The following is a 202,827-nucleotide window of genomic DNA, read 5'->3' on the forward strand; positions in this document are numbered from 1 at the left end:
GGCGAGGTTGTTTTCGGTCCAGCTCAGCAATTGCTGAAAGCGCTCGCGGTCATTGGCCACCAGGGCGAAAAACATCCCGTAGGCCTGCCCTTCCGAGGTACTCAGGCGCCCTTGGGACGGGTCGATGACCCGCCCGTCGTCGGTCACCAGGTCGGCCTTGAACTGCTCCCAGGCCGGCCAGCATCCGGCTGTTGCGAACGACGCGCACAACCACAGCGCGCCGCCCAACAGCCACCTGGAGCCGATCATTGTTTGCCCTCGGCCAAACGGCGGCGTGCCACCCAGGCCAGCAGGCGCCAGGCCACCACACCCAGCAGGACAATGCTCAACACCGCGCCCAGGGCCAACAGCACCGGGTGGTAGGAAAGCTGTACCCACAGCAGCATCCACCACGGCAGACGGCCGACGAAGTAAGTGTCGCCGACATAATGGCTACTGACGCCGCTGCTGCGGATCAGGCTGACCGAGCCGCGAACGAAGTCGTTGAGCTTGCTGGGGTCGGTCAGGGTCTGGCGCAACAGTTTGTAGTCGCCGTCATCGCTGGCCAGCAAGGCAACGATGCTGCGCTGATTATGGAACGGCGACTGCATGCCGGTGATGGCTGCGATCGGCGCGCGCGCCACCACATCCACCTGGCTTGCCGGCGCGTTGCGACTATCGCTGCGCAGGCGCTGGGCGCTGCTGGCGTCCAGCGACCACGGCGAACGGGCCTGACGCAACCAGTCGCGCGAACGGTCCAGCAGCAGGTTCAACTCACGCCCGCTGCCGCCACGCAGGTCATCCGGCAATGGCCCCAGCACCAACAGATCGGCATCCGCCTTGGCGGCAGTGGCCCAATCGTCCGACAGCTGCAGCCCTAGGGCCGGGTAGCCGATTCGCGAGGCCATGCCGGCAACCAGGTCGAGCATCGTGCCGACTTGCAGCTCGTTGGGTTTGCCCGGCACCAGCAGCAGGGTTTGCGACAGGTCGGCCATGCGGCTGAACGGGAACGCACTACGCCCAAAAGCGCTGAGGTCAGGCATGGCGATGTAGTGGTAGTAACCCGACAGGTCGATGGTCGAGTTCTCGTCGATGGCCGCCTGCACGTCAGCCGGCAGGTAGGTCTGGCACTGCCCGTTCTGGGCATTGCCGACCTTGCTGGCGAAGCTGAAGTCATAGCGCAGCTTGTTGCGATCGAGCACCTTGAGTGCCGGCACCAGGGTCTTGTCCGAGAGCGTCGTGGTGTCGGCGGAGAACACCTTGGTACGCAACTCTTGCAAAGCGGCGCCCATGCCATCGGAGCCTGGCAACGGAATGCTGCCGACAAAGTGATCGTTGAGGCGAATGGTCAGGCGCGATTCATCAGTGACCACCGGTGGCGTGTAGCGGTACAGGGTCTGCAAGGCGACGCCCTGGTTGCGCCACACGAACAGGTCAGGCGGCACGTTGAGCGACAGTTCGATCGGCTGTGGGCGCAGGCCGCTGACCTGAAGCTGGCCCGGGTAATCCTGAAGTTCGGCGAAGCGTACCGGGCGATCGGTACGCACCCAGTTTGGCGCATCGTACGGTTCGCGCGGCTTGAGTTCCTGAACCCCTTGCACCGCAACCCGATCCCCACGGAACAGGTCGGTGCCGACCGCCAGCGCCGACGCGGCCTTGACCAGGTCTTCGTCGTTGCGACCGAGCACCAGCAACACTTTGCTGTAACGGTTATCGGGGTGGGTGATTTGCTGAATCACCGGCCCGTCCACGGCCGGGAAGCGCTCAAGGTCAGCCAGGAACGCCGGGCGCCGGTCATTGGTGGCAAAAACGATGCTCGGCACCGGTTGCTGTTCGGTTTGCGCCGGCAACTGGTTGTACAGCACCGGGAACGTCGCCAGGCGCCATTTGGCCTTGCTGCCGAAGTACGAGGCAATGATCGCCGCCGCTTTCTGCTCACCCAGGCTCGGGCTACCGGCAAACACCATGGGGATGCTCAGCTGGTCGGTATCGCGCGCATCGAAATACGGTAGCGGGAAGTACGCCAGGTCGTTGTCGGTGACCAGCGCCTGCTCGTCAACGCGAATCACGCTCTTGCGGCTGAGGTTCAACCACAACGAGCTGTGCGCCGGGTCTTCGCAGATGTCGGTGTAGTGGCCGACAAACTCCACGCGCACCCGGTTGAAGTCCTGCACCAGCTTCGGATCGAGGGCCATGCGTTGCTGGCGCTGCTGGCCAATGTCGTCGGAGGTGATCGGCACCACGCCCATCAGCGCATCGTTGAGGTACACCCGCAGGTGCGACAGGCGCGGCACCAGCGCCGGCGACGGCGTGAAGTTCAGCTCCAGCTCGACGCTGCTGGCCAGGCGATCGCGACGCAGGCCGAATTCGATCTGGTCGCTGTTGCGCACGCCCATCAGCAGGCTGTCACTGCCCCGTCCGAGGTTTTCGAAGGTTTGCGCACGCAACCAGTGCGGCACCTGGGGCGCGACGGCCGTCGGTTCGGTCTGCTCATCGGCAGTTGCTGCAAAGGGAATTCCCAGGGTCGTCATCAAGACGGCCAGGGTCCAGGAAGACAGGAATGAACGCTTCATGTCGTGCTCTTCATTGAGTCTGAGGAAAGGGGCCGCGGCATCCGCGGAAAGTAGCTCAGCAACCAGCGCGAGGCGCTGATGATCGGCTGTATCGGCCAACGTACCCAGGCCGGGGCGTATTCGATCACCCGGTAGTAGCCCATGGCGCCGAGCGCCAGTACGTCGAAAAAGCTGCGCAGCGGGCGATCCGGCACGTGGCTGTCGCTCCAGCCGAGCCAGTTGTCGGCGCGGGCAAAGGTGCATTGCACGTAGTCGATGCGCTGCTGCAGGGTGAGGCCGGCAAGGCTGATGCCCACCTGGCGCTCGACCGTGCGCATGACCTTGCCGGGGAAGACGAACTCACGCCCGGCACGCTCAAGCAGCAACATCACTTCGGTGGCCGGGGCCAGGTCGCGTTCGGTGTCCAGTTCGATACCGGCGCCACCATCCGAGTAGTCATACAGCAAGCCGGGATACAGGTGGCCGTCGGGCAGGCGCAGGGCCGCCGGCAGCTTCACCGGTACCCGCTGGAACTTGCGTACCTGGCGAACCTCGGCGGCGACCGCCAGTGCCGCGCCGATCAGCAACAGGTTGTAGATCACCCAGAGCGAACTGACGACCACCGTGCCGTACTCGTTGCTCGGGCCATAGGAGAAGCGCCACACGGCAAACCCCAGCCCGACCAGGTTCAACGCGGCCAGCACCAGGTAAGGCCGGGCGATCTGCCAGTCGAGCCGGTCGCTTTGGTTCATGCCGCCTTTGACGGTGACATCGAATGCGCCGCGCTTGGGCGAAAACAGCGCCACCAGGGTCGGGCGCATGATGTACCAGGCCAGCACCGACTCGTAGACCTCGCCCCAGAAGGTCTGCCGGTAAGGCCCCTGGACCCGGGAGTTGACCAGGCTGGCGTGGACCATGTGCGGCAGCACATAAAGCAACAGCAACACGGCCGGCGCATAGATCACGTACGCATGCAGCAGCAGGAAGGCCAGGGGCGCCGTGAGGAAGATCAGGCGCGGCAAGCCGGACAGAAAGTGCAGCATGGCGTTGGCGTAGCACAGGCGCTGGAACAGGCTCAGGCCCTTGCCCAGCAACGGATTGTCCAGACGGAAGATCTGCACCATGCCACGCGCCCAGCGAATGCGCTGGCGTACATGGGCCGCCAGGCTGTCGGTGGCCAGGCCCGCCGCCAGCGGAATGCGCATATAGGCCGAGTTCCAGCCGGCGCGGTGCAGGCGCAAGGCGGTGTGCGCATCCTCGGTGACGGTCTGGGTGGCAAAGCCGCCGATGTCGTCCAGCGCCGAGCGGCGCAACACAGCGCACGAGCCGCAGAAGAACGTGGCGTTCCACAAGTCGTTGCCGTCCTGGATCAGGCCGTAGAACAATTCGCCTTCGTTGGGTTTGCGCCGGAACGAGCCGAGGTTGTGCTCGAAGGGGTCGGCGGAGAAAAAGTGGTGCGGGGTCTGCACCAAGGCCATCTTCGGGTCCTGGAGGAACCAGCCGACGGTCAGCTGCAAAAATGCCCGTACCGGAATGTGGTCGCAGTCGAACACCGCCACCAGGTCGCCAGTCAAGCGCTCCAGTGCGTGGTTGAGGTTACCCGCCTTGGCCCCGCGGTTGTCGTGACGGTCGATGTAGCCGACGCCCACTTCCTTGGCAAACGCACGGAACGATTCGCGCGCGCCGTCATCGAGGATGTACACCGTGAGCTTGTCGCGCGGCCAGTCCAGCCCCAGCGCCGCCATGACTGTGGTGCGCACCACCGACAGGTCTTCGTTGTAGGTCGGGATGACCAGGTCGACCGTTGGCCACAGGCGCCGGTCCTCCGGCAATGCCTTCACCGGCCGGCGCAACGGCCAGACGCTTTGCACAAAGCTCAGGATCAATACCAGCCAGGAATAGGTCTCGGCCAGCAACAGGATCATGCCCAGGATCAGGTCGAGGTCATTGGCCCAGTGCAGGGTCGAGGTATAGCGCCACCACAGGTAACGGCAGGAGATGGTGATCGACAGGATGATCATCATCAACGTCGGAAAGCGCCCCGGCATGTAGCGCATCAGCATCGCCATGCCGCCCAGGGTCAGGACGAAGATCAACTGGGCGTAGAGGTTGAACGGCGAGGTGACACACAGCAAGGCGATGAACATGCCGACGATCGCCAGCACCCAGTAGAACACCCGTTCGCCGGTGGTGCCGCTGGCCTTGATGCGCTGCTGGGTCTGCGCCAGTGCGTGGCTGCCGCCAATCATCCGCGGCAAGCGGCGCATCAGTTGCACCAGCGGCTGACGTACGCGCTGGACCATGGCCAGCGAGCCGCTGCCGAGACGACGCAGCCAGCGCACACCACGCCCGCGCGACAGGTCGGCGCCGCGGGCCGGGCGCGCCGGGCGAATCAACAGCAGCCAGACCGTTTGCACCAGGCCGCGCAGCGGGTCGCCGAGGGTCGGGCGCTTGTACGCCAACTGCGGGTAGTACTGCCGCCAGTTGCCCAGCAAGCGTTGCCACTGGGGCGAATCCAGGCGCAACAACAGCCAGGCCAGGGCCGTGCCGACACTCAGCACGGCAGCCGTAAATGGCAGGGCGCCGCGCTGACGGTAGCGCCGATAGCGGGTCATGCGTCATGCCCCCCTTCTGCAAGCAGCCAGGTCGCCAGGCTGCGCACATCGCGGGTGGCCAGGGCGTCCGGGGCGTAATAACCCACCGGGCTCTTCCAGGCCAGCGCACCGGCCATCGCTTCGTCACGGTGGATGACCTGCGGAATCAGCCGGCTATGGCGCTCGCCCCAGAGCAACAGCAAGTCACGCTGCAGCTGGCTGATTGGGTCGAAACGGTTGACCAGCAGGTAGTCGTCCCCTGCCCCTTCGGTGCTCAACAAGGCATGACAGGCAGCGTCCGCTTCCAGCACGCGCAGGCGCATCACTGTGTCCGGCAACATCGGCACGCCGGGTTGCCCGTCCGCCAACGTGGCGGGCAAGTCCAGCAGGATCCAGTCGAAGTGCGCGTGCAAGGTCTGCAAGCGTTGCACCCAGAGATCGGGATGCGCGCGTTGATGCAGCTCCAGCCCGGCCAGCGCGTTCGCCGCCAGGGTGCCGTAGGGCAGCAGGTGCAGCCCTTCAAGCACTTGCAGCAAGGCCTCGCTCCAGCGCGCCTCGTCTTCCTGCCCGGCAACGGCCCAGCCATCGGCCGACTCCAGCGCCAGGTTGAAATGCAGGCGCAACAGGTTGCGTGGATTGAGGTCCACCATCAGCACCCGTTGCCCCAGTGTGTGCAACGCAAACCCCAGTGCGGCGACCACGGAGGTGGTACCTGTACCGCCGCGAATACCGCTCAACGCCACCACTGTCATACGGGCTGCGCCTTGTCGTCGGTCTGCGTATTCAGCGCATCGCCCTGCAGCGACCAGCCTTCGCTTTCGGCCAGCAACGGCCAGCGGCGGCACGCCGCCAGCAGCTCGGACTCGCGGCTGATGTCCTGATAGGCCATGTCTTCATCACCCAGGCGCTGCTTGAGCCGGGCGATGTCATCGTTACGCTGTTTCCAGTCGTCCTGAGTCATTTCGTTCCTCGTCATGCTCATTCGGGGTATAGCATCCACTCTGTCTGCCCTTTCAGGCGTACATAGGGCCTGCCCTGGAACTCGACCACTGCCGAATCGGAGTTCTCGGACACTGCCGCCGTGGTCGGCAGGTCGTGAATCAGTGCCTCCAGGTCCAGCGGACCGCCTTGCTGCGCGTACAACCGGGCAATCAGCTCGGACACCGCCAGGTGGCTGGTCGGGGTGGTGACGTGCAACGGCCCCTGCTGGTCCGACTCGCCCATGTTGATCAGCTTGATCGCCGTCGGCACATGGGTGATGGAGCGCGAAGGAATCTCGCGCATGCCGGAGATCTGCATGCGGTCGCCGTGTACCGCCGCACCGTGCTCCGGTACCAGCACTAGCACCACCCGCCGTCCGCTTTGCTTCATGGTGTCGATGAACTGGTCGAGGTCGTCGAGGAAGTTCTTCGCCCGCTCCTGGAACGAGGCGCGCCGGGTGCTGCCGTCGGGGTTGGTGACCCGGTTGCCGTCATGCAGGGTGATGGTGTTGTAGAACAACGACACCGCCGGTTTCTGGTCCTTGATCCGCTGGGCCCACCAGGCCATCCACACGTCGCGGTCACGGGCGATGTTGGCCCCGTCGTAGGATTTCAGCGCAACCGGGAAATCGTCACTGCTCATCAGCGGCGGCGGCAGGTGCTGACCGGCCAGGAAGGTCATGTATTTGCGGGTGATCGGGCCGTTGTGGTTGAGCATCAACTCCGGGGCATAACCCAGCTTGGCGAGGTTGTCGAACAGCATGCACTGCTCATTCGCCGGCTCGTACAACTTGATGTGGTGCGGCTGGCCACAGCTGGCGCGCAGCATGCGAATGGCTGCCGGGCCACTGTAGGAGGTGGCGGAGTTGAAGCGGTCGAACACTATGTTCATGCGGCGCAGCAACGCGTTGTCACGCATGCCGGCATCTTCCAGGTCATCCCAGGCCAGCGAGCAGACGTTGAGGATCAGCACGTCAAACGGCTCTGCGGTGGGGTTCTTCTCCGGGAAGCGGGTCACCTTGCCGGCTTGCTCGCGATAGAACTGATCCAGCCAGGCATCAATGGCCTTGCTCTCGGCCACTTCGCTGGAAGCGCCCTGGGTCGTCGACACTTCGCCGGCCACCGATTGCACCGGCACGTTGAAGGCTGGCAAGGCACCGGCCAGGTACACCCACAACAACAGCGCAACCGTGACCACGGTCAGGCGCAGCCATGGCGCGATGAACAGGTAGAGCAAGGCAATGGCAAACAGCACCCCCAGTACATCCCAGTTGACGAAACGCCCGAGCAGGTCGATGACATAGTCAACAGAGAACGCCAGTACTTCAGATTGCTCGAACAGCCGCCGAAACGGCGGGTACCAGGTGTCTTTGTAGAACAGCGCAACGCCCAGCGGCACGGCAATGACCTGACGCAGGCGTGGCAACCAGCGCCCTGGCAAGGGCAACAGCAAACCGGCGGCAAGCAGCAGATTGAGCAAGGCATTGAAATCAAGCAGGCCCATCCACAAGAGGACGAACTTGATCAGAAAATACAGATTCCACAGGCCCAGTTCCGGCAGTCGAACGGCCGGACGGGTGGCGACCGCTTCAGTCATGGGCGCCCTCCTTTTCACCAACATGATTAATCCTTACGCCCCGCGCGATCAGGTGACGCGGTGGCAGGCGACGGCTGAGCCAGGTGGTCAGACGTCGCCCCATGAGAAACAGCACGATCGCCGTCGGCGCCGTCAGCACGGCAGTCAGGCCGATGACCCAAATCAGTTCGTTGTAGGTCATTGCCGCGCCCCCAGCGCTTGTAGCGATACTTTCTGCGGCTGCAGCGGCCGGAACACCTCGACATCGGGCTGCACGTGAACCGGGGCCTGGGCCACGGTGTCCACCGGCGCAACCTCCTCCGACTGAAACTCCGGCAGGGCAAGCACCTGCGACGGCACCACACTCTCGTAACCCGCGATTACGCCCTGCCAGGGCAAGCGGAAGATATTGCGTAGCGCCGCCTCAACCAAGGGTGGATTACAGGCAAACAGGAACAGGTAGAGGTTATCGCCGGCGACACAGGCAATGTCGCCATAGCGGCGCAGTTGCAACTGCTGCAGCACCACCGTCGGGCTCAGCCGGGGCAACGGCTGCAACCGCAACAGCTGGTGCCTGACCTCGGTGCCGGCAGTGTTGTCGGTCATCTTTTTAACCGCATTGGCAAAGGCCTTCGGCGACAGGCTACCGCGCACCTGCAACGGCTGCAGGCGTGCCAGCAGGCTCGACGGTTCGGCCGCCAGGGTACGCTGCCAGCGCTGCCCCTGGATCGACCGCACCAGGGTCAGAAAACGCAGGAACGGCGTGCCCTGCGGCACAATCAGGTTGGCGCCGCTGGCCAGCAAGAGTTGTTCCTCGTGCTGACGCAGGCTTTGCAAGACCTCGCGAACCACCAGCTTGACCGAGCGTCCGCAGTGGCTGCGCAACTGGTACAGGCGAACTGCAAGCGCGTTGACATCGTCGGTGCTGTCGAGGGCAAAAATGATCGTCGCCGCCTGGGCGTCCATGCCCTGCTCGAGCACTGCATCCGGGTCGTCGAACAGTTGCCAATGGGCCGTCGGCGGCGCCTCGGCGCCGAGCACGGCGGTTTGCGCCAGCACCTGGCGCTGGTCGTTGCTGGCCGGCAGAACCCGGCCATCTTCAGGCAGCGACGAGACACGAAAACCGGTGCCTTCATCAATCAGGAGAAAATCATGCGGGCCATTGACCCCCACGTCGTTGCTCCAGAAATGCACCAGCAAATGCCGTGCACCCTGGCCAATGTAAGCCTGGGCCAACCCGGACAGGTTGTCGTTGTAGCGCAGCAGGATATCGAGCAACGCCGGCGGCGGTGCGTCGCCCACTACCAGCAGGGTACTGCCGACCGAGCGCAGCCAGTCCTGGATGCGCACGCACCATTGCCCGAGCTTTTGCGACACGCGCTCGTCGAGGCCTTTGAGCGGCACCCGCACCAGCCACAACGCCCCTTCGCCATCGCGCACCCGCGGGACGTCCTGGCGCAGCGCCTCGATCAAGCGTTTCGGCGACATCGCCGGCAGATCGAACAATGTCAGCTGCCCTGGCCCGAAATGATCGGGAATACCTTTGACCAGATCACGTGAGTCGCCTGCCGCGTTGACCAGGAAGGCCCGCTGCGACGCTGGCAAGCCCGTTAACAGTTGGGTGCACAGGCGGTTGGCCGTTTCGGGTGTTTCACAGGTCAGCCAATACAGGCCACCTGTGCGCATTTCGACTTGTCTGTCAGGAAGACCGGGCAACACCGGTGTTGACGCATGCAATGACCACCTCCATGAGGGCATGGGTACTACGGACCGCTCAGTAACTTCTTATGAAAGTATCCGAACGGCCCTACAACAAAGACTGTAGACGTACTTTATCACGTCGTACTGTCGCGACTGGCTTTCCAGCGCCGTACCACCAGCTTCTCCAGCTCGACGATAAAGAACACCAGTACCCCGATCCCCAACGAAATCAGCCAGCCGCTCAATGGCAAGGCGACGGTATGGAAGGCGGTCTGCATGAACGGCACATAGATCAGCAGGCATTGCAGCAGGATCAGTCCCAGCGTCACCGTCAGCAGTGCACCGTTACGCAGCAAGGCCATGTTCAGCGAGAACTGGTCCTGCAGGCGGCAGTTGAACAGGTAGGCCCACTGCGCGGTGACCAGGGTGTGCAGGATCATCGTGCGGATATGGTCGGTGTCCTGGCCGTCGGCGAGCATCCACGACTCCAGCAGGAACGCGGCGGCAGTCAGCAGGCAGCCCACGAACAGCACCCGCCATACGGCGTAGCCATTGAGGATCGACTCACCGGCATTGCGCGGTGAGCGACGCATCATCCCCGGCTCACCGGGTTCGAACGCCAGGGCGAACGACAAGGTGGTGGACGTAGCCATGTTCATCCACAGAATCTGCAGCGGTGACAGCGGTACCACCGCGCCGAGCAGAATCGCCACCACGATCAGCAGCCCCTGGGCCATGTTGGTCGGCAAGATGAACAACACGGTTTTCTTCAGGTTGTCATAAACCCTGCGCCCTTCGCGCACGGCGTTGGTGATGGTCGAGAAATTGTCATCGGTGAGCACCATGTCGGCGGCTTCCTTGGTCACCTCGGTGCCCTTGATGCCCATGGCAATGCCGACATCGGCCTGCTTCAGTGCCGGGGCATCGTTGACCCCATCGCCGGTCATGCCGACCACCTGTTTGTTCGCCTGCAGTGCGCGCACCAGGCGCAACTTGTGTTCGGGGCTGGTGCGGGCAAACACCGAGTACTGCATGGCCAGCGACTTCAGTGCAGTGTCGTCGGCCTGCTCCAGTTCCTTGCCGGTCATGGCGCGCAGTTCGCTGCCCATGCCCAGCATGCGGGCGATGGCCACAGCAGTGTCCGGGTGATCCCCGGTGATCATCTTGACGTCGATACCAGCCTGCCGGCACATGGCGATGGCCTCGATGGCCTCGGGACGCGGTGGGTCCATCAGCCCGGCAACGCCAAGGAAAATCATGCCTTGGTTCAGGTCGGCGTGATCGATCTCACCACTGGCGCCCGGCACCGGTCGGTAGGCAGCGGCCAGCATGCGCAGGCCCTGGTCGGCGATGTGGCCCATCTCGCGTTCCCAATAGGCACGGTCCAGCGGCTGCGGGCCATCGGCGCCCAACTGCTGTTCGCACAGACTCAACAGCACATCGGGCGCACCTTTGAGGTAGATGACACTTTCGCCGGCGACATCGCAGCGGCGTGCCATGTACTTGTAGGCCGAGTCGAAGGGAATCTTGCCCAGACGTTGCACCTCCACCGGAGCCAGGTCGGCCTTGCGCGCTAATACCTTCAGTGCGCCTTCGGTGGGACCGCCGACCACTGTCCAGCGGCCCGCCTCGTCTTGTTGCAGGCTGCTGTCGTTACAGATGTCGACGGCGCGAATGAAGGCTTGCAGATACGGGTGCGCCGCCCAGTCCAGCGCTTCGGTTGCACCGGCAAGAGTAATGCGGCCACGCGGCTCGTAGCTCTGGCCGTCGACGCCATAGCGGGTGGTGGCGGTCAGCACGTTCTTGACCGTCATCTCGTTCATGGTCAGGGTGCCGGTCTTGTCCGAGCAGATCACGTTCATCGCCCCCAGGGTTTCCACCGTGGGCAACTTGCGAATGATCGCCTGGTTGTTGGCCATGCGCTGCACGCCCAACGACAGGATGATCGAGACAATGGCCGGCAGCCCTTCCGGCACCGAGGCCACTGCCAGGCTGATCAACGACAGCGACAACTCGCCCAGCGGATAGTCGTGCCAGAAGAAGCCGATCACGAAGAGCGCCACCATCATCCCGACGATAAGCTGGAAAATGCGTTTGCCCAGCACCGCGATCTGGCGCAACAAGGGTGTCTGGGTTTCGTCCACCGTGGCAATCATGCGGTTGATCTTGCCAAGCTCGGTGGCCGGCCCCGTCTCGATCACCACACCCTTGGCGTTTCCGGCGCTGACACTGGTGCCGGAGAACCCGAGGTTGGTGCGGTCGGCCAGTTGCGCCTCGTGGTCCAGCGCGTCGACCTGCTTGGCCACGGTGAGCGACTCACCGGTGAGCATGGACTCCTCGACCTGCAGGTGGTGCACCTCGAACAGGCGTACATCGGCGGGAATCTTGTCGCCGGGGCGCAACACAATGACATCGCCCGGCACCAGTTCGCTGGCATCCACCTCCAGCTTCTGGCCACCACGCACGACGTGCGCGGTGCTGCTGAGCATGCCACGCAGGGCCGCCAGCGACTGCTCGGCCTTGTTCTCCTGAAAGAAGCCGATGGACGCGTTAATCACCGCCACCAGGATGATTACCAGGGTGTCGGTCCAGTGCCCCATCAAGGCCGTGGCCAGCGCTGCGACCAGCAGGATATAGATCAGTACATCGTGAAAATGGCGGGCAAAACGCAGCCACACCGGATCGACAGGTTTGGCCGGCAGCGCATTCGGGCCTAGGCGCAGCAGACGCGCCTTCGCCTCTTCGGAGGTCAGCCCCTTTATGTCGGTTTGCAGGTCGGCCATGGTTTGTTGCGCACTTTTGCGGTACCACGGCGCTGCTTTGGTGGTGTTGCCAGGTTCCTGGGGTTGCAATGATCCCATACCGTCCTCCCGGTGTTCGTCCTGAGGTGAACGGGCCAATGGGCGATCTACGGTGATTTGGCGAGGGGGCACCCAGCTGCTACTCCGACGTTCGCCCTCCAACCCGATCCACTTGCCCGCAGTGCGTAGTTTCAACCCCTGTCACAGGCGGGTGCTTGATGCAGATCATGGCGTTCCGCCGCACGGCGGATATTTGCCCCCAGAGACACTAGCAGCGAAATGCCGTGCCTGCCCTTGGCCCGGCTGAATCGCTGCTGCAATGCGAAGCCCTGGACTGTCAGTCGATAGCATCGACCGCCAGCGTTTGCACGACCACGCGGTTACGTCCGGTCTGCTTGGCCTGGTAGAGCAGCTCGTCAGCGTGCTTGAGAATGGCTTCAGGCGTTGGCGTCTCATCACTGCGACAGGCCACGCCGATGGAGATGGTCAACGACTCGATCTGCTCGAACACCGCCGTGGCAATCGCCAGGCGAATGCGTTCGGCCACTTCACCGGCAGTGGCCAGGCTGATGTCCGGAAGCAGCAGGGTAAATTCTTCGCCGCCGGCCCGACAGGCCAGGTCTTCAGCCCTTGAGTGCTCCTGGATAATCGACGCCACCTGTTTGAGCACCAGGTCGCCGACATCGTGGCCATAGGTGTCGTTGACGCGCTTGAAGCGGTCAATGTCCAGTGCCAGCGCGCAGTAGTGCTGGCCGGACTGGTCGAGGGTACGCAAGCCTTCATCCATGGCCCGACGGTTCGCAAGGCCCGTCAAGGCATCGCTTTCAGCCGCGCGCCGCAGGCGTCCGAGCTTTTGCTGCAACAGCTGCACACTGTTGAGCAAGGCGCTGCGGATGGCAGCCGCCTCGGCGTACCAGGCGTTGACCGAACCCAGGCGCTCGGTGGCCTCTGGAGCCGACAGCTGGGTCGCACTGTTTGCCAGATGCCGCAATGGCCGGGTGATCAGTGTTGCCCCCCAAAAGATCAATATCAGGCCGATCAACCCCGCCGGGACGATGTTGACCAGCATGTTACGCATCAGCGTGCCCAAAGGGGACAATGCCTGCTCCCGCGGTTGCTGCGTTACCACCGCCCAGCGGGCTCGTTCGACCTGGGCATAACCGGCCAACATATCGACGCCTTTATAGTTAGCCGCTTCCATCGTGCCCCTCTCGCCCTGCAACGCGGCATCAACCGTCGGGCTGAAGGGCAATACGTCTCCAATGCGGTGTTGATCCCAGTGATACAGCAAGCGCCGGTTGTCATCCGCGACAAAAGCGTATGTGCCGTCCAGCAGAGCGTGGCTGGCGATCAGGGTGTGCAGCACACCGCGCTGCTTGATGAAAATGGACCCGCCAATCAGGCCCAGATACTGCCCTGAAGGGCTAAGCACCGGGTGCGAGATGAATACAATCAAATTGCCTGTCGCCGTTTCATAAGCATGACTGACCAGCGGGCGCTGCGCCTTGAGCGCCTCCTGAACTTCGTTGGAGTCGATGTGGGTGCCCGTGATCAGCGGTTGCTCGGGGTAGATCTGCAAGGCCTTGCCAGTGGCGTCGATGACCATCACCGAGTTCAGTTCCGTGTCCTGGGCCTGCAAGCGTTTTACTTCATCCTTGAGTACCTGCGGATCGTTCAATTGGTTGCCAAGCACCTTGCTGCTGTAGCCCAGGCGCTCGTCCACCGAACGGAGAAACTCGTCGATGCCCGAGGCGACCTTGAAGGCATAGGCACGATTGGCCTCCAGCGCCGACTTGATCAGCGCGTCGCGCTGTACCTCATAGGCCACGAACAGGCTGTTGCACAGCGTCGCGATGACGGCCAGCAAAACGAATATCAGGATCAACCCACGCAAACTGATGGACGCTGGAGCGAATTTCTTCATGAACCCTGCCGTACTGTTCAATTCATGCCGCACAGTGCAATCGCACACGTGACCACCTGGCACCCGGCCAACCGGAAGATTGCCTCCTGGCGTAAGAAGCGTAGCTGCTTTTGCCGGTTTATCCGCAGCCTTCGTGGTGCGCCCCGCAGGCTGAACAAGCGTTCACCTTGGCGCTGCCCAATGCTTTATGCTCGGGGCTGAACAGTTCAACGAGGTCTTGCATGTCTTTGTCCATCAGTACCGAATCGCTCTGGATCGACACCGCCGAGGGGCGACTGTTTTGCACCCGCTGGTTCCCGGCGACGGGCTCGAACACGCCAGCACTGCCTCCCATCGTGCTGTTCCACGATTCGCTTGGGTGCGTCGCCTTGTGGCGGGATTTTCCCCAGCAACTGTGCCAGGCCACCGGGCGTGAGGTGATTGCCTATGATCGCCTCGGTTTCGGCCAGTCTGACCGCTACCCGGGAACGCTGCCCCTGGACTTCATCCGCCATGAAGCCGTGCACTTCTTTGCACCGCTCAAGGCCGCGCTGGGTATCGAACACTTCGTTGCCTTCGGCCATAGCGTCGGCGGCGCAATGGCCGCCGCCTGCGCCTCGTTGCACCCAGAGCACTGTGACGCACTGATCACCGTGGCGGCGCAGGCGTTTGTCGAAGACCTGACGCTCGCCGGCATCCGCATCGCCGAGGAGCAGTTCAAAGACCCGCAGCACATGGCCCGCCTGGAGAAGTACCACGGCGACAAGGCGCCCTGGGTACTGGGCGCCTGGACCCGCACCTGGTTGTCGCCAGCATTCAGCGACTGGACCCTGGAAGACGTGGTCGGCACCCTGCACTGCCCGCTGCTGGCCCTGCATGGTGAACACGATGAATACGGCTCGGCATTGCACCCCGAGCGCATCGCCCGGCTATCGACCGGGCCCGGCCGCTACCTGATCCTGCCAGGCTGCCACCACGTGCCGCACCGCGAAGCACCGGCAGCTGTGCTAGAACCTGTTTGCCAGCTGCTCGTCCACTAACCGCCGCTAGCCCGCCAGTACCGCGCGCACGACGCAGTCGGCCATGGCCCGGCGGGTTTGCAGAGTGGCGCTGCCCAGGTGCGGTTGCAGCACCACGTTGTCCAGGGCCAGCAGCGCCTCGGGCACCTGCGGCTCGTGCTCGAACACATCCAGCGCAGCCCCCCCCAGGCGCCCGTCGGCCAGGCGTGCCACCAGGGCTTCTTCATCGATCACGCTGCCACGGGCGATGTTGACGATCACCCCTTGCGGTCCTAACGCGTCGAGCACCGCTGCATCCACCAGATGACGAGAACCGGCCCCGCCGGCGGCGGCGACGATGAGGATATCGCTGGCCTGCGCCAGGGCTGCCAGTTCGGCGTGATAGGTATACGGGCTGTCGGCCAGCGGGCGGCGGTTGTGGTACGCCAGCTGAACGCCAAAAGGTTGCAGGCGTGCGGCAATGGCGTTGCCGATCTTGCCCAGGCCGACAATCCCCACACGTTGCCCGCGCAGGCTGGTCCCCAACGGTGCAAAGCCACCTTCACGCCAGCGGCCTTCGCGCACAAAACGGTCGGCCAGGCAGACATGACGCAACAGTGCCAGCAGCAACGCCACCGCCTGATCAGCCACGGCGTCGGTGAGGATGTCGTCGGTTGTGGCGATGCGAATGCCACGGGCGCTGGCCAGCTCAAGGTCAATCCTGTCGATCCCGACACCGTTGACCGCAATCAGGGCGAGGTTGCCCAGGCCCGCCATCAACGGCGGGTCTACGCCCTCCCCGCCATTGGTAACCAGCGTCTTGAAACGCTCCGGTCGATCCGCCAGCAGCGCCTGTTGCTCGCTGCGGCTACAGGCACGGACCAGGTGAAAATGCTCGGCCAGTTGCGCTTCGTACTCCGGGAGCAACGGCGCCAACATCAACAATTCGGCTTTCATTACAGCCCCTCAATCGGCCTGGACAGTGACTTGGCGTTGCTCACCCAGCCCCTGGATACCCAGGCGCATGGTCTGCCCCGGACGCAGGAACACCGGCGCCGGCGTGATGCCCATGCCGACACCGGGCGGCGTCCCGGTGGAAATGACATCGCCCGGCTGCAAGCTCATGCAGCGGCTCAGGTAGGCGATCAGTTGCGGAATGCGGAAGATCAGCGTGCGGGTATTGCCCTGCTGGTAACGATGACCGTCGACCTCCAGCCACAGGTCCAGCTGGTGCGGGTCGGCCACCTCGTCGCGGGTCACCAGCCACGGGCCGATCGGCCCGAAGGTGTCAAAGCCCTTGCCCTTGTCCCAGGTGCCGCCACGCTCGAGTTGCCACTCGCGCTCGGACACGTCGTTGATCACGCAGTACCCGGCCACATGGTCCATGGCATTGGTTTCATCGATGTAGCGACCACCTTTGCCGATCACCACACCCAGCTCGACCTCCCAGTCGGTCTTGATCGACCCTCGCGGAATCTCGACGTTGTCATTCGGGCCGCAAATGGCGCTCGTCCACTTGTTGAAGATGATCGGTTCGCTGGGCACGGCCATGCCGGCTTCGGCAGCGTGATCGGCATAGTTCAGGCCGATGCAGATGAACTTGCCGATGTTGCCCACGCACGGGCCGATGCGTGGCGTGCCTTCAACCAGCGGCAGGCTGTCGGGGTCAAGGCTGGCCAGTTTCGCCAGGCTGGTCGGCTCAAGGGCGGCGCCGCTGATGTCTGCAAGCACGCCACTCAGGTCGCGGATACGCTGTGAGGCATCCAGCAGGCCGGGTTTCTCCGCACCCTTCTCGCCATATCGCAACAGTTTCATCGGTGTCTCCTGCTTGATTCAAAAGAAATTCAGATACTCATGCCGCCATCGATCAGGTGCACGCCACCGGTGGTGTAGGCCGAGGCGTCGCTGCCCAGGTACAGCGCCAGCTGGGCGATCTCTTCGCCAGTGCCCAGCCGGCCCATTGGCTGGCGGGCAACAAACTGCCGGTAGACCTGCTCGGCACTCACGCCCTGGGCGGCGGCCTGCTCGGCAATGCGCTGATGCAGCGACGGCGACTCCACGGTGCCGGGGCAAATGGCATTGCAGCGGATACCCTGGCCAATGTAGTCGGCCGCCACCGCCTTGGTCAGGCCGATTACCGCAGCCTTGCTGGCAGCATAGGCAAAGCGGTTGGGTACCGCTTTTACGCTGGAGACCACCGACGACATGTTGATGATCGACCCGCCACCGCGTTCCAGCATGCCCGGCAGAAAGGCGCGGATCATGCGGTACATGGCGGTCACGTTGAGGTCCAGCGAGCGCTGCCAGGCCTGCTCGTCACAGTCGAGGATGCTGCCGCTGTGCACATAGCCTGCGCAGTTGAACAGCACATCGATGCCACCCAGCGAATCGCGCAGCGCGTCAATGGCCTCGGCGCCGGTGACATCCAGCGTATACGCCTGGATGCCGCCCTGCCCGGTCAACGCCTGCAGGTGGATGTCGGTGGCAATCACCTCGGCACCGGCTTCGGCAAAGGCCCTGGCGCTGGCCAGGCCGATGCCCTGGCCCGCCGCCGTAACCAGCACACGTTTGTGTTTGAGGTTCATACCGTCTCCAGCTTGAGCACAGCGCTCGGCTCGCTGCGTTGCTGGCCGAGCATGGCCGCCGGGATCGAGAGGATCAGCAGGCCGCTGGCAAACAGGCACAGGCCCAGTACATAAGTGCCGTTGTTGATATTGCCGGTGAGGTTCTCGGCCACGGCGGTGATCATCGACCCGGTGAAACCCGAGAGGTTGCCGAAGGCGTTGATCATGCCGATCCCCGCCGCTGCCGCAACACCGGACAACACCGTGCCGGGCAAGGTCCAGAAAATCGGCATGAGGCTGAGGATGCCGGAGGCGGCGACAGTCAGGAACAGCACCGAGAGCACCAGGTTGTGCGCGAAGAAGGCACTGAGAATCAGCCCGCAACCGCCGATGAACGCCGGGATCGCCGCGTGCAAGCGGCGCTCGCCGGTGCGGTTGGAGTGCCGGGCATTGAGCAGCATGGCCACCACGGCCACGCCATAGGGAATGGCCGTCAGCAGGCCGATTTCCAGGCTGCTGGTAATGCCGGCACTCTTGATGATCGACGGCATCCAGAACGCCAGGCCGTAGAAACCGGTGTTGAAGGTCAACAGGATGAACACCAAAAGCCACACGCGCTTGTTGAGGAATACCTCGCTCAGGCGCGTGGCCTTGCCGTGGTTGTCCTGCACCAGGTTGGCCTTGAGCATCTGCTTTTCTTCGCTCGACAACCACTTGGCCTTGTCGATGTTGTCGCACAGGCAGGTGAACACCACCACCGCCATGATCACCGAGGGGATGCCTTCGATCAGCAGCATCCACTGCCAGCCGGCCATGCCGTGCCAGCCGTTAAGGGCGGTCATCAGCCAGCCGGAGAGCACGCCACCGAGGGTCAGGCTGATCGGCATGGCAATCAGGAAGCCCGACATCACCCGGCTTTGCCGGTGGGTCGGGAACCAGTAGTTGAGGTACAGGATCACGCCGGGGAAAAACCCGGCCTCACAGATACCGAGTAGAAAACGCAGCACATAGAACATGGTGCTGGATTCGACATTGAAGAAGGCCGCCAACGGCACGGTAAAGGCCACGGCCATGGAAATGATCGCCCAGCTGAACATGATCCGCGCGATCCAGAAGCGTGCGCCGTAGCGGTGCAGCAACAGGTTGCTGGGCACCTCGAAAAGGAAGTAGCCCCAGAAGAACACGCTGGCGCCCAGGGCGTAGACCGTGTTGCTGAACTGCAGGTCGTTGAGCATGTCCAGCTTGGCAAAACCGATGTTGACGCGGTCCAGGTAGGCCGCCATGTAGCACAGCAGCAACACCGGCAGGATACGCAGGATGACTTTGCGGTAGGTCCGGTCTTCGAACCTCGGATCGTGGGCAGGCGAAGACGCCAGGTGCTCAGGTTGTGTGTGCATCGTTGTGACCCCTCGGCATGTCGGGCATGCCTGATTGTTGTTATGGATCGAATACCGGGCGCCAGGCGCCCGGTAGTGCAGCCGTCAGAGAATCGCTTCGCGGCTTGGCTGGCCGTCGATCAGGCGCAACAGGCCCAGCGGGTTGGCATTGTGCAAGGCCGCCGGCAGCAGTGCCTCGGGGAAGTTCTGGTAGCACACCGGGCGCAGGAAGCGCTCGATGGCCAGGCTGCCCACCGAGGTGCCGCGGCTGTCGGACGTGGCCGGATACGGGCCGCCATGCACCATCGCATCGCACACCTCGACCCCGGTCGGGTAGCCATTGACCAGCAGGCGGCCGGCCTTGTGTTCGAGCAGCGCCACCAGGTCGGCGGCCTGGGCGAGATCATCGGCCTCGCCGATCAGGCTTGCCGTCAGTTGCCCGCCTAGGGCTTGCAAGGCCTGCAGCAGCTGCGCGCGGTCGGCGAGTTCGACCACCACCGTGACCGGGCCGAACACTTCTTCCTGCAGCAGCGGATCAGCGTCGAGCAGGCATTGCGCCTGCGCCTGGTATAACTGAGGCCGGGCCTGGTTGCCCTGCTGCTCGGCGCCGGCCAGGTGTCGAAAGCCGGGATGGTCGTTGAGCGCGTTGAGGCCATGGGTGTAACTGCGCAAGGTGCCGGCGTTGAGCATGGTTTGCGGCGCCTGGTCGGCGATTTGCCCGCGCAGGTGCTCGATGAACGCGCTGAAATCCGCCGAGCGCACACCCAGGATCAACCCCGGGTTGGTGCAGAACTGGCCACACCCGAGCACCACCGACGCAGCGAGCTCACGGGCGATGCGCTCGCCGCGCACGGCGAGGGCCTGCGGCAACACGATCAGCGGGTTGATGCTGCTCATCTCGGCGAACACCGGAATCGGCTGCGGCCGCGCCGCCGCCAGGTCGCACAGGGCGCGGCCGCCTTTGAGCGAGCCGGTAAAGCCTACCGCCTGGATCGCCGGATGCTTGACCAGCGCCTCACCCACCCCGCTGCCGAAAATCATGCTGAACACCCCGTCCGGCATGGCGCAGCGTTCGGCAGCGCGCAAGATGGCCTCCGCTACAAACTGCGCCGTGGCCATGTGACCGCTGTGAGCCTTGAACACCACCGGGCAACCAGCAGCCAGCGCTGCGGCGGTGTCGCCACCGGCAGTGGAAAACGCCAGCGGGAAATTGCTGGCACCGAACACAGCCACCGGCCCCAGGCCCAGTCGGCACTGACGGATATCCAGGCGCGGCAGCGGCTGGCGTTGTGGTTGCGCACGGTCGATACGTGCGCCGAGAAAGTCGCCACGGCGCACGACATTGGCGAACAGCCGCAACTGAGCGCTGGTACGCGCCCGTTCACCCTGAATGCGCGCGGCAGGCAAAGCGGTTTCGCGGCAGACGGTGTGGATGAAGTCCTCACCCAGGGCGTCCAGTTCACCGGCGATGGCTTCGAGGAATTCGGCCCGGCGTACCGGCGCCAACGCACGAAACTCAGGATAAGCAGCTGCCGCAGCCAGGGCTGCAGCGTCGACTTCTTCGGCAGTAGCCTGGTAAAAAGCAATGGGCAGCGCTTCACCGGTGCTGGCATCGACACTGTGCAAGGTCAGGCTGCCGGCGGCGCTGCGGGTGGCGCCAATGAAGTTGTATCCAGCATGTTGAGACATGAACGCTCCTGAAACCTGTTGAAGAGACTGGTGGCTAATCTAGGCAGGCAAGCGATTCTTTCCCAATGGCATTTGTGGATCGATCGATAACCCCAGGCTATCGCACACCCTCCAGCCGCTCACGCGCCTTGCGCGCATCGGCCATGAGGATCTCGGCGAACTCCAGCGCCGAGCCGACCAGCGGCTCGCCTTTGCGGGTGAGGATGCCGTAGTCCTGCGGCGCCAGGTGCAGGGGTGTGTCGAGGGTGCGCAACACGCCGCTGCTCAGGTGCGGCTCGACCATGGCCTGGGGCAACATGCCGATCATCGGCCCACCCTGCAGCACTTTGAGAAAGGTCTGCATGGAGATGGTATCGATGGTGTTGCGCGGTACCGATACGCCGGCTTCGGCAAAGGCACGCTCCATGCGCCCACGGATCGGTGTGCCCTTGGGGTAGAGAATCCATGGCCACTCCAGCAACTGCGGCAAGGTCACGGCACCGACGTCGAGCAGCGGGTGCTGGTGGTTGACCACAAAGCAGAACGGCTCCGGCGCCAGCGGCTGGAAATCGAAGCGCTGGCATTGGGCCTGGTCGGTGAAGCGCGCCACTGCCAGGTGGAGGATTTTTTCATCGAGCATGGCCATCAGGTGATCGCTGGTCTGCTCCACCACCTCAATCGACAACAGCGGCCAGCGCTGCTTGATCTGCACGATGGCATCCGGCAACGCCACAGCCGTGGCGGCGAAGATCCCGCCCACCTTCAAGTGGCCGTGCCCGCCCTCGCGCAGGCTGGCGATGTGGTCGACAAAGTTGTGCGCATCGTTCAGCGCCACCTGGGCGTAGCGCACCACCTGCTCGCCCAGCGCCGTGGGCGGCATGCTGCGCGGCTGACGCTCGAACACGGCAAACCCCAACAGGTTTTCGATTTCCTTGAGCATCTTGCTGATGGCCGGCTGGCTGAGGTTCATCTGTTGCGCAGCCAGGTGCATGTTGCGGGTGCGACCGAGGGTGTCGATCAGCACAAGGTGACGAAACTTGAGCCAGTTGCAGAAGTGCGAAAACGAGAGGTCCGACATGGCATCCGCCTTTGGTGCAATAACCTGTTGTTATCGAGTGGTGAGATTATGCCATTGGAGTTTATCGACAGTCCTCCCTAGCGTGCAGGTTTTATCGAACCGAGAGTGCTTGCCATGCCGCTAACCCTGACCCCCGCTAATACCCTGCCTGCCGATGGCCTTGCCGGTACCCTGATCGGCCGCGCCTGGATTCCCGGCACGGTTGCCGGCCCTTCGCCGATCGTGCTGCGCAGCGACGGTGTGTTCGACCTCTCGGCGCGCTTCGCCACCCTCAGCGAGCTGCTTGAGCAAGAAGCACCGCTGCAGGCCCTGCGCAGTACGCCCGGTACGTTCGTTTGCAGCGTCGAGGCCCTGCTGGCCAACACCGGCGCCCATGCCGACCCTGCCCGCCCCCACCTGCTGGCGCCGCTTGACCTGCAAGTGATCAAGGCCGCCGGCGTGACCTTTGCCGCGAGCATGATCGAACGGGTGATCGAGGAGCAGGCCGGTGGCGATGCCGCCAAGGCAGAAGCCGTGCGCGCTACCGTACAGGCGGTGATCGGCAACAACCTGCGTAACATCACGCCTGGCTCGGACAAGGCCATGGCGCTGAAGGCCCTGCTGATCGAACAAGGCATGTGGTCGCAGTACCTGGAAGTGGGCATCGGCCCTGACGCCGAGGTGTTCACCAAAGCGCCGGTGCTGTCCGCTGTCGGCAGCGGCAGCCTGATCGGTGTGCACCCGGAATCGCAGTGGAACAACCCCGAGCCGGAAGTGGTGCTGGCGGTCGACAGCCGTGGCCGCATTCACGGTGCGACCCTGGGCAACGACGTCAACCTGCGCGACTTCGAAGGCCGCAGTGCCTTGCTGTTGAGCAAGGCCAAGGACAACAATGCCTCGTGCGCCATCGGCCCGTTCATCCGCCTGTTTGACGAAACGTTTGACCTGGACGCCGTGCGTCAATGCGTGGTGGATCTCAAGGTGGAAGGCGACGACGGTTTTGTCCTGGCCGGCACCAGTTCGATGAACCAGATCAGCCGCGACCCGCAAGACCTGGCCGCGCAAACCCTCAACGCCAACCACCAGTACCCTGACGGCTTTCTGCTGTTCCTCGGCACCCTGTTCGCGCCCACCGAAGACCGTGACCATGCCGGTGCCGGCTTCACCCACAAGGCCGGCGACCAGGTCAGTATCAGCAGCCCGTTGCTGGGCAGCCTGCACAATCAGGTCACCGGCAGCGACCAGGCCAGCCCCTGGACGTTCGGAGTCGGCGCGCTGATGCGCAACCTCGCCGAGCGAGGGCTGCTACAACGCTGAACACCTGCACCGCGCTGCACCTCCCATAACAATAAAAGCGAGGCATGATATGACTACCGAGGCCAAGGTCTCCCCCACGCCCGACCCGCGCCAACTGCGCCGGGCGATCTACACCGGCGCCATTGGCAGTGCCCTTGAGTACTACGACTTCGCCATCTATGGCCTGGCCTCGGCACTGGTCTTCGGCCACATTTTCTTTCCTTCACTGGGTACCACCGGTGCGCTGCTGGCCAGCTTCGCCACCTATGGCGCAGGCTTTCTGGCGCGGCCGTTCGGCGGGCTGTTCTTCGGCTCGCTGGGCGACCGCAAAGGGCGCAAGCTGGTCCTGCTGCTGACCATCGCCCTGATGGGCACCGCCACCACTCTGATCGGCCTGCTGCCAACCGGCCCTGTGGGCGCTGTGCTGCTGGTGCTGTTGCGCCTGCTGCAAGGCTTTGGTGCCGGTGCCGAGCAAACCGGGGCGGCGACGCTGATGGCCGAACTGGCACCGCCCAAGCGCCGTGGCTTCTATGCCGCCCTGCCCTTTATCGGGGTGTTCAGCGGCCTGGCCCTGGCGACCATCACCTTCCGCCTGCTGGACGCCTCGCTAACCCGCGAGCAACTGCTCGACTGGGGCTGGCGCCTGCCCTTCCTGGCCAGCGTGGTGCTGATCTTCATGGCCATCTGGATTCGCCTCAAGCTCAAGGAAAGCCCGGTGTTCCAGCAGCTCAGCCAGCAACAGCACGTGATCGAATCACCGATGCGCACGGTGCTGCGCAATGCCCGTCGCCCGCTGCTCGCCACCACCCTGATGCGCATGGCCGAGACCGGCTGCTCGACGCTGTATGCCACCGTGTCGATTGCCTTCCTGACCGGCTTTGCCAGCCGTCACCTGGCCGACGGCGGTGGCAACCTCATCAGCATCGGCACCAATGCAGTGTTGGCCGCCAGCGTCCTCAGTGTGCTGACCACGCCATTGTTCGGCGCCCTGTCCGACCGCTTCGGGCGCCTGGCGGTGTACCGCGGCGGCGCACTGTTCTGTGTACTCTGGGCATTCCCGTCGTGGTGGATGATCGACAGTGGTGAACCGCTGCTGGTATGCATTGCCGTCGTCGGTGGCTTCGCCCTCGGCGCCAACAGCATGCTCGGCGCCCAGTGCGCGCACTTCACCGAACTGTTCGGCAACCGCTACCGCTACTCCGGTGTTGCCCTGGCCCGTGAGATCGGCGCCATGCTCTCCGGCGGCCTGGCACCGATACTCGGCATTTTCCTCGTCGGCCTGGCCGGCGGCGCCTACTGGGTACTGGCGCTGTATACCCTGGTGCTGGCCTGCCTGACCCTGCTCGGCACCCTGCTGTCGACCGAAACCCGTGGCCGCGACCTGACCGACCTGGCTGATGCCGTCGGCAGTGGCGCCCGTGAAGATTGTGCCAGCGCCCCGGCCTGGCAACGTTGATACTGCCCCTTTAACGATAAGAGAGATTTGTCATGAGCCTGACGCCGAAACGCACCCTGCGCAGCCAGCAATGGTTTGACGACCCGAGCCATGCCGACATGACTGCGCTGTATGTCGAGCGCTACATGAACTACGGCCTGACCCGCGACGAGCTGCAATCGGGCCGGCCGATCATCGGCATCGCCCAGACCGGCAGCGACCTCACGCCCTGCAACCGTCATCACCTGGAGCTGGCCCAGCGGGTCAAGGCCGGGATTCGCGACGCCGGCGGCATTCCCATGGAGTTCCCGGTCCACCCGATCGCCGAACAGAGCCGTCGCCCCACCGCCGCGCTGGACCGCAACCTGGCCTACCTGGGCCTGGTGGAGATTCTGCATGGCTATCCGCTGGACGGCGTAGTGCTGACCACCGGCTGCGACAAGACCACCCCGGCGTGCCTGATGGCCGCCGCCACCACCGACCTGCCGGCCATCGTGCTGTCGGGCGGGCCGATGCTCGACGGCCATCATAAAGGCCAGCTGATCGGCTCGGGCACCGTGCTCTGGCATGCGCGCAATTTGCTGGCGGCCGGCGAGATCAACTACGAAGGTTTCATGGAGATGACCACCGCCGCGTCGCCGTCGGTAGGCCACTGCAACACCATGGGCACCGCACTGTCGATGAACGCACTGGCCGAAGCGCTGGGCATGTCACTGCCTGGCTGCGCGAGCATCCCGGCGCCCTATCGCGAACGCGGGCAGATGGCCTATGCCACCGGCCGGCGCATCTGCGAGCTGGTCATGCAGGACGTGCGCCCCTCGCACATCATGACCCGCGACAGCTTCGAGAACGCCATCGCCGTGGCTTCGGCACTGGGCGCATCGAGCAACTGCCCGCCGCACCTGATCGCCATCGCCCGGCACATGGGCATCGACCTGTCGCTGGACGATTGGCAGCGGGTCGGCGAAAGCGTGCCGTTGCTGGTCAACTGCATGCCGGCCGGCAAGTACCTCGGCGAAGGCTTCCACCGTGCCGGCGGCGTACCGGCGGTGATGCACGAGTTGCTCAAGGCCGGGCGCCTGCATGAGCACTGCGCCACAGTCAGCGGCAGAACCATTGGCGAAGTGGTGCACGACACCGTCACCAGCAACGCCGACGTGATCCTGCCGTACGAGGCACCGCTCAAGCACGGCGCAGGCTTCATCGTGCTCAGCGGCAACTTCTTCGACAGCGCCATCATGAAGATGTCGGTGGTCGGTGACGCCTTTCGCAAGACCTACCTCTCCGAACCCGGGGCAGAAAACAGTTTCGAGGCGCGGGCCATTGTCTTCGAAGGGCCGGAGGACTACCACGCGCGCATCGACGACCCGGCCCTGGACATCGACGAGCGTTGCATCCTGGTCATCCGCGGTGCAGGCACCGTGGGCTACCCGGGCAGTGCCGAAGTGGTGAACATGGCCCCGCCTGCCGCGTTGATCAAAAAAGGCATCGACTCGTTGCCGTGCCTGGGCGATGGCCGTCAGAGCGGCACCTCGGCCAGCCCGTCGATCCTCAACATGTCACCGGAAGCGGCGGTCGGCGGCGGCCTGGCCCTGCTGCAAACCAATGACCGGCTGCGCGTCGACCTCAACAGCCGCCGTGTCGACGTGCTGGTCGATGAGCAGGAACTGGCCCGGCGTCGCGCGGCCTGGCAGCCGAACATCAAGCCGTCGCAAACCCCTTGGCAGGAACTCTACCGCCAGTTGGTCGGCCAGCTCTCGACCGGTGGTTGCCTGGAGCCTGCCACCCTGCACCTCAACGTCATTGCCCGCGAAGGCGGAATGCCGCGTCACTCGCACTGACAAGCGCCCGGCCCAGTAACGACCGCGCCTGCGGTCGTTACTGGGCGACGTCCACCCATTGCGCGCTGACCAGGCTGGCCATGTGTTCGGGCTCGATGCGCACGGCGGCATTGGGCGCGCCGCCTGCCGGGAAGACGATGGAAAAGTCCTTCAGCGAGACATCGCAGAACACCTGAAGCGGACGCGGCAGGCCAAACGGGCACACACCCCCGACCGGATGGCCGGTCGCCTCTTCCACATGCGCGGCATCGAGCATGCGCGCCTTCACGCCAAAGTGCTGCTTGTACTTGCGGTTGTCCAGGCGGGCATCACCGCGGGTGACCAGCAAAATCACCTCTTCGCCGACGCGCAGCGACAGGGTCTTGGCGATCTGCCCGGGCTCAACCCCGAGCACCTCGGCCGCCAGCGCCACCGTTGCCGTACTGGCACCGAGTTCGAGCACCTGGATGTCCGGGGCGTGATGGGAGAAAAACGTTCTGACTGACTGCAAGCTCATGCTCGATCGGCTCCTTGTGAACAGACGTTGTGCAGCGGCACAACAGCGCAATGGAACATGAGCGGGTCAGCCTTGGCAAGCACGCCGGCGCCGATCAATGCAGGGCGCGGGTCACCAGGTAGTTCGACAGCTCCGGCTCATCGTTGAGCTCGATCATGCGCACGGGTCGTGGCAGTTGATCGAACACGGCGCGCCAGAACGCCTGCGCGGCTTCGTCCTGGTCATAAAAGCGCACCAGCCAGTCGTTCTGTGTCGCTGTCAGCACCTGACTGGCCACCGCGCGGCCAATGCCCTTGCGCCGATAGCGCTTGAGAATGAACAGGTCGGCCAGTTCCAATGCATCCAGCCCCGGCAGTTCGCTGCGTTCAACCAGGTAGAAACCGGCGATGAAGCCGTCGACCAGAATCAGGTTGGCGCTCCACTCCGGCGCCTGCCAATAGCGCGTCAGGTGTTCTTCATGAATGTAGAAGCGGCCGTCGACTTCCACGTCTTCCTGCTCCCAGTCCGACGATTCATAGGCGTAGAACTGGTAGAGGTTGCGAATCAGCTCGGCCTGGTCCGGGCCGGTTTGCAGCAATTCGATGGAAACGGAGGTCGAAGGCATGTACGTCTCGGTCAATAACGGATAGCGCCATTTTTGGCGGGCGCTATTGTTTACAAAACCCACGGCGAATGCCAGCGACACATCCCTGTCCGGCGACAGGTTGCCGGTTGGAGGTGGCCCGATGATCCAGAGCGAACCCGCACGTGACCCGGCACCGATGTCACGCGGTACGGCCATTGCCTACGCAATCGGCCTGCCACTGACCTTGCTGGTGCTGATCTTCCTGCCCGTTGGCAGCCTCGCCTGGCGACCGGGCTGGGTGTTTATCGGCGTGCTTGTCGCGGCATTTGCCATCAGCGCGTGGCTGCTTGCACGCATCAACCCGGTGATTTACCGCGCCCGCAGTCGCATTCAGGCAGGCACCAAAGGCTGGGACAAAGTCTTGCTGGCCCTGATGCTGCCGGTCATGGTCGCCGTGCTGCCCGTGGCGACACTGGATGCCGGACGTTTTCACCCCACGGCAATGCCGGGCTGGCTGGTGCTGCTGGGTTATGGCGCGATGCTCGCCGGGATTGCCCTGGCCACCTGGGCGCAGGCGGTCAATCCGTTTTTCGAACCCGGCGTACGCATTCAGGCCGAGCGTCATCAGCGGGTCATCGACAACGGCCCGTACCGTTTCGTCCGGCATCCCGGTTATGTTGCTGCGTTGTGGCTGTTCTTTGGCATGGCCCTGGCGCTGGGCTCGTTCTGGGCACTGCTGCCGGCGCTAATGGCGGCGGCCCTGCTGGTGCTGCGCACCCGCTGGGAAGACCGCCTGCTGCAGGCCGAGCTGGCAGGTTACGGTGAGTATGCCCGCCGTGTTCGCTTCAGGCTGGTCCCCGGTGTGTGGTGACCAATGAGCTTTTTCGCGGGTAAACCCGCTCCCACAGGGTGAACTGCACCTGTGGGAGCGGGTTTACCCGCGAAGAGACAGTGCCGCGTTCAGATACGCGCCAGGGCCTGGGCCAGGTCTGCACGCAGGTCCTCGACGTCTTCCACACCCACCGACAGGCGCACCAGCGCATCGCCAATACCCAGCTGCGCACGGGTCTGTGGGGGAATGCTGGCGTGGGTCATGATCGCCGGGTGCTCGATGAGGCTTTCCACCCCGCCCAGGCTTTCGGCCAAGGCAAAAATCTGCACGCTTTCAAGAAACCGCCGGGCGCCGGCCAGGTCGCTGTTGAGGTCCAGCGAAATCATCCCGCCAAAGCCGCGCATCTGCCGGCGCGCCAAACCGTGTTGCGGGTGTGACACCAGGCCCGGGTAATACACCCGCGCCACCTGAGGTTGCAGCTCCAGCCAGTGCGCCAGATCCAGGGCATTGCTGCAATGGCGCTCCATGCGCAAAGCCAGGGTCTTTACCCCGCGCAACGTCAGGAAGGCATCGAACGGCCCGGCAATGGCCCCCACCGCGTTCTGCAAAAACCCCAGACGCTCGGCCAGTTCGGCATTCGCCACCACGGCAATCCCGCCGATCACATCCGAGTGGCCATTCAGGTACTTGGTGGTCGAATGCACGACAATGTCGAAACCCAGCTCCAGCGGACGCTGCACCCACGGACTGGCAAAGGTGTTGTCGGCGACGCAAAGAATGCCGCGCTGGCGGCAGATGTCCGCAACAGCCACCAGGTCAGTCAGGCTCAGTAGCGGATTGCTCGGCGTCTCGACCCAGACCATGCGCGTGTCCGCCTGCAGACTGGCTTCGAAGGCCGCGAGGTCGGTGAGGTCGACAAAGCTGAAACGATGCCCGGCACTGCGCCGGCGCACCCGTTCGAACAGGCGGAAGGTGCCGCCATACAGGTCGTTGCCAGAAACGATGTGCGCGCCGGCGTCGAGCAGTTCGAGGACGTTGGCGATGGTCGCCAGCCCTGACGCAAAGGCAAAGGCCTGGGTGCCGCCCTCTAGGTCCGCCACGCAACGCTCCAGCGCCCAGCGCGTCGGGTTGTGCGAACGGCCGTAGTCCAGGCCCTTGTGCACCCCCGGGCTCTGTTGCAGGTAAGTCGAGTTGGCGTAGATCGGTGGCATCAGGGCGCCAGTGGACGGGTCCGGGCTTTGACCGGCGTGAATCACCCGGGTGGCGAAACCGCGTGACGCGGTGCTGTCGTCGTGCTGGCTCATGGCAAGGACCTGCGCAGGTGGTTGAGCATGTCGACACGGGTGATCAGGCCGTAGAAGCCCGAGTCATCGGCGATGATCGCCACCAGTCCACGGTCGAGTTCCGCTTGCAGTATAGACAGGCTGGCACCCGGCGGCAGGGTTTGCAGCTTGTCGGTCATGGCGCTGGAGACCGGCAGGCGAAAGTGCGTCGGGTCGGCGTGCATGCCCAGCAGAATGTCGGACTCATCGATCACCCCGACCAGGCGCTGGCCGTCTTCGAGCACCGGCAATTGCGAGACGTCCGCCAGGCGCATGCGCTGGAACGCGGTGAGCAAGGTATCGTCGGGGCCGACGCTGATCACCCGGCCATCCTCAAAGCGCCGGGCGATAAGGTCGCGCAGATCGCCATAGTGCTTGAACTGCAGCAGGCCCTGGTCAGTCATCCACTGGTCGTTGTAGACCTTGGACAGGTAGCGGGTACCGGTGTCGCACACAAAGCTGACCACGCGCTTGGGCGTGGTCTGCTCGCGGCAGTAGCGCAGCGCCGCCGCCAGCAAGGTCCCGGTCGAGGAACCACCGAGAATGCCTTCGGCGCGCAGCAACTGGCGCGCATGGTCGAAGCTGTCTTCATCGCTGACCGAGTAGGCCTGGCGCACACTGGACAGGTCGGCAATCGAGGGAATGAAGTCCTCGCCGATCCCCTCCACCGCCCACGCCCCCGGGGTACCGACCGCACCGCTGCGGCTGAACTCGGCCACCACCGAACCCACCGGATCGGCGAGGACCATGGCGAGGTCCGGTTGTACGCGGCGAAAGAAGCGGGTCAGCCCGGTCAGGGTACCCGCCGAACCGACGCCGACGACGATGGCATCGACGTCATGGTGCATCTGCGCCCAGATCTCGGGGGCGGTGCTGCATTCATGGGCCAGGGGGTTGGCGGGGTTGTTGAACTGATCGGCGAAAAACGCCCCGGGGATGTCCTGCGCCAGGCGCGCCGCCACATCCTGGTAATACTCGGGGTGGCCTTTGCCGACGTCGGAACGGGTGATGTGCACCTCGGCGCCCATGGCCTTGAGGTGCAGCACTTTTTCGGTGGACATCTTGTCGGGTACCACCAGCACCACGCGATAGCCCTTGGCCCGGCCGACCAGCGCCAGGCCCAGGCCGGTGTTGCCCGCCGTGGCTTCGACGATGGTGCCACCCGCTGCCAGGCGGCCATCGCGCTCGGCGGCATCGATCATGGCCAGGCCGATACGGTCCTTGATCGAGCCACCGGGGTTCTGTGATTCAAGCTTGAGAAACAGCGTACACAGGCCGGTGTCGAAACGGCTGACACGCACCATGGGCGTGTTGCCGATCAGTTCGAGCACGGCCGGACGGGAGTCGATGGCCACGGTGTCACCTCGCAACGTGAACGGTCGCGGGACGGGCAGCCTCTCAAGAAAAGCCTGCCTGTCCCAAGCAGTGCCTCGCTAGGACCATAGGCCCGCTTGGCAACTGCCGCAACCGCTCGCGGCCAGCCGGTCGGCTCACCCGGTCAGTAGGTGCCGCGCAGGGTCAGCATGAAGTTGCGCGGGTCGCCGTAGTAGTTGCCATAGGTCGAGGTGCCGACGGTCTGGTAGTACTTTTTGTCGAACAGGTTGTTGCCGTTGAGGGTCAGGTCCCAGTGCTCGTCGACCTTGTAATCGACCAGCGCGTTCCAGGTGGCATAGCCGCCCTGGCTGAAGTCGAACGGCACGTTGCTCTGCGCCACGCTGCCATCGGGGTTGAAGCGCGTGGTGGTACCCGAAACGTAGGTCGCGCTTTGCACCTGCACGCCGCCGCCGATCTTGAAGTCCTGGAAGGCGCCCGGCAGGCGGTAAGTGGTGTAGAGCTTGAACAGGTGTTTGGGCATGACCGTGCTCAGCGGTGAATCGGAGCTGCGGTTGCGGTTGAGGTTGAAGGTGTAGCCGCCGATCAGGGTCCAGTCCGGCAGCAGCTCACCCGAGGCTTCAATGTCGACGCCCTTGCTCACCACCTTGCCGTTGCTCAGGTAGCAGCAACTACCGGCAAATAGACTGCTGGTGCCGGCATAGGCCGGGTCGATGACCGCTTCGTCTTCCCGCGTGGTGTAGTACAGGGCGATGTTGGTGTTCAGCGCGCCATCGAACAGTTCACCCTTCAGGCCGGTCTCGTAGGTCTTGCCGGTCATCGGCTCGAGCGGGCTGCCGGGCTGCGGGCCGGAGAGTTTGTTGGCCTGGGGCTTGTAGATCTCGGAGTAGCTGGCGTAGGCCGACCATTCATCACTCAGGTCGTAGACAATGCCGCCGAACGGCGTGACCTTGGTGCCGATGCGCTGGTCGACGTCGGAGGCCGTGGTCCACTGGGTGCCGCTGCGGGTCTGGTAGGTCTGGTTGAAGTGGTAACGCTGCGCCCGCGCGCCGAGGATCAGGTGAAGGGGCTCGGCCAGTTGCAGGCGCAGGCTGGAGTACACGCCGTACTGACGCTGCGCGTTGGGGTTGTAGTCGCGGCTGTAGTCGGTGTGGTTGGCCGGCTCGTCCCAAGGCGTGGAGTCGGGGTCGAAGACGTTCACCGGGCCACCGAAGCCCGGATGCGGTGCGGTACCCAGCCAGCGGCTGTCGATCCGTTGATAGTCCGCGCCCACTACCAGCTGATGATCAAGGCCGAAAGACTGGAAGTCACCGGCCAGGTTGATGTCGTAGAGGTGCTGCTCGTTTTCCTGGCGACTCTGAGTGCCGTACCAGGTCACGCCGGTGCCGGTGTTGGGGTTGACCGCGTTGAGGGTGCTGGCGGTCTTGAACCAGGACACGTCCCAGATGTTGGTGTACGACAGGTTGAGCTTCCAGTCGTCATTGAAACGGTGGTCGTACTTGGCGAAGTACTCGCGGGCCGTGGTGTCGGCAAACGCCCAGTTCTGGGTCAGGCCGGTGTGACGCGGCAAGCCCAGGTCGACGCCGTTGCTGTAGCGTGGCACCGAGCTTTGTGTGCCGTTTTCGTGGGATTTGTTGTAACGCACGCCGAAGGTCAGCATGTCGTTGTCGGTCACGTCGGCTTCCATCACCCCGTAAACCAGCGGCTTTTCGGTGCTGCGCTTGTCAACGAAATACTGGCGGTCGGTGTTGGCCACCACCAGGCGTCCACGCAGGCGGCCATCCCAGCCCATCGGGCCGGTGATGTCCAGCTCCTGGCGGTAGTTGTCCCAGCTGCCGGCGCTCAGGCTCAGTTTCAGCTGGTTGTAGGCCATCGGCCGTTTGCGCACCAGGTTGATGATGCCACCCGGATCGCCCGAGCCACCGAACAGCGCACCGGAGCCACGCAACACTTCAACGTGGTCGAACTCGGCAAGGTCAAAGATGTTCGACGAATAGAACGAACCCATCGCGGTGCCCAGCGCCTGGGGGGCAGCGCCGTCGATCTGCAGGTTCTGGATGGAGAAGCCACGGGAAATGAAATCCTGGATACGGAACGTGGTGCTCTGGGTGATCACCCCGGGCGTCACCTTCATCGCCTCGTTGATGTCGGTCAGCTGCTGGTCTTCGATCAACTGGCGGGTAACCACCGACACTGACTGTGGCGTTTCACGCAGGCTGGTCGGCGACTTCGAGCCGACGCTGATCAGGCCCGGCGCATAGCTGCCGGTGTTCTCGGTGCTCTCGCCCATGCCTTGGCCGGCAACCGTGGTAACACCGATCTCCAGGGTTTGCCCGGCTTGCGTATCGACCACCGGCAGCAGCACAAAGCCGTTGTCACTCTGGCTGATGCGATAGCCACTGCCTTCGAGCAAGGCAGCAAATCCGGCTTCCACCGTGTAGGTGCCGCTCAGGCCCCGGCTGGTGCGGCCTTCCAGCTCATCCGCCTGCAGCACCAGGGCGACACCCGCCTGCTGGGCAAAGCGGTTTAGGGTACTGCCAAGCGGCCCGGGGGCAATGTCGTAATGCTGCTGGGACTGGGCGAAGGCCAGTTGCGGCAGCGCTACGGCAACACCGGCACACGCCAGGTGGATACACAGCGCAATGGGACTCAAGGCCTGCGAGTCAGCAAATCGACGCATGGGAAAACGGCTCCTTTAATAATCATGTTGGCCCTTTGCTTGACGGGCCACGCTGACAATGCGGAACCATTGGGAATGATTATTTTTCAGTTTTTTTCAGCTTCGATGCGAATCCACAGCGGCGTGTACTGTTGCAGACGGATCGGCAGCGCCTGGGCCAGCAGGTTCAAGGCGCGGTCGGTGTCGTCCAGCGGTAGCACGGCAGAGACCCTGAGGTCGGCCAGTGCAGCGGCGTCGAACTGCAGGTGGCCACGGCGCTGACGCCCCAGGGTTTCGAGCACCTGCGCCAACGGCACGTTATCGACCACCAGCTGGTGGCGCTGCCAGGCCTGCTCCAGGCTGGCCGGATCGATGTCGGGCAGGCGCCCCACCGCATCGTGGCGCGCCCAGGCACGTCCACCGCGTTGCACCTCCAGCGACTGGCTGCGGTCGGCACTTTGCACCGCAACCGTGGACTGCAGCATGCTCAGCTCGCTCTGCCCTGCCCCCTGGCTGACCACAAAGCGCGTACCGAGGGCCTTGAAGCTGCCGTCTGAGGTGACCACCACGAACGGCCGCGAGGCATCGTGCGCGACATCCACCAAAACCTGGCCACGGCGCAGTTCGAGGCGTCGCTGGGCCGGGTCGAACTGCAGGTCGAGGGCACTGTTTCCGTACAAGGTGATCCGCGAACCGTCTTCCAGCGTATGTGTCTGCCATTGCCCAGGCGCGGTGTGCATGTCGGCAAACCAGTCGTCGACGCGGTAGCCACTCAGGCTCAACACCACGCCCAGGTTGGCCAGCAGCACGCCAATCGCGAGCAGGTGACGGGCCTTGACCCTGCGCTTGGCCGGCAGCTGCAAGGCGGCACGCGCCGGCGCCCGCTGTGAACGCAGGCTGTGCAGTTGCGCAACCACGCCACTGATGCGTTCGTAGGTAGCCTGATGTCGAGTGTCCTGTTGGCGCCAGCGCTCGAACGCCTGGCGTTCCTGCGCGCTCAAGGCGCCTTCACTCAGGCGCAATACCCATTCGGCAGCCTGGGCTTCAATGCTGTCGTCGCGGTTCATTGCCTCACACATCCAGCGCCTGGTTGCAGTGCATCAGTGCCTGCAGCAGGTACTTGCGCACCATCCGTTCGGACACGTCCAGGCGCCGGGCGATCTGCACCTGGGTCAGTTCATCCAGGTAATAGTCCACGAAGGCCTGACGCACCTTGTCGCTGAGGCCTTCAAGGACGAAGGCTATCTGCTCCAGAGCTTCGAGCGTGGCAAGGATCTGTTCCGGCGACTGGTGCCCTTCCAGCACATCGACCGTCAGCGCCAGCTCGCGCAGGTAGGCATCCTCGATGTGCTGGCGACGGGCCTTGTCGATGATCAGGCGGCGTGCGGTGGTGCTCAGAAAGGCTCGCGGTTCGCGGATGCCGAGCAGCGAATCGCGCGAGCCGAGAATCCGCACGAAGGTGTCATGCGCGGTGTCGGCGGCATTCTGCGGGCAGCGCAGCTTGCGCCTAAGCCAGCCGAACAGCCAGCCGTGATGCTCGCGGTAGAGCTCATGAATCGCACGCTGGAAAGTCGGCTCGACGGCGGACATGAACACACCCGGCATATGTAAGTGAGAATGGTTACGAATAGTATCCAGTCGCCCGCCGACTGCGCAACCTCTGCTGCCTGCACCTACTCAAAAATCTACCGCAAATAAGGCAATTTGCTGGCCCCTAGCCGCCATCTTCATTGGCAAACTCGCTTTTCTTTCAACAACTTAGGTTGACACTATGCGGGCTTATGGACTGACCCTTGCAACGTTTTTTCTTGCCACCTTCGCTCTCGGCGCCCAGGCCAAGGCATTAGGCAAGAATGATCGCTATGTGTGCACGTGGGGGTCGGATATAGCCGCAGGGGCGCAGCAGTCCAAGCTGTCGGGCGTGACCCTGTACTCGGCACGCAAGAAGCTGCAGGTGCGCAAGTTCCCCAAACCGTGGATGCGCATGACGGCCATGGGCATCACCGAGCAGACCTACAACAGCCAGTCGCGGCTCAAGCCTGCCGCCATCAAGCAGACCTATTACGAACAGTGCGTGCAGCATGCGGTTGCCCAGCGCTAGCGGCATGGCGCGTGTATGATCGTCAGCCTTTTTCAACCAGGCCTGTCAACGGATGGATAGCACATCGGTGTACCACGGCAGCTGCCTGTGCAGCGCCATCGGCTTTCGCATTGACGGGCCGATCAAGGCCGTTAGCCATTGCCATTGCAGCCAGTGCCGCAAGGCCCATGGGGCCGCCTTTGCCAGTTATGGCAGCGTGCCGGGCAGCACCTTGACGGTCAGCGACCCTGAAGCGGTGATGCGTGTGTTCGAGTCATCGCCAGGCGTCAGCCGCAGCTTTTGCTCGCGCTGTGGCGCCAACCTGTTCTGGAACAATGCGGCAGGAGATTTTGCCGATTGGGTGAGTGTCGCGCTGGGAACACTGGACACGCCGTTTGCGCCTGAGCGGCAGAAACATGTGCACGTCCACTCCGGGCTGGACTGGCTCGGCTGGCCTGATCGCGAGTCGGGTACACCCTTGCAGGGTTGATACTCGGCAACACGATCAGGCAATCAGTCAGGCGCCAAACAGCTCAGCCATGCGCTTGAGCTTTTTCTTGTACTGCTGGCGCGCCGCCAGGGCATCGTCCAGCGACACTTCGCGAAAGCGTGCCTTCTGGTTCGGCTGCATCTGCCCGACCAGGTCCAGGTCGGCACTGATCACCGTGCCGATCATGGCGTAGCCGCCCCCGGACACCGCGTCGCGGTGCAGGATGATCGGCTCGAGCCCTGCCGGCACTTGGATGGAACCGATGGGGTAGCAGCTGTCGACGATGTTCGAGGGATCGGAACCGGCGCCGAAGGGTTGCTCACGTGGCTGAAAACTCAGCGCACTGCCGCCCTTGAAGCGGTAGCCAATGCGGTCGGCCTCGGAGCCCACTGTCCACGGCTCGGCAAAGAAGCTCGCCGCCGCCGACGGTTGCAGGCGCTCGTAGTACAGCCCCGGCACGACGCGCAGTTCAACCTCGCCGCCCAACGACTGACGCAAGGCCATCGGCAGGCTGGCACCGACCTTGCCCTTGCCACTCGGGGTGCCGACCGGCAACTCATCGCCCGCCACCAGCCGCCGACCGTTGAAGCCGCCCAGGCCACCGAGGGCGTAGGTCGAGCGGCTGCCGAGGACCACCGGCACATCGATGCCGCCGGCCACCGCCAGGTACAAACGCGCACCCACTTTCGGGTAGCTCAGGCGCAGCACCTGCCCGGCGCGCACTTGCAAGGCGGTGTCCGGGGGTACCTGCACGTCATCGAGCAGCGCCCCCATGTACGCACCACTGAAGGCCACCAGGGCGTCTTCGCCAAATTGCAGCTCCGGCCCGAGCAACGTGCATTCCAGCGCGGCGGCCCCCGGGGCATTGCCGACCAGCAGGTTGGCAGCGGTCAGGGCATACTGGTCCAGCGCGCCGGAAGGCGGAATGCCCAGGTGGTAGTAGCCTTCACGGCCAAGGTCTTGCACCGAGGTGGCGAGGCCAGGCTTGAGTACTTTGATCATGCCAGCACCTCCTGCAGCGTTTTGGGGTAATTGACCGGGTCGGCGAGGAACGCATCCAGGGAAAACTCGACCGCGCGGATGCGCAGGTCGAACGTACCGGCCTCGACCTCAGCCACGGCCTGATCGTAGGCCGCACGGTCAATCGGCTTGAACTGCACGATATCGCCCGGACGGAAGAACACCATGTGCGCCTTGAGGTACTCCAGGGTTTGCTGCGGGTCATAGATCGGTGCCGGGGTGACCCCGAACATCTGGTAGCCACCGGCACCGCGCACCGAGTAGATGCAACCGAAGCAGCCGCCGTGGCCGAGGGTCAATTTCGGCGTATCGGTACGCGGACGCAGGTACTTGGGCACCTGCAACTGGCGCTCGCGCTCGACCATCTGGAACATGAACGGCAAGCCGGCGACAAAGCCGACCATCGACACGAACCAGGGCGCGCCGCTGTGAGCGGCGATGAACGCCTCGACGTCGGCCAGGCCATTGATCCGCGCCGCGTATTCCAGGTCGGTGGCGCTCGGGTCCTGATGACGGTCGCGAAAACGCATCAGCGTTTCATGGGTCCAGGGATCGTTGTACAGCACCGGAATCTCGATGATGCGGGTGTGCAGCGAGCGCTCGGCCACGGCCTTGACCTCGACGGTCTTGACCACGTCGAGCAGGGTCTGCGGATCGATCAGTTCCGGGTCGAAACGCACCTGGAACGAGGCGTTGGCCAGGCAGATATCCAGCACCCCTTCGAGCTCGAGCTTTTCCAGCGCACGGGTAATGGCCATGCCGACAAAGAACGCCTCCAGCGACATGCTCTCGCTGACTTCAGCGAACAGGTGTTCGTCGGCGCCAAAACTGTAGCGAATCGGACGGTTCATGACGCCTCTCCACAGCGCTGGCGAACAGGGTCGGCCAGCCAGGTTTCCAGGGTGCCGGTATTGAACCGGGCATCGGCCAGCCAAGGTTGTTCCAGCAATTGGGCGTGTAGCGCCAGGGTCGTCGCCATGCCACTCAGGGTAGTATCGGCCAGGGCCTTGCGTGCACGCGCCAATGCCTGGGTGCGATCATTGCCATGGACGATGATTTTCGCCAGTAGCGAATCGTAGTACGCCGGCACCTTGTAACCGCTGAACAGGTGGCTGTCGACCCGGACGCCCTCGCCTTGCGGCCAGGTCAGGCTGTCGACCAGGCCGGGGCTGGGGAAGAAATCCCGCGCTGGGTCTTCGGCATTCACGCGCATTTCGATGGCTGCACCGCGCAAGACGATATCGCTCTGCTGTAACCCCAGCGGCTCGCCCGAGGCGATGCGTAACATGGCCTGGACCAGGTCGATGCCGGTGATCATTTCGCTGATCGGATGCTCGACCTGAATGCGGGTGTTCATCTCGATAAAGAAGAACTCGCCGCTGACATCGTCATACAGGTATTCCAGGGTACCGGCACCCCGGTAGTTCAACGCCTGGGCCAGCTGCACGGCGCTGCTGCACAGGGCCTGGCGTTGTACCGGGTTGAGTGCTGGCGATGGCGCCTCTTCAAAGATTTTCTGCCGGCGCCGCTGCAACGAACACTCGCGCTCGAACAGGTGCACCGCGTGCTTGCCGTCACCCAGCACTTGCACTTCGATATGCCGGGCCTGGCGAATGAAACGCTCCAGGTACACCGCGCCATTGCCGAATGCGGCCTGGGCTTCGCGCTGCGCCTTGGGGAATTCCTGCTCGAACTCGGCGAGGTCGTTGGCCAGGCGAATACCGCGCCCGCCACCGCCGGCACTGGCCTTGATCAGCAGCGGAAAACCGACGTGCGCGGCGGCCTGCAGCGCGTTTGCCAAGTCATGCAGTTCATCGGCCGAACCGGGCACCACCGGTACCCCGGCCTGCATGGCAGTACGACGGGCCACCGCTTTGTCGCCCATCTGGCGGATGGTTTGTGCGGTGGGACCAACGAAGATGGCGCCGGCGGCTTCCACCGCCTCGGCAAAATCGGCGTTCTCCGAGAGAAAGCCATAGCCCGGGTGCACGGCATTGGCGCCGCTGGCCTTGAGCGCGGCCAGCACGGCGTCGATATTGAGGTAGCTGCGATCGGCACGGGCCGGGCCCAGTACCTGGACTTCATCGGCCAGCTGCGCGGCCATGGAGTCGACATCGGCTTCGCTGCAGGCGGCCACAGTGGGTATGCCCAACGCCTTGGCGGCACGAATGATGCGCACCGCGATCTCGCCGCGGTTGGCCACCAGCAGTTTGGTGATTGCCTGGCTCATGTAGGCCCCCTTACTCAGCGTTGATGGTAGCGATGACCTGACCGGGTTCGACCGGGTCGCCATCCTCAACCAGAAATGCGCCGAGGACGCCGCTGACGCCGGCGGTCAGCTCCGAGAACTGTTTCATGACCTCGATCAGGCCGATGACGGTGTCTGGCCCGACGCTGGCACCAGGCTCGACAAAGCACGGCGATTCGGGGGTGGCTTTACGGTAAAACGTCCCAGGGAGTGGGGTAACGACAGATTGCTCGGCCATGACTGTTCCTTTTGAAATAGTTGTAGAAAGGCAGGCGTAAAAATTCACAGGCGTGCGCGGGTCTGAACACGCGCGCCGGGTATCAATGGCTCACGGCGTGGTGACCCGTATGCCGGCGGCGTCCAGCGCTGCGCGGGTGGCCTGGACCAGGGCCAGAGCCCCCGGGGTGTCGCTGTGCAGGCAGATGGAGTCGAACTCGATGGCCAGGTCCTGGCCTTCCACTGTGGTCACCTTGCCCTGCTGGCAGGCACGCACCACGCGTGCGGCCACCTGCTCGGGGTCAAGCGCACGAACGTTGCGGGTGAAGACGATCGAGCCGCTCAGGTCATACTCACGGTCGGCGTAGAACTCTCGTACGGTCGGCTGCCCCAGTTCCCGGGCAACACGCCAGGTGGCCGAGTTGGGCATGCAATACAGCAACAGGGCCGGGTCGAGACGGTGCAGGGTTTCAACAAACAGCTGCGCAGCGTCTTCATCACGGGCCAGGTGCATGTACAGCGCGCCGTGCGGCTTGATGTGCTGCAGCTTCAGGCCCTGAATCCGTGCCAGTTCACGCAGGGCGCCCAGCTGGTAGAAGATGTCGTCGACCAGCTCCTGGGCCGGTGCGTTGATGTGCCGGCGGCCGAAACCTACCAGGTCGCGAAAGCCCGGGTGGGCACCGACCGCTACGTTCAGGCGCTTGGCCTGTTCCAGCGTGCGGCGCATTGTGCCGGGGTCGCCGGCATGAAAGCCGGTGGCGATGTTGGCGGAACTGATATAGGCCATCAGCTCGGTGTCCACCCCGTCACCGATGGTCCACGGGCCGAAGCTTTCGCCCATGTCCGAATTGAAATCGACTGCGTGCATCAAGGGGTGCTCCCGTTCATTCGCGTGATGGCTGAACAGTAGAATTCTGCTTGCCCCTTGGGAAGATCTATTATCAGATGGTCGGTATTCTGAAAAACAGATACCCCAAGGTGCAGCATGTCCCTCACATTGCGGCAGGTCCGCTACTTCGTTGCCACGGCCGAGATCGGCCAGATTTCCCAGGCCGCTCTTCACCTGAACATCTCGCAGTCAGCCGTGACCACCGCGATCAAGGAGCTCGAGTCGCTGCTCGGCGTGGCGTTGTTCCTGCGTTCGGCCCAGGGCATGACCCTGACGGATGCGGGCCGGCATTTTCTCAATCGTGCCTACGTGATCCAGCGCAGTGTCGACGATGCGCTCAACAGCCCCCTGCCCGACCACCGTGCCAGTGGCCAGCTGCGCCTGGCCGCCAGCTATACCGTGATCGGCTACTTCCTGCCGCACCACCTGCAGCGCCTTGGCCACTGGCATCCGGACGTGACCATCGAGGTGCACGAACAGGAACGTCGCGCCATCGAGCAAGGGTTACTCGACGACCACTACGACATGGCCGTGGTGCTCACCGCCAACCTCACCCACCCGGATATCGTCTCGGAGACCTTGTTCAATTCCGAACGCCGGCTGTGGCTGCCGGCCCATCATCCGTTGTGCGAACGCACGGTGGTAAGCCTCGCCGATGTCGCCCGCGAGCCGTACATTCTGCTCACCGTCGATGAAGCCGAACAAAGCGCCATGCGCTACTGGGAACACGTCGGCCAGCAACCCTCGGTGCGGGTGCGCACAAGCTCGGTGGAGGCCGTGCGCAGCATGGTCGCCAACGGCAGCGGCGTGGCGATTCTCTCCGACCTGGTGCACCGGCCGTGGTCGCTGGAAGGCAAACGCATCGAAACCGTTGGCTTGAGCGACCCGGTAACGCCAATGAGCGTGGGCCTCGCCTGGCACCGTGAACGTGCGTTCACACCGGCGATGCAAGCGTTTCGGGATTACTTTCACGAAGCCTTCCTGACCCCGCAGCAGTCCGTGGTGCGGCGATAAGCCACCTGGGCTGGCATTGGACAAGCGCCCAAAGCTCAGCATACTCAATCGTCACTGCTAGCCAGCGCGCAAGCAGCACTCCCAACTCATCGCTGCGAAATAAGGAGATCCCATGGCAGGTTGGTTCGAGTTGAGCACCAGCAGTGACGGTCAGTACCGCTTTGTTCTCAAGGCGGGCAATGGCGAAACCATTCTTACCAGTGAGCTGTACAAGGCCAAGGCCTCTGCCGAAAGCGGCATCGCTTCGGTCCAGGCCAACAGTGCGGCCGATGAACGCTATGAAAAGAAAGTGGCCAGCAATGGCAAATTCCACTTCAACCTCAAAGCCGCCAATCATCAGGTCATTGGCACCAGCCAGCTGTACACCACCGAACAGTCGCGCGATGCCGGCATTGCCTCGGTGAAGATCAACGGCAGCAGCAAAACGGTCAAAGACAACACCTGAAGCATTGCGCCGCTTCTCGGATAAACCCGCCCCTGCCCCCCACCTGCAGGAGCGGATTTATCCGCGAGGCCCGGCGTAACCCGCCAGGCGGCGACACCCCCATCGCCGAAAGCTTATACGCCACTAATCACTGCTTGCCGTCCGAAAACACAGGTTGACCGTTGTCCCTTTGCTTTTGCTACTGGTCAGGCTGGCGTGACCGCCAAAGCGCTTCATGATCAGTTTCACCAACATCAAACCGATGCCAAACCCGCCATGCTTGATGGAGCAACGCGGCCGAAACAGCGCTTTCTGTTGTGCGGTGGTCATGCCCTTGCCGGTGTCACGAAGGACAATGTTCAAGCGCTTGAGTGAGCGCTGATTGATGCCTATGTACAGCACGCCGCCTTCGGGCATCGCATCAATGGCATTGGACACCAGGCTATTCAATATCTGCACAAGCAACGCGTGATGACCGGTGACCGGTAGCGAGCCGTTGGCTGAAAATTCCACATGAACATTGGCAGTGCACAATGGCTGCTCAAAGTTGCGAAGGGTCTCAAGCACTGCCTCCACCGGGTCGACCTTGCCGATTTCACCTTTCAGCGAAGTGGACGCGCTGTGCAGTTCCTTGATCCACGCTGACATGCGATCGACCTGACTGATGATGTCGCCGATGTTTTTGCAGGCCGCCTGAGAACCAACCTCCAGGGCCAACTCGGCACTGGAGCGGACCACCGCGAGGGGGTTGCGCAAGTTGTGCGCCACCACACTGGATACTTCGTTAAGCAGGGCGGCCATTTCATTGTCGATGTTTTGTTGAATTCTCGAAGAAAACAGGCCGCCATGCTTGCCCGTGAACGAGAGCAGGCCCAGATAAATCAGCCCTGCGCCAATGGAGCAGGCAAGCCAAACCAGCAGATTCCCCCAGCGGGTACTGGCCAGCCAGCCTGGCGGAGCGGTATAGAACTCAACGACGGAGGGAACTTTCCCGGCGGTATTGACCAGCGGAATGTAGTTCTCGATAAAGATGCTGCTGGGTTGGCGCGTGAACTGCTGTTCGCTACGACTTTCCTTGACCTGGTGGTAGCTGGCAACGACGCCATCCTTGCTGGATTCAGCGCCCTCAAGTTCCTCGTCGTTAGTGAAGCGCTGGCCGATCAACTTTGGGTTGCTGGACCAGATAATGACTTTGTCTGGCGCATAGACATTAATCAGTAACGTATCCGGCTGTTTGGCGATATTGCTCAGGCTTTCAAAAAAGGCGCGCCGGGACTTCTGGCGACTCACCTGGGCTTCCTGAGACAAGCCATCATCTTCGCGCGGGTCAAGCACGTCGCTTGTTTGATAACCGGCCAAGCCCATGTTACCGGTATCCACCGCGCCCAAGGCCTGGATAAACTTGGCAGTCAGCGTTGTATTTCGCTGAGTGTCGGTATTGATAATCAGGATGCTGGCAATAAGCCCAAATACAATTGCGACTAAAATTATGCTGGATCCGATCAGTAGCGAAGGTTTTCGACCCTCTTTGAGTTTGCTCAGGAACGCGACGATGCGTTTCAACGGCAGCAGGTCAGGACTCCATGGCGCTCTGCCCCATCCCTCCTTTGCACCCTCGGTCTCACTGATTGCATGCGGCTGCCCGAGCGTGTGCGGGCTATCGTAGCGGACGCCTTCGTCCCGGCCGGATTTCAGCAGCACGGAGGCTTGCAGGTTTCTCTCGTGAATTGGCTGCATGCGCTTCACACCTCGAGAGTTTGAAAGATTATTGCAACGTGGACTAGGGAATTAGCACGCTTCATGCCAAGCCCGGTCGCCCCTGACGCCTGAGCCCAGGTGACGTCATGCCTTAATCCATCACCCAGAAAATCCCCTCATTTGGGGGTATTTGGGGTTTTTCAGCACCCGTTCGGGGGCCACTATCCCGGTCTGTCGCAGTCGGCTCAGAACAGGACATCGAGGATCACACTGTCCAGGTAGCTCCCCGCCGGTGGCGTCGTCTGGTCGGCATACACCTTGGCGTTGTAGTTGAACACCTGGCTGCCGGTTCCGGTACCCGCCCCCGGGTTGATGTCGGCATCGCTGCTCGCCCGCCGGGCACTGGTCAGCACACCCCAGCGCACGGCACTCGCGCTTTTGAAGATGTCGTAGCTGATGAAGTTGCCCTGACTCGACTTCATCCGCCGCCGCCCGCCCACACTCAACGGATTCAGGCCGTCACTGAGCCCTACGGTGTAGCTGCTGCCCTTGGTACACGACAGGCTGACGCTCTGGTTCACCGCACTGAAACCGCTGATCACCGGTGCGCTGCCGAAGTTGATCGCCGGCGTGGTGATCTGGCAGTCGTTGGTCACCGTCAGGCTGACGGTGAAGGTGGTTGATTGCTGAAAGATTTGCCGCCCCAGGCAAATGCCAAGCGCGCCGATGCCATAGCAATAGTTGATATCCCACAATACGCTGAAGGTCTCCTGATAAAGCCCCGCCGCCACGTTGCTGCCGATCTGGGTTTTCAGGTAGATCGGCACGCTTTTGGGCGAGGTGCCATTGAGCAGCCCGAGGGCGTCGATAATGCCGTTACGGGCAAAGTCGTAGGGCTGCCCCCGGGTAATCGGGAAGTTGGTACTGTTATTGGCATACAGGGTGTAATTGATCACGTCGCCCTTTGGCCCCACCAGACCGGTGGTGGAGCCCGTCGGCGTGAAGGTGGCGTAAAAGTGGTCATTGGTAGCCAGCAGGCTGAGCAGCGAGCCGGTGCACTGCAGGCCGGCATTGGTGGTCGATGCCGACTGGATGACGGTGCGTACCTGTGTCGAGTTCACCGAGCCAAAGGCCGCCGGCAGTGTCGCCACCACCGAGCACAGGGCCTGCGCCTGGCTGCAGGCCAGCAACGTCAATGCCGCCAGCAGGCGCTTCATTGACACACCAGGGGCCCAAGCAGCGGCACTTGCTGCTGATCACCCTCAACGCTGAACTGCACCCGGCAACTGCCGCCGTCCGTGCGCTGCACCACCACGCTGTTATGTTCGGCCAGACCTTCCAGGTACACCAGGCCATCCCAGCCCACCACGGTGCGCGCACCGCTCTGCTCGTGCAGCACCTGGCTGCCCAACGGCAGGTCGTGCTGGTTCGCGTCGACCAGGTGCAAGCTGGCCGCCATCACCTTGCGCATTGGAAACTCCAGCAGGTAGCCAGTGCCCCGGCGCACCGCCACGCGCTGTTCAACCTGTGCCACCTGCACGGTGCTGGGCAACTCCATGGGGTCGACTTCATACTTGCCCCGGTAGTAACCGCTGCTCCAGGGCACCAGTAAATGCCCATTGCTGTCGGTGCGGCCGATCAGCTGGTTTTCATAGCGCACCGGTACATCGGCAAAGCCATCCGTGCTGACCACTACAAAGGCATCGTCGATGCGGTTGGCGGCAAATACCCCGGCATCCATCCACACCAGCGAGCCGCTGGCATCCGCCCAGCGCGTGGTATCCCCGCTGCTGCCATAGGCGCCCGCCTGCAGCTGCACCGATTGCAGGCGCCAGGTCAGATCGGCCTGTCGATAGGCCTCGCGGTCGCCATCGGCGTAACCCAGATTGAAGCCCACGCCGCCTTCTGCCGGCACCGCGCGGCTGTAATTGACCCGCTGCAGGTTTTCACCGCTCTGGTTACGTTCCACGCTCATGCTCAAGGTGCCGCGCAGGTCGAACGGAATCACCCACTGCGCCTGCACCGCCCATTGGCTGTCGCCGATCTCGCGGTTGGCCGACAGGTAGACGCTGCTGTTGCCCCACAGCGGCTTGCTCCAGCTCAGGTTGATCAACCGGGTGCGGCTGTTGTCACCGGCGCGCACATCGAAGTAGCCCGCGCCAAGGCTGCCATAACGATCAAGGTTGAGGCTCAGGGTGACCTGCTCGCTGCGCTGGCTCAGGCGTGTATAGGGACTGTCGAGCAGCGACAGGTCGGCGTAGTCGCCACGTCGCTGCAAGCGCTGGTAGTTGAAGCCCAGGCGCGGGCTGTTGTACTGGTAGCCCAGGCTCAATTGCTGACCGCTGCGACCGTCAAAGCGGCTTTGGCTGACGGCACTGTTGACCACCCCCCAGTTGCCTACCTGAAGGTTGCCACCCACGCCGCCCAGAGCCAGTGACTCGGACGCCTCGGCATGGCTTTCCAGGGTGAAGCGGTCACTCACCCCATAGCGCAGGCTGGCGGCGGTTACGCCTGGACCATAGACAAAGTCGCGCAAGGCGTAGTCACGGCGCAGGCTGCCGGCGGCCACGGAAAAATCACTAAGGCCCTGTTGCAGCAAACTGCTGGTGACGTAAAACGGCAAGGTCGTCGACACCTGCCGACCCAAGGCATCGGTGGTCACCACTACCGCTTCACCGGCGCCATTGATGAACGGAACATTGGTCAGGGTGTAGGGGCCTGGCTGCAGTTCGGCACTGGCGCTCTTGTAGCCATTGATGAACAGGTCCAGCGACGAGGGCACTGCTGCCTCACCGGCGAAGGCCGGCAAGGGATAGGTGACCAGATCCGGGCGCACGCCAAAATCGCGCGACAGCTGCACGCCGCCCAGGCGTACCGAGCTGGTCCAGGGCAACGCGCCGCTCAGTACGTCGCCCACCTCCCAGGTCAGCAGGCGCGGCTCGTCGCTGTAGCGCCAGGTGGTGTCATAGCGGCGAAAACCGGTCTGGCTGTCATCGAACTGGCTGCCGCCCAAGGCCTGGCGCCACTGTCCGGTGCTCGACAGCGTGCCCCAGCTGTCAAACAGGCGCAGTTCGTTCCACGCCGCCAGGTAGCTGCCGCCATTGTCGGTATCGTTGTAGTACAGGTCATAGTTGAACAGCGCACCAAAACTGCTGCGCGCATCACTGGCCGGGGCCAGCTGGCGATTGCCGATGGCCTGGCGCGGCAACCAGGCCGCGGGTACCTGAACAAGCAGGCGCTGCCCCTGGCTGTCGTACTCGCTGTGCAGGCCGTCGACACTGTCCAGTGCCACTTCCGCGGCCGTGAGGCCCGGTACCTGAACGCCAGCCGCCTGCAGGTCGACGGTCGCCATGTACAAACGACCGCCCCGCTGCTGCACCGCCACCAACGCCGTACTACTCATCTGGTTGACCACCAGTTCCAGGTACAACTGGACCTCGCCCACCGCTTCCAGTGTCGGCGGCGGCGGAGGCAGCCCGCTTGCCAGCAACGGACCGTTGCCCAGCATCAGCAGCGCACAGGCCGTCAGCGCCAGAGGGCGTGGCGTGACTGAAAAAATACTCACACACCGTATCCATCCATTACCGGGTCCTCCCTGGCCCCAGTGACTGCGCAATCAGCGGCTGTTCATTGCCCCTGACTGAGGGTCTGCGCCGGCTCCTGCCCGTTGACCCGTCCCTTGAGTACCGATGCCGCGCTCACTGCTTGCGGCAGCGGCCAGCGCATGCTGGCGCCGGGCAATACGTAACCGAGCAGGCCTTCCACCAGCGGCCGTTGCTGCCCGCCCTGTTGCAGCACCACGTCCGTCAGGCGTGCATGCACAGGCCCGGTGTTGCGAATTTCCACATAAGGGCGGCCCTGCACCGACACCTGGCGCCAGGTCAGCGCCGGCTTGCCGACACCACTTGAGTCGCGCTGGCCGCTGGCATCGGCTTTGCCCCACAGCCCCTGGCCGTAGACAAACAAGGGCACCGAATATCGCATCTGAAAACGGATGGCCGCTTGCGGCGTGTCGGCAGCGGTCGCGTCTGGCAAGGCCGGCGGAATCTCATCGATGATGATCCGGTAGGCTTGCTCCTGGCCCACGGGCGATGCGCCGGTGCGGGTCAGGCGGATCAGTTGCTTTTGTCCCGGGGCGATGTTTGCTACGGGCGGGCTGCCGATGATCTCGCGCTGCGCCTGGTACTGATCGTCGTAGTCGCCCTGGCGCCAGGCAAATACCCGCACCTGCAGGTTGGCCGGTGCCGTACCGCGGTTTTCCAGCCACAACGCCCCGGCTTTCTGCTCCGCTTCAAGCACCGGATCGATCGGCCAGATCAGCACCGAAGTTGCCGCCTGCAACGGCGCCGTACACAACAGGGCCAGGGTGCAGCCGAGCAACTTGATCGTTCCATGGCGCGTACCTGCACATAGCCTCATGCATAACCTCCTTGGTTACTTGCGCTTGCCGATAGACCCATTCACCAGGTCAGGGTTACTTGCACAACATCGGTGTAGGTGCCAGCCGGCAAGTTGCCAGGCAGTTGCGCCCGTGCGTACACCGGCAGCTTGATGGTGTTGGCATCGCTGTACGTCACAGCCACGCTTTGATTGATGCCAAGGGACTGGCTGAACCCGGCATCGCGAAACAGCTGGTAGGCGACCAGTTGCGTGCCGGTGGTGCGCTTGAGATTGCGGCTGGCGCTGGCACTGTTTTGCCCGGCATCGATACTCATGTTCAGCGCCATGCCCGGGGTGCACTGCAAGGTCACCGTGGTGCCACTGAGTGCGGTCGTCACCGGGCCAGTGAGCAGTGCCGAAACGCTGCCAAAATCGAGGTTGCCATAATTGCTCACCCCGCCCAGCACCAGGCAGCCGGCCACGACCTGGGCACTGACCTGAAAGGTACTGGTGGTGTCCCCCGGCGCCGGCGCAGGCAACCCGCACAGCAACGCCGTCAGCATCCCTTGCAGGGTGCGCAACATGCCTCAAAAGCTCAGCTCGACGCTCACCGTGTCGGTGTAAACCCCTGCAGGCAGGCCGGCCTTGCCCTTGGCCAGGCCATAGAGGTTGACCGACTGCGCCACACCGGTGCTGGTCGGCAGGGTGATCGTGCCGTTGATTGCCAGCAGTTGCGAATGACCAGCGTCGGTGTAGAAGTCGTAGGGCACAAAGTTGCCCGCGCCGTCAGCCAATGCCCGGGTACCGCCTGCGGATTGCGAGTCGTGGGCGCCGGTGCCGATTTTCACCACCGGTACCGTGCCACTGGAGCAGAGGATGCTCATCGCCCCGCCGCCACCGCCCAGCACCTGCGCGGGTGCCTGGGTGAACAGCGCATCCTGGGTACCGAAGTTCAATGCCCCGAAGTTCACCCCGGTGCTGCCGGTGGCACCATTGACCTGACAGCTGGCAATCAGCGTCAGGGTCGAGTTGATCTGCCCGGTGACGGTCGCCGCCTGGGCTTGCGTACACAGTGCCAGGCCAATACCGGCGTAAATGAAGCGGGATATGATCGGCTGCATGAGTCTCTCCTTGCGTGTTACCAGTCCAGGGTCACCATCAGGGTGTCGCGGTAGATGCCGGCCGGCAGCGCCTTGGGATGGGCGACGACCGCGCCATAAATGGGTATGGGGATTTGCGCGGCGCTACTGACGGAAAAATTCCGTTGCTGGCCGATGCCGTAGCGGGCGCGGCCCGAGGGGTCGGCGGAGAGCTGGTAGGCGATCAGCTCGCGGCCGTTGCTCAAGCGGCGGGTGGCGCCGTCACCGTTGGCGCCACCGTTGATGCTCACGGTGAAGGCGCGTACCGACGGGTTGCAGCGCACCTGCAGGCGGCCGTCACCGGCCACTTCGTCCAGGCGTGAATGCAACGGGTTGACCCAGCTTGGGCCCTGACTGCCGAAGTCCAGCACCCCTGCCCCTGACGGCTCGATACTGCCACCGGGTTCACCGCTGATCTGGCACGCGGCGCTGATGACCAACTGCGCCTGTATGTGCCCGGTCATGGCCGCCAGGGCATCGGGTGCCACCAGCAACAAAGGGCCGATACCCAGCATCAATACGCTGTTCATACTGCCAGTTCCTTTAGCAGTGACCTGGTCAAGCGCTCACCAGGTGACGGTTACTTTAAGCAGGTCCGAGTAGCGCCCTACGGCGGGCACCTCGGCCAATCGGTCGATCCGGGCGTACAGCGGCAGCGCTGCCGATCCGCTGGAAGGCACCCGGGCATGCTGGACCTCACCGACCGGCAACGGCACGCGCCAGGCGGGGTCCTGATACAGACGATAGGGAATGGGGCGTGACGCAGGCTGGTTGCTAGCCAGGTAGCGCACCTCGCCGACGCCACCGTGCTGGCCGGCATCAACCGCGATCTGGTAACTGGTGTCCGGGTTGCATTCAAGACGCGGGGGGCGCTGGCTCAACAGCTGACTGGTGAGAGGACCGGCGGGGTCATCCAGGCGTGCGGTGGTACCGAAGTCGAGTACGCCGACCGCCTGAGCGCCGGCATCGCGGGGCTGATGAACCAGTACACACCCGCGCTGTACGTCCACTTTGACTTCAACCATGAATTCGGCGCCGGCTGCGCTGTCGGCAATGACCAGCCAGAGTAACGCCACCAGAGAACGTCCCTTCACCATCCCGTCCTTTCACCACAGACTTGTTGTGACCGTGAGGGTAGCAGCCGAGGGGGAAGCCGCCAGCCGGCGGAAAAATGTACAGGGCAGTACATATTGGGTAAATTAGCCGCCTTCGCTCAAGCGGGTGCACATTGCCCGCTACCCCCAAGGAGCCCGTTTTGCCTGCCCTTCCGCCTTCCTGGATGCGTTCGCCGCTGCGCACCATGCGCCAATTTTTTGGTGATCGTTCCGTTGACGCCGCCGGTCAGAATTCCACCGTTCGTCAGTATTTTCGCGAAAAAGCCGCGGCCCAGGGCTTCACCTTGAGCCCTGGCCAGTTGCAGGTGATCGACTGCATGGCCGTCCAGGCCGAACGATTGGGCAGCGGCCAGGCTCGCAGCCTGTACCTCTATGGCGCGGTCGGGCGCGGCAAGAGTTGGCTGCTGGACGGGTTCTTTCAGTGCTTGCCCTCAGCGCACAAGCGCCGCCTGCATTTCCATGACTTCTTTGCGCGCCTGCACGAGGGCATGTTCGAGCACCGCGCCGAGGAAGACGCGCTGGCCTGCACCCTGGATGAGTTGCTGATGGAGTGCCAGGTGCTGTGCTTCGACGAGTTTCATGTGCACGACATCGGCGACGCCATGCTGATCACCCGCCTGTTCCAGGCGTTGTTCGAACGGCGCATCTTTGTTCTGGTGACATCGAACTATGCACCGCAGGGGCTGCTGCCCAACCCCCTCTACCACCAGCGCTTCGAACCCGTGATCCGCCTGATCAACAGCCAGATGCAGGTACTGGAAGTAGGCGGCGAGCAGGATTTTCGCAGCTTGCCAGGCAATGCCGGCCAGCAGCGATTTACCCAGGGGCACTACCTTTGGCCGGGCCACCCCGAGCAGCGTAAGGCACTGAACCTGCCACCACCGACGAACACCTCACTCCCGTTGCAGGTAGGCAAGCGCCAGTTGCAGGCCAGCTTTATCCAGGGCAATACCGTGGGGTTCAGCTTCGCCCAGCTGTGCGAGCAGGCCACCGCTGTGATTGATTACCTAGCGCTGGTGGCGCGTTTCGACCACTGGATCATCGACGGGCTGCCGTGCCTTGAAGACTGCTCGATTGCCGAGCAGCAGCGTTTTATCAACCTGGTGGATGTGCTCTATGACCAGGACAAACACCTGGTGCTGATCGGTGCGGCGCCACTGGCACAGAGCCTGCGCGGTTCGGCCAGTGATCTGGCGCGCACCCGCAGCCGCCTGGGCCAGCTCAGGCAGACACAACACGCCACCTGCCCGGCCTGATCACCGGGCAGACGCGTGCACTCAGGCCGTACGGGCGAAGCAGGCCAGCACGGCTTCGATTTCACCCAGCACCGCCGGGTCATCCAGGGTCGACGGCGGGGTGTAAGCCTGCTGGTCGGCGATTTTCCGCAGCACCGCACGCAGGATCTTGCCGGAGCGGGTCTTGGGCAGGCGCTTGACCACCCGCACCTGGTTGAAGCAGGCCAGGGCCCCGATGTGCTCGCGCACGCTGGCTACCAGCTCGCTTTGCAGCGCGGCCTCGCTGATGCCCTGCCCGTCCTTGAGCACCACCAGCGCCAGTGGCACCTGGCCCTTGATGTCGTCATGCACGCCGATCACCGCACACTCGGCCACAGCGCTGTGACGGGCGACCAGGTCCTCCATTTCGCCGGTCGACAGGCGATGACCGGAGACGTTGATGACGTCGTCGGTGCGCCCCATGATGTAGACGAACCCGTCGTCATCGAGGTAGCCACCATCGCCGGTGTGGTAGTAGCCCGGGTAGGTTGTCAGGTAAGCGTCCAGGTAGCGCTGGTGATCGCCCCACAGGGTCTGGCTGCACCCCGGCGGCAACGGCAGGGCAATGACAATGGCGCCTTGCTGGTTGGCGTCCAGCAGTTGACCGTCGTCATCCAGCACGCGCACGTTGTAGCCCGGCACCGCCCGGTTGCTTGAGCCCGGGCGCGCTGCGCTACCGTCGAGGCCGACACAGGGCGCGGTCACCGGCCAGCCGGTTTCGGTTTGCCACCAGTGATCGTGCACCGCCTTGCCGCTGACCGACTCCAGCCATTGATGGGTGCTGGAATCGAGCTTTTCGCCCGCCAGGAACAGCTGGCGCAGGGAACTGAGGTCGTAACGGCGCAGCAGTTCGCCGTTGGGATCTTCCTTGCGGATCGCACGCATGGCCGTTGGCGCGCAGAACAGGCCGTTGACCCGGTACTGCTCGACTACCCGCCAATAGGCGCCGGCGTCGGGTGTGCGGATCGGCTTGCCCTCGTAGAACACCGTGGTACAGCCGTTCATGAGAGGGCCGTAAACAATAAGCGAATGGCCGACCACCCAGCCGACATCGGAAATGCCCCACCAGATATCGCCCGCCTGCATGCCGTAGATATGGCGCATGGCATACCCCAGGGCCACAGCGTTGCCGCCGTTCTCGCGGACGATGCCTTTGGGTTTGCCGGTGGTACCGGAGGTGTACATGATGTACAGCGGATCAGCCGCTGCCAGTTCGACAGGCGCCACCGGGCTGGCAGTGGCCACGGCGCTTTGCCAGTCCAGATCGCGTCCCTCGACCAGGGTCGCCGTGGCGTGGGGGCGCTGCAGCACCAGCACCTTGCGCGGCTGATGGCTGGCCAGTTGCAGGGCGCGATCGACCAGTGGCTTGTATTCGATCACCCGGTCGAACTCCAGCCCGCACGATGCCGTCAGCAGCAAGGTCGGCCGGGCATCGTCGATACGCAGGGCCAGCTCGTTGGCCGCAAAGCCACCAAACACCACCGAGTGCACCGCACCAATCCGCGCGCAGGCCAGCATGGCCATGGCCGCTTGAGGCACCATGGGCATATAGATGATGACGCCGTCGCCCTTCTTCACCCCCAGCTCGCGCAGCAGCCCGGCCAGACGGGCCACCTCGTCGCGCAGTTGCACGTAGGTAAACTGTTGCTGGCTGCCGGTTACCGGCGAGTCGTAGATCAGGGCGGTCTGCTCGCCACGCCCCTGCTCGATCTGGTGATCCAGCGCCAGGTAGCAGCTGTTGAGGTGCCCGTCGGCAAACCACTGGTGGGTGCCATCGGCGTTTTCACTGAGGGTCTGCAGCGGCTTGCGGTACCAGGCCAGGCGCTCGGCCTGTTCGGCCCAGAATGCAGCAGGATCGGCGATGGAATGGGCGTAGCTGTGCTGATAAGTCATCGATACTGAACCCTGAACTTGTTGTTATTTAAAAGGGCGAGAGTCGAGTATGGACTTGTGTGGCGAGCCTGCCATATGACTTAAGTCTCATCGGATGTGCACAAATGCATGCTCCACCCCAACGGATGACTGGCGGGCACTGAAATCACCTGCTACGGACCGATTCCGCTATCATGGCGGCCGCTTTTTTATCGGACCTGCGTTCTCCACATGCACACCCTCACCGATCTCAAGATGGGCCGACTGGCCGGCATCACCCGGCTCAATCTGAGCGACGAGCTGGAACAGTTCCCACGGGAAATCTTCGACCTGGCCGACAGCCTGGAAATCCTCGACCTGACCGGCAATCGCCTCAGCGCCCTGCCGGATGACCTGGGGCGCCTGCACCGGCTCAAGGTATTGTTCTGCTCGAACAACCTCTTTACCCACGTGCCCGAAGGCGTCGGCCAGTGCCCGGCGCTGGAAGTGGTCGGGTTCAAAAGCAACCAGATCGGGCAACTGAGCCCGAACGCCTTGCCCAGGCGGTTGCGCGCCTTGATCCTGACGGACAACTGCCTGACCGAATTGCCCGAAGCACTGGGCGACTGTGCAGACCTGCAAAAGATCATGCTGGCCGGCAACCGCCTGCAGTCGTTGCCCGCAAGCCTGGCGCGCTGTCAGAAGCTTGAGCTGATGCGCATTGCCGCCAACCAGCTGCCGGCCTTGCCGGAGTGGTTGCTGAAGATGCCGCGCCTGGCCTGGCTGGCGTATGCCGGCAACCCGCTGCCAGCGCCCTTCTGCGCACCTGAGGAGCCAGGTGATTGCCCGCGCATCGACTGGCAACACGTGCGCCTGGCCCAGGTGCTGGGCCAGGGTGCTTCCGGGGTGATCCATCAGGCCCGCTGGCGCGAGCAGGATGAGCCCGTGGCAGTCAAGCTGTACAAAGGGCAGATGACCAGCGATGGCTCGCCGCTGAACGAGATGGCCGCCTGTATCGCCGCGGGCGATCATCCGCAACTGGTACGCCTGGCCGGGCGTATCGACAACCATCCCGAGCAACTGCCGGCGCTGGTGATGCAATTGATCGACCCGAGCTGGTTCAACCTGGCTGGGCCACCGAGCCTGGCATCCTGCACCCGCGACACCTACCGCGAGGCGCAGCGCCTGAGCCTTTCCAGCGTCACCCGCCTGGCGACCGCCGTTGCCTCGGTAGGCGCGCATTTGCACGGCCATGGCATTGCCCACGGCGACCTCTACGCGCACAACATCCTTTGCGACGAACACGGCGACTGCCTGCTCGGCGATTTTGGTGCAGCGTCGTTTTACCCGCAGGACGGCAGCGCTACAGCGGCCGCATTGCAGCGAATCGAGGTATTGGCATTCGGGGTATTGCTGGGGGAACTGCTGTCACGTTGCGAGACGCAATGCGAGGCGTTGCAGGCGTTGCAACGCGACTGTGTGCAGCCCGAAGTACAGCTGCGACCGGGGTTTGCCGAAGTCTGCCAGCGCTTGAGCTGACCCTCCATCGTCGGCAGTGCCGACGATGGAGGTTTGAATCAACCCGCCAGACCTACGTACACGTTCTGTACGTCATCATTGTCATCGATGGCGTGCAGGAAGGCTTCAACCTCAGCCATCTGCTCATCGTTCAGGCCGCTGACCGGATTCTTCGGGGTGTAGCCGATTTTCGCCGAAACCACGGTGAAGCCTTGGCCTGGCAGGGCTTTCTGCACGGCATCGAGGTCGGTGGTGTCGGTGATGAACAGGGTCGAGCCCTCTTCTTCGCCTTCTTCAACCTCTTGCGCACCCGCTTCGATCGCAGCCTCTTCCGGGTCGGCGTCCGGCGTATTCGGCGTGGCTTCAATCAGGCCGACGTGGTTGAAATCCCACGCCACCGAACCCGAAGTACCCAACTGACCCTTGCGGAACAGTACGCGGATCTGCGCCACGGTACGGTTGACGTTGTCGGTCAGGCACTCGACGATCAGCGGCACCTGATGCGGGGCGTAGCCTTCATAGGTCACGGCGGTGTATTGCACTGCATCGCCATCAAGCCCTGCACCCTTGCGGATCGCCCGCTCCAGGGTCTCACGGGTCATCGAGGCTTTTTTCGCCTGCTCCACGGCAAGACGCAGGCGCGGGTTCATGTCCGGGTCAGCGCCGGCTTTCGCGGCGATCTGAATCTCCTTGGACAGCTTGCCCATGATCTTGCCCTTGGCGTTGGCGGCTGTTTCTCTATGCTTGGCTTTCCACTGTGCGCCCATCTCGACTCTCTTGTTTCAGGTGCCGGTTCAGGTAGCGACCGGCCAAAGTGGCGAGCAGTTTATACGCAACGCAAGCCGTCGACAAAAAAACCCTTCAGCCTTTGTCGGCCTTGCCTGCGGCAGCGGCAAATCGCGCCAGGCGCACGTCGAGGTGGCGCGGGCGGCGGCCATTGTCCTCCGCCTGTTCCTTGCGACGAATGGCGTTACGCACCATCAACGACCCCAGGTAACGGATCGGCTCCGGCGGAAAATAGCCCAGCGGGCCATTGACCAGCGGCGAGCGCGTCCAGGGATTGTCCAGGCCCAGGGCCAGCGACGAGAGGATCTGCCCGCCCATGTGACAAGGGCCGACACCGCTGCCCGAGTAGCCAAAGCCATAGAACACGTTGCCATGCTCGCCCAGCCGGCCGAAAAACGGCAGGCCGGTTACCGAGCGGTCCGAAGGACCGTTCCAGGTCGCCGCCACCGGTGCCTGGGCCAACTCCGGAAAGAACTCGCCCAGGCTGCGACGCAACAGCGCCGCATAGGGTGAAGGCTGGTCGAATACCGGCAACATCCGCCCACCAAAGGCAAAGGTGTTGCCACCCTTGCCAAGCATCAGCCGACCGTCGCTGGTGTTGTGGTAGTAATGCACGAAAATCCGCGAATCCAGCACGCTGACGCCATTGCTCAAGCCAATTTGCTGCAACAGTTCGGGTTGTGGCTCGGTAATGATCATGTCGCTGGAGACGATTGCCACGCTGCGCTCGAACTGCGGGAAGGCCCGCGCCATCCAGGCGTTGAGGCCCAGCACCACGCGGTCGGCGCGAATCGCGCCGCCGCTCGTTTGCACCACCGCTTGCGGCCCCTCCTCCAGGCCGGTCATGGCCGTTCCTTCAAATATCCGCACGCCTTTTTCCAGCGCCACCCGGCGCAAGCCACGCACCAGTTTACCGGGTTGTACCGTGGCCGCCGCCGGCGAAAACCAGCCTTCAAGGTGCCTGGCCGAGCCCGCCAGGCGCTGCACCTGGTCGACTGCCAGGCGCTGAAACGAGTTGATGCCCTGACGCTCCAGGGCAGCAATCACCCCGTCCGTGGCGCCCACCTGGGCGCGGTTGGTGGCGGTGTACAAGGTACCGTCAAGCCGGTAGTCAGCATCGATACCGTGTTCGCGGCAAAAATCACCGATGGCATAGATGCTCTGCTCCGAGGCCTTGACCAGGCGCACCGCCTCCTCTCGGCCAAACAGGCGTTCGAGGGTGAAGTACTTGGCCGACCATGACAACGCGCAGCCGCCATTGCGCCCACTGGCACCGGCGCCGCAGATGTCGGCTTCGATCAACACCACATCCAGCGCCGGTTTCTGCGCCTTGAGCATCAGCGCGGTCCACAGGCCGGTGTAGCCACCACCGACAATACACACGTCGCAACGGCTATCGGCGCGCAAGGGCGGGCATGCGGGCGCGTCTTCCTGTTCCAGCGCCTGTTGCAGCCAGAAGGGTCTCATGGTCGGTTCCTCGTAATACTCAGGTACGCAATGGTTTGATGGCCATGGCGGTGTTGGGTACGACTGCCGGGGTATGCTCGGCCGTCGCCGGACGGCTGTTCCAGTGCGGTATCAGCACCAGCGCAGAGAACAGGGCGCAACCGGCAAAGACGATGAACACCGTGACGCCATCGAAATAGCCTGGCAGCAGCCCGCCTAGAATCGCCCCCACCGAACCGCAGCCGTTGACGAAACCGGCCGCCGTGGCACCGGCTTTGGCGGTGCCGAAGTCGATGGCTGCCGCACCGCTGATCATCGAATCCGGGCCGTACAAGGTCAGGCCCATGACAAACAGCAAGGCCACCACCAGCATCACACTGCCGCTCTGCATCGCGCCCATGAACAGTGCCAGCACCACCGTGAGCACCAGCAGGCTGATCACGCAGGCCGGCATGCGCCGCGCGCCAAAGAGTTTGTCCGAGGCCAGGCCAATCATGATCGGGCCGAGCAGGCCGGCCAGTTCGAAAGCGGTCGGAATGATCGCCGCGCCCACCTTGCCCACCGACGGCATCTGCTCGAAGACAATCACCGGCCCCCAAAGCAAAATGGCGTAGCGCGCCGGTTTGAGCATGAAGTAGGCCAGGCCCAGGGTCAGCACCGTACGGTTGCGCATGATCTCGCGCAGCGGCGCCCAGATGCTGCACAGGTTGGACGCCGGCACCATGCTTTCAGGTTCCGGCTCCACCGCCGGCAGGCCGACGTCTTCAGGCTTGTTGCGTTGCAGGAAGAAGAACAGCACCGCGACCAGCGCTACTACCGCGGCACTGGAAAAGAACGCGGCGTGCCAGCTGCCGATCAGGGTATAGGCCCACCACCCGGCGAACGGCGATGCAACCAGGCCGCCGAAGGCATAGCACGAACTCCACAGCCCCAGCACCCGCCCGCGCTGGGACGAAGGAAAGAAGCTACCGATGTTCTTGCACAGCCCCGCCCAGCCTGTGGACTGCGCAAGCCCCTGCACCAGCATGCAGGTGGCAAAGATCGGGAAGGTCGCGTAACTGCCCATCACCAGGGCGGCAGCGGCGGAAATCACCAGACCGCCAAGCACCACGACCCGCGGGCCAAAGCGGTCGGCGAGCATGCCCCAGGTGAATTGCCCCACGGCGTAGGCCGCCAGGTAGATGGCGTCGAGGTTGGCCATGGCCATTTTGTCGAGGGTAAAGCTTGGGTCTTCGCCGATGCCCAGTTTGGCCACCGAGAAGGCTTTGCGGGTGAAGTAGAACGCGGCGTAGGCAATCCAGGTAATGGCAAAGATTTGCACGCGCCAACGTTTGATATCTGCACTGAATTTATTCATGGTGACCCTGACCTCGGAGCTTGAGTGTGCCGGCAGAATTTGAAAAAACGCCTGTCTTGTTCTTGTGTTGCGCACTGCGTGACAGCCGGTCGGGGCCGTCACCTGGTCAGATGGATCTGGAGCATGCAGGTATTGTTATGCCTTGTCAGCCAGGTCCATGACCCACCAGTCACGTCACGTGACGCGGTGGGCTGGATGAGATAGAAACAATTACTGACTGATAAATAAAATCGATTTATCGTATTACACAAATAAGCTCAGCTTGTAACAGGTGCTGCGATGTCGGTTTCCCATGCTCAGTTGAAAGCGTTCCACGCCGTTGCCCTGCACGGCAGTTTCACCCGTGCCGCCGAACGGCTGTTCCTGACCCAGCCGGCAATCTCCGATCAGGTGCGCAAACTCGAGGAGCGCTTCGGCGTATTGCTGTTTCACCGCAACAAACGTTCGGTGCAACTGACCGATCTGGGCGAGCGACTGCTGGGTATCACCCAACGCCTGTTCGCCTGTGAAACCGAAGCCCACGAACTGCTCCAGGACTCCCGTGCGCTGCAGACCGGCACCCTGGTACTGGCAGTCGACGCACCGGTGCATGTGCTGCCGCAGATCGCGCAGTTCTGCCAGCAGTACCCGGGGATCAGCGTCAAGATTGAAACCGGCAACACCGATGAGTCGCTGGTGCGGCTGTTCAACTACCAGGCGGACCTTGCCCTGCTGGGCCGCGATGTGGATGACGAGCGCCTGCTCTGTGTGCCGATGCGCAGCGACCCGATGGTGGCGTTCGTTTCCCACAATCACCCGTGGGCCAGCCGTGGCTCGATCAGCCTGGCCGACCTGGATGACACGCCGATCGTGCTGCGCGAACCGGGGTCGGTGACCCGCCAGACCCTGGAAGAAGAGATGCAACGCGCGGGCCTGCGCATTCGCCCGGCGATCCAGGTCGAAGGCCGGGAAGCGGCGCGCGAGGCGGTGGTGGTCGGCATTGGCGTGGGGGTGGTATCGGCCGCCGAGTTCGGCGCCGATGCCCGGGTGTGCGCGTTGCCGATTGTGGATTGCCAGCGACGCCTGACCGAAACCCTGGTGTGCTTGCGCGAGCAGAGTTCACGGCGGCTGGTCGCGACGTTCTTGCAGATGGTGCAGGACAGCCTGTAAATCCGCGTCGCGACGTTGCGACCGCTGCGCGCTCGATCGCAGGCTCCGCCAGCTCCCACAAATACCGCACACTACCCTGTGGGAGCGGGTTTACCCGCGAAAGGGCTGGCTGGCTCCTACGCAGCCTCCCTGCCCCGCGCCACCGCCTGGGCAGCTGCCAGCATCGCCCGCAACAGCACCGCGCAACCATCGGCCAGGTCCTGGGGGGCGGCGTTCTCGATTTCGTTGTGGCTGATACCGCCTTCGCACGGCACGAAGATCATCCCGGCCGGTCCCAGCTCAGCGAGGAAAATCGCGTCATGCCCGGCGCCGCTGACGATGTCCATGTGCGACAGGCCCAAGCCCTGCGCAGCACTGCGCACCGCCTCGACACAGACCTTGTCGAAATACAGTGGCGGGAAATCCGCCGTCGGCGTCAGGGTGGGCGTCAACCCATGCTGCTCGCAGGTGCTGCTGATGACATCCTTGACCTGCGCAATCATCGAGTTCAGCCGCGCCGGCTCCAGGTGACGGAAGTCCAAGGTCATGCGCACCTCGCCGGGTATCACGTTGCGTGACCCCGGGTAGGCCTGCAGGCAACCGACCGTGCCACAGGCATGCGGTTGGTGTTCCAGGGCCACGCGGTTGACGGCGGCGACCACCGCACTGGCACCGACCAGGGCGTCCTTGCGCAGGTGCATCGGGGTCGGGCCGGCATGCGCCTCGACGCCACGCAAGGTCAGGTCGAACCACTTTTGTCCCAGCGCCCCCAGCACGACACCGATGGTCTTGTGCTGGTCTTCTAGTATCGGCCCCTGCTCGATGTGCGCCTCGAAGTACGCCCCCACCGGATGCCCGCTAACGGCGCGGGGCCCGGCATAGCCAATGGCGTTGAGCGCCTGCCCCACGGTGATGCCTTCGGCGTCGGTCTTGGCCAGGGTCTCTTCGAGGGTGAATTTTTCGGCAAACACCCCCGAGCCCATCATGCACGGCGCAAAGCGCGAGCCCTCTTCGTTGGTCCACACCACCACTTCCAGCGGCGCCTCGGTCTCGATATCGAGGTCATTGAGGGTGCGCATCACCTCAAGCCCGGCCAGTACACCAAAGCAGCCGTCGAACTTGCCGCCAGTGGGCTGGGTGTCGATATGGCTGCCGGTCATCACCGGCGGCAATTGCGGGTTACGGCCGGGGCGGCGGGCGAAGATGTTGCCCACGCCATCGATACTCACGCTGCACCCCGCCTCTTCGGTCCATTTCACGAACAGGTCACGGGCCTGGCGGTCCAGGTCGGTCAGTGCCAGGCGACAGACCCCGCCCTTGACCGTGGCGCCCAGTTGCGCCAGCGCCATCAGCGACTGCCACAAGCGCTCACCGTTGATGTGGGCGTGGGTCGACTGCAGAACGTCCTGTGCTGTTTTCATGCTGTTCTCCTGCATCACGTGCCTGGCCTCTACGGGCCATAAGGACTACACGGTGGGTTTGAGACTGGCGGTGCGGGCCGCCTTGAGTTGGCCGAGGCCGTAGTAAATCAGGCCGCCCAGGGCGGAGCCGGTGAACCAGCCGAAGTCGTAGAACCAGCTGAAGCTCGGGCTGTGCAGCGACATCAGGGTCAACGCCACCGGCACCCCGAAGGCGATGAAGCCGCTGGCGTTCCAGGCCGGGTAGACGTCGTCCCGGTAAAGCCCGGCAAGGTCCAGGCGCTGTTTGCGCAGCAGGAAGTAGTCCACCACCATGATCCCGGCAATCGGCCCGAGCAGGCTGGAGTAACCCAGCAACCAGTTGGAATAGACGCTTTCAAGGCTGACGTCGCTGACAATCCAGCCGAGCTTTTTCAGCAGTTCATGGCCCATCAGCAACAGGCCGACCAGACCGGTGAGCAGCACCGCTTTGGTCCGCCCGATCCACTTCGGCGCCAGGTTCTGGAAGTCGTTGGTGGGCGAAACGATGTTCGCCGCCGTGTTGGTCGACAAAGTGGCGATGATGATCAGCGCCATCGCCAGGGCGACCCACATCGGGCTCTGGATATGCCCGATCAGGCTCACCGGGTCTGATACGGTCTGCCCCACCAGCGAGGCCGAGGCCGCAGTCAGCACCACGCCCAGCGCGGCGAACAGGAACATGGTCAGTGGCAGGCCGAAAATCTGCCCGAGGATCTGGTCTTTCTGGCTTTTCGCGTAGCGGCTGAAGTCCGGGATGTTCAACGACAAGGTGGCCCAGAAGCCGACCATGGCCGTCAGCCCGGCGAAGAAGTAGCCATAGACGCTTGCCCCTTCCGGGCGTTTGGGTGGCTGCGCCATCAGCTCGCTGATCGAGACGTTGGGCAAGGCCCACACCAGCAGCCCGGCACCGACCAGCACCAGCAGCGGCGCCGACAGGGTTTCCAGCCATTTGATCGATTCGGCGCCGCGCAGCACCACCCACAGGTTCAGGCACCAGAACAACATGAAGCCGATGACCTCACCGGTGCCGCCCAGTGCCTTCCAGTCCGCCGACAGCGAGCCAAGGAACAGGTGGATGGCCAGCCCGCCGAACATCGTCTGGATACCAAACCAGCCGCAGGCCACCAGCGCGCGGATCAGGCACGGCACGTTGGAGCCGATGATCCCGAACGAGGAGCGCAGCAGCACCGGAAAGGGAATGCCGTACTTGGTGCCGGGAAAGGCATTGAGGGTCAGCGGAATCAGCACCACGGTGTTGGCCAGCAGGATCGCCAGCAGCGCCTCACCCACTGTCAGGCCGAAATAGGCGGTCAGCACCCCGCCCAGGGTATAGGTCGGCACACAGATCGACATGCCGACCCACAGTGCAGTGATGTGCCATTTGTTCCAGGTGCGCTCCTGCACCTTGGTCGGGGCGATGTCATGGTTGTAGCGGGGGCTGTCGAGGACGTCGCTACCGGCGTCGAGTTCGTACAAGCCATCACGTTCACGCACTTGCGATCGGGTCTGCTGCATGGCCACTCCACTGTTTTTGTGTTTTTGGAGGTACTCGCACGGCATGGGGGCATTCACGGCTGCCCATGAGAAATCTTGACCATTTCCACAACCTGTCAAGAACGACAGGACCACTGGTCGTTTTATCTGAAGACGCCAGACAACAACAAAACGTTTAATTTCAATGAGATAACAGCGATATATGCTTATAAATTAATTATTTGCCCATTTCCCCAACCCCTACTAGATTCAATTCCTGACAGCGATGACAGGTTTTGACCTACGCTGCAAAAAGAACAAAACCTAGAGCCGGTAACAACCGGTCAAGCCTGCGAGGAGCATCTGATGACGCTTTTGATTCGTGGCGCCACCCTGATTACCCATGAGGAAAGTTATCGTGCCGACGTGCTGTGTGCCGACGGTGTGATCAAGGCCATCGGCACCGACCTCGACGTTCCAACCGACTGTGAAATCCTCGACGGCAGCGGCCAGTACCTGATGCCCGGCGGCATCGACCCTCACACCCACATGCAGTTGCCGTTCATGGGCACGGTGGCCAGCGAAGACTTCTTCAGCGGCACCGCCGCGGGCCTGGCCGGCGGCACTACATCCATCATCGATTTCGTCATCCCCAACCCTCAGCAGTCGTTGCTCGAAGCCTTTCACCAATGGCGCGGCTGGGCAGAGAAATCCGCCGCCGACTACGGCTTTCACGTGGCCATTACCTGGTGGAGCGAGCAGGTCCGTGAAGAGATGGGCGAGCTGGTGCGCCTGCACGGCATCAACAGTTTCAAGCACTTCATGGCCTACAAAAACGCGATCATGGCTGCCGACGACACCCTGGTCGCCAGCTTCGAACGCTGCCTTGAACTGGGTGCCGTGCCCACGGTGCATGCCGAGAACGGCGAGCTGGTCTATCACCTGCAACGCAAGCTGCTGGCCCAGGGCCTCAACGGCCCTGAAGCGCATCCGCTGTCGCGCCCTTCGCAGGTGGAGGGCGAGGCCGCCAGCCGCGCCATCCGCATTGCCGAAACCCTGGGCACGCCGCTGTACCTGGTGCACGTTTCAACCCGCGAAGCCCTGGACGAAATCAGCTATGCCCGCGGCAAGGGGCAACCGGTGTACGGTGAAGTGCTGGCCGGCCACCTGCTGCTGGACGACAGCGTGTACCGTCATCCCGACTGGCAGACCGCTGCGGGTTATGTCATGAGTCCACCCTTCCGGCCGCGCAAGGACGGCCATCAGGAAGTCCTGTGGCACGGCCTGCAGTCGGGCAACCTGCACACCACCGCAACCGACCACTGCTGTTTCTGCGCCGAACAGAAAGCCGCCGGCCGCGATGATTTCAGCCGCATCCCCAACGGCACGGCCGGTATTGAAGACCGCATGGCGGTGCTCTGGGATGAGGGCGTGAACAGCGGCAAGCTGTCGATGCAGGACTTCGTTGCACTGACGTCGACCAATACCGCGAAGATCTTCAACCTGTTCCCGCGCAAAGGTGCCCTGCGCGTTGGCGCCGATGCCGACCTGGTGCTCTGGGACCCGCAAGGCACCCGGACCATCTCCGCCGCCACGCACCACCAGCAGGTGGACTTCAACATCTTCGAAGGCAAGACCGTGCGCGGCATCCCCAGCCACACCATCAGTCAGGGCAAGCTGGTCTGGGCCAACGGCGACCTGCGCGCCGAGCGTGGCGCCGGCCGGTACATCGAGCGCCCGGCGTACCCGGCGGTGTTCGACCTGCTGAGCAAACGCGCCGAGCATTCGCAGCCCACTGCGGTCAAGCGCTAGCGCCGCGCCTACAAAAACCGGCGGAACAACAAAAAGAAAAGAGGAAACTACCGTGATCGAGTCCCTCAACCACCTCCCCCGACCGTCCAGTGACAACGCCACCCTCGCCGACCATTTCAGCGACCTGGCCCCACCCCTCACCGCCCGTCAGGCCGCCGTGGAAGCTTCACGTTGCCTGTACTGCTACGACGCGCCCTGCGTCAACGCCTGCCCCAGCGACATCGACATTCCCTCGTTCATCCGCAATATCCACCAGGAAAACGTTCAGGGCGCAGCCGAGAAAATCCTCTCGGCCAACATTCTCGGCGGCAGCTGCGCCCGGGTCTGCCCGACCGAGATCCTGTGCCAGCAGGCCTGCGTGCGCAACAATCACCAGGAATGTGCCCCGGTGCTGATCGGCCTGCTGCAACGCTATGCCGTGGACCACGCCGAGTTCGACGCCCACCCCTTCCAGCGCGCCGCCAGCAGCGGCAAGCGCATTGCCGTGGTCGGTGCCGGGCCGGCCGGTCTGTCGTGTGCCCACCGCCTGGCCTGGCATGGCCACGACGTGGTGATCTTCGAGGCCCGCCCCAAGGCCGGCGGCCTCAACGAGTACGGCATCGCCAAGTACAAAGTGGTCGACGACTTCGCCCAGCGCGAGGTCGATTTCGTCCTGCAGATCGGCGGCATCGAGGTGCGCCATGGTCAGGTCCTGGGCGAGAACCTCAGCCTGGGCGAGCTGCAACAACAGTTCGACGCGGTGTTCCTCGGTCTGGGCTTGAACGCCAGCCGCCAGTTGGGCCTGGCCAACGAGTACGCCCCGGGCGTGCTGGCGGCCACCGACTACATCTGCGAGCTGCGACAGGCCGAAGACCTCAATCGCCTGCCCCTGGCCAATCGCAGCATCGTCCTCGGTGCGGGCAACACCGCCATCGACATGGCCGTGCAGATGGCCCGGCTTGGCGCCCAGGACGTCAACCTGGTGTACCGCCGCGGCATCGAGGACATGGGCGCCACCGAACACGAACAGCACATCGCCAAGGAGCACCAGGTGCGCCTGCTGACCTGGGCACAACCGGAACAGGTATTGCTCGACGACCAAGGCCGGGTACGCGGCATGCGCTTTGCCCGCACACAGATGATCGACGGTCGCCTGCAGACCACAGGAGAAACCTTCGAACTGGCTGCCGACGCCATCTTCAAAGCCATTGGCCAGACCTTCGATGAGCAGGCCCTGAGTGACCACAACGCCCAGACCCTGGCGCGCGAAGGCGATCGCATCCGCGTTGACGAGCACATGCGCACCAGCCTGCCCGGCGTATACGCCGGGGGCGACTGTACCCACCTGGGCCAGGACCTCACCGTTCAGGCCGTGCAGCACGGCAAGCTGGCCGCCGAGGCCATCCATGCCCAACTGATGCTCAATGTGGAGGCTGCATAATGGCTGACCTGTCGATTGAATTCGCTGGCATCAAGGCCCCCAACCCGTTCTGGCTGGCCTCCGCGCCGCCGACCGACAAAGCCTACAACGTGGTGCGCGCCTTCGAGGCGGGCTGGGGCGGCGTGGTCTGGAAGACCCTGGGCGAAGACCCGGCCGCCGTCAACGTGTCGTCGCGCTACTCGGCCCACTACGGGGTCAACCGCGAGGTCATGGGCATCAACAACATCGAGCTGATTACCGACCGCTCGCTGGAGATCAACCTGCGCGAGATCACCCAGGTCAAGAAAGACTGGCCCGACCGCGCGCTGATCGTGTCGCTGATGGTGCCGTGTGTCGAGGAGTCATGGAAAGCCATCCTGCCGCTGGTCGAGGCCACCGGCGCCGACGGCATCGAGCTGAACTTCGGCTGCCCGCACGGCATGCCCGAACGCGGCATGGGCGCGGCGGTCGGCCAGGTGCCGGAGTATGTCGAGCAGGTCACGCGCTGGTGCAAAACCTATTGCTCGCTGCCGGTAATCGTCAAACTCACCCCCAACATCACCGACATCCGCCAGTCGGCCCGTGCCGCCCATCGTGGCGGCGCCGATGCCGTGTCGCTGATCAACACCATCAACTCGATCACCAGCGTCGACCTCGACCGCATGATCGCCCTGCCGATTGTCGGCGACATGAGCACCCACGGCGGCTACTGCGGCTCGGCGGTAAAACCCATTGCCCTGAACATGGTCGCCGAGATTGCCCGCGACCCGGCCACCCGTGGCCTGCCGATCTGCGGTATCGGCGGCATCGGCAGCTGGCGCGACGCCGCCGAGTTCATCGCCCTGGGCAGCGGCGCGGTACAGGTATGCACCGCGGCCATGCTGCATGGCTTTCGCATTGTCGAAGACATGAAAGACGGCCTGTCGCGCTGGATGGACAGTCAGGGCTACCGCAGCATTGCCGACTTCAGCGGCCGCGCCGTCAGCCATACCACTGACTGGAAGTACCTGGATATCAACTATCAGGTCATCGCGCGGATCGATCAGGACGCCTGCATTGGCTGTGGCCGCTGCCACATCGCCTGTGAAGACACCTCGCACCAGGCCATCGCCAACCTCCGGCAGGCCGACGGCAGCCACCGCTACGAGGTAATCGACGCCGAATGCGTGGGCTGCAATCTGTGCCAGATCACCTGCCCGGTCCAGGACTGCATCGAGATGGTGCCGCAGGACACCGGCAAGCCGTTTCTCGACTGGCTGCACGATCCACGTAACCCCTACCGCGAAGCTTCTTGATAGGATCAGCGCGTCGCCCGACAGATCGAGGAAGCCATCGTCATGTTGTATCGCCTTGGTGCGGATGGCTTGGTGCTGCTGCACTTGCTGTTCATTCTGTACGTGCTGTTTGGTGGCTTGCTGGTACTCAAATGGCGCACGGCGTGGTACTGGCACCTGCCCGCCTTGTGCTGGGGCGTCGCCGTGGAATTCCTGCACCTGCCCTGCCCGCTCACCACCTGGGAAAACAGCCTGCGCCAGGCGTCGGGCCGGGCGGGCTATCCAGGTGGCTTCGTCGAGCATTACATCTGGCCAATCATCTACCCGACCGGCCTGACACCGAACATCCAGCTGGTGCTTGGCACCTGTGTGGTGCTGATCAACCTGGCCGTCTACCTGTGGGTAATCGTCAGCGCGAGGCGACGATGAACATCCGCGGGAACGGCAACAGCACGCGACCATCGGCCGCCCGCGGGTACGCCTGCTCCATGGCCTGCAGGTAGCGCTGCAGGAAGGCCGCCTGCTCATCGTCATCCAGGGCGGCAAGGTAGGGACGCAGCGCCGAGCCCTTGAACCATTCCACCACCGCCTGGGCGCCGCCCGTCAGCGGGTGGTAATAGGTCGTACGCCAGACGTCGACCTGCTGGCAATGGGGGCTGAGCACATCGTAGTAGAAGCTGGCGCTGTGCCGTGGCGGGTGCTTGACCGCACCGATCTTGCCGGCCCAGGGGCCTTCGCTGGCGATCTCGCGCGCCGCACGATGGGCCGGTTCGTCGAGGTTGTCCGGGGTCTGGATGGCCAGCAGGCCGTCGGCCTTGAGCTGCATGGCCAGATGCGGGTACAGCACGTCATGTTCCGGTAGCCACTGCAGCGAGGCATTGGCGAGGATGACGTCAACACCGTCAGACGCCGCCCAGGTTCCAATGTCGCCCTGCTCGAACGACACCGTTGGCAAGCGCTGGCGTGCTGCATCGAGCATATCGTCGGAACTGTCAAGACCGGTGATTCGCGCATCGGGATACCGTTCGAGCAGCACCTGGGTCGAGTTGCCCGGGCCACACCCAAGGTCGATGGCTGTAGCGACCGAGCGCTGCGGCAACGCCGCGAGCAGATCGCGCACCGGCCGCGTGCGTTCGTTTTCGAAGGTGCTGTACTGCGTCGCTGACCAGGTCATGGCGGGTCCTTGTGTGGCAGTGGGGACGTCGGGGGCTAGCATGGTTACTATAAGCACCCTCTACCCCTTGCCGGAAGCCCCTCATGGCCTTGCATATCCGCCCTGCCCGACGCGACGACGCAGCCCAGATTCTCGCGTTCATCACCGAGCTTGCCGAGTACGAGCGCGCCCGCCACGAAGTGATTGCCTCGCTCGAAGACATTCAGCGCACGCTGTTCGATGAGGGCGCCAAAGCGTCGAGCCTGATCTGCGAACGGGATGGCCAGGCCATTGGCTACGCCGTTTACTTCTACAGCTACTCGACCTGGCTGGGGCGCAACGGCATTTATCTTGAAGACCTGTACATCACGCCTGAACAGCGCGGCAGCGGTGCCGGCAAACAGTTGCTGCGCCACATCGCCGTCGAAGCCTGCGAGAACGGCTGCGGGCGCCTGGAATGGAGCGTGCTGGACTGGAACGAGCCGGCCATTCAGTTCTATCGTTCGATAGGCGCGGCGCCGCAGGACGAGTGGGTGCGTTACCGGCTTGAAGGTGACACCTTGAAAGCCTTTGCCAACCCTGGCTGAGGCTCCCAGGAAGTTTACCCTGGAAAAATGTTGTCTTGCCGACGGTGAAATGGGGGCGTCTGCTGTCATTGTTCAGCCTCCCTGAAATTTCCGCTATCTGTAGCGGCCTCTTCGCGGGCAAGCCCGCTCCCACAGGTACACCACAGTTTTCAGAAGCCCTGCCGAACCTGTGGGAGCGGGTTTACCCGCGATCGAGCGCGAAGCGCTCGCTCAGAACAACCCCAACTGCCGATCGATCAATGCAGAGAAATCATCCTGCACGAACGGCAGGATGGCATCGGCCACCGGCTGCAACTGCCGGGTCAGGTAGTGGTCATAGTCGATGGCCGAGTGCCGGGCCTCCAATGGCTCTGGCCCCGATACGGTGATCACGTAACTGATCCAGCCGCCATTCTGGTACTGCCGCGGACGCCCGTGGCGCTGGTTGAAGTCGTCGGCCAGGCGCGCCGCACGCACATGCGGCGGCACATTGCGCTGGTAGTCGGCCAGTGGTCGGCGCAAGCGCTTGCGGTAGATGAGCAGCTCATCCAGCTCACCGGCCAGGGTCTGGCGCACATAGTCGCGCAGGTAAGCCTGATACGGCTGCCGACGAAATATCCGCTCGTACAGCTGCTGCTGGAACTGCCGGGCCAGTGGCGACCAGTCGGTGCGCACGCTCTCCAGCCCCTTGAAAACCATTTCCTGCTGCCCGTCGCTACGCTGGACCAGGCCGGCATAGCGCTTCTTGCTGCCCTCTTCGGCACCGCGAATGGTCGGCATCAGAAAGCGCTGGTAATGAGTTTCGTATTGCAGCTCCAGGGCACTGTCCAGGTCATAGGTGTCGCGCAGGTGCTCGCGCCACCACTGGTTGACCTGCTGCACCAGGCGCTGACCTATCGCGTCGGCGTCAGCCTCACTGTGCGCACTCTTGAGCCAGACGAACGTGGAGTCGGTGTCACCGTAGATCACCGTATAGCCCTGGGCCTCGATCAGCTCGCGGGTGCGGCGCATGATCTCGTGGCCGCGCATGGTGATCGACGAGGCCAGGCGCGGGTCGAAAAAGCGGCAACCGCTGGAACCGAGCACACCGTAAAAGGCGTTCATGATGATCTTCAAGGCCTGGGACAGTGCGGCGTTTTTCTCGCGTTTGGCGGTTTCGCGTCCCTGCCAGACCCGCTCGACAATCGACGGCAGGCAATGCTGGGTCCTGGAAAAGCGCGCACCGCGAAAGCCCGGTACCGAGGCCGCATCGCCCGGCTCACGCAAACCTTCGACCAGACCCAGCGGGTCGATGAGGAAGGTACGGATGATCGACGGATACAGGCTTTTGTAGTCCAGCACCAGCACCGATTCGTACAAACCGGGGCGTGAGTCCATGACAAAACCACCCGGGCTGGCTTCCTCGGGGCGCTCGCCCTGGTTCGGCGCGACAAAGCCCTGGCGGTGCATCAGCGGCATGTACAAATGGCAGAACGCTGCCACCGAACCGCCGCTGCGGTCGGCGGGCAAGCCGGTGACGGTGGCACGCTCGAGCAGGAAGGTCAGCAGTTCGGTCTTGGCGAAAATACGCGTGACCAGTTCGCAATCCTTGAGGTTGTAACGGGCCAGGGCCGGTTTGTCCTCGGCGAACATGCGGTTGATTTCGTCCATGCGCTGGTACGGAGTGTCGATCGCCTTGCCCTCGCCCAGCAGGGTCTGGGCAACGTTTTCCAGGCTGAAGGACGGGAAGCTCCAGGTCGCCGAGCGCAATGCCTCGATGCCGTCGATGATCAGCCGTCCACTGGCGCCGGCAAAGAAATGCGTGCGGCTGCCGTGCTCGCGCCACTCCATCGCTTCGCCCTCGCGCCCCAGGCGCAGCGGCACTTTGAGTTGCTCGGCATGCGCCTGCAGTACGCGCAGGTCGAACTGCACCAGGTTCCAGCCAATGATCGCGTCCGGGTCATGCCGGGCCAGCCACTGGTTCAAGCGTTCCAGTAGCTGCGCACGGCTGTCGCAATACTCAAGGTCGAAATCCAGGCCTCGGGCGTCACCGTTGGCCGGGCCGAGCATATACACCTGGCGCTGCCCACAGCCCTCCAGGGCAATCGAATAGAGCTCGCCGCGCTCAGTGGTTTCAATATCCAGCGAAACCAGCTTGAGTGTCGGGCGATAGTCAGGCGCAGGCTTGAGTTGAGCCTCCTGCAGCACCCCGTGTTCATCCACAGTGCCACTGAAGCTGACCGGGGCGGTGATAAAGCGCTCCATCAGGTAGCGCTCCGGCGGCCGCACGTCGGCCTCGTACACCTGCACCCCGGCGGCGCGCAAACGCTTCTCCAGCTGGATCAGCTGGCGATGCTGGCGGCAGTACAGGCCCAGCACTGGCCGTTGTTCGAAGTCACGCAGTTCAAGGGGCCGTAACTCGACCCCGCGCTCACTGCTCAGTACCGCCTGGGCTTGCTGGCGGTGGGCAGCGGGAATGAACGCCACCGAGGTCTGCAACGGCAAGCGCAGACGACGTGGGCCCTGATCGGTGGCCAGCCAGAACTCGACACAGGTGCCTGCCGGGGTGTCACGCCAATGCCGGGTCAGGACGAAGCCCTGCTGTAACTCCACCGCTGCAACCTCGAAACAAACTGTCTGAACCGCGATTCTACCTTAGCCGGCCACCCGCGCGCCCGGCGCAAAGCCATGACGGTGAGCGCGAGTGGCAATCAACAAGGCCAGGCCGATCAACAGCAACAGCACCCAGGTGAAACTGCCCACGCCCCACTGCGTCAGCAACAGGCCGCCAAGCACACCGCCGGCCGCGATGGCCAGGTTCCACACCGTCACGATCATCGACTGAGCGACATCGGCGCCCTCTCCGGCCGCATCGGCACTGGCGGTTTGCAGCAAGGTCGGTGCACCGCCATACGTCAACCCCCACAGCGCGACGCTGGCAAACACCAGCGCTGGCGACTGGCCGACAAACCCCAGCACCAGCGCCACCAGGGCAAAGCCAGCCAGGCTTAACAGCACCAGCCTGCGCAGATGGCGGTCAACCCAGGCGCCGACCAGGGCGATACCGGCCAGGGCCGCGATGCCGAACGTCAGCAGCACCAGGCTGGTACTGGCCGCCAGCCCCGCTGCCGCGAGGAACGGCACGATGTAGGTGTACAGCACGTTATGGGCCAGCACCCAGGTGAAAATCACCAGCAGCACCGCCAGCACCCCGGGCGTGCGCAGCACCTGGACAACACCCGGGCGCTGGCCGGGCTCGTGGCCGTCAAAGTCCGGCACCCGGCACAGCACCCAGACCACCAGGCCCAGGGTGGCAACCGACACCAGGGCAAAGGTCATCCGCCAGCCGATCAGCTCCCCCAGCCAGGTACCAGCGGGCACCCCGAGTGACAGCGCCACCGGCGCGCCAATCATCGCCACCGCCATCGCCCGCCCTTGCTGCGCGGGGCTGACCATGCGCCGCGCGTGCCCGGCAATCACGCCCCAGGCGAGCCCGGCGGCGACGCCGGTCATGAAGCGTGCCAGCAGCGTCAGCGCATACGAGTGCGACAGCGCGGTCAGGGTGTTGAACAGCAAAAAGCCAATAATCGCCAGCAACAGCACCGGACGCCGGCGCCAGCCCTGCGTCAGGGTCACCAGCGGAATGGCGGTCAGCAATGAGCCCAGGGCATACACCGTCACCAGCTGCCCGCTCATGGCCTCACTGATCTGCATGCCTGCCGAGATCTGCGCCAGCAGCCCGGCGGGCAAGGTTTCGCTGAGAATGGCAATGAAGCCGGTCATGGCCAGGGCCAACAAGCCGCTGAGCGGTAACGGCGGTTCAATAACGTCGGGCGCCGATCGGGCATCGGCTGTGCAACTCATCTGAGTCATGGTGAAACTCCTGGATAAAAGACCGGGACAACCTTACCGGCGGCGGCAACTGCGGAAAAAGACGGGTAGTATTCCGCACATCCAGGACATCGATGTCCGCAATAGGAGTATCAGGTGGATAGCCTCAGTGGTTTTGTGGTGTTCGTGCGGGTAGCCGAAACCCGCAGCTTCGTCGCGGCCGCCCAGTCGCTGGGGGTCAGTGCCTCGGCCATTGGCAAGCGCGTTGCGCGTCTGGAAGCACGCCTGGGCGTACGCCTGTTTCACCGCAGCACGCGCAGCATTACCCTCACCGCCGAAGGCATGGTGTTTCTCGAGCGCAGCCGGCGCATCCTGGCCGAAATCGAAGCCACCGAACTGGAGATGTCGCAGTCCAACGAAACGCCGCGTGGCCGCCTGCGGGTGAGCCTGCCGCAAGTCACGGCACTGGTGATGCCGGCCTTGAGCGAATTCATGGCGCTGTATCCCGAGGTAGAACTGGACCTGGACTTCAGCGATCGCATGGTCGATATCGTCGGCGAAGGTTTCGATGTGGTGATGCGCGGCGGTACGCCCTCGGACTCGCGCCTGAAGGCGAAATTCCTCGGCCACTTCCACCACCTGCTGGTGGCATCGCCCGGCTACCTGCAACGCTGCGGCACCCCGCTGCACCCAGACGACCTGACCCGGCACACCTGCCTGCATTACCGGTTCCCCAGCAGTGGCAAGCTCGAGCGCTGGCCGTTACGTCGCGAACAGCCCGAGCGCGACTATGAAATCCCGGTGTCGATGGTCTGCAACCATGTCGAAACCCGGGTCTGCTTTGCCATGCGCGACCGTGGCATCACCTGCCTGCCGGACTTCGCCGTGCGCCAGCAATTGGCCAAGGGCGAGCTGGTCACCGTGCTTGACGACTATCTGGAGCGATGCGGCAGCTTCTACCTGCTGTGGCCATCCGGTCGGCAGATACCGCCACGCTTGCGGGTGTTCATCGACTTCATGGCTGAGCGGGTGTTCACCGAGCCTGAGCGCGACACCCCACCCGGCTATTAGTCATACAAATAATCGACCCCGTGCAACGGCGGTCGTGGCGCCCGGGCCAGCAGAAATTCACCCAGTGCCTGCACCTTTCGGGCCTGGGGACTGGACCTCGGCCAGGTCAGGTAGTAACCCTCTGCGGTGGCCACGGCCTGGGGGAACGGCAGCACCAGCCGGCCGCTGTCGAGCTCGCCCTGGGCCAGCAGCAAATCGACCACGGCAATGCCCGCGCCCTGTTGTGCAGCACTGATGCCCTGGTCGAGGGTGTCGAATAACTGGCCACGGTCGATCGCTACCTGCCCGGCCCCCAGCCTGGTTAGCCAGCGTCGCCAGTCACGGCGGTCGGCAGACGGGTGCAGCAGCTCACAGCGGTTCAAGGCGTCGAGGCCCTGTGCCGTCACTGCCAGGTGGTCGGGGCTGCACACCGGCACCAACCACTCATCAAACAGTTTGAGGCTGTCGGTTTCAGCGGCGAAACGCCCGTCAGACAGTAGAATCGCAGCCTCGAACGGTTCGCTGTAGAAATCGACATGGTCGATATCCATCCATACGCTGGAGAGCTGCACCCGGCTATGTGCATCGTGCTGGCGGAATTGCTCGAGTACCTTCAGCAGCCAGCGTACGGTGAGGGTCGAAGGCGCCTTCAGGCGTATGGCGTTGCGATCCTGTTTGAGCAGCCCGCAGGCATTTTCGATGATTTTGAATCCAACCTTGAGCTCCTGGGCCAGTAGCCGCCCCGGTTCGGTCAGGGTGATCTTCGGGCCGCGACGTTCGAACAGTGCACAGTCGAACACGCCTTCCAGCGTCTTGATGTGATGGCTGATCGCGCCTTGCGTCAGGGCCAGCTCCTGCGCCGCACGGGTAAAAGAGCCGTACCGTGCGGTCACTTCAAATGCCCGCAGGGCCTGCAGGGCCGGAATACGTTCGGACATGCTCGCCCCGATCATGAGTAAAACTAATAGCAGGCCATAACAACACGCCTTTTACAAGGTTTCACCGGGTGCCGAGAATGCCGAGCTTCCCTTTTAAACCCTGAGCGACCGATGAACTCTGCCCTGCTGCTGACCTATGCGTTCACCGTTTTTCTGTTGATTGCGACCCCAGGCCCCGTCGTGGCGCTGGTCATCAATACCGCGGCCCGCGTCGGGCCAAGGCAAGCCATGCTCACCGCCCTGGGCACCAACGGCGCGTCACTGATGCTGATTGTGCTCGCCGCCAGTGTGATCCTGACCAGCAAGGTCATCGCGCCGCACGTGCTGTCCGCCTTGAGCTTGCTGGGGTGCCTGTTCATTGGTTACCTGGGGATTACTACGGTACGTCAGGCGCTGACCAGCGCCCGCTGCGATGAGCTGGCTGCAACTCGACCGGGCGGCTTCTGCAAGGGGCTGGTCGTGGGGCTGTCGAACCCGAAAGACATTCTGTTCTTCGTGGCGTTCTTCCCCCAGTTCATTCAGGTGACTGCCGACACCCGCCACAGTCTGTTGTTGCTGTCACTGGTGTGGATCGTCATCGATATGACCATTCTGGGCCTGTACATCCTCATTACCCTCAAGCTGGCCACACCACGCCAACACCGCCTGATCAGCCTGACCAGCGGCGTCGCGTTGCTAGTGATTGCAGTCATGGGCCTGTTCTACAATCTCAGCGCATTCTGGAACTGATACCACGCGGCTTTCGGTGCCGGGCCTCACGGGTTAAAATGCACGCCCTACCCAGGCCCCTTCGAACCCCACTATGGACAGTCGGATTGAAACCTGAACATAACCGCGACGCCAGTTATTGCATGCCCAACCGCCCAACATCGTTTCGCACAGGCTTATCACGGGTACGCGCGCTTATTCTGGGCAGCGTGTTGGCCGTATTGACGCCGGCGTTTGCCGACGACCTGCGAATCGACCCGCATGCCGACCTGCTGTACCGTCAGGCCGTGAGCCTGATGGAAGAAACCGACAACCAGTACCGCACCTTCAACCTCAAGGCCAGCACCACCGATCAGGACCTGGCGCAGCAGGGCCAGGCCATGGGGCGGACCCTGGCACCGGCAGTGAGCCTGTTGGAGAAAGCGGTAGCGCTTGACCACCCGGTGGCTCGCTATCGCCTGGCGCTGTACTACATGACGTACTTGCCTGCCAGCCAGATCCCCGCTGCGGCCTGCCCGTTGTTGCAAACCAGCCTTGCACAAGGCTTTGCCCCGGCGGCCCTGGGGGTGGAAACCTGGTGCAGCGATTACCGTCACAGCAGCGCGTTTGCCAACGATCTGCAAAACGTCCCGGCGATGACCAACCGCTACGCCTCCTACTACCCGCAGCCGGCCGTACGCTTGCAGTGCACCCGCGAGCAGCCGCAGGGGCTGGCGATGCAGTGGGGCCGACAGCGTGACTACCAGGCCGAAATCTACCGGCTGCAAGGCTATGACGACCTCGATCAGCGCGAGTACTTCTGGCAAAAAGCCGTCGAACTCAACGGCTGCTTCGCCGTCCGTCAGCACTTGCTCAGCCTCCATCACTGAGCCTGTCCAGGTACGCGCGCAAGCGGGACAGCAAGATCGTTCAAGTCAGCCGCGCGCAGCTCTGGCATGCTGTGCAACCTTTTTCAGTTGTTGCAGATTTCCATGTCCAGTCCGCCGTTCGCCCGTCAGGCTTTCATTCAGGGCGCCATCGCCATCCTGCCGCTGTCCCTGGCCGTTGCCCCGTGGGGGCTGCTGGCCGGTTCCATGGCCATCGAGGCCGACCTCACCCCCTGGGAAGGCCAGGGCCTGTCTGCCATCGTTTTTGCCGGAGCAGCACAACTCGTCGCCATTGGCATGATCAAAGGCGGGGCCAACCTGTTTTCCATTCTGTTGACCACCCTGTTGCTGACCTCTCAGCACCTGCTGTACGGGCTATCGATGCGCCCGGTGCTGTCAGGGCTGCCGACCCGCTGGCGCCTGGGGCTGGGCTTTCTGCTCACCGACGAATTCTTCGCCCTCACCAGTCAGTATGACCAGCAGCAGTTCAACCGCTGGTACGCCCTCGGGGTGGGGCTGACGTTCTACATTGCCTGGAACCTGTTCACCCTGGCCGGGATCATTCTGGGGCAGAACATCCCGCACCTGGATCAACTCGGCCTGGACTTTTCCATCGTCGCCACCTTCGTCGCCCTGATCGCCCCGCTGGTGCGCAACGTGCCGACCGTGGTGTGTGTCGCGGTGTCTCTGTTCAGTTCAGTGCTGTTCAGCTTCTGGCACTGGGAAACCGGCCTGGTTGCCGCCGGCCTGCTGGGCATGAGCGCCGGTTTCATCTGCCAGAAATTCAGTGGAGCACGTTCATGATCTTTGCCTTGATCATTGGTATGGGGCTGCTGGTGTTTCTCAACCGTTATGCCTTTCTCGAACCCCGCCTGCCACTGCGCCTGAGCTCCAACGCGCGGCAGTTTCTCGGCTTTGCCGTACCGGGTATGCTCACGGCGATCTGCGGACCGATCATTTTCCTGCCCGGCCACCAGCTCGACCTGAGTCTGGCCAACCCCTACCTGCTCGGTTCAGTGGTGGCGGTGGTGCTGGTGCTGTTGACCCGCAGTACCTTGATCAGCATGCTGGTGAGCATGGCTTTCTTCTTTGTCTTTCGCTGGTGGTTGAACGGCAGCCCATGAACGCAGCACTGCAGGAACAGACCCGCTTCTGGCAAGCCCCGGCATTGGGCGATATCGAGCTGCTGCACGCCCGGTATTTCCAGCAGCGCTTTGCCCCGCATGTGCATGAAGGTTACGTGATCACCATCATTGAGTCCGGTGCCCAGCGTTTCTGGCACCGCGGCGCCGAGCACCTGGCGCCGGTGGGCAGCATGGTGTTGATCAACCCCGACGAACTGCACACCGGGGCAAAGGCCCACGAGCAAGGCTGGCGCTACCGCGGGTTCTATCCGGACAGTGAACGCATCACCGGTGTACTCGATGAGCTGGAACTCAAGCGCAACGGCCTGCCCAGCTTCGAGGCCAGCGTGCTGCACGACCCGCAACTGGCGAAAGCCTTCAGTTGGCTGCACTGCTCGGCCGAACACGGCGCCAGTGCCCTGGAGCAACAGACCGCCTGGCGCGAGGCGGTGTTGCTGCTGGTGCAGCGCCACGCCCGGGTCGACGGCGTGGCCAGTGTGCGTACGCCTGGCAATGAGCCCTGCGCCGTGGCCCGGGCCAAGGAGCTAATGGACAGCCGCCTGGCCTACCCGCCGTCACTGCACGAGCTGGCCGAGGCGGTGAACCTCTCGCCGTTTCACTTTGCCCGGGTGTTTCGCCAGGCCACTGGCCTGCCGCCGCACGCCTGGCTCAAGCAACGACGCCTGAGTCGTGCCCGGGAACTGCTGAAAAGCGACTGCCTGCCGTTCAACGTCGCCTTTGCATTGGGCTTTTCTGACCAGAGTCACCTGAACCGCCAGTTCAAGCAGGCGTACGGGGTGACCCCGGGAGAGTACCGCCGTGCCTGTGTTGGCGAGGCCTGACTGGCCGGGCAACAGGCATAAAAAAACGCCGCATCACCTCAACGATGATGCGGCGCTTTTTCAGCAGCCGGTCAAGCCGGTGCCGAAGTCCGGATCAGGTGATCGAAGGCGGCCAGCGACGCCTTGGCGCCCTCGCCCACGGCAATCACGATCTGCTTGTACGGCACCGTGGTGACGTCACCGGCGGCAAACACACCCGGCAGGTTGGTCTGGCCACGGGCATCGACAATGATCTCGCCACGCGGCGACAGCTCGACCGTGCCTTTGAGCCAGTCGGTGTTGGGCAACAGGCCGATCTGTACAAAGATCCCCTCCAGCGCGATGTCGTGCAGCGTATCGCTGGTGCGATCCTTGTAGCGCAGGCCGTTGACCTTCTCTCCGTCACCGAGCACTTCGGTGGTCAGCGCACTGGTGATCACCTTCACGTTCGGCAGGCTGTGCAGTTTGCGTTGCAGTACGGCGTCGGCGCGCAGCTGGCTGTCGAACTCGATCAGCGTCACCTGGGCCACGATACCGGCCAGGTCGATGGCCGCTTCCACGCCCGAGTTGCCGCCACCAATCACTGCCACGCGCTTGCCCTTGAACAGCGGGCCATCACAGTGCGGGCAGTAGGCAACGCCACGGCTACGGTATTCTTTTTCACCCGGCACGTTCATTTCACGCCAGCGCGCACCGGTGGCCAGGATCACGGTCTTGGCCTTGAGCGAGGCACCACTGGCCAGGCGTACTTCGTGCAGGCCGCCGTCGGCGCCCGGGATGAGCGCCTCGCCGCGCTGCAGGTTCATGATGTCGACGTCGTACTGCTTGACGTGCTCTTCCAGCGCCATGGCCAGTTTCGGCCCTTCGGTTTCCTGTACCGAGATGAAGTTCTCGATGGCCATGGTGTCGAGCACCTGACCGCCGAAGCGCTCAGCGGCAACCCCGGTACGAATGCCTTTACGTGCAGCATAAATGGCCGCCGCTGCACCCGCCGGGCCTCCTCCTACTACCAGTACGTCAAAGGCATCCTTGGCGTTGATCTTCTCGGCCTGGCGCTCGCTGGCGCTGGTGTCCAGCTTGGCAACGATTTCTTCCAGGCCCATGCGGCCCTGGCCAAACACTTCACCGTTGAGGTAGACGCTCGGCACGGCCATGACCTTGCGCGCTTCGACTTCGGCCTGGAACAGCGCACCGTCGATGGCGACATGGCGCACGTTGGGGTTGAGCACCGCCATCAGGTTCAGCGCCTGGACCACGTCCGGGCAGTTCTGGCACGACAGCGAGAAGTAGGTTTCAAAGTTGAACTCCCCTTTGAGCGTGCTGATCTGCTCGATCAGTTCTGCGCTGGCCTTGGACGGATGACCGCCAACCTGCAGCAGCGCAAGCACCAGCGAGGTGAATTCGTGGCCCATGGGGATGCCGGCAAAGCGCAGGCTGATGTCGGCACCGGGGCGATTGAGCGAGAACGAGGGGCGACGGGCGTCGCTGCCGTCCTCACGCAAGGTAATCAGAGTGGACAGGCTGGCGATTTCAACCAGCAGGTCGCGCAATTCGCGGGATTTCGCGCCGTCATCGAGGGAAGCAACGATCTCGATCGGCTGAGTGACCCGCTCCAGGTAGGTTTTCAACTGAGTTTTAAGCGTGGCGTCCAACATACGGGCGATTCCTTTTTCAAACGGTAGAAATAACAACGCCCGGGCGAAAGCGCCCGGGCGTTTTGCGGGGCGGTGACACTGTCAGGTGCGGCAGGCCGCCGCCCTCGGCTGGTTCACGGTCTTAGATCTTGCCGACCAGGTCCAGCGATGGCGCCAGAGTGGCTTCGCCTTCTTTCCACTTGGCCGGGCAGACTTCGCCTGGGTGGGCAGCGACGTACTGGGCAGCCTTGATCTTGCGCAGCAGTTCGCTGGCATCACGGCCTACACCGCCGTCGTTCAGTTCAACGATCTTGATCTGGCCTTCAGGGTTGATCACGAAGGTGCCACGGTCAGCGATGCCGGCTTCTTCGATCAGCACGTCGAAGTTGCGCGAGATCACGTGAGTCGGGTCACCGATCAGCGGGTACTGGATCTTGCCGATGGTGTCCGAGGTGTCGTGCCAGGCTTTGTGGGTGAAATGGGTGTCGGTCGACACGCCGTAGATTTCCACGCCCAGGTCTTTGAACTCGGCGTAGTTGTCGGCCAGGTCGCCCAGCTCGGTCGGGCAGACGAAGGTGAAGTCGGCTGGGTAGAAGAACACCACGGACCATTTGCCCTTGAGATCGGCATCAGACACTTCGACGAACTTGCCCTGGTGGTAAGCAGTGGCTTTGAACGGTTTTACCTGGCTGTTGATGATAGGCATAAGTGACTCTCCTTCAGGGGGTTGAAAAACTTGATGGGAGAATCGTAGCTAATACATTCGCTCAATGCTCATTGGCAAAGCTGATGCTGTTGATTGGTTTTGGCTATAAGGCGGGAGTACTAATAGAAGGGAATGATACTGAGGCAGCTGTACAGCCTATCGCCAGCAAGCCGGCTCCCTGCAGAGAGCTGGCTTGTTGGCGGTAGCGGTGCTTAACGCGAAGGGGTACGCAAAGTAACGAACTCTTCAGCAGCCGTCGGGTGCACGCCGATGGTTTCGTCGAACTGCTGCTTGGTCGCCCCGGCTTTCAAGGCAATGCCCAGGCCCTGGATGATCTCGCCGGCATCCGGCCCCACCATGTGGCAACCCAGCACACGGTCGGAGTCGGCATCGACCACCAGCTTCATCAGGGTTTTCTCTTGCACCTCGGTCAGGGTCAGCTTCATCGGCCGGAAGCGGCTTTCGAAGATCTGTACGTTGTGCCCCTGCTCCAGCGCCTGCTCTTCGGTCAGGCCCACGGTGCCGATCGGCGGCTGACTGAAGACTGCCGTCGGGATGTTCTGGTAGTCCACCGGGCGATACTGCTCTGGCTTGAACAGGCGTCGGGCCACGGCCATGCCTTCGGCCAGGGCCACAGGGGTCAGTTGCACACGGCCGATCACATCGCCAATGGCCAGGATCGAAGGCGCGGTAGTCTGGTACAGGTCGTCGACGCGGATGAATCCGCGCTCATCGAGTTCTACGCCAGTATTTTCCAGGCCCAGGTTATCAAGCATCGGCCGGCGCCCGGTAGCGTAGAAGACACAATCGGCGATCAGCTCGCGGCCGTCCTTGAGGGTTGCCTTGAGGCTGCCATCGTCCTGACGATCGATGCGGGCGATGTCGCTGTTGAACTGCAGGTCCATACCGCGCTTTTCCAGCTCTTCCTTCAGGTGCGTGCGCACCCCGCCATCGAAACCGCGCAGGAACAGGTCACCACGGTACAGCAGCGAGGTCTTGGCGCCCAGGCCCTGGAAAATGCCGGCAAACTCGACCGCGATGTAACCGCCGCCGACCACCAGCACGCGCTTGGGAAGGGTTTTGAGGAAAAACGCCTCGTTGGAGCTGATCGCCAGCTCTTTGCCCGGGATGTCGGGGATCTGCGGCCAGCCACCGGTGGCAATCAGGATGTGCTGGGCGCTGTAGCGCTGGCCATCGACTTCCACTTCGTTGGCGCCCACACACTTGGCGTGCCCCTCGAGCAGCGTTACCCCGCTGTTGACCAGCAGGTTGCGATAAATACCGTTGAGCCGCTCGATTTCGCGGTTCTTGTTGGCAATCAGTTGCCCCCAGTCGAACTGGGCATCTTCCAGCGACCAGCCAAAGCCTGCGGCCTGCTCGAAGTCATCGGAAAAATGCGCGCCGTAGACCAGTAATTTTTTCGGCACACAGCCGACGTTGACGCAGGTGCCTCCCAGGTAGCGGCTTTCGGCAACCGCCACTTTGGCACCGAAACCTGCAGCAAAACGCGCAGCGCGCACACCGCCGGACCCGGCACCAATTACAAACAGATCAAAATCGTAGGCCATCTCAGTCTCCTTGGCAGGTTGTCAGCATAACCCCAGTCGCGATCAGGAACAAAAAAGCCACCCGAAGGTGGCTTTTTCATCCAACGACCTGCGCGACTCAGTAAGCCTTGCCGGTCTTGTAGAAGTTCTCGAAGCAGAAGTTGGTCGCTTCGATGTAGCCTTCGGCGCCACCGCAGTCGAAACGCTTGCCCTTGAACTTGTAGGCAATAACGCAGCCATCCTGGGCCTGCTTCATCAGTGCGTCGGTGATCTGGATCTCACCGCCTTTGCCCGGCTCGGTTTCTTCGATCAACTTGAAGATGTCCGGGGTCATGATGTAGCGGCCGATGATCGCCAGGTTCGACGGCGCATCTTCAGGCTTTGGCTTCTCGACCATGTTGCGTACACGGTACAGGTCGTCGCCGATCAGGTCGCCGGCGATCACGCCGTACTTGCTGGTTTCCTGCGGGTCGACTTCCATGATGGCAACGATGGTGCAGCGGTACTGCTTGTACAGCTTGACCATTTGCTTGAGTACGCCGTCGCCCTCGAGGTTGACGCACAGGTCGTCAGCCAGCACCACGGCGAACGGTTCATCACCGATCAGCGGGCGACCAGTGAGGATCGCGTGGCCCAGGCCTTTCATTTCGGTCTGACGGGTGTAGGAGAACGAGCACTCGTCGAGCAGACGGCGGATACCGACCAGGTATTTCTCCTTGTCGGTGCCTTTGATCTGGTTTTCCAGCTCGTAACTGATGTCGAAGTGGTCTTCCAGCGCGCGCTTACCGCGACCGGTAACAATGGAAATCTCGTTCAGTCCAGCTTCCAGCGCTTCTTCAACGCCATACTGGATCAGTGGCTTGTTCACCACCGGCAACATTTCCTTGGGCATGGCTTTGGTAGCAGGCAGGAAGCGAGTGCCGTAACCGGCTGCCGGGAACAAGCATTTCTTGATCATATACGTCCTTAACAAGGGCTTTTCGTACGAAATTCGGCGCAGTCTAATCAGGCGGCGGCCACCTTACAATGCCCCCACCGACTGGCCGATGCCATGATAGAGAAATCCTAGTGTAGTTAGTTCCCGAAGAAGGTAAATATTACTGCCTTCAACGGCTTGGCCAAGCCACTGATTTTGCGCTGATCCATGCCAGTTTCAAACCGGCGAATCGCGCCCATCCTCGAAGAACGCCTTGCGTCCATCCACCTGACGAGAGGCGCGGGGCACGTTGGCTGCGTCCCCCGTGGGCTTGTCTACATACCAATAGCAATGCTTCGCTGCCCGGGTAATGGCCACGTACGCCAGACGCAGCACCTCATCGCACTGGGCATTGTCGAACGCCTGCGGATCACCTTCTCGCCCCAACCCGGCCTGACGGTACACCTGGTTTTTATAGGGCGAGCTGGTCAGGTACTGGCAGTCACCGAGCATGAACACCGCGTCTGCCTGCAACCCTTTGGCGCTGTGGTACGTCAGCTGACGGAACCGCCGCTGTCCCACCGGCAATCCGGCCTCATAATCAACAATTGGCTTAATATGCTCTGATATCAATAACTTATCGCTACTTTTTCGAAACAACATCATCACGGATTCGCCACGGCGGTAATGCTCCATCAGCGTCTGCGCCAATGCGGCCTCGTCACGCTCGAGTACTTTTACCGGCAGCGGGTCTTCTGCGCTCGGCCCGCAGGCTTTGGCCTTCTTGCCACTGATCGCCGGTGCCGACTTCACGATATGCTCGGCCGCATCGATAATGTGCTGGTGGCTGCGGTAGTTGTCGGCAAGCATGACCCGAGTGGTGCTCGGTGCGACGAATTCCTTGTTGAACGCCATGAAGTACTTGGGCGAGCTACCGCGCCAGCCATAAATCGACTGCCAGTCATCGCCCACACACAATAACGAAGAGTGCTGGGCAACCCGCCCGGTATGCAGCAGTGGCCCCCGCCGGCGTATCTCGCGCAGGCAGGCACGCAACCAGGAGACGATCTGCGGCGAAACATCCTGGAACTCATCAATCATCAGATGCGCCATCGGGCGCAACAGAGGATCGGGCAACAGACGCAGGTTTTCCGGATTGTTCTCGCCGAACAGGGCGAACATGCGGTTGTAGCTCATGATCGGCGGCGACTGGGCGAGCAGGTGCGCCTCCAGGGCCTTCCAGTACAGGCTCAGGGCTTCGAAGAACCGGGCATCGGTGTCACCGGCCGGAAAGCTCATGGCGGCGACGGCGTTGCCTACCTCCAGCCCGAGGTTTTCGATAAAGCCTGCCGCGCCGACAAACGCGTCGAGCAATGGCACTGCCGCCAGCTCGCCCTTGACCTTGTAATCGAACCCCGGCCCTGCCACCGCATCCCCCGCCAAGGATGACGTAAGGCGTTTTGCGGCAGAATAATTTTCTAGCCAAATCACGGGCTTATCGCAGAAAGCTTGAAACAGGGTGCGCTTTATCACCCACTCCGCCCACACCGGGAGCTTGGCACCCGGGCGTTTGTACTGCTGGTTTTCGCCTGGATCAAAACCCAGCACCATCCAGGCATCCAGGTCGGCGATGTAGCCATGGAAGTGGAACCGGCTGCCATTGATCTCAACCGTCTCGCGGCTCGGTTCTATGCCCTTGATCGGCCAGGCGCCAGCGGCGAACCAGAGGTCTTCGAGGGTATCGCACAGCTCTTCGTCGCGGCTGGCCGAGAGCTGGGTGACCGCCACGCGCTTTTGCACATCCGGATGATCACGGTCCAGGGCTTTGAGTTGCAAGGCCTCACGACGCAAGCTGGCAATCAGCTCGGCGAATCGGGGGCTGCTGTTGAGCAGGTCGCGGTAGCACAGGTTGAGTTGCTGGCGCTGGGCGTCGTTGATGCGCAGGTCAAACGGATTGCTCTCGGCATTGGCTTCGCTGCCGCCCGGCATCTCGCTGCCCAGGGTTTCGAACGCCCTCACCTGGCTGAACCCCGGCAGGCTGCGGACCAACGGCAGAATGCGCGAATGGAAGGTTCGTACCAGTTCGCGAGCCTGCGCGCTACTGAGTTCCAGTTGCCAAAGGCCGAACACGTGAATCAGCCGGGCGATGAAGTCTTTGCGCGACTCCCGGGTGAACGTCACCACGGTCATGGCATCGAGTTCAAAACCCAGGTAGTGGCGCAGCAGCAGGATGCGCAACACCAACGAGGTGGATTTGCCTGCCCCGGCCCCGGCAATCACGCAGGTTGACGGGGTGTCGCTGAAGATCATTTTCCATTGCGCCGCGCTGGGCAGTGCATGCGCCGGCAAGCGCTGGGCAACATCCGCCTTGAAACGCTTTTTCAGTTCAGCCGTCAGCGGCAGCCGCCAGTCGTCGAACAGGCTGTTGTCCTGGCCTGGCACGCCGTGACCTTCCGGGCGCAGGTCGCGAATCACCAGGACCTGGCGCCCGGCCTCGTAGCCGTCCACCCGCCCTTCCTCGTAGCCTTCTCGCACACCGTCTGCGTGCCCGGTCCGCTGGCCGCTGGCATGCCCCTGAAACCAGGAATCACGGTGCTGGGCCTGCAGCCGGCTCAAGCCACGGCCGAGCATGCGCGCCGCCAGGCGCCTGAACCAGGGCAATTGCGCAGGTGGGGTCAACTCCGGGGGTAGCTTGGGACGCTCTTCTGACACACTGACTCCAGCACGAATAAACCTGCGCCCATGTTCGCTCCATCAGACAAAAATCACCAGCTGATTGCTTGCAGATCAGTAAATTAGGCGATGAAACGTATAAATTACCCCAACTCTTTACATCTGATAATTCGATAAGAATCAGCCGAAATTTACGCTTATTTTCGATGATAGATTCAGCGATGATCACTCCATCAACCGACTCACCAGGAGAGCCCATCATGCTGCAACTGCGCCCTTTCAAGAGCCTTGGCCACGCCAACCATGGCTGGCTCGACGCCCATCATCACTTTTCCTTTGCCGAGTACTACGACCCACAACGGATGCACTGGGGCAACCTGCGGGTCTGGAACGACGATCTGATAGCTGCCGGCAGTGGCTTCCCGCCGCACCCGCACCGTGACATGGAGATCATCACCTACGTCCGTGAAGGCGCGATCAGCCACCAGGACAACCTCGGCAACAAGGGCCGTACCGAAGCCGGCGATGTTCAGGTGATGAGTGCTGGCACCGGTATCACCCACAGCGAGTACAACCTGGAAAAAGTCGACACGCGCATCTTCCAGATCTGGATTGTGCCAGAGCGCGTCGGTCAGGCGCCCTCCTGGGGAACCCGCCCGTTCCCCAAAGGCGATCGCGACGAAGGCTTTGTAACCTTGGCCAGTGGCCGAGACGGCGATGAAGGCAGTTTGCGCATCCGTGCCGATGCCCGTCTGGTAGCCGCCACCCTGAAGGCCGGGGAAAGCGCTGAGTACCGCTTCGAAGCGGGTCGACGTGGCTACCTGGTGCCCGCCAAGGGGCTGATCGAGGTTAATGGCCTGAAAGCCGAGGCACGTGATGGCGTTGCTATCGAAGACGAGCAAGTGCTCAAGGTAACGGCCTTGCAGGACAGTGAAATTGTCCTGGTGGATGTCGCCTAAAACGGCAACGCCCGCGCCCACCGTGTCATCCGCTGTTCAATCAAGCGGGTAGCACGGTGGGCGCGGGCGTCACCTTTGACCGGGCCGGTCAGGCTCACCTCAGGCGATGGCAGCGTCTACCAGTTGCTGCGCTTCAGCCACCAGGCGCTGCAGGTGCGCTTCATCCACGAAGCTTTCCGCATAGATCTTGTAGATATCCTCGGTGCCTGACGGGCGCGCGGCGAACCAGCCGTTGGCGGTCATCACTTTCAGGCCGCCAATGGCCTGGTTGTTACCCGGGGCATGGCTGAGGATCTGCACGATCGGCTCACCGGCAAGTTCAGTCGACTTGACCTGCTCCGGCGCAAGCTTGCTCAACAGCGCCTTCTGCTGCGGGTTGGCCTTGGCCTCGACGCGGGTGGCGAACGGCTCGCCCAGTTCGGCCGTCAGGGCCTCATAGGCCTTGCTTGGGTCGCGACCGGTACGGGCAGTAATTTCAGCGGCCAGCAAGGCCGGAATCAGGCCATCCTTGTCAGTGGTCCAGACGCTGCCATCCTTGCGAAGGAACGACGCGCCAGCGCTTTCTTCACCGCCAAAGCCCAGGCTGCCGTCGAACAGGCCATCGGCAAAAAACTTGAAGCCTACTGGCACTTCGTAGAGGCGACGGCCCAGTCGCGCGGTGACGCGATCGATCAGGCCGCTGCTGACCACGGTTTTACCGACTGCCGCATCCGCACGCCACTGTGGACGGTGCTGGAACAGGTAATCGATGGCTACGGCGAGGTAATTGTTCGGTGCCAACAGACCATTGGGGGTCACAATGCCATGACGATCGTGGTCCGGGTCGCAAGCGAATGCCACGTCGAAACGCTCGCGCAGGCCAATCAGGCCCTGCATGGCGTGTGGCGAGGACGGGTCCATGCGGATCTGGCCATCCCAGTCGACGCACATGAAGCGGAAGGTCGGATCAACTTCGGTATTGACCACTTCCAGGTTCAGCTTGTAGTGCTCGGCAATGGCCGACCAGTAACGCACCCCGGCGCCACCCAGCGGGTCGACGCCCAGGCGCAGGTTGGCCGCGCGGATCACGTCGAAGTCGATGACGTTCTCCAGGTCAGCCACATAGCTGCCTACGTAGTCATGCCGGTGCGTGGTGCTGGCGTTCAGGGCCTGCTCGTGATCGATGCGTTTGACGCCGTTGAGACCGTCCGCCAGCAGCTCGTTGGCCTTGGCCTCGATCCACTTGGTGACATCGCTGTCGGCCGGGCCGCCATTGGGCGGGTTGTACTTGAAACCACCGCTTTGTGGCGGATTGTGCGACGGCGTAATCACAATACCGTCGGCCAGGCCGCTGCTGCGGCCACGGTTGTAGCAAATGATCGCGTGCGACACGGCTGGCGTCGGCGTGTACTCATCATCCTTGGACAGCATGACGTCCACACCGTTGGCCGCCAGCACCTGCAAGGCGCTGGCCGCGGCGGGTGTCGACAGGGCGTGGGTGTCGGCACCGATGAACAGTGGACCGTCGATCCCCTTGGCCTGACGGTACAGGCAGATCGCCTGGCTGATGGCCAGCACGTGATGCTCGTTGAAGCTCAGGTCCAGCGAGCTGCCCCGGTGTCCGGAGGTGCCGAATGCAACCCGCTGGGTAGCAATGCTGGCATCGGGCTGGCCGGTATAGTAGGCGGTCAACAGGCGCGGGATATCTACCAGCACGGAGGCTGGAGCCGGTTTGCCTGCCAAAGGACTGAGCGTCATGCAAAACCTCAAGAAAGGATGTTCAGGGTAATGAAAATGCAGAGTTTACTGGCACTTTGACAAGCACGCGATGCCATTGCTCCCTGCAACGGGAATTTTTCTACTGCGGGGCCCACCAGCTGGGGAACATTTGCTGCACCCTGGCCTCGGCGAACCGGTCGTCGATGAGCATGACCATACCCCGGTCAGCGGTACCACGAATGACCCGGCCGGCCGCCTGAATGACCTTTTGTACACCGGGGTACAGATAGGTGTAATCGAACCCTGCACCAAACAGCTGAGCCATACGTTGCCTGATCTGTTCGTTCACCGGGTTGACCTGAGGCAAGCCCAATGTCGCCACAAACGCACCGATCAGCCGAGTGCCCGGTAAGTCGACGCCCTCGGCGAACGCCCCGCCCAATACCGCAAAACCGATACCGCAGCCGTCAGGCTCGAAACGCGCCAGAAACCCTTGGCGCTGCGTCTCGTCCATGCCGGGTGCCTGGCGCCACTGGACAATCTGCGGGTGGGTTGCCGCCAACCGTTCTGCCACCTGCTGCAGGTAGTCGAAACTGCTGAAGAACGCGAGGTAGTTACCCGGCTGCCCGGCGTACTGTGCGCTGATCAGCTCGACAATCGGTGCCATCGAGGCGGCGCGCTGCTGAAAACGGGTCGATACATGGCTGACCACCTGTACCCGCAGCTGCTCGGCAGCAAAAGGTGAGGCCACGTCCAGCCAGGCCGTGTCGGCCGGCATGCCGAGCAGGTCGGCGTAATAACGCCTGGGGCTCAGGGTGGCGGAAAACAGCGTGGTGCTGCGAGTGGCCGCGATCCGCGGACCGATCTGCGCGGCCGGTACCACGTTGCGCAGGCACAGGGTCGACAGGGTGCGCTTGCCCGTTGCCTCGCGCGTGGTGATGTCAAAGATGAAATGCGCGTCAAACAGTTCACTGACCCGCAGGAACTGCAGCGCATCAAAGAAGAACTGCAGCAGGGCCGGATCGATCCCGGCGGGTTGCTGGTTCAATTGCTCCTGAATCAAACCAATGCAGTTCTGCAACGCCTTGAGCAAGGCTTCCGGTAGCTCGTCGACAACCCGGTACGGCACCTGTTGCGCCTTGTGCAAGGCATTCCACTGGCGATTCAGACGATCCAGCGCGCTGGTCAGGCCTTGCGGCTTGCTCCGCCGCAAGGCCTGCAACTGCCACTGATCGAGGCTGGCGCTGTACATCTGCCGCGCCCGCTCCACCAGGTTGTGGGCTTCATCCACCAGCACTGCCACGCGCCACTGATTGACCTGGGCAAGGCCATGGAGCAAGGCACTCTGGTCGAAGTAGTAGTTGTAGTCGGCGACCAGTACATCGACCCAACGCGCCATTTCCTGCCCCAGGTAGTAGGGGCACACCTGGTGGGCCAGGGCCACTTCACGCAAGGCTGCCTTGTCGAGCAGGGTCACCGCCTGGGCCGCCTGGCGCGCGGCGGGCAAGCGGTCGTAGAAGCCCTTGGCCAAGGGACAGGCGTCGCCATGGCAGGCCGTGCCCGGAAACTCGCAGGCTTTGTCCCGGGCGACCAGTTCCAGGCTGCGCAGGGCCAGCTCTGGCGCACTGCCGTGCACCTGCTGCAATGCTTCCAGGCCAAGGGCGCGCCCCGGGGTCTTGGCAGTGAGGAAAAACACCTTGTCCAATTGCTGCGGCACCATCGCCTTGAGCAACGGAAACAGCGTACCCAGGGTTTTACCAATCCCCGTGGTGGCCTGGGCCATCAGGCAACGTCCGGTGCTCACCGCCTTGTACACGGTTTCGGCCAGGTCACGCTGCCCTCGGCGAAATTGCCCATGGGGGAATGACAGCGCCTGCAGCCCGGCATCGCGCAAGGCAATACGTTGCATCTGCTGCTCCGCCCACTGCAGGAACACCCGGCATTGAGCATTGAAGAATTCCTCAAGCGCTTGAGCGCTCAGGTGCTGTTCGATCAGGGTTTGCGTGTCGCTGTCGACGTCCAGGTACACCAGGGCCAGGTTGATCCCGTCCAGCTGGCGTTGCTGACAGAGCAGCCAGCCGTAGACTTTGGCCTGGGCCCAATGCAACTGGCGATGATTGAGTGGCTGTCGTGCCAGATCGCCACGGTGGGTCTTGATCTCTTCGAGCCGGTTGAGCAGCGGGTCGTAGCCATCCGCCCTGCCCCGCACCTGCAACGCGCCATACTGCCCCTCAAGGCTGATCTCGGCTTCATAGCCAGGTCCGCGCCTGGCCACCACCCGTTGATGACCGATGATGCCTTCCTGAGCGGTGGGTGACGGAGTAAAGCGCAGGTCTAGATCGCCCTCCTTCGCGCTGAACTCGCACAACGCCCGTACCGCAACGCGATAACTCATGGAGCCGGCTCGCTCCAGCGGACATGGCAGACCTCAATTGGCAGACCGTGCTGGTTGCAGAAGTCGATCCAGCGTAGCTGGTTGTCTTGCAGGCGATCGCCCGGACCCTTGACCTCGATCATGCGGTAGCGCTGCTGTTCGGGCCAGAACTGGATCAGGTCGGGCATGCCGGCGCGGTTGGTCTGGATATCTTCAAGCAATCGCTCGAAACAGCACTTGAGGTGTTGCGCGGGCACACACGCCAGCGCCTGGTCGAGCAGGTCCTGGTTGAGCACCTGCCAAAATACGAAGGGCGACTGCAGCCCTTGTTTACTGGAAAAGTGCTGACGGATGGTTTGCCGGTAACGGCCATCGTCCAGCTGGGCGAAGCAATCGCTGAACAGGCTGGCGCGTCGCGCCCTGAACTCGGGATCATGCAGGTCCTGAGGGGCACTCTGGAATGGGTGAAAGAAGGCGCCGGGCACCGGGGCGAATATCGCCTCCCAGCACAGCAGACCGAACAGGCTGTTGAACAGTGTGTTCTCCACGTAGTGCACCGGCCCTCCCGCCTGCTCCAGCTGCATCAGCGCCGCTTGCTCCACGCCGAATACCGCTTGTTCACGGGGCAACTGCAGCTCGATCAATGGCGGCGGCGCGTTTGCCTTTCGCCGTTGTGGCGGGCCACCGAGCTTGCGTTGCAAACGCGGCAGTATGCGCGCCAGCGCTTGTACCTCGATCGGCCCGGCGGGTTGCTCGGCAACCTGGGTTGCCAAGGCATAGGCCTGTGCCCACTGTTCACTGCGCTCAAACACCCGGACGCGGCGAATCCGTGCCTGCGGATGCTGGCTCTGCGGGTAAATCTGCAACGCCAGGTCCCAGTCGCCGAGGCGTTCGCTGTGCTGGCCCAGCTGGTACAGCAAGCGCGACCGACGGCGTAGCAGCCAGGGGTTGTCGCTGTTGAGCAATTGGACCTGATCCAGAACGTCGCTCACCGCCAGGCCCTGCTCAAGCAATTCGGCGCAGCGATGTAACGCCAGCGCCGCGTCAACATCGCGGCGATGGCGCAGCGCCCGGGATTCGTCACTGAAGGCCACCTGCTCGTAACGCAGCAGCCCCAGATCCGCCAACACAAACTCCGACCAGTCCTGGTACAGGTTGCCAAAAAACAACAGACGCAGGCGATCACACAGCGCCTGCAACTGCAGGGTAATGATCGGCTCGGCAAAGCCCGGCAGCCAGTCGTGCAGGCAGCGCGGCGTAAGGTCCAGGGCCTGCAACTGGGTGTACAGCTCGCCCTTGGCCGCTTTGGGTCGCGCCAGGTGGCCGGCAAAGCCTTCGGCGATTTCTTCCTTGCGCAACAGCTGGAACAGCTGTTCCAGGGTCAGCGGCTGGCAATCACTGACCCACCCCAATGCCAGCAGAGGGCCCAGCGCCTGAAGGGTCGGACCGATCTCGGCGTACTCCAGCTTGCTGGGGCGAAACTGCTCGCCTTTGCGCATTACCATACGCACCAGCAACGCCTGGGAAGAACGCGGCTGCTCAGGGAACTGGCGGATAAACGCCTGCTCGTTAGCGTCGAGCAGGTCGGCATAGCGCAACGCGATCCAGTCGAGCACCTGCTGGAAATTGTGGAGGTAATAAAACGGGTCGTCGACGGAGTAGGCAATCACGGCGAAGCTACAGGTAGGCTATCAAGGCACTGGTTATACATACAGACCACCCGGCTTGGCAAGCGCAACGCCGACCGCCGATCGGTCTGGCTAGGTGCCCGACTTGAGTGCCCCCTGCAGCGCCTCACTGAGCACACTCAACGCACTCTGCAAGTCACCTGGCCCACCGGCAGGCCAGCCCAGGTGCACATACTGTTGATAATCGCCCCGCAAACTGAATACCTCGCCCGGCTCGATGACCAGGCCCAGGCGCAACAAACGCTGGAAAACTAAACGCGTGTCCAGCGGCTCGCGGACCTGCGCCCAGATGGCGGCGCCGCCTGCCGGCATCTGGAAATGCAGGTGGGCGCCCAGTTGTACCTGTAACTGCCGATACAAGTGGGTAACACGCTCCCGCAGGCGCAAGCGAGCCTGCTCCAGGTACAAGTCGACACGGCCTTTGGCATACAGCCGGGCCACAGCCTGCTGACGCAACGGCGGCAGGCGCATGCCCCGCGCCAGAAACTGTCGCTGCAAGGCTTGTTGACCTTGCCGGGCCAGCAGATAAGCAAAAGGCGCTTCAGCTCCGACCGTGCGCTCCAGTGACGAGAACACCAGCAAGCGTTGCGGATCGACCTGTTCACGCAGGCTCGGTTGAGGACAGGCGGCGAAACAGTATTCGCCATCCAGGTCATTTTCCAGCAGCCACACATCATGCCGGGCCAGCAGACCGGCAATCGCCTGGTGTTGTGACGAAGGCAAGAGGCTGCCATGGGGGCTGTGCAGACGCGAGGGGAGCATCACCATGCGCACCGGTTCGCACACCAGCAACTGCGCAAGGTGGTCCAGATCCAGTGCCCCCTCGATGCCCACCGGTATCTCGATGATTCGTAACCCAAGGCTCTGCAGCATTCTCAGCACATACCAGGAACACGGCGAGGTGACCAGAATCGTGCTGCCTTGCAGCTGTAACGCAATCAGCATCGTTTCGAACAACGAGCGCAGGTCGGCGGTCAGGTAGACATCCTCCGCACTCCAGTACTGCTGCACCGAACGGGTGTAACGCGCAGCCAGCGCGGTTCGCAACTCCAGATCACCGCAAGGATGGAGAAAGCCGGCAGCGCGGGGGTATTGGCGCAGCAGTTGCCGCTCTACACCCAGCAGGTCTGACTCCAGCGACGGCAACGACTGCTCGCCACTCCACACCAGCATCTGGGAACTGCCGGCATGCTGTCGAAAATCAAGCAACAGGTCTTCGCCGTCGAATGCCGACACCGCCGACTCACCGCCCCGGGCGAAATAGCCCGACTTGGGTACCGACTGTACACGGCCATCATGCTCGAGCAACGAGTAGGCGTACTGGACGGTCGAGATTGAAACGTTCAGGCGTCGGGACAGATCGCGCAGCGACGGTAGCTTGTTGTAACTGCCGGGTGCCATCTGGGCGATCAGTTCCAGCAGGTAGCGGTAGACCGCCCGGTAGGCAAACTCGCCATTTTTTGTCGGACGCTTCATCAAAGGCTGCCAGCCTGCCCACCCCGGCGCGACCTACTGCTCGTAGTATCCGTCTGTAAATACCTGAGATCAGCTCCCCGAGCCTGCAAACTGGCCAGTAAGTCTTTATCCGCCGGCGCCGCGCGGAAGTACAAGCCCTGCAACATCTGCAGCGGCAAGCCGCCGATATCCACCAACCATTGCACCACAGGTTCCGGAGCCGATTGCCCGCGCAGTGCCTTGTGCAAATAGGGGAGCGCGACCAACATGCCGGGATGGCAGCGGCGCAAAAACGCTTCCAGGTGCAAACCTTTTTCGACAAAGGGAGCAAATAGCCGGCACACCAGCTGTGCTTCGCTCAAGCCATAGGCACACAGAGCAGCCTCGTTGGCCTGGTCACGGCGCGCGTCCAGCCCATCCGGCTGCCAGTGCTCGAGCACCTGGCGCTGCATCGACTCCGGTACCGCCTGTCGCCGCAGCACGTTGCGGGACAGTTGCAGGAACATTTCGATGCCATCGCGGTAAGTCGTGTTGTCAATAAACTCAGCGTGGAGCCCGTGCAAATGAGCCAACAGCACGGGATTGGCCGATCCCGCCTGCGCAGAAAAAAAACTTTGCGCATCGAACCGATACCCGAGAAAACCCATCAAGCGCTCGCAATAAAGCGACCCGTGATCGGCCACCAGGTCGTCGATGGCAATAAAGCGCAAGGCCGGTCGATCGTCAGTATCGGGCACCGGCTGCTGGGGCGGTTCCTGCCCTGACAACAGGCACTCGTAGCGTGTATGAAGCGCACACATGCCATCGAACAACGTCGTTGCGCAGCTATGGATAGGACGCACACTTTCAAACCCTGCATTGCGCAGCGCACGTCGGCTCCAGGCCAGGTAGCGCTTGCGCGTCGACAGTGAATCGGCAGTGATGATCGCGTCGGCGCCGCCTTTGTAGCGCATGACCTGACGTGCAAGCTCCGCCATGTGCAGGTAACCCTGGGTGGCAAAATTTGCCGACAGCGCCGCGCTCCCTGAAAGATGCCCGCCCAGCAGCCACGCGTGCCGCTCGGACTGCTGCTGGTCGCTGGACGGCGGCCGCCGGCTGTCGTAAGGCAGCAATTGCCCTGCATCCAGCACCAGCAACTCGATACGTGGGTCGTCATGCATGAACAACGTCGAAAAGGTACTGTCGATGTTGGCCCGGGTCGTTGCACTCATGCCGGCTTGCCAGGCTGTGGCAACGTGCAGGCGGAACGTACCGGAGGAGCGCGAAGCAATACTCAACTGCGCAGCGCGCAAACAGGCCAGTGCCTGGACGCAGGGCTGACTGCCATCGCAGACGAACATCAAGCGCACGCCGTTGACCCGCTCTACACCGCCGGCCGCGACAATCAAGCGCTGAATCAACAACTGCAACGAGGCTTTTTGCGCCTGCGACAAATGTTCAAATAAACGCTGCAATACTTGTTGATATATATACTGCATGGCTTGTTCGTGAATACTGCCCATAACGCCCACCTGAATTTCAGTTACGGCCACCTGAAAGAAATCGCTCCTGCGAAGTCTTTCAATCAGCAGAAATAAGAATCAACCTAGTATCCTAGGAAACTTCCCACAACTTCCTACAGCAATATACTGATAGCCCAACCTAATCCACTCCTGCACATTCCTGTATCACCACCCACCCGAACCAATAGAAACTGCCTTATCACAACTCACTCCTTGAGCGCACAAATGACAGGCCATTATCGGGCGTTGAACGGTGAATAAAAGATACAGAAATCTACAAAAAAGCAGTTCAGATTTACTTCACAAACACCAACTTCCAAAACGAAAAGTAAAAAACCCACCCAGTAAATATAATTTACCCCACGCATTGCGTCGGTCATTTAGTTGATTGAAATATCCGATACCCCCATAGGAAAACTGAACAAAAAAAAGCCCGAGCGATGCTCGGGCCTTTTGTCCAGACCAATGTTTCAGGCGTCGGCTATTTCCAGCACCAATCGTCCACCGCACGGGCACTCGTCCATGTAGCGATGTGCATCAACGACGCGTTCGAACGGATACACCTTGATAATCTGCGGTGTCAGCAGCTTATCGGCAGTGAACTGGTTGATGTCGCGCAGGGCACGTTGCAGTGCCACCTGGTCCTGGGCGATGCCCAACTCCGGCTTGCCGGTAAAGTTGCCGATGCAATGCACAAAGAACTGAATGTTCTTCTGGAACGCCGCGCAGGCCGGGAATGGGGTCTGGTTGCCCCCTTGCAGGCCATAAAGCACCAGGCTGCCACGCGGAGCCAGGACATCACCGAGCAGCGACATCTGCGGGCCACCCAGGCCATCGAGGACCATGTCGACACCCCGGTTGTCGGTGTACTTGTTGACCTGCATGAGCAGGTCCTGCTCTTCGGTGACGATCACTTTGTCGGCACCCAGCGACAGCAGATAATCACGTTGATCGGCATCTTTGGTGGCCGCAAACACCTTCAGCCCCAAGGCCTTGCCCATCTGCACGAATGCAGGGCCGGCACAGTGGCTGGCATCGGTGACCAGTGCGGTTTGCCCGGCCTTGGCACGGGCCAGGTCGACAAAAGCGAAGTAGGCCATCAGCAGCGGCGTGTAGTGCACACTGGCTTCAATCGGCGTGAGGATATCCGGGTAGCGCGTGACAGCGTTGCGCGGCAGGACGATGACCTCGCCATATACCGGATGCTCGTTGGCATTGGCCGCCGGAAAGCTTGCAACCTTGTCACCCACCTCCAGATCGTCGATGCCCTCGCCCACGGCCATGACCACACCCGCCATCTCGTGGCCGATGCCGGCCGGCAGACGTACCTGGGAAGGTGCCAGGTTTTGCCGCCAGAGCACGTCGAACCAGCTGATGCCGATGGCCTGCACACGAATCTGCACCTCGCCGGCAGCAGGCTGCGGGGCGGCCTGCTCCTCGACTTTGAGCACCTCGGCCGGGCCGAACTTGTGGAAACGGATCATGCGGGACATCGCAAACCTCGCCTAGTGAACCTCTAATACCCTGAACTCTATCCGGGCTTTTGCCGTTAAACCATCAGTGGTCATTAATAGTCGACATGCCTGTCATTGATTGATGGTAGTACCCCACGCATCAAATTATGCGGTGCAGGGTAACAGTCTTTACCCTTAAGATTCACCCCTGCCCCAATCGTCCAGTGAAGCCGAGCCGATGAACCGTAACGACTTGCGTCGTGTCGACCTGAACCTGCTGATCGTCTTCGAGACGCTGATGCACGAGCGTAGCGTGACCCGCGCCGCCGAGAAGCTGTTCCTCGGTCAGCCGGCGATCAGCGCCGCCTTGTCGCGCCTGCGCAACCTGTTCGACGACCCGCTGTTTGTACGTACCGGCCGCAGCATGGAGCCCTCGGCGCGTGCCGTGGAGATTTTCGCCCTGCTTTCCCCGGCGCTGGACTCCATCTCCACCGCCGTCAGCCGCGCCGCCGACTTTGATCCGGCCACCAGCAACGCGGTGTTTCGCATTGGCCTGTCGGACGACGCCGAGTTTGCCCTGCTGCCGCAATTGCTCAAGCGCATCCGCGCAGAAGCCCCCGGCATCGTCCTGGTGGTACGCCGGGTCAATTACCTGCTGATGCCGGCATTACTGGCCAGCGGTGAAATTTCAGTCGGCGTCAGCTGGACCAACGACCTGCCGGCAAACGCCAAACGCAAGGTACTGCGCCGCAGCAAACCGAAAGTACTGCGTGCCGACAGCATGCCGGGGAGCCTGAGCCTGGATGACTTCTGCGCCCGGCCGCATGCGCTGGTGTCGTTTGCCGGCGACCTGGGCGGTTTCATGGACGAGATTCTGGAAAAACTCGGCCGCAAGCGCCATGTGGTGCTGGCCGTGCCGCAGTTCAACGGCCTGGGCAGCCTGCTGACCGGCACCGACATCGTCGCCACCGTGCCCGACTACACTGCCGAGGTGCTGACCGCCGCCGGCGGCCTGCGCGCCGAAGACCCGCCGCTTGAGGTGCAGAGCTTCGAATTGCACATGGCCTGGCGTGGGTCGCAGGACAATGATCCGGGTGAGCGCTGGTTGCGGTCGCGGATTCAGATGTTTTTCGGGGATCCGGACAGTCTTTGAGAAGACCTCTAGAAACGACCGCACCGCCCTTTAAACACGGAAATTAAGAGAGTTTTTAATCCAAGACCGTCCGTCAAATTCCACTGAAATCCAAGGATCATGGGGGCATAATTGGGGGCAAACCCCACTGATTTTGAAAGTGATGCCCCCACATGATACCCCCAGAGAAGGTCCCTGCTTTCAGGCGAAAACTCAGCGATGCTTTCGTCCGTTCCTTGACCGTACCTGGTAAATACGCGGACGGAGAAGTGCCTGGCCTTTACCTTGAGGTGAGGTCATCGCGGAAAAGTGGGAAACCCGTCTCCAAACACTGGCGACTGAAGTACCGGCTCCACGGCAAAGAGAACCGTTTCTCCATCGGCGCCTACCCTGAAATTGGCCTTAAGGATGCTCGTGAAATTGCCTTGGCTGCACGCCGCGATATCGCCAATAAGATCGACCCTCTGAAAGCCAAAATTGCCAAGATTGAGGCGAAGGCGCTCAATGAGGTGCGTACGTTCGAGTACGTTGCCGAGCAATGGCTGAACTTTAAGTCTGCGGGGTTGGTTAGCAAATCCCTCGCAGGTTTCCGGGGCGCATTGACTAACCATGTATTCCCATTCATAGGCAAGAAACCAGTTACCGAAATCAATCTAGAGCACATCAGCGCGATCCTAACCGCGCTTCGCAATCAAGGCACAATGGCCATGGCCAAACGTGTGCGCACTATCATCCGCGCCGTTCTCGGTTTCGCCGAAGGTCGAGGTTGGGTGGAGCGCAACGTTGCCCTCAGCAACATCGAGGAGCTCAAAATCAGGCACGTGGTGACCAGCAATCCGGCAATCGAAAAGCCGGCTGATCTCGCCAAGTTTCTACTTCGCTTGGATGACTGCGACAAGGGAAGCGTTTCTACTGCAATGCGCCTACTGGTCATACTGCCAGTGCGGCCTGGTGAACTGGCGACGATGCGATGGGAAGATGTCGATCTGGTCGGCGCTGACTGGCGTTATGTAGTCGGCAAGACCAAACACTTGAATAAGACCAAGCACATTGTTCCTTTGCCGGAACAAGCCTTGGTTCTGCTGCGAGAGCTTCGGAAAACCTGTGTGGTGGATGAGCAAGGAAAGGGTTGGGTGTTCACTTCGCCGGTCTACCCTGGCCGACCAATTAATCCGACTTCGATGCTCAAGTCCTTCCAACGCATCTGGCCGGAGTACAACATCACCGCTCACGGCTTTCGCGCTACCTACCGGACTATAGCGCATGAACACTTGGGCATTGACCCGGTCGTGCTGGAACTATCATTATCGCACCGGATGCCTGGCACACTGGGCGCAGTGTATGCACGTGCCCAACTCCTCAGCCAGCGTCGGGAGGCCTCGCAATTATGGGCGGACTACTTGGACCAACTGCGCCAATAGAGAGTGGAACCCTGTCGATTTACGCCGCACTGGCGCATCAATGATGTGAGGCCTTGGCGTCACCTTGGATATTATCGACCGTTGCCAGAATCACCTGCAGGGTAGTTGCAAAGTGCGCCGCCACTACCTACGCCATGATTATCCAATGGAAAAGGCTGAAGCGTGGCACCTTTTGGGTAATCGAATTGAGGCAATTTTGAGCTCTGCCGATGTGAACCAACCGAACACGGTTGAGCACTCCACATCAGCCGCCAATCCAATAACTTCCACCATAAGCAACTAAACTAGTCATAACGATCATACGGAGCGTTGTGATGAACACGTCTGAGTTCAAGCTTTTTGTGGAAAATGAACGCAAAAAACTATTGGCGAATCAGAATTTCAGCAGAGCCAAAGAGGTGGGGAAACGAAAACCAGGTCATCCGCCTGTACGACTTAGGAATTGGCTCTGTACCCGGGCATTCACCGCCGCTCTAGGTGTTGAAATTCTAGTAAGAGACGGTCAGACCTACGCTCAGGCAATTGCTACGATTTCGGGGATATTCCACTACAGCACGCGCCAAGTCGAGCGCTTCAGGAGGAAAGCAAGATCCATTCACGTCGTAGGTCAGCCGATGGCATCTTGGAAACCTCTGGAGAATTACCAGCCTTGGTCCGCCCATCCGTTTCCACCCGCCACCACAAAAACCCCACAACAGACGCGCCCAAACGAAGTCGACGGTGAGCAACCCTAATTGATGTCGGTGCCAAACATAGAATCTGCGCCGTAAATGTATAGCCAGACCTTCAAAGAACGCTCGTAAGAGCTAAGGAGCTGGCCATGTCACAATCTACCCCTCTCTCCCGCCGTATCCTTCGACTGCCTGAAGTCATGGCCACCGTTGGCTTTGGTCGCGCCCATATCTACAACCTGATGGCAACTGGACGCTTCCCCCAAGCCAAGCGAATTGGAGTCAGGGCCGTAGGCTGGGATTCGTGGGAAATCGAGGTCTGGATTGCGCAACATCTGGAGGGCTAAAAAAAATGGCCCACCAAAAGCACATAAAACCAGCAAGCCACTCCCTTTCGTGCAAATGGAAGTCCGAGCGCTCTGCCCCACCAAGCCTCCATGAAGTTTTCGATGCTATCGAGCACGATGATGCCCCTTTGGACCAACAACGGCAGGCAATCATGCGCCTCTATCAGTTGATATTGGATGCCTATCAGGCTGAATCGTTAGCCCTTCTTGACCTGCCTGATGAAGCAGTCGCCCTGGGCTTCCTCGACACCGTCGACGCGCTGGCAGTCGCCCCCATTTTCGAAGACGACACCACCCAATATCAGGGCGCATTGTTAGCCGCCCGCAAAGTCGTTGGGCTGATAAATGCAGGCCATGTAACGTTTCGAGTCAGTTCGGAGTGGGCCTGACCATGGACGACATATTCGCCTTTCTCGACGTAATGCAAGCCACGTTTGGTCGGCTGGATTTTTTACCTGTAGCAGACGGAAAAATTCACCGTTTTCACGTTCCCGGCGACCGGCATGGAAGCAAAAATGGCGTCTATCAGCTTTTCCCTGAAGGCATCGTCTCGGGTTGGTACGGCAGCTGGAGAGATGCGGGCAACTGGCACAACTGGAGCAGTCGCCAGCCGGCCAATCCAATTGAAGCCGAGCTGATGCGTCAGCGCAGTGAGCAGGTCAACCACCTGCGGGATGCAGACCTCAAAAAAAAGCACCAAGAGACCGCCGAAAACGCTCAACGAATATGGCGGGATGCTTGTCCCGCCGACCCCAATCATCCCTATTTGGTCGCCAAGGGATGCCAACCGCATGACCTACGTCAGATGGGGCCCATGTTGCTGGTGCCGCTGTACCACGAAGGGCAACTGGTGAACCTGCAACGCATCTTCCCGAACGGCTCCAAGTGGTTCCTTGAGGGCGGCATGGTCAAGGGGTGCTATTCACCTATCGGCCATCCGATACCGGGCCAGACGCTGACCATCTGCGAAGGCTGGGCTACCGGCGCCACCATCCACGAGGAAACCGACACCGCCGTGGCTTGTGCCATGAACTGCGGCAACCTCTTGGCCGCAGGTGAAAACCTGCGCCGGCTCTACCCCGAAGCAGTGCTGATTATTGCCGGCGACGACGACCGTTTGACCGAAGGCAATCCGGGACGGACAGCAGCGACGAAGGCCGCCACCGCACTCGGTTGCGGACGGGTGCTGCCCCAATGGTCGGATGATGCGCCGCTGGAATTTAGTGATTTCAACGACTTACGCCAATATCGGAGGGCTCAGCTATGACCGCGCCATTGGTTACAGCTCCGTCCTACCCGGAGCCAGTTCCGCTACTGCCCAACCCCGCGCCGCCGATATCCTATCCTATCGACTCATTGCCGGAACTGATGCAGGCTGCTGCAAGGTCCATTGCAGAGCATGTACAAGCCCCGATGGCCTTGGCTGGGCAGTGCGTCATTGCTGCGGCAACGCACCTGGCACAGACCCGAGTGAATGCCCCTGATATTCACAACCCGCACGGTATGCCGTGCTCTCTGTTCATGCTATCGCTGGGCTGCTCCGGCGACCGGAAGAGCTCCTGTCGCAAACTGGCATTCAAAATTATTGATCAGGCAGAACGAGAGGCACGAATCCGACATCGCCAACTCTGCGAGGAGCTAAAGGCTGAAGCTGACATGTACAAGGGCAAGAAACGCGATGAGTTTCTGAGTACCCATCCAGTGCCATTAGACCCACGCACGCAGTTCGCTGATGCGACGTACGAGCCCATTGTAGGAGGCTTCATACGGGGCAACTCGACCGCCTCATGGGACACCGATGAAGGCGGCCAGGTGCTAGGGGGCTACTCCCTCAATGAACGTTCCGACACCCGAGCAGCGACCATCGGCGGACTGTCCAGGGGGCATGACACTGGCATCTTCGAGCGTACCCGCGCGCACGGCAATCTGGAGGGTTCAGGCTTCGCATATAACCGGCGGCTGAGCATCCACTTAATGGCCCAGCCTGTCACCGTAGCGAAAGCCCTGGCCGATCCCTTGCTGATAGGGCAAGGCTTTTTGCCGCGAGTCCTGTTCGCCAGTCCTGACAGCCTCGCAGGCACGCGCCACCTGACCATCAAAGCGCTGAGAAGCAAAATTTGGGAAAACCCGCACCTGCAAAGTTTCTGGGCGCGCTGTGAGGAACTTATTTCAAGCAAGGAATATATCGACCCAGAAACCGGCGAAGTAACCCCCCCCGTGTTGAGGTTAACCAATGAAGCTGAACTGGTATGGCTGGACTTCTACAACGAAGTGGAAAGCGAGCAAGGGCCATTGGGACGATTCTCAGGCCTGCGGCCGTTCGCTGGCCGTGCCCCGGAACTTGCTCGTCGAGTATCTGCAGTCTTTGCGTGCTTCGAAGGTGCAAATGTGATCGACTGCAAGTGTATACGCCATGCCTGTGAAATTGTTCGTTACTCACTGATGGAATGGCTGCGTTACACCGAATCCAATTCGATTAACCCAGAGTTGCAGCAAGCCGCCGATCTGCTGGTTTGGTTGCGTAATCCGGAGCGCGTCTTACATTGGCGTGAATTCACCCTGGACAGGCTAGGTAAATCAGGCCCCCAGTTGGTGCGAAAGGCTACGAAACGCGATCAACTAATTGCCATATTACTTAAATACTCCAATTTGTTGCCGGGCAATGGGGACAAGACATTCAAAATCAACCCCCGATTACTTGCGGATTCTGCGGATCCCGAGGAAAGGCCCAAGATACATGGTATTAAGGTTGCGGAGAAAGTGCGGGAAAGTGCGGAAAATCTGCGGAGTGAAGCAACGCCGGTAAAAAATCCGCAACTCTCCGCAAAATTTCCGCAAAACGGCACCCCTGCCAAGCCTGGTTTTCCGCAGAATCCGCGAGATCCGCAGGCCCCTCACATATCAGAAGCTGATAACGAAGGTGGTATGCACTTCACGGGGGAGATATGACCGCCTTCGAGGTGCTGGCACTGGCTAAGGCCGAAGGCATGGTGTTGACCCTGAATGGCGAGCTTCTGACTTGGAAGGCCGATCATCTGCCACCTCATGAATTACTTACGGAGATGAGATCGCATCGACAGGAAATCATCGAGTCGTTAGCGGCAACAGAGCAAGCATGGCTGGCGGATGTCGCCCGCCTGCTGGCATGTTCGCCGGCTTACCTGATCTCATTCAACTTCATTGACCGGTACGACCTGTCCGAGCAATACGACACGCTCCCGGCATTCGCTGCGCATCTAATCCTCAGTCATCCGAGATGGCCGCCACCGCAAGAACTGAAACGATTGGCACTCAAGCCGTATAAAAATGAACCCCAATACCTTCATCGAAGCACGACAATAGCCGATCCTCAGTGGTGTCAAGCACATGACCTTTATATAGGCCACCTAATGAGCTGCCGGAGTTGTCATGCGCCGACAAACCGTTACTGCACCACTGGTGCCGAATTGCGCGACCAATACAACGCCGCATCTTGAACGGTTGTGGTACTTACAACTGGATCATATGTAATAGGACAGGGATTACCCAATCCAGCTACGCAAGCTCATGAAGTCATAAGTAGCGTAGCCATATTTTCAGCATGTGATGACTAGGGTCGAAACTGCCGACCGATATTGACCCCATAAAGCCATGTTAGACCGCCAGCACTGTCGGGGATGTTGTGGCGGCTTTGCTAAAAGGCCGCCTTCAATCCGCGCCTATTGCCGATAAAGTAGTGCCGGCATTCGTGATGAACAGCAACACCAATCACCCAAAATTCGACATATCCCCCGAATCTTCTTACCTCAACAAACAAGGCATAGCTCTGGTACTCCCCTTCAAACTGTCTACGCTTTCCTAACTCGCGTTGACTGTCAGCTGATGACAACAATGAGCCAGGAGACCACAGATGTCCAAATCGCGTTTTGCCGTGCAAATACTGGGTATATGCATTGCAGCCGGTGCAAATGCTGAAGACACCCTGCGCTTGCGGAACGTCAACCTGGAAGACCGGGCCAATGGAATGTTAGCCCTAATGTCATATGCCATGACCCCCGATCTCACCTCAAGCTCCCTGAGTATCAATGACAACAGCGCCGGCAACCCTAGCCTCACACTGACCCAGGCGGGTGGCGGTGCCACGTTAAGCAAGGAAACGCCGCTCTATCTGGAGGGCGCGCTTGCCTACAGCCGTTATGATCCGCGCTTTGTTGCAACGGATGGTGAACAAACCCAAACCATTCCAGTTAAATGGAACTCAATTTCCGCTACTGGTGGTGTGGGGTGGGATTTCTCGCTAACGGACGAATTGGCGTTACGCCCGATCTTCAACTTTGCAGCGGGCTATTTGACCAGCGATATCAATGCCGCACGCTTGTTCATCAACCGTCGCTTTGATCGTGATATAGAGTTTCTCGACAACGGTCATATGACTGCCGTAGGCCTGGGCGGTGCGCTGATGCTGGATCTTGAGCGCGTACGTCCCAATTACGAACTCGATGTCGAATTGCGTTACAGCTACATGAATCTGCAGAACGTCGGAGGAAAAAACGATATCGATGGGCAAGCTATTGCTGACTCCCTCAACCTTTACACGCGGTGGCGCGCACCCACCGGCTTGATAGCTTTGCAGCGTCCGCTTCGCTATGTGGTGGAGGTTTCTCACTCAGAATATCTGGGGGATCAACGTGGCGTGTTGGGGTTTGATCGACTTTCAACGATAGGGCTGGGCCTTGAATTGGATTCCAGCGCTTACAACGTCTTTGTCACCCGCACACGGCTTGTGGTCAGGCATGTGATGGGCGACCACGTTTCGGGAGTTTCGGTGGGATTGGCATGTAGCTTTTGAGCATACCAATCCACATTGACCGATGATTTAGCTATGAATGACCCGACTTCGACCCACTAAGGTTGGATCCCGGACGGAAATGCCTGACTTCCTAGTGCTTTACCATCCACGGTCTTGCCGTAGTAGCCTTGATCCGCGCCATGGAATGCTTTTGCGGTACTACTCAAGTCGCCATTGAAGCGTGGATCTTGTGGACGTTCGCGGCTGTTGATAAAGGCTGCTACATCCCATGCCTCCTGGACACTCAGTTGCACCCCTTTTCCTAGTGGCATGTTCTCGAAGATGAAAGTGGCGGCCGTATTGACGCGATGCATGCCCGCCCCCCAATTGTAAGACTGCGCTCCCCACAGCGCCGGGAGCACAGGCACGTCAGCCATTTCGCGCCCCTGCCCCTGATCTCCATGGCATACCGCACAGTATTGGCTGTAGACCTGTTGGCCACGTGACGGAGAGGCGTCCTCGGGTGGACGCGCCAAGGTAGCGAATGCACGGCCCGGCATGTGTTCGCGCCCGGCCATCTTGACGCGTCCTGCCAAGGGCCCTGGCAGGACGAAAGACTCATCGTTTCCGCCCAGTTGCAGGTGTTTGTCGTCAAGCTCTGGCACCGGCTTATCTTGCATGCCAAACATATCCAGCAAGCCGCCCATCAGCAGCCAATACGAATAGGCAGACATGGCAACCAACTCCGGTGAGTCCAGGGCTGGCGCCTTTCCATTCATCGAGTAGTTGAAGCAACCTTGGATGCGCTCGGCAAAGTTGTTCACTCGATTATCTTTTTTGCGAAACGCGGGGTAAGCCAAGTAAGCGGCCCACATGGGCGCGGCGTAGGCTTTGGTACCGGCGTCCAAGTGGCAGTTGGTGCAATTGAGGGTGTTGCCCACATAGCGCCCTTTAAGTTGCTGGGTATTAACGAACAGCTCATAACCTTTGCGTACTTTGTCACCAAAGGCACCACTCGGGATGCGTGATAGGTCACGGGGCGTGAAGTAGTGCTCGTCAGCTGCCTTGGGCTGCGTGGCGATCTCTTCTTGCATGTCCGGATAGACCGCCTGCGCCAGGTTCGGTAGTGCGCACCAGAGCAATATCATCGGCCAGATTCTGTTCGATCTCATGTCTGCTTCCTCACTGAATCGCAGCTAAGTAACGGCCAAGCGCCTGGATATCTTCTGCACTCAGTCGTTTTGCGATAGCGGCCATCATGTTGCCGGGGTCGCCTTTGCGCTCACCTTTCTGCCAAGCCAGCAACTGCGCACTGACATAATCCGCCTGCTGGCCGGCCAAGCGTGGGAAAGGCCCGCCCCCTACGGCCGACGGACCGTGGCAGCTGTAACAAGCGGGAATCCCTCGCGTTATGTCGCCTTGATAATAAAGTCGCTCAGCTGCAGACCCGGCTTGAAGCTGGCCGCGCACGTGCAGCTCAGGCAGTTTGCCTTGGGACGCAAAATAGGTAGCGACGGGTCTGCGCAATTGCAGGTCGGTATAAGCTTGCGCCATCGGTGTCATCAGCGGATTGCTGCGTTGTCCGGAAATGAAGTGGTCGATCTGAGCCTCGATGTACTGCGTCGACAATCCGGCAAGCATGGGGCCCTGGGTGGTGCCCTGACCACGCTCCCCATGGCAAGCGAAACAAGGCTGCGCTTCACGTGGAGCTTGTTCCTGTGCCCAAACCATGCCTGCGAGCCCCGCGTCCAGCACCATTAGCGCTGCGGCCATTCTCACACTGCGCATCGAGCACCTCCCAGATCATCCATTCGATCAAGACTGCCAATAGCATAGGCGAGTAATCCGGAGCGGCTAGCCACTGCGCAGGGCTGGTTACTCGTTAGATTTTTGTCTGCCAATTAGGTCCGGAGACGATCTATCAAACTCCGAATTGCTGTCATGAAATGAGAAATGAAACGCATATTCCTCACACAAAAGTGGAACTCACCGCGATAGCTACTAGGCTGTTTCTAGTCATAGCCGGGCTGGGCGCACCTTTACACGGCTGTTCTTGAGTATTTCGAGACGATACCTAAAACCATTGGGCGCCCATGAACTGGAAGTGCTGTGAATTTTACACTTAGCAGGGGATGCTTGATGGGTAACATTTGTGCACGAACCGCGCGGATGTGGTGTGCGGCCATTTTCAGCTCAGGGCTTTGGCTGTTAAGTCCTGACTCGAACGCCGGTGGTCTCTTCATCTACGAAGCCGGCCAGGAAGGCGCCGGACTAGCTAATGCGGGCTCTGCCGCACTCGCAACCGATCCCAGTGTACTAATGAGCAACCCAGCTGGAATTACCGAACTCAAGGGCACACAGGTCAGTGCCAATGCCCAGGTGATCCTCGGCCACATGCGTTTTTCTCGTGACGACAGCAACCAGTTCGACGGCAACGAGGGCGGTAATGCCCTACAGTGGCTGCCGGGCGCGAGCTTGTTCATCAGCCACCAGATCGACGATCGTTCGGCCGTCGGCTTTGGCATGTACGGTAACTTTGGCCTGGCGCTGAACTACGACGATGACTGGGCTGGCCGTTACTTCAGCCAAGAGACAGCCGTTATCGGGGTTTCCTTTCAGCCAACCATCGCCCATCAGTTCACCGACCAACTTTCAGTCGGTATCGGCCCACGTATTCTCTACGGTTATTACCGAACTGAAGTGGCCATCAACAACAACTTGCTCGGTCTGCGTGATAGTCCGGACGGGCAACTGGAATACAAAGACACTGATGTAGGCACCGGGATCAACCTCGGCTTGCTCTACAAGTTGGATGAGAGCACCAAAATAGGTTTGTCGTACACCAGCAAGGTGAAGTTGGAGTTTGAAGATAGCCCTGACGTACGCAAAGTCAGCAACCCGATCATCAATGCCGCTCTGCGTCGACTGGATGCCGACTCGTTGGAGCTGGACATGAATGTCCCCCAGACTGTGCTGCTTAGCGTGGCACATCAGCTCGACCCGCAATGGAAGCTACTAGGCAGCCTGGGCTGGCAAGACTGGAGCGACTTCGGCGAGATAGGCGTGGAAGTGGATGCCAATGCCGGCGGCGTAGATCGCACCATTGACCGCCAGTACAAAGACACTTGGCATGCATCGATCGGTGCGCAGTATCAAGCCACTAAGCAAATTCGCTGGAGTATGGGTCTAGGCTACGACAGCTCTGCGGTAGACGACAAAGATCGCACCGTCGACAACCCCATGGGCGAAGCTTGGCGCTTCGCGACCGGGGTCAATTACCAGCTTGAAGAAGGTCTCGATCTGCACTTGGCTTATACCCTCGTGTGGTTGGGTGACATGGACGACGAACAGACTAAGTCGCGTTCGGGGACCACACTCTCCGGAACATACAAGGATGCCGCCCTACATATCGTAGGCGGCGGTGCGACTTGGCGCTTTTGACTCGGACCACCGTGTCACGACCTGAAGCTGAACTGAATTGACCACAAGGAGTTCCACCATGAAGTTGAAGCCGCTAGCGGTCGTATTGTGCCTGGCCACTGTAGGGATTACGGGGTGCACCAGCAAATACGTAGCGCCCGAGGAATACTCGGGCTTCCTCAAAAATTATCAAGCGCTCAAGGAAGAGAAGTCGCCCACTGGTGGGGCGGTGATGCGCTGGATCAAGCCGGGGGTGAACGCAAACCAGTTCACCAGCATCTATGTTGAACCAAGCCAGCTCTATCCAAAACCACAACCAACCGAAAAGGTGCCGCAGAAAACACTAAACGGCATCACCAATTATTACGATCAAGTGCTTCAAACACAGTTTGCCAAAGAGTTGCCGCTTGCCAGCGGCCCCGGCCCCAAAGTGCTGGTGGTACGTCCGGCAATCACTGCAGTAAGCGCCAAAACCAAAGGCCTGCAACCATATGAGGTGATCCCAATTGCCCTGGTAGCCGCCGGTGTCAGCTATGCAACCGGTATCCGCGATCAGGACACCAGCCTCGCCACCGAAGCGGCTTTCATAGATGGCAGCAATAACGAAGTGGTCGCCCAAGTGGTACGAAAAGGCGCAGGCGCCGAGTTGGACAACTCCTCCCAAGTCATGACAGCCAACGATGCCAAAGCTGTTCTCGATGGCTGGGCACGTGACATGGCGAAATCTTTTGAGATGCTTAAGAAGTAGATACCAATTACTGGCCAACCATAGGCCGCCAGTATCTGCTTCAGGATGAATAGCACGTTGGAATGCATAACGCTGGAAGTTACCCCGATGGGTACAGCAAATTGATCAAGAAGGAGTTTGAAATGAAAGCGATTGCTCAAACCTCGTCCCTCAAAGCTGATGGTGCATCAGCGGGAATTTGGAAGCTCAGCACGTCGGTCCTGCTCGCCGCAGCCATTGCTGTGAGCACCCATGCCTGGGCTGCTGAATCGCCAAAACCCGCCACCGAGGCCACCAAGGCGGCCAACGATGCGCTGCTCAAAGAGCTGCCGTTCAACGACAAGACTTCGTTCGAACTGGCGCACAAAGGCTTCATCGCCCCGCTGCCGTCCGAGCCGGTCAAAGGCCCGAACGGCAACATGATCTGGGACCCGAACAAGTACGGTTTCATCAAGGAAGGTGAAACCGCACCGGCCACTACCAACCCCAGCTTGTGGCGCCAGTCGCAACTGATCAACATCTCTGGCCTGTTCGAAGTCACCGATGGTATCTACCAGGTGCGTAACTACGACCTGTCGAACGTGACCATAATCGAGGGCAAGAGCGGCCTCACCATCATCGACCCACTGATATCCACAGAGACCGCCAAGGCGGCACTCGACTTGTACTTCAAGCATCGGCCGAAAAAACCGGTAGTCGCAGTGATCTACACCCACAGCCATATCGACCACTACGGTGGTGTACGCGGTGTGGTGGACGAAAAGGACGTCAAGGCTGGCAAGGTCAAGATCTACGCGCCAAACGGCTTCTTGGAGCATGCAGTGGCTGAGAACGTCATGGCCGGCACCGCAATGAGCCGCCGCGCCAGCTACATGTACGGCAACCTTCTACCACCAAACGAAACCGGACAACTGGGCGCCGGTCTGGGTACGACCACTTCTACCGGTACCGTGACCCTGATTCCGCCGACTGACCTCATCGAAAAGACCGGCGAAACACACGTAATCGACGGACTGACCTACGAGTTCCTCTACGCGCCGGGTAGCGAGGCGCCGGCCGAAATGCTCATCTACATCAAGGAGAAGAAGGCCCTAAACGCGGCTGAGGACTCCACCCATACGCTGCACAATACCTACTCGCTGCGTGGTGCGAAGATTCGCGAGCCACTGCCTTGGTCCAAGTACCTCAATGAATCCCTGAAGATGTGGGGCAATGAAGTCCAGGTCATGTATGCCCAGCACCACTGGCCGGTCTGGGGCAACAAGGAAGTCAAGGATCAGCTGTCGTCGCAACGCGACATGTACCGCTACATCAACGATGAAACCCTGCGTCTGGCCAACAAGGGGTACACCATGACCGAAATCGCCGAGCAGGTGAAACTGCCCAAGTCGATTGCCGACCGTTTCTCCAACCGTGGTTACTACGGCTCGCTGAACCACAACGTCAAGGCCACTTACGTGCTGCATTTGGGTTGGTATATCGGCAACCCGGCCACCTTGTGGGAGCTGCCGCCGGATGAACAGGCCAAGCGTTACGTCGACATGATGGGCGGCGCCGACGCCGTGCTGAAAAAAGCCAAGGAGTACTACGACAAGGGTGATTACCGCTGGGTAGCCGAGGTGGTCAACCATGTGGTGTTCGCCGATCCGAACAACCAGGCGGCGAAGAACCTGCAAGCCGACACCCTGGAACAACTGGGGTACCAGGCCGAGAGCGGCCCGTGGCGCAACTTCTACCTGACCGGTGCGCAAGAGCTGCGCAATGGCGTGCAGAAGCTGCCTACACCGGACACCGCCAGCCCCGACACCGTCAAGGCGATGGACCTGGACCTGTTCTTCGACTTCCTGGCCATGCGCCTGAAAGGGCCTGAGGTGGGCGACAAGCACATCACCCTGAACCTGGACTTCACTGACCTCAAGCAGAAGTACACGCTGGAGATGGTCAACGGTGTACTCAACCACACCGAGGGCGTGCAAGCGAAGGACGCCGACGCAACCATCACGCTAACCCGTGACACCTTGAACAACATTATGCTCAAGCAGACCACGCTGAAGGATGCTGTCAGCAAAGGCGACGTGAAGATCAACGGCAACGAGGGCAAGCTTGATGAGTTGATGAGCTACATGGACAACTTCGACCTCTGGTTCAATATTGTCACACCGTAACGCTCCTACTGATGCTTGATTGCATCACGGCAAGCCATTGGCACTGGGCTAGTGGCTTGCCGCTTTTTTATTCACACAATGCAGCAACCCTGGGGTACTTAGGCAAAATTTGTCCTAGTGAAACCGCGCGAACTCTAATTTGAAGGTCAAAAATATGAGCACGCTGATACATAAAATTAAACATGAATTCATGAAAGTCCTTCCGCCGACCATCTTCTTTTTTATCATTTTGCACATTGTTGCCCTTATTCGAGGGCTGATGATCAAGGGGTCGGGAGTTGATCTACCCGTTTCGGCCTCGGTGCTGATTGCCTCCATGATCCTCGGCAAATCGGTGTTGGTCGCGGATATGCTGCCCTTCATCAACCGCTTTCCCGACAAACCCCTGATCTGGAATGTCACTTGGAAGACGCTCATGTATGCGGTGGTCGCGCTGGTTGTGCATTACCTAGAGCGGCTGTACGAGTACTGGAAAGAGGCACCCAGCCTCATGGATGCGAATTCACTGCTGTGGTCGTCGATGAATTGGCCGCGCTTTTGGGCAATACAGATTCTTCTGGTTACATTGATTTTCATGTATTGCGTGATCGCGGAGCTGGCACGAGTCATTGGTCGTGATCGACTGAAGGTGATGTTCGTGGGCCCTCTTCCGCCAATGCAACGTTGAACCGACGTAAGCCTTTCGACTCATGACGCTAGTCAGTATAGGCAGAGACCTCACAGTAACTGCCGATTATGGAGGGCAGTTAACGGCCAAAACAGTCATTTAACTGCTCCGCGTCTGGTTTCTTTGTGTTAAATCAACTAGGCCACTGCAAGGAGGCGATTTGCATCAAGGATGTCCATTACGACGCATATAGTCAGCCAACCTGCGATACTCAGGACGTTCAGCAATGCTCGCCTGGGACTCAGCAATGGCTTCCAAACACGGGCGAAGATCAGGAGACAACCAAGCCTGGTCGTCCACTACCGCAGCCAATAAGCGCAACGCTGCGCCAGGGAAAGTTGTGCATAAACCTGACTGATGCAGCTGGTGGATCGCAAAGTGCATATGCTCCGTGGGCACTAACCAATCGTAGACTGCATCCAGAGCGGCAGGAAACTCTGCCCTGGCTGCAATGGACATTCGGATCAGTGATTCAGCAATGGTGGGCGTCACTAGATCTTGGGATTTTGGCCAGATATTTTGCCAGAAGGGCAGGATCCGATTCCGCCAGTACTCCTCCCGCTGCTCCCCTGCGCCCTCCATCGCTTGTGCCAGGGATTGAGCTGACTCTTGCAACGCCTTTAAAGGAAATGTGGCAAAAGCCTGGCGGAATTCCTCTGAGCTATACCCCTCAAGAGGACCTAATGCTGCATATGTGAAAATCGCAGCGAACTGCTCATCGTGCTCCCCTAGGTCCTCATAATGACCAGCAGTATCGAGGAAATCAGCCTTAAAGGCTAAAAGAAGCGGACGGTACAGACGCGGTGACCATAAGAATCCCTCCCAAGCCCTTCTAGCTTCGACGGGACTGATAGCCCAACTGAAATGAGGAAGGAGATTAGCTCTAGTCCAAGTCTCATCAACTCTGAATAATGCGATGAGTCTGGATGCAAGCAAAACTCTGCCATGACGGTATCTTTCCACTTGCAAGTCGCACAGTTCGGTGAAGAGCTGACGTATCCCCTCTGGAAGACGATCATCATCGCTAAGGTTAGATTTCTGCCAAATGTTTAACAGTGCTTGCGTTACATGTCCAATGGGGTGGTTGATGGCCTCAGTAACTGGCTGATTGATAGGTTCGCCATTACTAGTCATGCCCGTATCCGCATCTAGAGGCAGGCCCATCACTCTACGGCACATCCCCAAAAATACAGTAAGGCCTTCAAAGTTCGATTTAGATACCTCATCAAGCCAGCGAGTAACATCATAAATCACTTGCGAAAGAACCTCTTCTGGCATCGCTTCGATCCATGGAACAACATAACGCCATGATTTTCGAGCAACACCTGATTCGCTCCATACCTGGAGCGCCTCCTGCCAACGCCTCACAAGCCATTGCCCCTCCTGCGCCAGGTCTCCCAAAGCATACAAACTGTTGAGAAGGTGCTTTCTACACACATCCCTCCAGGTATCTTCATCAAAGTACTCATGATCAGCCGGGGGATTTCGAAGCCATTGAACGAGTGCTTCACGTTTGTAAGGTGCCAGCCTGATGACGCGCTGATCTTGATAATCAGGGTCTCCGGTCCCACTCATCCAGTGAGAGAATTCATCACTCTCGTTTTCCGCCAAGCGTAGATGCGGGTACACCGCGGATAGCTCATCAAGCTTTTGCTGAGCTTGATCACCGAGGACAAGCCCACCTAACTGAAGCTTCGCCAAGGCCCTCCAAACTGCCTGGTCTACACGTTGTTGATACCGATCATCCGTGATGTCAGCTACGAAGTTTTCTCTCGGGGGGCCGAGCAAAATCACCGTCTCCAGCATTTCTTGAGCCACGAGAGGCAGCCTTCGCCCTTGCAACACGAGCAGGCGATAAACCTCTCGTTTAGTGGAGATTGACCACAGCCATCGACCATTTTCTACCAGTAACCATTCAACCCATTCATCCGCGGGAAAAGCGCCTTCTTGACTCGCTGCAAAGAACGCCAAACGCTTGAAGGTAGGATACGGAATCTCAAACCAGCTGCGCGCGATCTTCACAGCAGCATCAGGATACTCTCCGAAATTAGCTAGCCACGAATCACGGAGCAGCTCAATGAGCACTACCCACTCGCGGAAACCACGGTTTTGCCAGTGGTGACTAATCGACGGCATATCCCAGAATGAACGATCCTCAAAAGAGTCGACACTTCCTAATTCTTGCAAGAGGTCCAAAGCATCACGAAGCAATGCCTGGAATTCCTCAAGGAGCAACGGCAAAGCTAATGTCCACTCTTGATGAGACGACTCGTACAGCGTAGATCTCACGTCGTCGGAGTTTAATACCAACTCCCAATTCACCAGATTGCGCAGATTCGTTGGTGAAACATCCACATCTTCCGACAATCGAAATGGCTTAGATATGGAAACCACAGGTGAAAGCAGCATCCGTAGCTGTAGTCGAAGACTTGCAGTTAGACCATCTCGCTTCAACCGCTCGGCCCAGCTGTAAAGATCCAACTCTCTCCAGGGCGACTTTATCCGCTCAGCTAGAAACAGCCCCCAGAGCTTGCGCATGAGAGGCCCTGGTATCGCCTTAGGTGAGCTTTTACGGAGTGCATCCAGCTCGGCGGTTTTTCCTTCATTCTGAAGCTTGGCAGTGAGCCCCAACTGGTCTTGGATGAGAAATGCAAGACGCTCGTGGACGCTTCCCCCCCGCGCAGAGAGCCAAAGCAAAAGGTCCGGATCATCGAGGTGCCGCACCAGCCATCGAGCTATCTGGAACATCACATTATCCCAGTAACCCGTGCGCCCTCCGACAAGCGACATTGGCGCTGCCAAGTGATAAGGGGTGGGCCTTTGAACCAGACTGAAGTTGAGCTTAGGATCGGCTTCCGCGTGAGCAGGAACCCCGAAGCGCCCGAGATCTGAGTGGTAGTAGCGAGTATCACTGAATGCGCCCAACAGCCACTCTAAGGACGGGGCGGGACTGAAATCCGCAAACCGACGCGCCGGTAGCCCAGACCTATCAGATAGCGCCCAAAGCATACGTCCAACGAAATCATCTTGCCGAGTGCTAGCCGAGGGCTTGGAGAGAGCGTGGGTAGTCACAATCCGCTCCTTTCCAATAGTTCCATCCCTGTATGTCTCAGACCAAGCTTTCAGGGTCTGATGCAACCCCCTATGCGAGTTGACCCCAGGCTGAGTGTGGTAGAGGATGGGAGCTACTCCCTTTGCCTTCCATTCAGCGGTTTTCTGGCTTTCCTCTCCTGGTTTACAGGATCCAAATGCCCATGCCTGCGGAGTGATCTCTCCAAGCATTCTGTCAGCAGCCAACGCGTCCATCATGTAGCGCAGAACCGGGTCGCTGACACTGTATCCGACGAAGCAAACCACGTAGTTGCGGAATAACTCACTCACGAATCGGGCAGCCCAACGTTCAGTCAGGTATGCAAGCCCGAAGTCACCGCTTGTGATAACGAGTCGGTTGAGTTCGTAAACGGTGGGCTTAGCTGGCAGCAAGCCGTGCAGATAAACGACCCCATCCCAGCGGCTATTTTTAGGCAGCGGAAGCATCGGGGCGGAGTAAGAATTGAAACGCTGTTTTGTGCGCCGACCTGCGGCATCGAAGACGCGGTCGAAATTTGTTGTGACAAGACGCAGGGCCCCGGTCCGACTCCTCCCCAAACTCAGCAATGCTGCGTGCGTGTCCGTTGCCCCTTTGAGCCGAAGATTGGGCTTGAGAGCCCGCGCTAAAGCCTCTCGAACAGCTCCCCGCCCGTTCGGCAAGCGCCGCTCAAGAAGATCCAGAGTGGCATCGTATTGATAGTTATCAAAGGCTTTCTGCTCTGCACTATCGAATTTGGTCAGCGCCTCTTTGTAGATGAGGTGGACCAAGCCTTTGAAATCCAGCAGCCCAGCTGGGTAGGAGATGCCTGCTCCGCAAAAGAAAACTACCCTGTCCTCTTCATGGGCCTGGAGCAATTCGTCTGGGATATCCGGACCGTTCGTTACAAACTGCATCCCTGCGCCACCTCGTGTTTGATGGCGACAAGCCACCTATTGACTCGCTGTGTATCACGGGTGACTTCTTTATGCCAACGATACTCAACGACCGATTGTAATAGGCCGTATTGTGCCTCAATCGATGAGGAGCTATGGGTCGTTCTCTGCCGGTCATTATCAAAAATTTTGCGAGTCAAGTCCGATGCAAATGACTGGTTAAGTCGAATGCAAATGAGTGGGCAAGTTCACGAATCACGCAAGACCTGCCGGGTCTTGCGACAATGACCGTGAGGGAATGAACCCGATCGTGGCGCCGTCGATGAGCATTCAATCCCGCCTTAGCCAATACCAGCCCTATATAGTGATGAGCACACAGACGGCGCTCCGTCTGGTGATCTGGTGGACCTGAGCCGTCGCATGGGTGAACTGTCCGCCGGACTGCACATTGGTGGAACGATGGCCGATAAGTTCAACCAACCGGGCTTTGATGTGGTCAGCCCTACCGGCGAGTGTGTGTGCTAGTTGCTCGCCGTGAAGGTTGGGCCATGCTGCTGGCCGTTGGCATCCTCGACTTCGTCTCGATGCAACATCTGTTCGCGCTTTAGCGCCCCGTCTGCTGCTGCTTGAGCACCACCCTCATCATTACTACCACCCCGGCCTGTGCAGGTATGGCCTATCTGCTTGTCCTACCCATACCCACCCATCGCCCATGCCTGAGGCTTCCCTGCGCTCGCTGCTAGGTTGTGTGGCCGCAGACCAACTGGCTACGTTGCTGCACGGGGCTGGCTGAGGCCGTGCCAAAGATGGCTCAACTTGCATGACCAGATATCGGCATCCGGTCTCAGCAAGGACGAATTCTCTTAAACTGGTATCGCTCAGCCGTGGCGATACCGAGGCCGGCCGGGCACGGCTAGGGGGGATGTAGGCGAAAATGGCCAAATCAACGCGACCGGCCACCGAGCCTTTCTTCAATACTGATTAGAGCGTTTTCGAGGCCCAAAATGGCCAGAGCACAAGCAAAAATCCGAAGGGAGCCTGATACCTCATTTGATTCCCAGGTCGAGGCGATGCAGGCGGCACAGTTGGTTTTGTTGCCTACACGCAAGCTTGAGCCTCGTGCGGAACAAATTTTCGAAATGATCATGAGTATGCGCCCGGTGATTATGTGGGAGCCCTTTGACCTGCAATTGGCGACGGATTTGGCCGAGATCAATGCCCGGATCGAGTGGACTCAAGAGGTATTAGCGGTCGAAGGTGATGTGCTGACCACCCGTCTCGGAACGCCGATGATCAATCCTCGGGCGACACACTGCGGTAACCTTAGGCGCCAGGCTGTGACATTAGTACGGGCGCTAGGACTTTCGGCAGGTCAACGGCACTTGGGGGATGAGCCAAACCGCAAACTCGCGGCTAAACAACAGGAGTTGCAGCTAGCATCTTGGAATGCTGAGGATGATCCCCTACTGGCATGAACGGAACAGAACTCAAATAAATTCACCAAGTGCTGCTGGTATACAAGGCTTTCCGCTCACGCACCAGGTACGATCGGGGGCAAGATTGGGGGCAATAATAGGATATCCATACGCAAAACCCCATATTTAGAGCCAAGTTGAAATGTTTTTTGGCGATCCGGACAGTCTCTGAGCACTACATTGCTGCACTCGGAGACGGCCGTCCTAAGGAGCCATCCCCGACATCAAGCACCACGCCCTACTGTTGCGCAGTCCAGACCGCCAGCTCATAGCCGTCCGGGTCGATGAAATGAAACCTGCGCCCACCGGGAAACGCAAAGGTTTCACGGCTGATGACGGCGCCAAGGCCTTGAAGACGCTGCTGTACGGCATCAAGGTCATCGGCATACAGGATGATCAATGGCCCGCCCGGCCGCACAGCCTCACCTGTAGTAAAGCCACCGGTGAGGCGGCCATCGCTGAACTCGGTATAGCTCGGTCCGTAGTCGACGAATGTCCAGCCAAATGCCGCACCGTAGAAGGCTTTGCTGCAAGCGATATCGCTGACGTTGAACTCAATGTTGTCGATCTGACGATCATTCCCTCGAACGCTCATGCCTGGCTCCTTGCTGAGTGATGGTTGGCAGCCATGGGGTGTACACCCCATGGCGGTCAAAAACAACAGGCCTGGCGTTTAGCGTGATGCGTAGTTGAGCACGAACTGTACGTGCGCCTTCACGCCCGTCGCCAGGGTCGCGTCGTCGGCGGTGAAATACGGGCTGTGATTGTTGGCAGCCTTGTTCATGTCTTCACTCTCCGGCGTTGCGCCGAGAAAAACAAACAGGCCCGGCACTTTCTGTGCGTAGAAGGCGAAGTCTTCACTGGGTGAGAGCGAGGCCGGCAAACGTTCGACCTTGCCCGGTGCCGCCTTTTCAAGGGCTGTCACCATGGCCTCGGTCAGTGCCGGGTCGTTCACGGTAACCGGCGCATAAGGCACCAGCTGCAGGTTGGCGGTGGTGGCGTAGCTGCTGGCGATGTTGCTCACCATAGCAGGCATGTGCGCGAGGATACCGGCGCGGATGTCCGGATGATTCGAGCGGATGGTGCCGGTCATGACCACGGCCTCGGGAATGATATTGCTGGCGGTACCGCCGTTGATCGAGCCGACGCTGATCACGCCCATGCCCTTGGTCAGATCGGTGCGCCGGCTTACCAGGGTCTGCAGGCCATTGACGATCTGGGCGCTGGCGACAATCGGGTCGCTGCCGGTCCAGGGCGCGGAACCGTGGGTTTGGCGACCATTGACGGTGATGCGAAATTCGTCATCGCTGTTGAGCACCGGGCCGGCCTTGTAATACAGGTGACCGGTCGGGTAACCGGCCATCACGTGCACGCCGAATACCGCTTCCACCTTGGGCGCGTCGAGGGCGCCGTCGCGGATCATCGCGCGGGCACCGGCGACGCTGCTGGTGTCAAAGTCATCGGCGTCCGCCGCACCCTCCTCGGCCGGCTGGAACAGGAACACCACGGTACCGGCGATCTGTTCACGGTGCTCGGCCAGCACCTTGGCGGCGCCCAGCAGCATCGCCGTGTGGGTATCGTGGCCGCAGGCGTGCATCACCGGCACCGTTTTACCCAGGCGCAGGCCTTGCGCCTTGCTGGCAAACGGCAGGCCGGTCATTTCTTTCACCGGCAAGGCGTCCATGTCGGCACGCAGGGCCACCACCGGGCCGGGCTTGGCGCCCTTCAAGACGCCGACCACGCCGGTCTTGCCGACACCCGTGCGCACGTCGATACCCGACGCGCGCAACTGTTCGGCCACCAGCGCCGCAGTGCGCACTTCCATGTTGCCCAGCTCCGGGTGCTGGTGGATGTCGTGGCGCCATTCGATCACTTGCGGGTTCACCGCAGTGACGGCGGCCTCGACCCAATCGGTATCGGCGGCCTGACTCGCCGAGGCGACCAGCAAGCCCAACAGGGTGAGGGATAAACAAGCCGGTGTGTTGCGCATGGTTAAGGTGTCCTTGTGGTGCTGTTCTTGTTGGTTTGTTTTGAACTCAGAAGAGACGTAGCGGCCATTCCACGATCAGCATGTGCATGCTGATGTCACCATCGGGCTGGCCGCGCATGGCGTTGTGGTAACCCTCGCGCAAGCGCACTTTCATGCCCTTGGCGGTACCGCTCTGGACGACGTAGCGCGCCTCCAGGTCCAGCTCCTGGTGCTGCGCATCGTCGGCGGCCGACCACGCCTGGTAATTGGGGTTGGGCGAGCGGCTGATGTCATAGCCGTACACGTACCGGCCCATGAAGCTCAAACCCGGCAGGCCGTAGGGCGCCATATCCAGGTCGTAACGCAGCTGCCAGGACTTTTCGTTGGGGCCGTTGAAGTCCGAGGCCATGACCGGATTGCTCAGGTAGATGGAGTTGCCGAACGCACCCGAGCCGTTGTTGCCAAAACCGATGTAGTCGAACGGGGTGTCGCCAATAATCCGCTGGAAACCGAGACTGAGCTTGTGGTTGAGCCAGGAGTAGGCGACCTGCGTTGAAAACGCGGTGGTGTCGATTTCACCGGCCCTGGCCTGACCGGCATCGTTGGTTTGGTAGGCATTGACGTCGAGGTCAATCCGCGACGCCGGATCAAGGGTCCAGCGGTAGGTACTGCCGACATAGTACTGGTGCCACAGTTCCTGAAAGTCGGCCCCGTAGAGGCTCATCGACCATTGATCATTCAAGGCGTAGCGAGCGCCGGCAAAGTCGACCGCGCGCGTCTGGATGTTGGCGTAGTTGGCCCACAGCCCGCCTTTGCTGCTGGTCGAGGACGGCTCGGTGCCTGCGGTGAAGTGCCCGCCTTCGAGCAGCACACCGTCGAGGTCCTCGCTGCTCAGCAGAAAACCGGTAGCCGTGCTGGGAAATACCCGGGTATCGGAGGTTGCAAACACCGGGTTGGTGACCTGCATCTGGCCGTAACGCAACTGCGTTTGCGCGTAGCGTGCCTTGACCAGCGCACCGGCCCTGCCGAAGCTGCGCTGGGCTTCGCCTTGCTTGTTCATCTGCACCGTGCCGTAGCCGGCATGGCCGTCGCCGCCATCGAGCTTGAAACCGCTGTAGGCGAACGCATCGATGCCCAGCCCCAGCGTCCCCTGGGTAAATCCCGAGGTGAAATTGGCTTTCAAGCCGAGCGACACGTCACGCGGATCGCGCCTGTTGTTGGGACGGCGGTCATGGCCGTCGCCCTTGATCTGGTTGTTGAGGACGACCGAGCGCGTGCTCAGCAGCAATTCGCTGTCCTCGATGAAGCCGTGTTCACCCGCCGTCGACAGCAACGGGAAAACAGTCACGCAGGCGATTACCAGCGGCCGGGAGGTCGAAAGAAAAGTCATGCAGGTATCCATCGCAAGGGGCGCTCGAAGCGCTTGTTGTTATTGTTCAGCCATCGTTGCCAACCGCCGTGGCCGGCGGTCTAGTCCAGCGGTTTGCCGACGGTCTCCTTGACCAGCGAGAGCCCCGCGAGGGTGGCGCACAGGCACACCATCACGTAGAACGCCGGTGCGTGGTTGTCGCCCGTGAGGCTGATCAGGCCGGTGGCGAAGAACTGCGCGAATCCGCCGAAAATCGACACGCCCAGGCAGTACACCAGCGACAGCCCGGAGGCACGGATGGCCCGCGGGAACAGCTCGGTGAGCATCACCACCGACGGGCCGGTGATCAGTACCAGGAAAAAGGTGCAGACCAGCGAAACGCCCAGCAAGGTGAGCAACGTCGGGTAGTGGGTCATCAACATGAAGGCCGGGTAGATCAACAGCAGCATCGGGATGCTGCCCAAGGCGATGGTGCGTCGCCGGCCGATGCGATCACTGAGCTTGCCCGCCCACAGCGACAGCAGGATCTGCACCAATGCACCCAGGCACGAGGCGCCGATGCCGGTGGACATCGGCAGCTTTAGCACGGCGACGGTGTAGTTGGTCATGTAGTCGAGCACGATGTAGCTGCTGGCGGTGCCACCGATGGTCATCAGCACACCGGCCACCAGCACGCGGCGGTGACGGGTAAAGATCAGTTGCAGCGCCGGCGCTTTGGGTTCGCCAGGCGTTGCATGCTCTGCGGTTTCCTGCAGGTGGCGGCGGATGTAGACACCGAGCGGCAGAATCAGCAAACCCACCAGAAACGGTATGCGCCAGCCCCAGCTTTCCAGCGCCTCGGTGCTCAGGCTGGTGGTGAGAGCCAAGCTGACGACAGAGCCCAAGAGAAAGCTCAGGCCCTGACTGAAGAACTGCCAACTGCCGTAAAAGCCTCGATTGTGGTCGTCGGCATACTCCATCAGCATGGCCGTCGACGCGCCGACCTCGCCACCAATGGCGAAACCTTGAATCAGCCGCGCTGCCACAATCATCAGGGGTGCAGCCAGGCCTATCTGCGCATAGGTGGGGGCACACGCCAGCACGGTCGAGCCCACAGCCATCAGGCTCAATGTCAGCAACATCGCCGGTCGGCGGCCGACGCGGTCGGCATAGGCGCCAATGATCAAACCGCCAAGCGGGCGCATGACGAAGCCCAGGCCGAACGTCGCCAATGCCAGCAGCAACTGGCTGAGTTCGCTCTGTGCCGGGAAAAACTGCCGGCCGATCAGCGTGGCGAAGAAGCTGAATACCGAGAACTCGAAGAACTCCAGCGCTGAACCCAGGGTGATCGCAGCGATGGCACGGGTACTGATCGACGGGCGGCCAATGGCAACAGCAGCCGCCGGGATAATGGTAACGGACATGACAACTCCTCTGGCCCGGTGCGCTCTCGGCGGCGGGCAGGCGGCGAGATTCAGACCAGAAAGGTTTCGACCAGACGCACCCAATAACTGGCGCCCAGCGCCAGGCAGTCGTCATTGAAGTCGTAACCGGGGTTATGCACCATGCAGCCCCCTTCGCCATCGCCGTTGCCGATCAGCAGGTAGCTGCCAGGACAATGCTGGAGCATGACGGCAAAATCTTCGCTGCCGGTCAGGGGCGCGGTGTCGCAGATCACCCCTTCGCTACCCAGCCAGTCGAGGGCAACCTGACGCGCGAACGCCGTGGGTAGCTCGTGATTGACCAATGGCGGGAAGCGCTGCGCTTCATCGACCAGCACCTGCACCGTGGCGCCGAAGCTGGCGGCCTGCGCCTGGGCCAGCGCGGTAATGCGCTCGACCAGTTGATCGCGTACCGCCAGCGTCAAGGCGCGCACGCTCAATTGCAGTTCAGCGTGTTCTGGAATGACGTTGGCAGCGATGCCGGCATGAAATGCACCGACCGAGACGACAGCACAGTCGAGCGGGTCGATATTGCGTGCCACCACGCTCTGCAGCGCCATGACCATGGCGGAGCCGACCAGCACTGTATCGATTGCCTTGTGCGGCATGGCGCCATGGCCACCGACGCCGTGGATGCGGATCGTCACGGTATCGGTCGACGCCATGAACGGTCCACTGCGAAAGCCGAACTTACCGACCGGCAGCCCCGGCATATTGTGCATCGCGAACACCGCGTCACACGGGAAGCGCTCAAACAAACCATCCTCAAGCATGCGCCGGGCACCGCCATCACCCTCCTCGGCCGGCTGGAAAATCAGTGTCAGCGTCCCCTCAAACGCGCGATGCTGCGCCAGGTACTTGGCGGCGGCCAAGAGCATGGCGCTGTGGCCGTCGTGCCCGCACGCATGCATCTTGCCCTCATGCTTGCTGGCGTAAGGCAAGCCCGTCTGCTCGGTAATCGGCAATGCGTCCATGTCGGCGCGCAACCCGATCACCTTGTGGCCGCTGCCCAGTTGCAACCTACCGACTACACCGGTGCCGCCGAGCCCGCGATGAACTTCATAGCCCCACTCCAGGAGTTTGCTGGCGATCAGGTCACTGGTGGCGAACTCTTCGAAGCTGAGTTCCGGGTGGGCATGCAAATGCTGGCGCACAGCGATCATTTCATCTTCTATGGCCTGGATGCCGGGTAGCACGGACGGGTGTGTCATGGCGTTTCCTGTTGTTGTTTTTCCCAGAGCTGGGCATGCTGGGGAAATCATAGGGTCACGTTCCGTGGCCTCGGAAGTCCGCAAATCGGTTGGGCTGACAACCAAAGGTTTACGCTCGACAGCAAGGGAAACGATGAAGCTGCATCAACTCCAGGCACTCGTGGCCATTGCCGACTGCGGCAGTATCCGGGCTGCCGCGCGCAAGCTTGACGTCTCACAGACCGCCATCTCCAAGGCATTGCGTGAACTTGAATCGCACCTGCAACTGCCCCTGCTGGTGCGCAATGCCAGCGGCGTGGGGCTGACGCTGTATGGCCGCTCGCTGCTGCTGCATGCCAGGCAGATGCTCGGGCAACTCGAACAGGCGCAACTGGAACTGACCCACCTCAAGGGCCATATCGAAGGCCACTTGCGGTTTGCCATTTCGCCGTGGATGGGCATGGCGTTGTTGCCGGAAGTCGTGCAACTGTTTCGCCAACGCATGCCGAAGGTGCGACTGGAGATCTTCGAAGGCTTGATGGCCGTCACCTTGCCGCGCCTGCGCGAAGGCACCATGGACTTCGCCATCGGCCTGGTCTCTGCCCTGCTGCCGCGCCCGGAGTTTGCCTGTGATCCACTGCTGTCCTATCAAATGGCAGTGATCGCCCGCTGCGAGCACCCGAAACGCGGCAGCCGGTCGATCCACGAACTGCTGGATCAGGACTGGGTGGTGAACTACCCGGACACCGGCCACGAAGACTTCATGACCGAACTGTTCTGGCAACACAGCGCACAGATTCCGGTCGAACAGGTGCAGCGCGCCCAGTCGCTTCAACTGATGCTGTCGCTGATGGAGCAGACCGACATGCTCGGCTACTGCCCCGAGCCCATGCTTACCGTGCCGATCTACCGGGAGCGGGTAGCCCGTCTGGACCTGGCGGAGTCATTTGCGACCGACACCATCGGTATCGTCACGCCGCGCAACACCCAGCTTGGCACGGCAGCGCAGTGCTTCGTCGACTGCCTGCTGCAGGTCATCCGTCGCCGGGCCCGCTCGTCGAAAGCGGACGACCGGCAGTTGTTCGACACCCTCAGGCTGCTGATCTGAGCCGGTTTTCCACACTTAAGTACCTGCACCTTGTCCCCCGTCACTGTCTTGTGAAGTGAATTGGCTATGCTGACCCTGCGATAAATCAAGCGCACTCAGAGAGACAAGGAGGCATTTATGAAAGCGGCTGTTGTTGCAAAAGGACAACGCGTGGACGTGGTCGAGAAAACCCTGCGGCCCCTCAAGCACGGCGAAGCGCTCCTGAAGATGCAGTGCTGCGGGGTCTGCCACACCGACCTGCACGTCAAAAACGGTGATTTCGGAGACAAAACCGGGGTAATTCTCGGCCATGAGGGTATCGGCGTCGTCCAGGAAGTGGGCCCCGGTGTCACCTCGCTCAAGCCCGGCGACCGCGCCAGTGTGGCGTGGTTCTATCAAGGCTGCGGGCATTGCGAGTACTGCACCAGCGGTAACGAAACGCTGTGCCGCGACGTCAAGAACTCGGGATACACGGTGGACGGCGGCATGGCCGAAGCCTGCATCGTGATGGCTGACTACTCGGTGAAAGTGCCGGACGGGCTCGACTCTGCCGCCGCCAGCAGCGTGACCTGCGCAGGCGTGACCACCTACAAGGCGGTGAAGATCTCCAACGTCCGCCCCGGGCAGTGGATTGCAATCTATGGCCTCGGCGGCCTTGGCAACCTGGCCCTGCAATACGCCAAAAACGTCTTCAATGCCCGGGTCATCGCCGTCGATGTCAACGATGAGCAGCTGCGCTTTGCCAGCGAAATGGGCGCCGATCTGGTCGTCAATTCACGCACTGAGGATGCTGCGAAAGTCATTCAGGAGAAAACCGGCGGTGCGCACGCGGCCGTGGTTACCGCAGTCGCAAAAGCAGCGTTCAACTCGGCAGTCGACGCGCTGCGCGCGGGCGGACGTCTGGTGGCGGTCGGGCTGCCGTCTGAAGCCATGAACCTGAACATCCCCCGGCTGGTGCTCGACGGCATCGAGGTGGTCGGCTCGTTGGTGGGCACCCGCCAGGACCTGCAGGAGGCATTCGAGTTTGCCGCACAAGGCAAAGTGGTGCCCAAAGTGACCTTGCGCCCGATCGAAGACATCAACGAGATCTTCGACGAAATGCTGGAAGGGAAAATCAAAGGCCGCATGGTGATCGATTTCGGTAGCTAAATGCGGTAGGCAGCGCCTCGGCACAGGTCAATCAGCCGGTGCCGAGGCATTGGCGCAAGGTGAGCAACGACACGACGGCTGGCGCCTGACAATCAGCGCACGACGTTCTTTACTTGCACACACCAGCGCGGTGCAAGCCTGCACGCCAGCGACAGGATCAAACCTGAAATGATCGGTCTAACAGCAAGCCAACGCCCGCCCATCACCCTTTCCTTGCTGCTAGCTTTTGGTCTGGCACTAACAACGAGTTGTTCGAGCAAGGCTTCGAAAGCACGCTATGCCTATGCAAACGCTGGCTCCAGCTGCTACGCCAAGGCCCTGCCTACCGCAGGTGAAGGTGGATTGGCCTGGGGCTCGACGATGCACATGGCGCGCACCAAATCGATGAACAATTGCATACGCTATGCCGGCCGCTCCGGCGGTACCCCCAACACCTGCAAAGTGGTGCTGGCAGAGTGCAAGTAAACCGTCAGGTCATCAATCGCTGGCGGACAGGCAAGCCCGCCACGTCGTCAGACCACTTCACGCCCCTTGAGTACGTCCGGGTCAAGCGCCAGGCGTTGCTGCTCGTGGATATGTCCGACCAGCGTGAAGACGTCGTGACAACTGGTCACACTGTCCAGGCGTATTTCGGTCACAAACAGATTACCGCCATGCCCAAGGCGGATGGTCAGCCACTCACCATCCTCGCAAGAGGCTTCACAGTGCTCAGGCGCAAATGCCTGTTCGATAAGCTGACGCAGTTCAAGCGTGGAAACGCCAATCAATGACATGGTGCAATCCTCATGTCGCATGGGCCCAGACTCTCAATTACCACTCAATGACCAAAGACGCCAATTGATAAAGCGATGGCATGGCGCAAATCCGATTGAATTTTTCCACCGTCATCGGACTCAGTAGTTTCAGAAGCCGTATTTTCCTGTTCACTGCCCTGAAAGGATCGTCACTGGCCTATGAACAACGCAAAACTTTACGTGATCGACTACCTGCTTCACGGCGCCGCCAAGTCATTCATCATTCGTGCAGAGCACATGGACAACGCCCAGGCCTGGCATTGGGCGAGTTGCGACGCCGGTGTCGGCAGGATCGGGCGCTTCGGTCTGGAGAAGGTCAAGCTGGTCAGCAAACCCATGGCAGAACGCTACGGCATCACCGAGGTGCACTGGCGTCAGTCCTGAGATGCACTCAACGAAGCCCACAGGTGCTGGGCCGCATAGGCACGCCAGGGGCGCCAGGCCAATGAGCGCTCGGCCAGCTTCACGTCCCCGGGCTCAAGTTGACGCAGGGCCTTGAGCAGTGCGACATCGCCCAGGGGAAACGCATCGACGTCCCCGCGCAGGCGCAGCGCCAGGTACTGAGCGCTCCAGGGGCCAATACCTGGTAACAGGCACAACCGTTTGACCCAGGTGTGCAGATCGTTACCTGCACGCAACAGCCCGGGCTCGTCGAGTATGGCCTGGGCCATGACCGACAAGGTCGATGCTCGCGCACGGGGCATGCCCAGGCCGCTCAGGTCGCTCGAGGCAATGGCCTTGGGATGAGGAAACACATGGGTAAGGCGTTCATCACCGGTCAGGCCCGGCGCCAACGGCACACCATGGCGAGCCACCATGCGCCCGGCGAGCGTCATGGCACCGGCCACACTGATCTGCTGGCCGAGCACGGTGCGCATCGCCTGTTCGAACGCGGCCCAGCCGCCGGGAACGCGCAAGCCGGGCCGTGCGGCAATCAACCCGGCCATCAACGTGTCACGACTTAAGTCCCGCTCGATACGTTGCGGTTCGGCATCCAGGTCGAACACTCGCCGCAGCCGCGCAACCAGTGCGGGCAACACGCGAGGAGGCAGACCGTACAGGGTGACCGCCAGTTGATCGGCGGCCACGGGGCGACAATGAATAATGCCATGATGACCACCGAGCACTACCGTGCGCCGGTACTCGCCGGCCTCCACAGCTTCAATGGCGGCAATGCTGCGCGCCTGTAAAAAGCCCAGCATTGAAGGCCAGTGATAAGGCGCTCGGTAGCGCAGCCAGACGGTCAGCGTTGGTGCGCTACGCAGCGTGCGGCGGTAGCCTTGGAGGGAACTGAATGCTTTCATTCGCCTGGTTTACCCCTGCCGCGCGCCTTCGAGTTCTGGGTAAAAAGCAAAAGCCCCGCCGGACAGGTACGGCCGGCGGGGCTTTAACCTCGGCCTTACTTGCCGTTGGTCAGGGTGCTATAGCTGGTCATCAGGTTGCGGTAATCCGGGATGTGGTTGTAGAACAGCGTGCCCAGGCCTTCGATGTCGTTGCGCCAGTCTCGGTGCAGTTCGCAGGCCAGGCCAAACCAGGTCATCAGTTGCGCGCCGGCTTGCGACATGCGGTTCCAGGCAGAATCGCGGGTCAGCTCATTGAAGGTACCGGAGGCGTCGGTCACCACGAATACTTCAAAGCCCTCCTCCAGTGCCGACAGCGCCGGGAACGCTACGCACACTTCGGTCACTACACCGGCAATGATCAATTGCTTCTTGCCGGTGGCCTTGACGGCCTTGACGAAGTCTTCGTTGTCCCAGGCGTTGATCTGGCCCGGCCGCGCAATGTAAGGCGCCTCGGGGAACTGCGCCTTGAGCTCCGGCACCAGCGGGCCGTTGGGGCCGGTTTCAAAGCTGGTGGTGAGGATTGTGGGCAACTTGAAGTACTTGGCCAGGTCACCCACCGCCAGCACGTTGTTCTTGAACCTGTCCGGGTCGATATCACGCACCAGCGACAGCAGACCGGTCTGGTGATCCACCAGCAGGACTGCGGCATTGTTCTTGTCCAGACGTACATAGGGCTTGCTCATGGTCTTACTCCTTGCGTTGATGAGCCGGCACCTGAATGCACCGGCCATGAGGGATCAGCGTTGTGAGTCCAGCACTTCGTTGTCACGGGCCACTTGTTGCGCCTTGGCATAACTTTCGATCAGCAGTTGGTAATGCGGGAACACATGGCTGTAGGCCTCAGCCCACTGGAGTGCATCTTCGCGGTTCCAGGTGCGCTGTACTTCCGAGCACACCGCCGCGGTATCCATCGGCACCACACCGGCCTGCACCACACGGGCCAGGGTGATTTCCTGGGCCATCTTCGAATAAGTGCCGCTGGCATCGATTACCGCAAATACTTTATAGCCTGCATTTACCGCACTGATGCTCGGGAATGCCATGCAGACGCTGGTAATGGTGCCGGCGATGATCAGGGTCTTGCGTCCGGTTGCCTCTACGGCGGCGACGAACTCGGGATTATCCCAGGCGTTGATTTCACCTTTGCGTGCGACGTAGTGTGCGTGGGGCGCCGCTTCGTGAATTTCCGGAATCAGCGGGCCGTTGGGGCCTTGCGGCACTGAAGCGGTGGTGATGACCGGAATGTTCGCCAGGCTGGCAATCTTGGCCAGGGTGATGGCGTTGGCCCGCAACTCCGTCATGGGCATGTCCTTGACCGTCTGGAACAAGCCGCTCTGATGGTCGATCAGCAGCATCGCGGCGTCGTCGGGGTCGATGCGTGGCACCTGACCGTTGAAGTTCGCGGTATTGGCAAATGTGCTCATGCTAGGTACTCCTTGCTTTCGGGTTGCCAGCAATGCTGGCAACCGGGAACGAAGGCTCCCGTCGGGCAACCTTCGGGTTAATCAGGTTAGTCGTCGTGACGAGCGCCTTGCGGCCCGCTCATCTGGCCGAAGCGGCCGGCACGAAAATCCTCAAAGGCCTCGGCGATTTCCGCTTCGCTGTTCATTACGAAGGGGCCATAGCCGACGATCGGTTCATCCAGCGGTTCGCCACCCAGGAACAACACCGCCACGTCGCTTTGCGCTTCAAGCAGCAGCTCATCACCGGCACGGTCGAACAGCACCAGCTGCGCAGGCCCCACCTGACGCTCGCCATTGACCAGCAGCGAGCCCCGCAACACCACCAGCGCGGTACTGCGCCCCGCCGCGCTCGGCAGGGTCAATGACGCGCCGGCTTTAAGTTGCAGGTCCCAGACGTCCATGGGAGTGAACGTCCGGGCTGGCCCCTGGTGCCCGTGAAACTCACCGGCGATGACCCGCAGGCTGGCACGGCCGCTGTCCAGCGAGACCACCGGGATGTCACTGCTGAGCAGTGTCTGGTAGCCGGCCGGCGCTGACTTGTCTTTGCCCGGCAGGTTGACCCACAGCTGGACCATTTCCAGGGTGCCGCCCTGGGCAGCAAAGGCCGGGGAGTGAAACTCCTCATGCACGATGCCGCCCGCCGCAGTCATCCATTGCACGTCGCCCGGGCCGATCAGGCCCCCGGCACCGGTGGAGTCACGGTGCTCCAGTTCGCCCTGGTAGACGATGGTCACCGTTTCGAACCCGCGATGAGGGTGCTGGCCGACACCACGGCGTGCCGTGGTCGGGGTGAAATCATGCGGACCGGCATAGTCCAGCAACAGGAACGGGCTGATGTGCTGGGCCAGGTTGTCGTAGGTAAACAGGCTGCGCACCGGGAAACCATCACCGACCCAGTGCGGGGTGGGGCTGCTATAGACGCCTTGGATTTTTTTCATGAGATGCCTCCTCTCGTGGATGGTTATAACCATACGAGCGCAACGACATCGGCGGTAGATCGGCTAAACTGTCCTCAGTGTTCTATTTTAGGAACAATGATGGAAGACCTTAACGACCTTTACTACTTTGCCCAGGTGGTCGAACACGGCGGCTTTGCCCCGGCCGGTCGCGCCCTGGACATGCCTAAATCCAAACTCAGCCGCCGCATCGCTGCCCTGGAAGAACGCCTTGGGGTTCGTCTGATCCAGCGTTCTACCCGGCACTTTTCAGTGACGGAGATCGGTCAGGCGTACTACCGCCATTGCGTCGCCATGCTGGTGGAAGCCGAAGGTGCTGCCGAACTGATCGAGCGTAACCGCGCCGAGCCGCAAGGTATCGTGCGCCTGAGTTGCCCCACGGCACTTCTGGACTTTTGGGTAGGGGCCATGCTGACCCGCTTCATGGTGCAGTGTCCCTTGGTGCAATTGCACATTGAGAGCACCAACCGCCAGGTCGACCTGATTCAGGAGGGCATCGACATTGCCTTGCGTGTCCGGGTACCTCCGCTGGAAAGCAGCGAGCTGGTGATGAAAGTGCTGGCACGCAGCACTCAGTGCCTGGTGGCGGCGCCGGCATTGCTCGAACGCTTGCCGGAGCGCCCGGTACCCACCGATGTCACCACCCTGCCCAGCCTGCATTGGGGCAACCCGCAACGTGACTACCACTGGCACCTGTCAGGCCCGGACGGCGCCCGTGCGAGCCTGCGCCATACACCCCGGCTGGTCACCGATGACCTGGTGGTGCTGCGTCAGGCCGCGCTGGCTGGGGTCGGCGTTGTGCACTTGCCGCTGGTAGTGATCCGCGAAGCCCTGGACAGCGGGCAGCTGGTACATGCTGCGCCGAACTGGGCACCGGAATGCGGTGTGGTACACGCCGTATTCGCCTCGCGGCGTGGCTTGTTGCCGTCGGTGCGCAGCTTGCTGGACTTCCTCGCCGCAGAATTCGAGGCCAGTGACATCGCCTGACGGGTTACTTCAGCAGAAAGCCTTCGACCCGCTCACTGCACACCGCCGGATCTTCCTGCATGAAGCAGTGCCCGCCAGGTACCTGAGCCGCCTCGACGTGACGATTACTCTGCGCCCAGTGCTGCACCGACTGCGGTACGAAGGGATACGTGTGTTCACCATAGAGCACCAGCGTCGGCGTCTGCACCTGCGCCAGTGACGCCCACATACGCTTTGGAAAGGAACTGAAAATTTCCACCTCACGGCTGGGCCGGCACTTGAGTACCACCCCTTCGCCGCAATCACCGATGGCGTGCTCGATATAGGACTGCAGGGCGGTCTCGGTCCAGCCTTTGAAGATGCCACGGCCTTCGAGCGAAGCGCGCGCCGAGGCGCGGTCTGGCCAATGGCTGCGCCGTGTTGCTGCCTTGCGAGCCAAGGTGTGACGGCGGTGCAGGCCGACCAGTGCTGCCGCGCTCATCAGGCCGATCATGGAACGACTGAACAGGACCGGGTCAAGCAGCACCGCGCGCTGGAACAACTGCGGCCTGCTTGCCAGCATCAGGGCGGTCAGCACCCCGCCAAAACTGTGGCCGAGGGCATAGCGCGGCACATCGGCGTATTCACCGCGACCGGCCTCAAACGCTTCGATAACCAGTTCTACGGTGCGGTTCCAGCCCAGGAACGGACCGCCGTGATCACTGTCGCCATGGCCTTGCACGTCACACAACCAGAGATCGAAATGCTCGGCCAGGCGCGCCAGCAATGGCTGATACACCAGGCCGCAAAAGCCGTTGCCGTGGAGGAAGTGCAGCAACGGCTTGCCGCTGGCGGGCGAACGCCACCCGCGCAAGGTGAAGCCGGCACTTGTGTCATGGGACCAGGGAATCAACTGCATGTGCCAGCGCACTCATTCAGGAAAAGCTGGATTCTACAAAGAGCAGCGGGTAAAGGGATATCACCAGAAGCGCCGCCATCAACAGATTAAACAGCATCAGCCAGCGCGGATTCTGCAGCACCGTACGTAGGGCGCTGCCGAACATGACCCAGATGCATACGCTGGGCAGGTTGACTAACGCAAACACTGCGGCGATCACTATCACGTTGGTGACATAGCCCTGCGCCGGTGTGTAGGTAGTGATGGCGCCGACCGCCATGACCCAGGCCTTGGGATTGACCCACTGGAACGCCGCCGCGCCCCAAAATCCCAAAGGCTTTCGGCTTTCGCCGTTGTTGACGGACATCGGCCCGGAGGTGGCTATTTTCCACGCCAGGTACAGCAGGTAAGCGGCGCCTACGTAGCGCAGTACCGTATAGATCGGCGGGAAAGCCTTGAATACTTCACCCAGCCCGAACCCCACTGCCAGCACCATGACCATGAAGCCGACGCTGATGCCCAGGGCGTGGGGAATCGACCGGCGCACGCCAAAGTTCACCCCGGAGGCCAGCAACATAGTGTTGTTGGGCCCCGGGGTGATTGAAGAGACGAAGGCGAACAGGACGAACGCAGTTATCAGGTCGATTGAGCTGAGCATGGCAGGCATTCCAAAAGGATCAGGGCTCGAATGACACTAACGGAGTCCTGATCCGGCTCCTCCATACAGTTGTAGGAAATTTAACCACTACACTTATCTGTACTGAGTTACTGCAGCGCCTCTTCCACAAACTCCAGGCGGTCCTGACCGAAAAACATCTGCTCGCCGACAAAGAAGATCGGGGCTCCAAAGGCACCCCGGCGTACCGCCTCTTCCGTCGCATCCTTGAGTGCGGCTTTGACCTGGGGATCGACGGTCCAGGCCTGATACTGCTCCGGGTCGAAACCCGCTTCGTGCAGAACGGTGGCAAGTACCTGAGGGTCGCCAAGGTTACGCTGCTGCACCCACAGCGCCGGGAATACCGCCTTGAGGTAGGTCTCGAAACGTTCCGGGGCGAACAACTGGACGGCCATCGTGCCGCGCATCAGCGTCAGGGTATTGATCGGAAACCCCGGTGGAAACGCCAGTGTCACGCCATAGCGCCCGGCATAGCGTTGAAAGTCGGCAAACACATAGCGGGCCTTGGCCGGCACCATCGCCGGCGACGCATTGCCGGTAGCCTGGAACACCCCGCCCAACAACATCGGTCGGTACACCAGTTGCGCGTCACAGCGGGCGCACAAGGCCGGTAGCTGGGTCCAGGCCAGGTAGCTGGCCGGGCTGCCCAGGTCAAAGAAGAATTCGACAGTCTTGCTCATTGCACAGCATCCTTTTTATTGTTGTTTTGCAGGGCTTACCAGCGTTCCATCCACGGCCGCAGGTCAAGTTCGAAGGTCCACGCGTCACGCGGCTGGGCGTGCAGGAACCAGTAGCTGTCGGCGATATGGGCAGGGTCAAGAATGCCATCCTCATCCTTGAGCGCATAGCGCTCGGGGAAGGTGTCGCGGATGAACGCGGTGTCGATGGCGCCATCGACCACGACATGGGCGACATGAATGTTACGCGGCCCCAGCTCTCGCGCCATGCTCTGCGCCAGCGCCCGGATGCCATGTTTGGCCCCGGCAAAGGCTGCAAAGCCCGCCGCACCGCGCAAGCCGGCCGTTGCGCCGGTGAACAGGATAGTGCCACGCTCCCGGGTGACCATGCGCCGGGCCACCGCCTGACTGGTCAGGAAGCCGGCAAAACAGGCCATTTCCCAGATTTTGAAATACTTGCGCGCGGTCTCTTCGAGAATGCTGCAAGGCACATTGGCGCCAATGTTGAACACAAACGCCTCGATCGGGCCCAGGGTGCTTTCGATCTGTTCAACCAGCTCGACCACCTCCTCTTCCTTGCGCGCATCGGAGGCAAAGCCATGCGCCTCACCGCCCGCTGCCCGAATCTCGTCTACCAGCGGCTGCAGTTTGTCGGCACTGCGCCGGGTCACGCAGGCGATATAGCCTTCCCGGGCAAAGCGCTTGGCAATCGCGCCGCCGGTCGCATCCCCGGCCCCCACCACCAGTACCACTTTCTTGTTCTGTGTCATGCATCGCTCCATTGATAAACGATCATTTAGTAAACGAACGCTATGCTATGATCCACACTTCGTCAAGCCATCGATACGGAGCCTGTCGGCGTGCGTTACTCCACCACCCACAAGGAACAAACCCGGCAGAAATTGCTGGAAAGCAGCGGTGCCCTGGCCAAGCGCGGCGGCTTCAATGCCACCGGGGTTGCCGGCCTGATGAAAGCCATCGGCCTGACCGGTGGCGCCTTCTACAACCATTTTCCGTCCAAGGATGACCTGTTCACCGAAGTGGTACGCCGCGAACTGAGCCACAGCCCCATGGCCCAGCAACCCATGAATCCGCAGCGCCTGGAACGCTGTCTGGACCAGTACCTGAGCCTCGCCCACGTGCACAATCCCGAGGGCGGTTGCGCCATCCCGGCCCTGGGTGCCGAGATCGCCCAGGCGCCCATGGCGGTGCGTGAAGAGGCCGAACACTGGTTGCGCACCTTGCAGCACGCCTGGGCCGAAACCCTCGAAAGCCCCGCGCTGGCGTGGGCGCTGATCAGCCAATGTGTAGGGGCGCTGGTGATCGCCCGCATGCTGGCCAACGAGGACAGCCAACAGGAAGTCATCACTGCCTCCCGTGAGTTTCTTGCCGAGGCCCTGCATGAGCGTCGCTGAACGGTGGTTGCTTGCCCTTGCCCTCCTCAGTGCCCCCCAGGCGTTCGCCGCCTGCCCGGTCGGACAGTACGAAATCTGCCTGGGCAGTTGCATCTGCTCGCCTATCGATCCCGGCCAGGCCGGGACCGTCCTCGATGACCTCGGTCGCATGGCCAGCAGCTCACTGGCCATCGCCCTGCAACAGGCGCGTGACACCGCCGCGGCGGGTTCACTGCAACCGATCCCCCTGCACATCCGCGCCCAGCTCGAGCCCTACTACGACTTTCAGGTGCTCGATGCCGCACGTTACAAGGTGGGGGACGAACAAGCGCTGGACAGTGCCAACGCCGTGCTGCAAAACCCCGACGTCAATGCCGTGACCCTGATCGACATCATCGTCTTTCGCCATGCCGAAGATGCCGAGGAAAATGTCGCGCTCTGGGCCCACGAACTCCATCACGTCCAGCAGTACCAGCAATGGGGCGTCGAGGAATTTGCCCGGCGTTACTCGCGTGACTTCGATGCGGTCGAGGCACCGGCCTACGAGATCCAGAGCAAAGTCAGCAAGGCCCTGCGTGAACGGTCTTCCGGCCAGGCACGCTGAACTAGACTTATATATTGCCCCACGAAAAATGGCCCGAGGTCGTCGCTGCCGGTGGCGACCCCGTTGACGTTGGACTTCTTGCAGGAGAACACGCAATGGACGAAGCCAAGCTGAATGACTTCATGGGAAAGCTGGTCAACGACATGGGCGCCGCCGCCCTGCTGGCCAACCTCATTCTCGGCGATGAACTGGGCCTGTACCGGGCTATGGCCGACAGCCAGTTCATCACCCCCGAAACGCTCGCAGAAAAGACCGGCTGCAACGCCCGGTTGCTACGCGAATGGCTCAGTGCCCAGGCAGCATCGGGCTACATGGAACATCAGGACGGACGCTTCCGCCTGCCCGAAGAGCAGGCCCTGGCCCTGGCCATCGAAGACTCTCCGGTGTATGTCGCTGGTGGGGCCTCGGTCATCGCCGCCCTGTATCACGACAAAGACAAACTGGTGGCGGCCATGCGCGGCGACGGCGCCCTGCCCTGGGGTGACCACCACCCCTGCATGTTCAGCGGCACCGAGCGCTTCTTCCGCCCCGGCTATCGCGCCCACCTGGTCGCCGAATGGCTGCCGACCCTGACCGGAGCCGTCGGCAAGCTGCAAGCAGGCGCCAAAGTCGCCGACGTTGGCTGCGGCCACGGCGCATCGACCGTGATCATGGCGCAGGCCTTCCCGGCATCGACGTTTTATGGATACGACTACCACGCGCCCTCGATTACAGTATCGAGCCAGCGCGCCGTTGAAGGCGGGGTGGCCGGACGCACGCAGTTCATCCAGGCCAGCGCCAAAGACTTTCCGGGCCGCGACTTTGACCTGATCTGCTACTTCGATTGCCTGCATGACATGGGCGACCCGGTCGGTGCTGCCCGCCATGCGTTCGACGCGCTCAAGGCCGATGGTTCGGTGTTGCTGGTCGAGCCCTTTGCCCATGACAGCCTGGATGAAAACAGCACGCCGGTGGGCCGCCTGTTCTATGCCGCCTCGACCTTTATTTGCACGCCCAACTCGCTGTCCCAGGAAGTTGGCCTGGGGCTGGGGGCACAAGCAGGAGAAGCTCGGCTGCGTGCCGTGTTCGAGCAGGCCGGCTTCAAACACTTTCGCCGCGCGACCGAGACACCCTTCAACCTGATACTCGAAGCCCGCAAGCAGTAACCCGTGTTGTGCTGATCGTTCAGGTCATCGCGAACAGCGCCGATCGCGGGACAATTCAGGTAGTTGTCCCGCGACCGCTGGCATACGCGGCGTTGACGTCAGCCCCTCACTCACCCAAGCTGACGCTTCTGCCCGTCGCTTGTTCCCGGATTCACCCATGTCCAAACCGCGCCAACTCACCCTTGTCAGCCTGACCTTGCTCGTCATCCTGGGGCTTGGGGCGTATTTCCTGCGCGACAACAATCCCCCGCCTACACCTGCCCTGACGCTCTCCTACGCCAAGGCCCTGGCGATGGCGCACAATGGCCAGCCAGGTGCCGCCAGGGTGCTCTACCAGCAACTGGCACGCACTGACCTTTCCGCGATCCGTCGCGCGGGGCTTTATGCCGAGCTGCCCAACTACCCTTCACCATTGGCGCTGAAACTGGCCAGCCAGGATTTAAAGCATACCGACCCGCTGGTTCGTCGCGCAGCCATCGCCAGCATTCAGGCGATGCTGCCCGGCGCCCAGCGCAGCCTCGTGCTCGGCCCCTTGCTCGATGACGAGGACCCGCAGGTGCGCTTTGCCGTGGTCGATGCGCTGCTGGGCCTGGGGCCGGACGAAATCGGTCTGTATTTCGGCCCGTTGCAGCATGTGCTGGAACAGTATCAGCACGTGCTCGTGCAACAGCCGGACGACCCGACAGCCCAGTTGCACCTGGCCCGGCTTTATCTGCATGAGAACAATTTCAAGGATGCGGCCGCAGCTCTGGAGCAAACCCTGAAACTGGACCCGGACAACCTGCAAGCGCTGGCCGTGAAGGTCGAGTTGCTGGAGCGTCAAAACCAGACCGACGCCTCGCGCCAGGTGCTGGCCAACGCCCTGCAGCTGCAACCTGACTCGGCCTTTTTGCAATACGAACTGGGGCGCTGGTTACTGCGCCATGACCAGGAGGAGTATGCACTGCTGGCGTTCGCCCGCGCCCTGGAGCTGGAGCCGGACAATGCCGAATACAGCTACACCTTGGCTACCAGCCTGCACCAACTCGATCAGATCGAGCCGGCGCAAAAACAGCTCGAAGCGCTTGTCGACCGTGAACCGGCCAACCGCAAGGCCAGGGTGCTGTTGATCGAGTACTGGAAGGAAACCGGTCAGATGCAGAATGTACAGGTGCTGCTGGCACAGCTCGAACAGCTCAACCCCGACGACCCGCTGGTACAGCAAGGTCTCTAAAGGCGCACCTGCTCATTAGCAATGCCCGGTTGTAACGTCTTCGAAAAGCTAAACCCCGATGTCTTCGTTCCAGAGTTCAGGTCGGGCCTGGATAAATGCTTGCATCATGCTGATGCAATCAGCATTGTGCAGCACTTGCAGCGTTACACCGCGGGACTGCAACAACGCTTCTTCACCGAGGAAGGTCTGGTTTTCACCGACGATCACCCGCTTGATCCCATATAACAGGATCGCCCCACTGCACATCGCGCAGGGCGACAAGGTGGTGTATAGCGTTGAATCGGCATAGACCGACGCCGGCTGCCGCCCGGCGTTTTCCAGCGCATCCATTTCACCATGCAAAATGGCGCTGCCCGACTGCACCCGTCGGTTGTGTCCGCGACCGATGATGTTCCCCTGGTGCACCAACACCGAGCCAATGGGAATGCCACCCTCCTCCAGCCCCTTGCGCGCTTCGTCAATGGCCGCCTGCATGAATTCGTCCGTTGCTACTGTGGCGCTGCTCATTGGCAGTCAACTCCTGTGCCATGGGATCCACCAAGGCTAGCATAGCGCCAGCAAAGAATGGCATCTCACGCCAGCACTACTATGCTGTAGGGGTTTTCCTTGGCGATCCGGGCAGGCCGGGTCCGTTCCAGTGAAGGGAGCCTGGTGATGAGCAAGAAAATGCTGGTGGTTTTGACCAATACGGCAAAGTACCCCACGCTCAAGCGCGCCACCGGCCTTTGGCTCGGTGAGGCCGTGCATTTCGTCGAAAAAGTCCAGAAGGCCGGTTATACGGTCGACTACGTCAGCCCGGCCGGCGGCTATGTACCCGTCGACCCTCATAGCCTGAGCATGGCCAAGGACATTGACTGGGACTGGTACAACGACAAGGCCTTCATGAACCGCCTGGGTAAAACCCTGAGCCCGGGCCAGGTCAAGGCCCAGGAGTATGTGGCGATCTACTATGCCGGTGGCCACGGCGTCATCTGGGACTTTCCGGATAACACCGGCTTACAGGAACTGGCGCGTAGAATTTTCGAGGCCGGTGGTGTGGTCGCCTCGGTGTGCCATGGCGCTGTAGGGTTGCTCAACATCAAACTCAGTGATAACACCCTGCTGGTAAAAGATCGGGAAGTGACCGGGTTCTCCAACATAGAGGAACAATTGGCTGAACTGGACAAGGTCGTACCCTATCTGACCGAAACCGAATTGAGTGCTCGTGGCGGTCTGTACAGCAAGGCTGAAGACCCCTGGCAGGAGTTTGCCATCAGCGACCAGAAGGAAGGCCGTCTGATCACCGGGCAAAACCCGGCCTCAGGCGGTAAAGTCGCAGAACTGGTGATCAAGGCATTGGCTGCCAGCACGCCGTGATCCCGACCTCAATCTGAAGGGGACTACAGCAGCCTGCAATAACACTTACAGGCACCTCAGACTGACTTCTCTATGCTGACCCTCCGTTTAGCATAGAGACCGTCACCATGGTTCCAAACACCCACGCCGGACGTAGCCTGATCGAATTTATGGTTACCCTGCTGATCGGCTTGGCACCGGTCGTTTGTGGCTTGCTTGTACTGTCCTTTCAGGTTGATCGCAAACAGCAAGAGACGATCGAGGTCACCTCTCGGGAAGCGATCTACAGCATCGACAGGACTATCCAATCCTTGCATGAAACCACCAGTCACGCGCTCTGGCTGGCTGGCAGGCCCTGCGAAGAGGTGTTGCCCGAACTGCGCCATGAAGTAGTCAAACAGCCCAACGTCCGCAGCCTGGCGCTGGAGCAGCAAGGAAACATTTTTTGCAGCACGTTGTATGGTGCAACTGATATTACCTTCGGCCAGGGTGATTTCATCAACGGCCGACTGCGCGTGGACCCCGGCAGCCCGGCGACTCCGGGGTCGGCGATCTTGTTGTATCGTCTGCAATCCGCGCCTCATGGCGCAATTGCGGTGGCTAACCTCAAGATCCTGCAGGATGAGTTGCTCGGGTTTCAGAACGCGGTGGTACTGACCCTGCAGTTTGGTGAACGGTATGTATGGGCTACAGGTCATGGTGACTGGATGCAGTTGCCCAACCAGGAAGAAAACACCCTGAAGCTCGACTCCGAACGCTTTGGCTATACCGTCCATGCCGGCTACGCCGCCGGTGAGTCGTGGAGTGTCATCCGCCAGGCCATGCACCGGACCCTACCGTCACTGCTGCTGGTGGGCATCATGACCTCGGCTGCTGGGTACTGGGGGCTGTTCCGCAGAAGCCGGAGTCGTTCCACTGAGTAACACTGAGTGCACAACCAAAAAAGGCCATTGAGTGGGTGCTCAATGGCCTTTTGATTTACCGCGAACGGGTTACTCGACGTTCAGTACGCCGCGACGCACCTGGTCACGCTCGATGGACTCGAACAGCGCCTTGAAGTTGCCCTCGCCAAAGCCATCATCGCCCTTACGCTGGATGAACTCGAAGAACACCGGGCCCATCAGGGTTTCAGAGAAGATCTGCAGCAACAGGCGTTTGTCGTCAGGCTGCGAAGAGCCGTCAAGCAGAATGCCCCGTGCCTGCAATTCATTTACCGGCTCGCCATGGCCTGGCAGTCGGCCCTCGAGCATTTCGTAGTAGGTGTCTGGCGGCGCGGTCATGAAGCGCATACCCATCTTCTTCAACGCGTCCCAGCTCTTGAGCAGGTCGTCACACAGGAAGGCGACGTGCTGGATGCCCTCGCCGTTGAACTGCATCAGGAACTCTTCGATCTGCCCGGCGCCCTTGGACGACTCTTCGTTCAACGGAATACGGATCATGCCGTCGGGTGCGGTCATGGCCTTGGAGGTCAGGCCGGTGTATTCACCCTTGATGTCGAAGTAGCGAATCTCACGGAAGTTGAACAGCTTCTCGTAGAACGCCGCCCAATACGCCATGCGCCCGCGGTACACGTTGTGGGTCAGGTGGTCGATGACCTTCAGGCCCGCGCCAACGGGGTGGCGATCAACACCTTCGATAAAGTTGAAGTCGATGTCATAGATCGAACTGCCTTCCTCGAAACGGTCGATCAGGTACAGTGGCGCGCCACCGATACCCTTGATGGCCGGCAAGCGCAGCTCCATCGGACCGGTTTCGATCTCTACCGGCTGCGCACCCAGCTCCAGGGCGCGCGCATAAGCCTCGTGGGCATTGCGCACACGGAACGCCATACCGCAGACGGACGGCCCGTGCTCGGCGGCAAAGTACGAAGCAATGCTTTTCGGTTCGTTGTTCAGGATCAGGTTGATGCCACCCTGGCGGTACAGGTGCACATCTTTGGAACGGTGGGTAGCCACCTTGGTGAAGCCCATGATCTGGAAGATCGGCTCCAGCGCACCCGGCGTCGGGGACGCGAATTCGATGAATTCAAAGCCCATCAGGCCCATCGGGTTTTCAAAAATGTCGGCCATGCTCGTTACCTCATCATCAATGCGCTAAAAACGGAAACTACTTGCTATCGATGGCGAGCGAATGGCGGCGCGCAGGAAATGCCCCTCACACTGCGTGCGAGGAAGTCTCCGTAGATCAGCTTGAACCCATGACACTTCATATGGACCCATTCCCGGCGGGTTGATTCCACAGTGGCGTGGAACCTTATTATTGTATGCGTAAGGCGATTCTACAGTGCGTAATCAAATTTGTCGCACGTTTAGTGCAGGCACAAATCCGACGTACGGCTATTCTCTGCTCAGCTGCTCTATTCAGGTTAGTCCTCATGCCCTTTTCGGTAAAACACCGCCCGCTGCACCGCTGGCGCTCGATCCTGCCCTGGCTGGTGGGCGCCCTGCCGATTGCCTGTGGACTGCTGGTCATGCACCTGCAAGCAACACGTGAATTGCAAAGCCGTAGCGAAGCCAGCGCACAGCGGGTGGCAAGCCAGATCGAACGCATCCTCGACAATGCCTCGCGCGCCGCCAGAGTGCTGCTGCCGCTTGCCGGGCAACCCTGCGAGGACGAAAAACTGGCCCTGCGCGAGCAGGTCACCCGCCGCGCCTTTGTCCGCTCAACCAACCTTGAGTACCGCGGGGAGCTGTACTGCAGTTCGCTATTCGGCCCGTACAGCGAGCCGGTAAATGGTCATGACTATTTCAAGGGCGTGCTGTGGTTGATGGATGGCAACTCGGTTACCCCCGGGCATCCCTTGTTGGTCTACCGGATCACCGAAGGTGATCGTGGCGCCATCAGTACCGTGGACGGCGATCACCTGATCGACGCCCTGCACCTGCTCGATGAAGATGATCATCTGTCGCTGCAAGTGGGGCCGCACTGGATGTCACAGGACGGCAAGGTCCGTACAGGGACGCCGCCGCCTGCGGAACTGGCCGCCACCAGCGTCACGTCGAGCTATTACCCCTTCACCATTCAAGGCGGATACGAGCAAGGCAAAGTGGGCAAGCTGATGCGCAGCGAGTACCCGGTGCTGTTCGCCCTGATGGTCGTGCTGGGCGCCATGGCCGCCGTCACCTGCTACTGGCAACTGCGTCGAGCCAGTTCGCCGCGGGTCGAATTACAGCGCGCCCTCGAGGCCGGCGAATTCATCCCCTACTTCCAGCCGGTGGTGCGCCAAGGCGACTACCGCTGGTCCGGCGTCGAAGTCCTGATGCGCTGGCAACATCCCCGGGAAGGGCTGGTCAGTCCCGATCTGTTCATCCCCTATGCCGAACACAGCGGCCAGATCGTACCGATGACACGTCAGTTGATCGCCCGTACTGCCGAGGTCCTGGCACCTCATGCCGACCTCATGGACGATAACTTTCACGTTGCCTTCAACATCACCGCCGATCATTGCCAGGACATGGCCTTGCTGGATGATTGCCGCACCTTCCTCGCCGCCTTTCCCGAAGGACGCGTGTTACTGACCCTGGAGTTGACCGAACGCAAGCTCATCAACGCAACCGAAGCCACCCATGCGCTGTTTGCCGGCCTGCATGAGCTGGGTGTGATGATCGCCCTGGACGATTTCGGTACTGGGCAATCGAGCCTGGCGTACCTGCGCCAGTTCCAGGTCGACTACCTCAAGATTGACCAGAGCTTTGTCTCGATGATTGGCGGTGATGCGCTGTCCTTGCACATTCTCGACAGCATTATCGAGCTGTCGAGCAAACTGGGCCTGGGGATTGTTGCCGAAGGGGTGGAAAATGAAGCGCAACGTGACTACCTGAACCGCCACAACGTCGACTTCCAGCAAGGTTATCTGTTTGCCCGACCGATGTCGGCCGAGGCATTCATCCAGGCCCTGAAAGCGCAAGACCTGGTGCAGGTGGCCAACCACTGACAGCCGGGTTCTGGCTCATCGTTAGCGGTGCACCCTTCTCTTTCCTGCTGCAGAGGCCCTCGTGTCAAAAGGCATCGTTTCATCGGTCATGGCGTCGTGCTTGTTCGCCGTCATGTACTTCTATACCTCACTGTTGACCCCGCTGGACGGTGAAGAAATATTTGGCTGGCGTACCCTCCTGACCCTCCCTTGCCTGACCCTGTTCATGCTGCTGAGCAAGGACTGGCCGCTGATCACCGGCCTGCTCGGGCGCATTCGACGAACGCCGATCCTGCTGTTGGGTCTGTTTGGCACCTCGTCCCTGATGGGGGTGCAACTCTGGCTGTTTCTCTGGGCGCCGTTGCACGGGCGCAGCCTTGAGGTGTCGCTGGGGTATTTCCTGTTGCCGCTGACCATGGTCCTTACCGGACGCGTGGTTTACGGCGAGCGCCTGTCACACCTGCAGAAAGTGGCCGTCGCCTGTGCAGCGACCGGCGTTGGCCACGAACTCTATCAGCATGGCAGCTTCGCCTGGGAAACCCTGCTGGTCGCGTGTGGCTATCCGCTGTATTTCATCCTCCGGCGCAAGTGCCGTACCGATCACCTTGGCGGGCTCTGGGCCGATATGTGCCTGCTGATGCCAACGGCCCTGTACTTCGTGGTCCAGGGGCCGTTGAGCACCCAGGACCTGGTCGAGCACCCGGCCTTGTATGGTTTGATTCCTTTACTAGGGGTGATCAGCGCCCTGGCGCTGATCTGCTACGTACTGGCAAGCCGCCTGCTGGCCTTCAGCCTGTTCGGCCTGCTCAGCTATGTTGAGCCCGTGCTGCTGGTAGGCGTGGCGCTGCTACTGGGCGAGACCATCGGTCCCGACCAGTGGCTGACCTACCTGCCGATCTGGCTGGCGGTGCTGGTGCTGATCCTTGAAGGCTTCAAGCACCTGTTGCGACAGCAGCGTCGATCGGTTTGAGGCGAACCTCGCGGACCCGACGCTCTTCCACCGCCACCACCGTCATCTGCCAGTCGTTCCATTGCAGACTGTCGCCGACGACCGGCAAACGATCGAGCAGGCTCATCACCAGGCCCGCCAGGGTCTGGTAATCCTCGGTCGGTTTCGCCGCGAAGCCGGTACGTGCCTGAATCTGGCTCAGGTTCAGCGCACCGCTGACGACAAAGCCATCCTCGACTTCGACGATCCCCGGCCCCTCGACTTCGCTGGCATCGGGCAGCTCGCCGGCTATCGACTCAAGGATGTCGGTCATGGTCAGCACGCCGGTGAAATCACCGAACTCGTTGACCACAAAAGCGATGTGGGTCGACTGGCTGCGCATCTGCTCAAGGGCATTGAGGATGCTGAAGCTTTCCAGCAGGTTCAGCGGCGCACGCACCAGGCTTTCAAGGTCTGGCTCGTTGCCGGCCAGCAGTTCCTTGAGCAGCTCTTTCTTGTGCACGAAACCCAGCGGCTCTTCGATACGGCCGTTGCGAATCAGCGGCAACCGCGAGTAAGACGAATGCATCAACGCCTTGCGCACGTCTTCGGCCGATTGCGCCAGGTCGATGGCATCGACCTTGGCCCGCACCGTCATCAGGGTCTTGATCGGCCGTTCGGCCAGGTTCAAGACGCCGCTGATCATCACCCGTTCACGACGGTCGAACAGCACATGCTCCTCACCGCCCTCCACTAGGTCGGCAATTTCCTCGCCTACCTCGTCAGCCTCGATACGGCGACCACCCAACAGGCGCAACACCGCATGGGCCGTGCGCTCACGCAACGGACGGTGTTGCTGCAGGCTGCGCTTGCGTCGGGCGCGGGCCACCTGGTTGAACAGTTCGACCAGAATAGAGAAACCGATCGCCGCATACAGATACCCTTTGGGGATATGGAAACCCAGGCCTTCGGCGGTCAGGCTGAAGCCGATCATCATCAAGAAGCCCAGGCACAGCATGATCACCGTCGGGTGGCTATTGACGAAGCGTGTCAACGGTTTGCTGGCAACGATCATGATGCCGATCGAGAAGATCACCGCGATCATCATCACCGACAGGTGCTCAACCATGCCTACCGCGGTGATAACCGCGTCCAGCGAGAACACCGCATCGAGCACCACGATCTGCGCCACGATAGGCCAGAACGCGGCATGGCGCGTGGTGCCACCCGCCTGGGTGACATGGCCCTCCAGGCGTTCGTGCAACTCCATCGTGGCCTTGAACAGCAGGAACACACCACCAAAGAGCATGATCAGGTCACGGCCGGAGAAACTCTTGCCGAACACCTCGACCAGCGGTGCGGTCAGGGTCACCATCCAGGAAATACTGGCCAGCAGGCCCAGGCGCATGATCAACGCCAGAGACAAACCGATCACCCGCGCACGGTCACGCTGATGCGGCGGCAATTTGTCGGCAAGAATGGCAATAAAGACCAGGTTGTCGATACCCAGCACCAGCTCCAGAACAATCAGCGTGGCAAGGCCCAGCCAGGCCGTGGGGTCGGCTAGCCATTCCATGCACAGGCACTCCTTTGGGCAATCAGAGCGTTCTGGACGAACAGGGGGGAGTTGTCACGAGGACTGGAGAATGGCCGGGACGGCCGGGTACTGGGAGGCTCCGAGAACGAAGTCATATCAACCTAATATCAATTGGGGAGGTGATCCTACAATTGCAGCAGGGATTTCTGACAGCGGGAAACTATTTCAAATTCTGTATCAACTCGGCCAATGCCAGCGCTGCGCACGCGGTCGCGGCGAACCAGGGTAATTTTCTTCAATACCTGTACAGGCTCGGCCATCAGACTCGGCGTACACCTAACCTGGATGAAACCCCATGAGTCTGACGCTTTCCATGGCCGCCTTCGCGCTCGCGGCATCAATCTCCCCCGGCCCCGTCAACATCGTCGCCCTGGGCAGCGGTGCCCGTCACGGGTTGCGCGCCAGCCTCAGGCACGTCACCGGCGCTACCCTCGGGTTCAGCCTGTTGCTGGTTCTGGTTGGCCTGGGTTTGCACGAACTGCTGCGCCACTGGCCCGGCTTGACCCAGGTGCTGCACGGCGGCGGCGTGCTGTTCTTGCTGTACATGGCCTGGAAACTGGCCAGCGACCACGGTGAACTGACCAGCAGCAGTACCCCGGCGGCACCGTCGATGCTCGCCGGTGCCACCCTGCAGTGGCTCAACCCCAAGGCCTGGCTTGCCTGCGTGGCGGGCATCGGCGCCTACGTAGGCGAAGGTGAAACCGCTCTGCTCTGGCAATTCACCGGGATCTACTTCGTCATTTGCTACCTGTCCATCGCCAGCTGGGCCTGGGCCGGCAGCGTCATCAGCCAATACCTGGGCAACCCGCGACGCGTGCGCTGGTTCAACCGCACACTGGCAGCGCTGCTGGTCGCCAGTGCACTGTACCTGCTACTGGGCTGACCGGTAGTGGCCCGGCGTTGCCGCCAGGTGCTGCTTGAATGCGCGCTGCAGGTGGGCCTGATCGGCGAACCCGGCTTCCAGGGCGACTTCGGCGATCAGCGCACCCTCGCGTAGCCGGGCGCGGGCGTACTGCACACGTTGATCCAGCAAGTAACCATGCGGCGTCAAGCCGAACGTGCGCTTGAACGCGCGGATCAGGTAAGAAGTCGACAACCCGACCGCCTTGCCGATGTCTTCCAGGCGCAACGGTTCGGTACAGTGCTCGCGGATGAAGGCCGCCGCAGCCAGCAAAGGCGGGCTGACCCGCCCGCTGCCCGGCATGCGGGATGGGACCTGCTGGATCAGTTCACTGAAAAAGACCCGCAGCGCCGCGTCTTTGCAGGCGCTGCCGAGCCGATCATCCAGCAGCACTGCGTACAGCTGGCACAGGCGCTGATACAGCGGTTGCGAGTCGCTGCTCAGGGCATCGAACGGCTGGAACCCCAGTGCCTGTAACCAGGGCAGGTCGATATACAGCATGAGGTAGGACCATGGCTGGCCATTGATCGGGTTGCAGGTGTGCACCACGCCCGGGTTCATCAGCACCACGGTGCCCGCCGACACCTGTTGATGGCGGTTGCCACTCACATAAGTGCTGCTGCCTGCGGTGATTGCACCGATGGAAAAACTCGCATGGGAATGCGGCGCATACCTTATTTTGCGCCCGTCCTCGACGCCGCGCGCCTCAACGAACGGCAGCGCCGGGTCACGCCAGAAACGCGAATGACTGACCATCGCCATCAGCCCTCGGCGTCGTGCACCACGACCAGCAACTGTGCCTGCTGTTCGCCCAGCGAACGCAGGCGATGGGGTGTCTGTGCATTGAAATACAGCGCATCCCCGCGCTCGAGGATCACGCGTTCGTTCATGAAATCCACCTCCACCTGCCCTTCGTGGACAAACAGAAATTCCTCGCCCAAGTGCTCCTTGAAGGTCGAGTCGCTGAAGTCGTGCGGCGGCCTGATGATGAACGGCAACAGGCTGCGGCTGCCTATATGGTTGGCCAACACCGCATAACCCGGCCCCTGGGCGCTCCCGGAAAGCGCCTGGCGTTCACCGCTGCGTACCAGGCTGAAACGCGACTGGCCGGGTGCATCCTCGGCAAACAGTTCTTCGACATTGACACTCAATGCCCGGGCCAGCTTCAAGGCAGCGGCAATGGAAGGTGTGTTGAGACCACGCTCAACCTTGGAGAGATAACTCTTGGTCATACCGGATTTTTCGGCCAGTACCTCCAGGGTGATCCCCAGCTTTTTTCTCAGCAATTTCAAACGAATAGACATGCGATGCAATTTTCCCAGTGCAACGGGCGAGTTTTTCCTTGCTAATGACACTTTGTGTCATATAGTCTTTTTTGTGTCATGCAAATGACCGCCCCCGCACCTTCCAAGTAACCGGGGCGGACGAGCCTGACACTTCTTCTCACCATTGAGGATATCCCTATGGCCAAGACACTGGCACTGCCCAAGGACCACCTGATCAAGCAGGCCCTTACACAAATGCAAGGCTCGCTTGCCGATAATACGTGGACTGCACGGGAAAAGCTGGCCCTGACCTGCCGAATTCTGTTCGACAACGGGCACGATTCCGGCCTGGCCGGCCAGATCAGCACCCGCGGACCAAAGCCTGGCACGTTCTATACCCAGCAACTGGGGCTGGGGTTCGATGAAATCACCGCCAGCAACCTGTTGCTGGTCAACGAAGACCTGGAGGTACTCGAAGGCCAGGGCATGCCCAACCCGGCCAACCGCTTCCACAGCTGGGTATACCGGGCGCGCCCGGACGTCAACTGCATCATCCATACCCACCCTACCCATGTCGCCGCGCTGTCAATGCTCGAGGTACCGCTGCAGGTTTCGCACATGGACCTCTGCCCGCTGTACGAAGACTGCGCGTTTCTGGAAGCCTGGCCGGGCGTACCGGTCGGCAACGAAGAGGGTGAAATCATCAGCGCTGCGCTGGGCGACAAGCGCGCCATCCTGCTCTCGCACCACGGCCAGCTGTCGACCGGGGCAAGCATCGAGGAAGCCTGTGTCATCGCCCAGTTGATCGAGCGTGCGGCCAAGTTGCAGTTGCTGGCCATGGCCGCCGGTACGGTGAAACCGATCGAGCCGGCACTGGGCCGTGAAGCCCATGACTGGATCGCCCGGCCGAAACGCCACAGCGCCGCCTTCAACTACTATGCGCGCCAGTGCCTGCGGGTGCATGCCGACTGCCTGAACTGATTGTTCACCCTTTTGCCTTACTTGCGGAGTACGCTTCATGACCACGAAATTTCACGGCATCATCGGCTACACCATCACCCCGTTCAGCAACGACGGCCAGCACCTTGACCTGCCGGCCCTGGGCCGGTCAATCGATCAACTGATCGCCGATGGCGTGCAGGCCATCGCACCGCTGGGCAGCACCGGCGAAGGCGCCTACCTGAGTGATCACGAGTGGGAACAGGTCGCTGAATTCAGCCTGGCGCACATTGCCGGCAGAGTCCCGACCCTTGTCAGTGTCTCCGACCTGACCACGGCGGGCGCGATCCGCCGCGCGCGATTCGCCCAGGCCCACGGTGCCGACGCCGTCATGGTCTTGCCGGCCGCCTACTGGAAGCTCAGCGAAGCAGAAATTCTCGAACACTACCGGGCCATCGGCGCCAGCATCGATGTGCCGATCATGCTCTACAACAACCCGGCCACCAGTGGCACGGACATGTCGGTGGAACTGATCCTGCGTATCGTGCGCGAGGTGGCCAATGTCACCATGGTCAAGGAGAGCACAGGCGACATTCAGCGCATGCACAAGCTGCAATTACTCGGTGAAGGCCAGGTGCCGTTCTACAACGGCTGCAACCCCCTGGCCCTGGAAGCGTTCATCGCCGGCGCCAGTGGCTGGTGCACGGCGGCGGCCAACTTGATTCCCGAACTGAATCAGTCGCTTTACCAAGCCGTGCTCGCCAACGACCTGAGGACCGCCAAGGCGGTGTTCTACCGCCAATTGCCGTTGCTGGACTACATCCTCAAAGCGGGCCTGCCGGCCACCGTCAAGGCCGGGCTGGCACTGCGCGGCTTGCCTGTCGGCGAGCCGCGCCGCCCGGTATTTGCCCTGAACCCGGCCGGCACCGATCATTTGCGCCATCTGCTGGAGACCCTGCTATCACCGGCTAGCCAGGCGTAAGCGATAGCCGCCCGGACTTTCGCCGGTCCACTTCTTGAAGGCACGGTGAAACGCACTGGGTTCCTGGAACCCGGTGCGCTCGGCAATTTCGGCAATGCTCATGTCGGTTTCGCGCAGGCACTCGAAGGCGGTGGCGCGGCGCACCTCGTCCTTGATCTGCTGGTACGAGCGACCTTCGCGCTCCAGCTGCCGGCGAAAACTGCTGGGGGTCAAGCCCTGGCGCTCGGCCATGGCCACCAGCGTTGGCCACTGGCCCTGCTCGCGCTCACGCAAGTAGCGGTACACCTGGGCCACCTGGCCATTCTGATTGCGGTAGCGAATCACCAGCCATTGCGGCGCACTGCGCAAAAACGTCTTGAGCCCGGCCAGGTCCTGAATGACCGGCAACTGCAGGTAATCGGCGGCAAACTCGATTTCGGTGATGCCCACACCCAACTGCAGGTTGGGGCCCCACAACAACGGGTCGTCATCCTGGCGCGCACGCAGGTCCGTCAAGGCCATGCGGTCGATCACCAGGCGCTGGCCACCCAGCCAGCACAACAGGCTGATGACCAGCGCCAGGAAAGTTTCTTCGGCATAAACCCGGGTCAGTGGATCGTCGATGCGCGACTTCACGCTGACCACCACCCTCGCCCCTTTGACCGTCAGGGTGGCACGTATATCACGCAAAAACAGGGCGAAATTACTCAGGCACTGGCGCAGCGCCTTGCCCAGGTTCGGCTCCTGAATCAGGCCGCGGCAGATCAGGGCAAAACTGCCGATGGGCATGCCATGGCTGTCGAGGTTGAAGAATTCATCATCCAGGTTCTGAATAAGCATCAGCCATAGCCGGGCAAACGCGCTCGCGGGCACCCGGACACCCGGGGTGTCGAGTACAGCCGGATCAATGCCCGCCTCGCACAGCAAGGCCGAAGCCCGCTGCGGCTGATCGCGCAGGGCATGCAACATGGAATGGACGAAATAGACCGCGACTGTATCGTTTTCCCGCATGGCGGATTCCGCAAGGGTATGGCAAAAAATACCAGCTTCAGTGAGCAGTTATGGCATAGGCCCGGTGAAAGGCTTTGCCTAGACTCGATGGCAACCTGAACCTGGCGTGGCGTGCATTCTCTCAGAGCCTGCCACCGCCCCGCCATGCTTTCGCACAATGGAGTCGATCATGAACACCCCGGAAATCTACGTAGTCAGCGCAGTTCGCTCGGCCATCGGCAGTTTTGGTGGCGCCCTCAAGGACCTGCCCCTGGCAGACCTGGCCAGCAGCGTAACCCGCGCCGCCATCGAGCGCGCCGGCGTGGCACCTGAACAGATCGGCCATGTGGTCATGGGCACAGTCATTCCAACCGAGGCACGCGATGCCTACCTGGCGCGGGTCGCGGCAATGAATGCCGGTATTCCCAAGGAAACCCCGGCCTTCAACGTCAACCGCCTCTGCGGTTCAGGCCTGCAGGCCATTGTCTCGGCAGCACAAAGCCTGCTGCTGGGTGAAGCCGAGGCGGTCATCGCCGCCGGTGCCGAGTCCATGAGCCGTGGCCCTTACCTGCTGCCTCAGGCACGTTGGGGTGCGCGCATGGGCGACCTCAAAGGGGTCGACTACATGCTGGGCGTGCTGCATGACCCCTTCGAAGGCTTCCACATGGGCATCACTGCCGAGAACGTTGCCGCACGCAATGGCATCACCCGCGAAATGCAGGACGAACTGGCGCTGGTCAGCCAGCAACGCGCCGCGCGGGCAATTGCCGAAGGCCGTTTCGACAGCCAGATCGTGCCTATCGAAATCCCGAGCCGCAAAGGCACTGTACGCTTTGACGTCGACGAGCACGTGCGTGGCAACGTGACCGCCGAACAGCTGGCCGGCATGAAACCCGCGTTCAAGAAAGACGGCACCGTAACCGCCGGCAACGCCAGTGGCCTGAACGACGGCGCTGGCGCCCTGGTACTGGCCACCGGTGACTTCGTCAAACGCCACGGCCTCAAGCCCCTGGCCCGACTGGTGGCTTACGCTCACGCGGGCGTTGAACCCGAGCTGATGGGCCTGGGCCCGGTTCCGGCCACGCGCAAAGTGCTGGAAAAAGCCGGCCTGCAAGTCGCCGACCTGGACGTTATCGAGTCCAACGAAGCCTTTGCCGCACAAGCCTGCGCCGTATCCGGCGAGCTGGGTTTCGACCCGGAAAAGGTCAACCCTAACGGTTCCGGCATTTCCCTGGGCCACCCGGTCGGTGCCACCGGCGCGATCATCGCCACCAAGGCAATCCACGAACTGCAACGCATCGAGGGCCGCTACGCGCTGGCCACCATGTGCATCGGTGGCGGCCAGGGTATTGCCGTCGTCTTCGAACGCGTCTGATCCAGGAGAACGACGGTGAGTATTCAGAACATTGCGGTAATCGGCGCAGGGACCATGGGCAACGGTATTGCCCAGGTCTGTGCGGTGGCCGGTTACCAGGTCACCCTGATTGACGTGTCCGACGCCGCCCTCGAGCGTGGCGTTGCCACCTTGCGCAAAAACCTTGATCGCCAGGTCAGCAAGCAGACCCTGGCCGCCACCGACGCCGAAGCGGCAGTGGCGCGCATCCGCACCAGCACCGACTATGCCCAGCTGCAATCGGCAGAACTGGTGATCGAGGCGGCCACCGAGAACCTTGAGCTCAAGCTGCGGATCCTTCAGCAGATTGCAGCCAACGTCAGCGCGACGTGCGTGATTGCCACCAACACTTCGTCGTTGTCGATCACCGCGCTGGGCGCGGCAGTCAGCCAGCCTGAGCGCTTTATCGGTGTGCACTTCTTCAACCCGGTGCCGATGATGGCCCTGGTCGAGATCATTCGCGGCCTGCAAACCAGCGATGCCACCTATGCCAAGGCCCTGGCACTGACCGAACAGGTCGGCAAGACGCCAATCACCGCAGGCAACCGTCCAGGCTTTGTGGTCAACCGCATCCTGGTGCCGATGATCAACGAAGCAGTGTTCGTACTGCAGGAAGGCCTGGCCAGTGCCGAAGATATCGACACCGGCATGCGCCTTGGCTGCAACCAGCCGATCGGCCCGCTGGCGCTGGCTGACCTGATTGGCCTGGACACCCTGCTGGCCATCATGGAAGCCTTCCACGACGGCTACAACGACAGCAAATACCGCCCTGCCCCTCTGCTCAAGGAAATGGTTGCCGCCGGCTACCTGGGGCGCAAGAGTGGTCGCGGCTTCCACACCTACTGAGGAGCATGCCGATGGACGCCGCTTTGCGCTGTGCGAACTTCGAAGAGCGGCGTGACAAAGCCATGGCGCTCTTCGCCGAGAAGGGTTTTGGCCAGGTCAGCATGCGAGAGCTGGCCAGCCATCTGGGCCTGTCTGCAGGGGCGTTGTACCACCATTTCCCGAGCAAGCAGGACTGGCTGTACGACCTGATCGAAGAGTTGTACGAAGAGCTGCTGGCGGCCCTCAACCAGGGCCGTCGTGGCCATCAGCAGACCCTGGCCGAGGTGATCAGCGCGCATTGGGCGCTGCATGCCGAGCGCCCGTTGCAGTTTCGCCTGGCAGAACGCGACCAGTGCTGCCTGAGCCCTGATCAGCAAGCCCGTATCGGCCAGCTGCGTCAGCAGTATGAGGCCGCCCTGCTGCGCGTGATCGCCCCCAAGGCGACCCTGCGCGGCCCGGCGCTGGCAGCCACTGCCCATGTAATTGCCAACCTGCTCAACAGCCTGCCAAGCTGGTTGCAGGCGTCGCAACTGCCACAGGCTCAGGGCCTGGCCTTGATGGAAAGCATGGTGCTGGGCGGAATCGAGCGCACCTTGCGCGGTGAAAGCCTGAATTCGATGGTGTAAACCGGCTCAGCGTGATCGCAGCCCTGTCAGGGGTTGGGAAAAACGCTGCGCTGGCCGCTCTCATGCGGTCGGTTGACATAGAGCGCGGTAACCCCCTCCCTCACGGCACCGGCGACACTCCAGTCGCTGGACAAATGAATGTACCGTTCAAAGAGTAATGCCTCTTCTTCGGCATCGAGCCCGGCATCTGGCTGTTCGCCCGTTGCATAGGCCGTGAGCTTGGAGGCAATGGCCTGCAGCGCTGAAGGCACGGCGAAGCGCTGTTCATCGAGCGCGATGAAAGGCACCCCGTGGTTAGCTGCCAGGGTATGCATGATGCGCAGGTACACCAGGGACAGATCGCCCGCTACCGTGCGCTCCCCGCGGATATACGACAGCACCTGCTTTTTCGCGACACTACCGTGCGAGGGCACAAAGGGCAGGTCCGTAGACTCAGTGCGCACCTCAACCTTCACCTTGAACAGCTGCCAGTACGCCTGGTTGCGCGCGTACTGCGCCAGCACCTCCCGGTGTGAGCGGGCCTCTTCATTACTGAGGGTGCGCGCCTCGACACTGCTGACCGGACGGCTGAGCAACAGTTGTTCGTGGACCTGCGGCGAGTAGCCGCCACCCACATCGGCGTGAGCGCCCGGCACGACGATATCTTCGAAGGCCTGGGTCAGCGGAAAGTTCTTGCGGTGCTCGTCGCGGGCCACCAGGTGCACGATTTTTCTCGCAATCGCTGGCCGCAAGCCCAGCTCCAGGTCGCCGTAGTCGACATTCGCAGGGCTGAAGTTGCCCTCCAGCACGGAAACGATCGCCGCCACAGTGTCAAACAGTCCAATGAAGTTGATAGCCAGGCACGACGACCAGTCCAGGCCATGTAGTTGCCGGCTCGCGTGCGCCGGCCAGCGCTTAGCCAACCGGCTGGCTGCGCCCTTGTCGATATCATTGGCAAAGTGCCGCGCGGCTGCCGCACCACGGCTGAAGCCGAAGATATCCAGTTCGATTTTCTGAATAGCGGCGGCCGGATTCATCTGGCACCAGTGGCCGATCGCTTCGATGATCGCTACCGGAGCCTGTTGCGCGCGCGCCAGGACGCCCGCCCCATACCTTCCGGTCACTTTGCTCAGAAGCGAGTCTGACGCACCGGCAACGGTGCCTATGCCATCGATATAGATGCTCAGGCTGACACTGGTTTGCCCGCTCGCCAGAGGCGTTGATGCCTGATGCCGATACAGTTCATACAGCCTGGCGACGTTGCTCAAGGCCGTCCCATCATTGAGGCTGTTGAGTCGGTTGTTGCCGGTGCCATCAAAAAACACACCGATACGCAGGGTAACGTTGCGCTTGCCATCAACTTCCGTGTTGACGACGGGGCCTTGCTTTCCTTCGATGTCACGCATGTGCCTACTCCCTGAGGCAGTCAGTCATGCGCCATCGAAACGTTTGTGCGCCGTGCTGAACATCAGCCAACGGCAGCAAAGCGGGCGGGATTTATCCTCAGTTGCGGGTAAAAACGTCTAAGCTCCAACGCCCTCCAGCGGCAAACGTACAGTAAATGCCGCGCCCTGGCCTTCGGCACTCTGCACATCAATCCGGCCGCCATGGGCCAGCACGATCTGCTCGGAGATATACAACCCCAACCCCAACCCGACATTGCCCTGGTTCGCGTCCACCCGCTCAAACTGTTGAAAGATGCGTTGCTGGTTCTGCTCGCTGATGCCGATCCCCTGATCGCGCACTTCGATGCAGGCCTGTCGCTGCTGCTCGAAGGTGCGAACCCGGACCGGGCGCTTGCCCCCATAGCGCAAGGCATTGGTCAGCAGATTCGCCACCACCTGTTCGATCCTGAAGGCGTCCCAGACACCGATCAAAGGCACCTGGTCAACGATTTCGATGGACGTCTCGGCAGCCGCCGCCTGGGCAGCGAGGTTCTCGATCAAGCCGGCAACCAGTTGCGTCAGGTCGAACTGGCTGGGCCGGATCGACAGCTTGCCGGTGCGAATCCGCGACACATCGAGGATGTCCTCGATCAGGCGGATCAGGCTGTTGATCTGGCGCTCGTCGCGCTCGACCATGGCGCGCATCTTGTCCAGGGTAAAGGCATCGGCGTTGTCGCGGGCCAGGTGCAGCTTGCGCAACTGGGTCTCCAGGATCAGGCCATTCAGTGGTGTACGCACTTCATGCGACACAATCGACATGAAGTCATCACGCATGCGCACCGCATGTTCCAGTTCTCCCCGCGTGACCTGCAACTGGCTGAGCAATTTCTCCTGCTCGGCGCGGCTACGCTCCAGGGCCTCCAGTTGTTCGCCCAGTGCTTTGCGCTGCCGGAACAGGTCGACAAACACTGCAACCTTGCTTTTCACTGCATGGTTGTCGAGCGGCTTGTGCAGAAAATCGACGGCGCCACTCTCATAGCCTTTGAAGGCGTAGTTCATTTCACGCCCGGCGGCGCTGACAAACACGATGGGGATGTTCTTGGTCTTCTCGGTACCACGCATCAGCTCGGCCAGTTCAAAGCCGTTCATGCCCGGCATCTGCACATCGAGAATGGCCAGGGCAAACTCATGTTCGAGCAACAACGACAGCGCCTGATCTGCCGACTGGGCCTGGTACACCTCACGGTCACTGCCCTTGACCAGCGCCTCCAGTGCCAGCAGGTTTTCCGGCAGGTCGTCGACGATCAGCAGTTTGGCCAGGATTTGGCTTAGCATGCAGGGAGCTCCAGCTTGGCGAGCAATAGCTCGATGCCGCTCAGCGGCAAAAGATAATCAGGTCGGTGCAGGGCCAGCGCGGCATTGGGCATGATGGCAACCTGCGCATCGTGTGGGTCCTGGACGATGGTCTGGCCGCCCAGTTGCTTGATGCGTGCAAGCCCCCTGGCACCGTCTTCGTTGGCACCTGTCAGCAGCACCCCAAGCAGCGCCGGCCCGTAGGCATCGGCGGCGGACTCAAAAAGAATGTCGATTGACGGCCGGGAGAAAAACACCTGCTCCTCCTGGCTAAGGGAAAAGCTGCGGTCCGTTTCTACCGACAAGTGATAACCGGGGCCGGCAAAATAGATCATCCCCGGGGCGATGGGCTGTTTGTCCTGCGCCTCGCATACCGGGCGGCCGAGCCTGCGGCTGAACACCTCGGCCAACTGGCTGTGGCGGTCATCGGGCAAGTGCAGCACACACACCAGCGGGGTCCGGAAGTCCACTGGCAAGGCATGAAACAACCCCAGCAGCGCCTTGACGCCACCGGCCGAAGCCCCCAGGACAATTGCCTCGATGCCGTTCATGACTTGCGGTAAATCCGTTCTGGCTTGACCAACGCTTCGAACTGCTCGGCATGCACGGAGAAATCCAGGGTTTCCTTGCTGCCCAGCACCAGAAAGCCGCGGTGACACAATGACTCGTGAAACAGCCCGATGGCCCGATCCTGCAGGGTTTTGTTGAAATAGATCAGCACATTGCGACAGGAAATCAACTGCGTTTCGGAAAACACGCTGTCGGTGGCCAGGCTATGGTCGGCGAAGGTCACGTTGTCGCGCAGGCTGCCGTCGATAATGGCGTTGCCGTAGGCACAGGTGTAGTACTCGCCGAAGTCCCGCTGACCACCGGCCTTGCGGTAGTTCTCTTCATAGGCACGCATGTTCTGCATCGAGTAGATGCCCTGCTTGGCCTTCTCCAGTGAACTGGGGTTGATGTCGGTGGCATAGATGATCGTACGCTCCAGCAGGCCCTCTTCGCGCAGCAGGATGGCCATCGAATAGACCTCCTCGCCAGTGCTGCAGCCCGCAATCCAGACCTTCAGCGAAGGCCAGGTGCGCAGCAGCGGCACCACTTCCTGGCGCAGCGCAAGAAAGTGCTCCGGGTCGCGAAACATCTCGCTGACCGGAATGGTCAGGAACTGCAACAACTGCAGGAACATGCCGGGGTCGTGCAACACCCGCTCCTGCAGCGCCGAAATCGTCTTGCAGTCGAACTGACGCAGCGCATGCTGAATCCGGCGCTTGATCGAAGCACCGGAGTAATCGCGAAAATCGTAGCTGTACTTGAGGTAGATCGCCTCGATCAACAGCCGTATTTCAATGTCGGTGTTACGGTCGATAGTCAAATTCGCTCCAGTTGTGGCAGCCAGACACGGATCAGCGAAAACAGGCGGTCCAGGTCAATCGGTTTGGCGAGGTAGTCATTCGCCCCGGCCTGCAGGCAGCGTTGCTGGTCATCCTTCATGGCCTTGGCAGTCACGGCGATGATCGGCAATTTGCGCCAGCGCGCCTGGGTGCGGATCAGTCGCGTCGCCTCATAGCCATCCATCTGCGGCATCATCACGTCCATCAGCACCAGATCGATATCGGCATGCTGCTCCAGACGCTCGATCGCCTCATGGCCGTTGCGGGCAATCTCGACCACCGCGCCCTTGTGCTCAAGGGCACTGGTGAGGGCGAAGATGTTTCGCACATCGTCGTCCACCAGCAACAATTTGCGCCCTTCGAACACCTTGTCGCGGCTGCGCGCGGTCTTGAGCATGCGCTGCCGTTCATGGGACAGCGTCGATTCGACTTTGTGCAAAAACAACGTTACTTCATCAAGCAGGCGCTCCGGCGAACGGGCGCCCTTGATGATGATCGACCGCGAGTACTTGAGCAGTTCGGCCTCCTCGTCGCGCGTCAGGTTGCGCCCGGTATAGACAATTACCGGCGGGAAGGCACGGATGTCCTCGTTCGACATGCGCTTGAGCAACTCGTTGCCGAGCATGTCCGGCAATTTCATGTCGATGATCATGCAGTCGTAAATGTTCTCGCGCAGCAGGTCGAGCGCTTCCTGCGCCAGGCCGACGGCGGTGATCTCGATATCATCATCGCCGATCAGGCGGGCAATGCTTTCGCGCTGCAGGTCGTCATCTTCAACCAGCAGAATGTGCTTGAGCTTCTGGGTCAGCTTGGCTTCCAGGCGCGCGAAGACCGCCTTGAGTTCCTCACGGCTGGTGGGCTTGACCGCATAGCCGACCGCGCCCATGTGCAGGGCCGCTTCGACCCGGTCCTCGACCGAAATGATGTGCACGGGGATGTGCCGGGTGCCGGCCTGCTCCTTGAGCCGCTGCAGCACGGTCAGGCCGGAATGGTCCGGCAGGCGCATGTCCAGCAGAATGGCGTCGGGGACGTAGCGTGCCGCCAGCTCGAAGCCTTCATCGGCGGCGGCTGCCACCAGGCAGCTGTAACCCAGTTCATGAGCCAGGTCGAAGAGAATCCGCGCAAAGTTGGGTTCATCCTCGATCACCAGGATGCAGCGGTTGCTGAATGGCGCCAGCTCCCGGTCATCGTCAAACGCCGGGGCACGGCGTACCACCACGTGGGGCTCGTCCTGCTGCGGCACAACATCGGGCACGATAGCCACGGGCTGATTGACGATCAACGCCGGCACTTGGGTGCCGGCCGGCTCATAGTGCTCCGGCAGGATCAGGCTGAACACACTGCCTTTGCCCGGGCTGCTGTCGACGCTGATCTGCCCGCCAAGCAACTGCGCCAGATCGCGGGAAATCGACAGGCCCAGGCCCGTCCCGCCAAACCGCCGGTTGCTGGTGCCATCGCCCTGGTGGAACGCTTCGAAAATGCTTTGCTGTTGATCGGCGGCGATACCGATACCGCTGTCACGCACCGAAAAGACAATGCCGTTGCCCGCCTGCCAGTGCACGGTCAGGCTCACCTGCCCGCGCTCGGTGAACTTCACGGCATTGGACAACAGGTTCTTGAGAATCTGCTCCAGGCGCTGGCGATCGGTATACAGCGTGGCGGGCACCTGAGGCTCAATAGCCACGCTGAAACTGAGCTGCTTGTCACTGGCCAACGGTTCGAACATCAGCCGCAAGCCATCAACCAGCCGCGCCACCTGCGTAGTCTGCGGGCGCACTTCAAGTTTGCCGGCCTCGACCTTGGCGATATCGAGGATGTCGTTGATCAGGTTGAGCAGGTCGTTGCCGGCCGAATAGATCGACTCGGCAAATTTCACCTGCTCGTCACTGAGGTTGCCCTGGGTGTTTTCCGCCAGCAACTTGGCCAGGATCAACGAACTGTTGAGCGGCGTACGCAACTCGTGGGACATGTTGGCGAGGAACTCGGATTTGTACTTGCTAGAGCGCTGTAGTTCTTCGGCACGTACCTTGAGATCACGCTGGGCCTGATTCAATTCACCGTTCCTGAACTCCAGCGCTTCGGTGCGCTCGGCCAACTGCTCGTTGGTCTGCTCAAGTTCGGCCTGCTGGGTCTCAAGGTGCGCCTGGGACTCCTTCAGTACCCGTGATTGCTCCTCAAGCTCCTCATTGGCGGTTTTCAGCTCTTCCTGCTGTACCTGCAGCTCTTCGTTGAGTTGCTGGGTTTCCGCCAGAACTTCTTGCAGGCGCTGACGGTAGCGGGCGCTTTCGATGGAGGTGCCAAGGTTGTCGCCCACCAGTTCCAGCAACTCGATGTCTCGGTCGGTCAATGTACGCAGGAACCCCAGTTCCACCACGCCATTGATCTGGCCGTCGTTACTGGCTGGCATGATGATCACGCTGCGCGGCAACCCTTCGCCCAGACCGGAACTGATCTTGAAGTAATCTTCAGGCACCTCGTCCAGGCGCAGCAAACGGCCCTGGCTTACCGCTTGGGCGAGCAGCCCTTCCTGATGTCCGACCTGGTGCTCACGCTCCGCTTGCTCACGGGAGAATCCGTAGGTGGCGACCCGGCGCAGCCCGCCGTGCTCATCACGCACATACAGAGCCGCCACCGCACTCCCCAGATAACTGGCAAAAAAACGAAGAATGTTGCTGCCCAGCATCGGTAATGTCAGTTGGCCCAACACCTGTTCGGCCAGTTGTGTCTGCCCGGTGCGCAACCAGGCCTGTTGTTCCAGGCGCTGTGTCGAGCGCTGCTGGGCCTGCAGGTTGCTGTTGTAGCTGGCCGAAAGCGCCAGCAGGTCGCGCCGCCCCAGATACGCCAGCAACGCGCTGAGCAGCACGACAAACACCAGGTACACGGAAATCGCAGTGACGGTAATCGAGTTGACCTGCTCGTTACGCGCCATGCGGAACTGCTGTTCGGTTGTGATGAATGCATCGAATTCCTTGCGGATTTCGTCGGTGATGCGCTTGCCACGGCCACTGCGGATCGGCGTGCCGATGTCACCGCTCTGGCGACGCACGCTGATCATTTCGCTGGCAAACGCGTTCCACTCCTGCTGCAGCCCTTTCAGGCGCTCCAGACGGTCAATCTGCTGCGGGTTGTCCATCACCAGTTGCTGCAGGCCGCTGAGACTGGAGAATACTTGTGGCTTGGCCACCTCGTAGGGTTCCAGAAAGCGTTCGTCACCGGTGATCAGATAGCCGCGCATACCGGTTTCCATGTCGATCGACAGTTTTACCGCTTCATTGGCGTTATTGATCACCCGGTCGGTGTGTTCGACCCATTGGATGGCCGAGAGCAAATAGCTGATGCCCACGACGAAGACGATGGCGCTGAGCAGACCGACACCCAGCGGCAGGCCAATATTGCGGCTCAGCAGTTTGCGAAAACTTTGCTGGTCGATCGATGCGGGTTGAGTCATTGCACAGTTCCAAGCAAGTGAATCAAACAAAAGAAAGTGGCGAACCTGTCGAGAAAACCGTTCCTTAGTTCGCGACAATGGCTGCGGGGGCAGCCTGATAGCTATGAGTCTAAACAGCTTTGCCCAATCTGGCAGGGCATTTAGCCAGCATTTGAGAGCATGATTGCGCAATCGTTCCCTGCAACGGCGCAGATCGCTATCCTGCAACAACGGCCGGGAACTTCGACCGGGGCCAGACGTACTGAATATAAACCGCTTATTGAACAGGACGCTGAACATGCCCTCTCCCACTCAACCCTTATTGGTTGTCGAAGACGATGCCATCGTGCGCATGTTGATCGTCGAAGTGCTCAGCGAACTCGGTTATTCGGTGATCGAGGCCCAGGACGCCACCACCGCGCTGGAGGTCGTTAACAACCCTGAGCAACCGCTGGCCTTGATGATGACCGATGTCGGCCTGCCGGACATGGACGGCAAAACCCTCGCCAACCGGGCGCGCGAGGCGCGCCCGCTGTTGCCGATCCTGTTTGCCAGCGGCTTTACCGATTCAATCGAGGTACCGCCGGGCATGCACCTGATCGGCAAGCCGTTCAGCATCGACCAGTTGCGTGACAAGGTGAACGCCCTGCTCAACGGTTGACGATGAGGACCGCCTGCAGCGTGCCAATCTGGTTTAATACACGCTTTTTCAAGGTCCCTCGCGCTCATGCTCAGCCCCACCCTCAACGTCCTGGTCATCGGTTACGTCTGGCCCGAGCCGCGCTCCTCGGCCGCCGGCGGACACATGATGCAGATCCTCGAAAGCTTTGTGCAGCGCGGGTGGCGGGTAACGTTCAGCAGCCCGGCAGCGGTCGGTGAGCACAAGGCCGACCTGTCTGCCCTGGGGATTGTCGAGCAGGCCATCACCCTCAACGACAGCAGTTTCGACCGGTTTGTCAGCGAACTGGCGCCTGATGTGGTGTTGTTTGACCGCTTCATGATGGAAGAACAGTTTGGCTGGCGTGTAGAGAAACACTGCCCCAGTGCCCTGCGCGTGCTGGAAACGTCCGACCTGCAAAGCCTGCGCGATGCGCGCCAGCAGCTGCTGCGCCGCCGGCTGATCGAAGGCCTGGACCCCAATGATTTCCGTGCCCTGTTCGCCACCTCGGGGCCCGACCTGTATCGGCAGATGGCCAGCGCCGACCTGACCCTGCGCGAACTGGCCGCAATCTATCGCAGTGACTTGAGCCTGATGACCTCGGATGTCGAGATCGATCTGTTGACCAACGGTTTCGGCGTGCCCGAGCACCTGCTGCACTGGTGCCCATTGATGGTCGATGTGCCCGGCGCACCGTTCAAACCCTTTGCACAACGGGCGAACTTTCTCAGCATCGGCAACTTCCGCCACGCCCCCAACTGGGATGCCGTGCTCTGGATGAAAAACACCCTGTGGCCGATGATTCGCCGTCGCCTGCCGCAGGCTCAACTGCACATTTATGGCGCTTACACCCCGCCTAAAGCCACTGCACTGCACAAACCCGCAGAAGGTTTTCACGTCATGAACTGGGCCGAGGACGCACTCGAGGTGATGAGCAATGCGCGCATCTGCCTGGCGCCGCTGCGCTTCGGCGCCGGGATCAAAGGCAAACTGACCGATGCGATGCTCTGCGGCACCCCGAGCGTAACCACGCCGATCGGCGCCGAAGCCATGCACGGCGCCCTGCCCTGGCCGGGCGCCGTGGCCAGCACCGCCGAAGCCCTGGCCGAAGCGGCAGCACAGCTGTACAGCGATGAACAACGCTGGCTGAACGCACAACAGCAGGGCCTGCAACTGCTGCGCGCCCGTTTTGACCGACGACCGCACAGCGCTGCCCTGGTCGAGCGTATCGAATACGCCTTGAGCGACCTGGACCAACACCGCCTGTTCAATTTTACCGGGGCCATGCTGCGTCATCACCAGCACAAGAGCACCCAGTACATGGCGCAATGGATCGAAGCGAAAAACCGCCTGGCTACAGCGGCCGACGCAGCAGATAAGTGTCCATGATCCAGCCTTTGCGTGCGCGAGCCTGCTCGCGCTGCGCAAGAATGGTGGCTTTGACCTGCTGCAGTGGCCCGCTGATGAGCAGTTCATCCGCCATTCCCAGGTACGCTCCCCAATAGATCCACAGGTCCGGCTCGTCGCGCTCGGCAAAGGCACCGTGGCTGTCGAGCATGACCACCATGTTGTCGATCTGCTTCTGCTCGGGCAGGCGCCGCCCAGGCAATAGCGTCAGTGGCTCGCCGATACGATTCAATGGCACACGATGGCGTGCCGCCAGAGCCTGTACGCTGCTGATACCGGGAATTACCTCAAGCTCGAACGCCAGGCCGTGCGCCTGTACCCGTTCAAGAATGCGCAAGGTGCTGTCATACAGCGTCGGGTCACCCCACAGCAGGAAGGCGCCGCACTCGCCCTCGCCCAGCTCGCTTTCCAGCAGCCTGGCATAGAGTGCCGCCCGTTGCTGGTGCCAGCCCTGCACGGCGCCGAGATAGTCATGGGCATGACGCTCGCGCTGCGGGTCCCGGACCTGCACCACGCGATACCCGGGCCGGGTGACGTAACGTTCGAGGATATCTTGGCGCAGTTGCAGCAGTTCGTTCTTGCCTTCGCCCTTGTCGAGCACGAAGAACACCTGGGTGCGGTTTAATGCATCCACGGCTTCATAGGTAATCTGGCGCGGATTGCCCGGCCCGATTCCGATCAACAGCAGCTGTTTCATTGCAATGCATTCCAAGGGTCAGCCAGTCGACATAATCGACCGGCCGAACCGCACTGGCAATGTTGCAACTTACCAGATCGAGAAGTTGTAGCTGACGATCACCCGGGTTTCGTCCATGTCGCGGGCATACTTCTCATAGTTGCTGCGGAACGTAGAGTTACGCAGGCGCACGCTGACATCCTTGAACGTGCCACTTTGCACCTGGTACTTGAGCTCCGTATCGCGCTCCCACTCCTTACCCTCGTCAAGACTGCCCGGCACCTTGATGTGGTGACCATTGATGTAGCGGGTAAAGAAGCTCAGGCCCGGCACGCCCAGCGCCTTGAAGTCGTAGTCGTAGCGCAACTGCCAGGAGCGTTCCTGCGCAGCAGCGAAGTCGTTGACCTGGGCATAGTTGACCAGGTACGGGTTACTGCCATCGAGGTAAGGCATGGCATTTTCGCCGTACATGCGCTGCCAGCCGCCACTGACCTTGTGCCCGCCCAGGCTGTAGCCGAGCATGGCGCTGAACGCCCGGTGATCGATATCGCCGGCACGGGCGTTACCGATGTCGTCACTTTTGATCAGGCGCAGGTCTGCCGACAGCTTGCCGACACTCAGCGGCTGGCTGGCCAGCACCCCGAAGAAATGCTGACGGTAGATATTCTCGAGCTTGGCTACCTGGTACTGGGCACTGAGGCGTTCGTTGAAGCTGTAGTCGACGCCTGCCATGTCGAAATGATCGGCGGTGATATCACAGGCATAACGCTTGTTCTTGCAATGCACGCGAATATCCTGACGGTCAGTGGAATCACGTGCGGTGTACTTGTCCAGGCGGGCAACGCTGAATTTGAGGTTGCTGATTTCTTCCGACGTGAGCAGCGCCCCATGGAACTGGGTGGGCAACAAGCGGCCATCGTTGTATTTAAGCAACGGCATGTCCGGCAACAACGAACCGTGCTTGAGCACGGTCCTGGAGTAGCGCATCTTTCCGGTCACGCCCAATTTTGCATATTGGTCTTCGGAATGACGTGGATCATGGCCGCTGGAGGGCAGCAGTCCACTATTACTGTCGGCAGGACTTGAGTCGAGTTTGATCCCGAGCATGCCTAACGCGTCGACACCAAAGCCAACCGGGCCTTGGGTGTAACCGGACTGCACATTGAGAATGAAGCCCTGGGCCCACTCTTCACGCTTTGAAGCGCCTTGGCTGGAACTGGAATGTCCATCGCGAAAATCACGATTGAAATAGACATTGCGTGCTTCGAATTTGGCACTGCTGTCTTCAAGAAAACCTGCAGCCTGAGTCGAAGAGGCAGCCAACATCGCAAGCAGGCCGATACGGCCACGCCCGCACGCGTGAGGAAAGGGGGAAAACATGGGAAGCACTATCCAAAAGAGTGGCAAAAACAGCCGCCAGCCATCCGGGCTGGGGCAATACACCCAGCGTCGATGCAGCCGGATGCTGATCTGAAATTATCTCGCAACCGCTCTAGCACGCGACATTGGACCTTGGTCTAAGGCACCGGACAGGCAGCCGACTAGTTGTTTTGTATTAACGCTCAAATAAGTAAGAAAGTTCCGTTACAGCGAAGTTAAAAGTTAAATGTTTACCCATCGCCTGGTGACTACTACACTATTTATTAGTGCGATGTTGTGCCCAACCCAGTGGCGGCTGCGTTATTCAGGTAACTCCTTGTTTCTACGCATACCGGGCCACTGCAGACATAAAGGAGTGATGACAGTGTCCAGACTTGCAGAATTTCGTGCTGCCGAAAAAGCGCTTCAGGAACAACTGGCGCAACTCGAGGCGCTGAAAAAGGATGCCGGCCTAAAGCGCGAAATCGAGTTCGAGCGCAAACTTGTCGAGCTGATGAAAAGCTACGACAAGAGCCTGCGCGATATCATCGCCATCCTCGACCCCAAAGCGGCGAGCAAAGGTGTGACTGCCGCGCCGAAAACCCGGCGTGCTCGCGTGGTCAAAGTGTATGAAAACCCGCATACCGGCGAACGGATTGAAACCAAGGGTGGTAACCACCGCGGCCTCAAAGCCTGGAAAGAGCAGTACGGCGCCAAGACAGTCGACGGCTGGTTGCGTACGTAAGGGTTCTCTTCACACTTTTTTCACATCGACACGGTCAGGATCAAGACTGCTAACGGACTAGCGCCCCATACGCCCGCCTCGGCGGGCATCTAATTCTTGCGCCCCGCCCTTTCCAGGCGGGGCGCAATTCGTTTGCGCAATCGCTTCAGTTCCGTATCATGAGCCCCTGACTGTTTTGCTGGCCTTGCTGTTGCCAGCCCCATCAAGCGGAGTGCCCATGAGCCTGAACCATCTTGACACCCTCCCGGGCGTCACCGCGCAACCGGATGCCGCGACCCGGAACTTTGTCTTCAACCACACCATGCTGCGGGTCAAGGACGTTACCAAGTCGCTGGACTTCTACACCCGCGTGCTGGGCTTCAGCCTGGTTGAAAAGCGCGACTTCCCTGAAGCCGAATTCAGCCTGTACTTCCTCGCACTGGTCGACAAGGCGCAGATCCCGGCCGATGCCGCCAAGCGTACCGAGTGGATGAAGTCGATCCCCGGCATCCTTGAGCTGACCCACAACCATGGCAGCGAAAACGATCCGGCATTTGCCTACCACAACGGCAACACCGAGCCTCGCGGCTTTGGTCACATCTGCATCTCGGTGCCGGACATCCGCGCCGCCTGCGAGCGCTTCGAGCAGTTGGGCGTCACCTTCCAGAAGCGCCTGAGCGACGGCCGGATGAAGCACCTGGCGTTCATCAAGGACCCGGACGACTACTGGGTCGAGATCATCCAGCCGACAGAGTTCTGATCGGTAACGCAGCGCAAAACGGCCGCTGATAGCGGCCGTTTTTGTTTTTCGTCGTTGTTGCAGCTGATTTTCGTTCGTCGCCCCGGATCACCCGGGTGCCTTGCTGTGGTATGCCCGAAAAAGCAGCCCAGCCTGCATTCAGAGCGAGGTCAGGACGATGAAAACCCTTCAATGCATGCATCGCAACCACACCATCACCGCCAGCGTCGAAACCCATGAGGGCATTCCCACGCCGTTCGCCGGCGGCTGCGTGATCACCGATCCCGAAGGCCATACCAGCCGACGCCTGCCACTCCCGCTGAAAATGGCCTACCTGGCAGATCTGGATAATGCCCAGCACGCCTCACTGGCCCACGGCAAATGGCTGGTGGATCAGCAACTGGACAGGCATCAGCAGGCGTTCTGAGCCTAAGGGAGCAAGCGTTGCCTGCGATGGTCAATGGACCCTTCACCCGCAGGGTGTTCGTTGCTGATGGGCGGCGCTATCCCCCAATCGCCCTCCTGGTGCCAGTCATCGCCAAACAGCTCGGCAGGGTGCATCGTGCGCTCGGCACCGTTGCCGCACGCCAGCGCCTTGCTCGCGCAATAGCGATCACAGCCCCAGCAGATACGCTCGGGGTGCGCAGGGTTGAGTGCAAAAGGCTTGGTCATGAGGGGAGTGCCTCGCATCATGAGGTTGAACCAGGGCGCCAGCCGCGGCATGTTGCCAGCTGGCCCCGTTGCAGCTGCGTCAGGTAGTCATTCAGCGCGTGGGTGTTCTGCGCGTACAAGGTCTCGAACTGACTGATCGCACCCAATCCCAGGCCGACATGATCGCAATACCCATATGGCGTAAAGCCCAGACCGTTACGGCCCAGATAACCCCGTTCGCGGGCCACCGCCAGGTCGTCATCCGGGCGCACGAACTGCCCCAGGCCGATATGTTGATACCCCGCCGCCAGCAAGTGCTGTAAACACAGGTGGCGCATCAGCACCTTGTCCTGCTCAGCGCCAGACGGGCGCATGCGCCACTGGGCGTGGCGCTGGGGCGCCTGGGCGCAGTCCAGCACCAACAGGCGATCGGGTTCGAGTTCTACCAGGCCCGCCAGCTGCTGGAGAAAAAGCACCGGAGTTTGCCACGCGTGGCCATACCGCAGCTCGATACTCACCGTGCGATAGCCAAAGGTTCGTGCCGCATCGATCAGCGAATGGAACGGCACCGGATCCTGCGATTGGTCACTGCCAAACAGGCTGACATGATTGAATCCCTGTTCACGCAGCAGGCCGATAGTCGCCCATCCGGTATGGTTTACATCCACATCGGCGCTGTAATCGCCGCCCTCGAGGCTGGAGACACTGAAACGTTTACGCAGTGGCGCCAACAGGCGCACCAACAGCTCCGGCCCCGGCGTTGCGCCACCCAGATGGAGTTGCTCGACACGCTGCTGCCGGCCGAGATGACAGCCAACCAGGTCGATCTCCCGGGCCAGGCAGTCGATATAGGCGTCGATGGCCTTGCCGGCCATGCACACGCCAGGCGGCAATTGCAGGTTCAATGACAATGGCCGTTGTTGCTGGCGGCTGCTGCGCAGCGCGCGCAACACATCCAGCGAACCGATACCACCATGGAACCTGCGCGTATCGATAAAACCGTGTGAGTCGAGCACAACGCGATCGTGTTCGACGATCTGCTCGTTGTGGCTTTGAGGGTCCTCCAACATGACGGGGCTCCGACAAGACGGGCTACGGAATGTCAGTTTCCCCCGTCTCGGCCAAGGGGGCTTGATTTGCATCAAACGCAGGAGGCATGCCGTGCACCGCCTGTCACCCGCCTACAATACTCGATAAAAATCGGCAACCCGACAAAAGAACAAACTGACCGTCTATTTTTATAGACATCGTATTTTTTACTTTTTCCTTTATTTTTCAGTGCTTTAGCTGATTTTTTCCGTTGCGAATCGCTGCGGAAAACGGAAAACCGGAAACGTCTTGTTAAATTTTAATTGACACACATCAGTCACAGTTCTTATTTTTCACCCCGCCTCACGTCTCAAAAAAATAATTTCTAACAAATTCGGGCAATCGCTACCCATCATGCCATTTTCGTCACGAGCACCCTCGCAGCAGAACAAAGGACCCGTTCTCTTCGCTCCACCCCACCAGCCAAATCGCGCCATGTACGGCAAGTTCAGCTCCGGTTCCTCCCTGATGATGGAGTGCGTCCTGCATGGCCAATAACGCCGTTTCAGCACCTGACACCCAATTGAAAAAGAGCCTGAAGCTCTGGCATGTGGTCATCATCGGCCTGGCGTATCTGACGCCAATGACCGTTTTTGACACCTTCGGTATTGTCTCCGGCATCACCAACGGGCACGTCCCCAGCGCGTATTTGCTGGCCCTGCTCGGGATTCTCTTCACTGCTGTCAGCTACGGCATTCTGGTTCGTCGTTTCCCTGAGTCGGGCTCTGCATACACTTATGCCCGCCGCGCCATCAACCCGCATGTGGGGTTTCTGGTCGGCTGGTCGTCGTTGCTCGACTACCTGCTTTTGCCCATGGTCAACGCCTTGCTGGCCAAGCTTTACCTGTCGGTGATGTTCCCGGACGTACCGGCGTGGGTCTGGGTTGTCGGATTTGTCACGGTCATTACCCTGATCAACATTCGCTCGATCAATCTGGTGGCCAATTTCAACACCCTGTTTGTCGGCGTCCAGGTCGCGATCATTTCGGTGTTCATCTACCTGACCATCCAGGGCCTGCACCACGGTGAAGGGCTGGGTACGCCGTGGAGCCTGCTGCCCTTTTCCGGCGCGGACACTCACCTCAATACTCTGGTCGCCGGCGCCACCATCCTGTGCTTCTCGTTCCTGGGCTTTGACGCGGTCACCACCCTGTCGGAAGAAACCGCGAACCCGGAGAAGATCATTCCGCGCGCAATCTTTCTGACCGCCTTGATCGGTGGCCTGATCTTCATCACCGTGTCGTTCTACATTCAGTCGTTCTTCCCGACCATGGACCGCTTCCAGGACCACGAAGCCGCCCTGCCGGAAATCGCCCTGTATGTCGGCGGCAAGCTGTTCCAGTCGATTTTTATCTGCTGCACCGTGATCAACACCCTGGCTTCGGGCCTTGCTTCGCAAACCAGCGTGTCGCGCCTGCTGTACGTAATGGGCCGTGACAACGTCATTCCGAAACGCTACTTCGGCCGCCTGCACGGCAAGTGGAAGACACCGGTGATCAACATCATCGTGGTCGGCTTCATCTCGCTGTCAGCGATCTACTTCGACCTGGTGACCGCCACCTCGGTGATCAACTTCGGCGCACTGGTGGCCTTCAGCTTCGTGAACCTCTCGGTCATCGTTCACTGCTACCTGCGTGAAGGGTGCAACAAGACCCTGATGGACAAGCTCAAGTACCTGGTCGTACCTACCATCGGCTTCTGCATCATTGCCATCCTGTGGCTGGACCTCAACCAGAACTCGCTGATGTTCGGTGGCGTGTGGGCTGCCGTCGGGGTGCTGTACCTGGCGTACCTGACCAAAGCCTTCAAGGTTGCACCGCCCAGTTACATCGCCGAGTAACGCGCTGTACAACAATAGCCCGTCGCCCATGACGGGCTTTTGCTATTCAACCCCTGGACATACAAGGACGTCACCATGCTGCTGCGCCGCCTGCTTATCCAATGGAAGATCACCCTGCTGGCCGGTTTGTGCCTGCTGGCAATCGTCGGGGTGTTGATGACGGCGGCGCTGCTCCAGTCCAGCCGCAGTGCCGCGCTGGTCAACAGCGCCAGCACGCAGATGCTCGACCAGAATGCCCGTCTGCGCCTGCATACCTATGCGCAATTGCAGGCGGCGCACATCCAGCGCTATTTCCAGGACGCCTACCTGTACGGCAACGGTGTTTCGAACCTGATGCTGGTGCTCCGGCAACAGAACCCCGACAACCTTCGCCAACTGCTGACCCAGCAAGCCGAGAAAGCCCTGGCCGGCAACCCCGAGCTGCTGGGGCTGTACCTGGTGTTCCTGCCCAATGCCCTGGACAGCAAGGACAGCGCCTTCGTTGACCAGCCAGCCGTGGGCAGTAATGAATCCGGACGCTTTTCCCTGTACTGGTCACAACCCAATCCGGGCCAGCTGGAATCCGAGGCGATGCCCGAGTCAATGCTGGCCGACACCAGCCTCTCGGCCAACGGCTCGGCCTACAACCGCTGGCTGACCTGCCCGCTGGAGACCGGTGAAGCCTGCGTGCTTGACCCGTACTTCGATACCGTCGGCGACCGCACTCCGCTGATGACCAGCATCGCCTTCCCGCTCAAGCAGGACGGCAAGATCATCGGGGTGATGGGCCTGGACATCAGCCTCGACAATCTGCAGCAGTTAAGCCTGGACGGGCGCAAGGAACTGTTCGATGGCAATGGCCAGCTCAGCATTATCAGCCCTGCCGGCTTGCTGGCAGGACACAGCCAGGACGGCAGCCAGCTGAGCAAGAAGCTTGAAGAGGTGTTCGGCCAGCATGGCCGTGACCTCTCTGCCCAGATGCGCGCCGGCAAGGCGGCAGAGTTCAGCGACAATGGTACCCTGCAGGTCACCCAGTCGTTCGCACCGGTGCCCGGCGCGCAACCCTGGAGCGTATTGCTGGAGGTGCCGGAGCACGTGTTGCAGGCGCCGGCCATTGAACTCAATGCGCGCCTGGATGCCCACAACAACGCCGCCAACCTGGGCAGCCTGCTGATGGCCCTGGGCGCCGCCGTGCTCGGCCTGATCGTGATCTGGCTGACTGCCCGTGGCGTGACCCGGCCGATTCTCAAGGTCGCCGCCATGCTCAAGGACATCGCTAGTGGCGAAGGCGACCTGACCCGCCGCCTGGACTACGCCCGCCAGGATGAACTCGGCGAACTGGCCGGTTGGTTCAACCGTTTCCTCGACAAGTTGCAACCGGTAATCGCCAATGTTAAAGCCTCAGTGCAAGACGCCCGCGGCACTGCCGACCAGTCGGCGGCGATCGCCAGCCAGACCAGCGCCGGCATGCAGCAGCAATACCGCGAGGTGGACCAGGTAGCAACGGCCTCACAGGAAATGAGCGCCACCGCCCAGGATGTCGCCCGTAATGCCGCCCAGGCCGCCGAAGCCGCTCGCGGTGCCGATCTGGCAACGCGGGAAGGGCTTGAACTGATCCGCACCACCACCCGTGCCATCGAGCAGCTGGCCTGTGAAATGAATGCCGGCATGGAAGAAGTACAACAGCTTGCCGACCGCAGCGAACAGATCGGCTCGGTGCTCGAAGTAATTCGCGCCATCGCCGACCAGACCAACCTGCTGGCCTTGAACGCAGCGATTGAAGCCGCACGTGCCGGTGAGGCCGGGCGCGGTTTTGCAGTGGTCGCCGATGAAGTACGCAACCTGGCCAAACGCACCCAGGATTCGGTGGATGAAATCCGCGTGGTCATCGAAGGCCTGCAGCAGGGTACCCGCGAGGTAGTGGGTTCGATGCACAGCAGCCACCGCCAGGCGCAAGGCAGCGTGGCCCAGGCCGAACAGGCGGTGCCAGCGTTGCAGCGAATTGGCGATGCCGTGGCGGTGATCACCGACATGAATCTGCAGATTGCTTCGGCGGCCGAGGAGCAAAGCGCTGTCGCCGAAGAAGTTAACCGCAACGTCGCAAGCATCCGTGACGTGACCGAGTCGCTCTCCGGCCAGGCCGAGGAGTCCGCGCAGATCAGCCAGGCACTCAACCGCCTGGCCAACCACCAGCAAAGCCTGATGGCGACGTTCAAGGTGTAGTCACCGACAAGGGCCGCGCAATGCGGCCCTACCCCTTCCAGATAACAATCTTCGGCCATACTCACTGCTCGTCCCGAAAAGCCAGGCGCGAGCCGATGTCCGATCAGCCTCAACCGTCCGAAACCAGGCCGTCCCTGCATCAGAGCCGACGCTTCATGCGCTCGCAATGGCGACTGTGGCGCCAGCGCCTGGCATTCTGGGTCGGTGCACTGTTGGTCGGGCTGGTGGCCCTGGCCTTCGCCTGGCTGGCAGACCAGGCCTTTGCCCTGTTCCGGCGCATGCTGGGCATCGCCCCTTGGCTGCCGCTGATCATCACCCCGCTTGGCTTCGCCGCCCTGGCCTGGGTTACCCAACGCTGGTTCCCGAACGCCAGGGGCAGTGGCATTCCGCAAGTGATCGCGGCACTGGAATCCCCTTCCCGCTCGTTTCGGGCGCATGTGCTGGCACTACCGGTCGCGTTGGTGCGCATGCTGTTCACCCTCGGCGCGCTGCTGGTCGGTGGCTCGGTAGGTCGCGAGGGGCCGACGGTGCATGTCGGCGCCGCAGTGCTGTATGCCTTCGGCACCCGTCTGGGCCTGCAGAACCGACGCACCGTGGCCGGGTTGATTCTTGCTGGCGGCGCGGCGGGTATCGCCGCTGCCTTCAATACACCGCTGGCCGGTGTGGTGTTTGCCATCGAGGAGCTCAGCCGCACCTTCGAACAACGCTTCAGCGGCCTGGTACTCACTGCGGTGCTGATCGGCGGCGTGGTCACCCTCGGGCTGATGGGGCATTACGCCTACTTTGGCGACATCGGTGGCGGCCTGCCAACCGGCTGGGCCTGGATCGAGGTACCGGCCTGCGCAGTGCTCGGCGGCGTGCTCGGCGGCCTGTACGTCAAGCTCGTGCTGCCGACCCGAACGGGCTGGCTCGGCCGCCTGTGTGCCCTGCGTGAGCGCGCGCCGGTGCGCTTCGCAGCCGTTTGCGGATTGTTGCTGGCGCTGTTTGGCCTGGCCTCTGGCAACCATGTGTTCGGCACCGGCTATGAAGAAACCCACGCCTTGCTGGAAGGCAGACCGGTGACCGATGAGGCGTTCCTGTTATGGAAGTTCCTGGCCAACGTAGTCTCATACCTGGCCGGTATTCCCGGCGGGCTTTTCTCGCCGTCGCTGAGTATCGGCGCCGCCTTCGCCCCGCTGCTGAGCCTGCTGCCCGAGGTCAACCCGCAAACCTGTGCACTGCTGGGCATGGGCGGCTACCTGGCCGGGGTAACCCGCTCGCCGCTGACCGCTTCGGTGATCGTCCTGGAACTGTCCCACAGCCCGGACCTGGCCATTCCGATGCTGGCGGTGACCCTGATGGCGGCCACGATTTCCGGCTGGATTGCGCCGGTTTCGCTGTATCACGCGCTGGCGCGGCAAGTGCTCGACAGCCTCGCACCGCAAAAACACTGAGCCCGCTGTTGTCCCACAGCCGCCTATGCCTTGCTCGCAACAGCCAGCGACCTTTCGATTTCCTCCGCCACCAGGCGCTGTATCGTCCACAGATTACGATCATGAATACCCTGCTCTTTGAGCATCGACACCGTCCGGTACAGGTACTGTGCGGCCGACCCCCAATGCCCGGCGGCATGGGCCAGCACCTGTGCCACCTCATCCATAGGCAGCTTGCCGGCGTAGGCCATGCCGTCGCGTGCAGCAACAAAGGCCAGTGCACGCAGCATCCCCGAATCGGTTTTAACCGAGATCCAGCGCGGCACATTGGTGGGTGGGTTGGCGTCTATCTCGCGCAGCAGCAACAACGCCAGTTGTTCAGCATGGCCGCGCCTCGGCAATCGGTAGGCCAGGCCGTTGCAGCTGCCGCCGCGGTCGAGGGCGAGCATCAATGCCGGCAACTCGCGGGTGCCGCGCCAGCGCGTAAGCTTAAGGCAAAACGATCGATGCCAGCCATGGGCGGTGGCGCGACGGCGCTCGACAAATTCGAACTCCGGGTTCCATACCAGTGAACCGTAGGCAAACACCCATAGGTCTTTCGGTTTGTATTCGCGTAACAACGCCTCGGCCATGGCCTCGAACTCGGCCTCGGTGTGTTCGCTCGTACCGGGTTCAGGCCCCGGGTCCGGCTCAAACCGTTCAACACAGGCGACAAGTACTTCAGTCAGGTTTCGCCCGCTTTTGGCTGCGTCCATACCGGCCTCTCGATAGCGACAAGACGACAGCTCACTTATTGATGGTGAAAATAGAGCTTGTTGACGATCAGCCAGTGATGGTCGATTTTCAGCAGCGACAAGTAATCGGTAAATTGCATCCCGACATAGTCATCGATGACTTTTACCAATGCTGCATCGCCCGTTATGTCGATGACAAGTACCTTCCAGTAAGGCGTGGTGCCTTCTACGGCCGCGCCTTCGTGGCGGATGGCCTCGATAAACTCGTCAAGCGACAACCACTCAAGCGCACCAACGTAGTGGCCAATGATCCGGCATGCGGGGTGAAACGCCTGTCGCAACAAGGCTTCGTCTGCGAACACCATGCCTTCTACATAATTGCGAACTACACGCTGTATGTGTTCTTTATCCGCCGAGTCGGTAGCCATGTCACACCTCTGGTATGAGCGCCCCCCGCACTGTAAGCGTCAATTGAGCAACAGGCCTGCCCCGGTGGCCCAACCGGTAAGTCTAGCACCGCGCCTCGCGTTGTCCTTCAGGCCGAGCCTTCCAGTAGTTGCGCGAGTTTTTTGCGTAATGCCCCGTGCGTTTCCTCGGCGTAGGGAATCGCGGTTTTCCAGTCATAGAACCACACAGGCATCTTGCGATGCTGTTCCGGCTCGTGGGCATAGCGTGGGAAAAGGTGGCAGTGCAGCTCGGGCTCTGTGTTGCCGAGAATCTCGTAGTTCATCCGCAGTGCCCCGGTTGCCTGCAAGACCGCATCCCCGAGGCGGGTCATGTCCAGCAGGTAGGTTGCGCGTGCATCCGGGTCCAGATCATTGAGGCTCGGAACCACAGGATCGGGTAGCAACAGGCAATAGCCCTCCAGGAACTGCACATCGCCCATGACCGCCCAGCCTGATGCCATGCGGCAGATCACCTTGTCGTTAGCGCCTTCACGGGCGAGCGCTACGCGTTGCGAAATCAACGTCATACCCGGTCCTTGTGGTGGTGTGACGCGCATTATGCACTGATCGGATGCTAGTATCCGGTCATTTCCAGATACCCCCTACCTCCGACACTGCCGCTGATACGCACTGGCCCTTCCCAGTACGGGAAACGGGTGTTCATCCACGCCTGCGGCTCCAGTGCCTCGACCTGGACATCCAGCCCCTGCGCAGGCAGCTGCACGCGCCAGCGCGTGGGTACCTGCTTGCCGTTTTGCTGGGTAGTCCAGGCCAGCGCCTGGAGCTGGATCTGCTCGCCGCTTAACACCTGGGTTTCACCGGTTGCGCTGATCCAGGTTCCGGCGCGATAAGGCGGGCCCGCGTCTTCACGCACGCGAAACAGCATCACTTTAGCGCCGCTGTCCAGGTGCAGTGAGAACCAGTCCCAGCCCGACTGCCCGGCAGCCAGCGGCTGGCTGCTCCACTCGCGGTCGAGCCAGGCCTTACCGGTAACGGCAACGCGCTGGCCGTCATGCTCAACCTCACCGGTCACCTGGTAAAACGGCTGGCTGTAGTAGTAAGACGCCTGGCCTTTGCCGGATTTTTCGCTGTAGCCTTGATCGCCGTGCAGCACCAGCGGGCCGCTGCTGTGCAACATCAGGCGGTAGGCAAAGCCCTGGCCGCCGGCGCTCATCTGCAACTGGCCGATGTCGTCACTGCCCTGCAGCGACCAGTCGTTTATCCAGGCGCGAAACGGCTGGGCCTGCACGCCTGCCTGACCAATGCCACCGCGCGCCAGGGTTTCGCCGGATTGATGGCCGCCAGGCCCGGTCAGGGCCGCGTGCCCCATCCACAGGTTGGGGCTGTCCCAGCCGAGGGTCTCCGGCCCGGCGCGCAAGGCCGAGCGGAACAAGGTCCATTGCGCCCCCCACTCACGCCCCTGGCTGTCCCTGAGGTTGGCCGTGACATACCACCACTCGATGCGAAAGCCATTGTGCGCGGCATGGTCGCGGGGAAAAACCAGCGCATGATTACGTGTCACCGGGTTGAACGCACCCGCCTCCTGGCCCAGCCCGGCATAGCTTTTGGCTGGCGGTTGCGGTGGGTCGCAGCCGGCCAGCAAGGCCAGCGCGATCAACAGCCAGGCTTCAGGTTTCATCGGCAAATTGCCTCAGCAGTTCGGCCGGCTGGCGCCGCGCCAGTTGCCACAACGGCCAGGCACTGGCCAACAGGCTGGTCAGCACGCCAAGCAAGGCCAGTTGCAGCAACTGGCGCGGGAACAGGTACAGCGGCAAGCGCCAGCCAAAGGCCTGGACATTGACCACCGCCACCAGGCACCAGGCCAGCAACACCCCCAACGGTATCGCCAGCAGCACCGTGAGGCTGCTCAACATCAAGGTTTGCCCAAGCGACAGCCAGGCCAGTTGCCCGCGCCGTACGCCCAGTGCCCACAACGGTGCCAATTGACCCAGGCGCTGCTGGCCCAGGCTCAGCAAGCTGATGAACAGGGCAATGCCGGCGACACCCAGGGTCAGGCTGTTGAGCGCGGCGGTCGCCGCAAAGGTGCGGCTGAAAACGTCGGTTGACCAGCGTTTCAAGGTCGACTGCTCGACAACGCGGCTGTCGTCCAGGGCAAAGCGAGCTTGCAGTTCGTGTTTCAAGGGCGCTATGCCCTCGGCCGGCAGGTTAACGCTGATGCCACTGAGCGCGGCATCGGCGCGCTGCCTGCGCAGCCAGTCGGCATTGACCAGCACATGACCCTTGGGGTTACCGTAGTCCGCGTAGAGCCCCACTACGGTCATCCCGGGTGCAGGTGCGGGCAGCACCTGCAGGCGGTCGCCCAGCTGCACGCCCAGGCGGCGGGCCAGTTGCTCGCTGAGCATGACGGCAGTGCCGCCGGCCAGTTGTTCCCATGCCTGTGCGCGCAGCTCCAGCAAAGGCCAGCGGCTGCGGTAACCGGGATCATCGATGATGCCCTGAACCTGAACCGGCCAGCCTTGCAGCGTCAACTCCACGCGCCAGCTGGGCAGCAGCGTGGAGATTGCCGATTGCGTAGCGAGCCAGTCGCGCACCTGCAACGCCTGCGCGGTATCCCGGGGCGTGACATACAGGTCGGCGGCCAGGCGCTGGTCGAGCCAGCCGGTAAAGGTCCTGCGAAAGCCCTCGGTCATGCTGCCCACGCCGACACTGGCGGCCAGGGCCAGCAGCAAGGCCATCAGCGCGAGGCTCACGGCCGGTAATTGTTGGCGGCTGTCGGCAACGAACCACTGCGTCAGTGGCTCTCGACAGCGGCGTGCCAGCCCGCCCAGCAAAGCATCAAGCACGCTCGGCAATAGCAACGCCGACGCCAGCAGCAACGCTGCGAGCAGGGTGAAAGCAGTGGGCAGACTGTTGCCCCACAGGTAACACGCCAATGCCAGCAACAACAGCAGTCCGGCCAGCCACGCCTGGCGACGCAACCAAGGACCCTGGGCCAACCGCCAGGCCTGGGGTTGCGCCAGGGCCAGCAGCGGCAAGCGGGCAGCACGCAACACACTACTTGCCCCGGCGAGCAGGGCACCCAGCACACTTACCGCCACCCCGATCAGCCACCACTCAGCGGATAAGGTCAGGTGCCCGGCCACTGACGCCCCGTACAATCCACGCAGGCTCGCCGCAAAATCCGGCAGCAGCGCTGCGGCCAGCAGATAACCAGTGGCAACCCCGAGCAAGCCGCCCAGCAGCGCAAACACCCCCAGCTCCAGGGCCAGGCCGCTCAACGCGGTGCCCAGGCTGATCCCGCAGGCGCGCAAGGTGCGAATCAGGCCACGGCGCTGCTCGAGGGCCAGGCCGATGGCAGCGTGCGCAATGAACAGGCCGACAACGAAGGCCAGCAGGCCAAGCGCCGAGAGGTTGAGATGAAAGCTTTCGGTCAGGCGTTGCAGGCCGGTGTCGTCCTCGCCCGGCTGGCGCTCAAGACGGGCGGCGATGGCGTCGGGTAACGGCTTGCTGTCATCGGTCAGCAGCAACCGCGACAGTTGCCCCTCAGCGTGCAGCAAGGCCTGGGCATGACCGATATCGACAATGACAATGCCCGGCGCCAGTTGCGGCGTGAGCACCAACGTTGGCAACACCTGGCCGTCGCTGGTGACGGCCTGCTCGCCAGGTTTCACCCCCAGTTGCTGCAAGGTGTCCGGGCCGACCCAGGCTTGGCCCGGTGTGCCGATGAACGCCTGCAGATCGAAGTCTTGCGCCGCAATGCCGGCGATGTTGGTGGCCGGCGGCAGGCTCAGCGGCTCGATACCGATCAGGCGCACCGACAGCGGCTGCTCAGCGGCAAAGCGCAAACGGCCTTCCACCACTGGCGATACCGCCCAGCCGAGCTGACGAAGCTGCAGGTACAGGGCTTGATCGAACCGCTGCGCACCAGGCGCCACCAGCTGCGCATGCGCAGGGCCGGCGACAACGGCGCTGGCACGGGCGTAGTCGTTGCGTGCCTGGCTGTTCAACGCCTGGACACCGGTCCACAACGCCGTGGCCAGCCACAACCCGGTGATAATGCTCAGGCCCTGCACGCGATGGCGACGCCAATGGCTGAGCAGCGCCTGCATGGTCAGCAGCAAGGCGCTCATCGCCCCGCCCCATCCTGCACGCGACCGTCCTGCAGCAAACACCGCTGTTCCAGGCGCAGCGCCAGGCGCTGGCTGTGGGTGACCATAAGCACACTGCTGCCGGCCTCGGCGACCAGTTGCAGCATTAGTTCCAGCACCTGATCACTGCTGGCTTCATCGAGGCTGCCGGTGGGTTCGTCCGCCAATAACAAGGCAGGCCGCGCGGCCAGTGCGCGGCCGATCGCAACCCGTTGCTGCTGGCCGCCGGAGAGTTGTTCCGGGTAACGTTGCAGCAGATCGGCCAGCCCCAGCTGACGCGTCAGGTAATCCTGCCAACGGGCCTCAAAGCGCCCGGCCAGGCGCGCCTGAAACGCCAGGTTGGCCGCCACGTCCAGGCTGCTGATCAAATTGTATTGCTGGAACACCAGGCCGATACCCTGCCGACGCCAGCGGGCCAGTGCGGCCTCGGAGCGACCGTCGAGAGGTTCGTCGTCGATCAGGATCCGGCCGCTGTCGGCACGGTCAAGCCCGGCGAGCAGGTGCAGCAAGGTGCTCTTGCCGCTGCCCGACTCCCCCATCAGCGCCAGGCTGCTGCCCCGCGCCAGGCGCAAGTCGACGCCCTGCAGCACCGGCAAGGTGCCCTGGGCGGTGGTGAACGACTTGCACAGCTGTTCGACGACCAGCATCTACGCCTACCCTTGGGGTTTCAACCAATAGGCATAGCAGTGTTTGCCGGCTTTGCCCGACTATTGAGAGGCCGCGACGCGCACCCACTGCAAGCACGCGGTACGCGCCTCTGGCGTGCCCTCCTCCAGCCGCGCGGTAAGCGACAGCACATTACCGTCGAGCACGGCGTTGCGCTGCTGAAGCCCGCCCACCCAGTTCGGGAAGATACTGTGGCGCACCTTGTGGATGATGGTGTTGCCTTCCACTTCAAAGTCACCGGCATAGGTCAGGTAGCTGTTGTAGGCAGCGCCTTTCTCCGCATCGGAGGCAGACCATTGCCCACCGCTGGTGAACGCATCGCGGCCCGGCCTGGCGATCACGCAGAACATGCCGAAGTCGCTGTACTCGATGAAGCCTTCCAGTTGGGTGCCCATCGGCAGCACGACACGGCCGTCGTCATAGCGTTGCTCCCAGGCCAGAATGTTCCAGCGGCCTTTAATCGTTTCACGGTCCATGCTCATGCTCCGGTAGTGGCAGGTTGTTCGATCAGGAAGTCGACCAGCAGGCGGGTGAACGCTTGTGCGCGTTCAATCTGTACCCAGTGCCCGCATTCACCGAACACGTGCATCTGCGCATGGGGGATCAGGCGCAGCATGCGCTCGGACACCGCCAGCGGGATCACCTGGTCGTCACGGCCATGGATCAGCAAGGTCTGATGGACCAAGGCACGCAGATCGTCCTCGGCCAACGCCAGCATCTCCACGCCTTGCTGGCGAGGCGCTGGGAACAGCTGGGCGAAACGGCTTTGCACATCGTCACGGGTGCTGGCTTCAAAGCGCATGCGCACCAGGTCGTCGTTGATCAGGCTGTGGTCGTAGGCGAACACTTCCATCAGTTCTCGCATGGCCTGCAACGAAGGCTGATAGCCCCAGACCTTGTCCAGCCCTTCGGTCAGTGGAAACGACAACCCCGCCGCGCCCATCAGCACCAGGCGCTGAACCCGCTCTGGGCAGGCCTTGGCAAAGGCCAGGGCAATGGCGCCGCCGAACGAGTTGCCGACAATCGATACACGCGGGATGTCCAGGGCATCGAGCAAGGCCAGCAGCGACTGCACCCAGGTGTCCGGGTCAAGCGACCAATCGCCCGGGCAACGGCTGTAACCGAAGCCGAGCATGTCCGGGGCTATCACCCGGGCCTGTTGCGACAGGGTCGGAATCACCCCGCGCCAGTTGGCCCAGGCCGTTACCCCGGGGCCAGAGCCATGGATCAGCAGGATGGCGTCGCCCTGCCCCTGATCATGGTAATTGAGGGTGCATTCACCGATCTGAATGCTGTTGGCGATTTCCGGGCTGGCGTTGGCAGTCATTGTTTGGCCTTGGCAGTTTGCGAGGTGGTGACAACCGGCGCGCGCACACCTTGTGCGGCCAGTCGCTTGAGGATCTGTCGCGCTTCTTCGCGCTTGTTGTCCGGCAGCCAGGTGCGGTCATGGCCCCACAGGCTCATGCCTTCGAGCGCCTCGACCTGCCAGTCGGGGCCGATGGTGCGGCTGGCCCACCCCAACTCGAACATCCAGCCATCCGGGTTCTTCAGGTAGAACGAGGTGACGTGGTCGTTGATGTGCCGCCCCAGGGTCACACCGATGCTGTCCGGCTGGGTCAGGGCCATGTCGTAGGCGCGCCCGACGTCGTCGAAATCGTTGTATTCGAGCATCAGGTGATAGATCTTCGCCGGCCCGCCGGTGTGGGCCAGGCCCACCGTGTGGTGACGCGGGTTGCAGTGCAGGAACTCGACGCGAAACGGCGCCTCGGTGTGGTCACTGACCTTGAAGCCGAAGATCGTCCGGTACAGGTGGCTCAGGGCCTCGAAGTGCTCGGTGATCAGGGCGACGTGCCCCAGGCCCATGCCACCCGTGCGAAAGCCACCCAGCGGGCGACCGGGCACGAATGTGTCGGGCGCATCGGCATGGCCATGGCAGACCTCGATACGCAGGCCATCCGGGTCGCGAAAATGGAACATCGCGCTGACACCGCGCAGGTGCAGCTCATCGACACTGCCCTCGCAGGTGGCATAGCCTTCAGCCTCCAGCGCCTGGCGCACGCTGGCCAACCGGTCAGCATCGGCGACCTCAAAACCCATGCCCATGCTCGCCTCGCCCTCGACCCGGCTGACCAGCAGACGCTGCAGTTTTTCATCGGCACGCAGGCGCACGCACTCGCCGGCTTCCATCACCTCGACCTGCAGGCCGATATGCTGCTCGGCCTGTTCGATCCAGGCCTGCAGGTGCGGGGTGCGCACCACCACATAACTCAACGCGTTGATCATTGTTGTTCTCCTGTGCGCAAGGCACTCGCTTTACTATTCGGCCGACATGCCGCCATCCACCGAGAGCGTGCTGCCGGTGACATAAGCGGCCTGGTCAGACAGCAGCCAGAGCACCGCCGCCGTCACCTCAGCCGGCTGGCCGATGCGACGCATGGGCACGCCGTCGTCGTAGAGGTGATCGTCGCCTGCGGTCACGCGGTCGAAACTGGGCGTCTTGATCGGGCCGGGGCACACCGCGTTGACGCGAATGCCGCGAGTGGCATAGTCGAGGGCTACCGCACGGGTGGCGCCGACGATGCCGTGCTTGGAGGCCACGTAACAGGCGGTATCGGGCATGGCCTTGAGGCCGAAGATCGAGGCGTTGTTGACGATCGCCCCGCCGCCACTGGCGAGCATCGCGGCCGCCTCGTACTTCATCATGTAGAGGATGCCCTTGAGGTTGATGTCGATGACCTCGCTCAAGTCTTCATCCGGTGTCGCATCGATCGGATTGAACGCGCGCTGCAGGCCTGCGTTGTTGAAGGCTGCATCCAGGCGCCCGTAGCGCTGCATGGCCAGTGCCACCAGCGCCTGGCAATCCGCTGCACGCGACACATCTGTCACCTGGAACACAGCCTGGCCACCGCTCGCCTCTATCTCTTCGAGCAAACGCTGGCCGGCTTCGGCGTTGCGGTTGCCGATGACCAGCCGTGCACCCTCGGCGGCCAGCGCCTTGCACACATCGCGGCCCATGCCGCTGGCACCGCCGGTCACGATGACCACCTTGTCACGCCACTCTGTGCTCTGACTCATGATTGCTCCTTGGTTTTGGCAGGTCCGTTTCACGCGCGGCCAATGCGGCCGAACAGGCTTTCCAGCAGTTGCCCGATGGCCAGCAGGCGACGGTCGCTACCGGCCGGGCCATCCACCTCGATACCCACCGGCAAGCCGCTGCCGTGCCCCCTGCCGATCGGCAGCTGGATGCACGGCAGGCCGGCACTGGCGCCGGGCTCGGTGTTCTGGATCAGGCGTTCGAAACTGTGCGGCTCGTTGACCTCGGGGTTGGCCAGCGGCGCGACCACCGTGGTGGTGGGAAACAGCAGGCCGTCGAGTTGGTGCAGCTCGAACAGGTCCTGATAGCGCTCGCGCAGGGCCTGGCGGCCGCCGTTCTGCGCCGCCTGGTAAAGCGGCGCAACGTCAACCAGCTGATCGCCCTGCGGGATTTTGCGCGGCAGCACCCAGTGCTCGTAGATAAAGCGCACGTCGGGGCTGTGCAGTTGCTCCCCCACCTGCTCGATGGTCATGCCATGGCCGTGTTCGGCCAGGTAGGCGACCATGCAGTCGTAGGCTTCATGGATCACCACCGGAAAGCCCACCGGCGCATTGAGCGCGAGCAAACCGGCCTGCATGACCGGTACCAGGGTGATACCGACCTGGCGCAACCGTTCAAGGGCCGCCTCGGCGCAGGCCTGGGTGTCCTCGTCAAGGTTCATCCAGAACTCGTCGGGTATACCCAGGCGCACGTCGCTCAGGCTGATCGCCGGCAAGGCGTACTCCTGGGTGATCAAGCCATCGAGCAAGGCAACGTCAGCCATGCACAGGGCCATCGGCCCCACCGTGTCGCGGCTGCGGGCAATCGGAATCACGCCGCGGTCGCTATAGCGGCCCTGGCTCGGACGCAGCGCGGCGCAGCCATTGAGCGCCGGTGGAATGCGCATCGAACCACCGGTATCGGTGCCCAGCGCAGCCAGGGCCATGCGCGCGCCGAGGGCGGCGGCGCTGCCCGATGACGAGCCGCCGGCGATGCGCGTGCTGTCGTAGGGGTTGCGCACGCCAACATCGGCGCCGGTGTTGAACGCACCGTTGTAGCCGGTCGCACCGAAGGCCAGTTCGTGCATGTTGGTTTTGCCGAGGATGATCGCCCCGGCTTCACGCAGCGCACGCACGGTCGGGGCATCCTCAACCGGAACAAACCCGGCAAACGCCGGCGATCCCGCCGTGCATGGCAAGTCGGCAGTGTGGATGTTGTCCTTGATCACCACGGGAATGCCGCTCAACGGCCGCTGCGGCTCACCCGCTTTTCGCGCAGCGTCGGCGGCACGGGCGGCCTGCAAGGCACCGGCGCCATCGAGGGTGACGTAGACATTCAGCGCCTTGCCGTCTTCGGCCCGCTCAAGGCAGGCCTGCACCAGCTCGACGCTGGTCAGCACGCCGTCACCAAACGCGGCCACTGCTTCGGCAATGGTCAGGTCACTCAGGCCGTGAGCGACACCGGGTTCAAACATATTCATTCAGGCACTCCTGGCGCCGCTTCAATGGGTGAAGGCCGCGTCTTTGTTCTGTTCCGGGTTTGGGTAGGCGGCCTTGCTGTGGCTCAGGCCCAGGTCGAGGAGCAGTTCGCACTGTTTGTAGGCGATCACCCCAGGGTTGAGCACCGGCACCGGCAAGTGCTCGGCCAGGTAGGCGTGAGCCTGGTGCATGGTGGTCGAGCCGAGGACGATGACGTCGGCACCGTCCTCCTCGATGGCCAGCCTGGCGGCCGCCAGCAGCTTGCCGAACACCACCTCCTCCTTGCCTTGCAGCAAGGCTTCGGTGTCGGGGCGCACATCAATCGAGCGGATTGAAGCCAGGCGCGCTTCCAGGCCGTATTCCCTGAGGGTCTTGCGGTACAGCGGGTACCAGCGCGACCACATGGTCAGCACGCTGAAGCGCTGGCCGAGCATGCAGGCGGTATGAAACGCGGCAAGGCCCGGCGCCAGCACCGGAATCGACAGGCGCGAGCGCAAGGCCGCCAGGCCCGAGTCGCTGACGGTGTTGATGCACACCGCGTCGAAGCCCTCCTCCTCGGCGCGTATGCCGGCCTCGATCACGGCCATTTCCATCAGCGCCATGTCGTAGTAGCTGTCGGCCAGGGTCATCACCTGGCCGGCGCCGACAAAGCTCACCTCGATGTCCGGGCGCTGCAGCGCAAGCGGCAGTTGCGATTGCACCAGCGCACGCGTGGCATCGCTCATTGGCACCGGGAAAATCATCTTGATACGTTTGCTCATCGCCGGGCTCCGCAGGCCTTACAGGCCCAGTTCGCTGCGTGGACGGGTCAGGGTGTCGATCAGTGCGTAGAGGATCTTCTCGGCGCACGGCATCAGGTCGGGGATGTAGGTCGCGCCCATGCCCCCCAGGCCTTCGGCCACCGGCAGCGGCGCACCGGTGGCCGGCCACGGCCAGCCGATACGCGCGGTCGGTACGCCATAGCGGCGCAGGGCGGCGCCATCGGTCTGGCCGGCGAGCATGTCGGGCACACCATGCGGGCGCTGCTCGATGAACTCCCAGCCACGCTTGCACGACTGCACGATCCAGTTCTCCGGGTCTGTGGTACCGCCGGGCACCGAGCCGTACTGTTCCCAGTCCAAGTCCAGTGCAGGGAACCGCGCCCTGAGGTCCTGGACGAAGTCGGCGAATTGCGCCTTGACGCTGGCCGGGCTGACGCGCGGGTTGACCCGCACATCAAGGAAGATTTCGGTCACCGCACTGGGGAACGCCGGGCGTTCGACATCGCCGCTGCGCACCCCGGCAATCCAGCCGTGGGGCTGTATCACCCCACTGGTGTTGCGGTCGGTGTATTGCACGATCCACGCCTGCAGCTCCTGGATCGCGGTGGCCGCCGGCACCACTGAACTGCGAAAGCCCGGGGTGTCGTGCGGCACACCGGCATAGCCGAGGGTGCCTTTGACCTTGAGCTTGAACCAGGCCATGCCCGGCTCTTCGTGATACACCCAGTTCCACGGTTTCATGATGATCGCGAAGTCCGGGTACATGCCGCGGTTGAGCATGTGGATCACGCCATTGGACATGCCCGAGTGACGCGCGCTGATGTCCACCGGCATGCCGCCATCGGCCATGCCCAGCAACAGGTCGCCCGTGAGCGGGATATCGGCTTCGATCAGCGCCGTGGCCACCTCGGTGAGGGTGGCCAGCATGCCTTTGGGGTTGGACGAGCCCAGGCCGAACACCCAGTCGTCGATCTGCTGGGCAAAAGGCTGCAGGTCGGCCTGCTGGCCGTCACCGGTCAGTACCTCTTCGCCCGGCGTGCGGTCCAGGTGAGTGTCGATCGGTGCATACAGCAATACCGTGGCGCCGCCACCACTACCGCGGCGTTCGCCCAGGGCATTGCCGCTGATGTCGTTCATCGGGTAGTAGCGCGCTGTCATGCCGATGGACTGCAGGTGGCGGGCCATAAATTCGCTGGCCTGGCGGGTCGCACCGGTCGGGCTGTGGATATTGGTCAGGTCAAACAGCAGCTGTTGCAGGCGTTGCGGATTGAGACGGGCGCGGGCCTGCTCATACCACTGGCTCTGCTCGGCGGTGAACGCAAGGGGCGTGGTCGGTTTCATGGGCAAGTCCTCAGTGGCTGGCAACGAATTGTTCGGCAAAGATGTTCTGCGCTTTGACCCCCAGCTCGATCAGCCGCTGGGTGGCGGCATCGATCATCGGCTGCGGACCACACAGGTAGGCGACGGTGTCCGGATTGCTGACATCGCCTTCGCGCAGCGCACTCACCGGGCTGCCCAGGTGCAGCCCTTCGGTGGCTTCGCGGTCGACACAGATGCGTGCCTCCAGGCTCGGCAACCACTGCTGGCGCAGCTCGATGTCTTCCTGCGAGAACAGCGCCTCGGGCACCGCGCAGCCGAAGCTGAGCAGCATCGGTGGCTTGCGCCCGCTGCTTTGGCGCAGGGTGTCGATCATCGACAGGATCGGCGCCAGCCCGGTGCCCCCGGCGACGAAGATGTGCGGCACACGCTTGTGTTCATCACGCAGAAAAAACGCGCCATAGGGGCCGCTGAGGGTCAGCACGTGATCGGTACCGGCCTCGTTTTCGAGGAAGGTCGACATCGCCCCGCCCGGTAACAGGCGAATCAAAAACTCCATCTTCGGCAGGTTGACCTGGGTGCTGGACGGCGAATAGCTGCGCAACACGCCCAGGCCCGGCACGACGATCTGCATGAACTGGCCGGGGCGGAACTCCAGCCACTCGCCTTCGGCCAGCTCCACGGTCAGCTTCATCACGTTGCTGCCGATCCGTTCAACCGAATCGATAAAGGCATGCACTTCGCGTGCAGCGGTCGAGCCCACTTCGCTGCCATAGGCCATGTCGAAGGTGCAGTCGGAATTGGCTTGCGACACGCACAGCAAGCGCTGCCCGGCATCGAACTCGCTGCCCAGCAGCGACGCGCTGGCACCGGCCTGGGTGACCGCCTCGCCTTGCGTCAGGTTACAGATGCAGCTGGAGCAACCGCCGGACCGGCATTGATAGAGCACGGGCATCTCGGCGGCAATGGCGGCATCGAGGATGTTGCTGCCTGCAGCGACGCTGAATTGATGGGTGACGCCATCGGCGAAGTTCAGGGTGATCTGGTGAAGTTGCTCATTCATGACTGGATTCCATCGATGCTCGAGGCTGACGGGTAGGCAGAGGCGCTATGGCATCGATGTTAGGAACTGGGCGGTGGCTACCGCGCTCCCTTGGGCTACGCGGTTATCCCGAAAGTGCAAGTTCCTGCACGCCGCAGCCTGCTCAGCTGAAGCCTTGCGGACGCAGTTGGTGCCAGTGCGACACGCGCTGCACCGCCATGCCGGCACGGCACAACAGCGCCTCGGCGCCTTTACGGGCGATGAACTGACCACCGATCGGCAGGCCCTCTTCGGTCAGGCCGATCGGCAGGCTCAGGCACGGGTGGCCGCTGACGTTGAACGGCGCGGTGAACTGGATCAGGCGGCGGTTGGCTTCCGGATCCTGGGCCAGGTCGGCGAGCTGTTCGTAGGTCGGCGCGGCGTAGGGCTGCACCGGCGCCAGCACCAGGTCGAGCTGATGCAGCAAGGCGTCGGCTTCGCCGCTAAAGCGCTGTGCGGCCAGCAGAATGCGCTGGTAGTCCATGCCGCTCAGGGCCCGGCCCGCGTCTATCAGTCGACTGAGGGCCGGGCCGTAGGCGTTGGCATGCAAGGGATAGGTGTCGGCATGCGCCACGGCGGTCTGCACACCGCAATGGGCCTCCCAGTTACTGCTCACCGCCTGGGTATCGGGCATGCGAATGCTCACCAGCAACCCGCCGCCGTCACGGATCATCAGCATGACCTGCTGCAGTGCCTGCTGGATCACCGGGTCGACGCCGTCACTGAGCCAGCGCTCATCGATGCCAACGCGCAAGCCACGGAAAGTGTCATCGATCCCTGGTACTTCCAGGCACACCGTGGGCTGCGAGGTGGGGTCGAGCGGGTCATGACCGGCAATGGTCGACAACAGGAACAAGGCATCCCGTGCGCTGCGGGTGATCGGCCCGATGTGGTCGAGGCTTGCGGCCATTTCGAAGGCGCCATGCCGGCTGACCCGGCCCCAGGTCGGCTTCAGGCCCGTGAGGCCGTTGGCGGCACAGGGAAAGCGGATCGAGCCGCCGGTGTCGCTGCCCAGCGAGGCGTAGCACAGGCCGGCAGCCGTGGCCACGCCGCAGCCGCTGGACGAGGCGCCGCTCCAGTGGTTGCTGCCCCAGGGGTTCAGTGGCACGGCGATGTCGGGGTGATGGATGGCGAAGGCACCTTCGGTCATCTGCAGTTTGCCGAGCATCACCACACCGGCTTCGCGCAGGCGTGCGACTACCGTGGCGTCCTGCGTCGGAACACGCTGTGCGTGCAACGGCATGCCGGCAGCGGTGACCACCCCGGCAGTGTCGAACAGGTCCTTGAAGGCCAGCGGGATGCCGTGCAACGGGCTGCGGCAGATACCGTCGGCCAGCTCCTGCTCGGCGACATGGGCCTGCTCCAGGGCCAGCTCGGCGGTCACCCGGGCGTAGCTGTGCAGTTCGCCGTCCAGCGCATCGATGCGATCGAGCTGGGCTTCGGTGACCTCCACCGGCGACAGCTTGCGGCTGCGGATCAGCAGCGACAGTTCGTGCATCTCGAGGTAGTGCAAATCGCTGGGAAGGCTCATTGAGCGGCTCCGATAAAGCCCAGGGCGAGGCGGTTGAAGTCATCCGGGCACTCGCTCTGCAGGTGGTGCGCTGCCTTGCCGAACACATGCAGGTGAGCGTCCGGCAGGCGGTTGAGCATTAGCATCGGTACGTCGATACTGCCGAACCAGTCATGCAGGCCCCAGCACAGCAGGGTCGGCGCCTGCACCTGGTGCAACACCGGCAACAGGTTTTCCCACTCGCCAAAGGCCCCCGGCGTGTCCAGCAGTTTCAGGGTGTCGGGGTGGTTACTGGCCTCAAAGCGCAGACGCAGGTTTTCCTCGTCCAGGCGGCTGTCATCGAGCAATTCATAGCGCTGCAACAGCGTGCGCATTTTGCCGAGGCTCGGCCCGCCGTCGGCCAGGTAGTAATCGCTGAGCAGGTGCGCGGCGTGCTTGCCAAACAGCGGCAGCGGCTGCAAGGCGCCCTGGTCGACCGGCTGCGCGCCGATGGCGATCAGGCGCCCTACCCGCTCGGGATGATCTGCCGCCAGGCGCAGCGCGACACCGCCGCCAAACGACTGGTTGACCAAGTGCGCCCGAGCGATACCCACGGCATCCATGAAACCCAGCAGCTTGCGCGCGTGCCAGCTAAACAGCGGGCCCTCGACCGGCACCCGGTCAGAGCGGCCGAACTGGGCAAAATCCACAAAGAAACACTGGTGCTGCGCAGCAAAGGCTTCGGCGCTCAGGCGGAAGTTGCTCCAGGCGGTACTGCCCGGCCCGCCGCCATGGGTGAAGATCACCGGCAAACGCTCGCTGGCCTGGCCATGCACCTGATAATGCAGGCGCACGCCGTCCACCGAAACGAACTGACTGTCGTTCTCGGATATCTGTGACATAAGGAATTCCCACAAAAAGGAAGGGCTGCGTGTTGTGCAACACGCAGCCCCGAGACATCACTCTTCGCTGATCTGACGCACCTTGTAGCCTGGGCGGTGGCCGTCGGCGGTGTCCTTGAAGATCAGACTGGTGTTCTTCAGCGCACCGGCGACACCACGGCCCGGCTTGGCGATGCCCCGGTTCCAGCGCGAGGCCATCTTGCGCCAGGTGATCGGCGAGACGTCGGTGGCCACCAGTTGCTCTTCATCCCACCCGGTACCGTCGGAGTAGAAGTTCTGCATGGCTTCGCGGGCGTACAGGTCACAGTCGTTGAAGCCGTGCAGGCACAGCGGCTTGTACATGTAGTCGTAGCGGTACTGGAACTTCTTGCGCTCGTCTTCGGTGTTGCACACACGCACGAGGATTTCCCAGTATTCGTGGGTGTCGTCGGTGATCGGTACGTACCATTCGTACTGCACCACATGCTCTTCCGGCCAGTTTTCCACCATCAGTACACCTGGCAGTACGACCGAAGTACGGTAGAAACGACCGTTGAGTCCCTCGACTTTCAGGCCCAGGGTCTGGTTCTCCAGCACCGGTTGCCACTTGTCGGTGAACAGCCACTGCATCAGGCCTTTCGGGCCGTTCTCGTCTTCGATCACGCTGATGCAGTCGTCGCCGTTGGGCAGGATGCCCAGGGGCAGCACCCAGTCCATGGCGTGGACAATGGCGTTGTCCTTGTGCACCAGGATGTGGGCGTTGTCGAAACCGTTTTCGCAGGCGATACGCCAGTTGCCATAACCGGTGCGGTGCATGCCGCGGATCATCGCGTTTTCATCCAGCACGCTGGGCGATGCCGGCCACAGCGGGTGCGGGAAGCGCTCGCTGTTTTCCGGGAAACGGAACGGCAGGTCGTTGGCCAGCGGTGGTACGTCGTCGAGGGGGAAGTCGTCTTCACGCACGAAGACAAAAATCATGCCGTTGACTTCCTGCACCGGGTAGCTGGTGATGCCCGTGGTGCCGACCAGTTTGTCGTCCGGGTTGGCGATGATGGTCACCAGGTCGCCGGTTTCCAGGTCGAAGGTAAAGCCGTGGTACCAGCAGGAGATGGTGCTCTTGTTGAAGCACATCGGTTTCTCGGACAGGCGCACACCGCGGTGCAGGCACTGATCCTTGAGGCAGTAGACCTTGCCGTTGACGCGGCGCAACACCAGCGGCACGCCGCAGATCATCATGCCTTCGACCTGGTCTTCGGCCAGCTCTTCGGAGAACAGCGCCGGGTACCAGTGGTTGATGAAACCCCAGGCGGCGTCCTTGTAGGGCTGGTACTGGCTCTGGGTCTTGGCGTTGTTGGCACGGGCATCGCTGATGCCATGCTTGACCACACGACGCCGTATGATTGGCTGATCGGACATTGGTGTAACCCCCTGGTTGACTGGAATCGCGCCACCCCGTGTGGCGCTAATGCAGTCATCCTAGAAAGCTCTACCCCCGCTGACGCTCCCTACACTGTGGGCCTTATCCCGCGAGCGCAAAAAGATGCGCCCGCGGCACCAAGGTGGCGCGTTCAGCGCGCCAGGGTTTCCGAAGGGCTTTCGCCGAAGCGGCGTTTGTAGTCGGTGGTGAAGTGCCCCAGGTGGCTGAAGCCCCAGCGAAAGGCCACGGCCGTTACCGTGTCGCGCCCGGTGCTCAGGCGCTGCAGCTCTTCATTCACCCGTCGCAGGCGCACTTCTTTGAGGTAGAGCATCGGCGAAGTGTTGCGGTAGCGGCGAAAACCGGTGAACAACGAGCGGCTGCTGACACCGGCATGCTCGGCCATGTCGACGATGGAAATCGGCTCGTGGGCATGATCTTCGATGTAGCGCTCCACGCGCTTGACGAACGATGGCGCCAGCGACGGTCCTTCGGTGCACAGCTCTGCCGAGTAGCTGTTCGGCTGGTTGGTTAACAGCATGTTGACCAGGCCGCTTTCCAGTTGCGCAGCCATCAGCGGCGACAGCTCATCGTCCACCGACAGCGAGTCGTACACCCAACTGACCATGCGCAACCAGCGCGCGCCCGCTGCGGTATCCAGGGGCAGGCCCGACTCGAACTCGATGTTGTTGCGCAAGGTGCGACCGAGCAGTTGCTGGCAATGACGCTCGAGCAGACTGCGGTCGATACGCATGATCAGCTTTTCGGTGTTGGGCGTATGGTTGATCACCGTCGGCGTGTGGGCGTTGATCACCGTGCCCAGGCGCGGGTTGCACAGCACATGCTGCTTGCCCAGCTGAATCTGTTCTTCGCCATAAATCGGCATCTGGATCAGGGCGAAAGTATCGAGCACCCCCGGCTTGATGGTTACCGCCCCGCCGTAACTCATGCGGCCAATGCCGATGCTGCCGACACGCCGGTAGTAGATGCGGGTGTTGACCGAGCCCTTGCTGTCGACAACGCACAGGCGGTTTTCACAAAAAATCTTTTCGCCCCACTGGCGGGCTTCTTCAAGGTCGTCGGTGCGGCAAATCTCATAACGCGACAATACGGCTTCAGGTGGTGTTACTGGACGGAAACTTAGCTGTTCCATGTACAACCCTCTACAGCCTGGCAAGGCATCCAGGCCGCGCTATCACATGTTTTTATTAGGCCCGCAGTGCTTGCCGCGGGTCATTGTTGTTATCACGAGGGGTGTCCGGGCCTGTGTTTCAACGCGTGCACGCAAGCGTTGGGGTTCAACAAAGGCCGGAGGTAAACCGCCGCGTTCGATCGTGCGAACGTCCCTGTTGGCGTTGAGTGACCAGGTAACGGATCACTTGGCTTTCAGATGCTCCTGAACTCCGTTGGCTCCTTTACAAACAAGCATTTAGCGTGCCTGAACGATCAGCCGATACAGCGAATCAAGACGAGCGGTTAGCGGTTTGGGCTTTCTTCACCCACGGCGCTGCAGACGCCGGAAAATAACGGCGTCGCAAGGGGCATATACGCCTGAAAAGCGACTCGCGTGGCCTGCCCTGGCACCGCGGGTCGCCTTTTCAGATGACGATCAGCGCCGCTGGGCGTCGACCATCACGAACATCACCCGCGCCGGGGTGTTTCCAGTGTTACGCCACGCATGCCGTGTTCCCATTTGCACCACCACATCCCCCGCTGTGCACACACATGACTCACCTTCGTCCAGCAACAGGGTCAGCTCGCCTTCGAGCAGCACCCCGTAATCGATGGTGTCGGTGCGATGAAAGCCGGGGGCATCGGCTTCAAACTGCTGTGCCAGGCCCGGCAGGCGCGCCATCATTTCTTCGGCGGCGGCCTGCAGTTGCGCGTCACTGGGCACCACCTCGGAGGCTGGTGGGAAGGTCACCAGCATTGCGCAGGTTCCGCCGCTGCCCGGCAGTACCGAGGTCACCGTGGCGACCGTTTCGGCCTGGCTGCCGCCCACCTGCGCATCGGCCTCGGTCTTCCACAACAGCGCGGCACTGAACCCCGGGCTGTGTTCAAAGGGCTCGTTACCGGGTAGCGGGCCCTGGCTGATGACCCGCGCACGCCCCCGGGCGTCGTGGCCTGTCACTACACGCTTGGCTTGCATACTGATCTCCTTGCGCCGTGGCGACGCCAGCCGCTGGCTGGCGCCGACATGGGTCTAGCGGTGGAGGATGTGGAAGTTGGTGAAGCCGTTGCCTTGCGCCTGGATGTCGTCCAGCGCTTCGTTCAACTGCTCCAGCGCATAGGCGCGGGCCTCAAGGTGCGACAGGTCGAGAATGCCCGACTCGACCATGCTGGCCATCTCTTCACCTTCGCGGGTGGAGAACCACAGCGAGCCGATGTACTGCAACTGGGCGCACATGAACGGGTGCGGATCGATCGGGATCGGTCCGGCCACGCCACCGATCTGCACAATGCGCCCGCCGCGGGTCACCGCTTGCATGGCATCGACCGACAGCTCGGTCGGCGCCTTGGCGCCCAGGGTGTCGAGCATGACGTCGACGCCACCAGGCAACAGCGTGCGGACCTGCTGGTGAATGCTCTGTTCGCCAATCGGCACGGCAATCACCCGCTTCGGGTCGATCGCCTGTAGACGCTCCAGCGCCTGACGGTCACGGGCGGCCACGATCACGCGCGAGGCGCCGAAAGCTAGCGCCAGCAATGCTGCGCCCACACCCAGGGTGCCGCTGGCGCCCAGAATCAGCACGCTTTGCGAAGGGCGCAGTGCCGATTTGCGAATGGCTGCGTAGGCAGTGCCCAGGTAACCGAAGCGGGTGGCCTGGGCGAAGCTCAGGCAATCGGGTAGGCGCACCAGGTTGTTACCGTGCGCGGTCATGTACTCACCGTAACCGGCGTACGGGTAGCGTTTGAACACCTGCTGGGAGCCGGCACCAAAGCCGAAGTAGCCCATGAAAGTGTAGGCCTGGCAGCGCGGTGCATCACCTTCGCGGCAATGACCGCACTCGCCGCACCCGATACCCGGGTTCACATACACCCGGTCACCCGGTGCGAACGCGGTCACCGCAGAACCGACCGCCGCCACCGTTCCGGCGGTGTCCAGGCCGAAAATCGCCGGCAGTTGCGGCAACGGCAGAAAGGGGTACCACTCGGGAAAGTGCGTGGTGACGTTCTTCAGGTTGGGGATGATGCCGCTGGCCGCTACCTTGACCAGGACGTCATGGGGGCCGGGGGTGGGCACGGGAATCTGATCGACGACGAACCGTCCGCCGATTTCGTGAAGACGTGCAGCTTGCATCATGGACACAGGACACTCCTTGGGTCGCGACGGCAGGCGCAGGGCCTGGCGACCCGTCTATTTTTGCTGGGAGAACGCACCCGGAGCGGGTGCGTGGGGAAAACGGCGGACCATCCCTGGTCCGGGTGCGCCGTGAGCGCTTAGCGGCCGGCCGCCTGCAGTGCCTGCAGGGAAAAGTCGGTGGACTTGGCGTCAAAGTTGGTACGCCAGGTACTGGTGTCGATCAGCGAGATGGTGGCGTGGTTGCGCTGGAAGTCGATCACCGAACCGACCGTGGTGCGGATGTCGCCATCGGCTGCGTTGGCATAGGAATGGAATTCCATGAACTTCCAGAACTCGCCTTTGCGGTTGTACGCCTCGCCGTAGTAGATGCGCGGGTACTTGGTGTCGATGTACAGGACCTTTTTGCTGTACGGGTGAATCGACGGCGTAATGGCCTCGACCACATAGACTTCGCGCACTTCATAGTTGTTGCCGACGATGTTCCAGTACGGCGGTTTGTCTTCCATCACCGGGTAGCGTTCGGCGAAGGTCTTGCCCGCCTTGTTCCAGATGGCGTCGCCGGTTTTACTGGCGCTGACCGCAAGAATGTTGCGCTTGCCCAGCAGCTTGTACTCCGGGTACCAGCATGGACGGGCGTTGAACACTTCGAGGTCGTCCTGCAGCTGGTCGGAGGAACCCACCGGGTCCATCCACGCACCACCGGACAACTGCCGTACGCGGCGCACTGCCGGAATGTAGGCCCAGACGCTGTTCACTTTCGCCGAGTCGTACATCACCGTGTAGGTACCCAGGCCTTTCATGTCCGAGGGGGCCTTGAAGTACAGCAGCTGGCGGCCACGCTCGCTGCCATCGCCTTCGACCGTGTTGCCACCGGTCAGGCGGCCTTTCATCGAGTAGCGGGTGAACTCGGCCACAGGCTCGGCGTGCACGCCCTTCTTGCCGTCGACCAGCAACTGGGTGTAGCCCGGTACCTGCGAGATGTCGCCGACCAGCTGGCCAAGGTGCCAGTTCCACATGATCTTCTCGGCGGCTTGCGGGTCTTTCTCGTCGATCTGCGGGAACGGCTCGCCGGCGCCCCAGCCATCCACCCGGCATTCTGCCTTGTTGATCGAGGTCTTGCCGGCGTTGGCGGCAGAAGCCTTGACCCAGCGCGGGTCGAGCGGAACGGCTTTGGAAGCTGCCAAGGGCATCTGCATGCCGCTGTTGCGAATGCGCCATTCCAGCTTCTCGGTGAGCAGGCTGGCGATGGTGTGGCCTTCGAAGGTCTGGGTTTTCAGCTGGTCGATGTTGCTGGCACTGATCACGGTGCCGGGCGGTACTTCAGCGGCATTGACGACAGCCATCGCACTGGCGGCGATCAGGCCCGCCAGCAGTGGCGAACGTAGTGCAGGACGAAAACGGATCATGGTGGTGTCTCCGATGGGTCAGAACAGGTAGGTCAGGCTGGTGTACAGCTGATCGCGGTTGTGGAAGTAGCCGAACAGCGTGGTGTTCTCGCAGGTGGCCAGGTTGCCCGGCTGGCATTTGTCACTGTCGTGAAATTCGTCATCCCAGAAGGCGTCGTACTCGACTTTCCAGCGCAGCTTGCTCGACAGCTCGAAGGTCACCGACGGCACGGCAAAACCGCCGCCGTTGCTCAGGTCGCCGCCCACCACCAGTTGCGGACGAATGCGCCCGTTGGCGTAGCTGGCGTCAAAGATCGCGGTGCCCATCACCGAGTGTTCCTTGACCTTGCCGCCCCAGCCCACGCTGTACAGCAGGCGGTCGTCCTCGTCGAAGTTCTGCACCCACTTGTCGAACAGCTGCACCGAGAAGAACATCGGCTTTTCCGTGCCGAGCAGGCTCTGGGTGAACGCCAGGTTCTTGTCCATGCGCAGCATCAGCGCGACCACGTCCTTCTTGGTGTAGCCATCGAAGCCCGGGGCCACGAACTGGCTGATCAGCGTCGGCGTCGAAGCTTCGAACTGGTATGGCGCGTCCTTGATGTAGGCCACCTCGGTGCTGAACACCGCATCGGCCCAGTCGGAATAGCGGCTGGCGGTCATGCCGAAGACATCGACGATCGGGTAGATGACCTCGCCCGCCAGGCCTTTGGTGTGTTCACTGCCGGTGGTTTCGGCGCCGCTGGGCACATCGGGCAGGCCGAACAGCGCGAGGTTGTCGGAGGCGTTGAGGATCGGTGCGTTGTAGTAGGTCTTCAGGTACGACAACGAGTAGTTGGTGTCGCCCCACAGGCCGTTCCAGCGGATACCGCCGGTCACGTCGTGGCGGCTGCCGTCTTCGTGGTTGAAGTTGTACGGGTCGACGTTGCGAAAATCGACGCCGGCATACGGCTGGCTCGACCAGCGACCACCGTAGATGTCGATTTCAGTGCCGATGTCGGCGGTGCGGTCCAGGCCCGGGCGCACGAACATCTCGATGCCACCGTCGTATTCCGGTACATCGATGTTGACCTTGGCCATGATGTTGGTTTTACGCAGCTCTTCGTTGGCCGGCTCGAGGAACGAACGCCAGGTGTTGTCAAAGCCATGCACCAGGTCGTTGGCGGCAAAAAAGTCGGTCTCGCCCCAGGCGATCTGCTGCTTGCCAAGGCGGAACCAGGTGCGGTCGCCCACCGGGAAGTCGACATACAGCTCGCGGATATCGGTCTTGTCGTAGAGTTCGGTGATATCGCCACGGCCATCGGCTTCGTGGTAGTTGTTGGCGCCCATCTTTTCCAGGTGATTGAGGAAGTCGGTCTCGACTTCGCGCACACCACGCAGCTTGGCCACTACCGAAAAGCTGTCGGTAGGCTTCCACTGCAGGTTGATCCGCGCCGTGCTGCGCATCATCGACAGCTTGCCGCGGTCGTCGTAGCCGGGCGTGTCTTCCCAGTTCTTCATGTTCCAGGACATTTCCTGGCGCAGGTAACCGTCATAGGTGAAGGTGTCGGCCAGCACCGGTGCACTCATCACCCCCAGTGCAATGGCCAGCCCGAGCCGGTTCAGCGAGGCGTGCGCGTGCTCACCCCGAGTGTGTTTGTTCATGCTGTTCTCCCCAGTAAGTCGCGGCAGCGATTGATCGATTGCTGTTGTTGTTATGTCGTCTCAAGCCAACTGATGTGAGGTGCCGGGCAGCTGTGTCGCCCTGCCCTGCTGCGGCTCGCCAAAGATGAAGCGCGGGCGGAACACGTAGATCAGCGCCGGCATTACAAACAGTGCGCTGAACGCCGAAACCGTCAGCCAGATCGCCATCAGCAAGCCCATTTCGGCCTGGAAGCGCAGCGACGAGGCCCACCACAACAAGGTGGCCAGGATCAGCACGCTGGCGGTCACGATCACACCCATGCCCGCCGAGTGCAGGGCGATGCGTACGGCCTCCTCGGCGCTCTTGCCGATGGCGATTTCTTCCTTGATGCGGTCGGCGATGTAGAAGGCGTAATCCACCCCCAGGCCAATCCCCAGCGCGGCCACCGGCACGGTGTTGATGTTCATGCCGATGCCCTGCCAGGTCATGAAGGCGAAGGTCATCATGTTGGAGATGATCACCGGCACCATGAACACCATGCCCGCGATCGAGGAGCGGTACACCGCCGTGCAGATCAGCGCCAGCACCAGCAATGCCAGGGCAATCGCCTCGATCTGGCTGGCCAGGATGATCTCGTTGACCGCCGCCATCACCCCGATCAGGCCGCCGGCCAGGTGCCATTCGCCCTGGGCCAAGGGGTGCTGGGCGATGAATTCCTTGATGCGTGCCACGGCAGTACGAATGGTTTCGCCCTGGCGGTCGCGGAACATCAGGGTGACCGCGCCGTTGGCGTACTGGTCATCGGCAAAGCGCGACATGTCGCCGGGCTCTGACACCGAATCGAGCATGGCCGCCAGGCTGCCGTTGATGGCGCTGGTATCGCCCAGTTCCAGGTAGCGCGGGTTGCCTTCACGCAGGCTGAGGTTGATTTGCGGCAGCACGTCGGCCAGCGACACCGAGCCGCCCACCTGCGGCTGGGCTTCGATAAAGCGCTGGAAGCTGTTCATCGCCTGCAGGGCTTCGTTGCTTTTGATCAAGCCGGTGTTGCCGTCTTCACCGAGGACCACGAACATGCGGTCGACACCTTCGAAACGGGCATTGATCGCTGCCGAGTCGACGTTGTAATCGGCGCGTGGCCAGAGGATCGGCGAGCCCGGGTTGGCATCGCCGATCTTCAGGTTGAGCGAGAACAGCCCGGCGCACACCACCGCTACAAAGCTCACGCCCAGCACCACATAGCGCGCACGGGACAGGCACACGCGGGTGGCGAGGTCGAGCACCTTGCTCAGCAGCGGAATGCAGTTGATCGGGTGCACCATGCCATGCGGCTTGCGGATGAATGACAGCATCACCGGGGTCAGGATCACCGCGCTGATGGTCAGCGTCAGCACCCACACGCACGCCAGCACCGTGAGTTTCTGCAGCATCGGGATCGGGCTAAGCGCCACCACGGCCATGCACGCGGCGTCGGCAATCACCCCGAGCATGCCCGGGCGAAACAGGTCCGACAGGGCCACCCGCGCAGCGATCCTGGCGGTATCGGCATTGGCCGGCAGCAGCTCCAGTTCATCGTCGAAGCGATTGACGATCTGCACCGAGTGCGACACGGCGCGCGAGGTGATCAGCATTGCCACCACAATTACCAGCGGCTCGAAACTGATGTTGAGCAAATGACAGATGCCCAGCGCCCAGGAGGCACTTACCGCCCCGGCCAGCAGTGGCAACAGCACCCCGCGCCAGGTGCGCAGCAGCACGAACAGCATCACCAGGGTGACCAGCAGCGCCGCACCGACCAACTGGAAGGTTTCCGGCAGGTAGTGCCCTACCCAGCCATACAGGATCGGGTCGCCGACCACGCGGATGTGCACCTGGCCGTCATCGACGCGGTTGATCAGGCTGCGGATCTCCTGGAAGACCTTGCTGTAATCGACCTGGTCGTCGATGAAGTCGACGGTAATCAACGTGGCTTGCAGGTCTTTGGAAACATATGGGCCATACACCAGCGGGTTGCGCAGCACGGCCTGCTTGAGCTCGGCCATGGCTTCTGCGCTTTGCGGCAGGTCGGGCCACATCAGCGGCAGGCTGACGATGCCGGCGGTGGATGCGCGCACCTCTTTGAGTTTCTTGGAGGCCAGCGAGGTGATCTGGTACGGGTTGACCGCTGATACCTCACGCAAACCGAGGGTCACCTCGCGGACTTTTTCCAGTACCTGGGTCTGGAATATGTCGCCCTGGTCCACCTCGAACATGATGGTGACCATGTTCGAGCCACCGAAAGTGTCCTTGAATTTTTCGTGGGTCTTCACGTACTCGTGACGGGACGGCAGCATGTCTTCGAAGACAGTGCGCACCTCGATGTGCAGGGCAAACCAGCCCAGCACCAACGTCAGCATCAGCAGGCAGCCGGCCACCCAGGCGCGGCGGCGAATGCAGAATTCAGCTATTCGTTCGATCATGAAAGTGTCTCGCTCGGGTTAAGCAACAGGAGGTTCAAGGCTGCAACCGGGACCAGCGCCGGCCATCCCATTGGCCGAGATCAGCCCCGGCCAGCCAGAGGCCGCCGTCCACCGGCAAGGCGCGCACGTGCCAGGACAGATCGCGCTCATCGAGAATGCCGCGGTGCCAGTCGCTGCCATCGCCGCTGGCCCAGCGCCCCAGGGCGCCGGTGACAAACCAGTGCTGTTGCGCGGGCAACCAGGCCACGTCGAACAGGTGCTCGTGCAGGCCCACGTCCACCACCTGCCAGGTCAAACCGCCGTCGCGGGTTTGCAGCACCGCACCTTCCAGGCCCACGGCGACGCCGTTCTGCGCGTCACGAAAATTCAGTGCCATCAGCGAGGCATCCACCCCGGCGCTGACCTCTTGCCAGTCCTGGCCATTGACGTTGCCGAGCATTACCCGCCCGAACTCCCCGACCAGCACCAGGTGGCCACCGTCGAGAATTGCCACGTCGTTCCAGGCCACGTCTTCCTCCTCGCGCAGGCGTTGCCAGCTTTGTGCGAAGTCGTGGCTGATCAGCAGTGCGCCCATTTCACCGGTGGCGATGGCCAGGCCACCGGCCGCCACGCGCACGCGGTTGAGCTTGTTGGCAACGGCTGAGCGCGGCACGTCCTGGACCTGCGTCCAGCTTTTGCCGCTGTCGGTGCTGCGCAGGATCACCCCGTCGTTGCCCACGGCCACCAGGTGGCTGGCATCCCAGGCGGCAATGTCCTGCAAAGTGTTGCGGGTCGGGGTTGGCAGGCGGCTGACGGTGCCATCGGTGCCGATCAGCAGCACCTTGCCGTAGCTGCCGCTGGCCAGCAGCTCGCCGCCGGGCAAGCGCGCCAGGCCGTAGAACTGGTCGCGGTTCTCCAGGGCTGCAGGTTCGATGGTGCTGCCCACCGGTTGGGGGCGAATGAACAGGCCTGCCCACAACAGCGAGGCGATGATCACCCACGGCAAGACCGCCATGGTGAGTTTCATGAGCCGCGCACCGGGCCGCAGGGCTGATGCCTTGGGAAGGCTGAGATCGCTAGTAACGAGGTTCGACATGAGACGGGTCCGCATGTTAATCGCCACTGGAAGTCTGATGGCGAAGGCACAGTCACATTAGGTCTCGGCGTTCTCAGGGACTATCCGCGTACTGCTCGCCTTATCCCCCCAGTGCAAGTTAATGACGGCGGTCAATGGTTGGCTGCCGACGCTGAACCGGGCCTGCTGCGCAGGCCCTTCTCGGAGCCACAAAAAAAAAGCGCCGTGACAAGCACGGCGCAGAAGTGGAGTCGAATCAGTTTCGTTGTTGCAGTAAATCGAGCGCGACGTCGACGATCATGTCTTCCTGGCCGCCAACCATCCGCCGCCTGCCCAGCTCGACGAGGATATCGAGCGTCTTCAGCCCGTACTTAGCCGCAGCGACCTCAGCATGGCGCAGGAAGCTCGAATACACCCCGGCGTACCCCAGGGCCAGGGTTTCGCGGTCGACTCGCACCGGGCGGTCCTGCAGCGGCCGCACCAGATCATCAGCAGCATCCATCAGCCGGTACAGGTCCGTCCCGTGGTTCCAGCCCATGCGCTCGGCGGCGGCAATGAACACCTCCAGCGGCGCGTTACCGGCACCGGCACCCATGCCGGCGAGACTCGCATCGATGCGGTCACACCCCTCCTCCACCGCGGCGATGGAGTTGGCCACACCGAGCGACAGGTTGTGATGCGCGTGCATGCCGGTTTCGGTTTCCGGCTTGAGCAGCGTTTTAAAAGCACGCATGCGGTCACGGATATCCTGCATGTTCATCGCGCCACCAGAGTCAGCCATGTAGATGCACTGGGCGCCATAGCTTTCCATCAACTTGCCCTGCGCGGCCAACTGCTCGGCCGGGATCATGTGGCTCATCATCAAGAAGCCGACAGTATCCATGCCCAGCTCGCGGGCGTACTCGATGTGCTGCTTCGACACGTCGGCTTCGGTGCAGTGCGTGGCCACGCGCACCGAACGTGCACCGGCCTGATAGGCCTGCTTGAGGTCGTGAACCGTGCCGATACCGGGGATCAGCAACACGGTGATCCGCGCATGCTCGATCACATCGGCTGCAGCCTCGATCCATTCAAGGTCGCTATGTGCGCCAAAGCCATAGTTGAAGCTTGAACCCTGCAAGCCATCGCCGTGCGTGACCTCGATGGCGTCGACCCGGGCCTGGTCCAGCGCGCGGGCGATGTCCTGCACGTTCTGCAGCGAGTACTGGTGGCGAATGGCATGGCTGCCGTCACGCAAGGTGACGTCGGAAATGTAGATTTTCTTACCGTTCATGGGCGGGTTCCTCAGCCGTTGAGCATCGACAGTGCCATGCGCTCGGCCGTGGCCAAGGCAGCGGAGGTCATGATGTCGAGGTTGCCGGCGTAGGCAGGCAGGTAATGGGCGGCGCCTTCGACCTCAAGGAACACCGAGGTCTTCAGGCCCGAGAAGCGACCGTGGCCGGGAATGTTCAGCGGCGCATCCTCGGGGATCACGTCGAACTGCACCTTTTGCTTGAGACGGTAGCCCGGCACGTAGGCCTGCACGGCGGCGGCCATTTCCTCGATGGAGGCTTCGATCTGCGCCTGATCGGCGGCTTCAGACAATACAAACACCGTGTCGCGCATGATCAGCGGCGGCTCGGCCGGGTTCATGATGATGATCGCCTTGCCCTTCGCAGCCCCACCAATCACTTCGATGGCCTTGCTGGTGGTTTCGGTGAACTCGTCAATGTTGGCGCGGGTGCCGGGTCCGGCGGATTTCGACGCGATCGAGGCAATGATCTCGGCGTAATGCACCTTGGCCACGCGCGATACCGCGGCGACCATGGGGATGGTCGCCTGGCCGCCGCAAGTGACCATGTTGACGTTGAGCTGGCCGAGGTTCTGCTCCAGGTTGACCACCGGCACGCAGTACGGGCCGATGGCTGC

The 202,827-nt window shown here is 61.7% G+C and carries 178 protein-coding genes and 5 pseudogenes (1 of these 183 only partly in view); 67 read left to right on the forward strand and 116 right to left on the reverse strand.

The features are described from left to right. The 10 genes from bcsZ to DM813_RS22670 form a co-directional block, all read right to left on the reverse strand. Positions 1-249, reverse strand: partial view of a cellulose synthase complex periplasmic endoglucanase BcsZ gene (bcsZ, locus tag DM813_RS22625; protein ID WP_128325627.1) — the 5' end (the start) only. The gene continues 852 nt to the left of window position 1, outside the view; 249 of the gene's 1,101 nt are visible here — the first part of the coding sequence; its start codon is at positions 247-249; its stop codon lies off the left edge, out of view. Next, positions 246-2,552 (reverse strand): cellulose biosynthesis cyclic di-GMP-binding regulatory protein BcsB, encoded by a 2,307-nt coding sequence (gene bcsB, locus DM813_RS22630; RefSeq protein WP_128325628.1) that lies wholly within the window; start codon positions 2,550-2,552, stop codon positions 246-248. Before bcsB ends, bcsZ begins: the two co-directional genes overlap by 4 nt. Beyond that, positions 2,549-5,146 carry a UDP-forming cellulose synthase catalytic subunit gene (bcsA, locus tag DM813_RS22635; protein ID WP_128325629.1) on the reverse strand — a complete coding sequence of 866 codons (2,598 nt, stop codon included), beginning with the start codon at positions 5,144-5,146 and terminating at the stop codon, positions 2,549-2,551. The genes bcsB and bcsA overlap by 4 nt, the downstream gene beginning before the upstream one ends. Then, positions 5,143-5,877 carry a cellulose biosynthesis protein BcsQ gene (gene bcsQ, locus DM813_RS22640; RefSeq protein ID WP_128325630.1) on the reverse strand — a complete coding sequence of 245 codons (735 nt, stop codon included), beginning with the start codon at positions 5,875-5,877 and terminating at the stop codon, positions 5,143-5,145. The genes bcsA and bcsQ overlap by 4 nt, the downstream gene beginning before the upstream one ends. Then, a complete protein-coding gene (bcsR, locus tag DM813_RS22645) occupies positions 5,874-6,086 on the reverse strand; it encodes a cellulose biosynthesis protein BcsR (protein WP_128325631.1) in 213 nt (70 codons plus the stop codon). Before bcsR ends, bcsQ begins: the two co-directional genes overlap by 4 nt. A gap of 17 nt (positions 6,087-6,103) precedes the next feature. Then, on the reverse strand, positions 6,104-7,702 hold the full coding sequence (gene bcsG, locus DM813_RS22650) for a cellulose biosynthesis protein BcsG (protein WP_128325632.1): 1,599 nt from the start codon (positions 7,700-7,702) through the stop codon (positions 6,104-6,106). Beyond that, entirely contained in the window at positions 7,695-7,883 is a 189-nt protein-coding gene (locus DM813_RS22655) for a cellulose biosynthesis protein BcsF (RefSeq protein ID WP_128325633.1), read from the reverse strand. The genes bcsG and DM813_RS22655 overlap by 8 nt, the downstream gene beginning before the upstream one ends. Then, entirely contained in the window at positions 7,880-9,439 is a 1,560-nt protein-coding gene (gene bcsE / locus DM813_RS22660) for a cellulose biosynthesis protein BcsE (RefSeq protein WP_128325634.1), read from the reverse strand. Before bcsE ends, DM813_RS22655 begins: the two co-directional genes overlap by 4 nt. 77 nt (positions 9,440-9,516) lie before the next feature. After that, a complete protein-coding gene (locus DM813_RS22665) occupies positions 9,517-12,243 on the reverse strand; it encodes a cation-transporting P-type ATPase (protein ID WP_128325635.1) in 2,727 nt (908 codons plus the stop codon). A gap of 277 nt (positions 12,244-12,520) precedes the next feature. Continuing rightward, entirely contained in the window at positions 12,521-14,107 is a 1,587-nt protein-coding gene (locus DM813_RS22670) for a sensor domain-containing diguanylate cyclase (RefSeq protein WP_128325636.1), read from the reverse strand. A 221-nt stretch (positions 14,108-14,328) separates the two neighbouring features. On the opposite strand from DM813_RS22670, the gene DM813_RS22675 reads away from it, so the two are divergent. Then, positions 14,329-15,126, forward strand: a complete 798-nt coding sequence (locus tag DM813_RS22675) for an alpha/beta fold hydrolase (protein WP_128325637.1) — start codon at positions 14,329-14,331, stop codon at positions 15,124-15,126. A gap of 6 nt (positions 15,127-15,132) precedes the next feature. On the opposite strand, the gene DM813_RS22680 is transcribed toward DM813_RS22675, so the two are convergent. The 6 genes from DM813_RS22680 to DM813_RS22705 all read right to left on the reverse strand — a co-directional run bounded on the left by DM813_RS22680 (position 15,133) and on the right by DM813_RS22705 (position 21,770). Further along, complete coding sequence (locus DM813_RS22680; RefSeq protein ID WP_128325638.1) at positions 15,133-16,041, reverse strand: 2-hydroxyacid dehydrogenase; 909 nt, start codon at positions 16,039-16,041, stop codon at positions 15,133-15,135. A 9-nt stretch (positions 16,042-16,050) separates the two neighbouring features. Then, a complete protein-coding gene (locus DM813_RS22685; protein WP_128325639.1) occupies positions 16,051-16,899 on the reverse strand; it encodes an ureidoglycolate lyase in 849 nt (282 codons plus the stop codon). Positions 16,900-16,928: 29 nt separating this feature from the next. Beyond that, positions 16,929-17,669, reverse strand: coding sequence for an SDR family oxidoreductase (locus tag DM813_RS22690; RefSeq protein WP_128325640.1), 741 nt, complete (start codon positions 17,667-17,669; stop codon positions 16,929-16,931). Then, entirely contained in the window at positions 17,666-19,045 is a 1,380-nt protein-coding gene (locus tag DM813_RS22695; protein ID WP_128325641.1) for an MFS transporter, read from the reverse strand. The genes DM813_RS22690 and DM813_RS22695 overlap by 4 nt, the downstream gene beginning before the upstream one ends. A gap of 84 nt (positions 19,046-19,129) precedes the next feature. Then, a complete protein-coding gene (locus DM813_RS22700) occupies positions 19,130-20,713 on the reverse strand; it encodes an aldehyde dehydrogenase (NADP(+)) (protein WP_128325642.1) in 1,584 nt (527 codons plus the stop codon). A 97-nt stretch (positions 20,714-20,810) separates the two neighbouring features. Then, on the reverse strand, positions 20,811-21,770 hold the full coding sequence (locus DM813_RS22705) for a LysR family transcriptional regulator (protein ID WP_128325643.1): 960 nt from the start codon (positions 21,768-21,770) through the stop codon (positions 20,811-20,813). Between the two features lie 114 nt (positions 21,771-21,884). Between DM813_RS22705 and DM813_RS22710 the strand changes: the two genes are divergently transcribed. From DM813_RS22710 to DM813_RS22720, 3 genes are read left to right on the forward strand one after another with little or no spacing between them, the layout of a single operon-like run. Then, positions 21,885-23,066: a fumarylacetoacetate hydrolase family protein gene (locus tag DM813_RS22710; protein ID WP_128325644.1), complete on the forward strand. Its 1,182-nt coding sequence runs from the start codon at positions 21,885-21,887 to the stop codon at positions 23,064-23,066. A gap of 49 nt (positions 23,067-23,115) precedes the next feature. Then, the gene (locus DM813_RS22715; protein WP_128325645.1) at positions 23,116-24,501 is read left to right on the forward strand and encodes an MFS transporter; all 1,386 of its coding nucleotides are present in this window, start codon (positions 23,116-23,118) and stop codon (positions 24,499-24,501) included. Positions 24,502-24,533: 32 nt separating this feature from the next. Next, complete coding sequence (locus tag DM813_RS22720) at positions 24,534-26,321, forward strand: IlvD/Edd family dehydratase (RefSeq protein ID WP_128325646.1); 1,788 nt, start codon at positions 24,534-24,536, stop codon at positions 26,319-26,321. 37 nt (positions 26,322-26,358) lie between these two features. Here DM813_RS22720 and DM813_RS22725 read toward each other — a convergent pair whose 3' ends face one another. Both DM813_RS22725 and DM813_RS22730 read right to left on the reverse strand, forming a co-directional pair. Continuing rightward, complete coding sequence (locus DM813_RS22725; RefSeq protein WP_128325647.1) at positions 26,359-26,817, reverse strand: YbaK/EbsC family protein; 459 nt, start codon at positions 26,815-26,817, stop codon at positions 26,359-26,361. Between the two features lie 94 nt (positions 26,818-26,911). Continuing rightward, the gene (locus tag DM813_RS22730; protein ID WP_128325648.1) at positions 26,912-27,421 is read right to left on the reverse strand and encodes a GNAT family N-acetyltransferase; all 510 of its coding nucleotides are present in this window, start codon (positions 27,419-27,421) and stop codon (positions 26,912-26,914) included. A 121-nt stretch (positions 27,422-27,542) separates the two neighbouring features. Here DM813_RS22730 and DM813_RS22735 point away from each other — a divergent pair, with 121 nt between their 5' ends. Next, positions 27,543-28,253, forward strand: coding sequence for a methyltransferase family protein (locus tag DM813_RS22735; protein WP_241653227.1), 711 nt, complete (start codon positions 27,543-27,545; stop codon positions 28,251-28,253). 89 nt (positions 28,254-28,342) lie between these two features. Here DM813_RS22735 and DM813_RS22740 read toward each other — a convergent pair whose 3' ends face one another. The 5 genes from DM813_RS22740 to DM813_RS22760 form a co-directional block, all read right to left on the reverse strand. Then, positions 28,343-29,518, reverse strand: a complete 1,176-nt coding sequence (locus DM813_RS22740; RefSeq protein ID WP_128325649.1) for a trans-sulfuration enzyme family protein — start codon at positions 29,516-29,518, stop codon at positions 28,343-28,345. Continuing rightward, positions 29,515-30,891, reverse strand: coding sequence for a pyridoxal-phosphate dependent enzyme (locus tag DM813_RS22745; protein ID WP_128325650.1), 1,377 nt, complete (start codon positions 30,889-30,891; stop codon positions 29,515-29,517). Before DM813_RS22745 ends, DM813_RS22740 begins: the two co-directional genes overlap by 4 nt. 143 nt (positions 30,892-31,034) lie before the next feature. Continuing rightward, positions 31,035-33,548, reverse strand: a complete 2,514-nt coding sequence (locus tag DM813_RS22750; protein WP_128325651.1) for a TonB-dependent siderophore receptor — start codon at positions 33,546-33,548, stop codon at positions 31,035-31,037. Between the two features lie 86 nt (positions 33,549-33,634). Beyond that, positions 33,635-34,594: a FecR family protein gene (locus DM813_RS22755; protein WP_128325652.1), complete on the reverse strand. Its 960-nt coding sequence runs from the start codon at positions 34,592-34,594 to the stop codon at positions 33,635-33,637. A gap of 4 nt (positions 34,595-34,598) precedes the next feature. Then, positions 34,599-35,117, reverse strand: coding sequence for a sigma-70 family RNA polymerase sigma factor (locus DM813_RS22760; RefSeq protein ID WP_128325653.1), 519 nt, complete (start codon positions 35,115-35,117; stop codon positions 34,599-34,601). Between the two features lie 181 nt (positions 35,118-35,298). On the opposite strand from DM813_RS22760, the gene DM813_RS22765 reads away from it, so the two are divergent. Together DM813_RS22765 and DM813_RS22770 are read left to right on the forward strand one after the other, a co-directional pair. After that, positions 35,299-35,628 carry a hypothetical protein gene (locus tag DM813_RS22765; RefSeq protein WP_128325654.1) on the forward strand — a complete coding sequence of 110 codons (330 nt, stop codon included), beginning with the start codon at positions 35,299-35,301 and terminating at the stop codon, positions 35,626-35,628. Positions 35,629-35,680: 52 nt separating this feature from the next. Further along, positions 35,681-36,097, forward strand: coding sequence for a GFA family protein (locus DM813_RS22770; protein WP_128325655.1), 417 nt, complete (start codon positions 35,681-35,683; stop codon positions 36,095-36,097). Positions 36,098-36,124: 27 nt separating this feature from the next. On the opposite strand, the gene DM813_RS22775 is transcribed toward DM813_RS22770, so the two are convergent. The 5 genes from DM813_RS22775 to DM813_RS22795 all read right to left on the reverse strand — a co-directional run bounded on the left by DM813_RS22775 (position 36,125) and on the right by DM813_RS22795 (position 40,449). After that, positions 36,125-37,099, reverse strand: a complete 975-nt coding sequence (locus DM813_RS22775) for a biotin-dependent carboxyltransferase family protein (RefSeq protein ID WP_128325656.1) — start codon at positions 37,097-37,099, stop codon at positions 36,125-36,127. Continuing rightward, positions 37,096-37,968, reverse strand: a complete 873-nt coding sequence (locus DM813_RS22780; RefSeq protein WP_128325657.1) for a 5-oxoprolinase subunit B family protein — start codon at positions 37,966-37,968, stop codon at positions 37,096-37,098. Before DM813_RS22780 ends, DM813_RS22775 begins: the two co-directional genes overlap by 4 nt. Continuing rightward, entirely contained in the window at positions 37,965-39,347 is a 1,383-nt protein-coding gene (locus DM813_RS22785; protein WP_128325658.1) for an acetyl-CoA carboxylase biotin carboxylase subunit, read from the reverse strand. The genes DM813_RS22780 and DM813_RS22785 overlap by 4 nt, the downstream gene beginning before the upstream one ends. Before the next feature lie 10 nt (positions 39,348-39,357). Further along, the gene (locus DM813_RS22790) at positions 39,358-39,603 is read right to left on the reverse strand and encodes an acetyl-CoA carboxylase (RefSeq protein WP_128325659.1); all 246 of its coding nucleotides are present in this window, start codon (positions 39,601-39,603) and stop codon (positions 39,358-39,360) included. A 90-nt stretch (positions 39,604-39,693) separates the two neighbouring features. Further along, complete coding sequence (locus DM813_RS22795) at positions 39,694-40,449, reverse strand: 5-oxoprolinase subunit PxpA (protein ID WP_128325660.1); 756 nt, start codon at positions 40,447-40,449, stop codon at positions 39,694-39,696. A gap of 117 nt (positions 40,450-40,566) precedes the next feature. On the opposite strand from DM813_RS22795, the gene DM813_RS22800 reads away from it, so the two are divergent. Together DM813_RS22800 and DM813_RS22805 are read left to right on the forward strand one after the other, a co-directional pair. Then, positions 40,567-41,484: a LysR family transcriptional regulator gene (locus tag DM813_RS22800; protein WP_128325661.1), complete on the forward strand. Its 918-nt coding sequence runs from the start codon at positions 40,567-40,569 to the stop codon at positions 41,482-41,484. A gap of 112 nt (positions 41,485-41,596) precedes the next feature. Beyond that, positions 41,597-41,929, forward strand: a complete 333-nt coding sequence (locus DM813_RS22805; RefSeq protein ID WP_128325662.1) for a YegP family protein — start codon at positions 41,597-41,599, stop codon at positions 41,927-41,929. 123 nt (positions 41,930-42,052) lie between these two features. On the opposite strand, the gene DM813_RS22810 is transcribed toward DM813_RS22805, so the two are convergent. The 8 genes from DM813_RS22810 to DM813_RS22845 form a co-directional block, all read right to left on the reverse strand. Continuing rightward, on the reverse strand, positions 42,053-43,645 hold the full coding sequence (locus tag DM813_RS22810) for a sensor histidine kinase (protein ID WP_128325663.1): 1,593 nt from the start codon (positions 43,643-43,645) through the stop codon (positions 42,053-42,055). A gap of 206 nt (positions 43,646-43,851) precedes the next feature. Beyond that, positions 43,852-44,823 (reverse strand): Csu type fimbrial protein, encoded by a 972-nt coding sequence (locus DM813_RS22815; protein ID WP_128325664.1) that lies wholly within the window; start codon positions 44,821-44,823, stop codon positions 43,852-43,854. Then, the gene (locus DM813_RS22820) at positions 44,820-47,114 is read right to left on the reverse strand and encodes a fimbria/pilus outer membrane usher protein (protein WP_128325814.1); all 2,295 of its coding nucleotides are present in this window, start codon (positions 47,112-47,114) and stop codon (positions 44,820-44,822) included. Before DM813_RS22820 ends, DM813_RS22815 begins: the two co-directional genes overlap by 4 nt. Before the next feature lie 119 nt (positions 47,115-47,233). Then, the gene (locus DM813_RS22825) at positions 47,234-48,025 is read right to left on the reverse strand and encodes a fimbrial biogenesis chaperone (RefSeq protein WP_128325665.1); all 792 of its coding nucleotides are present in this window, start codon (positions 48,023-48,025) and stop codon (positions 47,234-47,236) included. Positions 48,026-48,066: 41 nt separating this feature from the next. Continuing rightward, positions 48,067-48,549 (reverse strand): Csu type fimbrial protein, encoded by a 483-nt coding sequence (locus tag DM813_RS22830; RefSeq protein ID WP_241653237.1) that lies wholly within the window; start codon positions 48,547-48,549, stop codon positions 48,067-48,069. A gap of 24 nt (positions 48,550-48,573) precedes the next feature. After that, entirely contained in the window at positions 48,574-49,107 is a 534-nt protein-coding gene (locus DM813_RS22835; protein ID WP_128325667.1) for a Csu type fimbrial protein, read from the reverse strand. Between the two features lie 17 nt (positions 49,108-49,124). Further along, on the reverse strand, positions 49,125-49,655 hold the full coding sequence (locus tag DM813_RS22840) for a Csu type fimbrial protein (RefSeq protein ID WP_128325668.1): 531 nt from the start codon (positions 49,653-49,655) through the stop codon (positions 49,125-49,127). 36 nt (positions 49,656-49,691) lie between these two features. Beyond that, positions 49,692-50,219, reverse strand: a complete 528-nt coding sequence (locus tag DM813_RS22845) for a Csu type fimbrial protein (RefSeq protein ID WP_128325669.1) — start codon at positions 50,217-50,219, stop codon at positions 49,692-49,694. Positions 50,220-50,380: 161 nt separating this feature from the next. On the opposite strand from DM813_RS22845, the gene zapE reads away from it, so the two are divergent. Beyond that, the gene (gene zapE, locus DM813_RS22850) at positions 50,381-51,496 is read left to right on the forward strand and encodes a cell division protein ZapE (protein ID WP_431312002.1); all 1,116 of its coding nucleotides are present in this window, start codon (positions 50,381-50,383) and stop codon (positions 51,494-51,496) included. A gap of 21 nt (positions 51,497-51,517) precedes the next feature. Here the strand turns inward: zapE and DM813_RS22855 are convergent, their stop codons facing one another. Beyond that, positions 51,518-53,407 (reverse strand): propionyl-CoA synthetase, encoded by a 1,890-nt coding sequence (locus DM813_RS22855; RefSeq protein WP_128325670.1) that lies wholly within the window; start codon positions 53,405-53,407, stop codon positions 51,518-51,520. A gap of 210 nt (positions 53,408-53,617) precedes the next feature. On the opposite strand from DM813_RS22855, the gene DM813_RS22860 reads away from it, so the two are divergent. Then, complete coding sequence (locus DM813_RS22860) at positions 53,618-54,904, forward strand: leucine-rich repeat-containing protein kinase family protein (protein ID WP_128325671.1); 1,287 nt, start codon at positions 53,618-53,620, stop codon at positions 54,902-54,904. A 38-nt stretch (positions 54,905-54,942) separates the two neighbouring features. On the opposite strand, the gene DM813_RS22865 is transcribed toward DM813_RS22860, so the two are convergent. From DM813_RS22865 to DM813_RS22875, 3 genes are all read right to left on the reverse strand, one after another. Then, positions 54,943-55,650, reverse strand: a complete 708-nt coding sequence (locus DM813_RS22865; protein WP_128325672.1) for a YebC/PmpR family DNA-binding transcriptional regulator — start codon at positions 55,648-55,650, stop codon at positions 54,943-54,945. Positions 55,651-55,744: 94 nt separating this feature from the next. Continuing rightward, entirely contained in the window at positions 55,745-57,136 is a 1,392-nt protein-coding gene (locus DM813_RS22870; RefSeq protein WP_128325673.1) for an FAD-dependent oxidoreductase, read from the reverse strand. A gap of 19 nt (positions 57,137-57,155) precedes the next feature. Next, positions 57,156-58,472 carry an MFS transporter gene (locus DM813_RS22875; RefSeq protein ID WP_128325674.1) on the reverse strand — a complete coding sequence of 439 codons (1,317 nt, stop codon included), beginning with the start codon at positions 58,470-58,472 and terminating at the stop codon, positions 57,156-57,158. A gap of 279 nt (positions 58,473-58,751) precedes the next feature. On the opposite strand from DM813_RS22875, the gene DM813_RS22880 reads away from it, so the two are divergent. After that, on the forward strand, positions 58,752-59,621 hold the full coding sequence (locus DM813_RS22880) for a LysR family transcriptional regulator (protein ID WP_128325675.1): 870 nt from the start codon (positions 58,752-58,754) through the stop codon (positions 59,619-59,621). 116 nt (positions 59,622-59,737) lie between these two features. On the opposite strand, the gene DM813_RS22885 is transcribed toward DM813_RS22880, so the two are convergent. Then, positions 59,738-61,021 (reverse strand): Zn-dependent hydrolase, encoded by a 1,284-nt coding sequence (locus tag DM813_RS22885; protein ID WP_128325676.1) that lies wholly within the window; start codon positions 61,019-61,021, stop codon positions 59,738-59,740. A gap of 45 nt (positions 61,022-61,066) precedes the next feature. Then, complete coding sequence (locus DM813_RS22890) at positions 61,067-62,554, reverse strand: NCS1 family nucleobase:cation symporter-1 (protein ID WP_128325677.1); 1,488 nt, start codon at positions 62,552-62,554, stop codon at positions 61,067-61,069. Between the two features lie 324 nt (positions 62,555-62,878). Here DM813_RS22890 and hydA point away from each other — a divergent pair, with 324 nt between their 5' ends. Genes hydA through DM813_RS22910 form a run of 4 tightly spaced genes read left to right on the forward strand, consistent with a single transcriptional unit; the run spans position 62,879 to position 67,426 of the window. Further along, positions 62,879-64,324 (forward strand): dihydropyrimidinase, encoded by a 1,446-nt coding sequence (hydA, locus tag DM813_RS22895; protein WP_128325678.1) that lies wholly within the window; start codon positions 62,879-62,881, stop codon positions 64,322-64,324. Between the two features lie 52 nt (positions 64,325-64,376). After that, on the forward strand, positions 64,377-65,744 hold the full coding sequence (locus DM813_RS22900) for an NAD(P)-dependent oxidoreductase (RefSeq protein WP_128325679.1): 1,368 nt from the start codon (positions 64,377-64,379) through the stop codon (positions 65,742-65,744). Beyond that, positions 65,741-67,018, forward strand: coding sequence for an NAD-dependent dihydropyrimidine dehydrogenase subunit PreA (preA, locus tag DM813_RS22905; protein WP_206617425.1), 1,278 nt, complete (start codon positions 65,741-65,743; stop codon positions 67,016-67,018). The genes DM813_RS22900 and preA overlap by 4 nt, the downstream gene beginning before the upstream one ends. Before the next feature lie 42 nt (positions 67,019-67,060). Further along, positions 67,061-67,426, forward strand: a complete 366-nt coding sequence (locus DM813_RS22910) for a DUF2784 domain-containing protein (protein ID WP_128325681.1) — start codon at positions 67,061-67,063, stop codon at positions 67,424-67,426. Here DM813_RS22910 and tam read toward each other — a convergent pair. Next, the gene (gene tam / locus DM813_RS22915; RefSeq protein ID WP_128325682.1) at positions 67,407-68,171 is read right to left on the reverse strand and encodes a trans-aconitate 2-methyltransferase; all 765 of its coding nucleotides are present in this window, start codon (positions 68,169-68,171) and stop codon (positions 67,407-67,409) included. The two genes, DM813_RS22910 and tam, sit on opposite strands and share 20 nt — an antisense overlap. Before the next feature lie 83 nt (positions 68,172-68,254). On the opposite strand from tam, the gene DM813_RS22920 reads away from it, so the two are divergent. After that, entirely contained in the window at positions 68,255-68,737 is a 483-nt protein-coding gene (locus DM813_RS22920) for a GNAT family N-acetyltransferase (protein WP_128325683.1), read from the forward strand. Positions 68,738-68,947: 210 nt separating this feature from the next. Here DM813_RS22920 and DM813_RS22925 read toward each other — a convergent pair whose 3' ends face one another. Together DM813_RS22925 and DM813_RS22930 are read right to left on the reverse strand one after the other, a co-directional pair. Continuing rightward, positions 68,948-71,308: a DNA polymerase II gene (locus DM813_RS22925; protein WP_128325684.1), complete on the reverse strand. Its 2,361-nt coding sequence runs from the start codon at positions 71,306-71,308 to the stop codon at positions 68,948-68,950. Between the two features lie 42 nt (positions 71,309-71,350). Continuing rightward, positions 71,351-72,568: an MFS transporter gene (locus DM813_RS22930; protein WP_128325685.1), complete on the reverse strand. Its 1,218-nt coding sequence runs from the start codon at positions 72,566-72,568 to the stop codon at positions 71,351-71,353. Between the two features lie 114 nt (positions 72,569-72,682). Here DM813_RS22930 and DM813_RS22935 point away from each other — a divergent pair, with 114 nt between their 5' ends. Next, positions 72,683-73,597, forward strand: a complete 915-nt coding sequence (locus tag DM813_RS22935) for a LysR family transcriptional regulator (RefSeq protein WP_128325686.1) — start codon at positions 72,683-72,685, stop codon at positions 73,595-73,597. On the opposite strand, the gene DM813_RS22940 is transcribed toward DM813_RS22935, so the two are convergent. After that, a complete protein-coding gene (locus tag DM813_RS22940) occupies positions 73,594-74,514 on the reverse strand; it encodes a LysR substrate-binding domain-containing protein (protein WP_128325687.1) in 921 nt (306 codons plus the stop codon). The genes DM813_RS22935 and DM813_RS22940 overlap by 4 nt on opposite strands. A gap of 111 nt (positions 74,515-74,625) precedes the next feature. Here DM813_RS22940 and DM813_RS22945 point away from each other — a divergent pair, with 111 nt between their 5' ends. From DM813_RS22945 to DM813_RS22965, 5 genes are all read left to right on the forward strand, one after another. Beyond that, positions 74,626-75,243 carry a LysE family translocator gene (locus DM813_RS22945; protein ID WP_128325688.1) on the forward strand — a complete coding sequence of 206 codons (618 nt, stop codon included), beginning with the start codon at positions 74,626-74,628 and terminating at the stop codon, positions 75,241-75,243. A 122-nt stretch (positions 75,244-75,365) separates the two neighbouring features. Continuing rightward, a complete protein-coding gene (locus DM813_RS22950) occupies positions 75,366-76,091 on the forward strand; it encodes a sel1 repeat family protein (protein ID WP_431312006.1) in 726 nt (241 codons plus the stop codon). Positions 76,092-76,193: 102 nt separating this feature from the next. After that, on the forward strand, positions 76,194-76,892 hold the full coding sequence (locus DM813_RS22955; protein WP_128325689.1) for an AzlC family ABC transporter permease: 699 nt from the start codon (positions 76,194-76,196) through the stop codon (positions 76,890-76,892). Then, positions 76,889-77,212, forward strand: a complete 324-nt coding sequence (locus tag DM813_RS22960) for an AzlD domain-containing protein (RefSeq protein WP_128325690.1) — start codon at positions 76,889-76,891, stop codon at positions 77,210-77,212. Before DM813_RS22955 ends, DM813_RS22960 begins: the two co-directional genes overlap by 4 nt. After that, positions 77,209-78,054: a helix-turn-helix transcriptional regulator gene (locus DM813_RS22965; protein WP_128325691.1), complete on the forward strand. Its 846-nt coding sequence runs from the start codon at positions 77,209-77,211 to the stop codon at positions 78,052-78,054. The genes DM813_RS22960 and DM813_RS22965 overlap by 4 nt, the downstream gene beginning before the upstream one ends. A 71-nt stretch (positions 78,055-78,125) precedes the next feature. Here DM813_RS22965 and ahpF read toward each other — a convergent pair whose 3' ends face one another. The 5 genes from ahpF to DM813_RS22990 all read right to left on the reverse strand — a co-directional run bounded on the left by ahpF (position 78,126) and on the right by DM813_RS22990 (position 85,467). Then, entirely contained in the window at positions 78,126-79,688 is a 1,563-nt protein-coding gene (gene ahpF, locus DM813_RS22970) for an alkyl hydroperoxide reductase subunit F (protein WP_128325692.1), read from the reverse strand. Positions 79,689-79,809: 121 nt separating this feature from the next. Then, a complete protein-coding gene (gene ahpC / locus DM813_RS22975) occupies positions 79,810-80,373 on the reverse strand; it encodes an alkyl hydroperoxide reductase subunit C (protein WP_128325693.1) in 564 nt (187 codons plus the stop codon). Between the two features lie 212 nt (positions 80,374-80,585). Then, positions 80,586-81,941, reverse strand: a complete 1,356-nt coding sequence (gene gorA, locus DM813_RS22980; protein WP_128325694.1) for a glutathione-disulfide reductase — start codon at positions 81,939-81,941, stop codon at positions 80,586-80,588. A 97-nt stretch (positions 81,942-82,038) separates the two neighbouring features. Beyond that, entirely contained in the window at positions 82,039-82,878 is an 840-nt protein-coding gene (gene galU / locus DM813_RS22985) for a UTP--glucose-1-phosphate uridylyltransferase GalU (protein WP_128325695.1), read from the reverse strand. A gap of 195 nt (positions 82,879-83,073) precedes the next feature. Then, positions 83,074-85,467 (reverse strand): UvrD-helicase domain-containing protein, encoded by a 2,394-nt coding sequence (locus tag DM813_RS22990; protein ID WP_431312007.1) that lies wholly within the window; start codon positions 85,465-85,467, stop codon positions 83,074-83,076. A 302-nt stretch (positions 85,468-85,769) separates the two neighbouring features. Between DM813_RS22990 and DM813_RS22995 the strand changes: the two genes are divergently transcribed. Then, the gene (locus DM813_RS22995; protein WP_128325697.1) at positions 85,770-86,468 is read left to right on the forward strand and encodes a pirin family protein; all 699 of its coding nucleotides are present in this window, start codon (positions 85,770-85,772) and stop codon (positions 86,466-86,468) included. Positions 86,469-86,567: 99 nt separating this feature from the next. On the opposite strand, the gene pgm is transcribed toward DM813_RS22995, so the two are convergent. From pgm to DM813_RS23025, 6 genes are all read right to left on the reverse strand, one after another. Then, entirely contained in the window at positions 86,568-88,205 is a 1,638-nt protein-coding gene (gene pgm / locus DM813_RS23000) for a phosphoglucomutase (alpha-D-glucose-1,6-bisphosphate-dependent) (protein WP_128325698.1), read from the reverse strand. A 100-nt stretch (positions 88,206-88,305) separates the two neighbouring features. Continuing rightward, positions 88,306-90,561, reverse strand: coding sequence for an ATP-dependent DNA helicase (locus DM813_RS23005; RefSeq protein WP_128325699.1), 2,256 nt, complete (start codon positions 90,559-90,561; stop codon positions 88,306-88,308). Continuing rightward, a complete protein-coding gene (locus DM813_RS23010) occupies positions 90,558-92,210 on the reverse strand; it encodes a VRR-NUC domain-containing protein (RefSeq protein WP_128325700.1) in 1,653 nt (550 codons plus the stop codon). The genes DM813_RS23005 and DM813_RS23010 overlap by 4 nt, the downstream gene beginning before the upstream one ends. A 90-nt stretch (positions 92,211-92,300) precedes the next feature. Then, positions 92,301-93,704 carry a PLP-dependent aminotransferase family protein gene (locus DM813_RS23015; protein WP_128325701.1) on the reverse strand — a complete coding sequence of 468 codons (1,404 nt, stop codon included), beginning with the start codon at positions 93,702-93,704 and terminating at the stop codon, positions 92,301-92,303. Further along, on the reverse strand, positions 93,704-95,161 hold the full coding sequence (locus DM813_RS23020) for a hypothetical protein (RefSeq protein WP_128325702.1): 1,458 nt from the start codon (positions 95,159-95,161) through the stop codon (positions 93,704-93,706). The genes DM813_RS23015 and DM813_RS23020 overlap by 1 nt, the downstream gene beginning before the upstream one ends. A gap of 494 nt (positions 95,162-95,655) precedes the next feature. Beyond that, positions 95,656-96,678, reverse strand: coding sequence for a zinc-dependent alcohol dehydrogenase family protein (locus tag DM813_RS23025; protein WP_128325703.1), 1,023 nt, complete (start codon positions 96,676-96,678; stop codon positions 95,656-95,658). Positions 96,679-96,877: 199 nt separating this feature from the next. On the opposite strand from DM813_RS23025, the gene DM813_RS23030 reads away from it, so the two are divergent. The 10 genes and pseudogenes from DM813_RS23030 (at position 96,878) to DM813_RS23075 (ending at position 105,038) form a co-directional block, all read left to right on the forward strand. After that, complete coding sequence (locus DM813_RS23030; RefSeq protein ID WP_128325704.1) at positions 96,878-97,792, forward strand: LysR family transcriptional regulator; 915 nt, start codon at positions 96,878-96,880, stop codon at positions 97,790-97,792. Between the two features lie 152 nt (positions 97,793-97,944). Continuing rightward, a complete protein-coding gene (locus DM813_RS23035; protein WP_431312003.1) occupies positions 97,945-99,192 on the forward strand; it encodes a tyrosine-type recombinase/integrase in 1,248 nt (415 codons plus the stop codon). A 1-nt stretch (position 99,193) separates the two neighbouring features. After that, positions 99,194-99,475 (forward strand): annotated as a pseudogene (locus tag DM813_RS28705) (hypothetical protein); the annotation flags it as partial. A gap of 31 nt (positions 99,476-99,506) precedes the next feature. Further along, positions 99,507-99,926 carry a hypothetical protein gene (locus DM813_RS23045; RefSeq protein ID WP_128325705.1) on the forward strand — a complete coding sequence of 140 codons (420 nt, stop codon included), beginning with the start codon at positions 99,507-99,509 and terminating at the stop codon, positions 99,924-99,926. Between the two features lie 86 nt (positions 99,927-100,012). Then, positions 100,013-100,210, forward strand: a complete 198-nt coding sequence (locus DM813_RS23050) for an AlpA family transcriptional regulator (RefSeq protein ID WP_128325706.1) — start codon at positions 100,013-100,015, stop codon at positions 100,208-100,210. Between the two features lie 5 nt (positions 100,211-100,215). Next, a complete protein-coding gene (locus DM813_RS23055) occupies positions 100,216-100,599 on the forward strand; it encodes a hypothetical protein (protein ID WP_128325707.1) in 384 nt (127 codons plus the stop codon). Between the two features lie 2 nt (positions 100,600-100,601). After that, positions 100,602-101,477 carry a toprim domain-containing protein gene (locus DM813_RS23060; protein WP_128325708.1) on the forward strand — a complete coding sequence of 292 codons (876 nt, stop codon included), beginning with the start codon at positions 100,602-100,604 and terminating at the stop codon, positions 101,475-101,477. Further along, positions 101,474-103,159, forward strand: coding sequence for a DUF3987 domain-containing protein (locus DM813_RS23065; RefSeq protein ID WP_128325709.1), 1,686 nt, complete (start codon positions 101,474-101,476; stop codon positions 103,157-103,159). Before DM813_RS23060 ends, DM813_RS23065 begins: the two co-directional genes overlap by 4 nt. After that, positions 103,156-103,686, forward strand: coding sequence for a hypothetical protein (locus DM813_RS23070; RefSeq protein ID WP_128325710.1), 531 nt, complete (start codon positions 103,156-103,158; stop codon positions 103,684-103,686). Before DM813_RS23065 ends, DM813_RS23070 begins: the two co-directional genes overlap by 4 nt. 413 nt (positions 103,687-104,099) lie before the next feature. Further along, the gene (locus tag DM813_RS23075; RefSeq protein WP_128325711.1) at positions 104,100-105,038 is read left to right on the forward strand and encodes an autotransporter domain-containing protein; all 939 of its coding nucleotides are present in this window, start codon (positions 104,100-104,102) and stop codon (positions 105,036-105,038) included. A gap of 56 nt (positions 105,039-105,094) precedes the next feature. Here the strand turns inward: DM813_RS23075 and DM813_RS23080 are convergent, their stop codons facing one another. Both DM813_RS23080 and DM813_RS23085 read right to left on the reverse strand, forming a co-directional pair. After that, positions 105,095-106,150: a c-type cytochrome gene (locus DM813_RS23080; protein WP_128325712.1), complete on the reverse strand. Its 1,056-nt coding sequence runs from the start codon at positions 106,148-106,150 to the stop codon at positions 105,095-105,097. Between the two features lie 10 nt (positions 106,151-106,160). Next, positions 106,161-106,766 carry a c-type cytochrome gene (locus DM813_RS23085; RefSeq protein ID WP_232239551.1) on the reverse strand — a complete coding sequence of 202 codons (606 nt, stop codon included), beginning with the start codon at positions 106,764-106,766 and terminating at the stop codon, positions 106,161-106,163. Positions 106,767-107,147: 381 nt separating this feature from the next. Here DM813_RS23085 and DM813_RS23090 point away from each other — a divergent pair, with 381 nt between their 5' ends. The 4 genes from DM813_RS23090 to DM813_RS23105 all read left to right on the forward strand — a co-directional run bounded on the left by DM813_RS23090 (position 107,148) and on the right by DM813_RS23105 (position 111,957). Further along, a complete protein-coding gene (locus DM813_RS23090; protein ID WP_128325819.1) occupies positions 107,148-108,419 on the forward strand; it encodes an OmpP1/FadL family transporter in 1,272 nt (423 codons plus the stop codon). 58 nt (positions 108,420-108,477) lie between these two features. Further along, positions 108,478-109,146: a DUF3313 domain-containing protein gene (locus DM813_RS23095; protein ID WP_128325713.1), complete on the forward strand. Its 669-nt coding sequence runs from the start codon at positions 108,478-108,480 to the stop codon at positions 109,144-109,146. Positions 109,147-109,268: 122 nt separating this feature from the next. Then, positions 109,269-111,290, forward strand: a complete 2,022-nt coding sequence (locus tag DM813_RS23100; protein WP_128325714.1) for an alkyl/aryl-sulfatase — start codon at positions 109,269-109,271, stop codon at positions 111,288-111,290. Between the two features lie 154 nt (positions 111,291-111,444). Beyond that, positions 111,445-111,957 carry a hypothetical protein gene (locus DM813_RS23105; RefSeq protein WP_128325715.1) on the forward strand — a complete coding sequence of 171 codons (513 nt, stop codon included), beginning with the start codon at positions 111,445-111,447 and terminating at the stop codon, positions 111,955-111,957. 165 nt (positions 111,958-112,122) lie between these two features. Here the strand turns inward: DM813_RS23105 and dsr1 are convergent, their stop codons facing one another. Beyond that, positions 112,123-115,941: an anti-phage defense-associated sirtuin Dsr1 gene (dsr1, locus tag DM813_RS23110; protein ID WP_128325716.1), complete on the reverse strand. Its 3,819-nt coding sequence runs from the start codon at positions 115,939-115,941 to the stop codon at positions 112,123-112,125. Positions 115,942-116,924: 983 nt separating this feature from the next. Between dsr1 and DM813_RS23115 the strand changes: the two genes are divergently transcribed. Beyond that, entirely contained in the window at positions 116,925-117,395 is a 471-nt protein-coding gene (locus tag DM813_RS23115) for a hypothetical protein (protein WP_128325717.1), read from the forward strand. A 238-nt stretch (positions 117,396-117,633) separates the two neighbouring features. On the opposite strand, the gene DM813_RS23120 is transcribed toward DM813_RS23115, so the two are convergent. The 5 genes from DM813_RS23120 to DM813_RS23140 all read right to left on the reverse strand — a co-directional run bounded on the left by DM813_RS23120 (position 117,634) and on the right by DM813_RS23140 (position 123,365). Continuing rightward, a complete protein-coding gene (locus tag DM813_RS23120; RefSeq protein WP_128325718.1) occupies positions 117,634-117,990 on the reverse strand; it encodes a VOC family protein in 357 nt (118 codons plus the stop codon). A gap of 78 nt (positions 117,991-118,068) precedes the next feature. Further along, the gene (locus DM813_RS23125) at positions 118,069-119,385 is read right to left on the reverse strand and encodes an amidohydrolase (protein WP_128325719.1); all 1,317 of its coding nucleotides are present in this window, start codon (positions 119,383-119,385) and stop codon (positions 118,069-118,071) included. Positions 119,386-119,431: 46 nt separating this feature from the next. Further along, on the reverse strand, positions 119,432-120,754 hold the full coding sequence (locus DM813_RS23130) for an OprD family outer membrane porin (protein WP_164897283.1): 1,323 nt from the start codon (positions 120,752-120,754) through the stop codon (positions 119,432-119,434). Between the two features lie 80 nt (positions 120,755-120,834). Continuing rightward, positions 120,835-122,136: an MFS transporter gene (locus DM813_RS23135; RefSeq protein ID WP_128325721.1), complete on the reverse strand. Its 1,302-nt coding sequence runs from the start codon at positions 122,134-122,136 to the stop codon at positions 120,835-120,837. Positions 122,137-122,186: 50 nt separating this feature from the next. Continuing rightward, complete coding sequence (locus DM813_RS23140; protein WP_128325722.1) at positions 122,187-123,365, reverse strand: M20 aminoacylase family protein; 1,179 nt, start codon at positions 123,363-123,365, stop codon at positions 122,187-122,189. A gap of 133 nt (positions 123,366-123,498) precedes the next feature. Here DM813_RS23140 and DM813_RS23145 point away from each other — a divergent pair, with 133 nt between their 5' ends. The 3 genes from DM813_RS23145 (at position 123,499) to DM813_RS23155 (ending at position 126,045) form a co-directional block, all read left to right on the forward strand. Then, positions 123,499-124,452, forward strand: coding sequence for a LysR family transcriptional regulator (locus tag DM813_RS23145; RefSeq protein WP_128325723.1), 954 nt, complete (start codon positions 123,499-123,501; stop codon positions 124,450-124,452). 117 nt (positions 124,453-124,569) lie between these two features. Then, positions 124,570-125,580 (forward strand): alcohol dehydrogenase AdhP, encoded by a 1,011-nt coding sequence (gene adhP, locus DM813_RS23150; RefSeq protein WP_128325724.1) that lies wholly within the window; start codon positions 124,570-124,572, stop codon positions 125,578-125,580. Positions 125,581-125,748: 168 nt separating this feature from the next. After that, a complete protein-coding gene (locus DM813_RS23155; protein ID WP_128325725.1) occupies positions 125,749-126,045 on the forward strand; it encodes a hypothetical protein in 297 nt (98 codons plus the stop codon). A 47-nt stretch (positions 126,046-126,092) separates the two neighbouring features. Here the strand turns inward: DM813_RS23155 and DM813_RS23160 are convergent, their stop codons facing one another. After that, positions 126,093-126,353 (reverse strand): DUF1652 domain-containing protein, encoded by a 261-nt coding sequence (locus DM813_RS23160; protein WP_128325726.1) that lies wholly within the window; start codon positions 126,351-126,353, stop codon positions 126,093-126,095. 180 nt (positions 126,354-126,533) lie between these two features. Here DM813_RS23160 and DM813_RS23165 point away from each other — a divergent pair, with 180 nt between their 5' ends. Beyond that, positions 126,534-126,758 (forward strand): DUF6555 family protein, encoded by a 225-nt coding sequence (locus tag DM813_RS23165; RefSeq protein ID WP_128325727.1) that lies wholly within the window; start codon positions 126,534-126,536, stop codon positions 126,756-126,758. Here DM813_RS23165 and DM813_RS23170 read toward each other — a convergent pair. The 4 genes from DM813_RS23170 to DM813_RS23185 all read right to left on the reverse strand — a co-directional run bounded on the left by DM813_RS23170 (position 126,749) and on the right by DM813_RS23185 (position 130,118). Continuing rightward, positions 126,749-127,678, reverse strand: a complete 930-nt coding sequence (locus DM813_RS23170; RefSeq protein ID WP_128325728.1) for an AlkA N-terminal domain-containing protein — start codon at positions 127,676-127,678, stop codon at positions 126,749-126,751. The genes DM813_RS23165 and DM813_RS23170 overlap by 10 nt on opposite strands. A gap of 95 nt (positions 127,679-127,773) precedes the next feature. Next, positions 127,774-128,400, reverse strand: coding sequence for an isochorismate family cysteine hydrolase YcaC (gene ycaC, locus DM813_RS23175; protein WP_128325729.1), 627 nt, complete (start codon positions 128,398-128,400; stop codon positions 127,774-127,776). A gap of 54 nt (positions 128,401-128,454) precedes the next feature. Then, on the reverse strand, positions 128,455-129,141 hold the full coding sequence (locus DM813_RS23180) for a hydrolase (protein ID WP_128325730.1): 687 nt from the start codon (positions 129,139-129,141) through the stop codon (positions 128,455-128,457). Between the two features lie 86 nt (positions 129,142-129,227). Next, positions 129,228-130,118, reverse strand: coding sequence for a pirin family protein (locus DM813_RS23185; RefSeq protein ID WP_128325731.1), 891 nt, complete (start codon positions 130,116-130,118; stop codon positions 129,228-129,230). A 96-nt stretch (positions 130,119-130,214) separates the two neighbouring features. On the opposite strand from DM813_RS23185, the gene DM813_RS23190 reads away from it, so the two are divergent. Next, positions 130,215-131,123, forward strand: a complete 909-nt coding sequence (locus DM813_RS23190; RefSeq protein ID WP_206617420.1) for a LysR family transcriptional regulator — start codon at positions 130,215-130,217, stop codon at positions 131,121-131,123. A 4-nt stretch (positions 131,124-131,127) separates the two neighbouring features. Here DM813_RS23190 and DM813_RS23195 read toward each other — a convergent pair whose 3' ends face one another. The 4 genes from DM813_RS23195 to DM813_RS23210 form a co-directional block, all read right to left on the reverse strand. Then, on the reverse strand, positions 131,128-132,000 hold the full coding sequence (locus DM813_RS23195; RefSeq protein WP_128325733.1) for an alpha/beta fold hydrolase: 873 nt from the start codon (positions 131,998-132,000) through the stop codon (positions 131,128-131,130). A gap of 16 nt (positions 132,001-132,016) precedes the next feature. After that, positions 132,017-132,646, reverse strand: a complete 630-nt coding sequence (locus DM813_RS23200; protein ID WP_206617421.1) for a LysE family translocator — start codon at positions 132,644-132,646, stop codon at positions 132,017-132,019. A 98-nt stretch (positions 132,647-132,744) separates the two neighbouring features. Next, on the reverse strand, positions 132,745-133,335 hold the full coding sequence (locus tag DM813_RS23205) for a 2-hydroxychromene-2-carboxylate isomerase (protein ID WP_128325734.1): 591 nt from the start codon (positions 133,333-133,335) through the stop codon (positions 132,745-132,747). A 35-nt stretch (positions 133,336-133,370) separates the two neighbouring features. Further along, complete coding sequence (locus DM813_RS23210) at positions 133,371-134,102, reverse strand: SDR family oxidoreductase (RefSeq protein WP_128325735.1); 732 nt, start codon at positions 134,100-134,102, stop codon at positions 133,371-133,373. A gap of 90 nt (positions 134,103-134,192) precedes the next feature. Here DM813_RS23210 and DM813_RS23215 point away from each other — a divergent pair, with 90 nt between their 5' ends. From DM813_RS23215 to DM813_RS23230, 4 genes are all read left to right on the forward strand, one after another. Beyond that, a complete protein-coding gene (locus DM813_RS23215; RefSeq protein WP_128325736.1) occupies positions 134,193-134,747 on the forward strand; it encodes a TetR/AcrR family transcriptional regulator in 555 nt (184 codons plus the stop codon). Next, positions 134,734-135,330 carry an eCIS core domain-containing protein gene (locus DM813_RS23220; RefSeq protein ID WP_128325737.1) on the forward strand — a complete coding sequence of 199 codons (597 nt, stop codon included), beginning with the start codon at positions 134,734-134,736 and terminating at the stop codon, positions 135,328-135,330. Before DM813_RS23215 ends, DM813_RS23220 begins: the two co-directional genes overlap by 14 nt. 95 nt (positions 135,331-135,425) lie before the next feature. Then, entirely contained in the window at positions 135,426-136,475 is a 1,050-nt protein-coding gene (locus tag DM813_RS23225; protein ID WP_128325738.1) for a class I SAM-dependent methyltransferase, read from the forward strand. Between the two features lie 157 nt (positions 136,476-136,632). Next, positions 136,633-137,688, forward strand: coding sequence for a tetratricopeptide repeat protein (locus DM813_RS23230; protein ID WP_128325739.1), 1,056 nt, complete (start codon positions 136,633-136,635; stop codon positions 137,686-137,688). Between the two features lie 48 nt (positions 137,689-137,736). Here the strand turns inward: DM813_RS23230 and DM813_RS23235 are convergent, their stop codons facing one another. After that, entirely contained in the window at positions 137,737-138,195 is a 459-nt protein-coding gene (locus DM813_RS23235) for a nucleoside deaminase (RefSeq protein WP_128325740.1), read from the reverse strand. A 147-nt stretch (positions 138,196-138,342) separates the two neighbouring features. Between DM813_RS23235 and DM813_RS23240 the strand changes: the two genes are divergently transcribed. Then, the gene (locus DM813_RS23240) at positions 138,343-139,044 is read left to right on the forward strand and encodes a type 1 glutamine amidotransferase domain-containing protein (RefSeq protein ID WP_128325741.1); all 702 of its coding nucleotides are present in this window, start codon (positions 138,343-138,345) and stop codon (positions 139,042-139,044) included. A gap of 149 nt (positions 139,045-139,193) precedes the next feature. Continuing rightward, positions 139,194-139,946 (forward strand): CSS-motif domain-containing protein, encoded by a 753-nt coding sequence (locus DM813_RS23245; protein WP_164897284.1) that lies wholly within the window; start codon positions 139,194-139,196, stop codon positions 139,944-139,946. Positions 139,947-140,015: 69 nt separating this feature from the next. Here DM813_RS23245 and hppD read toward each other — a convergent pair whose 3' ends face one another. After that, positions 140,016-141,092: a 4-hydroxyphenylpyruvate dioxygenase gene (gene hppD, locus DM813_RS23250; RefSeq protein WP_128325743.1), complete on the reverse strand. Its 1,077-nt coding sequence runs from the start codon at positions 141,090-141,092 to the stop codon at positions 140,016-140,018. A gap of 305 nt (positions 141,093-141,397) precedes the next feature. On the opposite strand from hppD, the gene DM813_RS23255 reads away from it, so the two are divergent. Next, complete coding sequence (locus tag DM813_RS23255; RefSeq protein WP_128325744.1) at positions 141,398-142,957, forward strand: EAL domain-containing protein; 1,560 nt, start codon at positions 141,398-141,400, stop codon at positions 142,955-142,957. 61 nt (positions 142,958-143,018) lie between these two features. Next, positions 143,019-143,906, forward strand: coding sequence for an EamA family transporter RarD (gene rarD, locus DM813_RS23260; RefSeq protein ID WP_128325745.1), 888 nt, complete (start codon positions 143,019-143,021; stop codon positions 143,904-143,906). Here the strand turns inward: rarD and DM813_RS23265 are convergent. Next, a complete protein-coding gene (locus DM813_RS23265) occupies positions 143,869-145,440 on the reverse strand; it encodes a TerC family protein (RefSeq protein ID WP_128325746.1) in 1,572 nt (523 codons plus the stop codon). The genes rarD and DM813_RS23265 overlap by 38 nt on opposite strands. 316 nt (positions 145,441-145,756) lie before the next feature. Between DM813_RS23265 and DM813_RS23270 the strand changes: the two genes are divergently transcribed. After that, positions 145,757-146,344 carry a LysE family translocator gene (locus DM813_RS23270; protein WP_128325747.1) on the forward strand — a complete coding sequence of 196 codons (588 nt, stop codon included), beginning with the start codon at positions 145,757-145,759 and terminating at the stop codon, positions 146,342-146,344. Here the strand turns inward: DM813_RS23270 and DM813_RS23275 are convergent. Both DM813_RS23275 and DM813_RS23280 read right to left on the reverse strand, forming a co-directional pair. Then, positions 146,333-147,118: an AraC family transcriptional regulator gene (locus DM813_RS23275; RefSeq protein WP_128325821.1), complete on the reverse strand. Its 786-nt coding sequence runs from the start codon at positions 147,116-147,118 to the stop codon at positions 146,333-146,335. The genes DM813_RS23270 and DM813_RS23275 overlap by 12 nt on opposite strands. A gap of 5 nt (positions 147,119-147,123) precedes the next feature. After that, a complete protein-coding gene (locus DM813_RS23280; RefSeq protein WP_128325748.1) occupies positions 147,124-147,666 on the reverse strand; it encodes a helix-turn-helix domain-containing protein in 543 nt (180 codons plus the stop codon). Between the two features lie 159 nt (positions 147,667-147,825). Between DM813_RS23280 and DM813_RS23285 the strand changes: the two genes are divergently transcribed. Both DM813_RS23285 and DM813_RS23290 read left to right on the forward strand, forming a co-directional pair. Next, on the forward strand, positions 147,826-148,608 hold the full coding sequence (locus DM813_RS23285) for an aldolase (RefSeq protein ID WP_128325749.1): 783 nt from the start codon (positions 147,826-147,828) through the stop codon (positions 148,606-148,608). A gap of 37 nt (positions 148,609-148,645) precedes the next feature. Continuing rightward, positions 148,646-149,548, forward strand: coding sequence for a dihydrodipicolinate synthase family protein (locus DM813_RS23290; RefSeq protein ID WP_128325750.1), 903 nt, complete (start codon positions 148,646-148,648; stop codon positions 149,546-149,548). On the opposite strand, the gene DM813_RS23295 is transcribed toward DM813_RS23290, so the two are convergent. Then, positions 149,528-150,538 carry an AraC family transcriptional regulator gene (locus tag DM813_RS23295; RefSeq protein ID WP_128325751.1) on the reverse strand — a complete coding sequence of 337 codons (1,011 nt, stop codon included), beginning with the start codon at positions 150,536-150,538 and terminating at the stop codon, positions 149,528-149,530. The two genes, DM813_RS23290 and DM813_RS23295, sit on opposite strands and share 21 nt — an antisense overlap. Positions 150,539-150,707: 169 nt before the next feature. Between DM813_RS23295 and DM813_RS23300 the strand changes: the two genes are divergently transcribed. Genes DM813_RS23300 through DM813_RS23310 form a run of 3 tightly spaced genes read left to right on the forward strand, consistent with a single transcriptional unit; the run spans position 150,708 to position 153,361 of the window. After that, positions 150,708-151,892: an acetyl-CoA C-acyltransferase family protein gene (locus DM813_RS23300; protein ID WP_128325752.1), complete on the forward strand. Its 1,185-nt coding sequence runs from the start codon at positions 150,708-150,710 to the stop codon at positions 151,890-151,892. Positions 151,893-151,907: 15 nt separating this feature from the next. Continuing rightward, positions 151,908-152,756 (forward strand): 3-hydroxybutyryl-CoA dehydrogenase, encoded by an 849-nt coding sequence (locus tag DM813_RS23305; RefSeq protein WP_128325753.1) that lies wholly within the window; start codon positions 151,908-151,910, stop codon positions 152,754-152,756. A 5-nt stretch (positions 152,757-152,761) separates the two neighbouring features. Further along, complete coding sequence (locus DM813_RS23310; RefSeq protein ID WP_164897285.1) at positions 152,762-153,361, forward strand: TetR/AcrR family transcriptional regulator; 600 nt, start codon at positions 152,762-152,764, stop codon at positions 153,359-153,361. A 26-nt stretch (positions 153,362-153,387) separates the two neighbouring features. Here the strand turns inward: DM813_RS23310 and DM813_RS23315 are convergent, their stop codons facing one another. From DM813_RS23315 to DM813_RS29085, 6 genes and pseudogenes are all read right to left on the reverse strand, one after another. Next, positions 153,388-154,746 (reverse strand): T6SS phospholipase effector Tle1-like catalytic domain-containing protein, encoded by a 1,359-nt coding sequence (locus DM813_RS23315; RefSeq protein WP_128325755.1) that lies wholly within the window; start codon positions 154,744-154,746, stop codon positions 153,388-153,390. 117 nt (positions 154,747-154,863) lie between these two features. Continuing rightward, positions 154,864-156,060 (reverse strand): hybrid sensor histidine kinase/response regulator, encoded by a 1,197-nt coding sequence (locus DM813_RS23320; RefSeq protein ID WP_128325756.1) that lies wholly within the window; start codon positions 156,058-156,060, stop codon positions 154,864-154,866. Continuing rightward, positions 156,054-156,629 carry a chemotaxis protein CheB gene (locus DM813_RS23325; RefSeq protein ID WP_128325757.1) on the reverse strand — a complete coding sequence of 192 codons (576 nt, stop codon included), beginning with the start codon at positions 156,627-156,629 and terminating at the stop codon, positions 156,054-156,056. The genes DM813_RS23320 and DM813_RS23325 overlap by 7 nt, the downstream gene beginning before the upstream one ends. Continuing rightward, positions 156,626-157,447, reverse strand: coding sequence for a CheR family methyltransferase (locus DM813_RS23330; RefSeq protein ID WP_128325758.1), 822 nt, complete (start codon positions 157,445-157,447; stop codon positions 156,626-156,628). The genes DM813_RS23325 and DM813_RS23330 overlap by 4 nt, the downstream gene beginning before the upstream one ends. Beyond that, positions 157,444-158,682 (reverse strand): annotated as a pseudogene (locus DM813_RS29080) (response regulator); the annotation flags it as partial. The gene DM813_RS23330 and the pseudogene DM813_RS29080, both read right to left, overlap by 4 nt. A 92-nt stretch (positions 158,683-158,774) precedes the next feature. Beyond that, positions 158,775-160,914: pseudogene (locus tag DM813_RS29085) on the reverse strand (CHASE3 domain-containing protein); the annotation flags it as partial. A gap of 277 nt (positions 160,915-161,191) precedes the next feature. Between DM813_RS29085 and DM813_RS23340 the strand changes: the two are divergent. Further along, complete coding sequence (locus tag DM813_RS23340; protein WP_128325760.1) at positions 161,192-161,554, forward strand: response regulator; 363 nt, start codon at positions 161,192-161,194, stop codon at positions 161,552-161,554. 66 nt (positions 161,555-161,620) lie between these two features. Further along, positions 161,621-162,940 (forward strand): glycosyltransferase, encoded by a 1,320-nt coding sequence (locus tag DM813_RS23345; RefSeq protein WP_128325761.1) that lies wholly within the window; start codon positions 161,621-161,623, stop codon positions 162,938-162,940. Here the strand turns inward: DM813_RS23345 and cobF are convergent. Continuing rightward, the gene (gene cobF, locus DM813_RS23350; protein WP_128325762.1) at positions 162,906-163,655 is read right to left on the reverse strand and encodes a precorrin-6A synthase (deacetylating); all 750 of its coding nucleotides are present in this window, start codon (positions 163,653-163,655) and stop codon (positions 162,906-162,908) included. The genes DM813_RS23345 and cobF overlap by 35 nt on opposite strands. Before the next feature lie 69 nt (positions 163,656-163,724). Next, complete coding sequence (locus tag DM813_RS23355; protein ID WP_128325763.1) at positions 163,725-165,014, reverse strand: OprD family porin; 1,290 nt, start codon at positions 165,012-165,014, stop codon at positions 163,725-163,727. 364 nt (positions 165,015-165,378) lie between these two features. Between DM813_RS23355 and DM813_RS23360 the strand changes: the two genes are divergently transcribed. From DM813_RS23360 to DM813_RS23370, 3 genes are all read left to right on the forward strand, one after another. Continuing rightward, the gene (locus tag DM813_RS23360; RefSeq protein WP_128325764.1) at positions 165,379-165,738 is read left to right on the forward strand and encodes a histone-like nucleoid-structuring protein, MvaT/MvaU family; all 360 of its coding nucleotides are present in this window, start codon (positions 165,379-165,381) and stop codon (positions 165,736-165,738) included. A 217-nt stretch (positions 165,739-165,955) separates the two neighbouring features. Further along, positions 165,956-166,477 carry a lactoylglutathione lyase gene (gloA, locus tag DM813_RS23365; RefSeq protein ID WP_128325765.1) on the forward strand — a complete coding sequence of 174 codons (522 nt, stop codon included), beginning with the start codon at positions 165,956-165,958 and terminating at the stop codon, positions 166,475-166,477. A gap of 157 nt (positions 166,478-166,634) precedes the next feature. After that, the gene (locus DM813_RS23370; protein WP_128325766.1) at positions 166,635-166,883 is read left to right on the forward strand and encodes a hypothetical protein; all 249 of its coding nucleotides are present in this window, start codon (positions 166,635-166,637) and stop codon (positions 166,881-166,883) included. A gap of 2 nt (positions 166,884-166,885) precedes the next feature. Here DM813_RS23370 and DM813_RS23375 read toward each other — a convergent pair whose 3' ends face one another. Both DM813_RS23375 and DM813_RS23380 read right to left on the reverse strand, forming a co-directional pair. After that, positions 166,886-167,128, reverse strand: coding sequence for a DUF3079 domain-containing protein (locus tag DM813_RS23375; protein WP_128325767.1), 243 nt, complete (start codon positions 167,126-167,128; stop codon positions 166,886-166,888). Between the two features lie 17 nt (positions 167,129-167,145). Continuing rightward, the gene (locus DM813_RS23380) at positions 167,146-168,177 is read right to left on the reverse strand and encodes a coproporphyrinogen III oxidase (RefSeq protein WP_128325768.1); all 1,032 of its coding nucleotides are present in this window, start codon (positions 168,175-168,177) and stop codon (positions 167,146-167,148) included. Between the two features lie 506 nt (positions 168,178-168,683). On the opposite strand from DM813_RS23380, the gene DM813_RS23385 reads away from it, so the two are divergent. The 4 genes and pseudogenes from DM813_RS23385 (at position 168,684) to DM813_RS23395 (ending at position 173,671) form a co-directional block, all read left to right on the forward strand. Beyond that, entirely contained in the window at positions 168,684-170,036 is a 1,353-nt protein-coding gene (locus DM813_RS23385; protein ID WP_128325769.1) for an APC family permease, read from the forward strand. 333 nt (positions 170,037-170,369) lie between these two features. After that, a pseudogene (locus DM813_RS29090) lies at positions 170,370-171,380 on the forward strand (HAMP domain-containing protein); the annotation flags it as partial. A 315-nt stretch (positions 171,381-171,695) separates the two neighbouring features. After that, positions 171,696-172,238: pseudogene (locus DM813_RS29095) on the forward strand (methyl-accepting chemotaxis protein); the annotation flags it as partial. Positions 172,239-172,333: 95 nt separating this feature from the next. After that, on the forward strand, positions 172,334-173,671 hold the full coding sequence (locus DM813_RS23395) for a chloride channel protein (RefSeq protein WP_128325771.1): 1,338 nt from the start codon (positions 172,334-172,336) through the stop codon (positions 173,669-173,671). 23 nt (positions 173,672-173,694) lie between these two features. Here DM813_RS23395 and DM813_RS23400 read toward each other — a convergent pair whose 3' ends face one another. The 26 genes from DM813_RS23400 to DM813_RS23525 all read right to left on the reverse strand — a co-directional run. Further along, a complete protein-coding gene (locus tag DM813_RS23400; RefSeq protein ID WP_128325772.1) occupies positions 173,695-174,405 on the reverse strand; it encodes a gamma-glutamylcyclotransferase in 711 nt (236 codons plus the stop codon). 35 nt (positions 174,406-174,440) lie between these two features. Next, on the reverse strand, positions 174,441-174,812 hold the full coding sequence (locus tag DM813_RS23405; protein ID WP_128325773.1) for a nuclear transport factor 2 family protein: 372 nt from the start codon (positions 174,810-174,812) through the stop codon (positions 174,441-174,443). Between the two features lie 107 nt (positions 174,813-174,919). After that, positions 174,920-175,357 carry an HIT family protein gene (locus DM813_RS23410; protein WP_128325774.1) on the reverse strand — a complete coding sequence of 146 codons (438 nt, stop codon included), beginning with the start codon at positions 175,355-175,357 and terminating at the stop codon, positions 174,920-174,922. Between the two features lie 47 nt (positions 175,358-175,404). Beyond that, positions 175,405-176,469 (reverse strand): lipocalin-like domain-containing protein, encoded by a 1,065-nt coding sequence (locus tag DM813_RS23415; RefSeq protein ID WP_128325775.1) that lies wholly within the window; start codon positions 176,467-176,469, stop codon positions 175,405-175,407. Beyond that, on the reverse strand, positions 176,459-178,921 hold the full coding sequence (locus tag DM813_RS23420) for an ABC transporter permease (RefSeq protein ID WP_128325776.1): 2,463 nt from the start codon (positions 178,919-178,921) through the stop codon (positions 176,459-176,461). The genes DM813_RS23415 and DM813_RS23420 overlap by 11 nt, the downstream gene beginning before the upstream one ends. Continuing rightward, positions 178,918-179,586 carry an ABC transporter ATP-binding protein gene (locus DM813_RS23425; protein WP_128325777.1) on the reverse strand — a complete coding sequence of 223 codons (669 nt, stop codon included), beginning with the start codon at positions 179,584-179,586 and terminating at the stop codon, positions 178,918-178,920. Before DM813_RS23425 ends, DM813_RS23420 begins: the two co-directional genes overlap by 4 nt. 60 nt (positions 179,587-179,646) lie before the next feature. Beyond that, the gene (locus tag DM813_RS23430; protein WP_128325778.1) at positions 179,647-180,081 is read right to left on the reverse strand and encodes a lipocalin-like domain-containing protein; all 435 of its coding nucleotides are present in this window, start codon (positions 180,079-180,081) and stop codon (positions 179,647-179,649) included. Between the two features lie 2 nt (positions 180,082-180,083). Beyond that, the gene (locus tag DM813_RS23435; protein WP_128325779.1) at positions 180,084-180,932 is read right to left on the reverse strand and encodes an alpha/beta fold hydrolase; all 849 of its coding nucleotides are present in this window, start codon (positions 180,930-180,932) and stop codon (positions 180,084-180,086) included. Continuing rightward, the gene (locus DM813_RS23440; protein ID WP_128325780.1) at positions 180,929-181,888 is read right to left on the reverse strand and encodes a VOC family protein; all 960 of its coding nucleotides are present in this window, start codon (positions 181,886-181,888) and stop codon (positions 180,929-180,931) included. Before DM813_RS23440 ends, DM813_RS23435 begins: the two co-directional genes overlap by 4 nt. 33 nt (positions 181,889-181,921) lie before the next feature. Further along, the gene (locus tag DM813_RS23445; RefSeq protein WP_128325781.1) at positions 181,922-182,680 is read right to left on the reverse strand and encodes an SDR family NAD(P)-dependent oxidoreductase; all 759 of its coding nucleotides are present in this window, start codon (positions 182,678-182,680) and stop codon (positions 181,922-181,924) included. Positions 182,681-182,709: 29 nt separating this feature from the next. Beyond that, a complete protein-coding gene (iaaH, locus tag DM813_RS23450; RefSeq protein ID WP_128325782.1) occupies positions 182,710-184,158 on the reverse strand; it encodes an indoleacetamide hydrolase in 1,449 nt (482 codons plus the stop codon). Between the two features lie 21 nt (positions 184,159-184,179). Then, positions 184,180-184,917 (reverse strand): aspartate/glutamate racemase family protein, encoded by a 738-nt coding sequence (locus DM813_RS23455; protein ID WP_128325783.1) that lies wholly within the window; start codon positions 184,915-184,917, stop codon positions 184,180-184,182. Positions 184,918-184,935: 18 nt separating this feature from the next. Then, a complete protein-coding gene (locus DM813_RS23460) occupies positions 184,936-186,258 on the reverse strand; it encodes a M20 family metallopeptidase (protein ID WP_128325784.1) in 1,323 nt (440 codons plus the stop codon). Positions 186,259-186,268: 10 nt separating this feature from the next. Next, on the reverse strand, positions 186,269-187,297 hold the full coding sequence (locus tag DM813_RS23465) for a ring-hydroxylating dioxygenase ferredoxin reductase family protein (protein WP_128325785.1): 1,029 nt from the start codon (positions 187,295-187,297) through the stop codon (positions 186,269-186,271). 142 nt (positions 187,298-187,439) lie between these two features. Beyond that, a complete protein-coding gene (locus DM813_RS23470) occupies positions 187,440-188,846 on the reverse strand; it encodes an amidase (RefSeq protein ID WP_128325786.1) in 1,407 nt (468 codons plus the stop codon). Further along, positions 188,843-189,706, reverse strand: a complete 864-nt coding sequence (locus DM813_RS23475) for an alpha/beta fold hydrolase (RefSeq protein ID WP_128325787.1) — start codon at positions 189,704-189,706, stop codon at positions 188,843-188,845. Before DM813_RS23475 ends, DM813_RS23470 begins: the two co-directional genes overlap by 4 nt. Positions 189,707-189,763: 57 nt before the next feature. After that, complete coding sequence (locus tag DM813_RS23480; RefSeq protein ID WP_128325788.1) at positions 189,764-191,101, reverse strand: Rieske 2Fe-2S domain-containing protein; 1,338 nt, start codon at positions 191,099-191,101, stop codon at positions 189,764-189,766. 152 nt (positions 191,102-191,253) lie between these two features. Further along, on the reverse strand, positions 191,254-192,252 hold the full coding sequence (locus DM813_RS23485; RefSeq protein ID WP_128325789.1) for an AraC family transcriptional regulator: 999 nt from the start codon (positions 192,250-192,252) through the stop codon (positions 191,254-191,256). A gap of 456 nt (positions 192,253-192,708) precedes the next feature. Then, positions 192,709-193,248: a cupin domain-containing protein gene (locus DM813_RS23490; RefSeq protein ID WP_128325790.1), complete on the reverse strand. Its 540-nt coding sequence runs from the start codon at positions 193,246-193,248 to the stop codon at positions 192,709-192,711. 54 nt (positions 193,249-193,302) lie between these two features. Then, a complete protein-coding gene (locus tag DM813_RS23495; protein ID WP_347233031.1) occupies positions 193,303-194,403 on the reverse strand; it encodes an alcohol dehydrogenase catalytic domain-containing protein in 1,101 nt (366 codons plus the stop codon). 137 nt (positions 194,404-194,540) lie between these two features. Next, complete coding sequence (locus DM813_RS23500; protein WP_128325791.1) at positions 194,541-195,809, reverse strand: DUF1329 domain-containing protein; 1,269 nt, start codon at positions 195,807-195,809, stop codon at positions 194,541-194,543. Between the two features lie 18 nt (positions 195,810-195,827). Continuing rightward, positions 195,828-197,429 (reverse strand): DUF1302 family protein, encoded by a 1,602-nt coding sequence (locus DM813_RS23505; protein ID WP_128325792.1) that lies wholly within the window; start codon positions 197,427-197,429, stop codon positions 195,828-195,830. Between the two features lie 60 nt (positions 197,430-197,489). Then, positions 197,490-199,865 carry an efflux RND transporter permease subunit gene (locus DM813_RS23510; RefSeq protein WP_128325793.1) on the reverse strand — a complete coding sequence of 792 codons (2,376 nt, stop codon included), beginning with the start codon at positions 199,863-199,865 and terminating at the stop codon, positions 197,490-197,492. Positions 199,866-199,899: 34 nt separating this feature from the next. Beyond that, entirely contained in the window at positions 199,900-200,871 is a 972-nt protein-coding gene (locus tag DM813_RS23515; protein WP_241653230.1) for a YCF48-related protein, read from the reverse strand. Between the two features lie 304 nt (positions 200,872-201,175). Further along, complete coding sequence (dmpG, locus tag DM813_RS23520; protein ID WP_128325795.1) at positions 201,176-202,192, reverse strand: 4-hydroxy-2-oxovalerate aldolase; 1,017 nt, start codon at positions 202,190-202,192, stop codon at positions 201,176-201,178. Between the two features lie 11 nt (positions 202,193-202,203). Continuing rightward, a partial coding sequence (locus DM813_RS23525; RefSeq protein WP_128325796.1) for an acetaldehyde dehydrogenase (acetylating) occupies positions 202,204-202,827 on the reverse strand: 624 nt, incomplete at its 5' end.

The organism is Pseudomonas alkylphenolica (assembly GCF_004025535.1).
Lineage (GTDB): Bacteria > Pseudomonadota > Gammaproteobacteria > Pseudomonadales > Pseudomonadaceae > Aquipseudomonas > Aquipseudomonas alkylphenolica_A.

Coding starts and splice junctions, on each gene's coding strand:
- bcsB (WP_128325628.1), bottom strand. CDS start 2,552: ATGAAGCGTTCATTCCTGTCTTCCTGGACCCTGGCCGTCTTGATGACG.
- bcsA (WP_128325629.1), bottom strand. CDS start 5,146: ATGACCCGCTATCGGCGCTACCGTCAGCGCGGCGCCCTGCCATTTACG.
- bcsQ (WP_128325630.1), bottom strand. CDS start 5,877: ATGACAGTGGTGGCGTTGAGCGGTATTCGCGGCGGTACAGGTACCACC.
- bcsR (WP_128325631.1), bottom strand. CDS start 6,086: ATGACTCAGGACGACTGGAAACAGCGTAACGATGACATCGCCCGGCTC.
- bcsG (WP_128325632.1), bottom strand. CDS start 7,702: ATGACTGAAGCGGTCGCCACCCGTCCGGCCGTTCGACTGCCGGAACTG.
- DM813_RS22655 (WP_128325633.1), bottom strand. CDS start 7,883: ATGACCTACAACGAACTGATTTGGGTCATCGGCCTGACTGCCGTGCTG.
- bcsE (WP_128325634.1), bottom strand. CDS start 9,439: ATGCCCTCATGGAGGTGGTCATTGCATGCGTCAACACCGGTGTTGCCC.
- DM813_RS22665 (WP_128325635.1), bottom strand. CDS start 12,243: ATGGGATCATTGCAACCCCAGGAACCTGGCAACACCACCAAAGCAGCG.
- DM813_RS22670 (WP_128325636.1), bottom strand. CDS start 14,107: ATGAAGAAATTCGCTCCAGCGTCCATCAGTTTGCGTGGGTTGATCCTG.
- DM813_RS22675 (WP_128325637.1), top strand. CDS start 14,329: ATGTCTTTGTCCATCAGTACCGAATCGCTCTGGATCGACACCGCCGAG.
- DM813_RS22680 (WP_128325638.1), bottom strand. CDS start 16,041: ATGAAAGCCGAATTGTTGATGTTGGCGCCGTTGCTCCCGGAGTACGAA.
- DM813_RS22685 (WP_128325639.1), bottom strand. CDS start 16,899: ATGAAACTGTTGCGATATGGCGAGAAGGGTGCGGAGAAACCCGGCCTG.
- DM813_RS22690 (WP_128325640.1), bottom strand. CDS start 17,669: ATGAACCTCAAACACAAACGTGTGCTGGTTACGGCGGCGGGCCAGGGC.
- DM813_RS22695 (WP_128325641.1), bottom strand. CDS start 19,045: ATGCACACACAACCTGAGCACCTGGCGTCTTCGCCTGCCCACGATCCG.
- DM813_RS22700 (WP_128325642.1), bottom strand. CDS start 20,713: ATGTCTCAACATGCTGGATACAACTTCATTGGCGCCACCCGCAGCGCC.
- DM813_RS22705 (WP_128325643.1), bottom strand. CDS start 21,770: ATGTCGGACCTCTCGTTTTCGCACTTCTGCAACTGGCTCAAGTTTCGT.
- DM813_RS22710 (WP_128325644.1), top strand. CDS start 21,885: ATGCCGCTAACCCTGACCCCCGCTAATACCCTGCCTGCCGATGGCCTT.
- DM813_RS22715 (WP_128325645.1), top strand. CDS start 23,116: ATGACTACCGAGGCCAAGGTCTCCCCCACGCCCGACCCGCGCCAACTG.
- DM813_RS22720 (WP_128325646.1), top strand. CDS start 24,534: ATGAGCCTGACGCCGAAACGCACCCTGCGCAGCCAGCAATGGTTTGAC.
- DM813_RS22725 (WP_128325647.1), bottom strand. CDS start 26,817: ATGAGCTTGCAGTCAGTCAGAACGTTTTTCTCCCATCACGCCCCGGAC.
- DM813_RS22730 (WP_128325648.1), bottom strand. CDS start 27,421: ATGCCTTCGACCTCCGTTTCCATCGAATTGCTGCAAACCGGCCCGGAC.
- DM813_RS22735 (WP_241653227.1), top strand. CDS start 27,543: ATGATCCAGAGCGAACCCGCACGTGACCCGGCACCGATGTCACGCGGT.
- DM813_RS22740 (WP_128325649.1), bottom strand. CDS start 29,518: ATGAGCCAGCACGACGACAGCACCGCGTCACGCGGTTTCGCCACCCGG.
- DM813_RS22750 (WP_128325651.1), bottom strand. CDS start 33,548: ATGCGTCGATTTGCTGACTCGCAGGCCTTGAGTCCCATTGCGCTGTGT.
- DM813_RS22755 (WP_128325652.1), bottom strand. CDS start 34,594: ATGAACCGCGACGACAGCATTGAAGCCCAGGCTGCCGAATGGGTATTG.
- DM813_RS22760 (WP_128325653.1), bottom strand. CDS start 35,117: ATGTCCGCCGTCGAGCCGACTTTCCAGCGTGCGATTCATGAGCTCTAC.
- DM813_RS22765 (WP_128325654.1), top strand. CDS start 35,299: ATGCGGGCTTATGGACTGACCCTTGCAACGTTTTTTCTTGCCACCTTC.
- DM813_RS22770 (WP_128325655.1), top strand. CDS start 35,681: ATGGATAGCACATCGGTGTACCACGGCAGCTGCCTGTGCAGCGCCATC.
- DM813_RS22775 (WP_128325656.1), bottom strand. CDS start 37,099: ATGATCAAAGTACTCAAGCCTGGCCTCGCCACCTCGGTGCAAGACCTT.
- DM813_RS22780 (WP_128325657.1), bottom strand. CDS start 37,968: ATGAACCGTCCGATTCGCTACAGTTTTGGCGCCGACGAACACCTGTTC.
- DM813_RS22785 (WP_128325658.1), bottom strand. CDS start 39,347: ATGAGCCAGGCAATCACCAAACTGCTGGTGGCCAACCGCGGCGAGATC.
- DM813_RS22790 (WP_128325659.1), bottom strand. CDS start 39,603: ATGGCCGAGCAATCTGTCGTTACCCCACTCCCTGGGACGTTTTACCGT.
- DM813_RS22795 (WP_128325660.1), bottom strand. CDS start 40,449: ATGCACGCAGTCGATTTCAATTCGGACATGGGCGAAAGCTTCGGCCCG.
- DM813_RS22800 (WP_128325661.1), top strand. CDS start 40,567: ATGTCCCTCACATTGCGGCAGGTCCGCTACTTCGTTGCCACGGCCGAG.
- DM813_RS22805 (WP_128325662.1), top strand. CDS start 41,597: ATGGCAGGTTGGTTCGAGTTGAGCACCAGCAGTGACGGTCAGTACCGC.
- DM813_RS22810 (WP_128325663.1), bottom strand. CDS start 43,645: ATGCAGCCAATTCACGAGAGAAACCTGCAAGCCTCCGTGCTGCTGAAA.
- DM813_RS22815 (WP_128325664.1), bottom strand. CDS start 44,823: ATGAAGCGCCTGCTGGCGGCATTGACGTTGCTGGCCTGCAGCCAGGCG.
- DM813_RS22820 (WP_128325814.1), bottom strand. CDS start 47,114: ATGCTGGGCAACGGTCCGTTGCTGGCAAGCGGGCTGCCTCCGCCGCCG.
- DM813_RS22825 (WP_128325665.1), bottom strand. CDS start 48,025: ATGAGGCTATGTGCAGGTACGCGCCATGGAACGATCAAGTTGCTCGGC.
- DM813_RS22830 (WP_241653237.1), bottom strand. CDS start 48,549: ATGCTGACGGCGTTGCTGTGCGGGTTGCCTGCGCCGGCGCCGGGGGAC.
- DM813_RS22835 (WP_128325667.1), bottom strand. CDS start 49,107: ATGCAGCCGATCATATCCCGCTTCATTTACGCCGGTATTGGCCTGGCA.
- DM813_RS22840 (WP_128325668.1), bottom strand. CDS start 49,655: ATGAACAGCGTATTGATGCTGGGTATCGGCCCTTTGTTGCTGGTGGCA.
- DM813_RS22855 (WP_128325670.1), bottom strand. CDS start 53,407: ATGACTTATCAGCACAGCTACGCCCATTCCATCGCCGATCCTGCTGCA.
- DM813_RS22860 (WP_128325671.1), top strand. CDS start 53,618: ATGCACACCCTCACCGATCTCAAGATGGGCCGACTGGCCGGCATCACC.
- DM813_RS22865 (WP_128325672.1), bottom strand. CDS start 55,650: ATGGGCGCACAGTGGAAAGCCAAGCATAGAGAAACAGCCGCCAACGCC.
- DM813_RS22870 (WP_128325673.1), bottom strand. CDS start 57,136: ATGAGACCCTTCTGGCTGCAACAGGCGCTGGAACAGGAAGACGCGCCC.
- DM813_RS22875 (WP_128325674.1), bottom strand. CDS start 58,472: ATGAATAAATTCAGTGCAGATATCAAACGTTGGCGCGTGCAAATCTTT.
- DM813_RS22880 (WP_128325675.1), top strand. CDS start 58,752: ATGTCGGTTTCCCATGCTCAGTTGAAAGCGTTCCACGCCGTTGCCCTG.
- DM813_RS22885 (WP_128325676.1), bottom strand. CDS start 61,021: ATGAAAACAGCACAGGACGTTCTGCAGTCGACCCACGCCCACATCAAC.
- DM813_RS22890 (WP_128325677.1), bottom strand. CDS start 62,554: ATGCAGCAGACCCGATCGCAAGTGCGTGAACGTGATGGCTTGTACGAA.
- hydA (WP_128325678.1), top strand. CDS start 62,879: ATGACGCTTTTGATTCGTGGCGCCACCCTGATTACCCATGAGGAAAGT.
- DM813_RS22910 (WP_128325681.1), top strand. CDS start 67,061: ATGTTGTATCGCCTTGGTGCGGATGGCTTGGTGCTGCTGCACTTGCTG.
- tam (WP_128325682.1), bottom strand. CDS start 68,171: ATGACCTGGTCAGCGACGCAGTACAGCACCTTCGAAAACGAACGCACG.
- DM813_RS22920 (WP_128325683.1), top strand. CDS start 68,255: ATGGCCTTGCATATCCGCCCTGCCCGACGCGACGACGCAGCCCAGATT.
- DM813_RS22930 (WP_128325685.1), bottom strand. CDS start 72,568: ATGACTCAGATGAGTTGCACAGCCGATGCCCGATCGGCGCCCGACGTT.
- DM813_RS22940 (WP_128325687.1), bottom strand. CDS start 74,514: ATGTCCGAACGTATTCCGGCCCTGCAGGCCCTGCGGGCATTTGAAGTG.
- DM813_RS22945 (WP_128325688.1), top strand. CDS start 74,626: ATGAACTCTGCCCTGCTGCTGACCTATGCGTTCACCGTTTTTCTGTTG.
- DM813_RS22950 (WP_431312006.1), top strand. CDS start 75,366: ATGCCCAACCGCCCAACATCGTTTCGCACAGGCTTATCACGGGTACGC.
- DM813_RS22955 (WP_128325689.1), top strand. CDS start 76,194: ATGTCCAGTCCGCCGTTCGCCCGTCAGGCTTTCATTCAGGGCGCCATC.
- DM813_RS22960 (WP_128325690.1), top strand. CDS start 76,889: ATGATCTTTGCCTTGATCATTGGTATGGGGCTGCTGGTGTTTCTCAAC.
- DM813_RS22965 (WP_128325691.1), top strand. CDS start 77,209: ATGAACGCAGCACTGCAGGAACAGACCCGCTTCTGGCAAGCCCCGGCA.
- ahpF (WP_128325692.1), bottom strand. CDS start 79,688: ATGTTGGACGCCACGCTTAAAACTCAGTTGAAAACCTACCTGGAGCGG.
- ahpC (WP_128325693.1), bottom strand. CDS start 80,373: ATGCCTATCATCAACAGCCAGGTAAAACCGTTCAAAGCCACTGCTTAC.
- gorA (WP_128325694.1), bottom strand. CDS start 81,941: ATGGCCTACGATTTTGATCTGTTTGTAATTGGTGCCGGGTCCGGCGGT.
- galU (WP_128325695.1), bottom strand. CDS start 82,878: ATGATCAAGAAATGCTTGTTCCCGGCAGCCGGTTACGGCACTCGCTTC.
- DM813_RS22990 (WP_431312007.1), bottom strand. CDS start 85,467: ATGCTCGGCCGTGGCTTGAGCCGGCTGCAGGCCCAGCACCGTGATTCC.
- DM813_RS22995 (WP_128325697.1), top strand. CDS start 85,770: ATGCTGCAACTGCGCCCTTTCAAGAGCCTTGGCCACGCCAACCATGGC.
- pgm (WP_128325698.1), bottom strand. CDS start 88,205: ATGACGCTCAGTCCTTTGGCAGGCAAACCGGCTCCAGCCTCCGTGCTG.
- DM813_RS23005 (WP_128325699.1), bottom strand. CDS start 90,561: ATGAGTTATCGCGTTGCGGTACGGGCGTTGTGCGAGTTCAGCGCGAAG.
- DM813_RS23015 (WP_128325701.1), bottom strand. CDS start 93,704: ATGAAGCGTCCGACAAAAAATGGCGAGTTTGCCTACCGGGCGGTCTAC.
- DM813_RS23020 (WP_128325702.1), bottom strand. CDS start 95,161: ATGCAGTATATATATCAACAAGTATTGCAGCGTTTATTTGAACATTTG.
- DM813_RS23025 (WP_128325703.1), bottom strand. CDS start 96,678: ATGTCCCGCATGATCCGTTTCCACAAGTTCGGCCCGGCCGAGGTGCTC.
- DM813_RS23030 (WP_128325704.1), top strand. CDS start 96,878: ATGAACCGTAACGACTTGCGTCGTGTCGACCTGAACCTGCTGATCGTC.
- DM813_RS23035 (WP_431312003.1), top strand. CDS start 97,945: ATGATACCCCCAGAGAAGGTCCCTGCTTTCAGGCGAAAACTCAGCGAT.
- DM813_RS23045 (WP_128325705.1), top strand. CDS start 99,507: ATGAACACGTCTGAGTTCAAGCTTTTTGTGGAAAATGAACGCAAAAAA.
- DM813_RS23050 (WP_128325706.1), top strand. CDS start 100,013: ATGTCACAATCTACCCCTCTCTCCCGCCGTATCCTTCGACTGCCTGAA.
- DM813_RS23055 (WP_128325707.1), top strand. CDS start 100,216: ATGGCCCACCAAAAGCACATAAAACCAGCAAGCCACTCCCTTTCGTGC.
- DM813_RS23060 (WP_128325708.1), top strand. CDS start 100,602: ATGGACGACATATTCGCCTTTCTCGACGTAATGCAAGCCACGTTTGGT.
- DM813_RS23065 (WP_128325709.1), top strand. CDS start 101,474: ATGACCGCGCCATTGGTTACAGCTCCGTCCTACCCGGAGCCAGTTCCG.
- DM813_RS23070 (WP_128325710.1), top strand. CDS start 103,156: ATGACCGCCTTCGAGGTGCTGGCACTGGCTAAGGCCGAAGGCATGGTG.
- DM813_RS23075 (WP_128325711.1), top strand. CDS start 104,100: ATGTCCAAATCGCGTTTTGCCGTGCAAATACTGGGTATATGCATTGCA.
- DM813_RS23080 (WP_128325712.1), bottom strand. CDS start 106,150: ATGAGATCGAACAGAATCTGGCCGATGATATTGCTCTGGTGCGCACTA.
- DM813_RS23085 (WP_232239551.1), bottom strand. CDS start 106,766: ATGCGCAGTGTGAGAATGGCCGCAGCGCTAATGGTGCTGGACGCGGGG.
- DM813_RS23090 (WP_128325819.1), top strand. CDS start 107,148: ATGTGGTGTGCGGCCATTTTCAGCTCAGGGCTTTGGCTGTTAAGTCCT.
- DM813_RS23095 (WP_128325713.1), top strand. CDS start 108,478: ATGAAGTTGAAGCCGCTAGCGGTCGTATTGTGCCTGGCCACTGTAGGG.
- DM813_RS23100 (WP_128325714.1), top strand. CDS start 109,269: ATGAAAGCGATTGCTCAAACCTCGTCCCTCAAAGCTGATGGTGCATCA.
- DM813_RS23105 (WP_128325715.1), top strand. CDS start 111,445: ATGAGCACGCTGATACATAAAATTAAACATGAATTCATGAAAGTCCTT.
- dsr1 (WP_128325716.1), bottom strand. CDS start 115,941: ATGCAGTTTGTAACGAACGGTCCGGATATCCCAGACGAATTGCTCCAG.
- DM813_RS23115 (WP_128325717.1), top strand. CDS start 116,925: ATGGCCAGAGCACAAGCAAAAATCCGAAGGGAGCCTGATACCTCATTT.
- DM813_RS23120 (WP_128325718.1), bottom strand. CDS start 117,990: ATGAGCGTTCGAGGGAATGATCGTCAGATCGACAACATTGAGTTCAAC.
- DM813_RS23125 (WP_128325719.1), bottom strand. CDS start 119,385: ATGCGCAACACACCGGCTTGTTTATCCCTCACCCTGTTGGGCTTGCTG.
- DM813_RS23130 (WP_164897283.1), bottom strand. CDS start 120,754: ATGACTTTTCTTTCGACCTCCCGGCCGCTGGTAATCGCCTGCGTGACT.
- DM813_RS23135 (WP_128325721.1), bottom strand. CDS start 122,136: ATGTCCGTTACCATTATCCCGGCGGCTGCTGTTGCCATTGGCCGCCCG.
- DM813_RS23140 (WP_128325722.1), bottom strand. CDS start 123,365: ATGACACACCCGTCCGTGCTACCCGGCATCCAGGCCATAGAAGATGAA.
- DM813_RS23145 (WP_128325723.1), top strand. CDS start 123,499: ATGAAGCTGCATCAACTCCAGGCACTCGTGGCCATTGCCGACTGCGGC.
- adhP (WP_128325724.1), top strand. CDS start 124,570: ATGAAAGCGGCTGTTGTTGCAAAAGGACAACGCGTGGACGTGGTCGAG.
- DM813_RS23155 (WP_128325725.1), top strand. CDS start 125,749: ATGATCGGTCTAACAGCAAGCCAACGCCCGCCCATCACCCTTTCCTTG.
- DM813_RS23160 (WP_128325726.1), bottom strand. CDS start 126,353: ATGTCATTGATTGGCGTTTCCACGCTTGAACTGCGTCAGCTTATCGAA.
- DM813_RS23165 (WP_128325727.1), top strand. CDS start 126,534: ATGAACAACGCAAAACTTTACGTGATCGACTACCTGCTTCACGGCGCC.
- DM813_RS23170 (WP_128325728.1), bottom strand. CDS start 127,678: ATGAAAGCATTCAGTTCCCTCCAAGGCTACCGCCGCACGCTGCGTAGC.
- ycaC (WP_128325729.1), bottom strand. CDS start 128,400: ATGAGCAAGCCCTATGTACGTCTGGACAAGAACAATGCCGCAGTCCTG.
- DM813_RS23180 (WP_128325730.1), bottom strand. CDS start 129,141: ATGAGCACATTTGCCAATACCGCGAACTTCAACGGTCAGGTGCCACGC.
- DM813_RS23185 (WP_128325731.1), bottom strand. CDS start 130,118: ATGAAAAAAATCCAAGGCGTCTATAGCAGCCCCACCCCGCACTGGGTC.
- DM813_RS23190 (WP_206617420.1), top strand. CDS start 130,215: ATGATGGAAGACCTTAACGACCTTTACTACTTTGCCCAGGTGGTCGAA.
- DM813_RS23195 (WP_128325733.1), bottom strand. CDS start 132,000: ATGCAGTTGATTCCCTGGTCCCATGACACAAGTGCCGGCTTCACCTTG.
- DM813_RS23200 (WP_206617421.1), bottom strand. CDS start 132,646: ATGCCTGCCATGCTCAGCTCAATCGACCTGATAACTGCGTTCGTCCTG.
- DM813_RS23205 (WP_128325734.1), bottom strand. CDS start 133,335: ATGAGCAAGACTGTCGAATTCTTCTTTGACCTGGGCAGCCCGGCCAGC.
- DM813_RS23210 (WP_128325735.1), bottom strand. CDS start 134,102: ATGACACAGAACAAGAAAGTGGTACTGGTGGTGGGGGCCGGGGATGCG.
- DM813_RS23220 (WP_128325737.1), top strand. CDS start 134,734: ATGAGCGTCGCTGAACGGTGGTTGCTTGCCCTTGCCCTCCTCAGTGCC.
- DM813_RS23225 (WP_128325738.1), top strand. CDS start 135,426: ATGGACGAAGCCAAGCTGAATGACTTCATGGGAAAGCTGGTCAACGAC.
- DM813_RS23230 (WP_128325739.1), top strand. CDS start 136,633: ATGTCCAAACCGCGCCAACTCACCCTTGTCAGCCTGACCTTGCTCGTC.
- DM813_RS23235 (WP_128325740.1), bottom strand. CDS start 138,195: ATGAGCAGCGCCACAGTAGCAACGGACGAATTCATGCAGGCGGCCATT.
- DM813_RS23240 (WP_128325741.1), top strand. CDS start 138,343: ATGAGCAAGAAAATGCTGGTGGTTTTGACCAATACGGCAAAGTACCCC.
- DM813_RS23245 (WP_164897284.1), top strand. CDS start 139,194: ATGGTTACCCTGCTGATCGGCTTGGCACCGGTCGTTTGTGGCTTGCTT.
- hppD (WP_128325743.1), bottom strand. CDS start 141,092: ATGGCCGACATTTTTGAAAACCCGATGGGCCTGATGGGCTTTGAATTC.
- DM813_RS23255 (WP_128325744.1), top strand. CDS start 141,398: ATGCCCTTTTCGGTAAAACACCGCCCGCTGCACCGCTGGCGCTCGATC.
- DM813_RS23265 (WP_128325746.1), bottom strand. CDS start 145,440: ATGGAATGGCTAGCCGACCCCACGGCCTGGCTGGGCCTTGCCACGCTG.
- DM813_RS23270 (WP_128325747.1), top strand. CDS start 145,757: ATGAGTCTGACGCTTTCCATGGCCGCCTTCGCGCTCGCGGCATCAATC.
- DM813_RS23275 (WP_128325821.1), bottom strand. CDS start 147,118: ATGGTCAGTCATTCGCGTTTCTGGCGTGACCCGGCGCTGCCGTTCGTT.
- DM813_RS23280 (WP_128325748.1), bottom strand. CDS start 147,666: ATGTCTATTCGTTTGAAATTGCTGAGAAAAAAGCTGGGGATCACCCTG.
- DM813_RS23285 (WP_128325749.1), top strand. CDS start 147,826: ATGGCCAAGACACTGGCACTGCCCAAGGACCACCTGATCAAGCAGGCC.
- DM813_RS23290 (WP_128325750.1), top strand. CDS start 148,646: ATGACCACGAAATTTCACGGCATCATCGGCTACACCATCACCCCGTTC.
- DM813_RS23295 (WP_128325751.1), bottom strand. CDS start 150,538: ATGCGGGAAAACGATACAGTCGCGGTCTATTTCGTCCATTCCATGTTG.
- DM813_RS23300 (WP_128325752.1), top strand. CDS start 150,708: ATGAACACCCCGGAAATCTACGTAGTCAGCGCAGTTCGCTCGGCCATC.
- DM813_RS23310 (WP_164897285.1), top strand. CDS start 152,762: ATGCCGATGGACGCCGCTTTGCGCTGTGCGAACTTCGAAGAGCGGCGT.
- DM813_RS23315 (WP_128325755.1), bottom strand. CDS start 154,746: ATGCGTGACATCGAAGGAAAGCAAGGCCCCGTCGTCAACACGGAAGTT.
- DM813_RS23320 (WP_128325756.1), bottom strand. CDS start 156,060: ATGCTAAGCCAAATCCTGGCCAAACTGCTGATCGTCGACGACCTGCCG.
- DM813_RS23325 (WP_128325757.1), bottom strand. CDS start 156,629: ATGAACGGCATCGAGGCAATTGTCCTGGGGGCTTCGGCCGGTGGCGTC.
- DM813_RS23340 (WP_128325760.1), top strand. CDS start 161,192: ATGCCCTCTCCCACTCAACCCTTATTGGTTGTCGAAGACGATGCCATC.
- DM813_RS23345 (WP_128325761.1), top strand. CDS start 161,621: ATGCTCAGCCCCACCCTCAACGTCCTGGTCATCGGTTACGTCTGGCCC.
- cobF (WP_128325762.1), bottom strand. CDS start 163,655: ATGAAACAGCTGCTGTTGATCGGAATCGGGCCGGGCAATCCGCGCCAG.
- DM813_RS23355 (WP_128325763.1), bottom strand. CDS start 165,014: ATGTTTTCCCCCTTTCCTCACGCGTGCGGGCGTGGCCGTATCGGCCTG.
- gloA (WP_128325765.1), top strand. CDS start 165,956: ATGAGCCTGAACCATCTTGACACCCTCCCGGGCGTCACCGCGCAACCG.
- DM813_RS23370 (WP_128325766.1), top strand. CDS start 166,635: ATGAAAACCCTTCAATGCATGCATCGCAACCACACCATCACCGCCAGC.
- DM813_RS23375 (WP_128325767.1), bottom strand. CDS start 167,128: ATGACCAAGCCTTTTGCACTCAACCCTGCGCACCCCGAGCGTATCTGC.
- DM813_RS23380 (WP_128325768.1), bottom strand. CDS start 168,177: ATGTTGGAGGACCCTCAAAGCCACAACGAGCAGATCGTCGAACACGAT.
- DM813_RS23385 (WP_128325769.1), top strand. CDS start 168,684: ATGGCCAATAACGCCGTTTCAGCACCTGACACCCAATTGAAAAAGAGC.
- DM813_RS23395 (WP_128325771.1), top strand. CDS start 172,334: ATGTCCGATCAGCCTCAACCGTCCGAAACCAGGCCGTCCCTGCATCAG.
- DM813_RS23400 (WP_128325772.1), bottom strand. CDS start 174,405: ATGGACGCAGCCAAAAGCGGGCGAAACCTGACTGAAGTACTTGTCGCC.
- DM813_RS23405 (WP_128325773.1), bottom strand. CDS start 174,812: ATGGCTACCGACTCGGCGGATAAAGAACACATACAGCGTGTAGTTCGC.
- DM813_RS23410 (WP_128325774.1), bottom strand. CDS start 175,357: ATGACGTTGATTTCGCAACGCGTAGCGCTCGCCCGTGAAGGCGCTAAC.
- DM813_RS23415 (WP_128325775.1), bottom strand. CDS start 176,469: ATGAAACCTGAAGCCTGGCTGTTGATCGCGCTGGCCTTGCTGGCCGGC.
- DM813_RS23420 (WP_128325776.1), bottom strand. CDS start 178,921: ATGAGCGCCTTGCTGCTGACCATGCAGGCGCTGCTCAGCCATTGGCGT.
- DM813_RS23425 (WP_128325777.1), bottom strand. CDS start 179,586: ATGCTGGTCGTCGAACAGCTGTGCAAGTCGTTCACCACCGCCCAGGGC.
- DM813_RS23430 (WP_128325778.1), bottom strand. CDS start 180,081: ATGGACCGTGAAACGATTAAAGGCCGCTGGAACATTCTGGCCTGGGAG.
- DM813_RS23435 (WP_128325779.1), bottom strand. CDS start 180,932: ATGACTGCCAACGCCAGCCCGGAAATCGCCAACAGCATTCAGATCGGT.
- DM813_RS23440 (WP_128325780.1), bottom strand. CDS start 181,888: ATGATCAACGCGTTGAGTTATGTGGTGGTGCGCACCCCGCACCTGCAG.
- DM813_RS23445 (WP_128325781.1), bottom strand. CDS start 182,680: ATGAGTCAGAGCACAGAGTGGCGTGACAAGGTGGTCATCGTGACCGGC.
- iaaH (WP_128325782.1), bottom strand. CDS start 184,158: ATGAATATGTTTGAACCCGGTGTCGCTCACGGCCTGAGTGACCTGACC.
- DM813_RS23455 (WP_128325783.1), bottom strand. CDS start 184,917: ATGAGCAAACGTATCAAGATGATTTTCCCGGTGCCAATGAGCGATGCC.
- DM813_RS23460 (WP_128325784.1), bottom strand. CDS start 186,258: ATGAAACCGACCACGCCCCTTGCGTTCACCGCCGAGCAGAGCCAGTGG.
- DM813_RS23465 (WP_128325785.1), bottom strand. CDS start 187,297: ATGAATGAGCAACTTCACCAGATCACCCTGAACTTCGCCGATGGCGTC.
- DM813_RS23470 (WP_128325786.1), bottom strand. CDS start 188,846: ATGAGCCTTCCCAGCGATTTGCACTACCTCGAGATGCACGAACTGTCG.
- DM813_RS23475 (WP_128325787.1), bottom strand. CDS start 189,706: ATGTCACAGATATCCGAGAACGACAGTCAGTTCGTTTCGGTGGACGGC.
- DM813_RS23480 (WP_128325788.1), bottom strand. CDS start 191,101: ATGTCCGATCAGCCAATCATACGGCGTCGTGTGGTCAAGCATGGCATC.
- DM813_RS23485 (WP_128325789.1), bottom strand. CDS start 192,252: ATGGAACAGCTAAGTTTCCGTCCAGTAACACCACCTGAAGCCGTATTG.
- DM813_RS23490 (WP_128325790.1), bottom strand. CDS start 193,248: ATGCAAGCCAAGCGTGTAGTGACAGGCCACGACGCCCGGGGGCGTGCG.
- DM813_RS23495 (WP_347233031.1), bottom strand. CDS start 194,403: ATGATGCAAGCTGCACGTCTTCACGAAATCGGCGGACGGTTCGTCGTC.
- DM813_RS23500 (WP_128325791.1), bottom strand. CDS start 195,809: ATGATCCGTTTTCGTCCTGCACTACGTTCGCCACTGCTGGCGGGCCTG.
- DM813_RS23505 (WP_128325792.1), bottom strand. CDS start 197,429: ATGAACAAACACACTCGGGGTGAGCACGCGCACGCCTCGCTGAACCGG.
- DM813_RS23510 (WP_128325793.1), bottom strand. CDS start 199,865: ATGATCGAACGAATAGCTGAATTCTGCATTCGCCGCCGCGCCTGGGTG.
- DM813_RS23515 (WP_241653230.1), bottom strand. CDS start 200,871: ATGAAACTCACCATGGCGGTCTTGCCGTGGGTGATCATCGCCTCGCTG.
- dmpG (WP_128325795.1), bottom strand. CDS start 202,192: ATGAACGGTAAGAAAATCTACATTTCCGACGTCACCTTGCGTGACGGC.